This window comes from Zhongshania borealis (assembly GCF_039539625.1).
In the GTDB taxonomy this organism is placed as follows: Bacteria; Pseudomonadota; Gammaproteobacteria; order Pseudomonadales; family Spongiibacteraceae; genus Spongiibacter; species Spongiibacter borealis.
Genome location: NZ_BAABDM010000007.1, coordinates 1 through 164599, shown reverse-complemented (window position 1 = coordinate 164599; position 164599 = coordinate 1). Strand labels below are relative to the sequence as shown.

Genomic DNA, 164599 nt, shown 5'->3' with positions numbered 1-164599 from the left:
TACGACAGGCTTCTTGCAAGGCTATTGCATCAAAGTCCTTAAGCCAGCTGTATTTTCGGCTTCGCTTTGCAATAGCCAATAGTGGCTTAATGTCCTTTGATGCGCGTAAAGAATCACCGTGAACTTTATATCGGTGGCTGATTATGGCGAGCGCCTTGTTATAAACAAAACGCACAGCGCCAAACTGCCGATCCAATTCGGCTTTTGCCTGATCGTTCGGATACAGCCTGACTTTCATTGCGCGTAACATGAAGATGAATATACTGTATGTATACCCAGCTATCAAGGTTGTCGTATGCATAAAGATGCGATCCGAAAGCGGCATAGCGTAACGCTACTTTATGTCCATTTGGTGTTCACAACCAAGTATCGTCGGAAGGTATTAACCGGGCAACACATAGAGGATCTGTCTTGGGCATTTAAGCATGTATGCGCCAAGCATGGCTGTGAACTTGAGCAATTCGATGGTGAGCGCGATCATGTTCATCTACTTGTGAAATATCCGCCGCGCATTTCGGTGTCTTGGCTCGCGAATCAACTTAAAGCTACCGGATCACGACGGCTGAGGGGCCTGCATCCTGACTTGCGGAGGTTATCGAAAAGTTCTGCTCTTTGGAGTCGATCCTATTTTGCCTGCTCTGCCGGTGTACCGGCTATAGACATTCGGCAGTACATCGAGCAACAAGAAACCCCACCAGGCTAGCGCCTGGACGCCTTATATCCCCGCCCTAATAGGGGCGAGGGTTTACGCGCAACTGCTAAGGCAAGCACGAAATAAACCAGGCATTCGCATTAAAAAATCCGTCAAACATTCTGTATTACAAGGATTTAACCCCTGCGCCATGATTACCGGGCCTTAACCGCCAGCTAAACTATAGGTAATACACGGGCTAAGTCATTGTATTTACACGCCTAGACACATGACCAGAGAATTAAAAAACGCTGTGAAACGCCTCATCTGGGCCAAACACGCCCAGCGATCAGTAACCCAATAAAATATGGATTCTTCGTATACTGGCTACGTCATCAAGACACACACAAACAGTTAACGGAGAAACACCATGAACCATTTACAAACAGCTACCGAAACTCACAGCCTCGATGCCTTTGCTGAACTCGCAGCCAAATACAGTTTACTGACCATTGTAGCCATTGGCGTTATTGCGAGCTTTGCCGGTCTAGGTTGAGCCATCGACTCCCACAGGAGAAAACTATGAACAGCACGAACTGCACTACCCGCGACACCTTAAACGAACTTGCGCAACAAGGCGCAAAATTCAGCCTGATCTCCATCGTAATTACCGGGCTATTTTATTGCGTTGCCGCACTCTATTAAGTTAAGCGAATACATCACCATCACCGCTTACTTAAATTAGATGCGAAATTTGCCGCCGCCACTGGCGGCAAATTATTTCCCTTTAAAGAAACAATCCTTTTTTTACCACTCTTGCCAGCATCAGCCATCCACGCCACACTAGTGCAAGCTTGTTATGTAAACGAGCCCAAACCCTAAAAGCGGCAAACATGAAACCGATATTCCAATCTAATTACATCTTACTCAGCACCAAAAAGCGCGATGGCAGCTTTGTCGCCACCCCGGTGTGGTGCGCTGGTGACGAAAAATCACTGTACGCGTATTCTGCCGGCGACGCTGGAAAAGTGAAGCGCCTGCGCAATTTTAGCGAATGCAAAATTGCGGCCTGCACAGTGTTAGGGAAACGACTTAGCGAAGATCAATCCGCCACGGGTTATTTATTAAATGCGGAAGAAAGCACAAATGCCTACCGGACATTGGTGAAAAAGTACGGCTTACAAATGCGCCTTCTCGACTTAGGAGCCAGCATCACTGGCCGCAAAAAGAGCCGAGCATTTATCCGCATTGCGCTAAGCTAAATCACCTGTCGAATTGCCAATATTACTTGTCAGTTCGGCCATTGACGCTATGCGGGGCTTAGCCTAGTTTACTGCTTTTAAACTCTGTTGGAGAAACCGCTGTGCGTACCCTAAATCAGTGGCTTGATGAATACGACGCCTCACACCAAAACCCGCGGAACAAAACCATTCACATCTGGTGTGTTCCCGCGATCGCCGTATGCACCGTTGCCCTGCTGTGGCTAGTGAGCATCCCCTACACCGACGCTAATCTCGGCCAAATACTGTTAATTGGGGCGATGTTTTTTTACGGCTATTTATCCATCCGCTTAGCCTTAGGCATGCTGCCATTTGTGCTCATTCTCGCTGCGGGCATCATGCTCTACCAAGCCTATGTCCCTCTCGCACTGTGGATTCCAGCCGGCGCAATATGGATTATCGCTTGGATAATGCAGTTTATTGGCCATAAAGCCGAGTCTCAACAACCGTCATTCTTCACCAATATTTTATTTTTACTCATCGGCCCGCTGTGGATTCTTGGCTCTGTTTACCAAAAGCTCGGCATCCAGTTCCGCGAGACTTAGTCTCAGCCTCAATTTACTCGGGCAAGCGGCACAGCAAATGTACGTAGCGGCCCAGCGCCCAGAACGGCTCCTGGTCGCCGTATTGCCACTCCAACGCAAGCACGTCGTCTACGCTGCGCTCGGCTCGCACGGCGCGGGGCATTAAATCATAAACCAAGCGAATTCCCCGTTTGGCGACAATTTCCAAGCCCGCCGCTTCAAGGGCGGCTATCATTTCTTGCGGCTGACGCGGCGCTGGTGGCGTAAGCCCGCCGGGGTGACCAGCAAAATCCCGGTCACGCAGCTTATACAAATTACCCTTGGCCATATTGCTAAGAATCAAGGCATTGAGATTATAAAACATCAATGACAAATGGGCACCGGGACGCATCCCTGCGACCAAAGCCGCGATCACATCTTGCGGGTCAGCCACCCATTCAAGCACGGCATGGCAAAGCACTAAGTCAAAAGTCGAATGCGTGGTTATGAAGGAATCCGCCATTGCCTGAATTGAGCCGTGGCTCAGCGACACCCGCTCGTCAAACCCCGCCGCCGCAACATCCTGCGCGGCAATCGCCAGCATATCGGCCGATATATCGTTTAGCGTCACCTTATGACCGAGCTCAGCCAAGCGAATACTCATCTGACCCAAGCCGCCACCCGCATCCCAAACCTGCAGATTGGACGATTGATTCAGCACCGGCAGCTGCGTCATTAATTCGCGCCAGCACAGCGCTAACCGCAACTCGCCCTTGGGGTTGCCATAGATGTTTTTGCGGAAACGATCTGCAATACCGTCAAAATTCCGATCGTTCATACTGTCCCATGCTTTATGGAAAAGTGCGGAGCTTAAGCAAGGCAGGGCAAAAGCTCAACGCATAAAAAAACCGGAGCAATTACTTGCTCCGGTTTTTGGAATTTCGACATCCGATGTCGCACCCAATCCGTTGAATGCCTTGGCCTTCCAGACAATTGCTATTATCCTCTTTTTTTACAGATTCAATAGTGGAAAACACCTGCAGCTAACGTGGGATATCTCCTACAGCTATGTCTCTTTTCTCCCTGCGTGCGTATTAATATGGCGCTAAGCATCTAAATCGGGAATCAAATCGTCCTTAAGCCGCACAATATCGTCCTTAATACGCAATTTTTCCTTCTTAAGTCGCTGAAGCAATAACTGATTCTGATAAGGGTTGGCGGCCAACTGCGTTATTTCTTCGTCTAATGCTCGGTGGCGGACTTGTAACAGTAAAATACGCGCACTGATAGATTGAATATGATCCATATTAAGCAGTATTCCAATAAGAACAACAGGAGCGGAACATTCACTTTTTACGCTGAGCACGCCATATAAACAAGCCCCTCACCTCCATCCTGAGAATTTATACTGATCATTTTCGTCATTAGCAATTGATTGCATCCGCCATTGTTCACAACCAAGGGCTCCGCAATACTCATGTCATCAATTTATGGCGCACCCCATTTACGTGCCACCCGCAGGTAGAGGCTAATAATGTATACAGATATATGCAAAAAACTTGGCATTGAGTACCCCATTTTCGCGTTCACACATTGCCGTGACGTCGTTGTAGCGGTAAGTAAGGCCGGCGGTATTGGTGTACTGGGCGCCGTGGGCTTTTCACCCGAGGAACTCAAGGCAGAATTGGACTGGATCGATGAACATATCGGCGATCTGCCCTACGGTGTGGACATTGTTATTCCGCAAAAGTACGAAGGCATGGGCGACATGAGCCCCGAAGACCTGGAAAAAGAGCTTTGGAAAATGGTGCCTCAAGGCCACATCGATTTCGCCCAAAAATTACTCGCCGACGCAGGGGTACCGGAATGGCCTGACGGCAGTCATAGCATGGGACTACTGGGCTGGACCGAAGCAACTGCTACCCCACTGCTAATGGAAGCCCTTACCCGGCCAAAATGTAAACTGATCGCCAACGCGCTAGGCACACCACCTGCAGACAAGGTGAAAATGATACAAGACAGCGGTCGCTTAGTCGGCGCTCTTTGTGGTCGTGTAAAACAAGCAAAAGCCCACAAGGACGCCGGTCTGGACTTTATCGTAGCGCAAGGTGGTGAAGGCGGCGGCCACGCAGGCGATGTCGGTTCAGTAGTACTCTGGCCGCAATGTGTTGAAGCAGCCGCGCCCGTTCCGGTACTCGCCGCTGGCGGTATCGGTACAGGTCAACAAATGCTCGCTGCAATGAGCATGGGTTGCGCTGGCGTGTGGACCGGTTCACTGTGGCTCACCGTTGAAGAAGCACACGCCGAACCAGCACAAAAAGAATCGCTACTTAAAGCCAGCAGTGAGGACACCGTTCGCTCCCGCTCGTGGACAGGCAAGACCTGCCGGATGTTGAAAAATGAATGGACGGAAGCCTGGGATCGCGCTGATACCCCAGACCCACTCGGTATGCCACTGCAGGGCTTAGTCAGCGGCGACGGTATTCGCCGTACCGCCCGCTATGCATCTTCTGGTGACTGCCAAAAAGTTGCTTTCAACCCTGTTGGTCAGGTTGTTGGGCAAATAAATCACGTTGAATCCACGCGCACAGTGATTTTCAGGCTCATTAATGAGTATGTAGACGCCCTAGAGCGGATAAACAACTTGATGCCTGAGAACTAAAACGCCAATGCAGATCGCTGGTCGCTATAACTACCTTATGTGTCAGCACGCTCAGCTAAAACCCGCTCCACAGTATCAACAATAACCTGCGTTTGCCGATCCACCTCAATGTTGACCCAGTCGCCAAGGCTTTTTTGGCCTAAATTCGTCACCCGCAGCGTTTCCGGAATTAAACACACGCTAAACGTAGCCTCGTCACGCTTAAAATCCGCTACCGTCAAGCTACAGCCGTTAACGCCAACAAAACCTTTTTTAAACACATACTTAGTCAACTGCGGTGGTAAGCGAAAATGCAGGGTACAGTTGTTCTCTGTTTGTTCAATGGCAATAATTTCTGCGCAGCCATCCACGTGACCAGATATATTATGTCCGCCAATCTCTGCGCCTTGCTTGGCTGAACGTTCAACGTTTACCAAGTCGCCTACGTCTACGCCCCCCAGGGTGGTCGTTTTGAGGGTTTCCTGCATGGCATCAAAACTGAGCTGATTGCCATTAATTTCGGTGACGGTCATGCACACACCGTCTAAGCCGACACTCGCGCCAATATTCAATTCTTCTAGTAATTCTGGCGGTAGTTCGATTAAAAATTGGTGTAAGCCTGGCTTACGTACCACCGACGTCAGCGGGTAAGCCCCGTGAACAATTCCCGTATACATGATTTTCACGCCTATTTTGCGTTACAAGACATTAACTTATATTGAAGCTATGCTGCGAATGCAGCATTATGCCCTCTCCAATAATAAGGGCAAAGGCTTCACTTACTATGAACAATTTTGGCAAAGTATTTATGCTGGTGTTTTGGCTGTGTTTTACAGTGAACTTCTTCGTTCCACTGCTTGGCGAATACAGCATGTGGTTGCAATGGGGTGGCATTCTCATCGCAGCTGCCCACTTCGTTGAATGCATTGTCTTCCGTAAACAGGTCAACGCGAACTACACCAACCCTGCAGAAGGCTATTTAGTGGTTATGTTGTTTGGCGCCTTGCGCACCGGCGAATGGATGCGTAAAGCTCGCTAGCACTCCACAGATACCTCAAAATACTACTCTCTACGGTGCTATGACCGGACTGCGAGCTATTCGCGGCAGACCGGTCATAGCACCGCGACTCGAGAACTGCTAGGATTAATTTTTCAGCTTTGCGCGTCAGGACAAATTCATGAAACGGGTAATTTTTAATCAGAAAGGCGGTGTCGGCAAAACCAGCATTACCTGTAATTTAGCCGCTATTAGCGCATGGAAAGGTTTTAAAACCTTGGTAATCGACCTCGATATCCAAGGCAATAGTAGCGAATACCTGATTGGTACCCAATTCCGTGATTTAGAAGACAATGCCGCCGACTTTTTTAAGCAGAAATTATCCCTGTTTGGCAAAAGCAAAGAAGCTGCTGACTGCATTTACGAGACAGAATTTGAAAATCTCTACCTTATGCCGTCCCACCCCGAGCTCGCGGTAATCGAGCGGGAACTAGAAACCCGCCACAAAATTTACAAACTGCGTGACGCCTTGAACAAGTTGCAGGCAGAGTACGAACACATTTATATCGATACCCCGCCAGCACTAAATTTCTACAGTCGCTCAGCACTCATTGCAGCGGACAGTCTGCTAATTCCCTTTGACTGCGACAGCTTCTCGCAAGGCGCACTTATGGGCCTAATGGATACAGTGGAAGAAATCCGCGAAGACCACAACGAGGCGCTCAAGCTCGAAGGGATTGTCGTTAATCAATTTCAATCCCAAGCCAGCCTGCCAACACAGTTAATAGAAAGCATGAAGCAAAACGGCCTCCCTATTTTTGAGCAGTACTTGAGCAGCTCAGTGAAAATGAAGGAATCACGTAGCCGACAAAGCCCGATGATTCATTTTGCGCCGTCCCACAAGCTCACCCAACAATTACTTAGCCTGCACGACAGCCTAGGCGGCAGTAATACCGCCAGCGCTGCGCGTATAGCCTGAGACTATACGGTAAATTTAGGGCGCTGCGGCGCCCAAGCCCACCTTGCCATTTTTATTGATCGTTATATCCCCCAAGCCAAAATTCTCGACCGCTGCGGTCAAGCTCAATTGATAATCTAAATCTGGCTGCACACTCGCCATAATCGCCCGCAACACGCCCAGACCACTAAGTAAGTTAACCTCAACGGGCACCACGATCTGCGTACGGCCATTCGCCGGCAGACTAAAAGACTCATTTAAGCTTCCCCCAGCTAAGGCCTGACCCTGTAAGCTCAGCTGGTAGCGCAAGCGACCTAAGTTCACTGCAAAGCTATTAGGGTTATCTAGCTGTAGTCCCACTAACAACGTCTGCTGAAAGCCATTGGCTGGCGCCATTTTAATGTGGGTAATAGCAACTTGGGGTTCGGCTATAGGATTAAACGCCGCACACGCCGAGAGTAGCAGACCGACAGTTATCGCAATGACCGCTTTAAATTTCATCATATCGCTACCTGAACTAATTCATATTTTTGGCATAAAAAAGGGGCACCAACTTTGGCGCCCCTACTTTGGTCGAAACCAGATTACTGCGTAGGCAGCATTTCAATTTCAACGCGACGATTTTGCTCACGACCGGAGGCCGTGCTGTTGTCCGCAATAGGATCACGTGGGCCGAGGCCAGTGGTACGGATACGGCTTGCCGCAACACCTTGATTCATAAAGTAGCGACCAACGCTGCTGGCACGCTGCTCAGACAGACTTTGGTTGGTCTGAAATGAACCGGTAGAATCGGTGAAACCATTGATTTGCATCAGCGTTTTATCAAACTCTTTGGCAACCAAAACCACACTATCTAAGACATTATTAAAGCCACCTTTGATTGCAGAGCTGCCAGTGTCAAACGTGATATTACCAGGCATGATCAGCTTAATGCTGTCACCAACGCGCTCAACACGAACACCGGTACCTTCCAAGCGTGCACGCAATTTCGCTTCTTGGCGATCCATATAATAACCGTAACCGCCACCTGCTGCTGCGCCAACAACTGCACCCTGTAAAGCGCCTTTCTTACGATCATCTTTACTCGCAACTGCCGCACCCAATACAGCGCCACCTAAGGCACCCCAGCCCGCGCCTTTAGCGGTATTGCTGGTCTTTTCTTCGCCGGTATACGGATCAATACTACAGGCAGTAGCAAAGACAGCCGCGACCATTAAAGCGCTCCAACGGCCTGCCTTTATAGAAATATTCATCAGTGAACCCCTTTTGTTTTTGATCAAATCTTTATTGCCTAATGATGACACAGGCATTAGCCAAAAAAACATGCCACTATTCACAGCAATAAACCACAAATACTATGAACTTAGCTTATATTCAACACGTCGACTATGACGGTTGTAAGCATAGACTAGTTCATTGGTGTCGGCGCGCGCCACTGACCATCACCATCTGCATCAATGTAAATAGGATTCGTCAGCGCTAATGGCGCCAAATCAGGCATTAGCGCCCTATAGACAGGCCCGGGCTCTCCTTCGACCTCGACTACTACATAGGCATCACCATCGGCAATAAGGTCAACCACCTTGTGGTCCCCCGCCGAGGCTTTTAACTGCCGATATATCTTACCGTTAACCCAGACCGTCAATTTACTTACTGGCACCCATGGTGCGGCATCTATTTGCACATGCAACTCGCCACGCCCACCACGAAACTGCCCGCCCAAACCAACATCTTCACGATCACTGCGCAGAGTCACCGCCAATAATGGCCCGGTAGTCATAAAACTGCGGCCGCTACGAACTGCATCAGTCAACAAGTGCTCGTCGAGGGGCAGCTTGCCCGCCTCGGGCAAATAGACATAATTCCGTGGCGCAGCAACCACGCTGCGCAGACCGTGAGAATCACTATTGCCGGTTGCGGCACGGCGCGCGCCCTGATTCAGCAAAGAAAACCAGTCGTCGCGTATCTGGTGGTACACAGCGAACTCCGCGCCGTTTAGCACTTCGATCACATCAAAATCAATATCACGAAAGCCAGAAACCGGGTCGGTACTCAGCAAACTTTCATTGTTTACACTGCTTAGCGATTGCAATGGGTCATAGGGATGGCCGACAGATAGATGGTCGAAAAACGCGAGATCAACATCCAATGGGTCAGCCGCACGTGGGTGATTTAGCTGGAATAGCGCCTTGGGTGCCGTTTTTTTAACGCCGGCAATCACCTCACGGAGGCTGCTATTCTCTACCTTGGGAGCCCCGCCGGAAAAGGCATCGGGATTAGCCCGCAGCGGGAAAGCATTACTATGCCCGACTGTGTACGGCGCTTTTGCCGTCCTTGCCATACCGGTTAGCTCGGCACCTACGATGACTTGAACTTGCTCAGTCAAATCCATCGCGGCCACGCGGTCACGATGATCGACCAAACGGTTATGCTCACTCGCCACGAGAATCTCTGCGCCCTGTGCCACAAAGCTGCGCAAGCGCTCATCGAAGGGTAAAATTGAATCGAAGCTGGCGCCGCTGTGCACATGGAGATCCGCTGAACGCCAATCTTCACTCTCCCAAATACGGCGAGGCGGAATAATTGGCAGCTGACTAGTTTTACCGGCAACAATGGTGAGCAAGTACTCCCGAACATCATATTCCAAACCACGACTACTCAGAACACGATACTGGCCCGGCGGTAAATCTATTTGATCGAGGTCTGAATCCACCCCTGCCAAATCAATCCTATTACGCCGCATTGTTCCCGGCAGGGAGACACCCGCTTTAGTGAAGCCCAACAAATCATTGCCAAACTCAGGGTTCGCTGTGTCACCAATACCAAAAAATGACAAACTCATTGCACTGCCGCTAGGCAAGCTCAATAAGCCCTTTTTTTTAAAAACCCAGCGACCGCTGTCATTTCGCGCATCAATAAGCGAAAGCTCCCGGGTCATTTTTTGTCCCCAAGGCGAGCTCGCCTGCACTTTTACCCACTGCGAGTGTTTAGGCAAACGAATATTAAAACTACCATCAGCCGCAACGCGGCCCTGGCTAACTGGACGATCATCTTGGTCCCATATGGCCACCGACACCGCATTGTCATTGACATAGCCGCGCAGCATGGGGCCCTGATAAATCTGATCAGTGACGGCTGCCACGTCGCTCCGCGCACCAACTACCAATTTAAATTTAGACAGTAGTTTTTCGCCGACATGAATATCCATAAATTGGTTTTGCAGCATCGACAACCAATTTAACCGTTCGCTCTGCAGCCACAGCGGTCGACTCATCCACCCATGCAAACTGTAGTGGGGGAATACGGCCAAGAAGCGAGGTAGTGGCTGACGGCTGCCGTTTTTGGTAATGAGTTCCGCGGACTGCAATTGCACGCCATAACTCACCTGGCTGTCATACGTGTTGGCGCCAACCAGAATATTCCAATCGCTGGGCAGCATTCCAGCAAGCAAGGACGACACTTTATTGCGATCAATTGCCGGGTGTGCAAAGCCCAAGCTGGCATCGGGAACATAACTCGACAAACTAAATGGGGTTAACGAACGCTGGGAGTAAAGGGTAAACAAGCCGCTCATGTGCACCGCTTTACCCTTGCCAATACGCTCAATACCCACTTCAATAATTAAACTATCCGCGCCTTCAGCCAAGCGGTAAATGATGGTTTGTCGTATACCGTCAGCTTCACCAACCGTGGTGATTTCAGCATTGCCATCACGCAGTGCCGCGCTTACCTTAGCCACTGGAATCGCCGTCTCTTTGGCAAGCCCGGTCAGAATATTCGCGTAGGTCCACTGGTCATTCGCCAAGTCACAATGACCGACGTCGATCAAGGTACCGCCACCGGCCACGATCCCAGCATCATGGCCAACATCACTAACAGCGATACACAATTTACCGTTCGACAACCACCAATCGCCTAAACCGGCAATACTGTCTGGGCCGCCGCGAGGAAAACTGTCCAAGGTTTCAAGTTTAATTTGTTCCGCGCGCAGCAACGATGGCGGCGGCGGCGCTTCTTCAACCGGTAAAAACTCTTCAAGCTGGGCGGTGTAGCCCTCGTCACTCTCAGCTGGTTCCGATTTCGGCGCGGCAATCGCTGCCGCGACCAATAGCGGAACCAAGGACAAACCCCCAAGCCATTTTGCTAACACCATAGAAAATTCACGCCGCCATAATAAAGAGCGAGATACAGGCGCCAATACCAACCATGAAGCTTAAGGAGCGCAGAATATCCTTATTCGCAATATAAAAAATGGGGTAGAGAACTCGTGCAACAATAAAGACTTCGGCGGCAATCGCGGCGCGCTCGGGGGCAACGCCAGCCAAGTGCGCAATCACTACCGCAGCAACGAATATCGGCAAAGCTTCCCACGCATTTTGCTGGGCCGCAACCGCTCTTGCCCCGGCACCTTCAAGCTGCGCGTATTGCGCCCGTGGATGCTTATTGTCAACACTACCCAATTGTTTAAACCGGAAATAGCCGCAAGTCCACGCACTGATTATCGGCAGTACACAAGCAATAAATACGCACCAAAACGCTACCGTCATTCCCCTCTCCCCTCTATTGTTTTTTTAGTTAGGCTAATATAACCGGCCACCCGGAATGCGGGTAGTTTATCGTGCAATTAATCGCTAGTTAGGTTATTTCACCGCGCGCTGCACGCTGAGCTCTGGAATTTCGCTCGCCATGGTTTTCATTAAGTAGTCCCGAGCATCTTGGCGGCGCAGCTCACTCAGGGCGAATTGCGCCTCAAAAAACGGAAATACCGCGAGGGTTGTTAGCCACTGCTGCCGGATCGGATTCATTGCCTTAGGCAAGGGGTCCATCGTGCAGAGGTCTGTTTGCGGTACATTCAAAATGCCCTGCTCAGCGGTTCCCAATTCGTCAGTCCAGTCCTCGTCTTGGCTTTTAGCAAGGCCACGGGTCACCATGCTACAACCGACCATGTCGGCGTTATCCAGCCAGCGAAAGTAGCTCCCTGGGGTAGCGAACGCGGTATGAGAGGCATCTTGCATTGTCACCAAAAGCGATCTTTTGACGTATTTTGGAACAGTCGCGGCATTGGTGTCGTAGTCGATCATCGCGTCAATCGGCGAAGCGACCATCATAAAGGGGATATCCCGCGACTCGTAAAAGCCCGGACCAAAGACAAACACTGGCCCCGCAATGGAGACCGCTGCGGCAATCCTTAAGTCTGCATTTTCCGGGTGAAATGCGGCCAATGTCGAGGTCATGCCGCCCAAGGACAAGCCCATAACGCCAATGTGTTTTTCATCAATTTTTTCAAAAAACTGACTACTACTATCGTTGTCCCAGGTCAAAAACTGGTCGATTAGAAAGCTGATGTCGCCGGGTTGATTCACAACATCTTTCACTAAGGGGCCGCCGGGTGCGCGCATATGGGTCAACGGATAATCCATCGCCGCAACAATATAGCCGTGACTGGCAAAATGTTCAGCGAGGTAGCTTCCGCCAGTGCGCATCGACATAAACCCGTGACTGTAGATCAATAACGGTGCAGGCCCGGCCAAGTCTTCCGGATACCAAATGCGGGTTTTTAAGCGACGTTCGTCACTGCCTTTAAAATCACCATTCGCCTGGCTTGGTCGCGTTGTATCGACCAATTCCACATCAAAATAGCCTACGCCATAGGCGCCTTTCTCCAACCACGCGCTACTCTGGGAGTCTGCTGGCAGCGGCGTCGGCAAATTGCCAAATCGCAAATACAATGCAGCGGCCACAATTAACACGACGATTAGCAATAATATCTTTTTAATCATGATCGACACTCAGTCACAAATAGAACTTCAAGGACACTAACTTAGCAAGGCGGCCCTCAGGACTCCACCTTTAGCATGCCCACCGCGCAAAAATACATTAATTCGACAGTGTAAAACCCAAAAAAGCCCCTAATAAGGGACTTTTTGATTTTCTAGCCGTGCAATGTACGCTAATTAAGTGGAACTTCAGTGCTCAACAAATGCGCGTTCGATCACATAATGACCGTGAATTCCCGCGCGCGTTTCTTGGAATCCCGCCGCATTCAATAAAGCGCAACTGTCTTTGAGCATGCTAGGACTGCCGCAAATCATAAAGCGGTCGTCGCTGGCATTAAGTGCCGGCAGACCAATGTCTTTCATCAATTTTCCGCTGCGAATTAAATCGGTCAAACGCCCCTGATTGGTGTACTTCTCACGCGTCACCGTTGGGTAGTAAATTAATTTCTCCCGCACCACATCGCCAAAATATTCATGACTGGGTAAGTGCTCACGAATAAAGTCTTGGTAGGCCAGCTCGCTCTCGTAACGCACGCCATGCACCAATACGACCTTGTCGAAATTCCCGTAGACTTCAGGATCTTTGATAATACTCATAAACGGTGCCAAGCCGGTACCCGTGCTCAGTAAATACAGATTCTTACCCGGCAATAAATTGTCTGCGACCAGCGTGCCAGTCGGCTTACGGCTGATTAATACTTCGTCGCCAATCTGAATCTGCTGCAATTTTGAGGTGAGTGGGCCGTCCGCAACTTTGATGCTAAAGAATTCCAGCTCGTCCTCGTAGTTGGCACTCACAATACTATAGGCGCGCATCAGTGGGCGGTCACCCTGCTGCAAACCGATCATGGTGAAATGGCCATTTTCAAAACGGAAAGATGGGTCCCGGCTGGTTTTAAAGCTAAACAAGGTGTCATTCCAGTGATGTACGCTGGTCACACGTTCTCGAATAATATTACTCACTAGCTACCTCTCTTGCGGCGCGGAGCGCCGTCCCTGTACTCCTGATTTGCCAACAGTCTACGGGAGCGCTATGCTATCGGCAAAACGACTTATAATGATTTTTCATATCGGTTTTATTAATATGCACTACACCCTACGTCAGCTTGAAGTTTTCCTGGCCGCAGCCCACACCGAAAACATCACCCGCGCCGCGCAGCAACTCTCGATGTCGCAGTCAGCTGCATCGAGCGCGCTTAAAGACCTGGAGCAGCAATTTAACATCCAGCTTTTTGACCGCATCGGTAAACGCTTACAAATCAATGAATTGGGTCGCGCCCTGCGCCCACAAGCCGAAGCACTCCTTGATCAAGCTCAAGCCTTAGAGCAAGGCTTTCGGCGCCACGATCAAGTCGGTGAATTGAAGGTGGGGGCCACACTCACCATTGGCAACTACCTGGCAGTCGACATCATGGCGGAATTCATTAACCGCCACCCTGCAGCCAAAGTCGCGCTCAATGTCGCCAACACCGCCGCCATCAGTCAGCAAGTACTCAATTTCGATTTAGACGTAGGATTGATCGAGGGAGAATTACATCACCCAGATCTAGAAGTCACCAAATGGCGCGAAGACGAGTTACAGATTTTTTGCAGCCCAAATCACCCCTTGGCCAAAAAGAAAAATCTGAGCAATGCGGATTTACTCGCAGCACAGTGGATCTTACGCGAGCCAGGCTCAGGAACACGGCAAGCCTTTGACCGCGCTTTGCATGACCTTTTACCCGATCTCAATATCCGCCTGGAACTACAACACACCGAGGCCATTAAGCGTGCAGTGGAAACAGGCCTAGGCATTGGCTGCTTGTCTAAAGTATCTCTGCAAGGCTCACTAGAAACGAAACGTTTAGTCGCATTAGAAGCAAAATCTCGCGACTTTAAACGCTATTTTTACTTTATATTGCACCGTCAAAAATACCGCAGTGAGGGAATTCTGCGCTGGCTAGAGCTATGCCAAAACAGCTAGACAACAGCGGCCGGCTGTTTGCTTACCTTAGGTGCAACCCACAAGCCAATCGCCGCAGCAATGAACATTGTCACGGTCATCGGCCACATTTGCTCACTGTGAAATTGAGTTGATATTGCGCTGATAACACCGCCAATAAGATACTGCGCGCTCCCCATTAAGGCCGACGCAATGCCGCTATGCTGGGGGAAAAACTGCAGCGCGCAAGCCTGAGAATTCCCCATTACACCACCTAATGAGCCAACAGCCATCATCACCAAGGGCACAACGACCCATAACGGCGGCGAAAATGCTGTCACTAACAACAGTGCACTACAGAATATGAAGAGCAACACCATCGCCTTGGGCAATATTTGCGCGGCGGGAATCGTATTCAATAGTCGATTATTAACGCGATTAGCGACCGCTAGCGTGATGATATTGCCGGCAAAGAGCATCGAAAATACGGCTTCACTCTGGCCGTATAAATTGAGGTACACCAGCGACGCATTTGCCACAAAGGTGATCAACACACTAAAACCTAAGCTTTGCGCTAGCAAATACCCCATCGCAGTTCGATTTTGTAGCACAAATTTATAGCGGGTAAGCAAACTGTCGGTCAGTTTAGGACGGGATTCAGACGCCACGTTTTTAATAATCAAACTCGACAAAATACACACCGTAAGCGCGTATCCGGCCAATACTAAAAAAACCAATCGCCAACCACTCAAACTATAAATTAAAGTACCAATACTCGGCGCGATCGCGGGTGCAATAATTGTGATAAGCATAATTTGCGAGAACAGTTTCGCGGTGGCCTGCCCCTCAGTGTGGTCGCGAATCATTGCCGGCACCACCACCGAGGCAAAACCGCCGCCGGCGGCCTGAAAAAACCGCGCAGTCCAAAACACCGCAAGTGAATCGGTTGCCGCTAGGGTTAAGCTCGCTACCGCAAATACCGCTAAACCAAAGAATAAGGTCGGACGACGACCGGCATAGTCGCTAATCGGGCCACCAAAAAACTGGCCAAAACCCAGCCCCAACATATACAGACTCACCGTAACGGCAATATCCTGAACGGGCACCGCTAGCTCCGCCGCTATCGCCGGAATCGTTGGTAAATACATATCGATTGCTAACGGCGATAAAGCAAAAATAGAAGCCAATAACAGAATTAAACGCAGGGGTAGAACCGTGGAGGACATAAAGCACCTTTTATCTTTCCGGCGAGATAATAGCTGGAATTTATCTTTCCAGCAAGATAATATTCGACAACACCAGCCAACAACACCCCAAATAAACTTATGGACGATAAACGCATCAGCATTAAAGAATTACGCCAGCAGCAGGCGCGTCACTGGCCGGAGATGCACCGCGCCTCCAATCCCGCAATATTAAATATTGTTCGGGCCGGCGATCGATTTATAAAAGAAACGAATGCCGCCTTACAGATATATCAACTAACTGGTGCAGAGTTTGATGTACTGGCGACGCTACGGCGCCAAGAGCAACCCTACCAGCTCAGTCCCACCGAGCTATGCAAAGCCATGCTATTCAGCTCAGGTGGCTTAACCAAGGTGCTCTATCGACTACAGAATGCCAGATTAATTTTGCGCCCAGAAAACCCCAACGACGGCCGCAGCCTCTTGGTTCAACTCAGCCCCGAGGGAATTACACTAACAGGGAAATTGTGTGCGACGATTGCCGCATTACACGAAAAGCGTATCGCCAAACTCAGTTCGGCGGAGCAAGCGACCTTAAGCCAACTACTGGAAAAGGCCTTTGCTGACGAAAATTAAACCGCGCTTAAAACACCCAACGCAAACGCCAAAAGAAATCAGCCTCAAGTTCATTCAGGCGATCACCATCAACCACATCATCCATGAGCGGCAGCGCCGCTGATAGTTCAGTCTCAAAACCATAACCCGGCTTTAGCGAGAAACGAAAACCAGCATCAGCTAAACTCTGCGTCGCGGCTAATTCGCCACTGGCATTATTGAAACGCGTCGCGGCATATTCCGCAAATAGCGAAGTCTCCCACGCCAAGCCCCACCATTCATGTTTACCATTCGCCGCGAGGTGAAAGTAATAACCGTCGTCACCAATCAAAACCCCGGGCAAATAAGCGCTCATACTATTCATGCCGCCAAGCACAAATTGTTGTTGCTGCGGGAGCTGGGTATTGTCGGCAAATTGGCCATTAAAATTTAACGCCAGTTCATAGCCCGGCGCCACCGCAAACTTATAACCTAGCTTAGGCTGAAACAGGATAAATTCAGCTTCACGCATACCTATAGCAACGTCACTACTTGTATCACTCGCAAAACTACCACCATCGCCAAAACCCGTTTTAATCGACAACTGCGTTTTCAAATACGAAGGGGCGTCAGCCAAGCTACCGCGCAGTGAATACTTACCGCCGACTTCCAGCGTTTGGTAGCGCTCTTCTAGGAGTGGCGCGCTTTGCCCAACGGCATGAATCTCTGAGCTGACGTGTTCAATTCGCTCAAATACCGTCCAACGTCGCACCGGATTGCTGTAAAGCACTTGCTCACCAGAAAGCGCAATACTGTCTATTTCCGCGTCCAAATTCACTGTTTCACTGCTGCTTACCACAGCGCAGTTCAGTAGCGGCGGCAAGCACAAACCGCCGCCACTGGTCGTTGTGGTCACGCTCGGATGGCGCTGATATTCAATGTGGCTTGCTTCGATGCCATATAGGCCAAACCGAAAAGGGTGTTCAACGCCGATATCAAACTGCTGATAATCATCGCCATCGCCCGCCTCTCCGAGTTCTTCAAAAATAGTACGGTAGGCGACATTCAGTTCGGTGCCAGTGGCGAATTGATGCTTAACACCCGCCAGCCCAGCATAGCGGCCCAAGAAACGACTGCCCTTATTATTCGCTTCCACAATAAAATCAGTCGCGTCGTGATCGGCAAGGACCTGCTCACGAAAATCGAGGATCACCTGATTATCGTAGTGCTGCTCATAGGCAATGCTATAAGCCAGGCCCGCGCGTTCAGCCTGCAAATCGGCCAATACGCGGGCACGATCAAACTCCGCCAAGCTTAAATCACTGTCGCCCACTAAACTCGCAAAATGGGTAGTCACTTGCGGATTGCCTCGCACCCCTTTCACTGTCGCCTGACTCACCAAGACCGTGACGGTATCGTTCACGCGATAATAACTTACGCTAACTAATAGATGTCCCGCATTGTAGTAACGACGTGTCAACGTCGTTATGGCCTCAGAGGGCGATATCGCCTCCGCCAATATGGCCTCAATCTGCGCGCTAGATAACTGAGTATTACCAATGACGCGAATATTAATACCCCCGATCGATGCAGTGATCGCCGCGGCATCACTATTCGCAGCGGCCTCAATTTGGATATGACTTGCAAGCTGGGGGGGCATTACCGGTGGCAGATCAATTGCCATTCAAATTCTCCTCAATGGCCTGCAGGGACTCAAGCCCCTGCAATGCGGCAAACAATAGTGTGGGGGTTAATCAGCATGGAATTCTTAGAGCCGCTTTAACTCAACACGGCGGTTTTTCTCTCGGCCCGCCTCAGTATCATTATCAGCTCGAGGCGTAGTTTCACCATAACCTTTTGCTACCAGACGATCAGCACTCACGCCTTGGCCCAGCAGGTATTTACGCACTGCACTGGCTCTGGCCTCAGACAAACGTAAATTATAATGTGCCGCGCCCAGGGAATCAGTATGGCCACCAATCTCAATACGCTGCGCATCGGACTGCTGAACAACTTGCACTACAGCATCCAAAATGACTTTGGCAGTCGAGCTCAACTGCGAACTATTGAGGGCAAAGAACACACCATCAAGTGGCAATGCGCGGGGACCATCTATATAACAACCGTTCGCAAGGGTTTTTATACCCCGCGGCGTTTTTAAACATTGATCGTCTTGATCACAGACTCCATCACCATCGCTGTCTGAACATTGATAATCATCGGCCTGAATGCGCCCAACCGTAAATACCGGGTCGATATTCGTTACCGGGACCAGTGCAGGCTGATCTTTTGCAGAACTTAGCGCGTCGATGCCGCTTACCGCGCCGCCCTCATCGGCAGACACTAAGCCGACATCCATTGCCAGCAAATCATCCGTCGCCGCCAAACTGCTTATCTCACTAAGCGGCCCAAGGGTATTTTCCAAACCCGTATCGAGCGTAGCCAAGGTGTCGTCGAGTTCAATACCTACCGCACTGGTTACTGGACTAACAATCGCTAATATACCAGTCTGATTTAATAGGTTTTCTAGCAGGCCGGCCTGCGCACCGACGGGTAAGCAGAGACACAATAAGCAGAGGCGTAGGCGCCGAGGAAAGATCATAGAAATAAGCACGTGTAAAAATCCGTTTTGGTCTATCAGCAATATATTATGCTGCCGTAAAATGACAATTAACTCCCTTGGCCGCCCTCGGAGATACCAAGAAACTGCAGATTAACACGCATTGCCCCTGCCAGCGCAGGGGGTTTACGTGGATAACCTTGGTCAGCGCACAGTTTTTTAACAAATTGCGGACTCAGCCCAGTCAAACTGCCGGTGCATTAGTATGCTCGGCAATCACCGACGCCTTCGCCGTGGCGTACTCCGCGTCGCTCAATGCCCCTGACTGATGAAGTGAATCCAAGCCTTGCAGAGCATCGACCAGCGATGTTGGCTTAGCGGGTTCAACAGCCGGCTCACCCATCATGGCGTCATTGGTTTCTGATGTTAAACCCAGCCACTGGCCAATTTTACGGAAGATCCGCGCAATACCCCGCCATAATTTAGGTAGCAGCCAAATTAACAACAGCAAGAAAGCGACAAAGCCAATCAAAAACAATACCGGGTGATTGAGCGCCATCCACAAGCCGCCAAACACCGCGACATCTTCGCTAATAGACGCCAACCAATTGCTGACCGGTTCAGGCGAGGTATTAATTAACATTCGGGTACTCGATTTAGCGGCATGGGTCACCGAGGTCACCGATCCGCCAACAATACCTGCCGCCAACTGCAGGGCGGGGCTGACATCCCCCACCGTATTGGCCGCCAGCAAGGCCCCGGCAGGAATGCGGATAAAAGTGTGCAAGGCATCCCAGCCAGTATCCACCCCCGGAATCTTGTCCGCGAAAAATTCCACCGCGTACATTAAACCCGCGGCCAAAATAACGGCTGGGTCCTGCACCACAGCCAAATTGTCCGGCAAATCGATGCCGCCAACCGATCCACCCAAGCCAAGTACCAAAATGGCCGCGTACAAATTCAGCCCGCTGGCCCAGGCAACCCCCATCGTTAGTGAAATAACGCTAATTAACTGCTGATACTCATCCACGGTGTTGCTCTCCGCTCAGACGTTTGGCAAATACCCAGCACAGGGCCGCCGCACTCAATTCAAATGACAAAGCCGACATGGTGTAAACCGACGCGCTACCGGCCGCCAGCACACCAAACAAGCGGCCAAAGGCAATACCACCGGTGATAACACCGTTCATGAAAAGTACATGGCAGGCCCAGCGCGGCCGCCACAGCGCCCACAACGCGCTTAAACCTATCGCTAACTCCATACCGCCGTACATCGCCCGCAGCTCAATAGTGCCGTTAACCGAGAGAGCAGCCACACCGGCGTAATTTGCCAAGGCACCGGGGTCGACCAGTAACCACCCACCGATACCCAGCCACGCTAACGCTAAATACCCTAAAAACAGTCGCATGGCGTCCTCGCATGGCGTGTTAACAAGTTGAACTGACCGAAACCGTCATTCATTTAGACCGCTAAGGTCATACTCTTTCAATTCGAAATCGCTACTATTCTAGTTCATTGTGGAGTGCGATATGTCGACTGTAGAAGACTACCCTAAAAACCCCAATTATGGCCAAGGCTGTTATCGGCGCCGTATTCGGCTATTTTCTGAGCCGGGGCGGGTTTATGCAGAGCTGGAAGACACCAATCACGGTTTTCGCTGCACTATTTCCCACGATGGCGAAAAAGTCACCGATATACACAGTGAAACCCTGCGAATCCCCTTTGATACCTGCCCTGGTGCCGTCACACCGCTGCGCAAATTAATTGGCCTGCCCCTCTGTGACGACGTCCAAGCCTTAATTCCACTCGCCGATGCACCGTCGAACTGCACGCATTTGCTCGATCTTGCGCTACTCGCCATTCGCCACAGTAAACGCACCCAACAAGAACTGATTTATGACATTTGCGTTGCTGATCAGCTCGACGACAGCAGCCCCGCAGCGGCAGAGGTCTATGCCAACGGGGTATTAATCCACCGCTGGCAGACGCTCCACTGGGAGATAACTGGCCCGGAGGCGTTGCAAGGCAAGGTTTTGTACAAGGGTTTTAGCAAGTGGGCATCTGAGCAATTCAATGGCGACCAACGCGAAGCGGCGTTTGTGCTGCAAAAAGGTTATTTTGTCGCCAGCGCGCGTCGCTACAATATTGACGCCCAAGCGGGTCAGCCCGCCAATGATCACCGCGATGTCATGCTCGGCGTGTGTTTTAGCTACAGCGCACCACAAATTGATGTCGCAAGGCGCACGGCTAACAGTACTCGGGATTTCAGCAATGCCCCTGAGCGCCTGCTAAAATTCCAAGATGCCCGCTAGCAATGACGCATTGCGATTTGCAGTACAAAGATACGCATAATTACGAATATGTGCCAAAGCGAGTCACCGCTACTATTACTACAGATTTTTTGACCCTTGCTCCTAACAACGGTCTCTCTAGTAGCACCCCCGCTTGGCACCCATATTTTGGGTGCTTTTTTTATGCCGCTAATAACAGCACCTGCACATCATCACTTCAACAGAAATACCACGGTCAAACTGGCGCTCACCGTCTCTTTGCCAATCAGCATCGGCGCCTGCGCACCCACTTTGGCGTCCATCATCATGGCCCGTTCATAAACAACCGGCGCATTCCCACCCTCGTCGATGTGATAAACCCCGGCAAGCTTGCTGCCAAAGCCAGCTGCAAGGACCGCCGCCTTCGCTTTTGCATCAGCAATCGCGGCCTGCACAGCCTCAGCCTGCAAGGCCTCGCGGCGCGACAAGTCAAAATTAACGCTGCCCAATTCGCTGATACCCGCTTTGACCAAGGCATCCAACACCGCACCGTAACGCGACAAATCGCTCAAGGTAATATCCACGCTGCGCTCAACCCGCTGACCTCGCAACAGACGCTTGCCGTCTTGCCACTCATAGTCCGGGTAAATGCGAATCTGCGAGGCGCGAATATCAGCTTCGGCCACGCCTTGCTCCGCGACCGCATTCAAAACTTGGGCCGTACGCTGGTCCACCGAGCTTTTAGCATCTACTGCGCTATCTCGGGTTTCCGAGATTTGCAGCTGCAAACGGGCGATATCCGGCATTGCCTCAACCTCACCACGGGCCGCAACAACCACATGCGGAGAATCAGGCAGGGTGGCGGCAAGGGCCACAATTGGCAGCGAAGCGCACAATACAAAGGCGACTGCACTATTCAAAATAAGGCTTTTGGCGTTTTTCATCAGTTGCTTCCTTATAGTTCGATTTTCAATTGGCCCACTGCCACCAAGCCAGTGTTTCTTGGCTAAATTCTGCGTAGCACTTTTCATTTCAGCATAACAACAACACGACAGGGAGAATGCAATGACCGACCTTAACAATCCTGCTATTAACACTGCAGCCAATGATATGCGCGCGACCCTCGACCGCCAGCGCCAACTTTGCGACGAAGAAGGCGCAGTGAGTGCCGAACAACGAATTGACCGCCTAAACCGGGCGATCGATCTGATATTTGACAATCGCGACATTATTGTCGAAACCCTCGCCCAGGATTTTGGTCACCGCAGCAGCCACCAATCCCAGATGTCAGACATTTACGCCACCATAGAGTGCCTTAAGCACAGCAAAAAACACCTAAAAAAATGGATGAAAGCCGAAAAGCGCAAAGCGCCCTTCCCAATGAACTTAATGGGCGCAAAAGCCCGAGTGGAATATCAACCCAAAGGGGTGGTGGGCATTATCGGTACATGGAACTTCCCCTTAAACACAGTATTTGCGCCGCTCGCCGGTGTGCTCGCGGCGGGTAATCGCGCCATGATTAAATGCTCAGAAGTCACCCCAAAAACCGGCGAATTACTCGCAACGCTGGCAGCCAAGTACTTCTCCAGTGATGAACTAGCCGTTTTTAATGGCGGCCCAGATGTCGGCGCGCAGTTTTCGGCACTGCCCTTTGACCATATCATTTTTACCGGCGCCACCAGCATCGCCCGCCACATCTTGCGCGCAGCGGCCGACAACTTAACGCCAGTCACCCTAGAGCTAGGCGGTAAATCACCGGTAATCGTCAGCAACAGCTACCCACTCCAAGAAGCGGTGGAACGTATATTTGGCGGCAAAATTCTCAATGTTGGCCAAGTCTGTTTATCACCTGACTACGTTTTTGTACCCGAGGATCAACTTGACGCATTTACCCAGGCGGCCACTGCGTATATCGCCAGCATGTTCCCGACCTTGCTCGACAATCCAGATTACAGCTCCGTCGTAAACGAACGCCACTACCAGCGCCTCCAGAGCTACCTCGCTGACGCCCGTGAAAAAGGCGGGGATATTCGCGAGATCAACCCCGCCAACGAAGACTTTAGCCAACAGCAAGGCACCTTTAAAATTCCGCTAACCTTGGTCGTTAACCCCAACGACGATATGCTGGTAATGGAAGAGGAGCTATTTGGCCCGGTCATTTGCGTTAAAACTTATCGCCAAGTCGACGACTGCATCAACTATGTTAACGCCCGCCCACGGCCGCTGGCTCTGTATTACTTTGGCAAAGACAAGGCGGAACAGCAGCACATTCTTGACCATACTGTGTCCGGTGCCGTCACCATCAACGACGTTATCTTCCATGTAAGTTGCGAAGACCTACCCTTTGGCGGCATTGGCCCCAGCGGCATGGGCAGCTACCACGGCTTCGACGGTTTTAAGACTTTCAGTCACGCCAAGGCCATTTATAAGCAAAGCAATATTAACTTCCAAAAGCTGGGCGGCATGATTCCCCCGTATGGCGACAAGGCAGATAAAACCTTGAATGCCATGATTCGCAAATAAACCCCAGCTAACACCGCCATATGCGCCTCAGCAATTGCTGCGCATATGGCCTTTTTCATCCTTAAAAATAAGCCACTGAAAAGCTACTCCCCAAGCACCTTAACCGCTATGCTGCAAAACTGAGTCGAACGACATAAAGAGGCCGCATTTGCCACAGACAATATTAGGATGGCGAGAGTGGATTAGCCTGCCCACACTAGGGATCAGCGCGATCAAAGCCAAAATTGATACCGGGGCCCGCAGCTCCTCCCTTCACGCCTTCGACATTAGCGCAATTGAAGTGAATGGCGAGCCATGGGTCGAATTCAAAGTTCACCCCCAGCAGCACGAAACCGTCGAGTTCGTCGCCTGCCGAGCGCCCATTAAAGACTACCGCCAGGTTACCGATTCTGGCGGTCACCGCAGTATGCGCTATGTTATAGAGACCAGCATTTGTATTGGCGGCGAGCAATTCCTTGCGGAAATGACCCTTGCCGACCGATCCCAAATGCTATTTCGCATGTTGTTAGGACGCACCGCCATGAAAAACCGTTACACCGTAGACCCCAGTCGCTCCTACTGCGCGAGTCAAAAGCCGGGCAAATCCGCTAGCCAAATAATACCGAGCTAAGCCAGCCCACTGACGGGAACTAATTATTCGCGCGGTGGATCTGACCACTCCGCGCTACACGCCAATACCAACGAGAATACCAGCCATGAAAATTGCCATACTGTCCCGAAACAGACGCCTTTACTCCACCCGCCGCCTCGTTGAGGCCTGTACCGAGCGCGGCCACGAAGTCCGGGTGTTAGACACCTTAAAATGCTATATGGAATTAAATTCCAGCGAGCCCGTGGTGTGGTACAAAGGCGAACGGCTCGAGGGCTTTGACGCAATTATTCCCCGGATCGGCGCCTCGATTACCCCGTACGGTCTCGCCGTTATTCGCCAATTTGAAATGCTTGGTACCTATAGCTTGACCGAGTCCGTCGCCCTTGGCCGCTCCCGCGACAAGCTGCGCGCACTGCAGCTTCTGTCTCGCAAAAATGTCGGCATGCCCGTTTCCAGCTTTGCTCACGACGTTCACAACACCAAGGAGCTTATTAAACTCGTTGGTGGCGCACCCGTTGTTGTCAAACTCCTTGAAGGCACCCAAGGTCGTGGCGTGGTGTTGGCAGAAACCGCCAAAGCCGCCGAAAGCGTAATCGACGCCTTTCGCGAATTGAAAGCAGACTTTTTAGTGCAAGAATTTATCAAAGAGGCCGGTGGCGCCGATGTACGCTGCTTGGTCATTGGTAAAAAAGTCGTCGCCGCCATGCAGCGCACCGCGGCCAGTGGTGAATTCCGCTCCAACTTGCATAGGGGCGGTACTGCCGAACTAACGCGCCTCACCCCATCAGAACGCGCTACGGCGGTTAAAGCCGCGCAAATCATGGGACTGAATGTGGCGGGTGTAGATATTTTGCGCTCATCGCGCGGCCCGCTCGTCATGGAAGTGAATTCCTCCCCGGGCTTGGAAGGCATAGAAACCGCCAGCAAGAAAAATGTCGCCGCCGAAATCGTAAAATTCATCGAAGAAAATGCCGGCCCAAATAAAAACAAGACCCGGGGCAGGGGCTAAAACCACAACATGAAAAAACTAACCATAGCCGGCACCGACATTCCCGTTGGTTGCCGTACCCAAATAGAATTGCCTGTAGCACAACTGTACACCAACACCGAACTATCGATGACCGTGAAAGCGATTCGCGGTCGCAAAGAAGGGCCTACCCTGTTTGTGAGCGCGGCCATTCACGGTGACGAGATCAATGGCGTAGAGATCGTCCGGCGCTTATTACAGCACAAAGCACTGCGCTCAATACGCGGCACCTTGCTGGCAATACCCATCGTTAACGTGCACGGCTTTCTCAATAACAGCCGCTATTTGCCAGATGGCCGCGACCTAAATCGCTCATTCCCTGGCTCACCCAAAAGTTCGCTGGCGGGCCGCATGGCGCACACCTTTCTCAATGAAGTCGTGTTGCAATGCACCCACGGAATCGACCTGCATACGGGCGCCCGTCACCGCAGCAACCTGCCGCAGATCCGCGCAGATATAAAGGATGAATCTACCCGTGCTATGGCCGAAAGTTTTGCCGCGCCGGTTATTTTACATTCAGCAACGCGAGATGGTTCCCTGCGAGAAATCGCCAGCAATCAGAATATTCAGGTATTACTCTACGAGGCAGGCGAAGCACTGCGCTTTGACGAAGTCGCCATTCGCGCCGGGGTCAGCGGCATTATTAACGTAATGCGCCACATCGGCATGTTACCGCCGTCACGGAGCAAAAAGGCCAAGCGCAGAAGTATGATCACCGGACAGTCCACCTGGATACGCGCCAATAGCAGCGGTGTATTGCGCGCACTCGTGCCGCTGGGTGCCTTTGTCACCAAGGGCGACGTACTCGCGCTGATCTCAGACCCCATGGGCAACAACAGCGCAGACGCAAAAATTCTTGCTAGTGACGACGGTATTGTTATTGGCCGCACATTTTTACCACTGGTTTACGAGGGCGACGCCCTGTTCCACGTAGCGAAATACAAGGCCAATATCGGTGAAGCCCTTGACCAGGTAAATGCATTTCGGGAGGAATTTGAGCCAGAAGCGTACTCCACCTCCGACGATTATGACGACCATCCACCCATTGCAGGATAACCACGAATACAGCAGCAGGTGGGTCTTTAAGCTTCCAACACTTGCCGCTATTCAATACAAAGTTCATTAAACGAAAGGCTAAGTACTCAACGAGCGGTTAGCACTTGGCCAAGATTTTTTGGCGAATATTAAAGGAATACCACATCTTTAAGGCCAGCAACGCAATATTGCCGACTATTGCAAATTTAGATATTTGTCTTTCTCCACACAGCTCCTTTTAGTTCTCATATTTTTCCTACCGTGTATTCTGTCGTCCGAGTAACACTCTGTATACCGCCTCTTAAACGTTCCATCTTCCTGCAAATTGAATCCCATCAGCTCGGCCAGAACGTCCTTGTTCTGGGATTTCGGCACACCTTCATCATCAGCCGTAATAAAATCAATAAGCTCAAGTGGAACTGCGAAGGTTGTTATGGGGAGGGAATCTTTGGTCGCCCTCAGTATGCGTTGTTTCTTGCGGTGGCGTGACAATAGAAACCATAAAGTCCTACATCGAAGGTCAAGACCGTCCGGCTTGACTCGACATTGAAATAACGAGATTGCGCCGGACATTTGTTCAATTAAATACAATTCAGCCAACGCTTCGCGCTCTTCACCACCCTTCTTTGACGACGCCAACAGATTGTTTGAAGAGCAATATAGGCCTCCCAACTATCTCTCACCAGCGTCAAAAACAAGCCATTAACACTTGCTCTTGACGACAGGTTAGCAATGCCATGTGCGCCTAAATTAAGAGTATGCTGGTAAATAGCTAAATGTTTTTTATCCTCTGGAAAAGTGGCGCTATTTCGAATCATATCCAAGTTATTTTCAAAAACCGTAAGCTCGGATGAATACACATATCGCGATGCAAACATAAGGATAAAGAATAAAATTAATTTATTCACATATCACCTACAAGATAATAAAAGTGTAGTGTTCGAAATAAATTTCTGAGAGAAACATGATCTCGCGACTACTTATGATAAAGCGATTTCAGAAGATGACATGCTCGAACCAAGATTTAACACAGAATTTTAAATCTAAGCGTGGCCTGCTGTCATTCGAGCACGATGGGTCTGGCGACCTAGCAGATGGCCTGACAAATAAAAATCAACATCCACCATGTAAAATTGCTACCAGACCTAAATATCGACTAATACGCAACAGGTGTGAAAACCATCGTACGATCTTGGAATCCAAAGCGATAATTCGTCGCTTGACCCGCCTTAATTTCAACAAAAGTCTCTACCGGACTTGCCGCGCAGTTTCTATTCGGATGGGCGCGCAGCAAGTGTCGACCGCCAGTAACGTGCAGTACAAGCTTTTCACCGATATTGAGCGGAGCAATTTGTTCACGATTGAGCGAAATCAAAGGAATGCAAGATGAGCCCCTATAGCCGGCATCCCTATTAATAATAAGCACACCTGTATTATCACCAGGCGTACGATAATTCTCGGTCTTCCACAGGCCTGCCTGCACCAACGTGGAATTCTGGGTCGGCACGGTATTACCGATACAGCCTGACAATATCGTGACCGCAAAAAAAACAACTAATATTTTCATTTTGTAATACCTCTATGTCACTAAGACGCATAACGGTCTCTAAAGCTTAACGCTGACGATCGGCATAAACTCCACAGACTATTCCAAGCTGACATCACCAGTGCGCTTCACAGCCACGCCATTCAAGAGCGAACTAGTACGCTCTATTTTTGATAACCACTAGAAGGCTTCGGCTTGTCATAGCTCACGCATCGCCTCTTTTCGATAGACCCTCTGCCGCCACACGCTCTGCAGGTATGTTTGTTTTTCCATTGGCTGCTAGGCAATCCAATTCTGCTGCCTGAATCTTCTAAACCATCCCCTCCACAGGTGCCGCAGGTAACAGTAGACGTCTGATATTGCAAACAACCGGCGACAGCGGAATCAGCCAGAAATACAGCAGGCAGCGCTGAAAAAGCAAATATGAAATCCCTTCTTTTCACGATATACCCTCATTAAATACCTAGATATTGCACTGCGTAACTAATAACGCGACGTTTACTATTGTTAAAACGGTGGGTAGCGTCCTTGCTAGAAGCACTGACGAATCAAGATGCTTTTCCATTCACAAACCCAATAAGGCGTCACCAATACGCCAAGCGGTCGCATCCTTGCGCACTGCCCAGATTAGCTAACACCAACTAGATTTGCTCAGCACGTAATCTAACGCTATAGTTTATTCAGCGCCTCCCCTAGATTGGGGAGAAGAGACTCATTACCGCGATAACGACTCACAAGACGTGCATCAGAACGCGCTGGCCTGGCTAATACCTTAGGAATGCAGAGCAGTAAATTATCCCAGCTGATCGGCGAGCTTTATCGACATGCACATCTAGCCGACGGATGGATGGCTTTTTTTACCCTGCTCGAAGCTGAAATTCCGTCGCGCTCAACAACGCTGATGTTTGAGGAGATCGAAACCCACTCAACAGATATTGTGTTATCGCGGCACTTAACTGATGACGAGTTACAGGTCTACGGCGAGCACTATATTCATACCGATGTTTGGGCCGAGGCCTTAGCTAACGCGCCGCTCTGTCAATTCTATAGCAATGAAGTGGTCGCGGACCGGCATTTCCTGTCATCAGAGTTTTATGCCGACTACACCAAACCCCTAGATATACGCTACGCGTGCGGTACCTATATTGAAGACCCCGCAATTGGCCAAGCCTTCCGCGTAACCATTCAACGCGGCCATCAACACAAGCCCTTTAGCCGCGAAGAGCTCGAAACACTCAACCTCTTCGTTCCTCACTTACAAAATGCCCTCACTATTTACAAACGCAATATCGCTCTAGAGTCCCTGCAAAGCGGCTTCGACTCAATTAGTAACATTCTGGACAGCGCTGCGTACTTGCTTCACTCAGATGCGTCCATTGTGTCGCAAAATACCCTTGCCGAAGAATTACTCAGCCAAGACATTGCGTGTATTTCTGCGGGCAAACTGTCGTTTAGACCACATAAATTGCGCCATTCCGTTGAAGAGCTCATGGCCAGTTTGCAGAAATTCACTGATAATCGTGCGACTAGGTGCCGTAACTATGCTTGCGCGGAACAGTATCAAATCAGCGTTGAGCCACACCTGCTGCCCTGCCTCGTTCCTGGCACACAAGAGCTAGGCGTACTTTTGCAAATCAAACGTATTGACAGCGATTTGAATATTGACTTGGCGGGACTCGAAATCTTATATGGATTGACCGGCACTGAAGCGAACGTCACCCGCTTGATGTGTAAAGGTTTAGTCGTAAAAGAAATATCTAAAATCATGAGCGTGAAAGAGAGCACTATTCGCTCACACCTTAAGGCGATTTATTCTAAAATCGATGTGCGCTCGCAGCCAGAGCTGCTCAGCAAAGTGATGTCATCACTCGCCAGAACAAAAATAGATCTGCTGTGATTCAAACCAGCGCGGCATACACACAGCGCCGACGCGGGCTTCACAAAGCCGATTGAGATTCAAATCGCTCTACAATGGGCTGAAGGTAATTCAACATAAAATCGCGAAATATTCTAATCCGCGCAGTGGTGCGCAAATCGAGGTTGGTAAGCAACCAAAAGCCCATTGGCTCCATTACCCCCTGCGCCGGAATTCGAATTAAATCAGGGTCACTATTACCCAGAGAACACGGTAGCTCACCAAAGCCATGACCCTGCCGAATCAAATCATAGATGACATTGAGTGAATTAGAGCGGTAGCGAATGGGCATATCAGGGTAACTCTGACGCAACCACTCAGGCACCGCCTTGCCATCCAGCATCCAAGTGATCGCGCCTACACCGCCTTGACCTGACAGATAATCTTCCCAGACTGATTTACGGCCAAACACCCCGTAATTAAAATTGGCGATTTTCTTACCAACGACATTCGGCGGTGGATCATTAGTGGTTCTAAAGGCGATATCTGCCGCGTGCACAGCTAAATCCAGCGACTCCTCAGAAGCCAGTAACTCCACGTTAATACTCGGGTATTTTTCGCCAAAGGCCTTAAGCCCCGGCAAAAGAATGCGCTGTATACACACATCAAGGGCTGTCACTCGCAAGGTGCCACTGAGATCCTGACGATCGGCGCGGACACTGCGCTCAATGGCACCAGCAGCCTCTTGCATCTGCTCTAAGCTGGGCAATATCGATTCTCCAACCGGCGTCACCGACCAACCAGAGGTAGACCGATCAAATAACGACGCCTGCAAGGTTTTCTCTAAAGCACTGATTCTGCGCGACACCGTTGTATGGTTCACACCCAGCTTCTTGGCCGCAGCAGTTACCGAGCCCTCCTGAATCACCGCTAGACAGTGACTAACATCACCCCAGTCTATGTCCTGCATATTTGCACCACCTATGTGTGTATATTGTTACTTACGACCACATACGCACAAACTACACTGGCATCGTTACCGATACAACGACATTTGTTACCAAACGACCAATATGACGGTCACTCACTAGAAACAAGGAATATCGCCATGAAGACTATCCAACACATCTTTTTAACTTTTGGCCTAGTAATTGGCGCACTGAATAGCGCACAAGCTGGGGAGTCTACCAAAGAGCTCGTCAACACTTGCAAGACCAGCACCCTCGAAAAACTGACCGGCAGTGACGACTCTGCGCGCGCCAGATTCAAAGGTATCAGCGGCCCGTCCACGTCGCGGAAGGTAAAGCTATTGGTAATGCCCCAAGAGGGCGAGAACTACCGCGCAGAATGCTTCATCAATGCCAAAACCCAAGAAGTACTGAGCATTGAAAAGCTGAGCTAAGCGGCACTACCCTTGCTCAGCGAGCGCCTTAGGCGCTCGTTTTTTTATGCCTGAAGTATTTCAGGCATAAAACCTATGGCGAATTTGTAAAAAAGCCCCTCAATGAGGGGCAATGGGTGTATTCCGTTTCTGTCATCTAAGCTGCTTGGACTTCTTGAGCCGCGTCAGCCGTGGCCAATGGTCTGCGAATTAAGTAATCGAAGGCGCCCAAGGCAGCGGTCGCACCACTACCCACCGCAATGACAATCTGCTTGAACGGTGTAGTGGTAACATCGCCGGCGGCAAACACCCCTGGCATCGAGGTTTCTCCCCGACTAGTAATTTCAATTTCACCACGCGGGCTAAGTGCAACAGTACCTTTCAGGAATTCGGTATTGGGCACCAAGCCAATTTGCACAAAGATTCCAGCAAGGTTAATGACCTTCTCTTCACCACTTTGACGATCGATATAGCTTAGACCAATCACCCTATCGCCATCGCCGCGCACCTCGGTGGTTTGTGCGCTGGTGATTATGTCGACATTTTTCATCGAGCGAGCCTTACGCTGCAAGACCTCGTCAGCCCGCAAGCTACTATCAAATTCCAATACCATGACATGCGCTGTAATCCCGGCAAGATCAATTGCCGCTTCTATACCCGAGTTACCGCCGCCAATAACGGCTACTGACTTGTCCTTAAACAGCGGACCATCACAGTGCGGACAGTATGCAACGCCTTTGCCGCGGTATTCCTGCTCGCCGGGCACATTCATTTCGCGCCAGCGGGCGCCAGTGGCCAACAGCACAGACCGGCTACGCAGCACAGCACCACCGGCGACACTAACCTCAATACTGCCGTCTTCCGCGACCGCTAATCCGCTCGCTTGGTGTCCGGCCATAATGTCGACGTCGTAAGCACCAACGTGAGCCTCTAAGTTGGCCACAAGTTTAGGGCCTTCCGTTTCACTCACCGAAATAAAATTCTCGATGCTGACAGTATCCAATAGCTGACCGCCAAACTTATCGGCCAACACTCCCGTGCGAATACCTTTACGCGCAGCGTAAATTGCTGCCGACGCACCGGCCGGACCACCGCCAACCACTAACATATCGAATATGTCTTTTTCTGCCAGCTTTCTAAGACTTTTCGCACCGGCGTTTTTGTCTATTTTCTTCAAAATATCAGCCAAGCCGATACGCCCTTGAGAAAATTGCTGGCCGTTCATAAAAACAGTGGGCACCGCCATCACCTTGCGCTCATCCACTTCCTGCTGAAACAGTGAACCATCAATCATTTCGTTAGAAATTTGCGGATTGATCGCCGCCATTACATTTAACGCCTGAACCACCTCAGGGCACGTCTGGCAGCTCAACGATATATAGGTCTCAAAACGGTATTCACCTTCGAGATTGCGCACTTGCTCAATTAACTCTTTATCCACCTTAATAGGGTGGCCGCCGCTGTGCAGTACCGCCAACACCAAAGAGGTAAATTCGTGACCAAGCGGCACCCCAGCAAAGCGCATCTCAGTGCCACTAGCCACTGAACGCACGCCCATTGCCGGTCGCCGCGCCTCTTGATCATCACCCTGAACAACCGAAACCAAAGCAGAAAGCTCAGATATCTCGTCCATCAGGCTTTCAAGCTCCCGGGATTTATCTTGGTCATCAAGATACGCGACCAGCTCTACCGGTGTTTTAAGATTTTGGAGATGGGCCCCCAACTGGGTTTTCATTTTCGCGTCTAACATGGTGACTCCCGTGAACATCAGAATTCGTTTTTTAATCTTTAGAAAAGGCCCCGCTTACGGGGCCAATATGGAGTATTAAATCTTACCGACGAGATCCAGTGATGGAGACAGCGTCGCCTCACCTGGCTGCCATGCAGCAGGGCAAACTTCACCATCGTGCTCGGCAACGTATTGAGCGGCTTGCACCTTACGCACTAACTCTTTCGCGGAGCGGCCAATGCCTAGATCGTGCAGCTCAGCGACTTTGATTTCACCCTCGGGGTTAATCACAAACGTGCCGCGTAACGCCAAACCATCTTCTTCAATCATCACACCAAAATTGCGCGAGATTTTACCGGTTGGATCACCAATCATTGGATACTGAATTTTGCCAATGGTATCGGAGCTGTCATGCCATGCTTTGTGCGTAAAGTGAGTGTCGGTAGATACTGAATACACCTCTACGCCCATCTCCTGCAGCTGTGCGTAGTGATCCGCCATATCGCCCAGCTCTGTGGGGCAAACAAAGGTAAAGTCGGCGGGGTAAAATACGACAACAGACCATTTGCCCAACAGGTCGGCATCACTGACATCGACAAAATCGCCATTGTGGTATGCGGTGGCTATAAAGGGCTGGACCTTAGTATTAATAATCGTTGGGAACATGCTGTGATTCCTTGTGTAGTCATAATGAAAAAGGCTACGTGCCTTAAGCTCAGTGACCATACTAGGGAAAACGTTTTATTAGCACCAATCAATCGTTATTATATATTTGATAGTTTATTACTATAAATTGAGTAGGCGCTCAAATACCGACTCACCTATTCAAATGCTTAAAACAAAGCGGGAAAATTATCTTAAGATTGACGGTTTAGCCACATTAGCGGACATAAAATCAAAATCAGTTTGATTTGTGGCTAGGTATTAGTATGATATTATCATACTCCTCGGACTAACTTAGGATCCGCCATGAGCATGCACAGGAAAACTATCACGCTAACCGAACAACAAGAAAACTGGGTGAAGTGTCAGATTGATGGTGGGCATTTCGGCAACGACAGTGAATACATCCGCCACCTTATCAGACAGGATCAGCATTCCCAAGAGCGCCTTTTAGAGCTTAGGCAGGCGCTCAAGAAAGGTGAGGCCAGTGGCAAATCGCGTCCGCTAGATATGTCTGCTGTTAAAAGGGCTGGGCGCAAACTTACCAAGGCTGCCGAGTAGTGCTTGGCCTTGAAATAACGCCCGAGGCGGAATCCGATCTCGTCGATATTTGGGTCTACACTTGCAACGAGTGGGGTGTTGATCAGGCGGATAAGTACTTGAATCAACTGGAGCGTGGCATCGATCAACTGATCGAGCATCCTGAACTGGGACTCGATTATAGTCACGTACTCCCCGGTTATCGCCAGCTTCACCAAGAGCACCACTTGGTATTTTATCGACTAGAAAAACACTACATTCTTATCGTTCGGGTGCTGCATGAGAACATGGACGCACCTCGTCAAATTTCTAGCGATACCTATATGGATTTTAGAATAATGATTGACTGATATTTCTGAATATTTATAGGGGATTCTTTACAAATCCCCACATGTATTTTAACTGCTTACAAATCTTGAAACGGAATCGCGCCAAGGTAATCCATTTTACCCACTTCCACGCCGTGATGACGGAGGATGGCGTAGGCTGTGCTGACATGAAAATAGAAATTAGGAAGCGCGAAGCGCTGCGCAAAATCTTTACCTAGCAAATATTTCCCCTCAAACCATGGCAACACCACTTTGCGCTCTTCCGCCCCAGCAAAATCTTCCTCGCTAAAACCAGCCAAATAATCCTGTACTGATTTAATTCGGGCCTTCAGTTCGGCCATGGTGGTTTCAGTATCTTCGTGCTTTGGTGCGCTATCGGCTTTGCCCGTTAAACGCGCCACACCCAATTTGGCGGAGTCACAGCTTATTTGCACTTGGCGAATTAAATTAAATTGGTCCAGCGCCAACCGCGAGGTAAGCAAGGCGTCGACATCAATTTTTTTACTCTCGGCAAATTCGGCGCCTTTATCCAAAATAGCGCTTAAGTTAGTCAACATCGTACTAAACTGAACGACAGTAAGATCGTAAAGCATGGACACACCTCGGTAGTATTTAATGACTAGCCTCCTAGGTAAAGAGGCATGGTTTTAAGATTCCATTTCAGGATTCAAACTCGACCTGCGTATATTTTTATTTAACAAGCTCTTTTACGCGCAATACGCCTAAATAGCTAGGCTACGCCCGCCATCCACCGCGAGAATCTGACCGGTGATATACTGTGCATCGGCCACTAAAAACACCACCGTCTTGGCAATATCACCAGCCTCGCCTTCGCGCTTAAGCGGCACTCGCTCTGCTACTGCTTGTTTTTCTTGCTCCCAATAGGCTGAGGCGTGATCGGGCCACAATATATTGCCGGGCGAGATGCCATTCACGCGCACAGCCGGTGCCAAATCCAAGGCTAGAGACTGGGTCATCATCGCCACCCCCGCCTTTGCCATGCAGTAAATACTGTGGCCGGGCAATGGATTTTTTGAGTAGATATCGACCAGATTAATAATGCAGCCACTGTTCTTCCCTAATGCTGGCGCCAAGGCCTGAGACAGGAAAAACGGCCCTTTAAGATTACTGCCCATCAGGCCATCCCACTCTACTTCAGTGGCCTCGCCAATAGGCGTGGGATAAAAGCCAGAGGCATTATTAATGAGCACATCCACTCGCTGCCAAATGCCTATCGCCTGCTCAGCTAGCGCCTGCACATCGGCAAGCGCGAGCAAATCTGCGGCGAGTGCTACCGCTGAATCTGGGCGCTGCCCATTTAGCTCGTCACGCAGCTGGCAAGCCGCCGCGCTAGAATGCCGATAATGAATAATTATTCGGTAACCCCGCGCATGAAGACGGCGACAGATTTCAGCGCCAATGCGCTGAGCGCCACCTGTCACCAACGCAACAGCGGGCTCACTCACAGCCATTTACTCAGTTTCTCGGGCAGATGATAATCGCGGTCAACTAAAATCAAAATGCGCCGCCATCAACGGGACCGATCAAGCAATCGATACCTTCTTCGCGAATAGTGGCCTCGATTTCGAATAGCGCATCGGCATCGGTTTCGAAGGGGTCTTCCCAGGCGGTTGAGTTATTAAACTCGTCGTAGACCTCTAAAAGCCAGCCGCCCTTGTCGTCCTCAAAAATTTCAACACGTACTGTTTTTCCGTCTTTTTCGATGCTGCGGCACAGCGGGGACATTTTGATCTCGATATCGTCTGACATGCACTCTCTTCTCTGAATTGGCTGTTTAGCGTTTTTCACACAACATACCTGAATTCCATGACATTCTGAAATATTCTGTAAATTTTCCACAAAGGCTCGGATTAATGCCCCAGCTCGAGACTGATCGCCATTGGCGTGCTCGACCTTTTGGCCCGAAACCCTTATAATACGGCCCCCTTCTTTTCATGCTCAACCACATATTACGTTTAACGCGTCCGGGAATAGCCTCTTGATCTCTACAGCAAATATCACCATGCAATTTGGTGCCAAGCCATTATTCGAAAACATCTCGGTTAAATTTGGCGGCGGCAATCGCTACGGCCTCATCGGCGCGAATGGCTGCGGCAAGTCCACGTTCATGAAGATTCTGGACGGCAGCCTGAAACCCAGCTCTGGCAATGTGTCCATCGACCCCAATGAGCGCGTCGGTAAATTGCACCAGGATCAGTTCGCCTTCGAGCAGTATTCGGTTATCGACACCGTGATCATGGGCCACACTGAGCTGTGGGAGATCAAGCAAGAGCGCGACCGCATTTACTCATTACCCGAAATGTCGGAAGAAGACGGCATGAAAGTCGCCGACTTAGAAACCCAATTCATGGAAATGGACGGTTACAGCGCCGAGAGCCGCGCTGGCGAATTTTTGTTGGGTGCGGGTATTGAGCTTGGCCTGCACTTTGGCCCCATGAGCGAAGTGGCCCCAGGCTGGAAATTACGGGTGCTGCTCGCCCAGGCACTGTTCTCTGATCCAGATATTCTGCTGCTGGACGAGCCGACCAACAACCTCGACATCAACACCATTCGCTGGCTGGAAGACGTGCTCAACCAACGTAAAAGCACCATGGTGATTATTTCTCACGATCGCCACTTTTTGAACGCGGTGTGCACTCACATGGCCGACATCGACTATGGCGAACTCCGCGTTTACCCCGGTAACTACGACGACTTTATGACCGCTGCCACAGCCGCGCGCGAACGCCTACAGTCACAAAATGCCAAGAAATCCGCGCAAATCGCCGACCTTCAGCAGTTTGTTAGCCGCTTCTCAGCCAACGCATCTAAAGCTAAGCAGGCGACCTCGCGGGCCAAGCAGATCGACAAGATCCAGCTCGACGAAATCAAAGCCTCTAGCCGCACCTCCCCGTATATTCGTTTTAAACAAGACAAGAAATTGCACCGCGCAGCACTGACCCTTGAGAACATCGGTCACGGTTTTGACGAGCCCTTGTTCGCCAAAGGCAGCATGATCTTAGACGCTGGCACCCGCCTCGCGGTTATCGGTGAAAACGGCGCAGGTAAAACCACTTTTCTGCGCTGCCTGATGAAAGAACTGGAAGCCCAAGAAGGTGTGGTCAAATGGGCCGAAAACGCCAGCCTAGGCTATTGCCCGCAGGACAGCACTGACGACTTCGACAATGACCTCAACCTGTTCGACTGGATGAGCCGGTGGCGCAAACCCCACCACGACGACCAGATTGTACGCGCCACCCTCGGTCGACTGCTGTTCTCGTCAGACGACTTCAACAAAAAGGCCAAAGTGTGTTCCGGAGGTGAGAAAAACCGCCTGTTGTTCGGCAAGTTGATGATGATGGACACCAACGTCTTAATCATGGACGAGCCCACCAACCACTTAGACATGGAAGCCATTGAAGCCCTCAACTTGGCGCTGGAGCATTATGACGGCACATTGATCTTTGCTAGCCACGACCGTGAGTTTGTTTCTTCGCTCGCAACCCGCGTGCTTGAAATCACCGACCAGAAGTTTAATGACTTCCAGGGCACCTACGACGAGTTCCTGTCTCACGAACTCAGCAAGGCGAGCTAAATTGCCTCGGCTAAGAGGCGCTTAAGTGCCTCTTAGCCGCATTCTCCCCGCCCCTTAAATAACACCTCAGTACTTCACCTTCACAGCCTTTTAAATAGCCGCAACTTGATCCAATATTGACACCGTCAACTTAAATCGCTAACTTGACAGCGTCTAGATAGTGAGAGCCGAGCCATGAGCAAAGAAAACCAGCATTACCCACACCTGTTTACCCCCCTAAACTTAGGTTTCACCAGCCTCAAGAACCGCGTGGTAATGGGCTCGATGCACACCGGTCTAGAAGACCGTTTCTGGCAATTCCCTAAGTTGGCAGCCTATTTTGCCGAGCGCGCAAAAGGCGGTGTCGGCCTTATGATCACGGGTGGCTACAGCCCCAACCGTAGCGGTTGGCTCTACCCCGGCGCAAGTACGTTTAACTCGCGCCTAGACGTGCACAATCACCGCAAAGTCACCAAGGCGGTTCACGCGGAAGGCGGCAAAATTTGCCTGCAGATTCTTCATGCTGGTCGTTATTCTTATCACCCGCTGTCAAAAACCGCGTCCACAAGCAAAGCGCCCATCAATCCTTTTAAGGCCCGCGCACTGAGTACTCGGGGCGTGGCTAGCACCGTTAAAGACTTTGCGCACACCGCCTGGCTGGCCCAGAAAGCCGGTTACGACGGTGTTGAGATTATGGGCAGCGAAGGTTATTTAATTAATCAGTTTTTGGCACCGGCCACCAATAAACGTAAAGATCGCTATGGCGGCACGCCAGAAAATCGCCGGCGCTTTGCCGTGGAAATTGTGGCCGCCGCACGCAAGAAGGTCGGCCCCAATTTCATTATTATTTTCCGCCAGTCCATGCTCGACCTAGTACCCGATGGCTGTACCCGCGAAGAAATCTTAGACCTCGCGCGCGCGATCGAAGCCGCCGGCGCAACCTTGATCAACACCGGCATAGGCTGGCACGAAGCACGTGTTCCAACCATCGTTACCTCCGTTCCCCGCGCTGCGTTTAGTGAAGCTACCGCTGCAGTAAAAGCCGTCGTCAACATTCCGGTTATTGCCTCTAACCGCATTAATATGCCCGATATTGCCGAGCACATTCTGGCCAACGGCCAAGCCGACATGGTCTCCATGGCCAGACCCATGCTGGCGGATTCCGAATGGGTAAATAAAGCAGCTGACAACCGCAGCGAGGAAATCAATACCTGTATCGCCTGCAACCAAGCTTGCCTAGACCACACCTTTCAACTGAAACGCGCCAGCTGTTTGGTCAATCCCCGCGCTTGCCACGAGACCGAACTGGTCTTTAAGGCAGCACCAAAAGCCAAAAAAATTGCCATTGTCGGCGCTGGTCCCGCAGGTCTGTCTTGCGCCACCGCGGCGGCGGATTGCGGCCACGAAGTTCACCTATTTGACCAAGCGGACAAAATTGGTGGGCAGTTTAATTTAGCCAAAACCATCCCTGGCAAAGAAGAGTTCGACGAAACCCTGCGCTATTTTGCCAAAAAAATAGAAACCTCCGGCGTGAAGCTAAAACTCAACCACCGCGTTGAAAAAGCGGAGCTCGCAAATGGTGGCTATGACGACGTGATCGTCGCCACCGGCGTCAGCCCCCGCACCCTGAACATACCAGGAATCGATCACGCCAAAGTGGTTTCGTATATCGACGTACTGAAAGGCAATGTCACTATCGGCCAACGGGTCGCACTTATCGGCGCTGGCGGTATCGGTTTTGATGTTGCCGAGTACTTAGCCCACGATCACGCGGTTGAATTGCCGCAGAGCCTCGCCAGCTGGTCTGCCGAGTGGGGCATTGACCAGCACACCGCTGAGCGCGGCGGACTCGTGGCTGGCAAACCAGAGCCATCACAGCGGGAAATATTCTTACTGCAGCGCAAAACCACCGCGCTTGGTAAAGACCTCGGAAAAACCTCAGGTTGGGTGCATCGCGCCACCCTAAAAAACAAAGGCGTGGAGATGCTTGCCGGTTGCAGCTACGACCAGATTGATGACCAAGGCCTGCATATCAGCCAAGACGGTGAAAAACGCCTACTGGAAGTAGATCACGTGGTTATTTGTGCTGGCCAAGAACCGCTGCGCGAACTCTACAATCCGGAGTCTGAGCAGAACACAAACGCAACTCAGCACTATCACCTAATCGGCGGCGCGAATATCGCATCTGAGCTGGATGCCAAACGTGCAATACGCGAAGGCGCAGAACTCGCAGCAAGTCTATAATTCCCTCCGCTACTGACACTTCACAATCGGCACGTGCAAATACGCCGATTGTGAACTCGCGCACAAGCCTAAGATAAATACCCCGTACGGCAGCCCAACAGCGGCAAGCCCTTATTGTTCATTTATCACTCAACGAGGAAGCTTGTAGATCATTTAAGCGGTCAGGTTCGCTATGTCAGCAGCACAACAAAGGGAGTACACAGAAAGCACCCCTAGCAACAAGCAGCATCTCCTTACGTGCATTATGACGGCGTTAAAATCTGGCACCCTAGAATTGCCTAGTCTTCCCGATATTGCGATTGATGTACGCATTGCCGCGCGAAAAGAAGACCTGAATATTGCCGACCTCGCCCGAGTTGTGCAGCAAGACCCTGGCTTGAGCGCCTACTTAATAAAGCAAAGTATTAGCAGCCACTACAAACGTCGCCACTCCACCAATGACCTGTGCAGTGCGCTGCGCCGGCTTGGCTTAGACACCACCCGCGATCTCACCGCAAGCTATGCGCTTAAGACGCTGTTCCACATGAATAATCCCACGGTAAAACATCGGCTGAGGGAGATTTGGCAACGCAGTGTTTACACCGCCGCCCTCGCCCATGTTATGGCTCGTCATTGTGGCTTTGAGCCAGAGCGTGCCCAGCTAGCGGGACTTATCCAAGACATCGGCGCACTGCCCTTACTGGCCAATTTAAGCAGCTACCCTGCACTGTTAGACGACGATATAGGAATCGACGACTTACTCCACAACTACACGGGAAAAATCAGTGGTTTAGTGTTAAATCATTGGCATTTCGACAATGAACTCGTCGTGGTTGGCTTGGAGCGTGGCAATTGGCTAAGAGACAAACCCGGCCCTGCCGACCTCGCCGACCTCGTATTGGTCGCGCGCTACCATAGCTATTTAAACGAGCCTATTCACAAAAGGATGCCAAAGCTAAGCAGCCTGCCTGCGTTTCAAAAACTGAATTTAGCCGAAGTCGGGCCGCAAAAAGGCTTGGCCTTTTTACACGAGGCTCAGCAAGAAATAGCAGAACTACGAAGTGCATTACAATAAATCCGAGACATCGGGATTACTGCAATGCAGCAGGATAGAAAGCCGCGCTCCCTTGCTGCAGCCAGCTTAATGTGTGATTTTACGGGGTAGATCTTTAGCCTGATCGATCCAGCTCTGCACTTGCGATAGCGCCGGTACTTTACGAACTAAATGAACCTCTTCGTTCCGTTCGGCCATTTTCTTATGCAAGTTTTCAGCATTGCGCTGCGCCAGCTCAGGTACAGTATCGACACCTGCGCTTTCTAGCAGATCGGCATACTGCGTGCTCACGCCATTTATCCGCGCTAAGTCTGCTCGGTTTACCCAGTTAAGAATACGCTTCTCACTGATACCTGATTTTTCTGCCAGATTTTTGCGAGCTGTCTTTGCTCCGCAATTTTCTAACAAGGCTTCTATGCTTGAAATACCTTCACTCACAAGCCTACTTGAATACGCCTCGCCAATACCTTCGATCTCCGATAACTTTGTCATATCTAATCTGCCTTTATTATCTATTATGGAGTACGAACACACCTGACCTTAGCCTGGCCGGCCCGTGTAAAATTCAACTGCAACACACAACTTAATATGCGTGTTAGTTAATATAAGCAGCAAGCTAACATCAGGCAAGTTTATGGAGAACGGGTTAATTTTCGGTATTTTTATTTAAAAACATAAGCCTAGAACAATAAGCAACAAGTCTATACGTACATTCCACATGCGCCGCGGGCCAGTAAAAACAGAAATTACCCAGCTAAGGAAGCAAGTCGCCTCCCGCGGCCCCCGCTTGAGTAATCCACAAATGCGGCAACCCCAAATCGGCTAGCCAGGCTGGTGCGTCACATTCACCATGCAACATCGCGACCGTCGCCCCCGTGCCAGCGAGCAAACAAAGCGGCGCCACCACCGTCACCCCGGCCATTGGTGTATCTACCGGGCGCCCACTGCGAGGGTTAAGGATATGACTGTAACGTTTGTCATCGACAACCATATAACGCTCGTAATCGCCACTGCTCGCTAACGCTCCAGATTTTAGAGGAATCACCGCCATAGCGTGCTCAGGGTCGCGGGGATGACGAATACCAATCTGCCAAGGACTGTCATCCGGGTGAGGGCCAATAATGCGAATATCACCGCCGAGCTCAACCAAGCCATGCGCGATCCCCATGTCGGTGCATATTTGTGCAGCGCGGTCGGCGGCGTACTCCTTGCCAAAACCACCAAAATCCAACTGCATATTTGCCCGCAATGAAATATATGGCGGCTGCCATTGCACCTTTTTCCAACCCACGCGTTTTAAACAAAACGCCACGGCGGCGGGGCTAGGTAACTGGCCAAGCTTAAAATTCCAAACCTCGCGCAGCACCCCGGAACTTATATCGAACAGACCGCCACTCTCTGCATAAGCGGTAGCGGCGTAGTTGAGCAGTGCCTCGGTCTCCTCATCAACACGAACAGGATCACCGCCGGCAGCGGCATTGATTTGACCGACAATGCTGTCGTCACGATAGCGGGAATAGCGATGCTCGATACGTAAAACCTCAGCAATGCCCGCGTCGGCGGCAGCCTTAGCCTGTGATTCGGAACCCGCGTACAAACGTAACTCGCAGGGGCTCGCCATCGCGGTAAAGGGATAGTGGTAAAGCTGCACGCCGTTCTCTCCAGTCAGTTTCAAAGAGTATTCAGGCGCGCAGTATGAGGGATTTCACAGCCGCCAGTTAAACCCCAGAGAGAGGATATCAAATTCCACCAGTGCGGGGTTTTCAATATTAACTGATTCTAAAGAATAATCCGCACTGGCCTCGTAGCGCTCCCACTCCGCATGCAGGTCCAGATTTTGCCAACGCTTTTCAAGACGCAGCTTCAAACTAAGTGCACCGTAGGGGGACAAACGATAATCGCTGGAGCCAAAACCGTCACTGCGCGCGGTGAAAAAATACGGGGCATAGAAATAAGCTTGAGTTTGCGAGTAGTAACGCAGTGATGGCGCGAACACCCAGCCATTGGGAAGATTTTGATACCAGGCGAGCTCCGAGGTGCTGGAGGCAATTTCCCAGTCATCTTCAAAGTAACGGAAATCTAGATGTAAGGCGGCTTTTAACTCCGGCAAGAAATGCCGTAAGCGGCCCTGCGCCACAAATTGATGCCGTTCATCAGGACGACTGTCATTAAAGGTATTTGCCTGATCACTAATCCACACTTTTTTATAGGGATCTGAAAGAAATCCTTGATTCAGGCTGTAACTCAAACTCGCCTGCACCACCGTCGTTTTATTCAGAATTTGAGAAACGCCAACAAAGGCGGTAGTGCTAGCTTTCTTGGCGCTTGTAATTCGATCAGCTAATACTGCACCGTCTGTTGGCTCGAGTTCGTCATCGCTATAACCCAAACCCGCCGTGAGCGTTAATTGAGTATCCGGAATTTCATATAGGGCTTCCACCCCCGCATTTACCGCAAAATAGTCATTTTCGTCTGACACGCCGCTCAGTACCGAAATAACTGTTTTGTCGTTGACCAAATGATTAATCTTGGCCTGTAGATCTTTGCGCTCCTCGTGAATGGTCGCACCACTCATCACCTGCATAGGACCGTCTTGCCCCGGCAGAATAAACCAAGGCGACGCGCCACTCATGGTCTCGTACATCAATTCAATACTGGCGTCAGTCCGGTCCCCCAACGGCAGTTGCACGCGAACTTGTTGCGAGTCTATTTCATAGCGCTGCGCCGATCCCCCCGACAACTTCCTGCTATCGAGATCCGCTTCGCGGTATGCCGACGCCTTGTATTGCACAAGCGTTTCGGTCAACACCGAAGCCGCTTGGACCGAACCACTGAGCCCAGGAACCGCCAGCGCCGCGCTGGTCAATGCGGTGAGGGCGCGTTTGCTTTTATTGTTCTGACTCATATCATCACCCCTTAATTACAGCCACAACCACCGCCACCCGCAGTAGCACCGCCATTACTGGCCTCCTTACTGAAATGCACGTGATTTCGATACGAGCTACTTAGTGCGTCTGGGTCCCAGGCCATTTCTGGCCGGGCCAAATAATCCCGCTCCCAGGCGGCCACGGGTTCAACCGCACAGGCAGGCAATAATCCTACGGCCATCACTACTAACAACAATCGCATATCAGGATTCCTCAGCCAGTAAATTTAGAATTTCTGCGCGGATTCTCTGCGCATCGCCAATACGAAAACCCTCGTGAACGCGACGCACAGTGCCCTGCCTATCAAGCAAAAAAGCCGTAGGCATGCCTTTTACGCCATAGACCGCCGGTAAACGGTTATCTGGGTCGCGCAATACCGGATAAGACACTGGGTAGGCTTTCAGAAACGTTTTAGCGTCATCAAGATAGGCATCAACATTTACCGCTAGCACCACAAAGCCTTGTTCAGTGAATTCGCTATACAGGGCATCTAAGGCGGGCAAGGACTGACGACATGGCCCACACCAAGACGCCCAAAAATCCACATAAACCACCTTACCTAGGTAGTCGCTCAGATTATGATGCTGACTATTTACTAGCGCGGAACGGCTGAACTCAGGCGCTTTTTCACCAACGTCAAGTGCAGTCACATTGCCAGCCAGTGTAAGTAGCACTAAGGCGATCATTAGGGTTCGTAAATCTATCATAGCGATTCATACCATTATTTTTATTTATAGCTTCACAACTGCCACAGTCGCTATCGCCCTCTTTGGGGTCAACGTGTCTTAAGGTACTCGATATTGGCGCGTCACACTACATTCACCAGTAAATCAAAACCCAAAAGCCCACACAGTTTAGTTAGTGTGGGCCACGCTGAAGCAGACTCCCCACGCAATTTACAGCGTTTTTAAATACTCGATGATGGCATAGCGCTCTTGGTCGGTCAGCACCTTGGTGAACTCGTGCCCAGAGTTACGCTTTGAGTACATGTTGTTGCTCATCACCTTACGGTCTTCGAGCCCTTGGGCGCCGACTGGCGGCGGCACAATCCACATTGGCCACAGCAAGCCACCATCCAGGGAACAGAACAAGCACTGCAATTCCTCTGGCGCATCTGCTTGGGGCTGACAGGTGTAGTACGGTATACCTTGGCCGCCGTCGTCACACACCAGCTTTTCATGCTTCCAGCCCAGCTGCTCAAAATCATAGCCGCCGCTCGTGCCGCTGAGTTTGGTCTCAAAGGCGTTCACCGTCATATTCGGGGTAGTCTTACTCTGTCTACGCCATACGTCGTGGCGAGCATCAGGCTTAAGGACCTGCCATACCGTCGGCACTGAACCATTATGGACATACGGCGCCGAGGCCCAAACGCCTTACAGCGGCGGGGTTACGCAGCCAACGGCTTTCTTCTTCAAAACCACATGCTCCCTCAATACGGCCAAGGTTCTCGCCCTAGGGGCAAACCAGTAATGGGGCTCGATGCCGGCCTAGGCGCGCCAGAAAATGTGTTTGATTAAAACGACGTGCGCTTCTCCTTTGCAAAATCAGAGCATGACTATTAACGCAATTGCCGTGCGCCTAGGTTTTTCAGATCCCGCCAATTTCAGACGGGCATTTCGAAAATGGACTGGGTGCTCGCCCAGCGAATTTAGGGGGCAGCAGGATTGTAAGCAATAGAGCCCGAGCGCAATGAGCGCGCTCGCGGGAGAGGGCTTAGTCAATACAGCCTTTAGACTACATTGACTAAACATTACTAAAAGCGCACCCGCCCCTCTAAATAATACGAGCGCAGCGGCTCGAGTGTACCCCGATAACCACCAACGTCTAATACGGTAGGCGAGCCAATACCAATCGTCATTTCATCGCTCAGATTTTTCCCTACCAGCGCCAGCGACCAGCGGCCATTGGTCTCGCCGATGGCCAGACGAGCATTCACCTTGGTATACGCCTCCTGAATACCACGAGGGTCAAGATCCCCGGAAGTGAAATGGGTATCTTTATAGGAGGCGTCGGCGGTGAAGTCGAGCATAACACTGGCGCTCAAAGGGAAGCTAAGCGTGCCCGACAACGCGGCAGTCCACTTCGGCGTCTGTTGATTTTCTTTGCCACTTAAATCGCAAATATCTTCTTCGTCCGTTGCCACACAAGGACCTTCGCGATAGTCCAGCCATTCAAAATCGAGATACGCAAGCGAACTACTCAACATAAACCATTCACTCAGCAACCAACGGCTATCGAGCTCAATACCTTGGGTCAAAGCGCTGCCCGCATTTGACACTACAAAGCCCGCAACACCGTCAAACACACTCACTTGCATGTCTTCGTATTTAACGTGATATACCGCTAGATTCAGTTCAGCCGCACCGTCGGCCAAGGTCATTTTGGCACCCAGCTCATACGCTGTAGCCAATTCGTCTTCGAACTCAAAATTACTACCGCCACCGCCTGGTCCGTAGTTCGCATTATTATTCCGTGCATCAAAGCTACCAGACTTAGCACCCTGAGTGGCGGTGAGATACGTCATCACATCTGGCGTAGCGTCCCACTGCAAATTAACAGAAGGTAGCGTGACGCTCACATCACGTATGCGATCCAGCTCGTGAGCCTCTATATTCAGCGCAGCCAAGACCGCGCCGGTCACTGGGTCAACATCATTCTTCGTACCTGACTGATACAGGAATAACTCTCGGAAGCCTTCTTTCTCCTCACGTACATAACGAATACCCAGTGTTGTCCGCAAAGTCTCGCTCCAGTTAAACGTCAACTGCACAAAGCCCGACCAAGCATCACTGTTCATATAAAAATCCTTTTCAAGATCAGCAGAGACATTGGTTTGCATATTGATCAAACAGCCAATGGGGTCGCGTCCGGCATCAGCTAAGGCCCCGTTACGCACAACCAAAGGCGTAGACTCATCAAATACCATCTCGCCACGCTGATAGAACGCGCCAAAAATATAATCGACAAACTCCCCGCCCGGCGAGGTAAAACGAAACTCCTGACTGAGCTGGTCATATTCTTCGACACCCAACAAAGGTACGGTATTAAAGCTGCTAGAATCACCGTCGAACAAATCTTCTGAATCAAAACCGGTGGCTGCCGTAACAGAGCTAAACGTGCCACCCGCTAGATCGACATCCACGTTTAACGTCGCGTTGTAGTTGTCTATTTCAGCGTACTCGTCAGTATCAGCATTTTTAATACCGTCGAATTTTACATTCTCACCACTACACCCCGTGAGTGCACTTGCATGAGTGATTTCAAACTGTCTACCGCGCTGCACCCGATTCGTCTTTTCTAGTTTTAAGGTCGAAGTAATCGCGTCGGTCGGATCCCAACCAAAGGTAACACGTCCTGAAAACTCCTCCACCGCGGGCTCTTTACGGTCTTGTTCAGGATTTTCATTAAACATATAACCTTCTTCGTCGCGACTGCGGAAAGCCGCTCGCACACCAAAGGTCCCCGACAATGGAACCGACACCATGGCATTAAACTCCTGAGTATCGTCAGGACCACCCGTCATACCACTAAAATGAGACTCAATCTCGTCGCCTGGCTTAGCCGAAATCAGACTCAAGGCACCCGCAATTGCGTTTTTACCGAACAAAATAGACTGCGGCCCACGCAGCACTTCGACACGCTCTAGGTCCATAAACGCGCCGCGTGTTTGATGCGGCCGCCCTAGATGAACACCGTCCGAGAATATCCCCACCGACAATTCAAAGCCTTGATTCGAACCAGACCCAACACCGCGCATATACACATTAGGTAACAAGCCACCCTCAACCATTTTAAAATTGGGTGTGTAATCAGACAAATCGCTAAGATTTGATATTCCCGCCTTCTGCAATTTATCGCCATCTAAGGCTGTGACCGACACAGGCACATCGCTCAGCGACTCAACACGCTTCTGAGCCGTAACAAGTACCTCTTCCAGCTGGAGCTTTTTCCCAGAACTCGACTCAGCCTGTGCCACGACGGGCATCGTGAAACTCAAAAGTGACCCAAGGGATAGCACACTCACTAGCGTTCTTTGCATTGTTTAGCCTCGCTGTTATTCATTATTGGTATGCGAATCGGTAAAACAATTCGAGTATTGCACTACGGCACTTATTTGTCTAACTGTGCAGTAATGGCCGTGGAGTAATACGCTGAGATTAATAAGAAGGGGAGCGCGCAGAGCACGCTTCATCAAAGCCAATATGAAGCAACAGAAGAATACCGCTCTAGAAAATATGACTTGATGAGGTGGGAAAGAAAACCGGCACTCGCCTTCTTCAACGTCAACGTAGACTGCTAATGCAATTACCACATGCGTGGCTTTTTAGACCCCGCCAATTTAACGCGGGCATTTCGAAAATAGAGAGGATATCCGCCCGTTGAATAGAGAAAGCAGCAAGATTGCAAAAAATAAGGATGGCATGACACTTAAATTTAAGGCGGCGCACAGGACCCATACTGATCAAATATTATTGGGGCGGGTCTGTAAACCTGGCAGTATTACAGTAAAGCAGCAGCCTTTGCCCACTTCGCTCTCGCAATCAATGCTGCCCTTCAATTTGCTTACGACGAGGTTGAACACAATATTCAAACCAAGACCACTGCCGCCCTGACCACGCTTTGTTGTGAAAAATGGTTCGTATATTTTTTTTAAATCCATAGCACTTATGCCCACACCATCGTCTTGATAGCACAAGTACAAGCAATCATCTTTTGCTTCGAAATCGATCTGGATATTTCCCGAGCCGTCCGGGCCAAAACCATGAACAAGGGAATTAGTAATGAAGTTGGTGATAATCTGGGCAAACGCCCCAGGGTCACCGTCTATGAATATGTCCATCGGACCGTGAATAGACACCGTGATCGCACGGTTTTTGAATAGCGAATGCACTGAGCTTAATACGCTATTCAAATATTCCGCAACGTTAAAGGCGCGATTACTTTCGACAGAGCAGTCAACCGCAACCTGTTTGAAATTTTGGATAAGATCGGCAGCACGGCTTAAATTTCGTAAAATAATATCGGCCGTTTCCTGAATATGTAACACAGACTTTTCCACCGAGCTTTCTGTAAGCTCATCATTCTTCATCGTAATTACCAAGGAATCTGTCGCGCTTTGCATATGTGATCCTGCAGTCACGCAGACGCCTATTGGGGTATTGATTTCATGTGCAACACCGGCTACCAACAAACCCAAAGCTGACATTTTTTCTGACTGAATCAACTCATCTTGAGTTGATTTTAATTCTTGCAATGTCTTAGCCAGCTCCGCGCTCTTTAATTCTAGATCTTGCTTGGAGTCGCGCAATTCAATAATCACTTTATGTAGTAATGCGTCGTTTTTCTCTCTGCTTACTTCCAACTCTGAACGATCAGCTTCCGAGCGTTCCAGCTGCTTACGCAGAATCCGCAATTGTTTTTCTAGTTCTTTCTGCGAGGCAGGCATTAGGTTTTGCCCTGAATTTCGGGGCCAATCAACAAAGAAATAAACGTTTCATTATGAAAGCTGACAGGTCCATTGAGCTCCATTGGGCTGATTTCACCGTTGGTGTAAAATCCGCAACTCGGCGCAGAGATACCACTGCAGCTACGGGCTAGCTCGAACTCCTCGTGGGTGCGCGTCCCCAATAACTGACGACGACTTGCACAGGAAAAATACAGGACGGCGGCAGGCTCACCTGGGCCATAGGCGGTTATTGCCTGCAACATCGATTCACGACTTGCGGCCAGAATATTGTCTCGATTAGACTCGCTCATCTGAACCTTGGCGCCTTGTGGCACCTCAGCAAAAAAATCAACGCTACCGGTGTCAACATCAAATTCACCGCTAGGAGCACGCAGATAAAATCGCTCATCATCAGTAAATACGGCAAGCGGATAATTTGACGAAGGCTCATGCTCGCCGAGATAATCCCTGTAGTATGACAATGCCGGTTTACCGTCTATCTCAAAAATTGTGTTCGCTTCAGAGCGTGTCACTGTGCCAGGATTACCTATCGGCTGCCAGCCGCTTGCCACCCCATGCCCATACTGCAAAGCTCCGGCAAATACCAACACAGGTACAGCGTTAGAACACAAAGTTCGGCCGTGAAATTGATAAGTGGTGTCGAACTGCCAACGGTCGGCCGCAAGCCCTCCCACAACCGGCACGCCTGCGGGTAGCGCATCAGCCAAACCATCCAAAATAGACTTACTATTGACGCCTAAGCTTTCTGACACGGCAATACACAAGCGCACTGGCTTGGTCAGAGTTTGTATCGCACAGCTTATCGCCGCCCCAGCACTCGCTGCAGCGTCAATAGCAACGTCCCGACCAATACCAGCGCTGATTTGAATAGTGTTGTCTGTACAGAACAGCATCAGGGTGACCGAATCCTGTTGGAACGCAAGTATCGAAGAGACCTCGCCGTCAGTGGTACAGCCAATCAATTGCAGATCTGGCCATACATCCATAATACCGTTTAATAGTGATTGGTGGTCAAAGTCAATGGCAGCAAAAAGCAAACCAGCCGAGGGTTTCTGCCCGCCGAGCTGCTCCTGACACTGAACAACAATATCTTCAGTAGCCGCAGAAGTATCAGGGTCATTACTATGGCTGACTACCACGTTAAACATAATGTAGGTGCTTCCAAGCATTTCATTGAAACAGCGTTAATGAAATTTCAACGCCGCACTCTGTATGTTAGTCCGTCACAGAACACTATAATCTCAATAACCATAAATATGTTTAGCTCAAGCGTAACAGTAGTTTGTAAAAACTGATAGCTTGGGACTTCTGCGAGGATTCTAGCAGTGCAATTGATAAAACCCAAAAAGCCCACTTACACTACACATACACTCTAATCCGTATAATTACTATCTATGTATACGCTCTCAAAGGCACATACTCTTATTTCACACATTATTAGGTAACGAGAGTATTGAGCATGGCTATTAAACGGAATTACATTTTGGGATTCATGGCTGCCACGCTGGTATGGTCAAGTACCTTACTTGCAGACGTAACCGATACTTTTGACGTCACTATTACTATCGAAAATAGTTGTGACCTCACTACGCCAGCCACCGATATGGCCTTCGGTACCGTTCAGTTGCTTAACACCAATTACACGGCGACGTCGACAGTGTCTGTTACTTGCACGAGTGCTTTAGCTTACGATCTTGCGTTGGATGCGGGCGAAAACCAGGGCGCTACAACACGTCGCATGACCGATGGCACTAACTTTGTTAGCTACCGTCTTTACAACGACGCAGGCCACACTACCTTGTGGGGAGATGACACCGCCTTTGGTAGCGTTAACGCCGACACTGGTACGGGCGTCGAAAAGATTTTTTCGGTATATGGGCGCGTTGAAACAGGTGATAACGCCACTACCCCGCCTGCGGGCGCTTATTCTGATACAGTGACGGTTACGGTAACTTTCTAAGTATTCTAAGTGACCCCTTAATTTATGCGCAGTCTACTGTTTGTCTTTTGGTTCTCGTTGCGGCTCCACCATTTTTTGGGGCTGCTTCTTGCGCTGACAATTCTTCCAACATTAGCTGCCGGCTTAGGTGTTGCCCCTACTTTAATTGAGTTCGCACCCCAAGAGATCGCTAAGGGTTTGACCTTGCGCAATACTGGCGCCACCGCGTTACGAGCGCAAGTGCGGATTTTTATGTGGCAGCAGCAGGACGGAAAGGATGTGCTTACACCCTCTACGGCACTGGTAGCCAGTCCGCCATTTTTAAATATTGCCCCAGGCGGTAAACAGATAGTGCGGATTATCCAGCGCGGCGGGATAGCGCCAGACACGCTCTCCGGTGAGCGCAGTTTTCGTATTTTAGTGGACGAATTACCGTCCCCTTCTGTCAACGAAATGGGCGCCGACAGCCAAGCCGGTGCACAACCGGGTCTTAATTTTTTATTACGCTTTTCTATCCCAGCATTTATTGCTTCACCTATGGGTGGTGCTGGCGCCAAGCTCAACTGGCGCTTGCAAAATACCGAGGCAGGCTTGCAATTAGTAGCCGATAATACCGGCAGTAGCCGCGCCCAGATTACTGATCTCAAACTGATGGACAGCGAAGCTCGCGTTCTCTATGAACATAAAGGCCTTGCAGGTTACTTACTATCGGGGAATTCGCAGCGTTGGTCTGTCAATTTGCTAGGCGGCGCGGCTACAGCGACGGAAATAAGGATGCAGGTCAATGGTCAGCCCACTCGGTTCCCTTTGGTGCCAGCTGACGTTACTGATTAGCTGCGCGTTAGCACCGGTTTGGGTTAGCGCCGACCTTGCCCCTGCTCCGACATCTTACGGCGGTATTACACTTCTCGATGGACCTGTCATGCCTGGCAGTCAAGAGCCACTTTATCTCGAAGTGGTTCTCAATATGGTGCCCACTAGCTATATCCTGCAGGTGATGCCGCTCAATGGTACGTTCTATGTATTGCCGCAACATCTAGGCGTAATCGGCATAGCCTTGAGCAATCCATCGGAGGAGCGGTATCTGGCGTTAGATTCAATCCATGATCTCAATTACCGCTACGACGTAGCGCTGCAACAGTTGCACGTTACGGTCGCCCCTCATTTACTCAATATGAGTTTGCAGTCTTATCGCAGCGACCGCAGTCGCACTCCGCAAGCACAGGCTAGTCTTGGTGCGTTACTCAATTACGATATGTACATGACCTTAGATGAGCGGGGTGAATATGACCTCGCAGCTAGCACCGCCATGCGCGCCTTTGCTGACAATCATGTGGTGGAAAATACCGGCTTATTACGTGCTGCCAGTAGTGGCGACAATGACAGTTATACTCGCCTAGATACACATTGGACGTGGTCTTCTCAAGACGATTTACTCACCGTGATAGCGGGGGACGTTATTAGTGGTGGCTTGTCATGGACCCGAGCGACACGACTCGGCGGCGTCCAATTGCGACGTAATTTTGCCCTTCAGCCGGAACTAGTTACTCAGCCGCTGCCTGCATTTTTCGGCGAAGCAGCGCTACCCTCGCAAGTCGAGCTCTATGTGGAGGGCCAACGCCAATACAATGGCGAGGTTTTACCCGGCGCTTATCGGATTGACAGTACGCCATCGGTTAGCGGCCTGAGCCAAGCACAAATGGTGTTAACAGATGCCCTGGGGCGCACCACCGTGCAAGATTTTTCTTTCTACAGTTCACCTCGCTTGCTGCAAAAGGGATTGAGTGATTTTTCTTTGGAGGCAGGCAGTGTTCGTCAATTATATGGCACCGACTCGTTTAGCTATCGCGATCAGCTCGTCGCGAGTGCGAGTCTGCGTCACGGCCTTAGCGACACTCTCACTTTAGAAAGTCACGCTGAAGGTGATGATCAACTCGCGGCGGCGGGCGTCGGAGCGCTATTTACATTGGGTGGAGCGGGACTGTTTAGTGGCGCTTGGGCGCAGAGTTCAGGCCGCCAAGCAGACGGCAGGCAACAAACCTTGGGATATAATTGGAGTCGTCATGGCGTTACGGTTGATTACAGTTTGCAGCGTAGCTTTGGCAATTATCGTGACATCGCTTCTAGGGATGGCCGCCCGCCAGCAGAGCGTACCGAGCGGCTACTACTCGGTGTGGGCTCCAGTGCCAGTGGCCGAGTATCGCTAAACTACAGCCGCCTCGATAGGCTAGAAGAGGAGTCTTACCGAAGTGTTGGCGCTAGTTACAGCAGACGCCTTTTTTCGGGGGTCACACTGTTTGTCAACGCCTCTCGAGAGCTCGGTAATGGCGAGGGCTATAGTCTGTATGCAGGTCTGTCAGTATCTTTGGGTGGTCGCGTTAATGGCGGTGTTTCTGCCAATCGCAGTCGCGACGGCGGCAGTCAACAGGCAGCTTATCTCAGTCGTGGGGTATCGGCTGACGGCGGTACTGGTTGGGGACTACAAATGCAGCGCTCAGAGAATGTCGATTACCTACAAGCGGATGCACTATACCGAGGTGATAACGCACAAATTGGCGGTGGGATTCGCTCGTTACCCAGTGGCGAGTCCGCCTTCGGAGACCTTAGCGGCTCATTTATCTGGATGGCTGACGCACCTCAAAGTATTTTCCCTGCCCGCGAGGTCAGCGACAGTTTCGCATTGGTCTCCACTAACGGCATTGCTGACGTGCCCGTTCTATTGGAAAATCGGCCTATTGGCCGCACCAATAAACAGGGCTATTATTTGCTGACGGGCTTGGGAGCCTACCGTGGTAATCAAGTGTCGATAGATCCTTTGCAATTGCCGAGTAGTATTCAATTCGACCGGCAGAGTGTGCTCGCTGTACCGGCTGAGCGCGCGGGGGTGCGCGTTGGTTTCGGTTTACGCCAAGTTCGTGCTGTCTTACTTACCCTGCACGACCATGCAGGTAAAGCAATGGCCCTTGGCAGTCGTGTGCTGCAAGATGGAAAAACCCTCGCGATTGTGGGCCACGATGGTCAAGTCTATGTAGAGGATTTGCCTACACATAGTGCAGTTATCGTGGATAAAGCTGACGCTGGCAGCTGTGCTGTAGACGTAGTTCTACCTGAGAAAATGGATGGTATTTCAGCCATCGGGCCATTGATCTGCCGAGACCAACCATGACAGCACCCTATATAACTGCAGCCTTGCTCACAATGCTAATAGCCATGCCGACCGCTGCTCAAGCCGCCACTAGCTGCAGTGCGACTATGACTAATGTAGCTTTTGGCGCGAGTGATCCTTTTACCGGTTGGAGCGGTGTTAGTGCCACCATTAACTACCAATGCAATACCAGCGGCATAACCGCACTACAAACCATAAAGCTTATGCTTTGTTTTAGTATTGGCAGTGGCACTCAAGGTACAAGCAGTATCCTACCAAGGCGAATGACCAGTGGGAGCAACGAGCTGCAGTTCAACCTATATCAAAATGCCGCGCACTCGGTGGTTTGGCCTGATACTCCAGCTACAGTTAATCAGGTTAGTCTGCAATATACAGCGCCGCTATTGGGTGGCTCTGGAAGTGGGAGTATTACTGTTTATGGCAATGTTAATTCTAGCCAAAACACAGTCATCCCTGGCAGTTACAGCAATAATTTCTCGGGTGTCGATGCTCAAATGCAATATCGAGGCAGTGTGGGGACGCTTTTCCCTCCATCATTTCCTGCAAGCTGCACCAGTGGTGGTTCATTTAGCGGTACTGGCAGCTTCCCCTTTGTCGCTAGCGCCATTGTAGAGGCGAGTTGCCATCCCGTTTTTTCTGTACAAAACGTAAGTTTTGGCACGCAAGGGGTTCTCAGCGCGAATATAGACACCACCGCTATTATTGCGCCGCAGTGCACCAACACTACGCCTTATCAGATTGGTTTAGACAATGGTCAGAATGCTAACGGAAACACCCGCCGTATGCATAACGGCGCTGGCAAATATGTAAGTTACGAGTTATATCGAAATGCCGCTCGGAGCCAGCGCTGGGGCGACACCCTTAATAGCGACACGCTTGCTGGTATCGGCACGGGTAGCGCGCAAGCCCAAAGTATTTATGCCCGTACGGCGCCACAGACTACACCGCCTCAAGGTAGTTATAGCGATACAGTCACGGTAACGATTTACTATTAAAAATAGAGCCAAAAACAATAAGCTTTAATTACTCTGAGTGATTACGCAAACGTTGTAGTTTAAAACCGCGAATATTGCGCAACGAGGCGCCATATCCATCAACTTACGAACAGTGGCCATAGCGCAAAGCTAACAAGAGCGGTAGACTCACCTCCTGCTAATTTTAAAATAACCTGCCTGCATACTTAGTTTATAAGCTTAGTAATTTAAGGAAGACCGGCGCTATTAGGCATAGCCCAAACCAAAAAGGACAATAAAAGTGGCGCAGCGCGCGAGACAAAATTTTGATATCGCCATTATCGGAGCTGGCCCTGCAGGCCTTAGCGCCGCAGCCAAAGCCGCTGAATACGATCTCGAGGCGCGCGCCGCTAACCCCGACCATACAACGAGCCATATACTCATTGAAGGCTCTCCACTTCACGCCAATACCCTCCAGCGCTACCAGAAAGGTAAGCATGTCATGGATGAGCCAGGCTACTTAGACTTGCGTAGCCCCTTAGAGTTTGGCGCCGGGAAAAGAGAACAAATTCTCGATACATGGCAACAGGGAATCAGCGATACAGGCATAAATTTTTGCCCCAACACCGAAGTTAGCAAGGTTACCGGCAGCCGCGGCAATTTCATTATCGAATGTGCAAACGGCAGCAGTATTGGCGCAAATTATGTGGTGCTCTCGATTGGCACGCAGGGCAACCCTAGACGCCTAGGCGTTGAGGGCGATAACTCACATTTCGTCCAATACCAGCTCGACGACCCAAACGAATACCAAAACGAAGACATTATAGTGATCGGTGCCGGCGATGCGGCCATTGAGAACGCTTTAGCACTGGCTGAAAACAATCGCGTAATCATTGTGAATCGAAAGAATGAATTTACGCGTGCAAAACAAGGCAACCTAGACAATGTTCTCGAAGCCATTAACGATCGAAATATGGCGTTCTCTTGCCGTTACGACGCTTCAGTAAAATCTCTAAGCGTTCCCGAGCCAGGCGCTGTTGGCACCGTCACGCTTAACACCGCGCGCGGCGATGAAACATTGACCTGTAACCGTATCGTGGCAAGGCTCGGCTCTATTCCTCCGAGACAATTTGTTGAGCGTTGCGGCATTCAACTACCAAATTCTGACCCGGAAGCGATTCCCGAACTCGACAGCCAATACCAGTGCAATGTCGATGGCCTGTATATCATTGGTGCATTGGCGGGCTACCCACTAATTAAGCAGGGCATGAACCAAGGCTTTGATGTTATTGAGTACATCAAAGGCAAGTCAGTTAAGCCAGTCGATCACCCCCTACTTGCACTGAAATTTTCGCTATTACCCTACCTTGCCGATGTTGACGATATCCTCGCGCTATACCAGCAGCGTGTGCCAATGTTTTCGCGCTTAAACGCCTTGGCGTTTCGTGAACTCATTATGGAAAGCGATATTAGCTACTTTGTTGACGACGAGCAGCAAATTAGCCATTTAATGCAGCAAGGTCGAGCCGTGCAACAGCAGCGGATAAACGACATCAACGTTGTGCGTACAACTGACATACAACGCAGAAAATTGGCCGGTCTGCCCACAAAAATTGTCGCGCCAATTAGCGAGCCCATTATTACCAACGTTGCCAAAAGTGGTGAATTCATATATCACCACAATGACTACAGCAATTCTTTTTTCACCATTATTGAAGGCCAAGTCACCCTCAGTTCACCGGACGGCAGTGATACCATTCTTGGTCCTGGCCAGTTTTTTGGAGAACTTAGTTTACTCTCTGGCCGGCCTCGTATCGGCAATGCCATTGCCAGCAACGACACTGTTCTAATCGAGACACCACGCCGCACGATGGCGAAACTCATGGCCGCTAATGACGAAGTCGCCAAAGGCATCGAAATCGTATTTTTACAGCGAACCTTGCAACAGTTCTTTACGCCGCAAGCCAGTTATGTCGAGCTTCGAGATATTGCGAAGAGTGTCAATACATCGCACTTCAATACAGGGCAAAACATTTACCAAGAAGGCGCTAACGGTGACCACCTATACCTTATACGCAGCGGCACTATCGCGCTGCGCCGCTTAGAGAGAGGTAATGAAATAGTCATAGGGCAGCTTCACTCAGGGCAGATCTTTGGCCAAATGGCACTGATGGGCGACCCTGTCCGCCGGGAGTCAGCTTACGCTACGGTGCGCTCTGAACTTATTGAAATAGATCGAAAAGCCTTTATAGCGCTACTAAAAAAATCACCAGACTCAATAGCGAAATTACAAGCTGAAACCGCAAAACAATTGAAATCCACTGCCGAAATGGCCGCGCTTCCTGAACAAGCCTCGCTGATGTCTTTTTTACTTGCACAGGGAACAGGTGAAGGCACAAACGTTTTACTCATTAATGAGAATCTCTGCGTCGGTTGCGACAACTGTGAAACGGCCTGCGCAGAAACCCACAATGGCATTAGCAGGCTCGATCGAAAAGCCGGCGTGCGCTTTGCCAACATTAATCTTCCCATTGCGTGCCGACACTGCGAACAACCGCACTGCATGAAAGAGTGTCCACCAAATGCCATTCATCGCGAGAACAGTGGCGAAGTCTATATTGATGATACTTGCATAGGCTGCGGCAACTGTGAAACCAACTGCCCCTACAATGTCATTAAACTCAGTTACCAAATGCCAGAAAAGCCGCCATTTTTAAGCTGGCTCTTTTCTGGAATCGGACCCGGCCCAGGGGAAGATAAAGCGGCGACGCCAAGCAAAGCCGCAAAAGAAGCGGGTAAGCAGGCTGTGAAATGCGATGCCTGTGTTGATCGGCCGGCGGGCCCGGCGTGCGTGCAGTACTGCCCCACCGGGGCCGCACAGCGCATGGAGCCCAACGACTTTATCGATGTACTAAATCTGCGGTGATACACGGGTCATTCTCTTGGCAATATATTTAGTAGCAACGTTTTATGAGAAACATAATTAATGTACGTAAACATCCTTAACTATGCTAAGCGGCGCTACTTCTGGTGGGCGATCATCTTGCTGATAAGCAGCAGTGGCCTCTATCTCAGTCAAGCGACAGCACTACCGCCTAACGGGGGCAGCTGGCAGGGCTATGTCTTGGGCAGTATTGGCATGCTACTAATCGTGTGGCTGTCCTGCCTCGGTATTCGCAAGCGACGCTATGCAAGCAAAGGGGCCAACATACAGGCCTGGGTTTCTGCTCACGTGTATTTGGGTATTAGCCTAATAGTGATAGCCACTTTACATAGTGCTTTTCAATTTGGTTTAAATGTTCACACCCTCGCTTATGCCCTTATGTGCGCAGTGATTGCTAGCGGCCTCATTGGACTCTACGCCTATCTGCGCTATCCGCGACTGATAGTTGAAAACAGGGCCAATCAGCCCTTTGAGCAACGATTGGAATCACTCGATAAGATAGATAAAGAAAGCTTGGCGTTAGCCGCTACTTGCGATGCCGATATTCAAAACATGATTTCCAGTGCGCTTGAACGCACGGCTATAGGCGGCAACTTATTGACTCAATTTTTGGGTCGTGACCAATCCAGCGTCAACATGCCGACCAGCGGCTCTGCCCACGGCCACACAAACATACGCAGCAATGAGAACCAGCAAACCGTCATTAACTTTTTGGTGACCAAAATACCCAACACCCACAAGCCCGGCGAAGCAGAGCGCCTGCAAAAGCTGCTCTATATTATCGGCCGTCGCCACGAAATACTTCGCCGTCTACGTCGTGAACTCTGCCTTCAACTTAGAATAAAGCTTTGGTTGAGCCTGCATATCCCACTGACTATAGCCTTATTAGTTTCTTTGTCTATTCACATTTTCACTGTCTTTTTTTACTGGTAAAGCCATGCTTATTCTTATTCGAAAAACAAGGCTTATCAATGGCAAAGTCATTGACCATAGCGACAGTGAACTAGCCAGCGATCATCTTCGCGTCGGCAGCGGTAACCACTGTGATGTGCAGTTATTTGGCGAACAAATAGCGAGGGAACATTGCGATATAATCGTGGTCGATCGCGGCCAAGTAAAGGTTAACTGCCGCGCTAACACAGATATTACCATTGCCGGAAAAACATTTAAGACCACTACGGCAGAACTCGGCGAACAGATTGAAATAGGCTCTCATAAAATCGCGCTCACGCAAGCGCCACCGGGTTTTGACGCCGCCATAGAAGTGTATATCGATGCCAGCAGCCAACCCTCGGTTCATAGCCGCTACCAAAATGAGATGCGCCTTAAACTACCCAGTAGCCGGCTATGGAGTTATTTGCTCAGCGTTGCGCTACTCGCTGTAGCCTTAATTTTTCCATTATTAAATTACCTGCAACCCGACACCGCAAAACAACTTCAAAAGCTAGGTGCGCCTAGCGATAAAATTTGGTCATCAGGCCCGCTTTCTAGCCCACACCATCTGGCTGGAATGGTAGAGAATTGTAATAGCTGTCACAGCAAGGGCTTTCAGAAAGTGGAGGCGCAAAGTTGCCTGAATTGCCACAGCGATACCCACCGCCACTTCCCAGCCAACCACCCATTTAACAGTGACGACAGCCAAAATTGCCAAGCGTGCCACAAAGAACACAACGAGCCTGAAATGCTTATTGTCGGCAACAACACCCTCTGTATCACCTGCCACATAGCCCCTATAGACAAAGTCGACATCGACGGTAAAACAAACGGTGCAATTTCAGCTAGCACCCACTTCTCAGAGGATCTGCACCCGGCGTTCTTAGCGACCTTATTGCAACTAGAGGCTGGAAAATGGGCCGCAATTAAAACTCAGTCATCGCTCGCATTAAAGGAAGCCTCCAATCTCAAGTTCGACCATGAAGTGCACTTAAATCCCGATAAAGTCGCAAAAACTATGGCTGACACTGAAGTCAAACCCGCACTTATCTGTGGCGACTGTCATACCCCGTCTACGGATGGCGAGCACTTTTTACCAATCACCATGGAGACCAGCTGCGCCAGCTGCCACAGCTTGGATTTTGATGACGTCAATCCACAGCGCAACTTACCCCACGCTAAACCCGAGGTTGTCAGTACCTTTTTACAGGAGTTCTATGTTAGCGAAGCGGCGCGCCAGCGCTACACGAAGCCCCAAGACGCTGCCCGTCTTGTGCCCGGCCGGGACACCAAGCCACGCTGCCACAATCAAGATCCACTGCAGTGTGGCAGCGCCCGGGCCAATGAAGAGCTAGATAGGCTATTTATTAAAGGGGGCTGCGTCGACTGCCATGAAGTTTTTCAAGACGTGAACAGCAGTGGCGACCAACAATGGCAGATTAAAGAAGTACGCCTAAACGCAGACTGGTTTCCCGCCGTTCGCTTCCCGCACACGGCTCATCAGATCATGTCTGCCGACAACAACGATGAAGAAAGCTGTGTTAGCTGTCACCAAGCGCCGAGTTCGAAACTGAGTAGTGACGTATTAATGCCCGACATTGGCGTATGTTTAGATTGCCATGACGAAACCGCAAAAATGACCATCGAATTACAGTGCATCGATTGCCATGCTTTTCACAACACAGAGCTGCCACGAATGCCCGCCAGCAAACCAGAGGTAGACCAATGATGGGTCGCCGCTGCGTATTCATAGTGATATCAGCCCTACTCGTACTGGCCGCCTGCAAAGGCGACCGTAATGATCATGACGTGGCTCGCGGCAGCAATGCCAACACCCAATGCGACGGAAGCTGCGCCAATGCCAGTAGCTTTCTAAGTAGTACAGATGTTGAGCTAGTCGTACGCCAGGCCGTTGCCCAAGCCCGCGCGCTGAATATTCCCGCCACCATTGCAGTGGCAGACCGTAGCGGCAATATACTCACCGTGTTTCGCATGGCCGAGGTCCTCGCCAACGGCGATCGCAAACTGACCATAGTATCGAATACCGGCAGCATCATAAGTGGTGGTTTGGAACGTTTAGAATTACCCATCTCTGCCACCGTCGGTGGTGACGCCCTAGCGGCAATGGCAAAGGCGATTACCGCGGCTTATCTGTCTAGTGAGGGCAATGGCTTTAGTACCCGTGTTGCCAGTCAAATTGTGCAGGCGCACTTCAATCCCGGTGAATTCAACCAGCCTAGCGGGCCACTCTTTGGTGTGCAGTTTAGTCAACTGCCCTGTTCGGATTTTGTACTAGACGCCAGCAACCCAGCCATACTGGTTGGCCCCAAGCGCTCACCACTCGGCCTGTCCGCCGACCCTGGCGGCATTCCTCTCTACAAATTCGGCACGCCAGTTGGCGGCATTGGTGTTATCTCTGATGATTTTGTTTACGGTCTGGACCGCACTATTAGCGATGTCGACTTTGACAGTGATGAAATTATTGCACTAGCCGGTAGTTATGGCTTTGCGGTACCGGCAGACCGCCAGGCAGACCGCATCACCCTCGATGGTAAAACTTTACGTTTTGCCGACGTCGACTTCTCGGCCATTGATGCCAGCGTAAAAAATGCACCCAGCTTAGTCGTGAATACCGACGGCAACTTCATTACGGTAAAAGATTATTACGACACCAGCGATGGCTACCGCGCGGGTCAAGCTTTTGGGCAAGCGAGTTCAGGCATTCGCTCTGACAATAATTTACGCTTTCCAGGTCGTGATGCCTTTGTATTTGTCGATCAAAATAACGTCGAACGCTTCCCGCCAACGGCCGGGTCACAGCTCAGCATTGTTGAGGTGCAAGAAATCATCAGTCAAGCACTGGCGGTTGCCAATCGCGCTCGCGCGCAAATTCGACAACCTCTAGGCTCCGCTGCACGCGTTACAGTGAGTGTAGTCGACACCGACGGAAGTGTGCTTGGCATTGCCCGAACCCGTGACGCCCCTATATTTGGTGCTGATGTTTCACTTCAAAAAGCGCGCACCGCGACGTTTTTCTCGTCAGTGGATGCCGCAAACTTCATCACCGCCCTGCCAAATGCACAGTATTTAACACCGACGCTAGCCGCCGCCAACACCATTACCTTAGGCGATTACGTGCAGAACATCATCAATCTGACCGGTGACAACACGGCGCTAAGCAATGGCATTGCCTTTGCTGATCGTTCCGGCGGCAATTTATCTCGGCCTCACTTTCCCGATGGCATCGACGCCAACGGCCCCGGCCCCTTTAGCAAACCCGCGGGAGAATGGAGTCCGTTTTCAACGGGTTTACAACTCGATGCCAGTTTTAATGGCCTAGTTAGCCATTTGCTCTACTTGATGGGTGGCAGCCAGGATGTGGGTAAAAACTGCGTTGGCCTGGCCTTCGGCGGTACCACCAGCACCGTGCCACCGCGCCTAGCTAACGGCATACAAATTTTTCCCGGCAGTGTCCCGATCTACCGGGGCACTCAATTAATCGGTGGTATTGGCGTATCTGGTGACGGTGTGGACCAAGACGATATGATCGCGTTTTTAGGTCTACACAACGCGGCTACGATTCTTGCCACGGTAAACAACGCGCCAATAGCAATCAGGGCCGACCAGCTTGCACCAGACGGCCAGCGCCTACGTTACATCAACTGCCCACAAAACCCATTTAATAATAGTGATGAACAAAATGTTTGCGCCGGAAAATAAACACAGGCGCATACCGCTTGCGCGATCTTGGCCGCTTATCGCCAGCGCCTACGTGGTGCTGTCGCTTAGCCCTTGTACAGCTCTCTTTGCAGAGGCTGAATCAGCAGAAATACTTGGCGAAGCTGACTGCACCGACGGCGACACGCAGCAAGTATCCCCCCGCGTGCCCGGAATGATCAGTAAATGCTTGCCAAAAGCAATGACGAAAGCCCGCATTCCCATTCCACGTATTTCCGACTTCAGCCCTGCTACCGCGATGCCAGATCGCTGGCGTATTGTTGAATCACTGGGCTATGAAAACAATTGGTACGACCCCTACCATCGCAATACCTTAAAAGCTGACAGCCCCATTCACGACGACTGGTTTTTTAACCTAAGCATTATTTCAGACACCGTTTTTGAGCATCGAGACCTGCCGACACCCGTTGGCATACAGTCATCAGCCAATGCCGGTGACTTAGATTTATACGGCGGCACAAGTCAGTCACAACTAATTGAAAACCTAGCCATTGAGCTGGTGTACTACAAAGGCGACACCGTATTCAGACCGCCAGATTACGAATTTCGCTTTACCCCAGTATTCAACTACAACGCCACTAAACTGGATGAAATTCTTGGCGTAGATGTTAATCCAGCGGACGGAAAAACCCGCTACCAAGATTTTGCTGGCGTCCAAGCTGCGTTTATCGATGTGCACTTACGCAATGTGTCTGACAATTACGATTTCGACAGTGTGCGTTTTGGCATTCAACCCTTTAATGCTGATTTCCGTGGTTTTCTTTTTCAAGAAAACCAATTTGGATTGCGCTTTTTTGGCACGCGAAAAAATAATATTATTCAATACAATCTTGCGTGGTTTCGTCGCTTAGAAAAAGACACCAATAGTGGCTTAAACAACATCGGTGAAACACCCCGTAACGACGACGTTTTTGTCGCCAATTTATATTGGCAAGATTTACTCAGCCTCGGCCACACCACCCAATTTACCGTGCTGTATAACCGCAATCGCGAGACTACTTTTTTCTACGACAAAAACGGCGTTATACAACGCCCAGCATCCATAGGTAGCGAGCGACCACGGCATTACGACATTGCCTACTTTGGTGTAAATAGCGACGGCCACATTGGTCGCGTCAACCTCACCAGCGCGTTTTACTACGCAATTGGCAAGCAGGAGAATGCACCTTTTAGTAAAGAAGATACTGATATTTCAGCCTACTTCGCCGCCGCGGAACTTTCCTTTGATCAAGACTGGATACGCTGGCGCGCCTCATTTCTGTACGGCAGTGGTGACAAAGACCCCTATGACGATTTAGAAACCGGCTTTGATGCGATTGTTGAAAATCCCCTGTTTGCTGGCGCCGACACTAGCTACTGGATACGGCAAGCTGTACCGCTCATTGGTGGCGGCAAGGTAGCGCTCTCGAGTCGCAACGGCGTTTTGAACAATTTGCGCGCATCCAAAGAGCACGGACAATCTAACTTTACTAACCCCGGTACCGTGCTGCTCGGCGTTGGCACAGACTTTGACATACTACCCGAGTTGCGTATTAGCCTTAATGCTAATCAACTTTGGTTCGACAATACCAGCAGCTTAGCAGTCGCTCGCCAGCAGGCAAATATCGCAAAAGACATTGGCCAAGACCTTTCTGTTGCCGCTATTTATCGGCCTTTTATGTCTCAAAATATCGTGTTGCGACTGTCCTACGCCGTGCTTTTGCCCGGCGACGCCTATCAACAGTTATATTCAGACCACTCCCAACAATCGGTGCTTTTTAATGCCATTCTCACTTACTAAAACATCGATTCTCGCGCTGTTGGCGCTAGTCATTGGGACATTTTGTCAGCTCGCACTCGCGACTGATGGCCCGCAGGAAGTCGCAAGGGTCTATCACACTGCCCCACCTGCGCCGGCATTTCAAACACCGGCGGATGTAGAGCAGAAAAGTGTGGGCTGCGTCAGCTGTCATCGACAAAGTGACAGCCACAATATGCACAGTAACCCCGCCATTAATTTGGGCTGCGTCGACTGCCACGGCGGCGATGCCAGTATCCGTTTTAGCAAGGAAGCGCCGCTCGATCCAATGTTAATGCTGCCCTTATTGGAAAAGGCCCACGTTTTACCACGTTTCCCTGACCGCTGGCACTGGCCCAACTCCGCCAACCCAGAACGTACTTACACCCTTCTGAACAAAGAGGCCCCTGAATATATTCGCTTTGTAAATCCCGGCGATTTCCGCGTGGCCAGTGAAGCCTGCGGGGCTTGTCATCAACACATTATTGAAGCCTCGACACGCAGCCTACATGGCACCGGCGCGATGTTTTGGGCAGCGGCCGCGTACAACAACGGCATACTACCTTACAAGCGCTCAATATTAGGCGAAGCCTATACCCGCGATGGTAAATCAGCCTCACTAACCGCGCCGATTAAACCCACGCCAGAAATGGCTGAAATGGGAATTCTCGATCAAATATTTCCTCTGCCTGCATGGGAGACGGTCAAACCCGGTGATGTGTTTCGTGTCTTTGAGCGCGGCGGCCGCAATATTGTGAATCTGTTTCCGGAAACCGGCATTCCGAATGCCCTAGGCCAAATTCAACGCTTAGAAGAGCCGGGTAGGCCCGACTTTAAGCAATCTAATCGCGGCCCCGGCACCGGCGCGCGAATTTCTGTGCCGCTGATCAATATGACCAAGACCCGCCTTAACGACCCCTTATTTTGGTTTATGGGCACCAACGATCAACCTGGCGACTATCGCAGCTCCGGCTGTACTGGCTGCCACGTAGTTTATGCAAACGACCGAGAGCCATTGCACTCCGGCCCCTATGCCGCCTTTGGCAATATGGGTAAGAGCCAGAGCGTCGATCCTACTATCGATAAATCTAAATCGGGCCACCCTATTGAACATCGCTTCACTCGCGCCATACCCACTAGCCAATGCATGGTCTGTCACATGCACCAGCCCAATATGTTCGTCAACTCCTTTTTGGGTTACACCATGTGGGATTACGAATCTGACGCACCGCATATGTGGCCGAAAGAACAGCAGTATCCAGACGCCGCAACGAAACGCAAAATATTAGACCGCAACCCTGAAGGCGCAGCGCCCAAAGGTAAGTGGGCCGACGTAGACTTCCTCAAGGATGTCGCCAAACTCAACCCCGAGCTCGACGACACTCAATTTGCCGACTATCACGGCCACGGCTGGAATTTCCGCGCAGTATTCAAACGCGACCGCGACGGCAATTTACTCGACGGCGAAAATGAAATCGTCAGCGACGAAGACCCTGAAAAATTTAGTAAAGCAGTACACATGCGCTCGATTCACGCCGAGGTTGGCATGCACTGTGTAGACTGCCACTTTAATCAGGACAGCCACGGCAATGGTCATATGTATGGCGAAGTAGCCGCAGCTGTCGAAATCAGCTGCGTAGATTGCCACGGCACGGCAGGCAAGTACCCAGACCTAAAACCCTCTGGGCCTGCAAGTAATGCCAGCACCACTGACTTGAGCTTATTGCGCAACCCTGATGGTCGACGCCGCTTTGAATGGGTAGACGGAAAACTGATGCAGCGCTCCATGCTCAACCCTGATCTTGAATGGACCTTATCGCTGGTTAAAGACTCTGTGAATGCCAAGCACCCCAGTTACAATCCCAAAGCCGCCCGCGCCAAGCTGATGTCGAAGGATCCAAGCAGTCAGCACTGGGGCGAAGGTGTTGCCCCCGAAACCGCCGCACACAACTTTGAAGAGATGGAGTGCTACGCTTGTCACACCTCGTGGACAACAAGCTGTGGCGGTTGCCACCTTCCAATACAGGCAAATGAAAAATCCGAACGTCACCACTTTGAAGGTGGCGAATCTCGAAACTTTGCCACCTATAATCCGCAGGTCGCCCGCGACCAGATATTCATGCTCGGTAAACGTGCGCCGTATAAAGGCGAAAAGTATGCACCGGTGCGATCCTCGTCAGCCTTGGTGCTGTCGTCTACTAACGCGAATCGCGAACGTATCTATGTGCAGCAAGCGCCTATTTCAGCCAGTGGTTTTAGCTCTCAGGCGTTTAACCCGCACTTTCCACATACGGTGCGTAAAACCGAAACCAAAACCTGCAGTGACTGCCACTTGTCTGCCGCAAAAGACAATAACGCCATCATCGCCCAAACTCTCACTCTCGGCACAAAGTTCATCGACTTCATCGGTCGCAATGTGTGGCTGGGCGAGGAGAAACACATCGAAGCAATTGCCGTCACTGAATGGGACGAACCCCAAGCGGTCATCGGTAGCTACCTACATCAGTTTGCCTATCCCGACTTCTTTGCCGCTCACCAAGCCCGCAAGCAAACACTGCCAATCTCCCACGATCACCGCTCAACCCGCAGTCAATGCCTGCAATTACGCGGCGAATATTTATTTATAGCCGGGGGCGAAGCCGGCTTTAGTGTTCTGGATGTTGCGTCAGTAGAAAACAAAGGTATATCTCAACGCTTAATCACCGCGCCCTTTAGCAAACTAGGACACAATGCCAACGTGCCCAGCAAAAATGCCAGCTGCCTTGTATTACCGAGTATTCAACCGATTGCGCCGCAACGTAATCAAGGTGATTTAATGCGTATAGACAATAAAGAGCAAGCATTTCATGCCCTTTATAACTACGCTTTTATCACCGACACCGAAGAAGGTTTAATCATTGTCGACGTTAATACCTTTGCCGACGGCGAACCCCGCAACAACACCATTAAAGCAGCACTGCGCTGGGACGCCGACGGGATCTTAAAAGGTGCTCGGCACATAAGTATTGGCGGTCACTATCTTTACATCATCGCGGACAGTGGCTTAGTGATCATTGATATTGACTCGCCCTTACAGCCAAAATTACTGAATACCATTTCGCTCAACGACGGCCGCGCTTCGGCACTGCAATTTCGCTATTTATTCGTCACCGATGCCGACGGGGTGAAAGTAGTGGATGTAACGTTACCAGAGAAAGCCCATCTGTTACCCGCGGCAACCTTGCCACTGGCCGGAGCCCAAAAGATCAGTTTGGCGCGTGGCTACGCTTACGTGGCGGCCAGCGAGCAGGGTCTGGCTATAATCGACATAGAACGCCCAGAAGAAATGCGCTTACTCACAAGCTATAACGGTGAAGGTAAGCTTCTGGACAGTCGAGATGTGGTAATTGGCACCACCAATGCGTCGCTCTTTGCCTATGTAGCCGATGCAAAAACAGGCCTAAATGTCATTCAGTTAAGTTCGCCTGAACTACAGCCAAAGTTTTACGGCTTTAACCCAGAACCCAACCCACAATGGATTGCCGGCAAACAAACTGCTAGTCCAGCGTTGAGCTTGTCGCGAGGGCTAGAGCGCGATCGCGCAGTTGATGAAAGCGGCGGACAAATAGCCGTGTTCGGGCGCCGTGGCGCACGGCCACTCAACTTACAAGAAATGCACAAACTTTATCTAGATAAAAATGGCAAACCTTGGTTTGTGGAAGATTCGCCAAGCAACGCCCAATCGGGAGCGAAGCATGATTAACACTCCGCAGACCACGCTTAGCCGCCGCGCCAAACTGTTCGTCGCGTGCACACTTACAGCACTTGGTATCAGCACAGGATTTTTTCATGCCGCATATGCCGAGGAACAACTAAGCGAAGATTCAGTACACCTTGGCGTGGCTAGTTGTGCCAACACCGCTTGTCACGGCCGTGCAGCACCAGTAGAACACGGAGCTATATTGCAGAACGAGTACCGCACTTGGGCTAAATACGATCATCACTCTCGCGCATATACACTACTGAAAAATGAGGACTCGCGACGTATTGCCAATAATATGGGCATTGAAGACGCGAGCGAAGCGCACCAATGTCTCGCCTGCCACGCTGACACAACCCCGAAAGAACTTCAGGGCGATAAATTTCAAATAGCAGACGGTATTGGCTGTGAAGTTTGTCACGGTGGAGCTGGAAACTGGATAGACTCACATTACGGTGCTAACACTAACTCTGCGGCGTTCGACAGCGCCGCAGCGGGCCACCAAGAAAATTTAAAAAATGGCTTATCGCCGACCGAAGATCCAAACTTCATCGCGGCCCTATGTCAGTCCTGCCATCTTGGCAATACCAATCAGCTGGCCAATCACGAAATGATGGCCGCCGGTCATCCTCGGCTTCGCTTTGAACTCGACACTTGGCTAGCATTAATGCCACCACACCACAAGGTTGATGCCGACTACAAACTGCGCGGCAAACAGAACTCTGCCACTAGCCGCTGGTTTGCGGGACGTATACAGGCGGCACAAGATTCACTTACACTCTTAGAGAAACACAGTACACCGCAAGGCTTAATTCCTGAGTTAGCGATTTTCGACTGCCACTCTTGTCATCGCCCTATGGATATAACGGTAAGACGCTCCGCCAGTGAAAAACAGCTTCTGCCAGCGGGGTCTATGCGAATCAACGACAACGCCTTACGTATGCTTGCAGCCATCGTTTCTGTACGAGACAAAGCCCTAAGCCAAGAGTTTAGCATCGCAATCCGGCAGCTTAATCAGGCGACAATGGTGAGCGCGAAAGCAATGCATAGTGCTTCGGATAAACTGATGGTACATATAGACACCACCAAGCAAATCATGAGTAAATCAGTACTCAGCATCAGTGAGCAGCAGGCAATGACAATTGCCTTACTTAAACAGGGTGCAAGTGGTGAGGTTCGCGACTACGCCGATGCCGAGCAACTTTTTCTGGCCCTACAGCTTCTTTCTTATTCCAAAAACGATTCATCAAGTAGCCAGCAGAGCTATGAAGACATATTTCTAGTCCTAAATGATGAAAAAAAATACACACAAAACCACTTCAAAGCAGCTGTTCAAAAAACGCTAAATTCTGCCATGGAGAAGTAATAAAATGATTAGCATTTTAGGCAAGAGTAATATCGCTAAACGCGCTACCAATGAAGATCGTTTTGTTGCTGACAGCAATTGGGGTATCGCACTGGTTGCTGATGGTATGGGCGGCCCAGAATCCGGAGAAGTTGCAGCCAGTATTGTTGCCACGCAAATAACCGACCTACTCGACGAGGGCCGGCCACTAACCGAGGCTGTGCATAGTGCTCATCAGGAAGTATTGCGCGGCGCAGAAGATAATCGCGGAAAAAAGGGGATGGGCTCTACCGTAGTTGTAGCCCACTTCACCGACAACCAGTTTGAGCTCGCGTGGATTGGCGACAGTCGCGCCTATTTGTGGGACGGTGAACTCCGTCAAATTACCCGCGACCATTCGAAAATTGAAGCAATGATAAGCCGCGGCGAAATCAATTACAGCGACGCTATTAAAAGTCCCCAAAAAAATATCATTAACCGCGCGATGGGTCATGGCGAATTTAGTCAAGATGATGTCCCTCTTTTAAAATCGGCGCTGTTTCATGGCCAAAAGCTTTTACTCTGTAGTGATGGTTTACACGACGCAGTTGCGGCCTGCGACATAGCACGCATATTAAGTACCCAGCTAAGCAGCGAACAACAGCTCGCAAGTTTAATTGCAAAGGCCCTAGAAAATGGCGGCACAGACAACATCACTGTGGTGTTAGTCGAAAGCGATACCATAGCCCAAGAAAACGAAGAATCGCCTATTTTACCTGCGGTATCTATCGCTCGCGTAGACGGCTATATGGAGCATTTCCCCGCTTAAAAACACCAAGCCCAAGCAAAATTACCTGTATTTTAAGGACCAAGAAAATGGCACATTTTAAACTTTACGACACAGTCAATGCCATTGACCACGAATTGACAGCCGCAGAAACATCCGTTGGCCGAAGCCCAGAAAGCGACATACGACTACTAAGCTCTAGCGTGTCGCGCAATCACGGCGTACTCAAAATCACAGACAATACACTGAGTTTTGAAGATTTTGGCTCAAGTAACGGCAGCTATATCAATACTGTCAAAATCGAGGGCAAAGCTGCGCTTCAAAATGGCGACACTCTGCTGATAGGCGACTTCGAATTAAAGGTATCTCGAGTTTCGGACGAAGAGACAACCACATTCAATAATGCCGATGATGCAACGCAAATTGGTGGCTACAAACCGCCTCCTGCAACACCCGCAACCCCTACTGAGGTATCTAATGAGCCAGATATTCCGGCAATGTGGTCAGAACATGCCGGGCTTGAGCAAGCCTCTGGCACAATATTCTTTTCAGAAGCACCCGCGTCTGCAGCCAATAAGAACTACCGTGATGGCAATTTAAATAATGCACCCATTGGCGACACGCCACGTTTAGTCGGCTTAAATCTCAGCCTAGAAGGCGAAATTTATCCCTTAGACACAGCGACAAAAACCGTCTGGAAAATTGGTCGGGACCAGGGAAATGTCGACATCTGTTTAGCTGACTCAAGTATCTCCGGCCTACACGCTCAATTAATCAATGAAGGACCACGCTGGAAAGTCGTTAATTGGATGTCCACCAATGGCACTTTTGTAAACGAACAAAAAGGCTTATCGACCTACCTAAAAAATGGCGACATTATTCGTATGGGTAGTGCAGAATTTGCGTTCGAGCTTCCGCCCCAACAAGTTCCGGTGACGAGAAGTGATGCGGTACCACAAAAAAAGAAATGCTTTTTGGCACGGTTAATCGGTAAGTTAACTGGCGGCCCGAGTGTGCCTCGATGACCGCGCAGGTCCAAAGCACCGTCCGCTCGTGAGCGAAAACCAAGGCTATTTCGTTGCTACAGTCTATGCCAAGACTCGCATTAATCTTGGCGTAGGCCTTCTAAGGTAGAGGCGCTGGGTCCGCTCAAATGGACTTAATATGGGGTTAAAAAAAATTTTGCGCGCACTTACAATGGCTTTTGGCGGGTAACTCTTTGATTTATATGGTGCGCCCGAGAGGATTCGAACCTCTGACCTCTGCCTCCGGAGGGCAGCGCTCTATCCAGCTGAGCTACGGGCGCGAAATGGGTACTTCACGAAGCGCGACACTATAACAGAGAGGGTTTCCCGCCTCAATCAGCCTCGCCTATTTACTTATCAATATTGGTCAAAATCCGATTTGTGACCAAAACGTGACCATTTTGTGACCACGCCAAATTCCAGCTATGAGAAAAACCCCAATTTACGACTGCTGCCCTCCGTGACCCAAATGGGAGATTAATGAATCCGCAGCTCATTCCGCGTTCAGCATTTTGGTCGGCACGTGCTCAACCAGCTCCTCAATAGGGCACCCGAAGTAGTCACAGAGCCTGTCTAGATTCTCTGTTCCACTATTGTAACCCCGCTGATTGATCATCTTCGAAAGGGTCATTCGGTGGATACCTGCAGCCTCCGCAACCTCGCCGATAGTAATTCGACGATTCTCGTCAAACTCCTTCTTCGCAATCATTTCTTTAATCTTAAACCGCAGCATCAAAGCATCGCTCACTCGATATATTAATCACATGATACGTAAAACTATCAAAAATTGCTTGCCCCGCACGCTAATTGATGTATTCTAATATCTAACGATGTATATACGCATCATTAGATAGATTTAAGAGGCTTCAATATGAGCAATACATATCTAACAACAGAAGAACTGTCCAGAAAGATTAAATACGACGCGAGAACTATTCGTACTCGACTTAAGGATTCAGTTCTTCTTGAGGGCATTCACTACATTCGTCCATTCGGCGGTAGAAAGATTCTTTATATATGGGAACGCATCGAAAAGGATATGGCGTCGCCTGCTCATCTCGACTCCCTCATCGCCGGCCTTCAGTAGAGGAGGAAAAATCAAATGGCATCAATAGGCGTTAGATCAAATCGTATCTATATCGACTTCCGCTACAAGGGGGTTCGCTGTCGAGAACAAACTAAGCTCAACGACACCCCTGCAAACCAGAAGCGTGCTAAGCAAATTCTAGAGCGCATTGAGGCTGAGATCACACTCGACACGTTTGACTACGCACGCTACTTCCCCAAATCAAAGCGAGTCGCAGATTTTCAGAATCACGCTCGTCGCATTGATCAGTTAAATTCAGATTCACCGAAATTCGCAGAATTTTCTGCGGTCTGGTTTTCTGAAACGGAAGTTAGCTGGCGTAATAGCCACAAAGACAATGTCGCCTTAACTTTGCGAAAATACCTATGCCCCGCTTTCGGTGACATGCCACTAGATCAAATCACCAAAGCGCAACTACTTGCCTTTCGGGCCGACCTCACCAAAATACCGCGTAAAAATGGCAATACAGGGCTATCTCCGGCTCGAATAAATAAAATCATGATGCCCTTACGACAAGTGCTGAACGAAGGGGCAGAACGATATCAGTACGCCTCGCCGTTCCGCGGTATTAAGACCCTCAAATTGCAGAAATCTCATATCGAACCGTTTTCGTTTGAAGACGTGCACCGCATCATCGCGACAGTTCGCGCTGATTTTAAAAACTACTACACCACACGTTTCTTTACCGGTATGCGCACAGGCGAGATTGACGGCCTAATGTGGAAGTACGTCGACTTTGAGCGTAGAGAGATTCTCATTCGAGAGACCTGGGTAATGGGCCAAATGGAGTACACCAAAAACGACGGCTCCCAACGTGAAATCCAGATGTCGCAGCCCGTTTACGATGCCCTCCTCGCCCAGCGTGAAGCAACTGGCGAGTACACCTATGTCTTTTGCAATCGACTAGGCTCGCCACTTTCCCACAACAATATTACTCGAAGAGTCTGGTACCCATTATTGCGGTACCTAGGATTAAACAAACGCCGCCCCTATCAGACCCGCCATACCGCCGCGACCTTATGGCTGGCCGCAGGTGAATCGCCAGAATGGATTGCTCGGCAAATGGGCCACACCACCACCGAAATGTTATTCAAAGTTTACTCTCGCTATGTGCCCAACCTGACCAGAGCAGACGGCTCAGCCTTCGAACGCTTACTGACTCAACAATTCCCCAATAACGCGCTTAATACTGAGCCAAACAATCCGCTAGCGAATATCAGCCCTAGCCAAGGAGCAGAGAATGACTAAATCTAATATCGACAAAAATATAGACCGCATCGCAACGGTCCTTCTTGCACAAGGCAACTGCCAATCGAATGACCTCGTCGCACTAATCGGAAAAGGCAACGAATCCAACAATCACCAAGCGCTAGTGTCATGGCTCGCCGCACGATTTGAGAATATTGATACTGCTGGGCTAACCACTCAAGAGGCAGCGACCAAACTAACGGACCACTTACAAGAGCAATACTCACTCCGTGCCGCTGGATGAACGACACGCCGTCCAGTAACGCAGCACGGATTAAGGAGAAATATTCATGACCAATGAAACAAACGATGCAAACTTTATCGCTTTGCTTACCTTAGGGGATATGCGCTTACTCAACATCAAGGTACCGGAACATCTTGCAGATGATCCCGATGACGCTGTGCTAGGGCTACCACGCAGTGCCGCACTTATCCTCGCGGAACGCATATTGACCATATGGGAAGTACCTCAGGGAGACATAGCGGTATTTCTGGCTAATATCGCTGATGAAGCATTAAGTAACCTCCTCGTTATCTATCAGCTACTGCAGGTGCTTTTCCCCAGAAATAACTCAAGTAAGTATGTACACACAAACAATAAGAACTACGACGGCCGGACAACGTGGCAAGCAATTCAGGACGGCGAATCGCTGAAGATCCGCAAATACCTAGAACATAAATCGCTTGGCGGCGGCTGGTAGCCCCGAATGGTTATGCCCTCCCCAAATTGAATATCCATCAACGACAACACCAATTTATACGGAACAAAGATGACGGCGTTAAACGCCAACAGGAGACACTATGAACACATTAACCAAAGAGACTGCCCGCTCACTAGCAAAGATAATCAACAGTAGGCTATCGACCTGCTACAACGATGATTTAGTCGCAATTCTTGGTACTGGCCGCGAATTAAATAATGAACAAGCCGTACAATCATGGCTAATGTCTCGCTTCGCCAACATCGAAGTCGGGCGCACTGACACGCTAATGGAATACGCGTCCGAGGTACTGACTCAACATCTCGATGACATACGGCTAGAAGTGGCCATTGGCGTAAAAACCGAGATACCAATACATCAAAGCTTTATTCCAGCAAAATCCCTTACTGAAAGAGAGCTACGTTGTATCGCTCGCGCAATTTATTTGCTGATTTCGAATGAACAATCAAAGCCCTACCTAGATGCACTGATCGAATTAGCACTAGAAGGCGAAGGCAATTCTATCGAAAGGATTACTGCGTGGGCTATTTTGCAGACGAAGGTTTACACTTACTTTCCGAGTGAATTGACACTCCCCCTGGCACAATGCCTAATGCAAAAGCTCAAGCAGGCAAGTGATTATTATTAGCCTTCGTCTATACTAATAAATTACAGGAAATTAATTATCAAGAGCAAACTAGAATCGTAATTAAGCATCTAACATAGTTTTATATTACAGCCGTAGCAGAAACTCGTTACGATCAATTTTAGATTTAAAATATCTCGTCACACATTCTCAATTCGGAAACTCATCGGATCCAAATAGTACCAACTGACCTTCAAAATAATCCTGCCCTTTCCCCGAGGGCATATCCTCGATAAAAAGTCGCCTCTATTGAGATTTTTATGCGGAGGGCAAGGAGTTAAGCTTTCCGACTTTCTTCCAGCTCAATAAAGCGAGCTAACCACTCCCCGGCAACCTGGAGATGAACCTTCGCACTTTCAGCATTCTCCGCGTAAAGCGCCACAGCCCATCCCAACTGACGCAAAACAGCCTGCGCCCTCGCGATACCCAAGGCGCTATTCTGAGCGGCGTAAAATGCCGGTAGTTTTTCGCCCAAACCCACAAATATCGAGACACCAAAGTCATGGACGGCTTCAGGTATTCGCCGGCTGGACCCACCTTGCATCAATAATAATGTGGGGACCTTCTCTGCCGCAGCCAACTCAGCGAAATCCTGCACCCACAGATCAAGCTCCTCACGCGTCGGCTGAGGGGAGGGCATCTTCTCAACTACTTTTGCTATCGCTTCCTGAAAGTCTCTTATTATTTCAGTAAGAATCTGATTTTTATCACTAAAGTGCGTGTAAAGCGTGGATCGGCGGGTGCCCGCCGCGGTTGCAATTTGCTCAATTGTCGTGGCCTCGATGCCCTGTTTAAAAAACAATTCGCGGGCCGTATCGCAAATGAGCGCGCGTGTCTTCGCCTTCTTGGGTGTTAAGGGTCCCGCACGTAGATTTTCGCTTGACATATCAATTGAGCTCAATTTATATTGGACAACATGTCCATTTATGGACGCATAGTCCAAATAATAAATGCTGCGCTATGTTAGCGCCTCAGAGGTCAGCTTACAATGTCGAATCTCGAAGTTCGCAGGATCCCCTTCAACTTTGACGGTGCAGAGTTTATCTGGAACCCAGAAAACCCTGCCTTCTCAATAATGATGAATCAGATCACCTTTTTAGTAATCGGTTTTGAGCGATATTTATGCAAGGCAATACGTGCATCTGAACCGCTGATTACTGATCCTGTCGTGGCCGAGGAGGCGAAATTATTCTTCGAGCAGGAAGCGGTTCATGCCGTTGCACACCGGAAGCATGCAAAGGCACTTATTGATCGATACCCAGGACTCCAAGATGCACTGGACCGCACTATTAGCAGTTACGACCAGTTAATGGAGGAAAAGCCGCTTGAATTTGCTCTCGCATATGGCGGCGGCCTTGAATCCGTGTTCACACCGTTCTTCAAAATGATTCTCGACAATCGCGACGTGTTGTTCAGCGGAGGCGATTCACGACTGGCGTCGCTGTTTTTGTGGCATTTTTGCGAGGAGATAGAGCATCGTAGCTCGGCGCTGATGGTATACAACCACGTAGTGGGTCGCTACGGCTACCGCATTAAAAATTTCCGAAAATGTGTGCGTCACGTACACAGCATTGTCGACATGCTCCGAGAGGAGTTCATCAAACACGTGCCCGGAGTGCCGGCAGAGCATTTCGAAATTGATCCGCTCGGAGCGGTCCCGCGACTGGATAAGATTCGGTCTATGTTAGGCGTTTTCGATTCGCAAATGCCTTGGCACAATCCGGAAAAGCAAGCTTTGCCTGCATACTACGAAGAGTGGCTTTCCCACTGGGAGGCCGGCGCAGATGTGAGCAATATCTATGGCAAGCAAGCAGGAGCAACACAATGAGTGATGTGACACCGCTCTTTCGCGAACTTAGCGACCAGATCGGTGGCTTTAACGAAGCCGCACTGAACAGTTGGATCCACATTTTCAACCCTTTCGATCTGTTTCATGGGAGCATGAACGTGATCGAAATATTGCTTATTGCCGGCGCAGTCTGGGGCCTGTTCCATGCGTTTAGTATGCGTAAAACCCAGGGCACACTGATAAATCTCGGGGTGTGGCTTGCCGCTGTCGTATTTATGTTGGCAATAGAAATACCAGTGTACTTTCCCCATAAAATTGGACTCGATCCGAATGCAATATTGTTCATCCACAATGAATTTACGATTCAATTCTTCTACGATCGCGCACCGCTATACATTATGGCGCTCTATCCCGCGTTGATGTACAGCTGCTACGTCCTGGTCGATGAAATGGGCGTCTTTAAACAGCGCTGGGGGACCGTGATCGGTGCAATCACCGTCGGCTTTGTCCACCAAGGTTTCTACGAAATTTTTGACCATTTCGGCACCCAATACGGCTGGTGGATATGGAACTACACAAATTTTATTGGCTCTGTCGCCTCGGTCCCGCTCGGCAGCCTGTTTGGTTTTGCTTTCCTTGGCCCAGTCGCGCTGACCTTAGCTGTGCGCTTTGTGCTTGCGCCTTACTTGCAGAAGCAAGAAGCAAAAAAGCAACCTATAAACATAGCACTGTTTGCCGGGCTAACTATTTTGGCAGGCGTACTTATTCCGCTTATTCAAACGTTACTCATGCCCATTAACTATATGCGATTAATTTTTGAGGTGACACCACTCATCGAAGCAGTTGTGTGTTTTTCACTCTTAGCGATTGCGGCAGTAGTTGCGGTATATCAAATGAGCAGCAAGCCTAATCAGGCGACGCAGTCATCACGCTTCGCCTACCATTACCTGATTGGCTATCTGCTTATTTTTGCAGGATTGTGGGCGTATGCAATACCTGACTATTTCGCCGCCGTGGACGGTAAAACGGAGCAAGGTCTCTTGGTAGGTTCGTTGCCCTACACCATACTTTGCTTTGTCTCTTGCATATTTTTCATTTGGCGACGGCGACAAGCCCGTGCAGCGCAGCTTACCAATTTATCGTGAATATTAATAAGTTAATGTGTCGGCATAGCGAATTCCTTTTTGCCATATTACCCGTACAAGGAACTTAGTTCGAAAATGCACGGAGCAAAACTCGACGACAAATATTGGATACGCTCCCTGACCCACGCAAGCCTTGGCTAGCCCCAAACGATAAGAGCATCATTAGAGAAACAGAATAGGCTTCCTTGAAGTTTTCTATTTCATTGACCTCGCCCGTCGTTCGCGGCCAAAATTCGGGGGCTAGCTGGTCAATATAAAATGAAAATTAGCTCCATCTATTTAGTGAATAACTGCGCACCAAGAAAGACGATCACCTTGCGCGAGATGCTTGTGCGATCGAGACCTATCGCCATTTTTATTTTTTTATTCAAAACGGTATCTAAAATCAAGGCCGTAGGTCCGAGGTTTTTCTCTAGATAGCAAGAAGCCACCGGTGTCGAGTGGAGCCGGGCTGCCCACCGTGCCGACGAGTTCGTTAGTCAGATTTTTGCCGAATAGCGCAACTTCCCACGCCTTTCCTGCGAGCGCTACTCTTAAGTTTGTTTTCGTATGTGACGCTTGTATTCCGCGAGGATCAAGGTCGCCGGTGAGGAAATGGCGACTGCGATAGCTCGCGTCAAGTGTTGCACTCCAAGACAGATTCGCGTTAATAGTTCCGTCGTATCTCAGCGCAAGAGAAGATGAGTACTCGGGAGTTTGCTGGTTCCGTTTGCCGGTGAAGTCACAGGTGCCATCACGCGAACCGTCAGCTTCCTTTCCAAAGTAGCAGGGGCCATCTGTGTAATCTAGCCATTCAAAATCGAGATAGCCGAGTGAGCCGCTGAGCATTAAGCTGTCAGTAATAAGGTAGCGGCCATCCACCTCAACGCCGCTGGTTCTTGCCTCACCACCATTAGTGACGAAATAGCCGAGTGCGCCATCAAATACGGCCACTTGAAAGTCGGTAAATTCTACGCTGTAGAAGGCTACATTTAGTTCGGCCGCACCATCAAGCAGGCTCGATTTTATGCCCAATTCTAGCGAGTTCGCGATTTCGTCGTCGAATTCAAAATTCGTACCACCACCATCTGGCGTTGTATCGTCATTATTGTTGCGAGCATCAAATCCGCCACTTTTTGAGCCGGTGGCCCATGAAAAGTAGATCAGTAAATCGTCAGACCAATGGTTCTCTAGAGTGAATAGGTGCATTAACGAGTTTACGCTTCTAGAGCCCTTGAGCTGATGCTCCTCTACTGCCATTTGGGCGAATACGGCGCCAATAGCTGGGTTTACGGGATCTTTCGTGCCGCCGTCAAATAACTGCACATCTCGAAATCCCTTCTTTGATTCGTCAACATAGCGCAGGCCGAGCGTGGCACTCCACTTGTCAGAAATATGCCAAGTAGCGCGGCCAAAAGCCGAAACGGCGTTCATTTCTACGCCAAAGTCTCGGTATAAATCAGCGGCAACGAGTGGCGTGAGGACAGCTTCACTCCCTAGGTTTATCCCCCCCACTCCCAAAGGGGGCAGCTCCGGATTAGCGAGGGTTCCGGCGCGGATGTTTAAACTAGCTGTTTCCTCATAGTGCATTTCAGACTGTTGATAAAAAAGCCCAAGAATATATTCAACCGTTTTGCCGGTAGGAGATAGCCAACGTAGTTCTTGGCTAAATTGATCATAGTCTTCGGCAAGATCAATTCCAGCGGAATCAAGGCGGCTAGCGTCGCCATCCAGTACTTCGATATTTTGATAACCGCTATAGCCGGTAACAGAGACGAGCGAAGATTCGCCCAGGCTGAAGGAGATGTTCAGGGCAACACCATCATTCGTTATGTCGGCATACTCGTTCTCGTTTGTGTCGCGAGTTTCGTTCAGACCTTTGGGCCGTGCGTCTGCTTCTGTGAGTACGCCATAGTCAACGATCTGCGTATAAGCACCATTGCGGTGTTTCACGCTGTGTTCAAGCTTTAAGCCTATCTCTAAATTATCTGTTGGTTGATTAATGAGGTATAAGCGCACGGCATGAGTATTGATCTGTGGTTCTTGACGATTTTGAGTAAGATTGTAGACAAAACCGTCATCAATTCGCTCTTTAATGGCCAGTCGAGCACCGAATGTATCGGTGAGGAAGCCTGAGACTGTTGCGGTTAGTTCGTAGCTATCATCTGGCTTAATATGGCTACCCGTTAGCAGCGCCTCAAAGTCCTCGGTTGGCTTTGCCGAGCTAATATTGATTGCGCCTGCCACGGAGTTTTTACCGAACTGTATACTTTGCGGGCCGCGCAGCACTTCAACTTGCGCTACGTCAAGAAAGGCGATTTGCGTTTGATAGGGGCGACCGAGGTGAATGTCGTCGCTGTAGATACCAACCGACAATTCAAAGCCCTGATTGGTACCGCCGCTGCCTAAACCCCGCATATAAATCAGCGGTTGTAAGCCGGTGTCTATCAGTTTAAAGTTCGGTGCAAAATCAGACATCTCGGTTAGATTTTGAATTCCTGCATTGCGCAATTTCTCGCCGCTGAGCGCGGTGACGGAGAGAGGCACATCAGACGCGCTTTCAACGCGCTTGGTGCCGGTAACCAGCACCTCCTCTAACATGGCTGAAGAACTAGGCAAGCTATTTAGTAAACCTCCGCAGACCAACGCAGTTATGGCGCCATACTTATTACGAGCTACATTAAATGACATTTTCGTTGAATACATTATTGAGGGGTCCGCAAGTTATTTTATTGTTTGGTGTCAAAAGCCATCGGCCATCGAAGTTCGGCGCATTTCGATAATATGCTAGCCTTAACTGGCCTTTGGCCGTCATCAGAAATGATGATTGACTTTTACTAGATCCGTTCCTGCGATAGATACGGCTTGATAATCTTCTTTATTTAAAAACATAGTATCCATTTTAACGGTAGCGTACGAAAAAGTTTACAACAAGTGGCCATACGTAGAATGACTATCTCTCCATGAAAGGTAATCAGCGCCAGCGCGAGGCCTTAGCGGCCTTACGTGCCTACTTGAGTAAAAGCGACATCGGGTACACAGCCCTTGTTATGATTTTTCGGGACTGACGATTGCCCTCCTGCGCTCGCCCCAGTCGTAGAACTGGGTGACGGCCGGATGTTAATTGGCTTAAGTATCGATAAAATGGGCCCGAGGTTCACGAAAACGTGTAGCGTGCCACGGTTGCCGATGCGAGATACTCCGCTGATAAGGATTCTTCTATCCCAGTCTCCCCGTAGCGCCAACTTCGCCCAGCCCGACATTAGCGAGGCCCCCTTTAGCAGACTTCATTCCAGCAACATTGCATTCGGAAATTTCACAGGACTACACAGTTTATCTGCCTTGGTATAAAACTAGACGCAACTGCGGCATTCTCTTGAAAATGAAAAACTGCCTTCCCCCAATCACGTGCTGCAGCATCTCTAGTCATTCTGACGATGCAATCCAATATGACCCTTACTAATTGTTCTAAATGAGTCTAATTAGCCGCTATTGATCTACTCAGTATCCATAGATACAACCTACTGAAAAAAGCATAATTCTTATAGAATAATGGTGTTCATATCGTAAAACCCACTTAAATTTAATAATTATAAAAATAGCGAATTCAACATTGATATAAATGAAAGTTAGATAAAAAATTCTGACACGTCGGGTATCCGTGCCTAACGAAAATGCGTACTACTAAAATCAAGTAGTAATTTTTAGTTAAATCGAAATCTACTAATAAATAAACCGAGCGACTAAAGTCATATTTTCCAAATCTACACGTCTTATATAATTATAAATATTGGAAACTTCATGAAATTGATATCAAACGATAAGCTGTGCGTTTTGCTCTTTTTGACTTTCACCCACTCCACGTCCTTTTCCATGCCAGACAATAAGTCTAGGGTACTTGAAGAAGTTATTGTCACGGCTCAAAAGCGAGCCCAGAGCCTTCAAGATGTTCCCATGTCGGTTTCAGCAATATCAGGTGATATGGCTACTGAAGCCGCGATTGTCGATGCGCAAGACCTAGTACAATATACACCCAACGTTAAATTCACGGCATCAAACCCGCAGTACAGCTCGACAATGATCCGTGGATTCGGATCGCCGCCGCTGGCAAGAAACATAGAACCTTCAGTAGGTTTGGTCATAGATGGGATAAGCTATGGGCGCAGTACATTTACCAACGACGGCGTGTTCGACTTAGAACGGCTGGAAGTGCTTCGCGGCCCCCAGGGAACACTTTTTGGCAAAAACACCATTGCCGGCGTATTGAATTTCACCACAAAATCGCCGTCTTTTGATTCAGAAGGCTACGTCCAGGTAGCAGAAGAGGATCTTGATGGAAGACGCTATGAAGCCGCGATCAGCTTTCCCATTATTGACGATATTCTTGCTGCTCGCCTCAGCTGGCGAAAGCGCGAAAAGTATCTTGGGCTCTACAATACCGCGCGCAATAATGAAAAGGAGGAATTTAAAGATGAATCAATACGTGTACATCTTAATTACTTCCCTAGTGACGACATAGAAATTCAACTAATCAGCTTCACCACGCAATATGAAGGCGTCGGAAATGGTTTCCAACATTCTTATCTTACCGAAACTGCACGAAGTACTTTTGAAGAGCGAGACCCAAGAATAGAAGATGACGAATTTAATGACACCCGCTCGTCCAACTCGCCAACATACTCAAATCGTGCCAGCGATTCTATTGCACTAAAAGCCGATCTCGATATCGGCGACCTTTTACTGTTTAGAAATAGCATCGTTAGCGCGCTAGCGAGTTGGGCTAGAGTTGACACGCCATTTCAATTGGACACAGACTTTAGTCCCGTCAATTCCGGCTATTTTCATACTGATGGTCCTGACCGATATACGCAAAAGCAACTTGAGGTACGTTTCAGTGCGGATAGTCTTCCCCTTTTGGGCTGGGGAGAATCCATTGACTGGATGTTTGGCTTATTCGCAGGTAGGGCCGAGTCGAATGTCAGTCAATCCACCTTCCTAGTATTCGACGGCTTGGTAGCGCTAGCACCGGTAATGGCTGAGGGGCGAGGGGTACCGCTACCGTCATTTCTAGGTGCTTTATTTTCCCAGATTGGCAATATTGGCGTGACGCCGGGAGACGGAGAGGACTTCATTATCGAAACATCTGTCCATGTTAGATCAGAAACCTACGCGCTATTTGGGCAGGCTGACTGGCACTTATCACCCTCAGTCACTACGTCACTCGGTTTGCGTATAGGCACGGAATCGATAAACGGCGTGCAGTCTAACTACTCCGATTCTCCGGTGCCGTCAATAACCAATGGCTCAGAAAACTATTACGAGAAAGGGCGACTGACAGAAGACGAGTTCTCACCAAAATTTGCCATTAGCTGGTCGCCCGCAGACGAAATGACTTTGTTTACTAATATCTCAAAGGGCTTTAAGAGCGGCGGCTTTTCCGGTCCGGTAATCCACACTCGGTATCTGCGTTATGAACCGGAAGAGGCGCTTTCCGCCGAGCTTGGGATTAAAAGCAGGTTATTTCAAAAGACATTGGAGATTAATGCCACTGCTTACACCATGCAGTTCGACAACTTGCAGTTAAATGTTTTTGATGGAACAGCGATATTCACCACTAACGTGGAAGAAGCCGAGTCCTGGGGCGTCGAGTTAGACTTCCACTGGCTACCACCAATGCAGTGGCTAACAGTACAGGGCAGCCTTGGTTTCAACGAAACAAAATACGGCAGCTTTCCCTGCGGCCCTACAACTTGGGATGACAGCGATGCATTGCCCGAATGCGGTCAGGACGCCCCACCGTCTCAAGATCTTAGCGGTAAGCAGCTGCCTTACAACCCGAAGATTTCCGCCAGCCTCACACCTACGATTCGTTTTCCGATTATGCCCAGCTGGGGCATAGGTGGCATGTTCGCATTCGATATGCTTTACCAAGGTGAGCATTACTTAGACTACGATTTAGATGAAAAGACATTTCAGGAGGCAACAGCCAAGCTCAACGCCCGTTTAGCGATTGGGCCAGAAAATAAGCGATGGGCTGTTATATTTAATGCCAAGAACTTAACGGAAGAACAAGAAAGGCTCATCGTGTTAGACGCAATACTTCAAGGTGGTAACTACATTGCGATTACTCATCCAGATGAAACTCAGTACTCCGTTGATTTTCGTTACAATTTTGGCAATTTAGACTAACCGTACCGGGAATTGAAGGCGACTACAGCCAGCTTGAGCCAACATCCAGCGCCCAAGCTCCACGGAGTGACTTGCGTGTATGAGTAGGTCATTCCAACAACGGCACGTCGCGGCAGGTGCTATTAATCCTGTACATATTCTCGACTACATGACAATTTAAAAGACAGTGACCGGAGTAAAAATCGATTGCGTCGAAGAACAACCCTACAATATTTGACCTAGTATCTCCGCACCACGATCTAGGCACCAATAAACAGAGATACCCCCCATCACTAATATAATGGCCGATTTAACATACTGGTAAATAGGTACTGAGCTACGCTTCAACAGATAGAGTAACCCAGCTACAATCGCTACGAATACAATTTGCCCTAATTCAATACCAATATTAAACGCGAACAGCGCGCCCACAACATCCCCTGACGGCAATCCTATTTCCTGCAAAACCCCAGCAAATCCCAGCCCATGCACAAGTCCAAATACACTTGCCACTAACCACTGATGCTGACGAATATAATGCTTACGCTGTTCGACGTCAGTTCGACTCAACTCAACAGCAAGAATCAATATCGTCACCGCAATCGAAAACTCAACCAAGGCAGGCCAGTGGGGTACTAACTCAAGGCTAACCAAAGCCAAGGTGACGCTGTGGCCGAGAGTAAACGCCGTAACGGTTTTCAGCAACGATCGCCATGAACCAGCAAGCAACAACAAGGCCGTGACAAAAAACAGATGATCCGCACCAATAAGAATATGACTAATCCCTAAGCGAATATACTGCGTAAGTACCGAGGCTCCAGTAAATTTATCAGGAACAACAAAATCTGAATTATTGGCGGTAAGTATGTCCCGCTGAAGCTTTCCATTCAGCGGTTGGTAGAGGAGCATTGCCACCGTACGGCTCGCCGCCAATAATTCGATACGGAGTGTTTTTCCGCTAAGCCCACCCGCGCACCTAGTTGTCCAACGTCTTTCTATGGCGGTACTAACTTGTACAAGCCTAGCCTCAGCATCGCGGCAATTTTCAGGCAGGACCGGCCTTGGCGAAACGGCCGCATCGATAGGTGTACGCCAAATTACCGAAAAATTACTATGGTCTAACTCGTCAATTTGTAAAAGAGAAGGTGCTAATTTATGGGCGAAAGAATTCACACTAAATAAAGATACAAACAGTAAAGTAAGAAGCTGGATACCCACCCACTTTGAAGAACATTTGAACGCGTTCATTGCACACCAAGCCGGTATTTATCGCGCAACTTTGCAATATATGTCGTCAATGCCTGAGATTCTAATTCCCGAACATAGTCTGCGACTAGTAAATTTTTTACCTCATTAAATGCGCGGTAAGACTCGCCCTCTAGCTCCGTTACTTTCACCAGATGCAAACCATAGGCTGAGGGCAAAGGTCCTAGCCACACACCGATCTTGTCATACCAATCATTTGCAATCACTTCGTCCATCAAGGCACTGCTAAATTTTTCGCCAAACATATCGCGTAATTTAGGTAATTCCATTATCGCAAGATCGTTACCTAGTAAAAAGTGATCACCCAATGAATACGCCTGCTGGTCGCTTAAATCAGTCTCTGCCAAGTCGCGCTGCGCAGCCTGCACACGCTCCCCTGCCGCAGGATGATCTTGACTAAAAAACACATGCTTAATGGCGACACGCGGTGGCGTCTTCCATTGCCACGATTGATCCGAGTAACGCTCATACAATTCGGTCTCGTCTGGGGCCGGTATAGGATGCGCCTGCGCCCGCCCCAGTGCTTCCATCCGCTGAACAAGGTGCCGACGGATAAGCTCATCACGTTTATGTAAGTCCTGCGCGATGGCCATAGCAATTATTTCAGATTCACTACCCACAAAGCCCAGAAACTCAGCATTTTTTAATAAACGCTGATTCACCACAGGATCATCTACAAATATCTTATGGCGAATTGCCTCCAAAAAAAGAATTTCATCAGATATTTCTGCTTGTCGGATTGCTTCTCGCTGCTGACTATTTGGCGACACCCCATTGCGCTGCGCCCAGTCTTGATAAGCAATATCGAGCTGCTCGTCACTTGGACTATTAACCTGATAGGAGGCCCGCCACACCATAAAGTTATCGCCACACCACAGCAATAGCCCCACTAGTACGAATCGTAGCACCGGTGGCAATGAAAATTTACATCGCATAAACTTCACTTAGTTCGATCTTTGGTAAAGGGCCAAAACAAATGTGTTTCTCCAATAAACTCTTTTACATAAAACTGATAAAGATAAAACCCAGAACCCCAATCACCACTTAAAAGCACACAAGTCGTTCAGGCCAACTGGGCAACACTCTTCAGTATTAGCCTAACCAGTAATGCCTGGCGATTTACGCCCACCTTTGTGAAAATCGACCGTAAATGGGTACGCACAGTGGCGTGGGCCATCGCTAAATGTCGACCTACCTCTGTCAGGCTCAGCCCATCGGCTAACAACAGTGCAACACGGGCTTCTGTCGGCGATATGCCCAAAAGACTACTAATAATATCAACAGACGGCTCTGCGTAATAATCTGAATCGCGCAAAAAAACGATAACCGCCGGTGCCTCATGCTCGCTTATGCACGCAGATTCTTGCACCAAGCGAGCCACGACCCCTAAACCAGAATAATCATCGCCCCTAGGGACGCACAATGCATCAACGCGAGGACCTCCGTCTCTACCGCGGACGCTAAGCAGATTCATCAAAAGACGCTGAAACCGCATTTGCATCACACTATCGCCAATCAACAATCGATCAGCCACCAGGCTAACCGGAGCATCTGAGTTGATCAGAATCTTGGCATTATCATTACACTGAATTACTTTGCCATGCCCGTTTAGGACGAATGAAGAATACGATAATTTATTAATCACATCTGAATAGAGATTACGCTCTAAACAGATATTTTCTAGCCGATTATAAACAGTAAAAAACTGCGCAATATGCGCTGTTAGCGACGCAATAAGCGCCCGTTCAGCAACGCGGAAATTATTTCTAGTAAGGCCTCGGCTTATTTTAATTACCGCGTGTAAATCGCCAGGCACAATAATGTCTACGGCATTGACATCATAATAACCCACCGACTTCAAAAAAAGATTATAGATTTGGCATTGAGTACCCGAACGAGCTGCCTTAGGTGGCGTGCCCACAGTAACGCCACCCAAATAAGGGCTAGTAACAGTACTTAAAGGTATTTCTTGATTATAGTAGTAGCGGATATTACCTAAACTTCGTCGACTAACAACGAGTATTTTTCCATTGTTACGATCATTCGTCGAAAGCAGAACCAGCGCCACCATTTCAGCCATAAAATATTCTGCTAGAACCGTAAGAAAACTCTGCACAGGATTCTTAGTCAAGAGGCATTCATATATATTCCCTACAAGCGCTTTATAAGCGACTGACTGATCTACATACCGTTGGTCAACAGCAGTTTCTTTTAGTTTATGCATAATTAGTCGACTCAATATGCACTGATAAATCAATTAGCAGCCATGTAGCCAAAGGCAATGTGGCGTGACTAGTTCAATATTTGAGCAAAGAAAATAGACCTAACGCGCTAAAAAATATACCCAGCATCGACGTCAATGCGGGTCCCCCTTAGGCTCATACCATATTGCCGATGTTATCGCGCGCTCTTGCAGCGTTGCCGGTTCGGGCGCGGCGACGCCTAGCGTAGCGGCGTCGTAAGTTGTCCAGCGAGGCGTCGGAATTTCGATCACTCTGGCGTAGTAAAATGCCTGTGTCTGCGGGTCAAAATTAGGGTCTGTCCATACTGCCGACAACTGGACATTACCAATACTGTTCTCATAACTCGCTGTTTCAATATTCACCGTGTTACCAACTGCCGGAATAATTCCCGTCACAGCATTCGGTGTGCGCTGATCAGATAAGGCAACATCATAAATTTTTTCATGTGACTTACCACTTCTATCGACCCAGCCTTTTATGATCTGAATGCGATCAAGATTGGCGCTATCCGGATCCTTTAAAGCCCAAACCGCAAAGGTAGGCGCGTCGCCTTGGCTAGCACCCATCATCGGTAAACGTCCACCCATTGGCACTCCGCTTTTCTCGGCGAGCGCTACCGGGTCGCTGCTTTCCACCAAATCACGTGGATAGCCCCAGCCACCGAAGAACCGCACAGCGATGCGAGGCCCCGATGTAGCATAGGTTTCCTTGCGGCGCATAGCGTCAAAAATCGATTCCCGGGTGTTTTCCTCGGCCCAAACAGCAGCGAGACCAGCAGAACCCCAACGACGAGAAAGCTGGTAGCTTTCGGGCAACAGAACGCTTTCACCTAGCCTTATACTTGCGGTGCCATCAAACAATGGAAGCTTGCCGTGATAATTATCTTCCTCTGCGGGCGTCGACGCGTTGTGGCTGTCTGAACTACCAATGACGCCGAACTGATAGGGGTTAAAGCCGTCACGGTGCGACATCTCAAGCCCCAGCCTCAGGGCGTCGCGGATATAGCCACCTTTTGGCTCTGCGTAGCGTAGCTTTCCTGAAAGTATTGTGTCGAATATTTCAAAATCGGCAAAACTATCCTCAGGTGATAATGCAGGATGAGTTTCAGATTGCCCTTTAACCTGAAATATTTCACTCAAGGGTTCATTTAGCATTCGGCGCTCTGCATAGGCGCTGTCCAATGCCGAGCCATCAAAGGCGACAGAATCGTACATCAGCCCCCCACTCACATTCCCATTATGTGGAATAGCGAGGTTATCCAAGCCCGATGCGCGCTGTTTTTCCAGCTCAGTCCAAAGATCGCGAGGGTCTTGTGACTCAATAGAGCTAAATGGCACTGGTGGCACCTTGCTGCCCCGATAAATGATGTTCCTATGGAGATTATTTTTGTCGGGCATTGATGACCATTCATACCCGATAAAGGTAGTAAAACGCCCAGGCTGATAATTGCGCTCCGCACTGTCGATTATTGTCTGCCAAGAATTCGCCGTGACCTGATCGCCGCCCTCGGCGCCATCAAATCTAGGTTTAAAAAGAACCATTGTGCGTATCCAGGCGATGGTCGTGCGCAATGGGCTGTCTTCAAGCAATCGGGTTCTTAGTGAGCGCGAGGAGAGCGGAAGTTCTGGATCCATATCGCGTATAATGCCCAAATATTCGGAGTGATCCGTAACCGCCGCAAAATCCAATGGCCTTCCGATTTTAATGCCAAAGCCTGCGCCGTGTTCAATTTCGCCACCGCGCGCAAAGGTATAGGCATCATCGGGCATTGCCCGAACGCCCATAACATGAGCATCTGTCGATAAACTGGTGTGAATATGGACGTCCCCCCAAAGCAGATTCCGTTGAGGGTTATTCGCTACAAGTGGCATCGCTTGCGGCTGCACTGCCGTTGCGGCGTTAAATGCCGGAAGCATACCGGGATCGTCAACAGGGCTGCAAGCGAGTATTACATAGCATGCAGCGATGCAAGTGCATGCCGAGCTAAAACGTCGAATTAGTGCTTTATCCATAAGAGTACTGATCCATTTTGCAATGCTCACACATACCGGGTTTTAAATAACGAGGTTCAGTATTTTTCTCACTGTGGTGATCAAAATACTGAACGCTAAATGAGCTTTAGATGTAAGTACTACTTTAATCAGTCAAATCGGTAACTCACTTCTAGACCAATATTTCGCTCTTTACCCATTGTGATCGAGTTGCTGCCGAAGCCGGAGTAGACCGCACTCCCTGTTGCAACATATTCTTTATCAGTCAAATTATTACCGTAGAGCGCCACAACAAGCTTGCCGTCATCGCTCGGTGTCCAGGTAATGCGCGAAGACCAGGTACTAAAGCCTTTAATTGTTGCATCGTCTCTAAATTGCGCCAGCCCTGCCATCGCATCCCCGCCAATGAATTGATCATCTCGGGCATTACGGCTTAACACTAAATCGAACTGACCGAAATCAGATGTCAGCAGCGTATACCTAGCCGACAAGTTGTACACAAATTTGGGGATGAACGGAAAGGGCTCGGCACTTCTATCTACTGTCGTGACATCGCCGGTGATTGGGTCAATACCTTGGTCGTCGAACTCAAGGAACTCAGCGTCGATATAGTTTCCTGAAGCCTTTAGAATAAAACTGTCACGAAGAAGCCAAGTCAGCTCAAACTCAACGCCTCGCATTTGCGCTAAACCCGCATTATTAGTACTTATTTCAGGCGCCCCCAAAGAAGGTATATCAGCGACCACAACTTGAATATCTCGGTAATCAGAATTATAGATTGCCGAATTAAATCGTAAACGTCGGTCGAAGGCGTCTAACTTTAGCCCTAATTCGGTGCTAATGACATACTCTGGTTTATAGTGGCCAATACCCGCTTGCAGGACATTAAATCCACCAGATTTAAACCCTTCACTCACGGTAAGATAAGTCATCATTGCATCAACATTAGTCAGCTCTATATTTTCTGAAATATTCCATGACAAACTCAGCATCGGCGACAAACGCTCAAAATCCACTTCGGCATTCTCACTTGCACCACGCGACAAGGCAATTTCAACACCCTCTAACATATTAAATTGCGTCTCTGTCATGATGGTCACCGGCAACGGAATCGGCAACGACACACCAAGAATCGGCGGTATTGTTTCAGCGTCGAATTGCATTATGTTGATTTTTCGTTCTTCATAAGAATAGCGAAGACCTGCAGTTAGCTGAACAGATTGACTTATATCGTAAGCGGCTTGCGAAAAGACGGCATAGGAGGTGTTGTCGTAAGAGGTTACAGCGGCGTTATACACTCCGCGCACATAGAGGCATTCTTCGTCGAGAATTCCGCCTAGACTACAAAGCATACCGGGGGATGGCAGCCCGGGTAAGCTTTCAAAGCCAATCCAACCCTCCTTTGTTGACGCCTGTCCCTCTAACTGCTTATCCATCGACTCCCAAGATCCAAATATGCCGACGGTATAAGAAAGCTTATCCTCGAAGGCCAAACCAGAGAATTGCAGCTCTTCACCCAATGTATAGCGACTCCCATCTTCATCAAATACACCTTGACGACGCAATTGATCGCGAACATGAGTGGTATTTCGGATGGCCAGCAGGTCAGTTGCGTCAAAATCAAAATCGCTGTAATTGTCGCCTTTCAACACATACGAAGTAATGCTCTTTATCGTCCCGACCGATGTATTCCAGGTAAAAGTGGCGCCAAATAATGCATCAGTAGAGGTGAACTCGCCGCCATAGTTCTCCGTCGATACTTTGCCGGTTCCAATCAATGCCTCGGCATTGCTACATGCTTCGTTGTACGTCTCCGTCCGGCCTGGCGCCCTTGCGTAACTTAAGGAGCCATCAAGCGTCACTTGCTGACAGTAATGCGGCGGAATATTCTCATTTTGTTTATTGAAATAGGCAATGGTTTTTAAGGACATGTCTTCGTCAATATCCCAAAGCAACTGCAATGCGGCCAATATCTTGTCGTCATCACCCATGGCAGCGCCGGTGTCCACATCCTCGGCATAGCCATCTGACCGTACCGTGCCTAGCGTCAGTTTTGAATACAATTTTCCTTCGATGAGCGGAATATCAAATGCCGCTTTAAAATCGCGCTGACCAAGGCTATCTATCTTAGAATTTATATTAACTTCAAATGCATCCATCGGATCTTTGGTAGTAACCAAGATCGCCCCGCCCACGCTATTCTTACCAAATAATGTGCCCTGAGGTCCACGAAGCACCTGCACGCTTTGCAGTGCTAGGGTATCGATCAATTGGCTGTCATTGCGCGCCAAGAAAACCCCATCCATATACACCGCCACGCCGGGGTCGGCTTGCACTTCATTAATGCGAACTTGGCCGACACCTCGAATTGAGAATGCCCCCTGTTTACGGCCCTCACGTTGATCTAGACTCGGAGCAATTTTTGCTAAATCAGCAATATTTGCAATGTTGTTTGCGGCCATTTCTTCTGTAGATACTGCGGTGACCGCCACAGGCACTTCCTGCAAGCTCTCATCCCGCTTTCGAGCCGTCACCACCACTTCTTCAATCTGCATCGATTTTTTTGTTTCTTCTGAAAATGCAATACCAGAAAATGCAGCGTTAGCGACGAGTACCGACAATAAAATTTTATTATTCATAAGTTCTACTACCCACAAAGGCAAATATAATTATAATTTTATTAATGCGTTCAAAATGCATAGAAATGACTTAAGTGGAAACAATAGCGTTCCTCACCATGTACTCGAACACGCTAATAACCGTCATCCCGCGAAAAGAATATACGAGCAATTGCCATCTTGATTAAACCGTCTATTTTGGGCTTCTAAGCCTATATTATTAAAATTAGTTTAATTACTTTGCTGCCACAAAATAAGCCTCGTATTGTAATTTAAGTGTTTACAATAAACGTCCAATCAGCTCAGATCACATTACTCGAAAAATATGCAATACTGATATGAAGGCGTCATAAATAACAACGAGCAGAATACCGCCAATATGCTTACTCAAATCCTAATTCCCGTCGGTCTTATACTCATCATGTTCAGCATTGGCCTGGGCTTACAAGTATCCGATTTTAATCGGATACTTGTAAGCCCACGCGCCGTCATTACCATATTAGTAATGCAAATGGTGTTTCTACCCATAAGCGCATTCGTCATTAGCCTACTGCTTGAAATGCCACCCGAGCTTTGCCTTGGTCTTGTATTAATTGCCGCATGTCCTGGGGGCATCACCTCAAATATGCTCACTCGCCTAGCGAGGGGCGACGCCGCACTATCTGTCGGCTTAACCGTTATCACCAGTTTTCTCTCGGTGCTTTCAATCCCACTGGTGTTACAGTTGATATCGCCATTCATTAACGGTCAGGCGACGATAATTACGCTTTCCTTCTTTGATGTCGCAAGGCAAATACTCGTACTGACAGTCTTACCGCTGGCGACTGGCATGTTTCTTCGCACAAAATACCCTAATCATAGTGCTCGCTTAGAGTCCCCTGTTGTTATGACCACATCGCTATTCTTCTTGCTACTGGTGGCACTTACATGGGCAAATCAATGGGAGAATATCTTTGCCTCGCTCGCCGCGGTGGGAATTGCAGTCGCCCTGCTAATTGCCCTTAATATTTTCAGCGGCGCGGCTGTCGCTAAGCTCATGCGGCTTCGCGACAAAGAACAAACCACAATGCTGGTTGAAATCGGCATCCAAAACAGCGCCATGGCATTCATGATCGCAGCCAATATACTCAATGACATGACTGCCGCCATTCCATCGGCGCTATATTCGGTGTTCATGGTGCTCACAGGGCTCATTATCGTCGGCCTTCGCCGCCAAGCCGCGCCCAAGCAGATCAGTACTTAACGAGTTAGTAATCGGCGCAGCCAGCTATCGCTCTCAGCCCGCTGGCTTCGAATCAACAACAATTCACGTATCTGCGATTCAATACTGCTTGCTACTTTCTCGCGTATTTCTGAGAGCTGCTCCTTTGCAAGTTCCTGCCCGGCCAACTCCGCTAAGTCTATTGGGTGACCAACACTCATATAAAAACGCTGTGGCTTAGGGACCAGCGTCCCAAACAAGCCTTTTGGCACTGGCGGCAATATATCGGCCCGCCCACCATCGGCAAGAAAGCCTAGTTTTATAAGGAGTTTGCCAAGCGCCGAGCGGTACAATTGCTCGCTTTCCATATAGCGACCGTAAAACTCATCTGGGCCAATCGTCGCAAAGGGCAATATCGTGTAACCATGCTGTGCAGCCAGCCTGACAAAGCCATAGCGCTCCTTCCACTTAAGTTGGTAGCGCTCCACGGCAGGTTTATTAACTTCATATGACCCACCAGGGAATACCATAAGATCTTTACCTAATGCCATCATCGCTGCGCATAAGTCTGGATGCCCCAATATCCCGCCCTGATTTATCATCATATTACGCATGGTGGCGTTGCCAAATAGCACTTTGTCGCCCATCGCTCGTACCAGGCGACCCGACTCGTGGAGGATGGTCGATTGAATCAAGGGAACATCTAATGCAAATAGCGCATGATTTCCCACTAGCAGTACCGGCTTACTCGGTATATTCTCGCCACCAATTAATGTCGGCAAAAAGAACGGTCGTAATATTGAATACAATTTAGAATGACGGGTTCTTGCGTTAGTTTCAGCCGAGAGCGAGTCCGTTAGCATCGCATCAATATCTTTATCGACCACTGCTTTACTCACTGTAGGTGTCTCCGCCGACGCCGTGGCATCAGCTATTTTTTTATTTCTCACTCTTGGCTCACAGAAAAGCGCACCCACAAGGCAATAATAAAATCGACAATGTCAGTTACTGTTTGGCAATACCAGTTACATTCGCTAGTAAATAAATCGCCTAGCGACACTGATATTGCAGGGTTAGGGGGAATCACTCCAACACGCCGCTGGTAGCCTCGATAAAAATCGATCAACTCATTTAATTTTTCTGGATTTTCCGCGGCAATATTATGGACTTCACTAGGGTCATGGTTCAGATCATACAGTTCCCATTTTCCGGTTCCCAAAGGCGGCCGCATATTGGTCGCCTTCCAACGGTCTGACACTACCGCACCATGGCCAAAAAGTTCCGTAGCGAAAGTCCGACTAACTTCTTTCTTAGGATCCCGCCAATTTTCTAACAGTGACCGCCCTTCCGGGCGAATTTTATCGGCAAAGACTGCGCTTGCCTCCGTGTCGATACCCGCCAGCGCATACAGTGTTGCCGTCAAATCAGTAATATGTGAGACCTGCTTGGATATTGTATTTTTTCCGAGCGAGGGGCCACGAACAATAAGAGGTGAACGTATACCGCCTTCAGCAATGGCACCCTTATACAATTTAAAAGGTGATGCAGAAACCGCCGCCCACTCTCTGCCTAAATAACTGTGGGAGCCACGTCGGCCTTGTTGATCAAGGCTCTGTGCGTACTCGTTTAAATACCAGTCACGGGTGTTTCCGGGGTACGATAGCGGCGTCGCACCGTTAGCGCCATTGTCGGAGAGAAAAACTATAAAGGTGTTTTCTAAACGTCCGCTACGCGCCAAATCATCGATTAAGCGTTGAATCTGCTCATCCATATATTCGACCATCGCAGCGTAGATCTCCATCGGTTTACTCGATGTTTCACGCTCTAGTTCATCCATCATCGACCAGGGCTTGATATAGGTCGGCAAAAACTTAGGAAAAGTCGGCGGTGTCCACACTTCGCTACCACGCGGAATCAATTTTCGCTTTGTTAGCTTATGCGCACGCATCGCCCGGAGCGCCGCGGGTCCCTCGTCATACACACCAGCGTATTTATCTAACCAATCATCGGGTACTTGCAGTGGATCATGTGGCGCAGTGTAAGCGACATAGGCAAAGAAAGGGGTTTGCGCGTCAAGCTCAGCTAAATAGCCAAGCATTTTGTCGGTGTATGCTTTAGAAGAATAGAAATCGGCGGGTAATTTTACCCGGCGACCGTCCTCCAGATAGCTCGCTTTATCTATACGATACAAGGGTGCGGCATCACTGAAATGACTAGCGCCACCCTCTATTAACGAGAAGGAGCGGTCAAAGCCACGATTACTAGGATACTGGTTTGGCTCTTTGGCCAAATGCCACTTACCGCTCATCAAGGTAGTGTAGCCAGACGCCTTTAGGGCCTCCGCGATAGTAACGACATCGTCGCGCAGCTGGCCTAGATATGCGTCAGAGTGTAATTGGTTTTCTGACTGAACGCCTTCCATCGTCCCGAGGCCAGCTAGATGGCTATCGACACCGGTCATAAGCATTGCACGAGTAGGAGAGCAGGTTGGCCCCACGTAAAAATTCGTCATTGTGACGCCGCTTTCCGCCAAGGCATCAATGGTGGGAGTGCGAATTTCGCTGCCAAAGGCGCCAATATCAGACCAGCCCATATCATCGGCAACAATAACAATAAAATTAGGCTGCTGCGGCACTGCTGCGTATACATGACTAGCACATAGCAACGCCATAAGCACATGTAGACGCAGACCGTGTCGTAGAGCTCGATATATCAACAAATTCCCCTCAAGGACTGTTCCACAAAACCACCGCACCAACTAGGCCCATACCGGCTCAAAGCCAGCATGCTTTTCAAATACAATCGCCTAGAGACCTAGCACTATCCGACATTACATCACTACCGGATTAAGGTTCTTTATCAAGGTGTCACAGCGCGCACTAATCATCTGCTGATGGTCTTCCAGGTAGGGTCTGATCCAAAATTTGTCATCGCAAATACCGTCGTAACACGCATCTGCGACTTCTTCGGGCTCGGTGAGCTTGAATTCAATATTTGCGCCGAGTGCCGATTTTTTCAGATCCTCCATTGTCATATAGTCTTCTACCTTCACTTCATCTTGAAACTCCGCCTGACGATTGCGCTGTGAGGCGAGAATCTGGGTATTAACCATATGCGGGCCAGGAAACAATAAATGAACCTTAAGCTTTTTGGACTCCTTCGCTAACTGGGCATACAGCACCTCAGTAAGACTTGTCACCGCCGCCTTAGAGGATGCATAGATTGGCGTTGTTGGAAATGCAATACACCCACCGTTAAAGGAGGTGGTATTAACGATATGCCCCTCTACTCCAGACTCAAGCATTCGTGGAACAAAAGCGCGGATACCATTCGCGATACCCATCACATTTACCGAGTATCCCCAACTCCAATCCTTGGCCGAGAGATTCCATATTTTCCGGTCGGCTTCCTTTACACCAACACCCGCGTTATTACATAAAATATGAACCTTAGAAAATTGCTCGTATGCCTTAATCGCAAGATTTTCAACTGATTCGGCGTTAGTGACATCTGCAACCACGCCGATAGCCGTAATACCTGAAGACGCCAACTCACTAACCGCTTTGTCTAACGCCTTTTGTTCAATATCCGCAACAACAACGTTCATGCCCGCGCGGCCAAAGCGCCGACATAAGGCCAAACCAACGCCACTCGCACCGCCGGTCACGACAATCGTCTTTCCAGAAAAGTCTTGCATATTATTCACCCAATAATTCCTAGCAGCGCTTTAAAACGTTGCATTCACAATTTTTATTATTAACTACGACATTACAATGCAAACTTGTGGCCCCAATGACTTGGCAAAGTAGTTTTGGTTGGAGTAAAGTTTTCCCAATCCATCAGCAGGCCATCGCATCCAAACTCAAGCGGAAAATCACCTGGCGTCATCATGTAAAACGACAACATATTGTCATTGGTATGACGCCCTAGCGTTGAGGTTATTGGAATTTCTCGTTCCAGTACGCGCTGTAGGCACTCACCGACTTCGTCTATAGTTTTCACTTCGAGCATGAGGTGGATACAACCCGCAATACTCTCGCCGCCGAAGAGTGCAACCGAATGGTGGCGAGGATTATTCACATGCATGAATTTCAAGGCCAAACCCGGCTCTTCTGGATCATCACCAAACTTAAAGTGCATATAATCAGAATCACCAAAGCCAAGTACGTCCTTATAAAAAGCGTGTGTTTCCTCTAAATTTACAGCTGGCAAAACCGCATGACCGAATCCAGAGCTACCATTCATGCCGGTCTCAAAACCCGATATCCCAAGCGGAGACACAAATTTTACGTAATCGAGATCAGCGCCATAGTACAATTCCAGAGTATTACCCGCAGGGTCATTAAACCGAATGAAATCGAGAACCCCGCGCATTTTTAGCTCCGCCGGTGAGCCCTTGCTATAGTGAGTACCACTTGACTCCAACTCAGCAATAGCCTGTTCAAAATCATTTTTATCATATAGTTCTAAGCCAATTAATTGCAGGCGATTTTCGGCTCCAGGTAAAACGGCGAAACGAAATGGCCGTTCGTCAATTTTAAGAAAAACATTCTCGTCGTCATATTCGGCGGTCACATCCATCATGCCGAGGACCTCGGTGCCAAACACTCGCCATTCATTGGGATCTTTAGACTCGATAAATGCGTAACCTAAACTCCGAATATTCATTGCATGTCCACCATATTAAGCCGCGAAAAATTCCAAGCATTCCTTATTGAAAAGATCCTTATGCTCAACCATTACCCAATGACCGCACTCAGATACAATAACAAACTTAAGATTGGCACAATTCTTAGCAACCGCCAGAATGCCACTATCTGGCATCATGCGTTCGTTCGCCCCCCAAAAGGCCAACACGGGACAAGACAGCTCCTTCAAGCGCTCCGCCAAATAGGGAATCTGCATGGTAATCATCACGTGACCATTCATCAGTTCCATAATTTGAAAACGCTCAGCGACCAGCTCATCAGTCGCATACTTGGGGTTGTACATCAAACCAAAGGAAAATAATTCCTTCATGATCTCAGGTGTAATAGGTTCGCCAGAGCCATAGACCTCAAACATTTTTTGCATGCCTGGCATAGCAAAGTACTCTTCGGTCTGACTCATCCCACCGGGCGCGAGTAGAACCAACTTTTTAACAAGATCTGGGTACTCCAGCGCCAGCCCAGTTGCGACCGCGCCACCTAGCGAATTACCGATGACAAAGCATTCAGTAACGCCGGCTAGATCTAGCGCCTGTTTCACGCATTCCACAAAAAAAGACAGTGGATGGTCAACATCATCTGGCTTGTCAGAGAAGCCAAATCCGATTAAATCCAAGACAATACAGCGATAACCTTGCTCAGCAATAGTCAGGTAGTTCTGCTTGAAATTACTATGACCACTCGCCCCGGGACCAGAACCGTGCAAAAACACCACAACAGGGCCTTCACCCCTATCAATGTAATGAATACGATAGCCGTTCGGGCAAATAGCATAATTCTCGTCTGGCAAGACACCGTTCAAAGCCATTTTTATTATCCTTTTATAATATCGATTACGTTTTTATAGCGATTTCAGCAGCAATACCAGCGTGCTCACCACCACTACAATCCCAGCTCAGTGCTTTCGTGACCAAATAAAACACCACCGAGATTTATTTCAAATGAATCGGAGACATTCGCGACATGTGCCTGACTGGCCAGCATGTCGAGGTGTTTGGCAAGCAGCGCGCTTTTATTGCGTATTGACCCAGACCCCGATGCTTTAAGCATCTTTGAAGACAGTGCTACACAGCGATCAGCGACTTTGGCGCTCTCATAGCGAAACCGAGCACGCTCAGCCATGCCGATTTCGACACCAGTTCTAGCGCTGTCTAGCATCGCCTCAAAATTGGCTATCATTGTCAGTTTCATTGATTCGACTTCAGACTTCACTTGTGCCGCTATACGTTTAGAATCTGCATCATCGCGCATCATAACCCGTCCGGCTATGCGATTATTAGCAACGTGTATATAGTCGTCTAGCGCCGCTTCTAAGGTGCCCAAAGTAGCAGTACATACCGCACGCGAGAACACCTGCATAAAGGGCAATTGATACAGCGGCGGTTTGTTCTTGTGCTTATTAGTTATTACATCGTTAAACATAAAATGTGTTCTGTGCTCAGGAACAAACACATTATCAACATCTATGTCATGGCTTCCGGTACCTTTTAGGCCCACAACATCCCAGTTTTTAATGATCTGGTAGTCCTTTCTTGGAATCAAAAACGTTCTGTAATTTTCCATCTCCCAAGAACCGTCCTCTGCCGGCGCGACGCCACCGAGGTAGACCCAATCACAATGCTCACATCCGCTAGAAAAGCTCCAGCAACCACTCAACATAAACCCGCCGTCAACACGAGTTACCAACCCTACCGGTGCATACGAAGACGATATCAATACACTAGGATCAGTTGCCCAAACCTCTTTCGCTGCCTCAGGGTCAAACAAATTTAGCTGCCAGTTGTGAACACCGATAACACTGAGCACCCAGGCCGAAGACATACATGCCTTAGCAATTTCCATCACTACTGAGTAATAGACCTGGGGGTCCATTTCGTAACCGCCGTAGGCCTCGGATTGCAATATTTTAAAGAACCCAGCCGTTTGAAAATCGGCAATCGTTTCTTCCGGCACCTTGGCATCCAAAGCGCACTGTGCAGCCCGCTCTTTTAGCACAGGCTGGAGCGCTCTGGCTCGCGCCAGTAGCTCATTGGCGCGAGGCGAACCTAAGCTGCGCTTAGTCGACTCAGAATTACTTTCTGGCATACTCGTCATGTTAAACTCCCACTTCTATTATTGATGGTCAGTGAACGCGGCTTACTCCTGACCGTACTTATTTTCGTGTTATCTAACGACATTACTATTTTCTATATCATCTACCGTTTAGTAGTTGATAATTCGTAGAATAATAATCAAACGATTTTTACGGATTCTGCAATGTCAAAATCATAAAATTGGGAAAAGTATTTCCTAAACTGCATAATTGGTCCGTCGCCATCACACAATATCGGTTTCACGAGATGAAATTTGTTGTGCCAAATCGGTATATCACCTTCAAGACCTTGCTGCCCATTGGTCGTTGCAATGGAATACTCCATAATATTGTCTAGATAACTTCCTTTCTCATGATTTGGGTAACTATAGGAGAACCGAACCTCGACTTTATCCCGCGTCACAGGTGTCACCAACACCTGCACAAGATAGTCGCCAACACCACTAAAGCGCGTCCATTTTTGCCCGGCGCCGTTTTGTACCACACTGACACTTACCTCGGTTTCTTTAACTTCACCATTCTCGTCAGGAATCATATGACTGCCAGTAACAAGACTGCGACGGATATGGCCGTCGTACTCCGTTTTGCCTAGCGGCACGGCTTCCATTTTATGTACAAACTGAAAGTGCGCGACATCCACACCGTTCTCTGCAATCTCTTGCGGACATGAATCAAATTCCCAAAAGTAGCGTCGATTTTGTACCCAGCTCGTATCATTGGTTTCAGCTAATTCAATGACCTCGTATTCCGGCTTAGCACCGTTAGGGTGATACCAGGCCCAGATAACACCATTTTGTTCACAGACTGGAAATGACTGCAAGCATGGCTTACCTTCCCATTTAGGCGGTATACGCGACGCATAGGGGATTTGTGTGATCACCCCCTCGGTGTCGTAATGCCAGTGATGGAACGGACACCGTATAGACTCGCCCTGTACCGTACCACCGTGACCAAGATGTGCACCTAAATGCGGGCACACAGGGCTCGTTAAGCCAAGCTTTCCCGATGCAGTCCTAAAAAGAACCATATCGCGTTCAAAGTAATGAATATTCTTAACTTCATTAACCGCCAACTCATCACTAAAGCTCACACAAAACCAGCCGTAAGGCATTGGCATAGGAAAACGCTCAGCCACCCTGCAACCCTCCGTCGTTATTATTTTTCTGTTAAGCGAATACCGATTTTAAGGGCCCGATACGCGCTGCAATTTTATTAAGCTCAGTTTCGTCTAAGTTATAGCATTCAATCGCATTGCTACTCAGCATCAACTTAAGCTCGGGCTCCGGAACACCTTTTAAATAGCGAACCATTTTATCGTGCGTATTCGGCCAGCTTCCTTCAGGGTGCGGATAATCAGTCCCCCACATGACATTATTAATGCCGATCTCATGCCGAACTGCTGTTGAGCCCTCATCAAACAAGGCCGACGCCCCTACCCATACATTGCGCTTAAAATACTCACTTGGCGTCATGGTGAGGTTACTTCTAAAGTCGCCGAGCTTCCCAGATGTGTGCTTAACCGATGCCCGCACATCCATCAGCTCCATCAAATGCGGTATCCAAAATTCACTTACCTCAGTCAAAGCAAACTTAAGCCGTGGAAAGAGCTCAAATACACCACCAAAGATCATAAACCACAGCGGACGGGCCGCCCACCATGCAAACTCAGTGACAAACACACCAATAGCACCAGGCAGCGTGTAATCATAATCTGGTGAAGGACCTGAATGGGTATGAATTACGATTCCATACTCCTGGCAGTACTCCCAAATAGGGTAATATTTAGGGTGATTATAGGCATCTCGATCGCCCATTAGCGGCGGAATTAGAATTCCCCGAAACCCATTTTTGTGGGCCCATTTAATTTCATTTAAAGCCTCATCCACATCATAGAGCATCAACACAATAGCAACGCCAATTCGACGAATTGGGTCTTCTTTCATGAACTCCGCCATCCAACGATTGTGTGCTCTAGCCCCCGCCCACTGCAATTCAGGGTCAACACCCCATGGCCGCAAACCTAAATCGGCACCAAATGGCGGCGCGTTCATTTCGGTAATTCCGTCTGGGAACAAAACTTCAGCCGCAACGCCGTCTTTGTCTATCACCTTGTTACGTACTGCGCCATCCCATGCGCCAGACAAATTATCTTCAACTTGCTCACGCCATTTGTCATTAAACTCGGTGAGCAACAGGAATTCTTCGGCTTTGCGAGTCTTTTCCCTTTGAATAGGCAATGCTTCGTCAAAAGCGGCATGATATTTAGATTCAAGATAGTCGCGATAGCGTTCCATTGGGAGCCCAGCATGACCATCGGTTGATACGATTAAATAACGATCCATTTTAATTATTCTCTATTAACACCAACATGCTCAAACTATAGAGCAGGGGATAACAGCCGAGAAGAATCTAAACGTAATTACATTGTTCACAACCAAGAGCCAATAAAGCTGGAATGTAATCTAGACAGGAGCCAATGCGGAATTTTCCATTTTTAAACTCATCGACATCACTTAAGATATCGCAGTCTGCAATTTTATTTATTGTGAAATCAACAAAATGTACTTTACTATCATGGCGCATTCATTTCCGCGCACTCGCTTCGTCGGCTAGGCTTGTGGAGCGAAAAAAACAGCATAATCATCACCCGAGAACGCTCAGACACATAATAGTGAGCGAATTTCAAAAACTACAATTGGAGCAATGCCATGAGCGAAGTTGATTCCTGCAGCGAACTATCTGGACGAGTGGCGCCCATCGTCAACAGAAATCGCTGCGAGGGCAAAGATGCTTGTGTAATGGTATGCCCATTTGATGTATTTGAGATCGCGAAAATATCAAAAGAAGAGCGGGCTAAACTGTCAATAATCGGAAAAATTAAGGCATTTAACCATGGCGGTATGCAGGCATTTGTCATAAACCCCTCGGCATGTCATGCGTGCAAGCTTTGCATTGATGCCTGCCCAGAAAATGCCCTAAGCCTGCAGCCCTACACACCGTAGCGGTCCGCAGGAATAAGACAACCGCTAGGCGCCTGCCAACAGGCACCCAGCGGTACTAGTGAGCGGATATTCCCCTCAAGGCATTAGGAGGCGCGCTTACCTTCAACGGCATTCTTGCCCATTGGACCGACCTTTACAGTACCGGTAAACGCGTCACCGTCAACCAAGACATCAAATTCAAGATCCATAGAAATCGGCTTAGTTACACCACAAAGCCAGGTCGCCTTATCACCATCAACCTTGCCTTCTCGCATCGGGATACTTCCCATCGGCGATTGAATCTCACCACTCAGATCACTTCCAGAAAGACTTACATTCATCTTTCCTTTCTGTTTTCCCATTGGGGTATTCAACACAACATCCCAAGACCCTTCAATACTCATAGTGTTTCCTCTTTTATTGTATATATAATTTTAAATAAAAAATTTAAGTAAAACATAAAGCGCTGTTTCACCAATTTTTTACGTCACTAACTCACACAGCATGAATGCCGAATGAAGAATTTACTTATAGATTCGTTAAAACTTGTGAAATAAATTTTTATTATCCAACCAAGCTTCGCCAACCATGCTTTTGCATAGGAAATCGATAAAGAACCTTATTTTTGCCGAAAGATGCTGATTACCAGAATATACCGCCCAGGCGGTACGCCAATAAAAATTCCACGGCCTCGGCAGTCGAATCAATTCACCCGAAGCCACTTCGTTAACCACAAAAAAATCGGGAAGCTGAACAATTCCGATACCTGCCATTGCGGCAGCCTTAAGCGCTGCACCGTCCTCACTAATCCAATTACCAGCCACACGAAGCTTATTTACATCTCGTTGGGCACTAAAATGCCAGACCCTGTCCGGAGTGCACAATGAATTGTAATGCTGCAAATCTTCGATATTTAGTGGCATACCGTATTCATCCCAATATGCCGGTGAGGCATATAAACTCATGGTATAACCGCCTAATTTTCGCGCCACAAGAGACGAATCTTCGAGTTCGCCATAACGTATTGTTAAATCATATCCTTCAGCAATTAGATCAACGTCCCGGAAACTGGAATGCACTGTTATCGACATTTCTGGGTGCAGCCGCGCAAAGGAGGCAATGGCGCCGGCCATATACTGCACACCAAACCGGCAATTTATAGCGACCTTCAATATGCCCTTTGGGCTATTCTGCATCTCGGATATGACTGACTCGAGATTTTCGAAACGGCGCGAAAGTGTAAGACACTCTTGATAAAAAACCTCACCCACATCAGTCAACGCCAGCTGCCGGGTCGAACGCTGAAGCAACCGCGCATTTAATCTATCTTCAAGTTTGCCAACCTGCTTACTAACGTAAGATTTAGACACACCAAGCTTTTCTGCTGCCGCAGTAAAACTACCCGTCGCCACCGACTGAACAAATTCGTCGATACCATCCCACCTACCAATTGAAGAACTAACAAATTTAGACACATGACTCCTTTTGGGGACGATTCCCAGCATTACTTTTAGTCAAACTCTACATCACTATAGCTAGGATTCTCGCCATTAAGCACCGCGTTTGTCAAACTCCTGTAATAGCCGCTGAAGGGATGCGTAAATATCCAAAATTTATTGTCTTTTATTGCATCAAAAACGATATTGGCGCAGATGTCTGGGGTAATAAAGTTAGGATCGCCCGCCACCGTCGCCGCATTCGCCTCTGCGATCATTTCTGGGGTAGCTGTATCACCAAGTGCCCGAGAGATAACCCCTTCAGCAATATTCGTTGCCACTGGACCAGGACACAATAGTGAAACGCCAATTGGCAGTCCCTGCAATTGCAATTCAACACTTAGACACTCGGTAATCCCACGTACTGCCATTTTTGACGCGGTGTACTGTGCCATACCCGCCGCCGCCACCAGAGAACCAACGGAGCCCGTGTTGATAACATGAGCCTCGCGTTCAGCCGCAACCATGATCGGTAGAAACGCATTAAGCCCGTTAACCACACCCATAACATTAATAGACAGTAAGCGTTCCCAATCTTCTACACTCTGCTCCCAACAGCAACCGAGGCTAAGAATACCTGCGTTGTTAAACAGCAGCTCGATCGATTTAAACCGCGAGAAACATTCATCCGCAAAGAGCTTCACTGCCGCCGAATCCGACACATCTAACTTTTGGGCATAAACACCTACGCCAGCGAGGCGGAGCTCTTCCGCCAAGGTATCGAGTGCCGCCGTGTTCATATCGGCGACGCAAACATTCATCCCAAGGCTCGCAGCTTTAACCGCAAGGGCGCGACCTATACCACTGGCCGCCCCAGTTACAACAGCAGTTAATCCGTCAAAATTTTCCACAATTAGTCCTCATAAGCTAAATTATTATTTAAATGAGCGTTCCGGATTCGAGTAGCCACCCGACCACGGAGCGTACTATTAACTTGCAGAATATCGAATACTGCTTATAGAGTAGTCGTCAACAGCAGTTACCGACAAATGAAATCCGCGCAGCAACACCGAAGCTCTAAGGGTTTAAATGCAACTACATTAAGGCTTTAAACCCTAGCACAACATTGGCGCACCATTTTGAGTCGCCACAACCGCTATTATTCTTGATCATCAATTTTCGATAAGCACCGGCATTAGCAGCCTAGGACTTTAGCCCGAGCCCGACACAACAGTAAAGCACTTGCTGTAAACACATTGTCGCCAAATAACGCCCAATCCCTGACGTTTAATTGGCACCGAGCTGCGAACAGTCATATTACGTTTGATCTCTTATTGCCACTCAGATCAGGTGGTAGTATTTCCGGCGTCGTCTATAGAAAGCGACGGTGGCAATTCAATGTTCGGCGCACTGCGCACAGCAACAAGAAATTCACACAAGAATAAATACTCTGATAAGAGGCCTTTTAAACATGACAAATACCACTCATGCCCCCTTAACAACACCCGGCGAGATTGCACAATGGCCAATGTTAAAAATTGTTTATCGCACAGATAAGGAGGCCATCGCTAAACTACTGCCGCCAGGTATTGATGCTGGCGAAACACCAAACGTAAATTTGACGGTATACAACCTGCCAGTAAACTGCGAACCTGAGTACGGTGTGTTGATTACGGTCAATGCCAACTACCAAGGCCAGAGCGGGGAATATGCAATTGGCTACGGAATTGACCAAGAAGCAGCAATTCATATAAGTGTAATGATGAATGGTCAGCCAAAATTTCCAGCGACCACCGAGTACTACCGTCTTGGACCAGACGTTACCGCCAGGTGCCACCACCAAGGTTATACCTTCCTTGAGTTTAAGGGGCTTGTTGGCGAAGAGGACCCAATCAACGGCGACCCTGAGCGGTTTGAATGGTGGACTAAATATTCTCGCCAAGTTGGTGGTGGCGAAGGCTATGACTTCCCTCCACACGTAGTAAAAGTGCACGGAAAATACGGGCCCGGCTACAGGCTAGCGGTGACAGGTAAACTTACCTTGCTAGAGAGTCCCTGGGACCCAATCGCTACCTTGCTGCCATTGCGTGAGCAGATTTCCTCTCACCTGTGGTGGCCCGAATACCGCAGTCGCGAAGTCACGCTTGCTGGTGAACTTGATCCGAAAGCCTTCTGGCCATTTGTCGACACAATTGGCGGCAGTCGCTGGCCAGGACAATTGGGCGCTCCGCCAAAAAAATAGATCGTCTGCACCTTGCCGTGCAAAAGATTGCGCGGCAAGGTGATTCATCTTAAATCACCCCACACGTATATCGCACGGCTAATTCTGCGTCAGTCTCAGTAGCTCGCAACCCGTCACCACAGGGCGATCTATGAATCTGCTCAACAACAAATAGTAATAATAAAATATGGAAAACGCATACTTACAAATAATCAAAGCAATCGGTGAAGACCCCCAACGCAACGGTTTAGTCGATACGCCACAGCGCGCGGCCAAAGCCATGCAATACCTTACCGAAGGTTACGAAAAATCATTGCATGACGTTGTCAACGGCGCACTATTTACCGCAGACTCAAACGAAATGGTTATTGTATCCAATATTGAACTGTATTCACTTTGTGAACATCATCTACTGCCATTCATTGGCAAGGCGCACGTGGCATACATTCCAAATGGCCAGGTACTGGGTTTATCAAAAATCGCACGCATCGTCGATTTGTACTCAAGACGACTGCAAATCCAAGAACAGTTAACAACCCAGATAGCGGATTCAATCATGTCGGTCACAAACGCGCTGGGGGTTGGCGTAATCATCGAAGCTAAACATATGTGCATGATGATGCGCGGCGTACAAAAGCAAAATTCTGTTATGCGAACGTCGGCAATGATTGGCGAGTTTAAATCTAATCAAGCAAGCCGAAACGAATTCCTCTCGTTAATTAGTCATTAAGGGGCGATGACATGGAATGCGTATTGGTCACAGGCGCATCGGGGTATGTCGGGCTACACTGCGTTGCGCAATTATTAGCACAGGGCTATTTAGTAAAGGGCACCGTTCGGTCTTTAAGTAGAGAGGCTGAAATACGCAATTCACTGACGAACGCCAGCATATGTTATGAAAACCTCTCATTGATCAAAGCCGACCTTACCGAAGACACTGGATGGAAGGACGCCGTCGAAAACTGCGACTATGTACTGCATGTTGCATCACCGTTTTTTATTGGCGAACCCAAGGACCCAAATCATTGGATAAACATAGCAAGTGCAGGAACATTAAGAATAATGCGTGCCGCCAACACCGCGGGGGTAAAAAAGCTTGTACTCACATCATCCTGTGGTGCAATTACCGAAAATAGAGGCGGGCTAGAACTATTCAGCGAAGATGACTGGACTGACCCGACACTGGCGAGAGTTTCCACGTACTTTAAAAGTAAAACAATCGCCGAGCGCGCCGCGTGGCAATTTGCTTTAAGTGGCGACAAACATTCCAAGATGGCCCTGACTGTCATCAATCCGAGCATGATAGTTGGTCCATCTTTGAGCGACGATATTGGAGTTTCAAATGGAATCATTAAACGAATGATAGACGGCTCAACGCCAGCGACAATCGCACTGCATTTTGGCTTTGTCGACGTTCGCGATGTTGCCAAAGCCCACGTACTTGCATTAAAAAGCACTCGTTCAAATGGCGAACGCATAATCGTCTCGGAACGGGAAATGTGGCTTAAAGATGTCGCTAAAATTCTGCGTGATAATGGCTACAACAAAGCACCTAAAATTGAGCTACCAAACTTTCTGGCCAAACTATTTGGCATGTTCAACACAGAAATCAGAAGTACCACAAAAATATTGGGGCAAAGACGTATCACCACCGCAAACAAAGCAAAGAACATTTTAGCTTGGTCGCCTCGAGATGTAAGAGATTCCATTCTCGAATCAGCGCGACAAATCACGGAGCTAGAAGAATCTAGCACAACAACGCGAAGCACCTTACGTACTGGAGCAAAATAATGACACCATTAAACATCATAGTGACCGGAGGATTTGGCGAGCTAGGGACGGCGGTATCTCAGGCTTTCGCGCGCAATGGCCATAACGTCTGCCGAGTAGACTATGCCTCCTCCCCTGCCACCACCATTGATCACACGCTAGATCTCGCCGGCATAGACCTCACTAAGCCGCTAGATTGCGAGAAAGTCGCAAGCACGGCAAAAAACACCTTTGGGGGCATCGATGTACTTGTCAATATCGCCGGCGGATTCTACTGGGGAAACCTAGACAACAGTGAACTGTCGGACTGGGAGCGTATGTTCGGAATGAATTTACTCACCGCAGTATCAATGACCAAAGCCGCACTGCCAGAAATACAACAAAGTCGGTCCGGTCGAATTATCAATATTGGCGCCATCGCCGCGCTATCAGCTGATGCTGGCATGGGCGCTTATGCCGCATCTAAATCCAGCATACATAGATTTACCGAATCACTCGCTAAAGAACTATCCACCTCAAGTACAACGGTAAATGCAATATTACCTAGCACTATCGATACAAAAGCCAACCGGACAGCAATGCCAGATGCCGACGCAAATAGCTGGGTAACACCTGACGCCATTGCCGACGTAATTCTTTTCTTATCTTCATCGGCTGCGCACTCCATATCTGGCGCGCTGATACCGGTTTCAAAAGGGGGATAATACAGCGTAGTAGATCCAAGGGAAGGACTCCGTGTAGATTTGCGACTCAAATTGACCCGCTAGTTGCACGGAAGAGTAACACCTTCCTAATACGCTTAACCGATTGAACGCACTGTGTCTTTGTGCCTTGACGTGAGTCAGGTCATCCTGCAATTATTTACGATAATTGGTTCAAAATTAAATGTAAATCAACAATTACGGATTGATAAGTTAGAAATGGGCCGCTTACATTACAGGTGAGTTTGAAGAACTGCCATTCTATTTGAACAAATCCACAAGACTCCATCTACAAATTTTAATTCACCGAGCTGTGTAACCACCATCGACAATCAACTCACTTCCTGTCATATAGCTCGCATCATCGCTGGCTAGAAATAGAATTGGCTTGGCTATTTCGACAGGTTCAGCTGGTCGCTTCATCGGAATCATACCGCTCATCTTCTCCATAAAGCCGCTACACTCTTCTTCCGACATTCCATCGATCACGTCTTGTACAAGTCTCGTCATAGTATGTCCGGGGTGAACCGAGTTAACCCGAATATTGTAGCCTTGATCAGCACAGTGCAGCGCCGCTGATTTAGTAAACATTCGAACGCCACCTTTGGAGGCATTGTAAGCAGCCAGCAGTGAATCACCGACGTTACCTGATATAGAGGCTATATTAACAATTGCGCCACTCCGTCTTTTCATCACCGAAATAGCCTTGCGTGTACCGATAAATACACCATCGATATTAACCGACATAATTTTACGCCAATCTTCAAGGCTGGCGTCCTCGGCAGATCCCGTCAGCACCATACCTGCATTATTAACCACCACATCTAACTGCCCATAACGCTTGATCACGTCATCAACTACTCTATCCCAATCGGTCTCCTGGGTAACATCAAGCATGCCTGCCTCAATGAGCAAACCTTTCTCAACTAATTCGGCTATTGGCGCTACCGCTGTGTCAATACTGTAGTCGGTAGCAATCACGCGGCCACCTTCACGAGCAAATAGCTCAGCCGCCGCCCAGCCTATACCCCGGGCCGCACCCGTCACTAAAACAACTTTTCCGCTAAAACGCGTCATTGATTTTATTTCCTATCGACATACAGCATCTTGCGATTAAGTAAATTGAGATTTAAAATATTGTCCAATAAGACTTGGCTATTCCGCCAAGAAGGCTAAACACTCTCTATTAAATAGCTCGGGATACTCAACCATCACCCAATGTCCACATTCGGTTAACAGCTGAAATCGAGTGTTATTGCAGCGATCAAGTATTTTCATCGCTCCGCTAGGAGGGCAAAACAGATCGTTCATACCCCAGAATCCTAGTATCGGGCACGCAATCTGCGACAGTGCTTCCGTCTGATCCGGCACTTTTAGGGTACTAAGCACCTCGGCAGGTTGCTGCTCCATTACCGGAAACCGCTCAGACACAGCTTGCTCTAGCAAATCTTGCATCGTATCTGGAGCAAATAGCTGCAGTTCCAGTAAATTTTTAAGTCCGTCTGGAGTCAGCTTCTCATCACTAAGAAACCCAGACATCATTGCCTGGATACCTCTCATACCCATATACACCGAAATATCTTCAATTCCTCCGGGTGCCATCAAAATCAACTTATTGACTCTCTCCGGAAAACGCAAAGACAAACTAATCGCGATAGCACCTCCCAAGGAGTTACCAATAAGAACGCAATCATCTACGCCGAGCTTGTCCAGCAATGACATAAGACAATCAGAAAAGAACTCTAAATGATACTCGCGATCAGAGGGTTTACTTGAAAATCCGTACCCAATCAGATCGGGTACAATAACTCGATAACCAGCATCCGCCATTGCTGGGTAATTAAGTTTAAAGTTGCTGTAACCGCTCGCACCTGGCCCGCTACCATGAATGAAAACCAAGACGGAGCCCGCCCCCTCTTCGTGATAATGAATGCTTAGATCATTATCTATTTCGCAAAACTTACCTTCCGGCAAACTCATTCATTTCACCTATCTTATATGTCCAATTAGATAAAGAAATCCTGATTATCTAAGCCAAGTCGCACCGCACCCAGGTTATAAGCAAATTTACTTGGGGTATTCGCGACATGTGCCCTCGCGGCATTTAGATCTAGAAAATACCGCGCAACAGGATTATTCATATAGATGCCGCGCCCACCCAAGTTATGCTGCAGCTTGGTCACAATCTCAAGGCAGCGATCCACCACTACGGCGGAATCGTAACGATACTTAACTCGATCATCGATTGATAACATACGATCCTCGTGCGCCGCGTCGTATAGGTCATTCATATTGCAAAAAAGCGTTTGTTTAAGCTCGTTAATAGCAACTACAGCATCCGCGACTATGGTTTGAGCAATGGGATCGTGTACCGTTCCTTTCTCAGAAAAGGAGGGCATACGCTTGGCAGCAATCTTTAGGTATTCACTAAGCGCGCCCTCTGCGGCACCAATCGCCCCTGTTGATACCGAACGCACAAATAACTGAGCCCACGGTATGCGATAAAGCGGAGCTTTGTTAACGTCATTACCAGGGCTTTGACATAAAAAACCATCCAGCGCTTTATGAGTGCGGTACTCTGGAACAAACACGTCCTCAACTAATATATCGTTGCTACCTGTGGCACGTAGACCTAAGACATCCCAATTTTCAATGATCTGATAATCACTGCGCGGGAGCAGAAAGGTACGCATGTCAGGAGCGCCAGCTTCGCTTAGATCCGGGGGAATCATCCCGCCTAATAACACCCAATCGCAGTGGGTACAACCACTGGAGAACGACCATCGGCCACTAATTCTATAGCCACCCTCGACTAACTTAATTTTAGCCACTGGCTGGTAAGTCGAGGATACTAATACACTGTCATCGTCACCCCATACCTCCTGCTGCGCTCGGTCGTCAAACAAAGCCAACTGATAGGGGTGTACACCGATAACACCGTAAATCCAGGCGGTAGACATACAGGCTTCGGCCAGCGCCATCTGCACTTTAAAAAATGTATTGGGATGCATCTCAAAGCCATTCCAACGCTTGGGCTGTAAAATACGAAATAGGCCTGCCTCACTCATTGCACGGACAGTCTCATCGGACACGTTACGAGACTCGTTGGCCTGATAGCTACGCTCTTTTAATACCTTCGCAATTTCTTTTGCCCTAGCGACAAGCTCGTCACAGGTCGGAACTTCTACATCAGAAGCATATTGAACGCTCATTAACACCACCATTTTTTACAACAACGCCGAGATGTCATGTATAAACTTTATCTCGTACGTCAAAATTCAGATAAACTAAAAGGTCTTTATCCCACCTCGAATCTAGACTTTTATTTCTCGTCGAGACTGCCACTTAGTGGGGACATCCGCCTTATTTACATAGAACTGTTGATACCACTGCCTTAACATATTGATTGGTCCGTCACCGTCGCAGAGCACCGGATTATCAACGCGCGTTTTGTTCTCCCAAATCGCTACATCTTCATCAAAGGCTCGCTGAGAGGCGTCTACGTACGCTTCGAGAAAGGCTTTACCTTCTGCCTCGCTCATTCCTGCAATTTTTTTAATCTTAACGCCGAAAAAAAGTTCAAAACTATCGGTATCGATCGGCATGTGCGCATTCATCCATATCGACTCAACGTGCTGACCTTGGATCGTCTGCTTCATATCAACGTACATGACAGCAGGCCCGTAGTACGTGGCGACAGATATCATCTCCGCCGAAGCGTCAAACTCGCTCCTCTCATCATTGATGCCACGCATAATCTGAGTAGCAATATGTCCTTCAAATACATTTGTAAATTCAGCCGCTGCGGAATGATGAATTGAACCAAAATGTGCTTTATCTGACACGTTATCTATTAGCTCACGGCAGTTTGTCGAAATATTAGTTCGACGTACTACCCACTCACTCCACTCATCGGCATCACAAACCTCCAAGTTTGGAATAGTAATATCGTCTGACGGCTGACTATCTTCAGGGTCATGCCATATAAACAATTGACCATTCACCTCTAAAACAGACCAACTTTTAATTCTAGCCTTAGGTGGTATTCGCTTAGCGTAGGGTATGTCGTCACAGAAGCCATCTGCTCCCCAGCGCCAGTCATGGAATGGGCAACGAATTGAATTTCCCTCTACGCACCCCCTACTTAGCTCTGCCCCCATGTGCGGACAGTACCCGTCGAGAACATAGACCTCGCCATCGTCACCTCGATACGCTACAAGTCTTGTGCCAAAACCAACTATCGGCTTTGGCTGATTAGTTATCTCTGCAGGTAGACCAAAATAGTGCCACCCCCGCGCATAGCGGTCTTCTATTGGCGCCGCTATAATCTTGATCGGTGCAATCTGCTCTTTAATCATTACTCTAAACTCCGCTATTTACCTTGTATTGCTTGCTTATACTTTACCGGCCACATGTCTATTGCCGACTAAAATGCAGCGTACTAGGCCAATTCGTGTTTTATTTTTCCTTACTGCACCTAATCTTCAACATCCCACAAATTGGGAATTCCCGGGTCAGTTCTTAAGATCACTTTTTTCAGTATCGACTTCAGGGAGTCGACTTCATTTGACACAAAGTGACTTCGCAACTTTTGCTCCACTTCCTTTGACGCGGCAAGCAGCTTCTCAGTAATCTGAGCTCCATCTCGGGACAGATAAATCCTGTCGCCGCCTTTTCCGTTCTTAATGGTAATTAGGCCGCGTTCGTGCATTTCTGCAATTTTTTCGTTGGTTGGGTGATGATTGGTATGCTCTAAGCATCTTGATATATTCTGAATAGTCCGACCTTCGCCAATGGACAACAGTAAAATGATGAAGTAATCATCCTCATCAATGCCTGAACTTTTGACCACATCTTTTATTGGCTCATTGAGCTGAAAGTGAGCTCGCGCCATTAGGTAGGGAAAAAAATCCTCAGTAAAGCCCACTTGATTCGCGATTGAGTCAACCTTGGGGGAATCAGGTATTTGCAGCACTTCACCACTGTGAAACTTACCTTTGTGGAATAACAACGGCGCCTTATCCGAGCCTTCGTATTCCAACACCTCGCCGACAAATATTATATGGTCGCCTCCCTCGTATTGAGTTAACACCTTGCATTGAAATACCGCCGAGCAACCAGAAATGAGTGGTGACCCGCCGACGCCTTCCTCGCAGGCAAGCCCATCAAATTTTTGGGTGCTTTTCTTCGCAAAACTCTTCGATAGTTCGATTTGGTCGTAAGCAAGAATATGAACAGCAAAGTAGCCGCTCGCAGAAATTGTCGCTAAACAGTTTGACGTTTTACTTAAACTCCACAAAACTAGTGGTGGATCTAAAGAGACAGAGTTAAAACTATTTGCGGTTAACCCTACACGACCACCTTTACTCGACGAGGTGACGATAGTAACTCCTGTCGCAAAATGGCCCAGCGCGTCTCGAAAAGCAGTATCATTCATACAAAAGCCTTGTTATTTACTCTGATATCAGCGCGCCGGCTATATCGAAGAGCTTGTCCTATGGGAAATTAACTTCCGACCAAATCTGCCATTCACAATGGCATACCCACACATATAAGTAGTACTTACTTTGTGCTCGCATTTGACGCCCCAAGACGTGCGGAATGCGAGTTTAAGATGAGTTCGCCCCACTCCTATCATGAACAACCAATATTGCTGACGCGCAGCTTCGTTACTTTTTTTGGGTCTGCGACTTATGCGATTACGCGTTCATTAATATTTGAATCGACGCAGCGTTATTTGCGACAACACCTCGACGGGGACTTCATGAGTTTGACAAATCAGCAACGACTAGAGCTTTCTCAAGAACTGTTCGATGCGATGACGACATGCACATCCATTCTGCCTTTTACCGAACGCTTCCCCGATATAAGCATTGACGACGCATATCACATATCACGGGCATTTATTCAGGCGCGACTCGACAAGAACGGCGAAACCATTATTGGCAAGAAGATAGGCGTCACATCCGCTAGTGTTCAGAAGATGCTAGGGGTATTTCAACCAGACTTCGGATTTCTGACGAGCGCCATGGCCCTGCCAAACGGTACAGAGATAGATATCGAAAACGTCCTAGTTCAACCTCAGGTCGAAGCGGAAATCGCGTTCCAACTTAAAAGCGACCTGCAGGGACCGGGGGTAAGTGAGCAGGACGTACTGGCAGCCACTGAGTACATCATCCCCTGCTTTGAAATCGTAGATTCACGAATTACCAACTGGCATATAAAAATCCAAGACACCATTGCTGATAACGCGTCTTGCGGATTTTATGCCTTGGGAGACGAGCGTATAGATCCCGCGGGAATTGATCTCGCCAACTTAAAAATCGTCATGCACAAAAATGGGGACTTTGTGAGTGAAGGCCTCGGTTCAGCAGTGCAAGGCAACCCACTCACTGCGGTGGCATGGCTCGCTAACACTCTCGGCGAATTTGGCACCAGCTTCAAAGCGGGTGAAATTATACTGTCAGGTTCAGTGGTGCCGCTCGAGCCCGCCAAGGCCGGCGACAAGTTTACCATGGAGCTAATTGGCTATGGCTCAACAAATATAAGCTTTAAACAGAAGGCAAGATAAGCTATGAGTAAACTAAAGGCCGCTATTATTGGCCCTGGAAATATCGGTACCGACTTGTTGCTAAAAGCACTAAGAAGCCAATGGATTGAGCCAGTATGGATGGTGGGAATTGAAGACTCCGCCGGCATTCAGCGCGCGCGAGAGTTTGGCTTAAAAGTCACCACCGATGGCGTCGAGGGTATGATTCCTAGAATGAAAGATGACGGGATTACCATCGTCTTTGATGCGACTTCGGCATACGCACACGCCAGGAACTCGACATTAGTAAATGAGCAAGGCGCAATGATGATTGATTTAACGCCTGCGGCAATCGGTCCCTTTTGTATTCCGCCAGTTAATCTGCAAACCCTAATAAATGAAGGCCATAAAAGCAATGTCAATATGGTGACTTGCGGTGGCCAAGCAACAATCCCCATTGTTGCTGCAGTCAGTCGCGTACAAGCCGTCGACTACGGTGAAATCGTAGCAACGGTTTCATCTAAGTCTGTCGGCCCTGGTACCCGAAAAAATATTGACGAATTCACGCGTACCACCTCCAGCGCAATCGAAGCAATTGGCGGTGCTAAAGTAGGCAAGGCAATAATTGTGATCAATCCTGCTGAGCCGCCACTAATTATGCGGGACACCATTCACTGCCTCACCAGCGATACGCCCAATCGAGATGCAATCACCGCGTCAGTACTGGAAATGGTCGCCGAAGTTCAAAAATACGTCCCAGGATACAGGCTCAAGAATGGGCCCATCTTTGACGAAAATCGAGTCACTTGCTTTATGGAGGTTGAAGGCTTAGGGGATTTCCTTCCGAAGTATTCAGGAAATTTAGACATCATGACAGCAGCGGCGTTAAGAACAGCAGAGATGTACGCGCAATTAGTCTTTAAGCAATCCACTTCAAATAAATCATAAAAGTATAGGCTTAAGCAATGAATTTAAAAGGTAGAAAAGTCATCCTTCACGATATGTGCCTAAGAGACGGTATGCACCCAAAACGCCATCAAATCAGCCTACAGCAGATGGTAGATATCGCAACTGGTCTTGATGCTGCGGGTATTCCGATTATTGAGGTCACTCACGGAGATGGGCTTGGCGGTGCGTCAGTCAACTATGGCTTCCCTGCGCATTCCGATCAAGAGTATCTAAATGCGGTTGTTCCCAAGATGAAATGCGCTCGGGTTTCCGCCTTGCTTCTGCCCGGTATCGGCACGGTAGAGCATTTAAGGATGGCGGCAGACTGTGGTGTCGGTACAATTCGCGTGGCTACCCATTGCACAGAGGCAGACGTGTCCGAACAACATATTGGGCTGTCTCGAAAAATGGGACTCGATACGGTTGGCTTTCTAATGATGGCACATATGATCTCTCCGCAAGCACTCCTTGAGCAAGCCAAACTAATGGAGTCGTATGGCGCAAACTGTATTTACTGCACAGACTCTGCAGGCTATATGCTGCCTGACGACGTTAGCGCCAGAATCCAACTTCTACGTCAGGAGCTGAACCCAAGCACCGAACTTGGGTTTCACGGTCACCACAATATGGGCATGGGTGTCGCAAACTCATTGACGGCGCTAGAAGCAGGGGCAAATCGCGTCGACGGATCAGCAGCGGGCCTCGGCGCCGGTGCGGGTAACACACCTCTTGAGGTGTTCGCCGCAACGCTTGATCGTCTCGGTGCTGACGTGGGTGTAGACCTTTTCAAGCTCATGGACGTTGCGGAAGACCTCGTGACACCTATGATGGATCATCCAATTCGCGTAGATCGAGACTCACTCATTCTAGGCTATGCGGGGGTCTACTCTTCCTTCCTACTCTTCGCCAAGCGCGCCAGCAAAAAATACGGCGTGCCGTCTCAAAACATCCTTTTGGAAATGGCAAAACGCAAAGCTATTGGCGGCCAGGAAGACCTTATCGAAGACGTAGCGATGGAAATGGCCAAAGCGAATGCCTAATAGAATAAGCAGAAATGCAAGTTTCTGAAGCCCGTGAATAGCAAGCAAATGCTAGCAAAAAATCACTAACTAAGATTTTATCAATAAGTTACTTCGGAAGGGCTCCGGCAGCATGAGCATCAATAACAAAAATATACTCGATACATTGAAATCCCAGGTTAGCACCTCATACCGAATTCAGCACTGTAACGATATTAACTGGGACGATACCACTGACGTCGCAGTGATAGGGTACGGTGCTGCCGGTGCGTGTTCGGCACTTGAAGCCAGCTCTCTGGGAGTTAAGGTGACGGTACTCGATCGCCTTAATGGCGGCGGCGCAAGCGCGCTGAGTGGAGGCATCATCTACGCCGGAGGCGGTACCGCTTATCAGAGCCAAGCAGGCGTCGAAGACAGTGTTGAAAATATGATGAACTATTTGCGCCAAGAAGCCCAAGGCGCAGTGTCCGAAGAGACCCTTCGCCATTTTTGCGAACAGAGTATTCCAAATCTAGCGTGGCTGGAAAAATACGGTGTCAATTTTGACAGCACGCCGTATAGCGAAAAAACATCATACCCGCCCGAAAACTATTTTCTTTACTACTCTGGCAACGAACTCGCATCACCCTACCGAGATATCGCCACACCAGCCCGTCGCGGCCACCGTGTTAAAGGCAAAGGATTCACCGGTCGCGTACTCTTCGAATCTCTAAATCAATCTGCTCAGCAGCAAAATAATATTGAGATAAAACAACACTGCGAAGTCACCCGACTAATTCTAGATCAACAAGATCGCTTGGTGGGAATCGAGTTGTTACAAGCTCCGGACAATAAGATTATTCAAGCCATAATAAGAGCAGTGAACCGGCTAGCGAATAAGTTTGCCGTACTTGAGCCTAAAGCAGGAACGCTAATTCGAAAACTAGTCCACGGATTGCGCCGCAGTGGGAAAACGAAATTTCTAAGAGTGCGCAAGGGCGCTATATTAAGCGCCGGTGGATATATTTATAATCGCCATTTAGTACAGAAACTAGCACCTTCTTATACTCCTGCGCGCCCGCTGGGCGAGGATTGTATAGGCAAGGGAATCAGTTTAGGCGTGAGTGCTGGCGGCCAAGTACAGCACATGGACAAGGTCTCTGCTTGGCGTTTTTTCGCACCACCAAATACAATGCTAAAAGGTGTTATTGTCGACGAGAAAGGTGAGCGGATATGCAACGAAGATCTCTATGGCGCCACGGCAGCTGATCGCATTTTAGAAAGTGGTTGCAAGCGCGCCTATCTAATCCTCGACAAAAGAATGATGGCTGAAGCAAGTGCGGAAACCCGAATAAGCAAGATGCAATTATTCCAATGGGCACCAGCGCGACTATTCTTAAGTATTTCCTCAACGAAAGCGACCACACTAAATAGCTTAGCGCGCAAGTGTCGGATTAATTTTCCGCGACTTCAAAGCACTATCGGCAATTACAATTCAGATGCTATTGCTGGAAAAGACAGGTATCACAAATCGACTGACTTTGTTCAAGCTATCGAGCAGAGTCCCTTCTATGCTATTGATATCTCCTTGCAGAACTGGCGGGTGCCATGCTTTGCAATAACACTGGGGGGGCTTAGCGTGAATGAACAGACAGGCGCGGTATTAGATGTTAATGGCAATAGTATAAGCGGCTTGTTTGCCGCGGGCCGAAGCGCAGTTGGCATCTGTTCAAACTCCTATGTTAGCGGCCTATCGCTAGCCGACTGCGTCTATTCTGGTCGCCGCGCTGGCCACAGCGCCGCCTTAGAAAAATCAGAATAATTGCCGTATTTACGACCATGTGATAACAAATGCTCTAGGAAGAAGGTCGATATGAAAGATATTCAAGTTGACGTACTGGTAGTCGGAAGTGGAAATGGTGGTATGACCGCCGCACTGAGCTCCCATATTCTCGGCGCCGAAAGTGTGATGATTATCGAAAAGGACAAATGCTACGGTGGCACCAGTGCAATGTCAGGTGGCGGCGTGTGGGTTCCATGTAATCGGTATGCTAAGGCTGCGGGCGCAGCAGATTCGCTAGATGAAGCATTCAGCTACCTTCGCGAAACCATCCCACGCGAAGACACCAGCGATGAGATGTTACGCACTTACCTGAAATACGCTCCAGAAATGATCGACTTTCTGCATAAGAATAGTGATGTTCGATATGAAAGTCTTGCTGAATACCCCGACTATTTTTCTAGCGCCACGGGCGCCAAATTTGGCCACCGCTCAATGGAGCCAGCACCGATAAGAACTTCAGATCTCGGTGAACAATTTCGATATCAAAACGCACCGAATCCAATGATCAAAGTATTTGATCGCTTACAATTTACTCAGCAGGAGTTGCATTTGCTAATGGGCCAACTTCCTGGGTGGTTAACAATCGTTGCCAGGGAGTTTATCAAATACATTCTCGACATTCCCATGCGGATAAAGGGCAAGCAGTCTCGCAGACTGACTATGGGCGCGGCAGGCATTGCACGCTTACGCTTATCGTTACTAAAACGAGATATACCACTTCATCTCAATACTAAATTGCTCGATTTGATTCTTAAAGACGGTCGTGTTGTCGGCGTTAGGGCTGAGAGAAATGGCACACCTCTGATTATTCGCGCCAAAATGGGTGTGATCCTTGCCGCTGGAGGATTCGAGCACAATCAAGACTTGCGTGTCGAACATCTTGCCCGCCCCACTAACGCTCAGTGGAGCGCCGGCAGCAGGTGCAATACGGGTGACAGTTTGCTGGCCGCAAAACGTATCGGCGCAGCCACTCGCCTTATGAACAGTGCATGGTGGACAAATACGGTATCTGTACCGGGAGAGAGCTATCCACGCCTGAGTATCTTTGAGAAGTCGCTACCAGGGAATTACGTCATTGACTCATCTGGAAAACGCATAGCCAATGAATCGCAAAACTATATGTCGTTTATTAAAGAGCTCCATAGTAAACATATAGATAGTAACTCAAACGAACCTTACCACATGATTTTTGATTCCACTCACCGCAAAAATTATATTGTTGGCCCGCTGTTTCCCGGCAAGATGTGGCCAGATTTTTTAATTCCAAAATCATATTTTAAAAATGGATTCTTATCTAAAGAAAATAGCCTAAGCGCACTTGCAAATACCATTGGCGTCGATGCCAAAGCCCTTGCGGAAACCGTTAAGCAAGTGAATGAGTACGCGGAAATCGGTAAAGATCGTGATTTTGGCCGGGGCGATTCCGCCTATGATCGGTATTACTCTGACCCAACAGTGAAACCAAACCCCTGTTTGGCGCCGCTCGCTAAGCCACCGTTCTACGCAATGAAGCTTGATGCCGGTGACTTCGGCACCATGGGCGGAATGGTAATTGATGGACAAGCACGGGTACTTACTAGCAGCGGCGATCCTATACCCGGACTATATGCCACGGGTAACTGCGCAATGGGTATACTCACCACCTACCCAGGCCCCGGTTCGACCCTTGGTCCGGCAATGACCTTTGGCTACCTTGCGGCAAAACACCTTACAGGCTCTGCATAATGCCCCTTAAATCACTGCTGTTTTAGCGCTCCCAGTCCTGAGGTAGAGAACGCTTCTTTGTCAAACGCGCATTACGCGGTTACACCACAGACTAAAATTACGCCGTGACGAATACGGTACTTGTGACATTCTAGCTCGCACGCAAAAGCGCCTTACCGGCAATGTAAGAAAATGTAATAGCCGGGCCGATAGTGCCACCGCCGCCGCCATAGCTAGCTCCCGGACAACCGACACCCGAGGCATTACCCGCGCAATACAGTCCTATAATAGGTCGGTCGAAGACATCAATGACTTGCGCGTGATGATTAACGCGAAGACCACCACAAGTTCCGAGGTCTGCTGGTGACACTTCAGCCCCGTAAAATGGTCCTTGCTCCAATGGCGCGAGCACCACTGAAGGTTCGCCCGTGCCGTAAACATCCCACGCGCTTTCTCCGCGATGAAAATCAGGATCTTGGCCTTTTCGAGCACCCCTATTAAAACGCGCTACCGTAGTGATTAAACCGGCCTCATCAATACCGAGCTTTTTCGCTAACCCCGATAAACTGTCAGCCTTTACAATCCAGTCTGGTAAAGACTGGTAATTGTCTCGACCAAAAATGCCGAAACGCTCACGACTAGTGTGATCAAAGATATGAAAGGCTGGTAAGTTTCGGTAACGTAAATCCCCCCAATTTTCCCAAGTGTGGTAGCTACGCCATGTAGAATCATAATCAGCGGATTCATTGCAAAAGCGCTCGCCATACCGATTCACGCAAATCATTCCCGGGGTACGGCGATCAAACTGAGCCATGAGGGAAATACCACCTCGGCTCGCGCCATTGGCTTCCGCGTCTTCCTTATAAACAGTTATGCCCCATATCTCATTCATATTGCGTAAATCTGCGCCTATCGCCATACCCATGCGTATACCGTCACCGGTGTTCGTTTCAGTTCCCAAAGTATAGGGCGACGGTCCCCGCAAGAAATGGGTCTTCATTGTACTATTGCGCTCAAAGCCGCCACTGGCCACTAATACACCAATGCGCACTTTGATACGCATTTGCCGCCCCTGATACTCAGCAACAACACCGGTGATCTTTTTACTACCATCCTCCAATGTTTGAGTCACCAACTCCACAGCGGGCGCCTCGGTAAACAATTTCACCCCCGCCTTCTGAGCCGACGCAAGTAAAGATGACACCAAATGGCCGCCGGCCATATGCTGCGTATTATTAGTCACGGGCTCAATGGAACGGCCATGCAGCACAGCCCCATCCCACTCCGGATGATAATCAGATACTCGGTCTATACCCGGTATTTGGGTAGCCCGCCAGGTAATATCGGTATTCGCCTCAATGAATTGGACGGCTTCCGGTCCATTATCCAAAAATGCCTCCATTAAGGCTTCATCCGACTGACCCTGAGCTAGCTTACGAAGATACCTCATGGCTTGTTCGCGACTGTCGGCAATGCCATTCTTCGCCATCACGTGGTTGTTAGGAATCCATAATACGCCGCCAGAAACGAGAGTATTGCCGCCTGGGGCGCTATTTTTCTCTAGGACAATGACTTCCTTGCCAGCACTGCTACAAACCAAAGCGGCACATAAGCCGGTGCCAGAGCCAATTACCACAACATCTACTTCGCGATCCCAAGCTCGAACAAGCTGCTTATCATTTGCTATCGCCCTACTACCGACATGTGCTGTTGCCAACAAAGTACCACCCGCAACACCTTTGATAAACTTTCTTCGCTCAATACGAGTTGTCTTTTCCATTGATGCTCCAGTATTTTATCTTTGTAATAAAGCTATTATTATTTCTATTAATCAGCGCCAGCCTGAACCTTGAAAAGCACTTCAGGGAGCAGTTTTTACTCTATTCATCATATACGTCAATTCACACTCGTTTTTTACTCAGCTTACTGAATTAATTCATCTCTAAGCCGCCGGCATCCGCCTCTTCCAGCGAGCTTTTAAAGCACGCCGTAATTGCAGTCGCCAATGTCCGAAGGCCATCTCAGGTCCGAAATGCGAGTTTAAAATGAAGGTGTTTAATCCTAAGTTAAGAGCTATACAGCAATTCGCTAGAGCAGTGAAACACCTTACAAACTGCACCTAGCAAGCGAACTCAGCGGCAACGTCAAACAATCAAGATGAGAAATATGACAGTATCCAGTCTCGGCTATATCGGAATTGAAAGTACAAATTTGGAGGAATGGCGCCACTTCGCTACCGAGGTTCTCGGCGTGATGGTAAACACCAAACTTGGCGAGGATAAACTGTACTTACAAATCGATGATCGCGCCTTTCGAATGGTCATTACCCCGGGAAATACAGATCGATTTCTATTCGCTGGGTGGGAATTAAAAGACACGGCGCACTACAACAGCGTAATAGCCAATCTCGAAGCAGCGGGTCACCACGTTGAGCGCTGCGGAAAAGACCTCGCGGACAGTCGCTGCGTAAAGGAACTCGCTCGAACCCTAGACCCAGATGGCAATCAACTAGAGCTCTACCACGGCCGCGTAAATGACTATGACTTGTTCAATTCTCCGCAAGGCGTCTCTGGATTTGTCACTGGCAATATGGGCATGGGCCATGTCGTTCTACCCACGCCAAGCCTTGCGAAATGCCACCAGTTCTATACTGAAATACTGGGCTTTCAAGAGACCGACTATATGGATGTCGAGCTGGCGCCATCAGCACCCACCAAAGGCCTACACTTTCTTCACTGCGATAACCCCCGCCATCATAGCCTAGCGCTGTTTGAAATCGGTCATCCCGCAGGCTTGATACATATGATGCTAGAAGTGAAAAGTCTCGACGATGTCGGCTACGCCCTCGACCGCTGCAAGGCAAATAGCATTCATGTCACTGCGTCACTAGGCAGGCACACCAATGACCGCATGGTGTCCTTTTATATGCGCAGTCCATCAGGCTTCGAAATCGAGTTTGGCTGCGACGGATGGCAGGTGGACTGGGACAATTTTGTGCCAACAAGCAGCCGCTTACAAAGCTTTTGGGGACATGAATTTAACTTCCCAGAAGCGCTAAGCTAAGATCATAAGTATTTGAAAATTATATTCTTTATTTGCAATATCGCACACTGCATTACCGTGGACGGAGCTACTGAGCGGCGTATCCCAACAACACCTCGACTACAGTATACAAATCGCGGAGATGTCTATGCGAAGCAAAGCGATTAATCTAGTAAAAGGCGACAATACATAAATCAGTGTACACGCTACCTAGCCTTTTGATAGACAAAGCCCATAGCCTAATAAGCAAGCAATAGCAGAGCACTTCAGTACAAGCACCTGCGTTGATACACAAGATTCTGCGCAGCAATTCTTCTACTAAGCAAGGATAACCGAAAAGCCTCTAATTACTTGGCTCCCGAGCTCGTAGCGGTACGCTAAATATTACAATTTGGTATTACGCTTTATTGTAGTAATATTCAGTATAAATAAAATATCAGCACCACCGCTAACTAAGAGCAAAGTACCCTATGAAAAAATCAGAAGACTCATCTAAGGATTTTGCTGCTCGCAAGCTACCCAGCCAAGAAAGGGCTCAAATGACTGTTGACTCCATAATGGATGCAACAAAAAAAATACTCGAAAAAGAAGGCTATGCTCACCTTACAACCAATCATATTGCAGATGTTGCAGGCGTAAGTATTGGAACTCTCTACCAGTATTTTTCTAACAAAGAGACTATCATTTACGCCCTTATCGAAAGCGTGGTATCAAAAGCCGCAGATGAGCTGCGAGACAAATTAATGGAATTAATGACCGAACCCATCCAAGTCATGATTCCAACTATGACTCGGCTACTGCTATCCATTTACAAAGAAAATGAATTTGTATTATTTCGTATTCGCTACCAAGTACCGCGGCTTAAAGACACCTACGCAAAATTAACCACAGAGAATTTCACCTTTGTCACTAATCTTGCCTATCTTAAACAACACCAGATTGAATTAACGGTAAAAGATCTAAGCACTGCACTCTTTATTGTAGAAAACGCAATAACCAGTAATTGCATCCGATATTTGGAAAAGCAACCTTCCGATATTTCCGAGGACGAATTTATCGATGAACTGTCCTCTATGGTACTGAAATATCTTACCGAGTAACGTCGCTACAAAACGTGAATAGGACGATGACCAAAGATCCGAAGCTTACACTATTCAAGTACCTAGGTACCCACGGAAAGAAAACGGAGCGCCATGATGACAGCAGAGCGGGTTGTTCTCGTTACCGGCGCTAGCCGGGGCGCCGGAAAGGGAATTGCGCTGGCACTGTCGAGGCCCGGCAGTGTTATCTATATCACTGGCCGTACTTTGCAAGAGGGTGACGCTGACTTGCCAGGCAGCCTCGCCAACACCGCCGCGGAGATCAAATCGCGCGGCGCCACTGCACGGGCAATAGCCTGCGATCAAAGCCACGATCAGGAAGTGGAATCCCTATTTGCTGTCATCGAAAAGGAGCAGGGTCGGCTGGATATTCTCGTCAACAATGCCTTACTTGTTCCTCAAGGGCTGATCCTGCCAAGTCCGTTTTGGTAGAAGCCGCTGGCCTTGCAAGATATTCTGGATGTCGGCGCACGTTCCAGCTATTTTGCCGCGCCGTTGTTGTTAAAAAGCGCCGCTGGCCTAGTTGTAAATACCTCTTCTGCCGGCGGTCGCTGCTATATGCACGGCCCGGCCTACGGTGCAGGGAAGGCCGCCGTCGATAAAATGGCCCACGATATGGCAGTAGGCTTCCGACCTTTGGGGTGACCGCGCTATCGTTGTGGATGGGGCTTCTGAAGACCGAGCGCAGCCTCAAGGTGTTTGCTGAACACCCCGAACTCTACGCGGAAATTGTCGCGATGGCTGAATCTCCGGAATTTCCCGGCCGGGTTATCGATGCACTCTGGGGCGATCCCGAAAGGCTGCGCCGCAGTGGAAAGGTCTACTATGCCGCCGAGCTAGCTCTGGAATACAACGTTCAGGATATTCAGGGCGAGCAGCCACCGTCGCCCAGAGGCATGCTGGGTGACCCGACCGAGTTCAACGATGCCTGTATTCAGTAGACTCGCAGCTCAGTAGTGCCAGGCAGGCATTCGCTATAGTCGGCAGCATGTCGCTGCACTATTTGGAGTAAGATATAGTAGGAAACCTCAGCGCCGTTTTAGCCGCCTCAAAGCCACACACCCCCAAGAATTTTAAGAACAAAGAACACCCCATAAAAATAAGATAGGGAAATGCTACTGTTGAGCCGCCACAATAAGCGAGTTTATTTTGTAGTATTTTATATTACAAAATAAAAGGTCTTAGCGCAGTAAAATCGTAATATTAACGTGCGACTCCAAAACCATGACTCATGAAACCAGTGAAACCCCCAACGAGATACTTACATCGTTCTCGGAAAACATCTTAACTATCACATTAAACAGAGCGCGAAAGAAAAATGCGCTTAGCTACGCAATGTACGATAGCTTGATTCAACTATTAAATGACGCTGATAAAAACGAGGATATTAAGGTCGTAATCCTAACCGGAGCTGGTGACTATTTCACCGCAGGAAACGACATCAGGGCATTCCAAAATTCTGCTGAACTGCCGTACAACGAGAAAGCTTCTTTTCACTTCATGAACACCCTAGCCAGCTTTAAGAAGCCTATTATTGCAGCGGTAAACGGTAATGCAATTGGGATAGGCGTCACATTGCTTTTGCACTGCGATTTAATCTACGCCTCAGACTCCAGCTCCTTCAAAATGCCTTTTCTGTCACTCGGGCTTGTGCCTGAGTTCGCATCAACCATGATCCTACCGGAAAGATTAGGCCGCGCTAAAGCCACAGAACTTCTAATGATTGGTGATCAATTCGACAGCAGCGACGCCGTTTCGCTTGGTATTGTGAATAAAGCGCTGCCGGCAGACGAGCTTTTATCATACGCATATCAAAATGCCCAAATTCTCGCATCAAAACCCAACGCTGCCTTACAGGCAACAAAACGACTCATGACTAAGAGGCTCCAACAACAGACTCTGGCTGTTATTGATGAAGAGGCTTTGGAATTTTCAAATCGTCTACGCTCCGCAGAAACACTATCCATTGTTAGCAAACTTCTCAACAAGAGAAAACTTTGAAGCTGATGGCGTCTTGCAATACTTTTTCTTCAATAAAATGACGCATATTTTCTTTTATAAGCGGCGATCCCCCGGCTATTTCTAACGACTAAAAAACTCGCATTTAAATGCGAGTTTAATATGAATTGAGTAAATCATACGATTCTTATTCAGAAAAAGTTATTCCATTACACACCGTGTAATTATTGGGCTATCGACCAATTCATCATAAGAAATCGTGCTTAACCATGAAACCAGATTCCAACTACTCTATTTGGCTCGCAGATTCCCCACCTGCTGAGGTTCTATCGCAAACACTTGGCGATGCATTGGCTGAAGGCGCAACGCTGTGGCCCGATAGAGAAGCCGTCGTCTACAACTGTCAACCTAATATCATTGAAACAAGATGGACCTACCTTGAGCTCAATAATTTAGCAGATCGTTTAGCAGCAAATATTCTTTCACAAGGCTTTGAGCCCGGCGACAAAATCGCAATATGGGGGCCTAACCACCCCGAATGGATACTACTAGAATACGCGCTCGCCAAAGCGGGTCTAGTTATTGTTGCACTCAATCCGCTGTATAAAAAAGCTGAACTAGCCTATGCCTTAAACGCAAGCGATGTAGTGGCGATCTTCCACGCAGATACGGTGGGAGACAATCCACTCATAGATATTATCCGCGCGGTTAGAGACCAGGTTCCGACGCTCAGGGGGGTGTACTCGTTTTCATCGGGAGTACAAGAGCTACTCGCCAAAGAGCCAGCCCTATCCCACTTGGCATCAGTGGCCCCTGACGACATTCTGATGATCCAGTACACATCGGGAACAACAGGCAAACCCAAAGCCGCTCAGCTCACGCATAGCGCAATTACCACAACCGCAAAGAGTTCCTACCTGCGCTGGGGGTTCACAGAAGGCAGCCGAGTATGTCACGGCTTTCCATTATTCCATGTTGGCGGATCGGGCAACTCTATACCTGGGGCCGCGCTCAATGGCGCAACGACCTTACCACTTTATATTTTTAAGGCGGAACAAACACTCGACATACTGGAACAAGAAAAGTGCACCGGGTTTATTGGCGTACCCACAATGATTACCGCCATGCTAGAAAGCCCCTCTTTTGCCCAACGTGATTTCTCGGGTTTGAAACGTATTGTCTTGGGAGGCGCCCAAGTCCCAGCCTACTTAATAAAGCGCTGCGAAGAAAACTTTGGCGTCGAAGTGCTGAACTGCTACGGCCAAACTGAGACCTGCGGGGTCACCACATCAACAGTAGTAAGCGACGACACCAAAACAAAATCGGAAAGTAGCGGCCAGCCATTAAGCGGGGTCAGCGTCAAAATCACCGACGCCAGCGGTGAAATAGTGGCCCACAACGTAGCGGGTGAACTTTGCTATAAAGGTCCGGGCAGAATGCTGGGCTATCGTGAAAAGACTGACAACGACAATGCATTTGATGGGGGCGATTGGTTTAAATCTGGTGATCTAGCCAAGATGACCTCATCGGGATATATCAGTATCGTCGGTCGATCGAAGGAAATGATCATTCGCGGCGGCGAAAACCTTTCCCCCGCCGAAATAGAGAATTACCTACTAGAACATCCCGATGTTATAGACGCAGCCGTTATTGGCCTAGCCGATGAAAAATATGGAGAAGAAGTCTGCGCTGTGCTGCGAACCAACAATAAGAACCATGCAAGCCCTGCTGAAATTCGCGCTTGGTGCAGTGAACACGTATCGCGCTGGAAAGTACCTAAATATATCGCCTTTATCGAAAATTTCCCCGCAACTCACTCTGGAAAAGTTAAGAAGTTTTTACTCAAAGAACTAATGAGTAAGCATTTCGGAATTAACATCAACATCGAAGAAAACTCATAAGCACAGAATTCCTGAATCATTTGGAGAGCAGTATGAATTACGATCACTACGAAGCGCTAAAAATCACAAAAGAAGATCACATTTTAACAATCACTATAAATCGGCCTGAGGTGAAAAATGCGCTTAATGCAAAGCTTCACGGTGAGTTTTTCAAAATATTTCACGAAGTAGACAATGACGACGACGTCGATATCATCATACTAACGGGTTCAAACAACTCGTTCTGTGCCGGCGGTGATCTAGACATGTTACTAGAGATGCATGGCGACCCAATCAGCACTAGTGAAGCGATTCGTAAAGACCGCAAGATTCAACACGCTTTACTGGATTTAGAAAAGCCAATCATCGCCAAGGTAAATGGTCCAGCAATAGGTTTAGGATGCTCGCTTGCGCTGTTTTGCGACTTCATTTACGCAACACCCGAATCAGTATTTGCAGACCCACACGTCTCTATCGGGCTTGTTGCCGGAGATGGCGGCGCAGTCATATGGCCTCAGCTTATCGGCTACGCTAGAGCAAAGCGTTATCTTCTCACCGGTGATGCCATCAAAGGTCAGGAAGCTGCCGACATAGGTCTAATTACCCAGGCGGTTCCCGCCGAAGAGCTAGATGAAGTCGTTAATAAGATGGCTAAGCGTCTAGCTTCAGGGGCAAAGCACGCCATAAAGTGGACCAAAGCCTCTATCAATGCGGGTTTAAAAGTTACTGCGAATGCGGTCATCGACCGCGCCGCGAGTTTTGAGAATATTACTCAACTACTAGAAGATCACCGAATAGCTTTGGAAGCATTTCAGAACAAAGAGAAACCTAAATTCATTGGGAAATAGGCCGTCTGCCCTTCGCAGAGAATAGGCGGGGGGAACACTCCGCCTAGCAACTCAATTGTACGCTGACTACCAATCTATTCCTCTAAATCGGATTCTCACAAAGCGATATGACAAACTACGATTTCTCACCCTTTGAGCTGCCCCATCACGTTAGGCAGCTCCGTTCTGAGGTGCGCGCTTTTTTGAAAGAAGCGCTTGTCGGCTATACGCCAGTCCAGCGCGCCCACACGTGGACGGGATTTGACAGCGAGTTTAGCCGAAAGCTGGGCCAGCAAGGCTGGATCGGGATGACCTGGCCAAAAAAATACGGCGGTCACGAACGCAGTGCCCTAGAGCGATACGTCGTGGTAGAAGAATTACTCGCGGCGGGCGCGCCGGTAGCCGCGCACTGGATCGCAGATCGTCAAAGCGGACCGCAAATACTGCGATTTGGCACTGAGACTGCGCGTCAGCGTTTTATTCCCGCGGTTGCCAAAGGTGAGTTGTATTTTTGTATTGGTATGAGTGAGCCGAACTCAGGGTCTGATTTGGCCTCCATTAGCACCCACGCAACGCGCACCGACGGTGGCTGGCTCATCAACGGGTCGAAGGTTTGGACAACGATAGTTCAGCACGCGCACGTGATGATTACCTTAGTGCGAACGGGTAAGGACGAGAACAACCGACACGCCGGCCTAAGTCAATTTCTAATCGATCTAAAATCCCCCGGCGTCACCAGAAATGGAATCACCGATCACACCGGCGAAGTGCATTTTGGCGAGGTATTTCTCGACAATGTATTCGTCAGCGACGACATGCTATTGGGCCAATTAGGCGACGGCTGGGCGCAGGTAAATGCTGAGCTCGCTTTGGAGCGAAGCGGGCCGGAACGCTACCTTAGCAGTTATCAGCTGTACGAAAAATTCCTTGGCGCGATTCAAGAAAAGCCGTCTGAACTCGAGCTCAATCTTGCGGGAAACATTGCCGCCGAACTCTGGACCTTACGGCAGATGTCGTTATCAGTGACAGGAAAATTGGCCAACGACAAGTCAGCAATACTGGAAGCGACCATCGTAAAAGATCTGGGCGCATGTTTTGAACAGCAGCTACCGCATAACATTCAGGCGGCGCTTAACACTGAAAACAACAGCCCAGCCAGCCAATCAACGGCTGAGGTATTGAGTTACTTGCTCAAGGCTTCTCCGTCATTTTCTTTGCGCGGCGGTACACGAGAAATACTGCGCGGCATTATTAGTAAGGGGCTGGGTTTAAGATGAATGAGTTTACAGATATTTTAGCTACCTCCGTCGATCGCTTGTTTTGCGATCTCATGGCCAACGGCATGCCCGAAACCAACAAACAGCCCGTGTTTGACCAACTATGGCGAGCCATCGAAGAGTTAGGCATTAGCAACGTATTACTGTCCGAAGACAACGGCGGCTTTGGCGGCGGGTGGCAGGACGGCTTCGCGATATTCAAGCAGATAGGCTTTCACGCCATCCCGATGCCGATAGGCGAAACCATCATCGCGAGAAAGCTACTACAAGACAGCAATATGCAGATTCCCGACGCCGCTATCACAATTGGCACAGCCCATACCGCGAGCATTCAACATGATGAAAGTTCGGATCAGGCGTTTTTCAGTGGCGATATACCCGCACTTCCCTGGGGACGCGTTACGCCGACGGCACTAGTCCATTGCCAAAGTCAGGGCGATTGCTATTTAGCCCTCATATCGACCTCGCAAACATCAACCGTTTTACAGCACATTAACGAAGCAAACGAAGCCCGCGATAAGCTCAGCTTTGTCAATGCTCCTCTCATTGACCTTAAGAAACTAGACACCAGTACAAATGAAGTTCTTATGGCTGGCGCATTACTTAAAGCCGCTCAAATCGCTGGCGCACTAGAAGCAGCGCTGCAACTATCCGTACAGTACGTGCAGGAGCGCAAACAATTTGGTCGAGCCCTTAGTAAGTTTCAAGCGATTCAACATCAAATTGCATTACTCGCTGAACACGCGGCGGCGGTGAGTTGCGCAGCCAACGCCGCCTGCCACGCGCACGACAAAAGCGATGCTGAGTTCGAAATCGCTGCTGCGAAATTACGCGCGAATCGCGCCATTGGTGAAGCCACTTCCATCGCGCATCAAGTTCACGGTGCCATCGGCTTTACCCAAGAACATCGCCTGCACCACTTTACCCAGCGACTCTGGTCATGGCGCGCCGAGTTTGGCAATGATCGCCATTGGGCAAATTATTTAGGCCAACAGCTGGTAAAAATAGGACAGGCAAACCTTTGGGAAGAACTCACAAACCGAAGCGATGCCAGAGGATAAACTTATGACTAAAACACTTACCCTGAGCGACGCAGAACTAACACTGGAAGACGGTATAGCAACGCTGTACTTTAACCGCGATGACGTGCGCAACGCCTTAACCGGTACCGCCTTAGTTAACGATATAATTGCGACTGTAGACTGGGTCAATGAGCATCATGAGGTTGGCGCCCTGATCATCACCGGTAACGGCAACGCCTTTTCGTCTGGCGGCAATGTTAAAGATATGTATGATCGAGCGGGAATGTTCGGAGGCAACCCGATAGAAATACAAGACCGCTATCGCCGAGGCATCCAAAAAATGGCCCGTGCACTTTACCAACTGGAAGTACCCGCCATCGCTGCTGTAAATGGCGCGGCGATTGGCGCGGGCTTAGACGTAGCCTGTATGTGCGATATACGCATCGGATCAGAGCACGCCAAGGTGGGCGAAACGTTTGTAAATCTTGGGATTATTCCTGGCGACGGTGGCGCCTGGTTCCTACCACGTGTTGTAGGCAAACAGAGAGCCGCCGAAATGACCTTCTCCGGACGTATTATTGGTGCTGACGAAGCAAAGAATATCGGGCTTTTTTTAGAGGTTGTGCCTGCGGCCGAACTTATTCCCTACGCTCAAAAAATGGCTGCGGAATTTGCCAAGAAGCCGCGAGAAGCACTGCGAATATCGAAAAGACTACTCCAAGCAGGAGAGCGCCTGGAACTACCAGATTTCCTTGACTTCTGCGCGGCGCAACAAAGTCTTTGTCACACCCATGAGCAGCACCATCAAGCGCTGGGTCGATTTCTCAACAAATAATTACGAGTACAGAATGCAGGCCATAGTCAGACTAAAACTGACTATGGCCGATAGAGCAATTTCCATTTAAATATAATGGAAGGCTTGTCGCTACCCACAACATGAATCGCCATTTCAGAAGTAATTAAGGTACCACTTGCCTTCTCTTCAACCGAATCAAAACGAATGCGACCATAAACACGTGAACCAGCAACCACCGGCGCTAGAAATCGCAGTTGGTCAATCCCGTAGTTCATGGCACTACTGTAAGCAGTAATATTGAAATCCAGCTTTGGGCGCAACGTTGTCGCCAATGCCAATGTTAGAAATCCGTGCGCGATAGTGTCGCCAAACGGACTCGTCGTTCGCGCGCGCTCTACATCAACGTGTATCCACTGATGATCATTGGTGAGATCAGCAAATAGCATTATCATCTCTTGGCTAATCAAGTAGGTCTCGCCAAATTCACCAAACTCCTCGGAGATTAAGTTCCTCAACGCTGGAAAATCATTAAACTTAATGTCTTTTATCATTGTCATTGGCCTTAGCCCGATGCGATTACACCGAGCAGAAATTTAGGAATACTAGCAGGCGGTTGAAAAACGTTAGCGAGGCCGCGGATGCAAGGTAAAAATGGCTGAAGAAGCGGAGTTTATGCGTAGTAAATGAGCATTTTTAGGCCATTTTTAACACCGCAGACGCAACGTAGGCAGTTATTCAACAGCCTGCTAGGCGCCGATATGAAATCCACCACTAATACTGAGATGCTGACCGGTAATATAATTAGCCATATCGGATAGCAACATACAGGTAGCCGGTGCGACATCGTCGGGTGTCGAAAAACGACCAAGTGGAATCTGTTGCAAATATTTTTCTCTAAACTTTTCCTGCCGAACTGTCTCTGTCATGGCCGTCTCAACCATTCCAAAGCAGACGCTATTAACATTAATGTTGTAGACGCCCCACTCACGTGCAGCTGACATCGTCAAACCTAAAACGCCGGATTTGGCCGCACCGTAGTTAATCTGACCCACTGTCCCACGCCGTCCTGCATCTGAGGAAACATTTACAATACTACCTGGGTTCGGATCGCCACTGTTTGCCTTGTGAATTAGGTATTTCCCCACCGCCTGCAAACAAATAAACGCACCGGTGAGATTCACATCAATAACCTGCTGCCACTGCGCGAGCGTCATTTTGTGTACCATCGCCGCACGAACAATACCTGCATTGTTAATCAGGCCATGTAAGTCACCAAAGTCATCGACGATATTATTTACCGTATTCCCTACAAACACGTCATCGCTTATATCGCCCACATAGGCCCGCGCACGCTCTTCGCCAATCAGCTCGACAGTTTCAGATAAGAGTTGCTGATTAATATCTACCAAGGCGACACGCGCCCCCTTTCCCGCTGCGCATTCTGCCAGCGCCCGCCCGATACCCTGCCCGGCACCGGTAATCATGATGACTCGCCCAGCCAATGATGTTTTATCTTGCATTGCTATCCACCTATTTCTATCTAGCCAAAACTTAGCCATTCAACTCAATGTTTACTATCAGTACTGCCCTACTACCGTAATACTGCAGACGTTGCGATTTGGAAAACCGCCAAGATTATGACTTAAACCTTGCTTTGGATTTGCCAACTGGCGCTCGCCGGCACGACCTTGTATTTGTTGATACAGCTCGTAAACCATACGCAGGCCGCTAGCGCCGATCGGATGCCCGAAGCACTTTAGTCCGCCATCAACATTGCAGGGAATATCGCCGTCCCGGTCGTAGCGACCATCGAGAATATCGCGCCACGCGCGGCCCTCATCAGACAAGCCCAAGTCTTCCATAACAACGAGTTCGGTAATGGAAAAACAATCGTGTACTTCAATTAAATCTAATTCTCCTCTTGGGTTTGCTATGCCAGCTTCAGCGTAGGCTCGCTGGGCGGCGATACGGGTCGTCTGCGTGTAACTGCCGTCCCATTCCCCGAATGACATCTCCGATCCATTACTCACCGCAATTTGCGACGCTTTAACACTCACTAAATTTCCTGTTAAACCCATGCGCTCGGCATTCTCCGGCGTCGTGACAATCGCGCACGCGGAGCCATCACTTACACCACAGCAATCAAACAGACCAAGTGGATAAGAGATCATCGGCGCGCGAACGATACTTTCTTTAGATAAGGTTTTTCTAAGATGTGCCTTCGGATTGCGCACGCCATTTTCGTGACTCTTCCACGACACGTGTGCCATCGCCTCTTTAAGCTGGTCCATGCTGATGCCATGCTTCTCAGCATAGGCAATCGCCAGCTGTGCAAAAGACCCCGGCGCGGTGACATTGGGGTACCACATATCATCAAAGGTCCCTTTGGTTCGCTCAGGCAAGCCTCCATAACCCGTATCTTTTAATTTCTCAACGCCCAACGCCAAGGCAATATCACTTCCCCCTGCCGCTACCGCATAGATTGCACCGCGCAACGCTTCAGACCCCGTCGCACATAGATTCTCAACACGGGTGGCGGGAATATTTGGCAGCCGCAGGGCCTGCACAAGTGAAATGGCTGATTTACTTAAACTTTGCTCGTCATGAGAGAGACCGAACCACGCAGCATCTATTTGATCTCTGTCTATATTCGCGTCTGCCACCGCCTCTTCAAACGCGTCGACAATAAGATCATCCGCGCCCTTATCCCAGTGCTCACCAAAGGGCGTGCATCCCATACCGATGATTACGACCTTATCTCTAATTCCACTCGCCATGAATTACCCTACTGTTTTAGTTTGTTCACCACGCCTATTCGGCAACGACCGCCGCCTTCCAAAAATAGCGGTGGTAGGCTCTCTGCGCATCGCGATCCTTAATACGAAACGTCATCTTTAACGGTGTCCCAACACCTAGCTCTTGATCTTCCGCGTCAACAATTTCCATCATGACGATACCGCCACCGTCAAACGCCACATTTCCATATACAAAGGGCGGGTTGTAGCAATGCGCTAGCCAGTCTTTGGTGAATGATTTCACATAAGATTTTTTATCTTTGAAAGGCTCTGCTACCTGAGTGTCCAACGCTCGACAGTCGGGATTCACGCAAACGCGTGACTGCGGGAACTGCTTGGTATTACATGAGGTACAATGCCCGCCCATAAAACCTGTTACGGCGTCACGCTTTCGATAAAAAACAGAATGGGCAGTACGATTATCTCGCTCGGCGCGAATGCCCCAGTCTAGGTCAAGCGCATTAGAAAACGACAGGTAGCGAACGTAGTCGTCTGATGGCTTTGCTTGCTCTAAAGAATTCTTGATTCCGCTATAATTTTTGCACCGGCCAACATCGTCCGCGACACGGAACAACATACTTTCGCAGCCCTGCGCAAAACCCGACACTAAGATTAATTGACCTGGGCTGGCACTCTCGATTGTATAAGCCAATAAAACGAGGGGATGAGCGCTTCCTGTATCACCGCAAACATCATACAAATCATCACACAGCACATTAACAGGCACGCCGCACTGTGATGATATTTTCTTCCTAGTAGGCAAGTCCGGCCCGACCAAAATAAGGTGATCTATAGCCCCGCCGTCTAGCCCTGCTTGTTTCAGCAAACCCGAAATGGATTCAGGAATTAGCTTTAAATAACCCTCTTCGCGAATCCAACGATCTTCTAAATAATAGCCATATTTCGAATCTCGCTCACGGTAGTGGTCGGTCATATCAACCGATACCGAATACGCGCCAAGATATTCCGCCAGCAGCTCACTATCGCCAACCCCGAAAGCGGCAGCGCCGTCTCCAAAGGACATTTCTTGTGCACTAGCGGGCTTAGCCGTGCGTTTTTCTGCGGCGACAACGACGGCGCTCTCGCCGGACTCCAAGGCTTGACGTAATGCACTTAAGCCAGACTTCAAACTTCCGCCAATATCCGCGCAGAACAAATTACGGGGAAGCGACAATGCCTCAGCAATAATCGCCGCGTTCTGGCGGTCTGAAAAAGGCATAGAAGTAGACGCGAAAAATAACTTACGCACCTCGTCTAGTGGTACATCACGTAAGGCATTGTTAGCTGCCTCTACCGCCATCGTCAATGCGTCTTCATCGTATGAAGCTATCGCTCGCGCGCCCTTGGCATTCGCCACTCCGCTGGGTCTAAGCCAGGTATAGGCTTCGGCAATTGCCTTACGGCTAAGACGCTGACGAGGAATATATCCACCCAGTGAAACAATTCCACTTTTTGTCACAAAGCATCTCCTATCAAAATTGTTTTTCTACAGGACCGTTCGCAACGACATCCCATGTAAATATAAAATCAGAATGACGAGATACTTAGCGGGGCAGATTAAGTCGGTTGGCAATATTATTTTTCTGGATAGCAGATGATCCACCGATAATCGGCATAATAAGAACGTCCCGCACATAGCGCTCCATATCAAAATCTTTGACATAGCCATAAGCGCCCATCAGCTCTTGGCACGCTATCGTGATATCGCGGGCGGTATCGCAAACAAATAGCTTCGTCATTGAGGTTTCTACTGAGGCATTTTTATTCTGATCAATAAGCCCTGCAGCGTGGTAGGTCATCAAGCGACAGGCTTCTAATTTGGTTTTTACTTCCGCGAGCATGTGGCGAATCGACTGAATCTTGCAGATTGGCTTGCCAAATTGAACTCGTTCTTGCGAGTAAGCCCAGGCATCATTGACAGCGGCGGTGGCGATGCCTAATGCCATGGCGGCCACCTCTAGCTTCTCAATATCTAAACCCGGCCCAACCAATTTTGACCACCCGTTATTCCAACCCTCTTCACCACCGATAATTTGCGATGCTGGAATTCTCACCTCGTCGAAGGATACGTCGTAGGTGCCCACACCCTTAAGGCCTAACGTCCCCTGTAAATCCAAACTAACGCCTTGAGTGTTCGGTGGGATTAAAACAAGAGATAGATTTTTATAACGATCTTCAGCTGGGCCGCTACGCACGAGCGTGTAGATATAGTCGGCCACCGCCGCACCAGAACAAAAACGCTTGTTACCATTAACAACAATGTAATCACCCTCGCGACGGGCCGTGGTCTTCACACTTGAAACATCGGCCCCCACATCTGGCTCACTAATCCCGTAGGCGAAGATCAAGCCATCCTCAATAACCTTAGGAAGCAATTCCTTCTTCTGCGCCTCATTGGCGACTTCGCCGAGGTTTAATCCGGCGTAACACGCCGACTGTATATAACCTCCACCTACCGCTAGGCTTCTGGCGCAAAGATGCTCGATAACCATTACCGTTGCAGTAATATCAACTCCGCTACCACCGTAAGCCTCGGGCACTGTCAATCCCATCAAGCCGAGCTCGACCAGCTTATTATGAATATCTCTAGGGAAATAATTATCGTTGTCCCACTGTCGAGCCAGACTTCTTGGCATTTCCTTTTCGACGAAGCGCTCAATGGTGTCTCGTATCATCGACACGTGTTCACTATCCTGAAAGTGCAACATACTTCTTAACCCCAAACTTATTTTAACTAAAAACACCGCTGACCAATAAAAGCTCGGTGTCCACGTCGCTCATTCTTCGCAGCTCAATCATTGGTTGATAATCAGGATCTTGGTACCACTGCTGTGCGTGTTCTACTGATGGGAATTCGATCACTACAACTGCGCTAGGCGGAGTAGAGCTACCTTCTAACTGATCAACTTGCGCAGACTTTACGAGATAGCGACCATCGTATTTCTTCACTAGTACCTCAGTAACTTCTTGATACTGTTTATACCAGCTCCAGTTTTTCACTCGTAATTGACCAAGAAGATAGACAGACATACGGACTCCACGCCGATTAAGACAGGGCAAATTCTAGTGCTTAAATGCATTCATGTTGAACTCGCTTTCGCTTGGTGAGAAACACATTACACCAGAGCAATACCGGCCTCTCGCCTGCATCCTCCTAAACAAAGTACGTCGCCTACGCATGCCATAAAATTAAGGCGAGTTAAACCTGAGCACCCACAGTTCTAGTATTTACGGCTATCGATAAGTAAGTTCGGCCTTCGAACAACGGTCTAATTACCGTATTTAAGATGCACAAAATCAGTATGAAAACGTGGGTAACACTAGCGAAACTAGTCTCGATATCGCACTGAAATAGCCGGTTTAAATACCTTAAAAAAATAGTGGGAATAATATGAATACCAGTCTGAATATGCCGATCGAGCGCACTATTTTCTGTGACGAACAGAAAATATTCAGGCAATCTGTCCGCCGTTTTATGGAGGATGAGATCGCCCCCAATATGGAAGACTGGATGGCACAGGGCTATGTCAGCCGCGAGGTTTGGCGTAAAGCGGGCGAGCTCGGTATGCTCTGCACCACTATTCCAGAAAACTACGGCGGATCGGGTGTTTGCCGCAAGTACAGCGCGATCATTATTGAAGAGCAGCAGTACGCCAATTCCGTCGGGCCAGGGTTTGCGATGCACTCGGAGATTGTCGCCTGCTACATAAATCGCCTGGGGACGGAGGAACAAAAATCAAAATGGCTGCCAAAAATGGCGCGCGGCGAAGTCATTGGCTCACTGGGTATGACCGAGCCAGGGGCTGGATCTGATCTCAAACAAATAAAAACAAAAGCCATCCGCGACAGCGACGAGCTTGTGATCAACGGCTCTAAAACCTTCATTACCAATGGCTACTTAACAGACCTGATCATCCTGGCGGTAAAAACGGACTCTGACTCCGGTGCCAAGGGCATATCCCTCGTTCTCGTAGAAGCTGATCGAGAAGGGTTCACCAAAGGATCCACCTTAAACAAAATAGGCCAAAAGGCGCAGGACACTGCTGAGCTATTCTTTAATAATGTTCGCGTGCCAGCTTCGAATATTTTAGGTGAGCCTGGCCTGGGCTTTCAGTACATGATGGAAGAACTCGCCTGGGAAAGACTCATCATCGCCATCCGCGCTATCGCCGGCGCCGAGGCCGCGCTGAGCCATACCATCGACTATGTAAAAAACCGCCAAGTCTTCAACAAGCCGCTCTCCGACTTCCAGAACACCAAATTCAAATTGGCAGAATGTAAAAGTGAAACCCAGATTGGTCGTGTCTACATTGATAACTGCCTTGAATTGCTCGTCGCAAACAAACTAGATGCAGAGGCATCCGCCATGGCCAAGTGGTGGTGCACGGAACTGCAAAATCGCGTCATAGACACCTGCCTACAATTACACGGCGGCTATGGATACATACTTGAATATCCCATTGCCAGAGCCTGGATAGATGCTCGTCCGCAAATGATTTACGGCGGCACCAACGAAATCATGAAAGAGATCATTGGCCGCAAACTCTAGGCTGCCCACCATCTAAAATTCATAAAAGATATTATTGAACAGGAAACTATTATGAGCGACTCATCACAAGCAGCACGTTCGAGAACCGACTTCCCAGAGGGTGTGGCAGTTGTGATCGGCGGCAGTGGAGGTATCGGCAGCGAAATTTGTAAAGGGCTAGCGGAAGCAGGCGCAAACATCGTATTTACCTACCGTAATAATAAGGAAAAAGCAGCCGCTGTGAGCGGCGCTGTGCTGGCGCTTGGCGGCGATGTAGCAAGCTACCCGTTGGCAATCGAACACGAACAAGAGGTCAATGAGTTTTTCACAACGGTAATTCAAAAGTATAAAAAGATTCACACCATCGTCAATGCAACCGGCTCCAATATACCGATGATGTTCATCAATCAATTGTCGCCAAGTAAATGGCGCGAAGTGATGAACAATGATGCCAACGGCTTCTTTAATATTGTCCACGCCTCACTCCGGCATATGCGAGAACACGGCGGCTCCTATGTTGTAATCAGTACCGCTGGCTTATCGCGATGGCCCACCCGAGACGTACTCTCGGTCGCACCTAAAGCGGCGATAGACGCTTTGATAACAGGCATTGCACGGGAAGAGGGAAAGTTTGGTATTCGCGCCAATACCGTAGCCCTAGGCCTAATTGATGCAGGCCTTTTCCAGCGTATGCGCGGCAATGAATACAGCGAAGAGTACGTCGAAGCTGCTATCAGAAATTCCTCATTAAAACGCCTCGGGACGGCGCCAGAAGTCGCAGACGCAGTAGTCTTCTTTGCATCGGATCGCGCTCGCTTCGTTACCGGGCAGACCCTAGTCCTTGATGGTGGCTTTAGTCTTTAAGCACGCATAAAGGAGCGATGGCGCAAAGGATGACAAAATTAATCAGCCCCATTGAAGCGAGCGAGCTACTCGCCCCCGGCAGTACCGTGTTTATTCAAGGTGGCATCGGTGAGCCCACGTCGCTGCTCAACGCCCTAGTCTGCAACCCATCGGCAGGCAAAAACGTTAATTTCATTTCGGTCATGGTGCCCGGTGTAAACAACTACCGTCCCGAAAGCTTTCACGACACGGCTACCTTTAGCACATTCTTTGTGTTTAGCGAGCTCCACGCGTCATTTCAGTCAGGAAAAACAAGATTTTTGCCGCTGCACTACAGTGAAATAATTCCTTATATTGAGCTACTACCGACTATCGATACTGTGCTTATTCAGACCAGCCCGCCAGACAGCAATGGCCAGTGTAGTCTCGGCCCGACCGTCGATTTTGTACCCGCTCTGCTTACTCGCGCCAACACCGTAATTGCCGAAATCAATAGCGCTATGCCCCACACCAGTGGTAGCCCAAGTATTGCATACCGCGATATACACTATGCGGTAGAAGCGTGCCACAGCTTGCCTTCTATAGCCGATTATAAAGCCTCGCCAGAAACTGAGCGCATAGCCCGTAATGTCGTCAGCCTGATCGACGACGGCGACACCCTTCAGTTTGGCATCGGTAATATCCCTGACGCTATTCTAAGTGCGTTATCCAGCCATCGAGGCCTGGGAATACATAGTGGAATGATTACGAAAGCGGCTGCTACTTTAATAGATTCAGGTGTTTTTACCGGCGAGAACAAAGCCATCGATAGCGGTGAGCATATCACTGGATTTGCGCTGGGCGACGAGCGGTTTTACCAGTGGGCGGCAAACTGTAAGTCGCTGAAATTTCGTCCCGTTTCTTACACCCACGACATACGCATTATCTCAGCGCTAAAGAATTTCGTGTCCATCAACTCAGCAGTACAGGTTGATCTATTTGGCCAGGTCAACGCCGAAATGGTTAATAATAGGCAGATTAGCGGCACTGGCGGCGCACTGGATTTTATCCGGGGTGCTCGCCTATCTCACAATGGCCGGTCGATCATCGCACTACCCGCTACTGCAGCGAAGGGTAGCCAATCAAGAATCACAGCACGGCTGGGTGATCAATCAATTGTCAGCATCCCACGCACAGATGTGGACTATGTAGTTACGGAATACGGCATCGCGAGCCTCGCCTATAAGTCAACCGCCGAGCGCGCAGAGGCTCTCATAAATATTGCGGCGCCCCAGTTTAGAGATGAACTTGCCGCCCAATTTGCAAAGTAATGAGTCAGTCACGTAAAAGCAAAAAGCATTCCCAAAGCAGATTTCGCCAGCTCTCATTCTAACAAAAATTAATGCGACCTAAATGCGAGCTTTAAGTAAGCAGAACTTATTAGAACTTGCTGATAATCTCTAAAATCTAGAGTACACCTTCTAACTATAATATTTTAATGGGCAATCAAGATGATAAAAAACAGATCCGTAACGAATATCGCTCTGTTGACGGCAGTGACAGGGCTATCTCTCTCAGCAACACAAGCTTATTCTCAAGAAGACACTAAGTACACAATCGAAGAGGTGATTGTTACGGCGCAAAAACGCCAGGAATCTTTACAGGATGTAGGTGCTTCTGTAACCGCTGTCACTAGTGAAAAATTGAATGACTACCAGGTAGTCAACGTGCTAGATCTGGAATCATTTTCGCCAAATGTTTCAATAGGGACTGACTTCGGATCCGCGAAGATATTTATTCGGGGCATTGGTCTTGTCAGTAGCTTTTTCGGTACCGACCCATCCGTTGCCCTCCATGTAGACGGCGTCGTGGTTTCACCCGGACACGCCCAACTCGGCGTGTTTTATGATTTAGAAAGGGTTGAGGTGCTAAGAGGACCACAGGGAAGCCTTTACGGACGCAATTCTACCGGCGGCTCAATCAATCTCATCGCCAACAAGCCAACTGAAGAAACGACGGGCTACATCCACACCACCCTTGGCAACTATAGCCTAATGACAACAGAGGCGGCCCTTGGCGGAACTATCATCGACAATAAACTATTGGGACGGATTGCCGTAAAAGCCAATAAGCGCGATGGCTATGGCGAGAACGAAATTTTTGGAACAGACATCGACGACGCAAATCAACTTTCTGGCCGCGTGCTACTGGAATATAAGCCCGTCGACAAGCTAAACATACTACTTTCAGGCTCGAGGCAACGCGAAGATGATAGCGCCTACGTGCTCCATTTTATTGAAACTGACGGAACTAATAATCCCGCCACACTGCCACCCATCGGCTCTACTGGCTTAACGGCGGACGACCCACGTAATATCCGGTCCAACTATGCGCCCGCTTTTAATATACGTAATTCAGACGCTTACAATGCAACAGTCAATTGGGATATTGATGACTATTTAAGCTTAACCTCAATTACGGCTCACCGCACATTTGACTCGGTAAAAATCCAAGATATGGATGCCTCATTAGTGCCAGGCTTAAATGTAGAAAATGCCTACGAAACTGAATCGTTCTCGCAAGAACTCCAACTGCATTACAGCGGCGATAGAGCTAACGGATTAGTTGGACTTTACTTCTACAAAGAGAAACTAAACGCCGACTCACCACTAGGATTCGATCCTATCGGGATTAGCGGGCCGGCGGATGCTATCGTTAGGGTTAAGGGCGTTATGGATGTTGAAGCGTCCGCGCTTTTCGCTAATTTTAACTTCTTCCTTTCAGACACATGGTCATTGACATTAGGTGGTCGCTACAGTGTTGAGGAACGCGAAAAGTCAGACCTGTTCACTACCCCTGGCGGTACTATACCGTTTGCAGACGACGGTGATTGGAACGACTTTACCGTCGATATAGGTGTTGAGTATCAACCCGTTGACGACATCAACCTTTACGCTAAATTTTCTCAGGGATTCAAAAGTGGCGCAGCGAATTTAGGTCAGATTTCCGCGTTTGTCGACCCTGAGGAAGTAGACGCATTTGAAATTGGCGTTAAAGGCCTGTTCCTTGATCGAACGCTAAGCCTAAATGCCGCCGCTTTCGTCTACGATTTCACTAATATGCAATTAGGTAAAACAATACCTGCACCAGGTGGCGCTTTTGGTTCAAAGCTCGAAAATGCCGGTGAATCGGAAATCATGGGCGCAGAGGTGGAGCTAAGTTGGGTAGCATCGCGCCATCTACGCATTAACGCTCAGCTTGGTTACCTCGACACTGAAATAAAGGAATTTTCGTCAGTTAACGAGGTAGACCCATGCGCTGGTGGTACAGCAGGCTGCGATCCAAATGACTCAAGCACTTTTATAACTCAACAGTTCGCTGGTAACGAGTTAGTACAAGCACCGGAACTTACCGCAAATATAAATGGTGAATATGATTTCAATCTCGAAAGCGGCGACACAATTAGTGTTAATGTCGGCGCATATCATAGAAGCCGCATCTATTTCTCAGCATTCAATACCGAAAATATGAGCGAAGATCCCATCACTACCTATAACGCAAATGTTAAATTCCGTCATCGTGACGAAAAACTCTCTCTGAGTTTATGGGCTAAAAATATAACTGACGAAGAGTACTATACCTCTAAATTTGCGGTATCCACCTCGTATTCCATCATGGGTACACTCGCACCACCATCGACTTACGGCGTAACAGTAAACTACGATTTTTAACCCAGGTTTATCTATGTCTCTCTTGGGCCAATATTTATTGGCCCTTTTTTATGTCTGCTTGATGGCTCTTCGTAGATCAACGGGGCATTTCCTCTACACAGCCTGCACGTCATCAAAGACCTCGCTAACGCTCACAACCGCAGAAAATTGGCTGCGCAGCGAGTAATTTTTCCGACCGCTTACGCTTGTATACGTTACCTGCATTAACTTCGCTATGTCCTAATTCGGCCAATAGCGGACATTGATCGAAAATTGCCATTGGTCGGTAAATGTCTTCTTATATGCATTAAGGGCGTACAGAATTATTTATTAATAATCTATTAGGTGAATGCACAAGTTCAGGAGGTTCTACATCCAAACCAACTTTAGGATTTCCACTCATTTTGTAAATCCGAAGAGCAGGATTACCATTGCCATCTTCCACTAGGCTGAATTTCTCTCTTAAATGTCTGAGCAAATTATTGCTAGCCGTTGTAAGAACTAAGCGCAGAGGATTAGTGGCTCTTCTTTCTGAAACGATTATTCTTAACGTATCAAGCAATGCAACGCGGTTCAGATCATCTAAATGAGCTAAAGGCTCATCCAAAAAGAAGGTTCCACCAAGACTTCTGGCGCGCGCTAAAAAGATGGATAGAGCCAAATCCTGCCTCTGCCCTTGACTCAAAGACCGCATTTTATCAAAAGATTCACCTTCATCATTAAGCTCAGCAACCCACTCTAAGAAACCTTCTTTGCTAGGGCGAGCCTCTATTGAATTTATGAATCTATTTCCTTGGGCGCGCAAGTAAAGCGTATTAATGATATTAGTAAGAGGACGAATTTCCTCTGCAATAAAACGTCTAATTTCTTCCTTTATAAGGTCAATTTCATTTTCAACAACAGTGCGCGCTTTTGCTTGATAAGCCCATTCCTTAAGCTCGCCCTGAGACTCTTTTATTTCTTTTTTGTATAATCCGTGTTCTCGTTCTTTTATCTCAGACTCTTTTATTTTAACGAAATATTCCTCTGTTTTTGTAAAAAGACCTTTTACTTCGTTAAGTATCTGCTCTTTTTTTGCAATACTAGCAGAAGCATTCTCAATTTCAGTATCGTTTATAATCTCAGCCTTAGAAATTATTCCCCATTTCCTTTTTAAGTCCTGAATGAAGGTATGAATTGGATTGAGTTTTTCTCTGGCGGCTGCAATATCAGCAGCTTTTTTCTTATTATCTTTCTCTGCTTTTAATATTTCATCAGAAAGCTTTTGAACATTTGATTTTGAATCTTCGTGTAACTGTTTTAGCTCCGTACTTTTCATTTCAAGGGCGGCCTCCAGTTTTTCTAATGCCTCACTAGTACCATCCGTAGTAAATGATTTTTCACCGCTTATATCTAGTCGCTCAAACCATAAAGATGATAAGGACTGAGCTTTAATGCGGATTTCCTCCAATTTGCTAGCAGCATCATAGGCACTTTTGTATGGAGCAATGTCCTTAAATAGCTTTTTCACGGAGGTTTGGTATTGCAGTTGAATATCTTCAAGTTTCTCAGAGATAGACTCTTGCTTAGATATATCTGATCTGTCCAAGCCCATAGCAATAAATGTTTCACTTGTTTCTTGAATAGCATTTATGAGAAAAATTTTCTTAGCGGTTAGTTCTTCAGCTTTTTTAAGGTAATTGTTTTCTTGCGTTAAAAGCTGCGTAATTTCATCAAGTTTCGAGGCTAATACAGCTTCTTCTTTAGACTTTTTTGATAGCCTGGAAAAGCGAGTGTTGATTTTTTCTTGAAGAACGAAGTTGCTTTCGTGACTATGCTCACACAGTGGACATTCAGAGTCTTCTGTGTGCGTTTCAACGTACCTTTTCCCTGAAGATAATAGTAATTCAATTTCTCCCAGAGCTTTCTCACGTGAAGATTGCAAAGCATCTAATTCTGATTTTATTTTTGATGCTTGTTCTGTGAGGGGGACATCAGGCGCTTCTTTTGATTTCCGTTCTTGTAATGCCTCAAGCTCAATATTTATTCCCTTAAGCTCTGCATGTTTCTTCCGCCAAGATGGCAGTGACTTGATATAATCACCTACTAAAAGAAGTTTTTCATTTAGTGTCGAGATTCTTTGTTCTGTTGAAGTAATATAGTTAGAAATTTCAGTCGTTCTGTTTTTTGAGGCATCAATCTCAAGCGAATGATTTTTATACAAATTGTACAAATTAAGCCAAGTTGCCTTCTCTGTTTTTATTCCGCTTATGGATTCACGAATTTCATTGATTAGCTCCTCTTTTTTTTGTAAAAATTCCTTCTTTTCAGTAATCTCGATCTGCTTCTTCTTAAAATCCTGAATTAGTATTTCTTGCGTGGAAATGTCAGTTTTAATTATCTTATTGATCGTTTCATAACTTGACAAATACTCTTGATAAACTCCGATTTTCTCCCGAATAAAAGCCAACAAAGATTTCTTTTCAACTAAGGACTCTATGTATTGAATATACTGAACCTCTAAGGTTTCATGGTATTTCTGGAGGTCAGCTTCTTTGTCTGTATTTTTTGCAATACCCAAGCGTTCGGCAATATTACTGAGCAAGTTATATACGTGATCTTTATACGGAGCAGTTTGCTCCGCAGTCAGCTTTTTTATTAATTCTTCATATTCTGCAATTTTCTTATTAATTTTGCTTGTTTCGCTGTTGATTTTTCGTTCAGAAGGAAGCTTGCCCAGAATCCTGTTAAGGTCACGCTCATTCTTTTGATACTCAGCTACTCCAAATAGACTTGAGAAAATTAGTTTTCTGGTGTCATTTGACTCTTTGTCACTGTCTATTAGAAGCCTTAGAGAGTCGCTTTCAAGAAACCGTGTTGAGCGCACCCAGTCCACCTTGGCTTTGTTAGAATTTCCACTTGGAGGCAACGCCTTAACAAAACGCCTCAGCAGCTCTTGATCAGTTGCAATGGTGTAATCGCAATCACTATCTTTCCAATAGAGTGGAGTACCAGAGCCAGATAACTCCCTTTTGATAAAAAATGGTCTGCCATTTTGAGGGATATTGGCTTCAACTGTAGTTTTAAGGCTGTCATCTCCTAATTTGCAGCGAATGCTTTCATCTTTTCCTAACCGCCCGACACCTCCACATAAAACCCACTCTACTGCATCACAAATACTGGTTTTTCCTGTACCATTAGGTGCGTATAACACTGTTAAAGGTGCTGTAAAATCTAATGATAGGGAGTCAGATATTCCTCTGAAACACTGTATATTGAGGTTATCAATTAGCATCGGCTAGCTCTCCGTTTTTAATTGCATCTAATAACCGCTCCAGACTTCCAAGCTCATCATACTTAGTAAGCAGGGTGTTTGCCTCAGCAGATAACTCAAAAGAGGTTGTGTTAGCAGAATTGCCACGAAGCGGTTCAGGTAGGGAAAGTATAGTTATGAACTGTAACCTGTCTAAGTTATCTCCATTCTCCATAGGCCATACAACATGCTTTCTACAAACTTTCGTATCTAATTCAATATCTCGCACTGTGTCTTTTACTTCTGCAAGAGGCGCTTGATGGAGTGCTATAAGTAAATATCCATCTATGATAAGGCCTTTCTGATTTTCTAGAGCTAATAATGCCTTACGGATAAAAGCATGCATTTTCTCTTTTGCTTCCATTAACGAAGATTCTGTTTCGCTTTCTTCTGGCAAAGCTGCATATCCGGCCATCAGAGCGTAGCTGTTGTGCATAACAAAAACCCTATCTGGAATAGGGCAAATATCGGCCATAAGCACAGTTGAATCTACAAACCCCGCTTGTACGAAATATTTTTTAAGTTCCGTGATTGAATTAGCTTCTGTCATAAATCCTCAGGCACTATAATTTCTTCTCGTAAGCTTTTGAGCAAATCTTCCCTAAGAGCGGCAGATGCCAATACGTCATCGACTTTTCCCTGATTTTTCCAGAAAACAACGCGGTCATTTGCTTCGCATATATCTTTATCAACATCAGCATTTAGAGGTGGGGCATTGGAAATATCCGCGAGCCAATTGCTGTGCATCCTCCCTTCGTCTGGAAAGCTTCCACCTCCATTTCCTCGACCCACAATCATTAAAGGGCGAGCGCTTCCACCGTCCTTAACGATACCTTCCTTCACCAGACTGTATAACTGATTAGCTGTATGCTCGGATGAGTCCCAAATTAAAATCTCATGCTCTTCATTATCTGATAACAACTGGCCATACCCCAGCTCTTTTCCTTCTGGCATAAGCTCGGCTTCAATAGCATGTTGAATAAGACTTAGTGTCGTAATTGCGCAATCCAGATTTTCCGAACGGCTGTACAGTTGATCTGGGCAGAACTGCACTTCTTGCTTAATACCCTTTAAGCATTTTTGAAAAAGTTTTCCTGCAACAGAACGAAGAAGTGAGTTTGAGGTTGGCGATAATTCAGTTAATAGCTTATCAAGTTCACTATCTGCAAGAGTTCTAGAAGCCTCATTCGAGTTGATTTTACTATGCAGCATGCTTCCTTTGTTTCTTACTATAAAGCGGTAAAGCTCATCTGCCGCGCAAATGCCATCACAAGGATAAAATTCACTGCCATTCCAAATATGCTGCTGGCACTCTGAAAAGGCCTGTTTTCCTTCGGATGAATTATTAGTCCACTGTAATTTTCCAAAAACTGCTCCAATCTCAGAATTGCGCAATACAAAGCCAGAGAACTTTTCACCATTAACGTAGCGTACATATGGGAGTGGCTTGGGTGGAGGCTTGCACCCTTCACGATGCTGGAACACTCCGGATAAACATCGCCATTTATCTATTTCTTCATCCTTTACCGGAGAAGGGTTGATACAATTACTTAATAGCAATCTTACCTTTGATGATTTAGAAGATTCCAACAAATCGCCGATGGCAGTCTTCCAATGGTCGCTTTCCGACTTTATGTTTAATAGCGACCCTGTTACCAATACCCGTTTATTTGTAGAGCTGTTCTTATTAAGAGATTTTACAATACGGCTACTAGGATTGTTGTCTTCTTTGGAAATTAAGTCTGCACATACTAGCGGAAAAACTATTACATCATTGCCATCAAGGCGCAGAATATAATCCCCTGTTACAATATTTTCGCCAGTGATTTCCGTATTCTGTTCTAAATAATTTTTGAGGAAAATATAGCATTGAGTGGAATTTCCATCTTTTATCCATACCCAGCCACCATTATATTTTTTATGGGGATTAGGCGATGCATTCCAAGCTCCTTCAACACCTGGCTTCTCTGCTAGTGTATTCAGCGTTCCCCCGCTAGTGACGCCAAAACCGCAAATCAAAATGAGGTTCTGATTATATTGTTTTACGATGGTATCTAATGATTCAAAGTCCGGCGATCCGAAAGCTAATTCAGGTGTCAGTACAAGTGCTGGTTTATCGGGAAACTCTTGTGCTAAAAGGCTTTGGTCGCTCCCCTCAAGGGGCTTAAGTAATTGCGTAATAATAGAAACATTTTCAGTACGATTATTATCATTCTGCCACTCAGTTTCAGCTGGAGGGGAAAGTTTAAGAATACATGCCTCCAGGTGGCCATTAGTAAGCCAGTTCCCTGAAATTTCTTTCTGGATGCACTTAATTGAGTTGTTATTATCAGTGGTCATTTTGAATCTACTTTGCCCTATTAAATACACCGAGATTTCATGGTGCATGTCTTAGTTAAAATGTCCGCTTTGGGTCGAAACCGAACTTACTACACCCACGGTATAACAAGGTTGTAGAAAAACTCTAGCGACTCCAAAAATTAAATTACATTCGTTTTCCTACTCGAAATCTGTAGGTTATTCACATATCAAGTCGGCCAAATTTCGAAAAACGCGCCTATTTTTAAATCAAAATACGATCAAATAATTTCGCCAGAATTCAGCTTTAGTTTTTCTACAACCTCAAGGCCGTATTTAGTTTCTTGTCCGTTGCAATGCTTTGTTAGATGATATTTCGTTTTTAAGTTTCTCTATGCTTATATTGCCTTTTCTATGATCGACTTCGTATTTCTCGCCGACTTCTGCAAGAGCGCGCAAATGATGTACGTGAATAAATCCTTTACCTCTTTCGCCGTAGAATGCCTCGAAATTAAATTCACATACCACGCATGTAACACCATGCTCTTTTATACATGAATTTCTAGCGGCAGGATTTCGTTCATATGCGTTTACTGTAATTGTTTTCTTTGAGCCCTCTGTTAGAGTTTCAGGAACTTCTTCAGGCAGTTCAAAATCTCCCTCAAGCAAAATCCCCGCCTTTTCTAGCTCGGCATTCCAGTCAATCTGACACGCCTTTCTAATTTCGGCTCGCTGCCACTCAAAGTCCATATCCTGCCGTTGATGGTAAGCTAAATATGATTTGGACGGAAAACCACCTCTATTCTGGTCGGTAAGCTTGTTAACGATAATACCGGTTATAGCTGGTAAATTGTTCTCATGGAGCCACTCAGCCAAGCTACCCATTGCATGCCTGTTAAGGCTGTCACCAGGAGTTCGACCGTCATTAGGAAAGCCTACATCACTCAACACCTTCGAGTAAGGCAAGTGAGTCGAAGGGTCATCCGGGCTAATATTTCCCGATTGGAAATGTCCCACCAAATACTCAAGGAGTTTAAACTCATTACTCGTCATGACTTCCATTCATTTAACATTGTAATAATACGCATGCTCGTTTTGCCAAAATCGATATATCGGCGAAACTAACGTAACTTACTAATTTAATAAGGAAATTTGAATATTCATACTAAGGCGCGCCTCGACAAAGCGATCATGCGCACATGTAATTTCGGAGGGGTCTCATATGTCTGCCTCACTTCCCTATGCTCTTTTTTAAATATGCTTTCTAAGCGGCTGCCGATAAAACGAGCATAAATCTTCGCTCGGCAAAAATATACCATTCATTTGCTAGGTAATTGAGACAATTAGGAGAGCGATCAACGACTCAAGATACTGAGCATGTGCGTCAGCAAACGTATGACAGTTGTAGATTAAGGACCCTGACGGGAAAGCCGGAGTTGACACGACAGGGGTTAACCCCGACGAGTCAATAGCAAAACAAGAGAATGCATTATTATCGCCGCCCACGGTCATGGTTAGCGCTTAGCAAATTAAAATCACTTCTTACCCGCTCATCGCCGTCCTTCAAATTCAATATGAATCTGGCTGACGCAGAAATTAAAAGAAATTAGACCAATTTCTTACAGACTGACTGCCTTTAGAAAAAGCGCAATACACAGCCCCAAAGCCGCGAGATAGGTGCCAAGGGTTCCCACTAACCTTAGTAAATTCGGTTTGGCTAGCGACTTGGGCAAAAGGAGGCCAGCCGCTGCCAGGTAACGTGATAGTGTCACTATTATCATGCACCACATTATCCACATAGAAATCGGCATTGTGCCTAATATATAAATCAGTATCGCAATGATGGGGACGTATTCAGTAGCATTACCGTGGGCGCGGACTGATTTGTATAAGCGATCTTCCGGGTCGGTCTTGTATCCGTACATCATCTTGGATTTTCCACGCGCCATGGACACCGTAAACGCCAAAGAGATAAGCAGAATAGCCAGTAGTGCAATACAGAGTAGTGGAATAGACATAGTAAATTCTCGTTATGAGGTTATTGTATTTAGCGTCGCGAATCTGAGCCAATTATCGATGTTGCAAGACCAGTCGGTAGTAAACTTTTTCATTTCTTAACTTAGCTATCGCCCCGTTAATCTCATCGAAATAGCACATTTCCACGACCGGTTTAATATTGTGGCGCTGAAAAAAATCTAACATTTTTACCATTGTAGACGGACTACCCACCATTGAGCCTGACAGGGAAAGCTGAGCGCTCATTAAGTCTAGTGGGGTGAGATCTAGCGGTATCGCTGACGCGCCCACAAAATGTAATCGACCACGTGGCTTTAAAGTTTGCAGATATAAACGCCAATCTAAGGCAACGTCTACCGCAGAAATAATCAGATCGAATTTTCCCGACACAGACGCGATTTGGTCAGGGTCTTTAGAATTCAAGGTATGATGGGCACCTAGGGAATACGCCTCCTCTATTTTTTTATCACTTGACGTAAACGCGGTTACTTCACAGCCCCAGGCATTGGCAACTTGCAATGCGAGATGTCCCAAGCCGCCGATACCCACAATTGCCACCTTGTCGGAGGGCTTTATATTAAACTGCAAAAACGGATTAAATACCGTTACGCCGGCACAAAACATAGGGCCAGCTGACCTCAGATCGATAGAGTCTGGAATAGATACCAGGCTTGCCTCTTCAGCGCGGACCTTATCAGCAAACCCACCATGACGTCCCGCCATGATCGGACGTGCCGCAGCACATAGATTATGATCACCGCTATTGCACTCATCACACGCCAAACAGTATCCGGCATGAAACCCTAGTCCCACGGTCTGCCCAACGTGCAGAGATTTGACGCTACCGCCTACCTGCGCAACACGGCCAACAATTTCGTGCCCGGGAACAAGCGGGTATTGCGAGAAGCCCCAATCGTTATCAATCATGCCGAGGTCGGTGTGACAAATTCCCGCGTACAGAACGTCTAGCTCAACTTCGGTATTACCCAATTCTCCCGGATCATATTCAAACGCTTCGAGTGGTCCACCCGGTAACGACGCTGCATAGGCCTTTATCATCACAATTCCCCAATTTTTGTTACACGACTTTATAGTTACTCGCTTCCGCCATTTCTATCAGCCCCAGCGCGGTCATGTCTCGCAGGCATTTCCTAATATAATTTTGCGAAAGATGAGGTAGCCCGCTCTCACCGAGCAGATCAGCCACAAGAAGCTTAAACCTGTCGCACTGCATCAACTCGTTGGCAAGCGGTTGTGGAGCCGAAAAGGCACTTAAAACGTCTAAGGCCGAGTGGCCGCACTGAGCTTCCGACAAATTTAAATGCGCAGCTTTAAAAGTATCAAACCATTCGCGGTAATCCCTAACGCGTTTAATGGGGTATCCTTCCGCCTCAATCCAGTCAACAAACGTATCGAGCGAGCAACCATCATCGCTATGATAATTTTCAATATTAAATATTTGGTATTCGCCAGGTTTACCTTGTGCGCCAACCACAGCCGCAGCCACGACATCCACCGGAACTCCATCGTAATGTCCCAGCCTCTTGCCACCACCTTCTTGCAGTGGAAAGAATGAATAGGGGGCGAGGCCAGTGTGGATAATGCTGAAGATCAATCGAACAAAGATATCCGCTGTATTTGCTTGGCCAATATAGTGTTGATGGGGCAACATCATGTCACCGCGAAATACATTGATGCCGAGACCGCAATGCTGGTTTGCCTGTTGTAATAGCTGCTCGCAAGCCCATTTGCTCGCCGCATACCCCGACGCATAATCATCGCTCAGTGCAATGCTATCGAGGAGCGGCGACTCCTCACTACTCACTTCACTGGTATCCAGCAAGGAGTAGACGGCTACGGTTGAAATAAAGTCGATATTTTTCTTATGCTCTAACAGAGAGAACTTAATTACCTCGGCGGTACCCAACACGTTCGCACCAAACAAATTTGCGTATGAGAATCGATGATTAACCAGTGCAGCCACGTGAACAACGCGATCTACATTACGCAGCAAGCGTTGATAATCGGCGTCGCTGAGACCCATTTTTTCTTCACCGACGTCCGCAGCAAGTACTTCCAGGTGCTTGGCGGCCAAGGTCTGATAACGCGACTCGAGTTGCGGATCTTGACCTGAATAGGCGCTGTCGAGCCGCGCCTTTGCGGAAGTGTTGTCGGCAGCCCGAATTAAGCAAACCAGTTTCCCGCCAGTAAGCGCCAATTTTTCCAGCCACGCCAAACATACAAAGCGCCCGAGAAAGCCATTTGCCCCCGTTAGTAGTACGGTGCTTTCTTGGCCCTGCGGTGCCGATAGTTCTCGGCTACTATTGAGAATAGCGGGGGCAATGAAATGAGTTAAATCGAGGTCTTCGCGGGTAATCTTGGTCGCGCCCTTACCGTGAATACTGGCAAAATTCGGACGTTCAGACTTTCCTAGAAGTGATTTCTGAATATATGCAGACCACTTGGCGAGGTTACCGGTTGGACTAAGAATCATATCCGCCGCTACTTCAACCCCAAACACTTCTTCAAGTGACTGTGAGAAAAGTACGGCACCCAATGAATCACCGCCCAATTCATAAAAGGTGGAAGACATTGTGCTGCTGGCGACATGAATATTAAGATCAATTTCTAATAGTTTGGTTAATATTTCTGGAACACTCATGGAATCTTTATCTTCGATTAGCTCCCGCCGCTTCTCTTTGCTTGCGTCCTCTTGGCTTTCGTATATGGCCTCAAGGCGCTCGCCATACTTCCTTTCCAGCGCGGGCCTTAATTTCTTACGCAAGCCGGAAAGCAGGCCGTTTTCTTCACTAAACAGTTCCCATTCGACGATAAAGTCCTTTGGAATCTCAAAACTTTTAATGCCTTCTTCTTTCGCAACGCGGTGCAACTCTTGATGAATTAAAGCTCGTACCGCGTCGGCACTCGGCTTGTCGCCAAGATAGTTCTCCACTACAGTGCTATTGGGCACAATCACGGCTAGCAGATACGCACGCTGAGAATTGCCGTAGATATAGATCTGATTTATTACATCACTTGCGCCCTCAAAAATTGGCCCCAAAGAGCCAATCGGGACATACTCGCCCTGCGAGAGTTTTAATACATCATTGCGGCGATCAATGATGGCGATATGATCGGTTTCATATTCCTCAACAATATCGCCAGTGCAGATAAAGCCATCTTCATCAAATAATTTTTCCGACGCTTCCGGCGCCTTATAGTATCCGCTAATAATCTGGATACTTTTAAAGCAAAACTCACCGCGGGGATAAGGTTTGTCGCTTGTGTAGTAGCCGAGTTCCGGAACATCTCTAAGTCGGTACTCTAATACCGGTGGCCGCTGAACAAAGCCGTTTACGGCAACTTGTCCTCCCTCGGTATTGCCATAGGCGTCCATGAGCTGCACGTCGAAACAGTCCGAGAAGAACGATCGCACTTCAGCGGACATCTGCGACCCGCCGAATAAAGCAAAGCACAATCTATCGCCTAAGTAAGATTGGCCGAGCTCGCGCTTTACCTGCTCACGCACAGGCTGATCGCTCGCACCCCTGCGCAGACGCCGAGCAACCTCATTCTGGTAGTGCTGATATATCAGTTCGATTATTCGCGGGAAAAAACCTACGAAAGTGGGCCTTGTAATTCGAATGTCGTCAAACAGGGTGGACATATCCGGCGCCAGCGTGAAATATGCCGTTCCGCCGTGCTTTAAGACAGAGACAAGCGTTCCCTTGCCCAAGAGATGACTAAATGGCGCGAGGCATAGCGCCACAATCGGCGGCCCATTCTCAACAATACTGGTCCAGTAATAGCGAATTGCCTTTTCCGACACCATCGCTGCCTTCGGTGTGCCGCTACTGCCAGACGAATGGACAATGGAAGCAACACGATCACCGCCATCGGGATGGGGCGCCAGGTGAGTCCATCCTGAGCGTTTCGCCAGAGCAACCAAATCTTGCAACGAGATCAAGTTCGCAGAGGCGCGGTCGTCCTCAAGAATAGCTTTTGCCGCAAGAAATGCCGCCTGATCGTTGTCGTCACGCTCGTCATACTCAAAGACGATAAGATTGCGAATATACGATTTACCGGCAACATGCTCGGCCATCGATACTAAATTTTTCGCGGTAACAGCCACTGTCGCCGGCTGAATTGTCTCGAATATCTGGTCGATGGTCTGCTGCGACGTACCCGTTTGCATGGGCACCGTAATGGCTTGAACATAGGCAGTGGCAAAATCTAAAGCAGTAAACTCAGCACTGGTAAATCCAAAGATACAAACACGCTCATCCGGCTTTACATAATAATCTGGATGATCCTTCCATACATTGGCAATCGCGTATATTCGGCTTTGTAACTGTGCATAGCTAATGGTGTTGAATTTAGGTTTATAGGCGCGGCTATGCAGTTCATACTCCGGAGACCAGACAATATCGTAATCGCGAGACCCAAGTGCTTCGCGATCGGCGTAGCCCGCAAAAGCACGATCCATCGTTTCCGCCAGACTTAAATCTGGGGCACAAATTGCCTCACCCACCGCCGGCGATGGAATCAACAATGCCAGCTGCGAATCGCTTTTTATCAATGCTTGCATCTTCTGCATTATGCGGTCCTGCTGCTCGACAGGCCTCTCATTATTATTCATTCGAATAGCCTAAAGGTATCAATGCTTATTTATAAATCGGCTCATGTAGTGACCAAAGTTATCTTCTATATCATCGGGCGTTAAGCCGAATTCCGCTAGCGAATACTCATGCTTGCCGTGCTTACCCTGAACGTTGTGTGTATGCCAAGCCAACATTTTTTCATCGGCCTCAGGGCTTAACTCATAAGGCGATTTTGCATAGGCCTCACGAACGATTTTCATTGGATCGTGACGCACAAGCTCGTAATCCACATCGAGGATGCGATCATCTAATTGCAAACGCTCCCGCACAGCGAGGAAGCGCTTCATTGCAATACTCCAGGTTCTTAATGTTTCAGCGCCGTGTTTATGTTCATCAAAAGAGTCGGCATAGATGTGCGCCAAGCCGCTGGTAAATTTTGCAAAGGATGGAATGCATTTGTGCGGATCGCGATGCGGCTGTATAAACGTCGCTCTTGGAAAATGCTCAAGCAAGGTATCCAAATAGGCAAAATGCGGAACAGATTTAAAGACCCAGGGCCGGCCACGTTTACCGCCGTCCTGCCACTGCAGATACTGAAAAACACGCTTGGCCAAGCTGTAGCCTTCTGTACTCGACTCCGACATTATCCAGTCAAAATATTCTGGGCTGTCCAGCAGCTGACTCCACGTGTAGTCCTTGAAGCTCATCTGATATACAAGTCCCTCTTCCTCAACCTCCTCTATCGCGATCGGGTGCGCCGCGTTCATATCTGGATTATCATCGGTTAGAAGGCCTGAGTTCGCGATAGCAGCAATTCGTGGATCCGGCTCTCCTGGCACTGCATCTGGAAAGGGTGCGGGGTTTTGCATTCGCCAAAACAAGGTTTTCTGTACCGTATCTGGAGCGGAGAACATCTTATGCAGTTTAGTCGTGCCTGATCTTGGCAAACCGATGATAATGAACGGATCGGATACGTCTTCTTGCAATATCTCTGGATGCGCCTTGATATCTCGTTCCATACGCAAGCGGTTGACTAGCAGGCGGACAATATCTGCCTTAAGTAGCGCCATGCCCTGCTCACTGAGCGGCATATCTTTCGCAAAGCAATCAAGCAATTTTCTTAAAGCCGTTTCAAATTCGAATGGACCAAAATCTGTCAAGCCAGCTACACCCTGCGCTTCCACAATCAGCTTACTTGCATCTAACTCAAGGCCTTGTGCCTCATACCGCTGTTTATCCAGCATATTGAACCCTTAAATTATAGTATTTAAATAGTATCCCGCCGCTGATTATGATCTGGTATTGATAAGCGCGGTTGACTTCAGCGGGCCCAACTTGGATACCGGCTGAATACCTGGCGGTGCTGCAATAACGTCAGGTATCCGGTTGAATAGACAAGCGGCCGACATATACGAGGAGTCTTCCCGCTCTACTCGCATTCGCGCTTTCGGGTTACCGTTTACCTCCCAAAACATATGCTCAACATCGCCATCCCTAAAATGACGCACCTCGATTTCCGACCTAGCTGTCACGCCTTCTTCCGTTTCAATTTCTGCAATTATCCGAATACCAACGCAGTTGCCCGCCGGAATAACGCACTCCATAAACTCACTTTCATAATCCTCATCAAACACTGCTGGCTCAACATAGGATTTAGTATTCTTAATGGTGTATCCCAACCCAGCCAAGACGTGTTCTGGAATAGATTTGTACGATTTTGCTATCGGATTTTTACTCAGACCTCTCGCGTGAAATTCCTCAACGGTAAGGGTATTACCAAACGGGTAAGTCTGCTCTTTACTCTCGCACTGAGGAACAATATCAGTTCGACTAGAATGGAAAAGCGAGGTTAATTCCACAGTCGGGCCCGCGACTAACATCCCAGACCAAATACGCGACATATCCCATATTCCCGACCCGGTAAATGTCACGCCGCGCTCTTTTGCGAGGGTATCTAACTTAACTGCTAAATCGGGGTTGTTCGCTTTTGGGTAATACGATTCCGTACCATGACAAACCACATTTAAGCCGGCGCTCAATAAGCGAGTATGTGCTTCATGATTTACATCGAGTAAGTTGGTTGTGGTTACCACGCCAATATCGGCATTTAGACTTCCGTAATCTACGGTATCGCAATCCTGAACAAGCACACCAAGCGCCTCAATACCCGCCAACTCTCCTACATCTTTACCCACTTTGTCACCAGCGCGATTCACGGCCGCAACTATTGGCCAACCCTTCTGCACAGCAAAGCGTACAACGTGTTTTCCGAACTGGCCGATGCCATAAATCACCAGTCGAGGTTTTCCTGAATTCGCCATAAACAGATCTCTACAGTTTTATTTTTCTATGCGATTTAATATTCATACCTGCTGCCAAAGTCTGTCCATCTAGCCGCTAAATTCACTTTTCCTGCAAACAACAGCCACCCCACAACAAGCAGAATCCGCAATATTTCCGCTAAACAATTAATCAGTATTTCGGCTGAATTACTATTCGATTATTGCTCGTATTTGCCATATCGATCGCGCTTATAGGCCTAAAGCGACGAGCCGCACGGCATTCCACAATACTCTGGAGCCCCCTCTGATCGAAATGCGACCAAAATGCGAGCTTTAATTAAGCACGTTTGATGGAAAATGAGACGTAGCAATGAGCTACAAAATACTGATGCAACTCAGAGTTCGGTTGTTACCCATATGCCGTGCGAACGACTCCGGCAAGCGCCGCGCCTGTGATTAATTTGATCTCATTGTTCATTATTAGTAATTATAAGAACTGTATTGGTATCACTGCCTATGAAAACAAGTTTACCGCTAGTTGTCGCCGCCATATCTTGTCTTCCGACGTGGGTAATCGCGCAAGTCGCAAAAGACACTGACAATGTCAGAAGGAATCGTCTACTCGAAGAGATTATCGTTACGGCTCAAAAACGCGAGCAAGACTCGCAGGACGTGCCGATTTCAATACAGGCTTTTTCCGGCGACAAACTCGATGCATTCAATATTGAAGACACCGCTGATCTACAACGAATTACGCCGGGAGTTACATTCACGTATACCTATGGATACACATTAATCTACATCCGCGGTGTAGGTAGTGATGCATTTCTACCAAATGCAGATCCCAGCGTGGCAACGTATATCGACGGCATTAATATCCCCGCAAGCCAGGGAAAACAAGACACCTTAGGACCAGTAGAAAGGGTCGAGGTTTTAAAAGGGCCACAGGGCACTTTGTTTGGCAGGAACGCCACAGCCGGGGCGATTAGCATTATCACAAAAGACCCGCCAGTGGACGAGATCGTCGGTAACATTAAATACGTAATGGGTAACTATGACACGCAGAAATTCCAGGCATATCTTGGATTTCCCATCATTGATGGCCTCGGTGTTACATTCGCCGGTTTCAAAGATAGCCACGAGAATTACGGTGATAATTTTAGCAATGGCAATAACTTTCCAATTAGGGAGGACTTTTCTGAGGGCGGCAGAATAAAAATTAAATGGGACAGCGATGTATTCTCGGCAACCCTAATCGGATCGTATATTAATCAGTTCAACGGAAATTCATTAGTACAGGAGAATACCCGTCCCTCTTTGCTTCTTGGCGCTGGCGCTGAGGGAGACGAAGCAGACCGAAATACTGACACCAATTTCAAAGGGGGAAATGGCACAATCAATACCATGGCTGGCGCTATTCTAGAGTGGCGGCCAGGCCCTGTAGACCTTAAGTTTACTTACGGCGACCAGTTAGCCAAGGTCGACTTTGGTCAGTTTGATTATGACTCCACTGACGAAGATCGTGCAGGCTTTTTTACCTACGATCAATACAACGAGCAACACACCTACGAGCTACAAGTTCTATCCAATCAAAATACGCCTGGCGCAGATTACTTTGAATGGGTTGCGGGCTATTACCGACTGGAATCTGAAGGTGGCTTTGGGCGCCTATTTTTCTTCCTAAACAACGGCTTCGCTACCGCATTTCTACCCGAGCAACTTGGCGATATTCTGGCGGGAACATCAAAGGTAACCATGGAATCAGGCGGTTTGCTCTACACCGAATCTGACGCCATCTACTTTCAGGGAACGTATAATTTTAATAACGAATGGGGGCTTACTCTCGGCGCGAGATACCAAGAGGAAACTAGAGAAATCGGCAACGCGAACCTCTATCTAGTCGATACCCTTACCCCCGGTATTTCGCAAGCCTATTACGAGGGTAATGATTACTCGCGCAATATTCTCATTTCAGAATTTGATGCGCCGCCGCTTGAAGAAGAAACCTTCTCTCCGAAAATTGCCCTGCAATGGTTTCCTAACGAAGCCATCCAAGTTTACGCATCCTTGCAGCGCGGCTATAAAAGCCCAACCTATAACATCGTTAATTTCTTTGGCAACCCAAATGCCGTTGAAGGCGAAGAAGCCACCGCAGCTGAATTAGGTTTTAAATCAGAGTGGCTAGACAAGACCTTGACGTTCAATGCAGCAATTTTTGCATCTAAAACCAAAGACCTTTTAACAGGTATAGTTTCGTTTACGTCTGGCGCAACTGTACGTTATTCCAATGCCGGTACGGCAGAAGCAAAAGGTGTCGAGTTTGATTTCCAATGGCAACCGATGCCTGAATTCAACCCCGGCTTAGCCTTGACCGGAGGTGCGACTTACATCAACTCTGAATTTACCGACTATAAAAATGGCGAAGGCTTCGACGACACAACCGGCCTCTATTTTGGCCCCGGCGGTTTAGAAGATATACCGCTCGCCTTACTAGGCATCGAGCTGCCGCTTCCGATTGGTGACATTATCAACGGGCCCCGAGATTTCACTGGTAACCGCGTGCCGCGCACGCCCGAATTTTCGTCGTCGATTTCAGTCAATCAATACGTCAATATCGGCGATGCCGGCGCTATCGAGTTTGCAGTAGATTACTCCTACAAAAGCGAGTACTTCACTACGCCGCAAAACTCCCCCTTCTATGTACAAGACCAGTATGAGATCTGGTCTGCGCGTGCAATTTACTTCTACAACCCCTGGGGACTTCAACTCACTGCCTTCGTTGATAACGCCAAAGACAAAGATTACTTTAGCAGCATTCTTCAACAGGACTTTGGCCGAACCGTCACCCTAGCGCCACCACGACTTTACGGCCTAAAAATTAAGTGGGAGTTTGGTATTGATTAATACTTATGCTTTCCAACGCCATGGATCTGCACCACTTTAGCGGACAGTAAATAACTGTCAGTGGACTTCCCCGAGTAATCTAGACAACTCAGCGCTATTCTGTGAGTGCAGGAGGAAGCCCTATGAGTAGTCAACGTTATACACCAGAATTTAAAGACGAGGCCGTTCGACAGGTTGTCGAGCGGGGTTATTCGGTCGCTGAAGTGGCAGAGCGTTTGGGGGTCTCTGCCCACAGTCTTTATAAGTGGGTTAATGCGGTCAAACCGGATCAATCGGAAGTTCACGCCAATGAACTTCGAGAAGCCAAAACCGAAGTCCTTAAATTGCGCGCTCAGCTCCGTCGTACGGAGGAAGAGCGAGATATTCTAAAAAAGGCGGCAAGGTACTTTGCAAGCCAGCCAGAGTGAAGTACCAATTTATTAACGAGCATAAAACTCGATTCAGTATTCTCTCAATGTGTCGATTGCTGGATGTTGCACGAGCCGGATATTACGCGTGGCTACATAAGCCATTGTCTGCTCGCGCGATTGAAGACATGCGATTACTGTCTCTAATACGGGCATCCTACGCCGCTAGCGCGGGCGTCTATGGCTCGCCAAGAGTGTTTCAAGATCTCAGAGAGGTGGGTGAAAGTTGTGGCGTCCATCGCGTCGCCAAAATCATGCGCCGCCATCAAATCAAGGCTATTCGTGGCTATAAGACACCTCGTGCGATCGCGGGGCGGCCGTCAATCATTGCCCCCAACCATCTCAAACGAGAGTTTACGGTCGCGCATCCGGATCAGGTGTGGGTAACCGATATTACTTATCTGCGAACTTGTCAGGGCTGGCTTTACCTTGCCGTTGTTGTTGACCTGTATTCTCGAAAGGTGGTCGGATGGTCAATGAAACCGAGCCTAGCAAAAGAAATCGTACTAGATGCATTGCTTATGGCTGTATGGCGGCGACGCCCAAAGCAGCGTGTACTCGTACACTCAGATCAGGGTTCACAATACGGAAGCGATGCCTGGCAACGTTTTTGTAAAACCCACAACTTACAACCTAGTATGAGTCGGCGGGGAAATTGCTGGGACAATGCCGTCGCGGAGTCCTTCTTCAGCAGTTTAAAAAAAGAGCGTATTAAGAAAAGAATCTATAAAACACGCGATATAGCACGCAGCGACGTGTTCGATTATATTGAGATGTTCTACAATCAAACCCGACGCTGTTGATTTGCATTTAAAACTGACCCAGGATTTGCATCTAAAATTGACCCACCCTGATGGCCAGATTATGGCCTAGATTTTACTTCTTTGCTGCCTTCAATTCCTCCTGTTGCGTTGTTGAGTGTT

143 protein-coding genes, 1 tRNA gene and 2 pseudogenes are annotated in these 164599 nt (G+C 48.5%); 71 read left to right on the top strand and 75 right to left on the bottom strand.

Annotated elements, in window-relative coordinates:
- The coding region (locus tag ABD836_RS15865; protein WP_344935909.1) for a helix-turn-helix domain-containing protein at positions 1-238 on the bottom strand (238 nt) is incomplete at its 3' end.
- A 57-nt stretch (positions 239-295) separates the two neighbouring features.
- On the opposite strand from ABD836_RS15865, the gene tnpA reads away from it, so the two are divergent.
- The 5 genes from tnpA (at position 296) to ABD836_RS15840 (ending at position 2456) form a co-directional block, all read left to right on the top strand.
- Entirely contained in the window at positions 296-703 is a 408-nt protein-coding gene (gene tnpA / locus ABD836_RS15860) for an IS200/IS605 family transposase (protein ID WP_344937846.1), read from the top strand.
- Positions 704-1061: 358 nt separating this feature from the next.
- Entirely contained in the window at positions 1062-1187 is a 126-nt protein-coding gene (locus ABD836_RS15855) for a hypothetical protein (protein WP_344937844.1), read from the top strand.
- Positions 1188-1213: 26 nt separating this feature from the next.
- Positions 1214-1336 carry a hypothetical protein gene (locus ABD836_RS15850; protein ID WP_344937842.1) on the top strand — a complete coding sequence of 41 codons (123 nt, stop codon included), beginning with the start codon at positions 1214-1216 and terminating at the stop codon, positions 1334-1336.
- 188 nt (positions 1337-1524) lie between these two features.
- A complete protein-coding gene (locus ABD836_RS15845; RefSeq protein WP_344937840.1) occupies positions 1525-1893 on the top strand; it encodes a PPOX class F420-dependent oxidoreductase in 369 nt (122 codons plus the stop codon).
- Positions 1894-1994: 101 nt separating this feature from the next.
- Entirely contained in the window at positions 1995-2456 is a 462-nt protein-coding gene (locus tag ABD836_RS15840; protein ID WP_344937838.1) for an Mpo1 family 2-hydroxy fatty acid dioxygenase, read from the top strand.
- A gap of 13 nt (positions 2457-2469) precedes the next feature.
- Here ABD836_RS15840 and ABD836_RS15835 read toward each other — a convergent pair whose 3' ends face one another.
- Positions 2470-3252 (bottom strand): methyltransferase, encoded by a 783-nt coding sequence (locus ABD836_RS15835; protein ID WP_344937836.1) that lies wholly within the window; start codon positions 3250-3252, stop codon positions 2470-2472.
- Positions 3253-3519: 267 nt separating this feature from the next.
- A complete protein-coding gene (locus ABD836_RS15830) occupies positions 3520-3720 on the bottom strand; it encodes a YdcH family protein (RefSeq protein ID WP_344937834.1) in 201 nt (66 codons plus the stop codon).
- A 228-nt stretch (positions 3721-3948) separates the two neighbouring features.
- Between ABD836_RS15830 and ABD836_RS15825 the strand changes: the two genes are divergently transcribed.
- A complete protein-coding gene (locus ABD836_RS15825; protein WP_344937832.1) occupies positions 3949-5076 on the top strand; it encodes a nitronate monooxygenase in 1128 nt (375 codons plus the stop codon).
- Positions 5077-5111: 35 nt separating this feature from the next.
- Here ABD836_RS15825 and ABD836_RS15820 read toward each other — a convergent pair whose 3' ends face one another.
- Positions 5112-5732: a riboflavin synthase subunit alpha gene (locus ABD836_RS15820; protein WP_344937830.1), complete on the bottom strand. Its 621-nt coding sequence runs from the start codon at positions 5730-5732 to the stop codon at positions 5112-5114.
- Positions 5733-5839: 107 nt separating this feature from the next.
- Here ABD836_RS15820 and ABD836_RS15815 point away from each other — a divergent pair, with 107 nt between their 5' ends.
- Together ABD836_RS15815 and ABD836_RS15810 are read left to right on the top strand one after the other, a co-directional pair.
- Complete coding sequence (locus ABD836_RS15815; protein WP_344937828.1) at positions 5840-6094, top strand: DUF1145 domain-containing protein; 255 nt, start codon at positions 5840-5842, stop codon at positions 6092-6094.
- A 139-nt stretch (positions 6095-6233) separates the two neighbouring features.
- Positions 6234-7031 (top strand): ParA family protein, encoded by a 798-nt coding sequence (locus ABD836_RS15810; protein WP_344937826.1) that lies wholly within the window; start codon positions 6234-6236, stop codon positions 7029-7031.
- Positions 7032-7046: 15 nt separating this feature from the next.
- On the opposite strand, the gene ABD836_RS15805 is transcribed toward ABD836_RS15810, so the two are convergent.
- The 6 genes from ABD836_RS15805 to ABD836_RS15780 all read right to left on the bottom strand — a co-directional run bounded on the left by ABD836_RS15805 (position 7047) and on the right by ABD836_RS15780 (position 13750).
- Entirely contained in the window at positions 7047-7514 is a 468-nt protein-coding gene (locus ABD836_RS15805; protein ID WP_344937824.1) for an LEA/WHy family protein, read from the bottom strand.
- An 80-nt stretch (positions 7515-7594) separates the two neighbouring features.
- Positions 7595-8263, bottom strand: a complete 669-nt coding sequence (locus ABD836_RS15800; protein ID WP_344937822.1) for a YiaD family glycine zipper/OmpA-like lipoprotein — start codon at positions 8261-8263, stop codon at positions 7595-7597.
- A 155-nt stretch (positions 8264-8418) separates the two neighbouring features.
- A complete protein-coding gene (locus ABD836_RS15795) occupies positions 8419-11163 on the bottom strand; it encodes a CehA/McbA family metallohydrolase (RefSeq protein WP_344937820.1) in 2745 nt (914 codons plus the stop codon).
- 7 nt (positions 11164-11170) lie between these two features.
- Positions 11171-11557: an MAPEG family protein gene (locus ABD836_RS15790; RefSeq protein WP_344937818.1), complete on the bottom strand. Its 387-nt coding sequence runs from the start codon at positions 11555-11557 to the stop codon at positions 11171-11173.
- A 93-nt stretch (positions 11558-11650) separates the two neighbouring features.
- A complete protein-coding gene (locus tag ABD836_RS15785; protein ID WP_344937816.1) occupies positions 11651-12790 on the bottom strand; it encodes an alpha/beta hydrolase family protein in 1140 nt (379 codons plus the stop codon).
- A 186-nt stretch (positions 12791-12976) separates the two neighbouring features.
- Positions 12977-13750: a ferredoxin--NADP reductase gene (locus ABD836_RS15780; RefSeq protein ID WP_344937814.1), complete on the bottom strand. Its 774-nt coding sequence runs from the start codon at positions 13748-13750 to the stop codon at positions 12977-12979.
- 121 nt (positions 13751-13871) lie between these two features.
- On the opposite strand from ABD836_RS15780, the gene ABD836_RS15775 reads away from it, so the two are divergent.
- Positions 13872-14750 carry a LysR family transcriptional regulator gene (locus tag ABD836_RS15775; protein WP_344937850.1) on the top strand — a complete coding sequence of 293 codons (879 nt, stop codon included), beginning with the start codon at positions 13872-13874 and terminating at the stop codon, positions 14748-14750.
- Here the strand turns inward: ABD836_RS15775 and ABD836_RS15770 are convergent.
- The gene (locus ABD836_RS15770; protein ID WP_344937812.1) at positions 14747-15934 is read right to left on the bottom strand and encodes a multidrug effflux MFS transporter; all 1188 of its coding nucleotides are present in this window, start codon (positions 15932-15934) and stop codon (positions 14747-14749) included. The genes ABD836_RS15775 and ABD836_RS15770 overlap by 4 nt on opposite strands.
- 99 nt (positions 15935-16033) lie before the next feature.
- On the opposite strand from ABD836_RS15770, the gene ABD836_RS15765 reads away from it, so the two are divergent.
- Positions 16034-16528, top strand: coding sequence for a MarR family winged helix-turn-helix transcriptional regulator (locus tag ABD836_RS15765; RefSeq protein ID WP_344937810.1), 495 nt, complete (start codon positions 16034-16036; stop codon positions 16526-16528).
- Between the two features lie 7 nt (positions 16529-16535).
- Here the strand turns inward: ABD836_RS15765 and ABD836_RS15760 are convergent, their stop codons facing one another.
- The 4 genes from ABD836_RS15760 to ABD836_RS15745 form a co-directional block, all read right to left on the bottom strand.
- Positions 16536-18170: a ShlB/FhaC/HecB family protein gene (locus ABD836_RS15760; protein ID WP_344937808.1), complete on the bottom strand. Its 1635-nt coding sequence runs from the start codon at positions 18168-18170 to the stop codon at positions 16536-16538.
- Positions 18171-18254: 84 nt separating this feature from the next.
- Entirely contained in the window at positions 18255-19100 is an 846-nt protein-coding gene (locus ABD836_RS15755) for an OmpA family protein (RefSeq protein WP_344937806.1), read from the bottom strand.
- Positions 19101-19290: 190 nt separating this feature from the next.
- Complete coding sequence (locus ABD836_RS15750) at positions 19291-20076, bottom strand: DUF4126 family protein (protein WP_344937804.1); 786 nt, start codon at positions 20074-20076, stop codon at positions 19291-19293.
- The gene (locus ABD836_RS15745) at positions 20069-20455 is read right to left on the bottom strand and encodes a DUF4345 family protein (protein WP_344937802.1); all 387 of its coding nucleotides are present in this window, start codon (positions 20453-20455) and stop codon (positions 20069-20071) included. The genes ABD836_RS15750 and ABD836_RS15745 overlap by 8 nt, the downstream gene beginning before the upstream one ends.
- A gap of 121 nt (positions 20456-20576) precedes the next feature.
- Between ABD836_RS15745 and ABD836_RS15740 the strand changes: the two genes are divergently transcribed.
- Positions 20577-21359 (top strand): DUF2889 domain-containing protein, encoded by a 783-nt coding sequence (locus ABD836_RS15740; protein ID WP_344937800.1) that lies wholly within the window; start codon positions 20577-20579, stop codon positions 21357-21359.
- Between the two features lie 191 nt (positions 21360-21550).
- On the opposite strand, the gene ABD836_RS15735 is transcribed toward ABD836_RS15740, so the two are convergent.
- The gene (locus ABD836_RS15735; RefSeq protein WP_344937798.1) at positions 21551-22261 is read right to left on the bottom strand and encodes an SIMPL domain-containing protein; all 711 of its coding nucleotides are present in this window, start codon (positions 22259-22261) and stop codon (positions 21551-21553) included.
- A gap of 121 nt (positions 22262-22382) precedes the next feature.
- Here ABD836_RS15735 and ABD836_RS15730 point away from each other — a divergent pair, with 121 nt between their 5' ends.
- The 5 genes from ABD836_RS15730 to ABD836_RS19525 all read left to right on the top strand — a co-directional run bounded on the left by ABD836_RS15730 (position 22383) and on the right by ABD836_RS19525 (position 27033).
- Positions 22383-23840 carry a coniferyl aldehyde dehydrogenase gene (locus ABD836_RS15730; RefSeq protein WP_344937796.1) on the top strand — a complete coding sequence of 486 codons (1458 nt, stop codon included), beginning with the start codon at positions 22383-22385 and terminating at the stop codon, positions 23838-23840.
- Between the two features lie 148 nt (positions 23841-23988).
- Complete coding sequence (locus ABD836_RS15725; RefSeq protein ID WP_344937794.1) at positions 23989-24450, top strand: ATP-dependent zinc protease family protein; 462 nt, start codon at positions 23989-23991, stop codon at positions 24448-24450.
- An 85-nt stretch (positions 24451-24535) separates the two neighbouring features.
- Positions 24536-25441 (top strand): 30S ribosomal protein S6--L-glutamate ligase, encoded by a 906-nt coding sequence (gene rimK / locus ABD836_RS15720; RefSeq protein ID WP_344937792.1) that lies wholly within the window; start codon positions 24536-24538, stop codon positions 25439-25441.
- Between the two features lie 9 nt (positions 25442-25450).
- Positions 25451-26515 (top strand): succinylglutamate desuccinylase/aspartoacylase family protein, encoded by a 1065-nt coding sequence (locus tag ABD836_RS15715; protein ID WP_344937790.1) that lies wholly within the window; start codon positions 25451-25453, stop codon positions 26513-26515.
- Between the two features lie 392 nt (positions 26516-26907).
- Entirely contained in the window at positions 26908-27033 is a 126-nt protein-coding gene (locus tag ABD836_RS19525; protein ID WP_425583044.1) for a transposase, read from the top strand.
- Positions 27034-27075: 42 nt separating this feature from the next.
- On the opposite strand, the gene ABD836_RS15710 is transcribed toward ABD836_RS19525, so the two are convergent.
- A complete protein-coding gene (locus tag ABD836_RS15710) occupies positions 27076-27402 on the bottom strand; it encodes a hypothetical protein (protein WP_344937788.1) in 327 nt (108 codons plus the stop codon).
- 248 nt (positions 27403-27650) lie between these two features.
- On the bottom strand, positions 27651-28061 hold the full coding sequence (locus tag ABD836_RS15705; protein ID WP_344937786.1) for a hypothetical protein: 411 nt from the start codon (positions 28059-28061) through the stop codon (positions 27651-27653).
- Between the two features lie 757 nt (positions 28062-28818).
- Here ABD836_RS15705 and ABD836_RS15700 point away from each other — a divergent pair.
- On the top strand, positions 28819-29937 hold the full coding sequence (locus ABD836_RS15700) for a helix-turn-helix transcriptional regulator (RefSeq protein ID WP_344937784.1): 1119 nt from the start codon (positions 28819-28821) through the stop codon (positions 29935-29937).
- Between the two features lie 40 nt (positions 29938-29977).
- Here ABD836_RS15700 and ABD836_RS15695 read toward each other — a convergent pair whose 3' ends face one another.
- Positions 29978-30865 (bottom strand): LysR family transcriptional regulator, encoded by an 888-nt coding sequence (locus tag ABD836_RS15695; protein WP_344937783.1) that lies wholly within the window; start codon positions 30863-30865, stop codon positions 29978-29980.
- A 138-nt stretch (positions 30866-31003) separates the two neighbouring features.
- Here ABD836_RS15695 and ABD836_RS15690 point away from each other — a divergent pair, with 138 nt between their 5' ends.
- Positions 31004-31297 carry a hypothetical protein gene (locus tag ABD836_RS15690; protein ID WP_344937782.1) on the top strand — a complete coding sequence of 98 codons (294 nt, stop codon included), beginning with the start codon at positions 31004-31006 and terminating at the stop codon, positions 31295-31297.
- Between the two features lie 136 nt (positions 31298-31433).
- Here the strand turns inward: ABD836_RS15690 and ahpF are convergent, their stop codons facing one another.
- Both ahpF and ahpC read right to left on the bottom strand, forming a co-directional pair.
- The gene (gene ahpF / locus ABD836_RS15685) at positions 31434-33026 is read right to left on the bottom strand and encodes an alkyl hydroperoxide reductase subunit F (protein WP_344937780.1); all 1593 of its coding nucleotides are present in this window, start codon (positions 33024-33026) and stop codon (positions 31434-31436) included.
- Between the two features lie 75 nt (positions 33027-33101).
- Complete coding sequence (ahpC, locus tag ABD836_RS15680) at positions 33102-33671, bottom strand: alkyl hydroperoxide reductase subunit C (protein ID WP_344937778.1); 570 nt, start codon at positions 33669-33671, stop codon at positions 33102-33104.
- Positions 33672-33974: 303 nt separating this feature from the next.
- Between ahpC and ABD836_RS15675 the strand changes: the two genes are divergently transcribed.
- Positions 33975-34229, top strand: a complete 255-nt coding sequence (locus ABD836_RS15675; RefSeq protein WP_344937776.1) for a type II toxin-antitoxin system ParD family antitoxin — start codon at positions 33975-33977, stop codon at positions 34227-34229.
- Entirely contained in the window at positions 34229-34558 is a 330-nt protein-coding gene (locus tag ABD836_RS15670) for a type II toxin-antitoxin system RelE/ParE family toxin (RefSeq protein ID WP_344937774.1), read from the top strand. The genes ABD836_RS15675 and ABD836_RS15670 overlap by 1 nt, the downstream gene beginning before the upstream one ends.
- Before the next feature lie 56 nt (positions 34559-34614).
- Here the strand turns inward: ABD836_RS15670 and ABD836_RS15665 are convergent, their stop codons facing one another.
- The 3 genes from ABD836_RS15665 to ABD836_RS15655 form a co-directional block, all read right to left on the bottom strand.
- A complete protein-coding gene (locus ABD836_RS15665) occupies positions 34615-35130 on the bottom strand; it encodes a DUF1993 domain-containing protein (RefSeq protein ID WP_344937772.1) in 516 nt (171 codons plus the stop codon).
- A 129-nt stretch (positions 35131-35259) separates the two neighbouring features.
- A complete protein-coding gene (locus ABD836_RS15660) occupies positions 35260-36009 on the bottom strand; it encodes a pteridine reductase (protein ID WP_344937770.1) in 750 nt (249 codons plus the stop codon).
- 43 nt (positions 36010-36052) lie between these two features.
- Positions 36053-36307 carry a hypothetical protein gene (locus ABD836_RS15655; protein ID WP_344937768.1) on the bottom strand — a complete coding sequence of 85 codons (255 nt, stop codon included), beginning with the start codon at positions 36305-36307 and terminating at the stop codon, positions 36053-36055.
- Between the two features lie 229 nt (positions 36308-36536).
- On the opposite strand from ABD836_RS15655, the gene ABD836_RS15650 reads away from it, so the two are divergent.
- The 3 genes from ABD836_RS15650 to ABD836_RS15640 all read left to right on the top strand — a co-directional run bounded on the left by ABD836_RS15650 (position 36537) and on the right by ABD836_RS15640 (position 41409).
- Positions 36537-38132, top strand: coding sequence for an ABC-F family ATPase (locus ABD836_RS15650; RefSeq protein WP_344937766.1), 1596 nt, complete (start codon positions 36537-36539; stop codon positions 38130-38132).
- Between the two features lie 174 nt (positions 38133-38306).
- On the top strand, positions 38307-40355 hold the full coding sequence (locus tag ABD836_RS15645) for an oxidoreductase (protein WP_344937764.1): 2049 nt from the start codon (positions 38307-38309) through the stop codon (positions 40353-40355).
- Between the two features lie 244 nt (positions 40356-40599).
- Complete coding sequence (locus ABD836_RS15640; protein ID WP_344937762.1) at positions 40600-41409, top strand: HDOD domain-containing protein; 810 nt, start codon at positions 40600-40602, stop codon at positions 41407-41409.
- Positions 41410-41475: 66 nt separating this feature from the next.
- Here the strand turns inward: ABD836_RS15640 and ABD836_RS15635 are convergent, their stop codons facing one another.
- The 7 genes and pseudogenes from ABD836_RS15635 to ABD836_RS19520 all read right to left on the bottom strand — a co-directional run.
- Positions 41476-41880 (bottom strand): DUF4332 domain-containing protein, encoded by a 405-nt coding sequence (locus ABD836_RS15635; RefSeq protein ID WP_344937761.1) that lies wholly within the window; start codon positions 41878-41880, stop codon positions 41476-41478.
- 262 nt (positions 41881-42142) lie between these two features.
- Positions 42143-43063: an FAD:protein FMN transferase gene (locus ABD836_RS15630; protein ID WP_344937760.1), complete on the bottom strand. Its 921-nt coding sequence runs from the start codon at positions 43061-43063 to the stop codon at positions 42143-42145.
- Positions 43064-43093: 30 nt separating this feature from the next.
- Entirely contained in the window at positions 43094-44293 is a 1200-nt protein-coding gene (locus ABD836_RS15625; RefSeq protein ID WP_344937759.1) for a DUF3570 domain-containing protein, read from the bottom strand.
- 11 nt (positions 44294-44304) lie between these two features.
- Positions 44305-44517 carry a DUF4266 domain-containing protein gene (locus ABD836_RS15620; protein ID WP_344937757.1) on the bottom strand — a complete coding sequence of 71 codons (213 nt, stop codon included), beginning with the start codon at positions 44515-44517 and terminating at the stop codon, positions 44305-44307.
- Between the two features lies 1 nt (position 44518).
- Positions 44519-45022 (bottom strand): TlpA family protein disulfide reductase, encoded by a 504-nt coding sequence (locus tag ABD836_RS15615; RefSeq protein ID WP_344937755.1) that lies wholly within the window; start codon positions 45020-45022, stop codon positions 44519-44521.
- 189 nt (positions 45023-45211) lie between these two features.
- Positions 45212-45571 (bottom strand): hypothetical protein, encoded by a 360-nt coding sequence (locus ABD836_RS15610; protein WP_344937753.1) that lies wholly within the window; start codon positions 45569-45571, stop codon positions 45212-45214.
- A 36-nt stretch (positions 45572-45607) separates the two neighbouring features.
- Positions 45608-45676, bottom strand: a pseudogene (locus ABD836_RS19520) (c-type cytochrome); the annotation flags it as partial.
- Between the two features lie 142 nt (positions 45677-45818).
- Between ABD836_RS19520 and ABD836_RS19515 the strand changes: the two are divergent.
- On the top strand, positions 45819-45992 hold the full coding sequence (locus ABD836_RS19515; RefSeq protein WP_425583043.1) for a helix-turn-helix domain-containing protein: 174 nt from the start codon (positions 45819-45821) through the stop codon (positions 45990-45992).
- Positions 45993-46068: 76 nt separating this feature from the next.
- Here the strand turns inward: ABD836_RS19515 and ABD836_RS15605 are convergent, their stop codons facing one another.
- The 3 genes from ABD836_RS15605 to ABD836_RS15595 all read right to left on the bottom strand — a co-directional run bounded on the left by ABD836_RS15605 (position 46069) and on the right by ABD836_RS15595 (position 50930).
- Positions 46069-48339: a TonB-dependent receptor gene (locus ABD836_RS15605; protein WP_344937751.1), complete on the bottom strand. Its 2271-nt coding sequence runs from the start codon at positions 48337-48339 to the stop codon at positions 46069-46071.
- A 438-nt stretch (positions 48340-48777) separates the two neighbouring features.
- On the bottom strand, positions 48778-49761 hold the full coding sequence (locus ABD836_RS15600; protein ID WP_344937749.1) for an ATP-binding protein: 984 nt from the start codon (positions 49759-49761) through the stop codon (positions 48778-48780).
- Entirely contained in the window at positions 49761-50930 is a 1170-nt protein-coding gene (locus ABD836_RS15595; protein WP_344937747.1) for an FIST signal transduction protein, read from the bottom strand. The genes ABD836_RS15600 and ABD836_RS15595 overlap by 1 nt, the downstream gene beginning before the upstream one ends.
- 311 nt (positions 50931-51241) lie before the next feature.
- Here ABD836_RS15595 and ABD836_RS15590 point away from each other — a divergent pair, with 311 nt between their 5' ends.
- The 13 genes from ABD836_RS15590 (at position 51242) to ABD836_RS15530 (ending at position 72107) form a co-directional block, all read left to right on the top strand.
- The gene (locus tag ABD836_RS15590; RefSeq protein WP_344937745.1) at positions 51242-51742 is read left to right on the top strand and encodes a Csu type fimbrial protein; all 501 of its coding nucleotides are present in this window, start codon (positions 51242-51244) and stop codon (positions 51740-51742) included.
- Between the two features lie 24 nt (positions 51743-51766).
- Complete coding sequence (locus ABD836_RS15585) at positions 51767-52555, top strand: fimbrial biogenesis chaperone (protein ID WP_344937743.1); 789 nt, start codon at positions 51767-51769, stop codon at positions 52553-52555.
- Positions 52506-54887, top strand: coding sequence for a fimbria/pilus outer membrane usher protein (locus ABD836_RS15580; protein WP_344937741.1), 2382 nt, complete (start codon positions 52506-52508; stop codon positions 54885-54887). The genes ABD836_RS15585 and ABD836_RS15580 overlap by 50 nt, the downstream gene beginning before the upstream one ends.
- The gene (locus tag ABD836_RS15575) at positions 54884-55882 is read left to right on the top strand and encodes a Csu type fimbrial protein (RefSeq protein ID WP_344937739.1); all 999 of its coding nucleotides are present in this window, start codon (positions 54884-54886) and stop codon (positions 55880-55882) included. Before ABD836_RS15580 ends, ABD836_RS15575 begins: the two co-directional genes overlap by 4 nt.
- 259 nt (positions 55883-56141) lie before the next feature.
- A complete protein-coding gene (locus ABD836_RS15570) occupies positions 56142-58766 on the top strand; it encodes a cyclic nucleotide-binding domain-containing protein (protein WP_344937737.1) in 2625 nt (874 codons plus the stop codon).
- A gap of 60 nt (positions 58767-58826) precedes the next feature.
- Positions 58827-59717, top strand: coding sequence for a hypothetical protein (locus tag ABD836_RS15565; protein ID WP_344937735.1), 891 nt, complete (start codon positions 58827-58829; stop codon positions 59715-59717).
- A gap of 4 nt (positions 59718-59721) precedes the next feature.
- On the top strand, positions 59722-61446 hold the full coding sequence (locus ABD836_RS15560) for a cytochrome c3 family protein (RefSeq protein ID WP_344937733.1): 1725 nt from the start codon (positions 59722-59724) through the stop codon (positions 61444-61446).
- Positions 61443-63437, top strand: coding sequence for a heme-binding protein (locus tag ABD836_RS15555; RefSeq protein ID WP_344937731.1), 1995 nt, complete (start codon positions 61443-61445; stop codon positions 63435-63437). Before ABD836_RS15560 ends, ABD836_RS15555 begins: the two co-directional genes overlap by 4 nt.
- Positions 63409-65235, top strand: coding sequence for a hypothetical protein (locus tag ABD836_RS15550; protein WP_344937729.1), 1827 nt, complete (start codon positions 63409-63411; stop codon positions 65233-65235). The genes ABD836_RS15555 and ABD836_RS15550 overlap by 29 nt, the downstream gene beginning before the upstream one ends.
- A complete protein-coding gene (locus ABD836_RS15545; RefSeq protein WP_344937727.1) occupies positions 65216-68974 on the top strand; it encodes a hypothetical protein in 3759 nt (1252 codons plus the stop codon). Before ABD836_RS15550 ends, ABD836_RS15545 begins: the two co-directional genes overlap by 20 nt.
- The gene (locus ABD836_RS15540) at positions 68967-70337 is read left to right on the top strand and encodes a multiheme c-type cytochrome (RefSeq protein WP_344937725.1); all 1371 of its coding nucleotides are present in this window, start codon (positions 68967-68969) and stop codon (positions 70335-70337) included. Before ABD836_RS15545 ends, ABD836_RS15540 begins: the two co-directional genes overlap by 8 nt.
- Positions 70338-70341: 4 nt before the next feature.
- Positions 70342-71124, top strand: a complete 783-nt coding sequence (locus tag ABD836_RS15535) for a PP2C family protein-serine/threonine phosphatase (protein ID WP_344937723.1) — start codon at positions 70342-70344, stop codon at positions 71122-71124.
- Positions 71125-71171: 47 nt separating this feature from the next.
- Positions 71172-72107: an FHA domain-containing protein gene (locus ABD836_RS15530; RefSeq protein ID WP_344937721.1), complete on the top strand. Its 936-nt coding sequence runs from the start codon at positions 71172-71174 to the stop codon at positions 72105-72107.
- A 204-nt stretch (positions 72108-72311) separates the two neighbouring features.
- On the opposite strand, the gene ABD836_RS15525 is transcribed toward ABD836_RS15530, so the two are convergent.
- Both ABD836_RS15525 and ABD836_RS15520 read right to left on the bottom strand, forming a co-directional pair.
- Positions 72312-72388: transfer RNA gene (locus ABD836_RS15525), tRNA-Arg, on the bottom strand.
- Between the two features lie 212 nt (positions 72389-72600).
- Entirely contained in the window at positions 72601-72816 is a 216-nt protein-coding gene (locus tag ABD836_RS15520) for a helix-turn-helix domain-containing protein (protein WP_344937719.1), read from the bottom strand.
- Between the two features lie 393 nt (positions 72817-73209).
- Here ABD836_RS15520 and ABD836_RS15510 point away from each other — a divergent pair, with 393 nt between their 5' ends.
- The 4 genes from ABD836_RS15510 to ABD836_RS15495 all read left to right on the top strand — a co-directional run bounded on the left by ABD836_RS15510 (position 73210) and on the right by ABD836_RS15495 (position 75792).
- Entirely contained in the window at positions 73210-74442 is a 1233-nt protein-coding gene (locus ABD836_RS15510; protein ID WP_344937715.1) for an Arm DNA-binding domain-containing protein, read from the top strand.
- Complete coding sequence (locus ABD836_RS15505; RefSeq protein ID WP_344937713.1) at positions 74435-74686, top strand: hypothetical protein; 252 nt, start codon at positions 74435-74437, stop codon at positions 74684-74686. Before ABD836_RS15510 ends, ABD836_RS15505 begins: the two co-directional genes overlap by 8 nt.
- Positions 74687-74732: 46 nt before the next feature.
- Positions 74733-75143: a hypothetical protein gene (locus tag ABD836_RS15500; RefSeq protein ID WP_344937711.1), complete on the top strand. Its 411-nt coding sequence runs from the start codon at positions 74733-74735 to the stop codon at positions 75141-75143.
- Positions 75144-75243: 100 nt separating this feature from the next.
- The gene (locus ABD836_RS15495) at positions 75244-75792 is read left to right on the top strand and encodes a hypothetical protein (RefSeq protein ID WP_344937709.1); all 549 of its coding nucleotides are present in this window, start codon (positions 75244-75246) and stop codon (positions 75790-75792) included.
- Positions 75793-76066: 274 nt separating this feature from the next.
- Here the strand turns inward: ABD836_RS15495 and ABD836_RS15490 are convergent, their stop codons facing one another.
- Positions 76067-76675, bottom strand: a complete 609-nt coding sequence (locus ABD836_RS15490; protein ID WP_344937707.1) for a TetR/AcrR family transcriptional regulator — start codon at positions 76673-76675, stop codon at positions 76067-76069.
- 102 nt (positions 76676-76777) lie between these two features.
- Here ABD836_RS15490 and ABD836_RS15485 point away from each other — a divergent pair, with 102 nt between their 5' ends.
- Together ABD836_RS15485 and ABD836_RS15480 are read left to right on the top strand one after the other, a co-directional pair.
- A complete protein-coding gene (locus ABD836_RS15485) occupies positions 76778-77617 on the top strand; it encodes a metal-dependent hydrolase (RefSeq protein ID WP_344937705.1) in 840 nt (279 codons plus the stop codon).
- Positions 77614-78723 (top strand): hypothetical protein, encoded by a 1110-nt coding sequence (locus tag ABD836_RS15480; protein ID WP_344937703.1) that lies wholly within the window; start codon positions 77614-77616, stop codon positions 78721-78723. The genes ABD836_RS15485 and ABD836_RS15480 overlap by 4 nt, the downstream gene beginning before the upstream one ends.
- Positions 78724-79086: 363 nt before the next feature.
- On the opposite strand, the gene ABD836_RS15475 is transcribed toward ABD836_RS15480, so the two are convergent.
- Positions 79087-81393: a TonB-dependent receptor gene (locus tag ABD836_RS15475; RefSeq protein ID WP_344937701.1), complete on the bottom strand. Its 2307-nt coding sequence runs from the start codon at positions 81391-81393 to the stop codon at positions 79087-79089.
- Positions 81394-82503: 1110 nt separating this feature from the next.
- Between ABD836_RS15475 and ABD836_RS15470 the strand changes: the two genes are divergently transcribed.
- The gene (locus ABD836_RS15470) at positions 82504-84891 is read left to right on the top strand and encodes a TonB-dependent receptor (protein WP_344937699.1); all 2388 of its coding nucleotides are present in this window, start codon (positions 82504-82506) and stop codon (positions 84889-84891) included.
- A 204-nt stretch (positions 84892-85095) separates the two neighbouring features.
- On the opposite strand, the gene ABD836_RS15465 is transcribed toward ABD836_RS15470, so the two are convergent.
- From ABD836_RS15465 to ABD836_RS15445, 5 genes are all read right to left on the bottom strand, one after another.
- Positions 85096-86118: a HupE/UreJ family protein gene (locus ABD836_RS15465; RefSeq protein WP_344937697.1), complete on the bottom strand. Its 1023-nt coding sequence runs from the start codon at positions 86116-86118 to the stop codon at positions 85096-85098.
- Entirely contained in the window at positions 86115-87071 is a 957-nt protein-coding gene (locus ABD836_RS15460; RefSeq protein WP_344937695.1) for a peptidylprolyl isomerase, read from the bottom strand. The genes ABD836_RS15465 and ABD836_RS15460 overlap by 4 nt, the downstream gene beginning before the upstream one ends.
- Before the next feature lie 128 nt (positions 87072-87199).
- Positions 87200-88267, bottom strand: a complete 1068-nt coding sequence (locus ABD836_RS15455) for a helix-turn-helix transcriptional regulator (RefSeq protein ID WP_344937693.1) — start codon at positions 88265-88267, stop codon at positions 87200-87202.
- A 225-nt stretch (positions 88268-88492) separates the two neighbouring features.
- Positions 88493-90391, bottom strand: coding sequence for a DUF3604 domain-containing protein (locus tag ABD836_RS15450; protein ID WP_344937691.1), 1899 nt, complete (start codon positions 90389-90391; stop codon positions 88493-88495).
- 128 nt (positions 90392-90519) lie between these two features.
- Positions 90520-93009 (bottom strand): TonB-dependent receptor, encoded by a 2490-nt coding sequence (locus ABD836_RS15445; RefSeq protein ID WP_344937689.1) that lies wholly within the window; start codon positions 93007-93009, stop codon positions 90520-90522.
- A 358-nt stretch (positions 93010-93367) separates the two neighbouring features.
- Here ABD836_RS15445 and ABD836_RS15440 point away from each other — a divergent pair, with 358 nt between their 5' ends.
- Positions 93368-94231 carry a bile acid:sodium symporter family protein gene (locus ABD836_RS15440; RefSeq protein WP_344937687.1) on the top strand — a complete coding sequence of 288 codons (864 nt, stop codon included), beginning with the start codon at positions 93368-93370 and terminating at the stop codon, positions 94229-94231.
- On the opposite strand, the gene ABD836_RS15435 is transcribed toward ABD836_RS15440, so the two are convergent.
- The 8 genes from ABD836_RS15435 to ABD836_RS15400 all read right to left on the bottom strand — a co-directional run bounded on the left by ABD836_RS15435 (position 94228) and on the right by ABD836_RS15400 (position 103329).
- Positions 94228-95139: a lysophospholipid acyltransferase family protein gene (locus tag ABD836_RS15435; RefSeq protein WP_344937685.1), complete on the bottom strand. Its 912-nt coding sequence runs from the start codon at positions 95137-95139 to the stop codon at positions 94228-94230. The genes ABD836_RS15440 and ABD836_RS15435 overlap by 4 nt on opposite strands.
- Positions 95136-96905: an arylsulfatase gene (locus tag ABD836_RS15430; RefSeq protein WP_344937683.1), complete on the bottom strand. Its 1770-nt coding sequence runs from the start codon at positions 96903-96905 to the stop codon at positions 95136-95138. The genes ABD836_RS15435 and ABD836_RS15430 overlap by 4 nt, the downstream gene beginning before the upstream one ends.
- A gap of 114 nt (positions 96906-97019) precedes the next feature.
- Positions 97020-97886 carry an SDR family NAD(P)-dependent oxidoreductase gene (locus tag ABD836_RS15425; protein WP_344937848.1) on the bottom strand — a complete coding sequence of 289 codons (867 nt, stop codon included), beginning with the start codon at positions 97884-97886 and terminating at the stop codon, positions 97020-97022.
- Between the two features lie 71 nt (positions 97887-97957).
- The gene (locus ABD836_RS15420) at positions 97958-98857 is read right to left on the bottom strand and encodes a VOC family protein (RefSeq protein ID WP_344937681.1); all 900 of its coding nucleotides are present in this window, start codon (positions 98855-98857) and stop codon (positions 97958-97960) included.
- Between the two features lie 15 nt (positions 98858-98872).
- Complete coding sequence (locus ABD836_RS15415) at positions 98873-99703, bottom strand: alpha/beta fold hydrolase (protein ID WP_344937679.1); 831 nt, start codon at positions 99701-99703, stop codon at positions 98873-98875.
- Positions 99704-99777: 74 nt separating this feature from the next.
- Positions 99778-100989, bottom strand: coding sequence for an acyl-CoA dehydrogenase family protein (locus tag ABD836_RS15410; RefSeq protein ID WP_344937677.1), 1212 nt, complete (start codon positions 100987-100989; stop codon positions 99778-99780).
- Positions 100990-101126: 137 nt separating this feature from the next.
- Positions 101127-102122, bottom strand: a complete 996-nt coding sequence (locus tag ABD836_RS15405) for a Rieske 2Fe-2S domain-containing protein (protein WP_344937675.1) — start codon at positions 102120-102122, stop codon at positions 101127-101129.
- 31 nt (positions 102123-102153) lie between these two features.
- Positions 102154-103329, bottom strand: coding sequence for an amidohydrolase family protein (locus tag ABD836_RS15400; RefSeq protein ID WP_344937673.1), 1176 nt, complete (start codon positions 103327-103329; stop codon positions 102154-102156).
- 366 nt (positions 103330-103695) lie between these two features.
- Here ABD836_RS15400 and ABD836_RS15395 point away from each other — a divergent pair, with 366 nt between their 5' ends.
- Positions 103696-103989 carry a 4Fe-4S dicluster domain-containing protein gene (locus tag ABD836_RS15395; RefSeq protein ID WP_344937671.1) on the top strand — a complete coding sequence of 98 codons (294 nt, stop codon included), beginning with the start codon at positions 103696-103698 and terminating at the stop codon, positions 103987-103989.
- Between the two features lie 83 nt (positions 103990-104072).
- Here the strand turns inward: ABD836_RS15395 and ABD836_RS15390 are convergent, their stop codons facing one another.
- The 3 genes from ABD836_RS15390 to ABD836_RS15380 all read right to left on the bottom strand — a co-directional run bounded on the left by ABD836_RS15390 (position 104073) and on the right by ABD836_RS15380 (position 106315).
- The gene (locus ABD836_RS15390) at positions 104073-104372 is read right to left on the bottom strand and encodes a hypothetical protein (RefSeq protein WP_344937669.1); all 300 of its coding nucleotides are present in this window, start codon (positions 104370-104372) and stop codon (positions 104073-104075) included.
- A 135-nt stretch (positions 104373-104507) separates the two neighbouring features.
- Positions 104508-105443 (bottom strand): LysR family transcriptional regulator, encoded by a 936-nt coding sequence (locus tag ABD836_RS15385; RefSeq protein WP_344937667.1) that lies wholly within the window; start codon positions 105441-105443, stop codon positions 104508-104510.
- A 35-nt stretch (positions 105444-105478) separates the two neighbouring features.
- Complete coding sequence (locus ABD836_RS15380; protein WP_344937665.1) at positions 105479-106315, bottom strand: SDR family NAD(P)-dependent oxidoreductase; 837 nt, start codon at positions 106313-106315, stop codon at positions 105479-105481.
- 560 nt (positions 106316-106875) lie between these two features.
- Here ABD836_RS15380 and ABD836_RS15375 point away from each other — a divergent pair.
- The 4 genes from ABD836_RS15375 (at position 106876) to ABD836_RS15360 (ending at position 110099) form a co-directional block, all read left to right on the top strand.
- On the top strand, positions 106876-107646 hold the full coding sequence (locus tag ABD836_RS15375) for an acetoacetate decarboxylase family protein (protein ID WP_344937663.1): 771 nt from the start codon (positions 106876-106878) through the stop codon (positions 107644-107646).
- Positions 107647-107812: 166 nt separating this feature from the next.
- Positions 107813-108355 (top strand): GTP cyclohydrolase I FolE, encoded by a 543-nt coding sequence (folE, locus tag ABD836_RS15370; protein WP_344937661.1) that lies wholly within the window; start codon positions 107813-107815, stop codon positions 108353-108355.
- 11 nt (positions 108356-108366) lie between these two features.
- Positions 108367-109416: an SDR family oxidoreductase gene (locus ABD836_RS15365; RefSeq protein ID WP_344937659.1), complete on the top strand. Its 1050-nt coding sequence runs from the start codon at positions 108367-108369 to the stop codon at positions 109414-109416.
- Positions 109416-110099, top strand: coding sequence for an SDR family NAD(P)-dependent oxidoreductase (locus tag ABD836_RS15360; protein WP_344937657.1), 684 nt, complete (start codon positions 109416-109418; stop codon positions 110097-110099). The genes ABD836_RS15365 and ABD836_RS15360 overlap by 1 nt, the downstream gene beginning before the upstream one ends.
- Before the next feature lie 300 nt (positions 110100-110399).
- On the opposite strand, the gene ABD836_RS15355 is transcribed toward ABD836_RS15360, so the two are convergent.
- The 5 genes from ABD836_RS15355 to ABD836_RS15335 all read right to left on the bottom strand — a co-directional run bounded on the left by ABD836_RS15355 (position 110400) and on the right by ABD836_RS15335 (position 115533).
- Positions 110400-111173 (bottom strand): glucose 1-dehydrogenase, encoded by a 774-nt coding sequence (locus ABD836_RS15355; protein ID WP_344937655.1) that lies wholly within the window; start codon positions 111171-111173, stop codon positions 110400-110402.
- A gap of 78 nt (positions 111174-111251) precedes the next feature.
- Positions 111252-112076, bottom strand: coding sequence for an alpha/beta fold hydrolase (locus tag ABD836_RS15350; protein WP_344937653.1), 825 nt, complete (start codon positions 112074-112076; stop codon positions 111252-111254).
- 26 nt (positions 112077-112102) lie between these two features.
- On the bottom strand, positions 112103-113308 hold the full coding sequence (locus ABD836_RS15345) for an acyl-CoA dehydrogenase family protein (protein WP_344937651.1): 1206 nt from the start codon (positions 113306-113308) through the stop codon (positions 112103-112105).
- A 102-nt stretch (positions 113309-113410) separates the two neighbouring features.
- On the bottom strand, positions 113411-114454 hold the full coding sequence (locus tag ABD836_RS15340; RefSeq protein WP_344937649.1) for a 3-ketosteroid-9-alpha-monooxygenase, oxygenase component: 1044 nt from the start codon (positions 114452-114454) through the stop codon (positions 113411-113413).
- A gap of 119 nt (positions 114455-114573) precedes the next feature.
- On the bottom strand, positions 114574-115533 hold the full coding sequence (locus ABD836_RS15335) for a flavin reductase family protein (RefSeq protein ID WP_344937647.1): 960 nt from the start codon (positions 115531-115533) through the stop codon (positions 114574-114576).
- A gap of 327 nt (positions 115534-115860) precedes the next feature.
- On the opposite strand from ABD836_RS15335, the gene ABD836_RS15330 reads away from it, so the two are divergent.
- From ABD836_RS15330 to ABD836_RS15310, 5 genes are all read left to right on the top strand, one after another.
- Positions 115861-116667, top strand: a complete 807-nt coding sequence (locus ABD836_RS15330; RefSeq protein WP_344937645.1) for a fumarylacetoacetate hydrolase family protein — start codon at positions 115861-115863, stop codon at positions 116665-116667.
- Between the two features lie 3 nt (positions 116668-116670).
- Positions 116671-117573 carry an acetaldehyde dehydrogenase (acetylating) gene (locus ABD836_RS15325; protein WP_344937643.1) on the top strand — a complete coding sequence of 301 codons (903 nt, stop codon included), beginning with the start codon at positions 116671-116673 and terminating at the stop codon, positions 117571-117573.
- A gap of 17 nt (positions 117574-117590) precedes the next feature.
- A complete protein-coding gene (gene dmpG, locus ABD836_RS15320) occupies positions 117591-118613 on the top strand; it encodes a 4-hydroxy-2-oxovalerate aldolase (RefSeq protein WP_344937641.1) in 1023 nt (340 codons plus the stop codon).
- Between the two features lie 112 nt (positions 118614-118725).
- Positions 118726-120393 (top strand): FAD-binding protein, encoded by a 1668-nt coding sequence (locus tag ABD836_RS15315; protein ID WP_344937639.1) that lies wholly within the window; start codon positions 118726-118728, stop codon positions 120391-120393.
- Between the two features lie 51 nt (positions 120394-120444).
- Positions 120445-122139 carry an FAD-binding protein gene (locus tag ABD836_RS15310; protein WP_344937637.1) on the top strand — a complete coding sequence of 565 codons (1695 nt, stop codon included), beginning with the start codon at positions 120445-120447 and terminating at the stop codon, positions 122137-122139.
- Positions 122140-122269: 130 nt separating this feature from the next.
- Here ABD836_RS15310 and ABD836_RS15305 read toward each other — a convergent pair whose 3' ends face one another.
- Positions 122270-123898, bottom strand: coding sequence for an FAD-dependent oxidoreductase (locus ABD836_RS15305; RefSeq protein WP_344937635.1), 1629 nt, complete (start codon positions 123896-123898; stop codon positions 122270-122272).
- Between the two features lie 386 nt (positions 123899-124284).
- On the opposite strand from ABD836_RS15305, the gene ABD836_RS15300 reads away from it, so the two are divergent.
- From ABD836_RS15300 to ABD836_RS15255, 10 genes and pseudogenes are all read left to right on the top strand, one after another.
- On the top strand, positions 124285-125181 hold the full coding sequence (locus tag ABD836_RS15300; protein ID WP_344937633.1) for a VOC family protein: 897 nt from the start codon (positions 124285-124287) through the stop codon (positions 125179-125181).
- A 449-nt stretch (positions 125182-125630) separates the two neighbouring features.
- The gene (locus ABD836_RS15295) at positions 125631-126260 is read left to right on the top strand and encodes a TetR/AcrR family transcriptional regulator (protein ID WP_344937631.1); all 630 of its coding nucleotides are present in this window, start codon (positions 125631-125633) and stop codon (positions 126258-126260) included.
- 93 nt (positions 126261-126353) lie between these two features.
- Positions 126354-126905 (top strand): annotated as a pseudogene (locus ABD836_RS15290) (SDR family NAD(P)-dependent oxidoreductase).
- Entirely contained in the window at positions 126902-127201 is a 300-nt protein-coding gene (locus tag ABD836_RS15285) for a Rossmann-fold NAD(P)-binding domain-containing protein (protein WP_344937629.1), read from the top strand. Before ABD836_RS15290 ends, ABD836_RS15285 begins: the two are co-directional and overlap by 4 nt.
- A 283-nt stretch (positions 127202-127484) precedes the next feature.
- A complete protein-coding gene (locus ABD836_RS15280; protein ID WP_344937627.1) occupies positions 127485-128261 on the top strand; it encodes an enoyl-CoA hydratase-related protein in 777 nt (258 codons plus the stop codon).
- A 227-nt stretch (positions 128262-128488) separates the two neighbouring features.
- On the top strand, positions 128489-130120 hold the full coding sequence (locus ABD836_RS15275) for a class I adenylate-forming enzyme family protein (protein WP_344937625.1): 1632 nt from the start codon (positions 128489-128491) through the stop codon (positions 130118-130120).
- A 32-nt stretch (positions 130121-130152) separates the two neighbouring features.
- Positions 130153-130947 carry an enoyl-CoA hydratase/isomerase family protein gene (locus ABD836_RS15270; protein WP_344937623.1) on the top strand — a complete coding sequence of 265 codons (795 nt, stop codon included), beginning with the start codon at positions 130153-130155 and terminating at the stop codon, positions 130945-130947.
- A 107-nt stretch (positions 130948-131054) separates the two neighbouring features.
- Entirely contained in the window at positions 131055-132203 is a 1149-nt protein-coding gene (locus ABD836_RS15265) for an acyl-CoA dehydrogenase family protein (RefSeq protein ID WP_344937621.1), read from the top strand.
- Complete coding sequence (locus tag ABD836_RS15260; protein ID WP_344937619.1) at positions 132200-133264, top strand: acyl-CoA dehydrogenase family protein; 1065 nt, start codon at positions 132200-132202, stop codon at positions 133262-133264. The genes ABD836_RS15265 and ABD836_RS15260 overlap by 4 nt, the downstream gene beginning before the upstream one ends.
- A gap of 4 nt (positions 133265-133268) precedes the next feature.
- Complete coding sequence (locus ABD836_RS15255; RefSeq protein WP_344937617.1) at positions 133269-134060, top strand: enoyl-CoA hydratase-related protein; 792 nt, start codon at positions 133269-133271, stop codon at positions 134058-134060.
- A gap of 41 nt (positions 134061-134101) precedes the next feature.
- On the opposite strand, the gene ABD836_RS15250 is transcribed toward ABD836_RS15255, so the two are convergent.
- The 6 genes from ABD836_RS15250 to ABD836_RS15225 all read right to left on the bottom strand — a co-directional run bounded on the left by ABD836_RS15250 (position 134102) and on the right by ABD836_RS15225 (position 139846).
- On the bottom strand, positions 134102-134578 hold the full coding sequence (locus ABD836_RS15250) for a MaoC family dehydratase (RefSeq protein ID WP_344937615.1): 477 nt from the start codon (positions 134576-134578) through the stop codon (positions 134102-134104).
- Positions 134579-134767: 189 nt separating this feature from the next.
- Positions 134768-135541, bottom strand: a complete 774-nt coding sequence (locus tag ABD836_RS15245; RefSeq protein WP_344937613.1) for an SDR family NAD(P)-dependent oxidoreductase — start codon at positions 135539-135541, stop codon at positions 134768-134770.
- A 57-nt stretch (positions 135542-135598) separates the two neighbouring features.
- The gene (locus ABD836_RS15240; RefSeq protein ID WP_344937611.1) at positions 135599-136798 is read right to left on the bottom strand and encodes an acetyl-CoA acetyltransferase; all 1200 of its coding nucleotides are present in this window, start codon (positions 136796-136798) and stop codon (positions 135599-135601) included.
- Between the two features lie 34 nt (positions 136799-136832).
- Positions 136833-138275: an OB-fold domain-containing protein gene (locus tag ABD836_RS15235; RefSeq protein ID WP_344937609.1), complete on the bottom strand. Its 1443-nt coding sequence runs from the start codon at positions 138273-138275 to the stop codon at positions 136833-136835.
- 85 nt (positions 138276-138360) lie between these two features.
- Positions 138361-139524, bottom strand: a complete 1164-nt coding sequence (locus ABD836_RS15230) for an acyl-CoA dehydrogenase family protein (protein WP_344937607.1) — start codon at positions 139522-139524, stop codon at positions 138361-138363.
- Between the two features lie 22 nt (positions 139525-139546).
- Positions 139547-139846 (bottom strand): DUF1330 domain-containing protein, encoded by a 300-nt coding sequence (locus tag ABD836_RS15225; protein ID WP_344937605.1) that lies wholly within the window; start codon positions 139844-139846, stop codon positions 139547-139549.
- A 361-nt stretch (positions 139847-140207) separates the two neighbouring features.
- Between ABD836_RS15225 and ABD836_RS15220 the strand changes: the two genes are divergently transcribed.
- The 4 genes from ABD836_RS15220 to ABD836_RS15205 all read left to right on the top strand — a co-directional run bounded on the left by ABD836_RS15220 (position 140208) and on the right by ABD836_RS15205 (position 145897).
- Positions 140208-141365 carry an acyl-CoA dehydrogenase family protein gene (locus tag ABD836_RS15220; RefSeq protein ID WP_344937603.1) on the top strand — a complete coding sequence of 386 codons (1158 nt, stop codon included), beginning with the start codon at positions 140208-140210 and terminating at the stop codon, positions 141363-141365.
- Positions 141366-141416: 51 nt separating this feature from the next.
- Positions 141417-142208 carry an SDR family NAD(P)-dependent oxidoreductase gene (locus ABD836_RS15215; protein ID WP_344937601.1) on the top strand — a complete coding sequence of 264 codons (792 nt, stop codon included), beginning with the start codon at positions 141417-141419 and terminating at the stop codon, positions 142206-142208.
- Positions 142209-142237: 29 nt separating this feature from the next.
- Complete coding sequence (locus tag ABD836_RS15210) at positions 142238-143497, top strand: acetyl-CoA hydrolase/transferase family protein (RefSeq protein ID WP_344937599.1); 1260 nt, start codon at positions 142238-142240, stop codon at positions 143495-143497.
- A gap of 180 nt (positions 143498-143677) precedes the next feature.
- Complete coding sequence (locus ABD836_RS15205; RefSeq protein ID WP_344937597.1) at positions 143678-145897, top strand: TonB-dependent receptor; 2220 nt, start codon at positions 143678-143680, stop codon at positions 145895-145897.
- Between the two features lie 286 nt (positions 145898-146183).
- On the opposite strand, the gene ABD836_RS15200 is transcribed toward ABD836_RS15205, so the two are convergent.
- From ABD836_RS15200 to ABD836_RS15160, 9 genes are all read right to left on the bottom strand, one after another.
- Entirely contained in the window at positions 146184-149150 is a 2967-nt protein-coding gene (locus ABD836_RS15200) for an AAA family ATPase (protein WP_344937595.1), read from the bottom strand.
- Positions 149140-149718: a hypothetical protein gene (locus tag ABD836_RS15195; RefSeq protein WP_344937594.1), complete on the bottom strand. Its 579-nt coding sequence runs from the start codon at positions 149716-149718 to the stop codon at positions 149140-149142. The genes ABD836_RS15200 and ABD836_RS15195 overlap by 11 nt, the downstream gene beginning before the upstream one ends.
- Positions 149715-151508: an ABC-three component system protein gene (locus ABD836_RS15190; RefSeq protein WP_344937593.1), complete on the bottom strand. Its 1794-nt coding sequence runs from the start codon at positions 151506-151508 to the stop codon at positions 149715-149717. The genes ABD836_RS15195 and ABD836_RS15190 overlap by 4 nt, the downstream gene beginning before the upstream one ends.
- Before the next feature lie 294 nt (positions 151509-151802).
- Positions 151803-152519 carry an HNH endonuclease gene (locus tag ABD836_RS15185; RefSeq protein ID WP_344937592.1) on the bottom strand — a complete coding sequence of 239 codons (717 nt, stop codon included), beginning with the start codon at positions 152517-152519 and terminating at the stop codon, positions 151803-151805.
- A 566-nt stretch (positions 152520-153085) separates the two neighbouring features.
- Positions 153086-153484 carry an MAPEG family protein gene (locus ABD836_RS15180; protein WP_344937591.1) on the bottom strand — a complete coding sequence of 133 codons (399 nt, stop codon included), beginning with the start codon at positions 153482-153484 and terminating at the stop codon, positions 153086-153088.
- 52 nt (positions 153485-153536) lie between these two features.
- Positions 153537-154541, bottom strand: a complete 1005-nt coding sequence (locus ABD836_RS15175; RefSeq protein WP_344937590.1) for an NAD(P)-dependent alcohol dehydrogenase — start codon at positions 154539-154541, stop codon at positions 153537-153539.
- A gap of 19 nt (positions 154542-154560) precedes the next feature.
- Positions 154561-158079 carry a thioester reductase domain-containing protein gene (locus ABD836_RS15170; RefSeq protein WP_344937589.1) on the bottom strand — a complete coding sequence of 1173 codons (3519 nt, stop codon included), beginning with the start codon at positions 158077-158079 and terminating at the stop codon, positions 154561-154563.
- 60 nt (positions 158080-158139) lie between these two features.
- Complete coding sequence (locus tag ABD836_RS15165; protein ID WP_344937587.1) at positions 158140-159327, bottom strand: sulfotransferase family protein; 1188 nt, start codon at positions 159325-159327, stop codon at positions 158140-158142.
- 45 nt (positions 159328-159372) lie between these two features.
- Entirely contained in the window at positions 159373-160404 is a 1032-nt protein-coding gene (locus ABD836_RS15160) for a hypothetical protein (protein ID WP_344937585.1), read from the bottom strand.
- 477 nt (positions 160405-160881) lie between these two features.
- Between ABD836_RS15160 and ABD836_RS15155 the strand changes: the two genes are divergently transcribed.
- Both ABD836_RS15155 and ABD836_RS15150 read left to right on the top strand, forming a co-directional pair.
- Positions 160882-163269 (top strand): TonB-dependent receptor, encoded by a 2388-nt coding sequence (locus tag ABD836_RS15155; RefSeq protein ID WP_344937583.1) that lies wholly within the window; start codon positions 160882-160884, stop codon positions 163267-163269.
- Positions 163270-163391: 122 nt separating this feature from the next.
- Positions 163392-164479 (top strand): IS3 family transposase gene (locus ABD836_RS15150; RefSeq protein ID WP_344937581.1). Its coding sequence is split into 2 segments (ribosomal slippage): positions 163392-163635 and positions 163635-164479, totalling 1089 coding nucleotides; the frame shifts between segments, so codons are not numbered across the junction.
- The last annotated feature ends 120 nt before the right edge of the window (positions 164480-164599 follow it).

Bases quoted from the DNA above. Each gene is read 5' to 3' on its own strand.
- tnpA (WP_344937846.1), top strand. From the start codon at position 296: ATGCATAAAGATGCGATCCGAAAGCGGCATAGCGTAACGCTACTTTAT.
- ABD836_RS15855 (WP_344937844.1), top strand. From the start codon at position 1,062: ATGAACCATTTACAAACAGCTACCGAAACTCACAGCCTCGATGCCTTT.
- ABD836_RS15850 (WP_344937842.1), top strand. From the start codon at position 1,214: ATGAACAGCACGAACTGCACTACCCGCGACACCTTAAACGAACTTGCG.
- ABD836_RS15845 (WP_344937840.1), top strand. From the start codon at position 1,525: ATGAAACCGATATTCCAATCTAATTACATCTTACTCAGCACCAAAAAG.
- ABD836_RS15835 (WP_344937836.1), bottom strand. From the start codon at position 3,252: ATGAACGATCGGAATTTTGACGGTATTGCAGATCGTTTCCGCAAAAAC.
- ABD836_RS15830 (WP_344937834.1), bottom strand. From the start codon at position 3,720: ATGGATCATATTCAATCTATCAGTGCGCGTATTTTACTGTTACAAGTC.
- ABD836_RS15825 (WP_344937832.1), top strand. From the start codon at position 3,949: ATGTATACAGATATATGCAAAAAACTTGGCATTGAGTACCCCATTTTC.
- ABD836_RS15820 (WP_344937830.1), bottom strand. From the start codon at position 5,732: ATGTATACGGGAATTGTTCACGGGGCTTACCCGCTGACGTCGGTGGTA.
- ABD836_RS15815 (WP_344937828.1), top strand. From the start codon at position 5,840: ATGAACAATTTTGGCAAAGTATTTATGCTGGTGTTTTGGCTGTGTTTT.
- ABD836_RS15810 (WP_344937826.1), top strand. From the start codon at position 6,234: ATGAAACGGGTAATTTTTAATCAGAAAGGCGGTGTCGGCAAAACCAGC.
- ABD836_RS15805 (WP_344937824.1), bottom strand. From the start codon at position 7,514: ATGATGAAATTTAAAGCGGTCATTGCGATAACTGTCGGTCTGCTACTC.
- ABD836_RS15800 (WP_344937822.1), bottom strand. From the start codon at position 8,263: ATGAATATTTCTATAAAGGCAGGCCGTTGGAGCGCTTTAATGGTCGCG.
- ABD836_RS15795 (WP_344937820.1), bottom strand. From the start codon at position 11,163: ATGGTGTTAGCAAAATGGCTTGGGGGTTTGTCCTTGGTTCCGCTATTG.
- ABD836_RS15790 (WP_344937818.1), bottom strand. From the start codon at position 11,557: ATGACGGTAGCGTTTTGGTGCGTATTTATTGCTTGTGTACTGCCGATA.
- ABD836_RS15785 (WP_344937816.1), bottom strand. From the start codon at position 12,790: ATGATTAAAAAGATATTATTGCTAATCGTCGTGTTAATTGTGGCCGCT.
- ABD836_RS15775 (WP_344937850.1), top strand. From the start codon at position 13,872: ATGCACTACACCCTACGTCAGCTTGAAGTTTTCCTGGCCGCAGCCCAC.
- ABD836_RS15770 (WP_344937812.1), bottom strand. From the start codon at position 15,934: ATGTCCTCCACGGTTCTACCCCTGCGTTTAATTCTGTTATTGGCTTCT.
- ABD836_RS15765 (WP_344937810.1), top strand. From the start codon at position 16,034: ATGGACGATAAACGCATCAGCATTAAAGAATTACGCCAGCAGCAGGCG.
- ABD836_RS15760 (WP_344937808.1), bottom strand. From the start codon at position 18,170: ATGGCAATTGATCTGCCACCGGTAATGCCCCCCCAGCTTGCAAGTCAT.
- ABD836_RS15745 (WP_344937802.1), bottom strand. From the start codon at position 20,455: ATGCGACTGTTTTTAGGGTATTTAGCGTTAGCGTGGCTGGGTATCGGT.
- ABD836_RS15740 (WP_344937800.1), top strand. From the start codon at position 20,577: ATGTCGACTGTAGAAGACTACCCTAAAAACCCCAATTATGGCCAAGGC.
- ABD836_RS15735 (WP_344937798.1), bottom strand. From the start codon at position 22,261: ATGAAAAACGCCAAAAGCCTTATTTTGAATAGTGCAGTCGCCTTTGTA.
- ABD836_RS15730 (WP_344937796.1), top strand. From the start codon at position 22,383: ATGACCGACCTTAACAATCCTGCTATTAACACTGCAGCCAATGATATG.
- rimK (WP_344937792.1), top strand. From the start codon at position 24,536: ATGAAAATTGCCATACTGTCCCGAAACAGACGCCTTTACTCCACCCGC.
- ABD836_RS15715 (WP_344937790.1), top strand. From the start codon at position 25,451: ATGAAAAAACTAACCATAGCCGGCACCGACATTCCCGTTGGTTGCCGT.
- ABD836_RS15705 (WP_344937786.1), bottom strand. From the start codon at position 28,061: ATGAAAATATTAGTTGTTTTTTTTGCGGTCACGATATTGTCAGGCTGT.
- ABD836_RS15700 (WP_344937784.1), top strand. From the start codon at position 28,819: ATGCAGAGCAGTAAATTATCCCAGCTGATCGGCGAGCTTTATCGACAT.
- ABD836_RS15695 (WP_344937783.1), bottom strand. From the start codon at position 30,865: ATGCAGGACATAGACTGGGGTGATGTTAGTCACTGTCTAGCGGTGATT.
- ABD836_RS15690 (WP_344937782.1), top strand. From the start codon at position 31,004: ATGAAGACTATCCAACACATCTTTTTAACTTTTGGCCTAGTAATTGGC.
- ahpF (WP_344937780.1), bottom strand. From the start codon at position 33,026: ATGTTAGACGCGAAAATGAAAACCCAGTTGGGGGCCCATCTCCAAAAT.
- ahpC (WP_344937778.1), bottom strand. From the start codon at position 33,671: ATGTTCCCAACGATTATTAATACTAAGGTCCAGCCCTTTATAGCCACC.
- ABD836_RS15675 (WP_344937776.1), top strand. From the start codon at position 33,975: ATGAGCATGCACAGGAAAACTATCACGCTAACCGAACAACAAGAAAAC.
- ABD836_RS15665 (WP_344937772.1), bottom strand. From the start codon at position 35,130: ATGCTTTACGATCTTACTGTCGTTCAGTTTAGTACGATGTTGACTAAC.
- ABD836_RS15660 (WP_344937770.1), bottom strand. From the start codon at position 36,009: ATGGCTGTGAGTGAGCCCGCTGTTGCGTTGGTGACAGGTGGCGCTCAG.
- ABD836_RS15655 (WP_344937768.1), bottom strand. From the start codon at position 36,307: ATGTCAGACGATATCGAGATCAAAATGTCCCCGCTGTGCCGCAGCATC.
- ABD836_RS15645 (WP_344937764.1), top strand. From the start codon at position 38,307: ATGAGCAAAGAAAACCAGCATTACCCACACCTGTTTACCCCCCTAAAC.
- ABD836_RS15640 (WP_344937762.1), top strand. From the start codon at position 40,600: ATGACGGCGTTAAAATCTGGCACCCTAGAATTGCCTAGTCTTCCCGAT.
- ABD836_RS15635 (WP_344937761.1), bottom strand. From the start codon at position 41,880: ATGACAAAGTTATCGGAGATCGAAGGTATTGGCGAGGCGTATTCAAGT.
- ABD836_RS15625 (WP_344937759.1), bottom strand. From the start codon at position 44,293: ATGAGTCAGAACAATAAAAGCAAACGCGCCCTCACCGCATTGACCAGC.
- ABD836_RS15620 (WP_344937757.1), bottom strand. From the start codon at position 44,517: ATGCGATTGTTGTTAGTAGTGATGGCCGTAGGATTATTGCCTGCCTGT.
- ABD836_RS15615 (WP_344937755.1), bottom strand. From the start codon at position 45,022: ATGATAGATTTACGAACCCTAATGATCGCCTTAGTGCTACTTACACTG.
- ABD836_RS15610 (WP_344937753.1), bottom strand. From the start codon at position 45,571: ATGACGGTGAACGCCTTTGAGACCAAACTCAGCGGCACGAGCGGCGGC.
- ABD836_RS19515 (WP_425583043.1), top strand. From the start codon at position 45,819: ATGTGTTTGATTAAAACGACGTGCGCTTCTCCTTTGCAAAATCAGAGC.
- ABD836_RS15600 (WP_344937749.1), bottom strand. From the start codon at position 49,761: ATGCCTGCCTCGCAGAAAGAACTAGAAAAACAATTGCGGATTCTGCGT.
- ABD836_RS15595 (WP_344937747.1), bottom strand. From the start codon at position 50,930: ATGTTTAACGTGGTAGTCAGCCATAGTAATGACCCTGATACTTCTGCG.
- ABD836_RS15590 (WP_344937745.1), top strand. From the start codon at position 51,242: ATGGCTATTAAACGGAATTACATTTTGGGATTCATGGCTGCCACGCTG.
- ABD836_RS15585 (WP_344937743.1), top strand. From the start codon at position 51,767: ATGCGCAGTCTACTGTTTGTCTTTTGGTTCTCGTTGCGGCTCCACCAT.
- ABD836_RS15580 (WP_344937741.1), top strand. From the start codon at position 52,506: ATGGTCAGCCCACTCGGTTCCCTTTGGTGCCAGCTGACGTTACTGATT.
- ABD836_RS15575 (WP_344937739.1), top strand. From the start codon at position 54,884: ATGACAGCACCCTATATAACTGCAGCCTTGCTCACAATGCTAATAGCC.
- ABD836_RS15565 (WP_344937735.1), top strand. From the start codon at position 58,827: ATGTACGTAAACATCCTTAACTATGCTAAGCGGCGCTACTTCTGGTGG.
- ABD836_RS15560 (WP_344937733.1), top strand. From the start codon at position 59,722: ATGCTTATTCTTATTCGAAAAACAAGGCTTATCAATGGCAAAGTCATT.
- ABD836_RS15555 (WP_344937731.1), top strand. From the start codon at position 61,443: ATGATGGGTCGCCGCTGCGTATTCATAGTGATATCAGCCCTACTCGTA.
- ABD836_RS15550 (WP_344937729.1), top strand. From the start codon at position 63,409: ATGAACAAAATGTTTGCGCCGGAAAATAAACACAGGCGCATACCGCTT.
- ABD836_RS15545 (WP_344937727.1), top strand. From the start codon at position 65,216: ATGCCATTCTCACTTACTAAAACATCGATTCTCGCGCTGTTGGCGCTA.
- ABD836_RS15540 (WP_344937725.1), top strand. From the start codon at position 68,967: ATGATTAACACTCCGCAGACCACGCTTAGCCGCCGCGCCAAACTGTTC.
- ABD836_RS15535 (WP_344937723.1), top strand. From the start codon at position 70,342: ATGATTAGCATTTTAGGCAAGAGTAATATCGCTAAACGCGCTACCAAT.
- ABD836_RS15530 (WP_344937721.1), top strand. From the start codon at position 71,172: ATGGCACATTTTAAACTTTACGACACAGTCAATGCCATTGACCACGAA.
- ABD836_RS15520 (WP_344937719.1), bottom strand. From the start codon at position 72,816: ATGATTGCGAAGAAGGAGTTTGACGAGAATCGTCGAATTACTATCGGC.
- ABD836_RS15510 (WP_344937715.1), top strand. From the start codon at position 73,210: ATGGCATCAATAGGCGTTAGATCAAATCGTATCTATATCGACTTCCGC.
- ABD836_RS15505 (WP_344937713.1), top strand. From the start codon at position 74,435: ATGACTAAATCTAATATCGACAAAAATATAGACCGCATCGCAACGGTC.
- ABD836_RS15500 (WP_344937711.1), top strand. From the start codon at position 74,733: ATGACCAATGAAACAAACGATGCAAACTTTATCGCTTTGCTTACCTTA.
- ABD836_RS15495 (WP_344937709.1), top strand. From the start codon at position 75,244: ATGAACACATTAACCAAAGAGACTGCCCGCTCACTAGCAAAGATAATC.
- ABD836_RS15490 (WP_344937707.1), bottom strand. From the start codon at position 76,675: ATGTCAAGCGAAAATCTACGTGCGGGACCCTTAACACCCAAGAAGGCG.
- ABD836_RS15485 (WP_344937705.1), top strand. From the start codon at position 76,778: ATGTCGAATCTCGAAGTTCGCAGGATCCCCTTCAACTTTGACGGTGCA.
- ABD836_RS15480 (WP_344937703.1), top strand. From the start codon at position 77,614: ATGAGTGATGTGACACCGCTCTTTCGCGAACTTAGCGACCAGATCGGT.
- ABD836_RS15475 (WP_344937701.1), bottom strand. From the start codon at position 81,393: ATGTCATTTAATGTAGCTCGTAATAAGTATGGCGCCATAACTGCGTTG.
- ABD836_RS15470 (WP_344937699.1), top strand. From the start codon at position 82,504: ATGAAATTGATATCAAACGATAAGCTGTGCGTTTTGCTCTTTTTGACT.
- ABD836_RS15465 (WP_344937697.1), bottom strand. From the start codon at position 86,118: ATGAACGCGTTCAAATGTTCTTCAAAGTGGGTGGGTATCCAGCTTCTT.
- ABD836_RS15460 (WP_344937695.1), bottom strand. From the start codon at position 87,071: ATGCGATGTAAATTTTCATTGCCACCGGTGCTACGATTCGTACTAGTG.
- ABD836_RS15450 (WP_344937691.1), bottom strand. From the start codon at position 90,391: ATGGATAAAGCACTAATTCGACGTTTTAGCTCGGCATGCACTTGCATC.
- ABD836_RS15445 (WP_344937689.1), bottom strand. From the start codon at position 93,009: ATGAATAATAAAATTTTATTGTCGGTACTCGTCGCTAACGCTGCATTT.
- ABD836_RS15440 (WP_344937687.1), top strand. From the start codon at position 93,368: ATGCTTACTCAAATCCTAATTCCCGTCGGTCTTATACTCATCATGTTC.
- ABD836_RS15425 (WP_344937848.1), bottom strand. From the start codon at position 97,886: ATGCAAGACTTTTCTGGAAAGACGATTGTCGTGACCGGCGGTGCGAGT.
- ABD836_RS15420 (WP_344937681.1), bottom strand. From the start codon at position 98,857: ATGAATATTCGGAGTTTAGGTTACGCATTTATCGAGTCTAAAGATCCC.
- ABD836_RS15415 (WP_344937679.1), bottom strand. From the start codon at position 99,703: ATGGCTTTGAACGGTGTCTTGCCAGACGAGAATTATGCTATTTGCCCG.
- ABD836_RS15410 (WP_344937677.1), bottom strand. From the start codon at position 100,989: ATGACGAGTATGCCAGAAAGTAATTCTGAGTCGACTAAGCGCAGCTTA.
- ABD836_RS15400 (WP_344937673.1), bottom strand. From the start codon at position 103,329: ATGGATCGTTATTTAATCGTATCAACCGATGGTCATGCTGGGCTCCCA.
- ABD836_RS15395 (WP_344937671.1), top strand. From the start codon at position 103,696: ATGAGCGAAGTTGATTCCTGCAGCGAACTATCTGGACGAGTGGCGCCC.
- ABD836_RS15390 (WP_344937669.1), bottom strand. From the start codon at position 104,372: ATGAGTATTGAAGGGTCTTGGGATGTTGTGTTGAATACCCCAATGGGA.
- ABD836_RS15375 (WP_344937663.1), top strand. From the start codon at position 106,876: ATGACAAATACCACTCATGCCCCCTTAACAACACCCGGCGAGATTGCA.
- folE (WP_344937661.1), top strand. From the start codon at position 107,813: ATGGAAAACGCATACTTACAAATAATCAAAGCAATCGGTGAAGACCCC.
- ABD836_RS15365 (WP_344937659.1), top strand. From the start codon at position 108,367: ATGGAATGCGTATTGGTCACAGGCGCATCGGGGTATGTCGGGCTACAC.
- ABD836_RS15360 (WP_344937657.1), top strand. From the start codon at position 109,416: ATGACACCATTAAACATCATAGTGACCGGAGGATTTGGCGAGCTAGGG.
- ABD836_RS15355 (WP_344937655.1), bottom strand. From the start codon at position 111,173: ATGACGCGTTTTAGCGGAAAAGTTGTTTTAGTGACGGGTGCGGCCCGG.
- ABD836_RS15350 (WP_344937653.1), bottom strand. From the start codon at position 112,076: ATGAGTTTGCCGGAAGGTAAGTTTTGCGAAATAGATAATGATCTAAGC.
- ABD836_RS15345 (WP_344937651.1), bottom strand. From the start codon at position 113,308: ATGAGCGTTCAATATGCTTCTGATGTAGAAGTTCCGACCTGTGACGAG.
- ABD836_RS15340 (WP_344937649.1), bottom strand. From the start codon at position 114,454: ATGATTAAAGAGCAGATTGCACCGATCAAGATTATAGCGGCGCCAATA.
- ABD836_RS15335 (WP_344937647.1), bottom strand. From the start codon at position 115,533: ATGAATGATACTGCTTTTCGAGACGCGCTGGGCCATTTTGCGACAGGA.
- ABD836_RS15330 (WP_344937645.1), top strand. From the start codon at position 115,861: ATGAGTTTGACAAATCAGCAACGACTAGAGCTTTCTCAAGAACTGTTC.
- ABD836_RS15325 (WP_344937643.1), top strand. From the start codon at position 116,671: ATGAGTAAACTAAAGGCCGCTATTATTGGCCCTGGAAATATCGGTACC.
- dmpG (WP_344937641.1), top strand. From the start codon at position 117,591: ATGAATTTAAAAGGTAGAAAAGTCATCCTTCACGATATGTGCCTAAGA.
- ABD836_RS15315 (WP_344937639.1), top strand. From the start codon at position 118,726: ATGAGCATCAATAACAAAAATATACTCGATACATTGAAATCCCAGGTT.
- ABD836_RS15310 (WP_344937637.1), top strand. From the start codon at position 120,445: ATGAAAGATATTCAAGTTGACGTACTGGTAGTCGGAAGTGGAAATGGT.
- ABD836_RS15305 (WP_344937635.1), bottom strand. From the start codon at position 123,898: ATGGAAAAGACAACTCGTATTGAGCGAAGAAAGTTTATCAAAGGTGTT.
- ABD836_RS15300 (WP_344937633.1), top strand. From the start codon at position 124,285: ATGACAGTATCCAGTCTCGGCTATATCGGAATTGAAAGTACAAATTTG.
- ABD836_RS15295 (WP_344937631.1), top strand. From the start codon at position 125,631: ATGAAAAAATCAGAAGACTCATCTAAGGATTTTGCTGCTCGCAAGCTA.
- ABD836_RS15280 (WP_344937627.1), top strand. From the start codon at position 127,485: ATGACTCATGAAACCAGTGAAACCCCCAACGAGATACTTACATCGTTC.
- ABD836_RS15275 (WP_344937625.1), top strand. From the start codon at position 128,489: ATGAAACCAGATTCCAACTACTCTATTTGGCTCGCAGATTCCCCACCT.
- ABD836_RS15270 (WP_344937623.1), top strand. From the start codon at position 130,153: ATGAATTACGATCACTACGAAGCGCTAAAAATCACAAAAGAAGATCAC.
- ABD836_RS15265 (WP_344937621.1), top strand. From the start codon at position 131,055: ATGACAAACTACGATTTCTCACCCTTTGAGCTGCCCCATCACGTTAGG.
- ABD836_RS15260 (WP_344937619.1), top strand. From the start codon at position 132,200: ATGAATGAGTTTACAGATATTTTAGCTACCTCCGTCGATCGCTTGTTT.
- ABD836_RS15255 (WP_344937617.1), top strand. From the start codon at position 133,269: ATGACTAAAACACTTACCCTGAGCGACGCAGAACTAACACTGGAAGAC.
- ABD836_RS15250 (WP_344937615.1), bottom strand. From the start codon at position 134,578: ATGACAATGATAAAAGACATTAAGTTTAATGATTTTCCAGCGTTGAGG.
- ABD836_RS15245 (WP_344937613.1), bottom strand. From the start codon at position 135,541: ATGCAAGATAAAACATCATTGGCTGGGCGAGTCATCATGATTACCGGT.
- ABD836_RS15240 (WP_344937611.1), bottom strand. From the start codon at position 136,798: ATGGCGAGTGGAATTAGAGATAAGGTCGTAATCATCGGTATGGGATGC.
- ABD836_RS15230 (WP_344937607.1), bottom strand. From the start codon at position 139,524: ATGTTGCACTTTCAGGATAGTGAACACGTGTCGATGATACGAGACACC.
- ABD836_RS15225 (WP_344937605.1), bottom strand. From the start codon at position 139,846: ATGTCTGTCTATCTTCTTGGTCAATTACGAGTGAAAAACTGGAGCTGG.
- ABD836_RS15220 (WP_344937603.1), top strand. From the start codon at position 140,208: ATGAATACCAGTCTGAATATGCCGATCGAGCGCACTATTTTCTGTGAC.
- ABD836_RS15215 (WP_344937601.1), top strand. From the start codon at position 141,417: ATGAGCGACTCATCACAAGCAGCACGTTCGAGAACCGACTTCCCAGAG.
- ABD836_RS15210 (WP_344937599.1), top strand. From the start codon at position 142,238: ATGACAAAATTAATCAGCCCCATTGAAGCGAGCGAGCTACTCGCCCCC.
- ABD836_RS15205 (WP_344937597.1), top strand. From the start codon at position 143,678: ATGATAAAAAACAGATCCGTAACGAATATCGCTCTGTTGACGGCAGTG.
- ABD836_RS15200 (WP_344937595.1), bottom strand. From the start codon at position 149,150: ATGCTAATTGATAACCTCAATATACAGTGTTTCAGAGGAATATCTGAC.
- ABD836_RS15195 (WP_344937594.1), bottom strand. From the start codon at position 149,718: ATGACAGAAGCTAATTCAATCACGGAACTTAAAAAATATTTCGTACAA.
- ABD836_RS15190 (WP_344937593.1), bottom strand. From the start codon at position 151,508: ATGACCACTGATAATAACAACTCAATTAAGTGCATCCAGAAAGAAATT.
- ABD836_RS15185 (WP_344937592.1), bottom strand. From the start codon at position 152,519: ATGACGAGTAATGAGTTTAAACTCCTTGAGTATTTGGTGGGACATTTC.
- ABD836_RS15180 (WP_344937591.1), bottom strand. From the start codon at position 153,484: ATGTCTATTCCACTACTCTGTATTGCACTACTGGCTATTCTGCTTATC.
- ABD836_RS15175 (WP_344937590.1), bottom strand. From the start codon at position 154,541: ATGATAAAGGCCTATGCAGCGTCGTTACCGGGTGGACCACTCGAAGCG.
- ABD836_RS15170 (WP_344937589.1), bottom strand. From the start codon at position 158,079: ATGCAGAAGATGCAAGCATTGATAAAAAGCGATTCGCAGCTGGCATTG.
- ABD836_RS15165 (WP_344937587.1), bottom strand. From the start codon at position 159,327: ATGCTGGATAAACAGCGGTATGAGGCACAAGGCCTTGAGTTAGATGCA.
- ABD836_RS15160 (WP_344937585.1), bottom strand. From the start codon at position 160,404: ATGGCGAATTCAGGAAAACCTCGACTGGTGATTTATGGCATCGGCCAG.
- ABD836_RS15155 (WP_344937583.1), top strand. From the start codon at position 160,882: ATGAAAACAAGTTTACCGCTAGTTGTCGCCGCCATATCTTGTCTTCCG.